We start from the raw sequence: 227606 nt of genomic DNA on the forward strand, positions 1-227606 counted from the left end.
GGGGTGCCCCCGCGCTGGGGGCTGCGCCCCCCCCCGCGGGGGGGGGGGTGGCCGCGGGGGCCCCCCCCCCCGGGGGTGGGGGGGGCCCCTCCCGCGGAAGGAGCCGCAGCAACCCAGGGGCGCGGGTGGTCCCGGGGCCGGGAAAGGGGCAGCCCGGGGGGTCAGGGGCGCCGTCTCACCGTGCGGGGGCCCGTGACGTCGGCGCCCACGGCGACCACGCGGGAGCGGAGGCCGCGGTCGGCGGTGACCACGAGACAGGGACGGGCTCCGCCCCCGTGGCCGCTTTCGCCTGCGCGGGCCTCCGCCGCCACCTCGGCGATGAGGTCGTCACCGCTGCCGGGCGCGGAGCGGACCGTCACACCGGGGACGGAGCCGACCCCGCGGGCCGCGCCCTCCACGACGAGGACCACGTCCAAGGGGACGCCGACCGTCCAGGGCGGCGCGGGGCCGTCCGCGGGAAGCCCGGCGGTCGCGTAGGGCACGAGAGCGTCACGCAGGCGCTCGGCGGCCGCGTACCGGTCGCGCCACCAACCGTCCGGCACGGAGCCGACCACGTTCGCGCCGTCGACGACGAGCAGTGGTCGTTCGGTCACGCCCCCCACCCTCGCACACGCGCCTCACTGCAGCGGGGGCGCGGCCGGCTCGGGCTGGGGCGTCGGCGGGATCGGGTCCGGCGCGGGGGAGGGCGGTGTCGGCTCGGGGCCGGGAGGCGTCGGAACGGGATCGGGAGCCGGCCCGGGCACCGGGTTCGGCGTGGGGTTCGGTACGGGGCTGGGTCCGGGTCCGGGTCCCGGCGTCGGGTCCGGACCCGGCGAGGGGCCGCCGGGGCGCGGCGGCGTCGGCGTCGGGAATGGCTCGGTCATCATGTCCTCCCAGGTCGGTACGGCACGGGACGCGAACGCGCCCCGCGATCGACGCCCTGTCGCTTACCCGATGCCCCCGCGGGCATGCCGCCCGCGGCCCGTGCGGGTGAACCCGGTGAGGATCGGCAACCGTGTCCCCATCCGCCATGTCCCTCCGGGCAACCCCATCCCGAGGAAGGGAGCCGAACCCGTGCCCATGGACCGCAGAGTCCCCGCGCAGCGCCTCGGCGGCGCCGACGGCCTCGCCCATGTCGTGATCACCGCCCGGGACGAGGCCAGCGCCTACCGGGTCTTCGACGCGCTGGTGGAGCGCTTTCCCGGCGTCGAGGCGCCCGTCCCGTGGCCCGCCCGCCCCGGCCTGGTCGCGCTGCGCGTCCTCACCCCGACCCTCCTCGCGCCCCTCGGCCCCACCGTCGGCTCGCCCCCGCCCCCTCCCTCGGACCGCCCGCACGGCCGCCCCCGCACGTCGCGTCCGTCATCGGGTGATAATGGCCATGATGACCATCATTCCGGCAAAAGCGATAAACGTCCCCGAAAGTGACGAAGCCACCCTGGTGATGCGTCGCGCGTACGTGGTCCCCGGCCCCCGGCCCGACCCCGGAGCAGTTGGATGACAGCTCGCAAGCGCCTGGCCCGCGGCCGCTACGACCCCCGCGTGGGCCCCTCCGTCTCCGGCCGTCCCGTCTCCCCGGCGATCGGCCCGGAGGAGCGGCTCGCCATGAACGGCATGGGCAGCTTCGACTGGGACCTCGACCAGGGCGTCTTCGACCTCGACGAGGCGGGGCTGCGCGTGTTCGACCTGCGGCCCGAGGAGTTCAACCGCAGCCCCGACGCGCTGGTGCTGCGCGTCACCCACGAGGAGGGCGACCGGATCGACCGCGAGCTGCGCCGCGCCATGCAGTCCGGCCGGCGCAGCTACGGCGGCTACTTCCAGATCACCCGCCGGGACGGCGTCAAGCAGTGGACCCACACCCAGGGCACGATCCTGCGCGACGAGCACGGCTACGCGCACCGCGTCGTCGGCATCGTCAGGGACGCGACCGACGACCTCACCCAGGCCCCGCCCGCCGCCGCCCCCGCCGACGGCGAGGTGCCGCCGCGCCACAGCTTCTCCTCGATCGTCGGCCGTATCACCGAGGCGCTCTCGCACGCCGTCACCATCGACGACGTCACCGCCGTACTGACCGGCGTCGGGGGCGTCGAGCGGTTCCGCGCGGACGGGCTGACCCTCTCGCTGGTGGAGGGCAGCAACATGAGGTTCGTCGCCACGGCCGGCGAACTCATGCGCGGGGTGCCCTCGTTCAAGCCGGTCCGGCTGATCGAGTCACTGCCGCTCGCCGACACCGTGCTGACCCAGCAGCCCCAGTTCTTCGCCGACAACGACGAACTGGAGGCCCGCTTCCCGTTGGCGCGCCCGTTCGTCGAGAAGATCGGGATGGACGCCTGCGCCTTCCTCCCGCTGATCGCCCAGTCCCACTCCATCGGCGGGCTCGCCCTCTTCTACCGCGGCCGCACCCGGTTCAGCCGCGAGGACCGGGAGCTGTGCGCGGCGCTGGCCGGCATCCTCGCCCAGTCCCTGCAGCGCGCCATCCTCTTCGACCAGGAACGCGAGTTCGCCACCGGACTCCAGGCCACGATGCTGCCCCGGCACGTCCCGCGCTTCGACGGCGCCGAGATCGCGGTGCGCTACCACGCCGCCTCCAGCGGCCGGGAGGTCGGCGGCGACTGGTACGACGTCGTGGCGCTGCCGCAGAACCGGGTCGGCCTGGTGGTCGGCGACGTCCAGGGGCACGACACCCACGCGGCCGCCGTGATGGGCCAGTTGAGGATCGCCCTGCGCGCCTACGCCGCCGAGGGACACCCGCCGTCCACCGTGCTGGCCCGGGCCTCCCGCTTCCTCGCCGAACTCGACACCGAGCGCTTCGCCACCTGCGGATACGCCCAACTCGACCTCACCACCGGCACGTTGTGGACCGCGAGGGCCGGCCATCTCGGCCCGCTGATCCGGCACACCGACGGGCGTACCGGCTGGCCGAACGTCCGCGGCGGCCTCCCGCTGGGCCTGGCCACCTCGTTCGACCTCCAGGAGTTCCCCGAGACCCGGCTCGACCTGGTCCCCGGCGAGACCCTGGTGTTCTGCACCGACGGCCTGGTGGAGGAGCGCGACGCGGACATCACCATCGGCATGGAGGCGCTCGCCGAGGCCGTCCACCACGGCCCGCAGCGCGCCGAGGAGTTGGCCGACCACCTCGCCGACAACCTCTGGCAGCGCTGGGGTTCCAACGACGACGTCGCGCTGCTCATCCTGCGCCGCTCCCCGGACCCCGGCACCACCCGCGCGCCCCGCATCCACCAGTACGTCCACCAGGCCGACCCCGAGGGACTGGCAGACGCCCGGCTCGCGCTGCGCCAGGCCCTCACCGCCTGGGAGCTGGACGACCTGTCCGACGACATCGAGCTGGCCGCCGGCGAACTGCTCGTCAACGTCCTGCTGCACACGGAGGGCGGCGCCGTCCTCACCCTCGAAGTGCTGCCGGAACCGGTGCGCCGGGTCCGGCTGTCCGTGCAGGACCGCTCCAGCGTCTGGCCGCGCCGCCGTACCCCCGGCGAGGCCGCCACCTCCGGCCGCGGCCTGCTGATGATCGACGCGCTCGCCGACAACTGGGGCGTCGAACCGCGCGGCGACGGCAAGGCCGTGTGGTGCGAGTTCGGCCCCGAGGACGGCGAGGACGGCGAGGACAGCGAGGACGGCGAGGGGGCCGAGGGGGCCGAGGGGGAGGGCGGCGGGGGCGGCGGCGGGGCCACCGACACCGACCCCACCGCCTGACCCGTGCTCAACTCACGTTCAGCGCCGTGTCGTCGATGACGAACGAGGTCTGGAGCTTCGACCCCTCCACGCCGGTGAACTTCACCGTCACCGTCTGACCCGCGTACGCGCTCAGGTCGAAGCTGCGCTGCGTGTAGCCGGCCGCCGCGTTCGTGTTGGAGTACGTCGCCAGCGTGGACAGCACCGTGCCCGAGGAGTTGAGCACCTGCGCGGTCAGCGTGTCGTACGCCGTCGTGCCCGTCTCCGCGGTGTCGATGTGCAGCCAGTAGCTCAACGAGGCGGAGCAGCCGGACGGGATGGACACGCTCTGTGACAACGTGTCGTTGGTGGCGGTGCCGTAGCCGTCCAGCCACGCCTTGTACGAGCCGGTGTGCGCGGCCTCCGCGGTGGCGTTCGTGATCACCTTGCTGCTCGCCGTCCAGCCCGCGTTGCCCGACTCGAAGCCCGGGTTGGCGAGCAGTTGCGCGGAGGTGCAGCCGCCCGAACCGCCCGTGGTGGAGCCGGTGGTGGAGCCGGACGACGTGCCCGAGGACGTACCGGAGGAGGTGCCGGACGACGTGCCTGACGACGTGCCGGAGCTGGTGCCTCCGGTGGTGCCGCCGCTGCCGCCGCCGGCCAGCCACGCGGTGGCGTTGAGCGCGAGGGCCGCGTCGGTGCCGCGCGTGTCGTTCCACCCGTCGTACAGGGTGTTGCCCGACTGGCCGGTGCCGTCGTCGACCGGCGAGCTGTCACCCCAGATCGCCACCCGGCCGCTGCCGAAGGTGCTGGTGACGAAGAACGCGCCGGTGTTGCCGGAGTAACCCGTGCGGTACAGCAGCCCCTTGACGGCCGAGTTGTCGGCCGGCTTGAGGGTGAAGGTGGTGCCGTCCGCGATGATGCTGCCGGTCACGGTGCCGAACGGGCCGTGCAGCACCGGGTCGGAACTGTCGCTGATCGCCTTGGGGGTGTCGGTGCTGATGTCGAGCAGGTCCACGGAGAAGCCGAACGGGTCGGAGTTGTCCACCCCGTTGTTGGTCAGCAGGTCGTTGATCACCTTCGGCGAGTCGTAGCCGTCGTTGTTCCGGTCGCTGCCGTTGTGGTCGGAGATCAGGAACAGGCCGCCGCCGTTCTTGACGAACGTCATCACCGCGGTCTTCTCGGCGGCGCTCAGCTGGGTGTTGGGCTCGTCGAGCACGAACTCGTCGAAGTTGCTCAGGTCCTGCGGGTTGGAGGAGTCGCCGTAGGTGATGGTCTTGCCGGACGGCAGCGTCGCCAACTGGTAGCCGCCGGCCTTCTGCAGGGCCACGCCCCACGACGACAGCGCGCCGGTCCAGTCGGTCTCCTTGCTCGGCGAGGAGTTCTCGCCCAGCGGGTCGGGCTGGCTGGTGCTGATGATCCAGTCGGCGTTGCCGGCCGTCTCGGCCTTCGTGTTGTCGAACAGCACGCGGTGGGTCGCGGCGGCGGCCGGGGCGGCCCCGGTCCGCGGGTCGGCCGCGGCCTGCGCGCTGCCGCCGGACAGCCCCAGACCGCCGAGCGCGGCCACCGCGCCCAGCGCGGCGATCGCGCCGACCAGCACGCGACTGCGGGGGACCAGCGGGACACGCGGCAGCCGCGGCGCCCGGTCGGCGTCGGCGGTACGGGATCTGCGGGGCGAGCCGGTGGTGCCAGGGACTCGGAAAGCGGGCATCCGTCAACCTCCAGGTGGGGGCGGTGCAGGGGGGAACCGTCATCGGAAGCGGGCGTGCGGGTGCGGTACATGGTGCGCCACCTGATTCTCCGCGCGTAGAGCCCGAGAAGCATGTGTCTGGTGTGACGAATCGGTGAACGTCCCTCGAAGCACACGAGTGCGCGGCGGTCCCGGGCGCCACCACGGTGGCCCCCGTGCTGTCGCGGACCGGGCCGCGGCGGGTGACGATGGCTCCGGGCCCGCGGGCACCCGGCGCCGGTACGGGTAGCGGCACGGCACCCGGGTAGGGGCACGACAACGGCACAGCACCGCACCGGGGGGCAGAGGAGGAGCAGCAGATGCCCATCGCCACCGTGGACCCCGCCACCGGCCGGACCCTCAAGACGTTCGAGCCGATGGACGCGGCCGCCGTCGAGGAGCGGATCGCCCGGGCGGAGAGCGCCTTCCGGGAGCACCGTGAGACCGACTTCGCCACCCGGGCCGCACTGATGCGCGCCGCGGCCGACCTGCTGGACAGCGAGCGCGACACCATCGCGCGGACCATGACCACGGAGATGGGCAAGACCCTCGCCGCCGCCCGCGCGGAGGCCGCCAAGTGCGCCAAGGCGATGCGCTGGTACGCCGATCGGGCCGAAGGGCTGCTGGCCGACGAGCACCCCGACCCGGCCGACGTGGCCGACAGCGGCGCGCACCGCGCGGTCGTCCGCTACCGCCCGCTCGGCGTCGTGCTGGCGGTCATGCCGTGGAACTTCCCGCTGTGGCAGGTGATCCGCTTCGCCGCGCCCGCGCTGATGGCGGGCAACACCGGCCTGCTCAAGCACGCCTCGAACGTCCCGCAGACCGCGCTCTACCTCGGCGACCTCTTCCACCGGGCGGGCTTCCCCGAGGGCTGCTTCCAGACGCTGCTGATCGGTTCCGGCGCCGTGGAGGATGTGGTGCGCGACCCGCGGGTGGCCGCCGCCACCCTCACCGGCAGCGAGGGCGCCGGCCGCGCGGTGGCCGCGGCGGCCGGCGACGCGATCAAGCCGACGGTGCTCGAACTCGGCGGCAGCGACCCGTTCGTGGTGATGCCCTCGGCCGCCGCCGAACTCGACGCCGCCGCGTCCACCGCCGTCACCGCCCGGGTGCAGAACAACGGCCAGTCCTGTATCGCGGCCAAGCGGTTCATCGTGCACGAGGACGTGTACGACGCGTTCGCCGAGCGCTTCGTGGCGGCCATGGAGCGGCTGACCGTCGGCGATCCGACCGCCGAGTCCACCGACGTCGGGCCGGTCTCCACCGAGCAGGGCCGCGCCGACCTGGAGGAACTGGTCCAGGACGCGCTGTCCCGGGGCGCCGAGGCGCTGTGCGGCGGCCGCCGCCCCGCGGCACTCCCCGACGGCTGGTACTACGAGCCCACCGTGCTCGCCGGCGTCACCGACGCGATGCGCATCCACCGCGAGGAGGCGTTCGGCCCGGTCGCCACCCTCTACCGGGTGCCCGACCTCGACGCGGCCGTCGCGCTCGCCAACGACACGCCGTTCGGGCTCAGTTCCAACGTCTGGACCCGCGACGCGGACGAGCAGCGCCGCTTCGCCCGCGACCTCGAAGCCGGCGGTGTCTTCTTCAACGGGATGACCGCCTCCCACCCCGCCCTGCCCTTCGGCGGCGTGAAGCGCTCCGGATACGGCCGGGAGCTGTCCGCGCAGGGCATCCGGGCGTTCTGCAACGTCACCACGGTGTGGTTCGGGCGCTGAACGGAGCAGGGAGCGACGGCGTGCGGGCCGTACTGGCGCGGAGGGCGGCGGAACCTCTCCGCGCCGGCGTCAGGGCCGGTCCGGCAGGGTGCGCAGCGCGGCCGCGGTCAGGGTGGACGCGGTGCGCACCGCGCTGGCGATCGCCGCGTCGGGGGCGAGCCCGCACAGGTCGGTGAGGCAGAAGAGCGCCTCCGCGCTGACGGCCACCGCGAGGTCGCGTTCGAGCTGGGCGAGCCGTTCGGGGTCGGCCGCCAGGAACGCCTCGCGGACGGGTTCGAGGGCGTGCTCGATCAACCCGAACCGGATGCCCGGCCGGGCGCTCGCCGCCTCGGGGCGGGTGATGGTGGCCGCGATCATGGCCCGCACCGCGCCCTGGCGGGCGAGGGTGCCGCGCAGCAGGAACGCGCAGGCGAACGCGACGCGTTCGACCGGATCGGTCGACCCGGCGACCGGCGCCAGCGCGTCGGCGGGCTCCGGCCACGCGCCGGCCAGCGCCTCGCCGATCAGCGAGGCGAGGTCGGGGAAGTACCGGTAGGCGGTGGCCTCGGAGACCAGCGCGGCGCGGGCGATCTCCGGCATCGTCACCTCGCGGCCGGACCCGACGAGGTCGCGCGCGGCGGCGATGATCGCCGCGCGGGTGCGCTTCTTCTGGTTGCTGCGCCCGGTGGCGGCCGGTGCGGTCATCGTCCCGTTCCTTCCTGTCTGTCAGCCTTCATCGTAGCACTGGACTCTCTTCATGAGAGTTGACTTGCATGATGAGGGCGAGCGTCCTACCTTTGTGAGAGCGAACTCTTACGAATGAGTGAAGGAGCTGGCAGCCATGACCGAGGTCTCCGTGATCGGCCCCGACGGCGGCGAGGTGATCGAGCTGGGCGGGACCCGGATGCGCATCCTTGAGGACGGCGCCACCACCGGGCACCGGCTCGGCATCGGTGAGATCACCATCGCCCCGCACACCGAGGGCCCGCCGCAGCACCGGCACGCCGAGCACGACGAGGGCTTCTACGTCGTCTCCGGCACCGTGCACTTCACCGTCGGCGACACCGTCCACGTCGCACCGGCCGGGTCGCTCGCGATGGTCCCGCCCGGCGCCCCGCACACCTTCGCCAACCACGGCGACGAACCCGCGGTCGTCCTCAACACCTTCACCCCCGACCTGTACGTGCGGTACTTCCGCGACCTGCGCGACATGATCGCCGCCGGCCAGCAGTTGGACCGGCAGGCGACCATCCGCACCATGAGCCGCTACGCCACCGTGCCGGCCGACGACTTCGCGTGAGCTGCGGCCGTTCCGGCCGTCGGCCCCCGCAGTCGCCCGGCCCGCGTCCTGCCCGGCCCTGACCCGGCTCGACCTGACCCGCCTCGACCCGCACCGGCTCGCATCGCACCGACTCGACCCGCCCGCATCCGCCCGAGGAGCAACCCGATGACCAGCACCACCACCCGCACGCTCGCCCTCACCGTGAGCGGAGGCACCCTCGACCTCACCGTCACCATCGACGACCACGACCACGACCACGACCACGACCACGACCACGACCGGAGCCGGACCTTCCTGATGCTGCACGGCGGTGGCGGACCGCAGACCGTCGCGCCGTTCGCCCGCCGGCTCGCCGACGAGCGGCCGGCCCGGGTGATCACCCCCGTCCACCCCGGCTTCGGCGGCACCGCCCGGCCCGGCTGGCTGAGCGATCCGGCGGGTGTCGCCGAGGTCTACGCGGCGCTACTCGACGCGCTCGACGTCCATGACGTCATCGTGGTCGGCAACTCCGTCGGCGGCTGGATCGCCGCCGAACTCGCCCTGCTCGGCAGCGACCGCGTCACCGGGGTCGCCATCGTCAACGGCGTCGGCATCCGCGTGCCGGGCCACCCCGTCGCCGACACCCGCGGGCTGACGCCCGTCGAGCTGTCCCGGCTCTCCTTCCACGACCCCTCGAAGTTCCGCTTCGACCCCTCCGCGCTGTCCGACGAGCAGCGCGCGGTCGCCGCCGCCAACAGTGCCGCGCTCCAGACGTACGCGGGCACGGACATGGGGGACCCGACGCTGCGCGAGCGCCTGGCGAAGGTCGATCATCCGACGGTGGTGCTGTGGGGCGAGAGCGACCGGGTGGTGGACACCGACTACGGGCGGGCCTTCGCGCAGGCCGTCCCGGGCGCGCAGTTCGTGCCGCTGCCCGGCACCGGTCACATGCCCCAAGTGGAGACGCCCGAGCAATTCCTGCCGGTGATCTGGGAGTTCGCCACGACGCGGGGCTGAACCCGGCAGCCGGCGACGGTGTGCGGAGGGGCATCTTAGAACAGCGCCCCGCACGTACCAGTGGAAAATGCCAGAACTCCCCGAACCGGGTGGCACGGTGCGTAACTTGCTCGTCACCGCCCAGTCGGCGGTGGCCCAACGGGCCCTGCACCGAGGGGAGTCGTGTGTCCGGGATCGACGAGTGCCTGCTCGAGGCGATGGCGCTGCCGGGGGCGAGGGGCGCCGCGCTGGTGGAGTGGATCAGCGGACTCGCGCTCGGCAAGGTCGGGGAGGCGCCGGACGGCGACCATGAGGCGATGGCCGCGCAGACCGCCGACTTCGCGCGGGCCGCCGCCGAGCACCCGGTGTTCGCCGGCCCGCAGGCCGTCGCCGAGGCGGGCGCGGCGGGGGAGAAGGGCCCGCTGGTCGAGGACGTCGTGGTGGTCACCCGCACCGGCTACCACCTGCTGCGCTTCGTCGAAGCCCCGTACGAGGGCGGGGTGTTCCTGCACCTGTGGCTGGACAAGTCGCACGCCAACCTCGCGCTCGCGCTGATCCGGATACGCGACCTCGCCCAGCGGCTGGTGCTCGCATGACGGCCGCCCCCGCCCCCGACACCCCCGCCGTACCCGGTGCGCCCCCGGCCGCCCTCGCCCCGGTCCCCGACCGGCCCGCACCAGCCCCCGACCCGCCTGCCTCCGACGCACCCGCCCCCGCCACACCGCTCTCCCCGATGCTGGTGCGCCTCGCCGAGCAGCGTGCGACCGGGGCGCTGCTGCGCGACACCGGCACCCTCTACCTCCTCGACGGTGCGGTGGTGCACGCCGAGAGCCCGGCCGCGCCCGGGATCGAGGTGCTGCTGACGGTCGGCGGCCGGCTGTCCGCCGAGGCGTGGCAGGAGGCGGTGCGCCAGGGCGGCGCGCAGGGCCGGACCGCCCGCTGGCTGCTGGACCACCACCGGCTGTCCGAGGGGGAGTTGGAGATCAGCGAACTCGGCACGCTCTTCGACGCCGCCTTCTTCGTGCTGGCGCCCACCGGCGGCCCGACCCGGTTCCGGCACGGCGCCGCGCACTGGTTCGGGCCGGTGCGCCCGGTGCCGCTGAGCGAGGTGGAGCGGGAGTCCCGCAGGCGGCGCCGGTTCCTGGACACGCTGTGGCCGTGCCCCCAGCTCGACGCGGCACCCGTACGGCCCCGGCACGACCCTCGGCTGCCGCCCGCCACCCGCCACGAGCGGGCCGTCCTCGACCTCGCGGACGGGGTGCGCACCCCGTCCGCGATCGCGGCCCTGCTCGGCCGGCCCGCCTTCCACGCGCTGGTGCACGTACGGCGCCTGGCCGCGAACGGACGGGTCGCGGTGCCCCCGCCGGCCACCGGCCGGGCACCGGTGCCCGCGCCCGCCTGGTTCAGGGACATCGCCCACGACGCGGACGCGGCGCTGCTGCGCCGGCTCCGCGACGCCTTGGAGCACCTGTGAGGCGCGCCCTGCGGCAGCGGGCCGAACGGGCCGGACGAAGGAGACTCATGGCGCACGAAGCCGAAGTACGCGACGAGCTGGGCCGGTTGCTGGCCCGGCTGCCCGATGCGACCGGCGTGCTCGCGTCCACCGTGGACGGGCTGCTGATCGCCCACGAGGCCCCGGACACGCCCGCCGAGACGCTCGCGGCGCTCAGTTCCGCCGGATTCGGCATCGGGCTGCGGCTGTCGGACGCGGCCGGCGGCCACTCCTTCCGCGAGCTGCTGGTACGGGGCGAGCACGGCTACGTCGCGCTGTACGCCGCGGGACCGGCCTGCGTACTGACCGTCCTGGCCGGACCGCGGATCAACGTGGGCCGGCTCCATATGGAGGCCCGCCGGTCCAGCGCCTACCTCGCGCACCTGCTCGACGGCGCCGCCGACGACAGGGAGGACGCCTGAACCCATGACCGAACGTCCGCCGCGGGCGCGCAGCGCCCACGCCAGAACCCCCCGCACCACCACCCGACCGCCGGGCACGCCGGCACCCGTGAAAGGAAGCAGCCACGCCATGGCCAACACCGAAACCGCCCTCAAGGACGCGATGACCTCGATCGAGGGCGCCATCGGCGTCGCCCTCGTCGACTACACCAGCGGCATGGCCCTGGGCACGATCGGCGGCGGGAAGGACCTCGACCTCACCGTGGCCGCCGCGGGCAACACCGACGTGGTCCGCGCCAAGGCCCGCACCATGGAACTGCTCGGCCTCAAGGACGAGATCGAGGACATCCTCATCACCCTCGGCACGCAGTACCACCTGATCCGCCTGCTCACCGGGCGCGGCAAGAGCGGGCTGTTCCTCTACCTCGCCCTGGACAAGCAGCGGGCGAACCTGGCGATGGCCCGGCACCAGCTCAAGCGGATCGAGAACGACCTGGAGGTCTGACCACCCTCCCGCCCCGGCCTTCCCCCGCCAGCCGCCCGCCGCCAGCCGCCCGGCCTTCCCGGACCCGCCACCGGTTTCCCCCGCTCGCTCCCGCCCGTCTCCCTCGGCCCCGGACCGCCCCCGGGGCCGGCGGAGAAGTGCAGTGACGTTTCGGCGGCCCGACCGTACAGTGTTCGCACGCTGACGTGGGGGAGATCCGATGATCACCGAACCCGAGGAGTCCTGGGAGGCCGAAGAAGGCGACAGCGCCTACGGGCGGCCCCACGCCGACGATGCACGCCCCGCACTCAACGGCCCCCGAGGTGGCGGCGATTGGGGCGAGGGAAGCGGCTGGCGAGCCCTGCTGCCGGGCCCGCGGCCCGAGGTGATGGCGGGCCTGCCGCCGCGACCCAGCCCGCTCGGGAAGCTGCCGGGGTGGCTGCGGGGCGCCCTCGGCGGCGTGCTCGTCGCCTCGCTGGCCGGTGCGGCCCTCGCCTACGCGGGCGTGCTGCCGCAGCGCCACCGCGGACCCGACATGCACGGCTACCGGATAGGGCAGAACCCCTGCACGGCCTACGCGTTCGACGCGTTCGGCACGGCCGTCAAGTCGACCGACAGCGGGGTGTGGCCCGCGGTCTTCGAGCACACCGCGCGGCTGGACCGCGCCCAGTGCGGCTTCGTCGCCCAAGGCACCCCCACCCAGGGCACGAAGACCTCGTACACCGTCCAGGTCGACGTCACCCTGCACCGCTACTCCGACCCGGCGGCGGAGTTCGACGCGGAGCGGTCGGTGGACCCGTCGAACCTGCGGGTCACCACCCGCACCCGCGCGGTGCCCCGACTCGGCGACAAGGCGTACCTCCTCAGCTTCGACGACCCCACCCGCATACTCGAAGTCCTCAGCGGCGGCGCGGTGATCACGCTCCGGCTGGAGTCGACGACCACCGCCTACGGCACCGGCCCGGACACCGAGCCGCCCGACCTGCCCGACCTCGACCGCCTCACCCCGTCGCTCGCCGCCGCGGCCCGCGCGATCATGACCACGATGGCGTCGTAGCACCTCTCCGGCAGGCGCCTAACGGAGCAACTCCCGTCAGCCGGCGGCGGGTTGCCCCGCGGTCCGCCGCCCCGCGTGCCCCGCGCCCGCCGCCGCGCCCGTGCCGCCGTCCGCGTCGGCCGTCGCGCCCGGCGGGTCGTCGTCCGGCGGGGACGGGGCGTCCAGGCTGGCCCAGATGCACTTCCCGCTCTCGGTGTAGCGGGTGCCCCACTGCCCGGCCATCATCGCCACGAGCTGGAGGCCGCGGCCGAACTCGTCGTCCAGCAGCGGGTGCCGCACCCGCGGCGTGGCCTGCGACCCGTCGTACACCTCGCAGATCAGCGCGTGCTCGATCCGCAGCAGCCGCAGCCGTACGAAACCGGCGTCGGCGTCCTGGGCGGCAGGACCGTCGTCCAGGCCGAGCCCGATCTTCAGGTTCAGCCCGCTGTCGAGGCCGAGGTCGCTGAGGTCGCCGAGGTCTCCCAGGTCGGCGTCCTCGTCGGAGTCGCCGTCCGCCGCCTCCTCGGTGTCGGGGACCAGCCCGACGGCGTGCCGCACGGTGTTGCCGATCAGCTCGCTGACGATGAGGGTGGCCGTGTCGGCGAGGTCGTCCAGGTGCCATGCGGCCAGTTCCGCGGCGGTCAGGTCCCGGGCCCGACCCGCGGACTCCGGCGCCCACGGCAGGTCCCAGGCGGCCATCCGGTTCGCGGGCACCCGGCCGGTGCTCAGCGCCAGCAGCACCGCGTCGTCCTGGCGGCACGGGTCCGGCGGCAGTTGCGCCACCACCGCGTCGCACATCGTGGCCAGCCAGTGCTCGGCGCGCTCGCCGCCGACCGGTACCGGCGCGGTGCCGGCGTACCGGGCGACGGCGTCGGTCAGCCGCTCGGCGTCCGGCGCCTGCGAGCCGAGCAGCCCGTCGGTGTACAGCACCAGGACGGTGCCCTCGGCGAAGACCGTCTCGGTGACCTGCGCGGGCACCTGGGCCATGCCCAGCGGCGGCCCGCTGGGGATGGTCAGCCGGTGCGCGGTCCCGCCGGGCTCCAGGGCGATCGGCGGGGCGTGGCCGGCGCTGGCGATGCTGCACGCTCCGGAGGTCGGGTCGTACAGCGCGAGCAGGCAGGTCGCGCACACCACCGGGTCGTCGACGCGCGGGGCCAGCCGGACCACCACGTCGTTGAGGTGCGCCATGATCTCGTCCACCGGCATGTCCAGGGCGGCGACGGTCAGCGCCGCGTGCCGGATGATGCCCATCGCGATCGCCTGTTCCAGGCCGTGGCCCATCACGTCGCCGATCACCGCCAGCGTCCGCCCGCCCGACAGCGCGATGGTGTCGTACCAGTCGCCGCCGAGTTCCTGGCCGTCGGCGGTGCGGTAGCGGGCGACCGCGCGCAGGCCGACGGTGTCGGGCAGCCGGCCGGGCAGCAACTCCTGCTGGAGGCGCTCGGCGCGGTGCCGCGCGCTCTCGTAGAGCCGGGCGTTGCCGAGCGCCTGGGCGATGATGACGCCGACGGTGCCCAGCAGCGTCTTGTCGTCCTCGGTGAAGCGGCGCGGCGCGCTCCAGCCGATGACGCACGACCCGACCCGGCGGTCACCGACGGCCAGCGGCAGCACCGCCCACGCGCCGACACCGTCCAGCTCGGCCAGCCTGTTGAGCAGCCACGACGGTGTGCCGGGGCGCTCCTCGCGGTCGGTGGTCGCCCCGGTGAACCGGTCGGCGCGGGAGATGAACCGGGGCTGGTCGGTGACGCCCTCCGCGCCCACCGCGCCCCCCAGGCCCAGGTCGGCCGCGCCCTGCGCGCCTCCCCAGTACCCCGCGTGTTCCGCCCCTGCGTCGGCCTCCGCCCCTGCCCCGGCCTCCGCCCCTGCCCCGGCCTCCGCTTCGGCGCCCGCCTCCGCCGCGGCGCCCGTCTCCGTTCCGGCCTCCGCGCCGGTCTCCGTTCCGGCCTCCGCCCCTTCCGCGGGCTGCTGCCGCGCGGTCTGCCGCAACTGCAGGGCGTGCAACTCCTCGACCAGGGCGGGGGAGAAGCCGATGTCGCCGATCAGCCGGGGCACGGACCCGGTCAGGTCGTGGACCACCAGGCCGTCGGCGTGCACCAGCGGCAGCACGTGCTGCACGACCGCCGCGACCACGTCCTGGGTGTTGAGCGCGCGGACCAGCGCCGCGTTGAGGTCCGCGACCTGCCGGCCGCGTTCGGCGGCGGCCTGCTCCGCGCGCCGCCGCTCGGTCGTGTCGGACATCTGGATCGACATGAAGCCGCCGATCTCCACCGCCTTGACCAGGTACGACGCCGTGCCGCGCGGAGCCGGGTGCTCGACGTCCACCTCCAGCGTGGCCGAGGAGCCGGGCGCGGCCCTGGCCCGGTCGAGGAGTTCCGGCAGCCCGCGCTCGCGCAGCAGCGGTTCGGTCTCCCACGGGGTGCGGCCGGTGACGTCTCCGCCGCCGAGTTGGCGTGCGGCCCGGTTCGCCCACTGCACCCGGTTGTCGGCGGCCACCACGAAGATCGGGTCCGGGTTCAGCTCCAGCAGCCCGGCGAGCCACTCCAACTGGCTGCGACGCGCGGTGATGTTCCACACGGTGCCGACCATCCGCACCGGGCGGCCGCTGTCGTCGCGCTCGATCGCGGCCCGCAGCTCCAGCCAGTTGACCCGTCCCGCGTCGTCCAGGACGCGGTGCTCCACCGCGTACGGCCGGCCGTACGTCAGCGACTCCTCGATCGCCTCCTGCACCCCCGGCCGGTCGTCGGGGTGGATGCGCTCCATCCAGCTCTCGATCCGGTGGTCCCAGGCGTCCGGGTCGAGGCCGGCCAACTCCACCATGCCCTCGGTGACTTCGTCGATGTCGAGCAGGCCGGTGTCCAGATCCCAGCTCCACGTCCCGACGCTGATCTGCCGCATCACCTGCCCGCCGACGCCCTGCGGCTCCTGCCACCACGGCGTGGTGCCGCTGCGCCACCGCCGGGCGACCGGCAGCCGCACGCCCACCAGCGCCGCCACCTCGGCGAGGAACCGTCCGCGGTCGGGCGCGGGCTCCCGCTCGGCGAGCACCGACAGCACGCCCACGGGGGAGCCGTCCACCAGGATCGGCGCGGACAGCAGCCCGCACGCGCGCAGCCCGGGCGGCACCCCGTCCGGCCTCCGCCCGCCTGCACCGGACCCGCCTGCCTCCGACCCGCCGGGCTCGGCCCGCGCGGTACCGGGGTGCCCCGGGGCGGCGTGGTGCGGGTCGTCGGGCCAGCGCGGCGACCACTGCACCTGCCGCCGGTCCATCGCGCGTACGGGGGCCAGCCGGTGGTCGTCGACCCGCTCCCAGGCGCGGGCCACCGGGTCGGGTACGCCGCCGGCCGCCGCCAGGCGCAGCGTGTCGTGCTCGCGGCCGGCGAGGTGCGCCAGGCCGCCGAGCCCGCCCAGTGCCGCGACGCACTGCTGCACCGCGAGCCGCAGGACGTCCGCTTCGCCCAGCCCTTCCGCGGCGTCCAGCACCGCCAGCCGCAGCGCGTCGGTGGCACCGGCCGGTGCGACGTCGCCGCCGTGTCCGGGACCGCTCATCGCCACACCCGCCTCAGCTTCCTCGGAACCGCCGCGCCCGGCGTCCGGCACCGGGGCCGTTCCGCCGCTGCTGGTCACGTTACGTGGCGGCCGCTGTATTCTCGCGCCACACGCGGCGCCCGCGGGGCCGGAGAGGGGGCCGTACCCCCTCCCGCCGCTCACCGCGCGCGCCGGCTCGCATCGCAGGTCGGCGCGGTGCACGCGGGGCAGCAGGACGCCGCGCGGGCCGCGGCGGGCCGCACGGGAGCGCGCCCCGCGCCGCGCCCGCGCGCGCCCCGCGGCACCTGGGCCATCCGGCGGAAAGGCGCCCCGACCGCCCGGCGGTCGGGGCGCCTTCCGGCGAGATGTCCGGCGGAGCCGCTACGCGCCGCCCGGGTTCCCCAGCGTCAGGGTCCAGGACGTCGGCGCGGGGTCCTGGAGGTGGCCGTCGACCGGGGCCGCGCCGGTCGGGCCGACGTCGTCGTACGGGAAGGCGTAGCCGATCGAGGCGTACTGGTGGACCAGCCGGGCGTAGTGGTTGGTCACCGGGTCCTGGTAGTACGCCGACGGGGTGACGCCGTCGGGCTGGTTGTCGCCGCCGGCGACCAGCAGCGAACTGCGGTTGAGGGCGGCGGCCAGGCGGGCCGCGACCGCGCCGCGGGCGTCCGAGCCGGAGTTGTACAGCGGCCCGCTGGCGCAGCCGAAGATGTCCACGGCGCTGGGCCGGGTGAACGGCACCCCGTCGTCGTCCAGGCCGCCGAAGACGAACGCGTCGCCGGACACCGTGCCGGAGTAAGTGCCCGAGCTGCCCTGGGCGTTGACGGTCAGCGGGGTCGAGGCGTAGTGGCTCCAGACCGCGTCGAGATAGGGGTCCCAGTAGCCGCCGAAGTCGGTCGGGGAGTGGGCCGGGGCGAGCACCCGCAGCGGCGCGCCGGCGGAGTTGGTGGCGACGAGCTGGTCCCAGGGGGCGCCGTCGGAGGCGTGCTGGGCCTGCAACCCGGAGATGATGGAGGCGAGCGCGCCGTCCGGCAGCGGGCTCACCGACTGGTTGCCGCTCGCGCCGGTGGTGGCCATCGCGATCGGCAGGGCCACCATGTCCACGTAGCTGATGTTGGCGTAGAGGTTGGCGCTGTTGTAGGTGAACTCGGCGAACGTCCACTGGGTCTGCCAGTTGGGGTCGGAGCTGGTGAACCCGGGCTGGACCAGGCCCGGTACGGTGCCCGGGTTGGCGAAGAACTGGATGCGGTCGCCGATCGAGAACCAGACCCGCCCGCTGATCACGTACTCCTGGAGCGTGACCGTGGTCGCGGCCGAGCCCGAACCGCCCAGCTGGATCGCGTAGTCGGGGATGGGGGTGACCGGCGACGAGGGGTTGGGCAGCCGGTTGAAGGCGCCGTCGGCGGTGACGAAGCCCGGCCAGCCGGAGTCGTCGGCGCCGCTGATGTAGGCGTACACGGTGTCGCTGCCCGAGGTGTTCGCGAGCGAGACCGGCAGCGAGACGCCGGCGGCGGACGCGCGGGGCGCGAGGACGGCGAAGCCCGCCGCTGAACTCGCCGCCGCGGCAAGGCCGGTGGTGCCGACCGCCTTGACGAAGGATCGTCGAGAGAGCACGTACTCCTCCTGCGGGATGGGGGGCGCGGGTGGTGCGGCCGCACCACCGGCGTACCCGTCGGTAGGAATGTGGTCCTCCACTATTGGCCTGAACCAAGTCCCGGGACAAGGGGGTTGGGCGATCACATGCGAGCTCGGCGGGCTCCAGGGGAGGAGCCCACCGAGTCGTCACATCAGCCACACCGAACCCACATCTCCCGGGCGGAGGTGCGGTGCCGGCTGCCGCTACTGCGAGACGCGCACGTAGTCGACCAGCATCTTCTGCGGGAAGACGGAGGTGGCGTCCGGGGCGCCGGGCCAGTCACCGCCCACCGCGTTGTTGAGGATGATGTAGAACGGGTGGTCGTAGATCCACGGGCCCCTGGTCTGCTCCAGGTTGGCCTTGTCCACGGTGAAGAAGGCGTTGCCGTCCACCGAGAACGTCATGTGCCCGGAGTCCCAGTCCAGCGCGTAGGTGTGGAAGTCGGTGGAGAAGTCGCTGCCGGCCACGGTGTACGGCGAGCCGTCGCCGTTGCCGCCGTTGTAGGCGGGCGCGTGCAGCGTGGAGTACACCGCGTCCGGCACGCTGCCGACGTGCTCCATGATGTCGATCTCACCGCACTGCGGCCACGGCGTGCCGGTCTTGAAGTTCGAGCCCAGCAGCCAGAACGCCGGCCACAGACCCTGCGTGCCGCTCACCTTGATCCGGGCCTCCACGTGCCCGTAGGTGAAGTTGAAGTGGTCCGAGGTGTTGATCCGGCCCGAGGTGTACCCGGTCGAGGTCTTGTCCGCCTCGATCACCAGGTTGCCGTTGCCGTCCATCTTGGTGTTGTCGCCGTCGGTGTACGTCTCCAGCTCGCCGTTCTGCCCGTTGCCGGGGTCCTGGCTCCACTTCGAGGAGTCCGGCTCGCTGCCCGCCGCGCCGTTGAACTCGTCGTCGAAGACGACCTTCTCCGGGTTGCCCGGGTTCGGCGGCGCGGCCGGCGGTGCCGTCGGGTCGCCGCCGGTGCCGTACACGTCGAAGTCGTACAGCGAGTAGCCGTAGCCGTTGCTGCGCGCGGTGCCGTACATCCGCACGTAGCGGCCGGTGCCGTCGACGTTCAGGGTCTCCTTGAACCCCTTGCCGCTGGTGGTCGAGTAGACGCTCGTCCAGTTGGTGCCGTCGGCGGAGGTCTGGATCTGGTACGACGTCGCGTACGCGGGGTCCCACTGCAGGACCACCTGGGTGATGTGCGCGGTCGCGCCCAGGTCCACCTGTATCCAGCCGGGGTCCACCCAGCCGGTGGTGTCACTGGTCGCCCAGCGGGTGGCCGGGTCGTGGTCGAACGCCTTCGCCGGGGTGCAGCCGCCGCAGTTCGCGTCGTCCTGGTACGAGGAGGCGGTGGCCGGCTTGCCGTACGACAACAGTGTCGCGTCGCCGGGCGGGGGAGTGGTGCCCCCGTCGCCGCCGTCACCGCCGCCCGTGGTGCCGCCGCTGCCGCCGCTGCCGCCGGTGAACACCTGGAACTCCCACAGCGAGTAGCCGTACTGCGTGGCCCGCTGGGTGCCGTACATCCGCACGTAGCGGCCGGTGCCCGACAGCGTGATCAGCTCGGTCGCGCCCGGGCCGGTGGTGGTCGAGTACACGCTCGTCCAGTCCTGGCCGTTCGCCGAGACCTGGATCTGGTACGCCTTCGCGTACGCCGTCTCCCAGTTCAGCTGCACCCCGCAGATCGGCTGGGACGACCCGAGGTCGACCTGGAGCCACTGCGGGTCGGCGGCGGCGCTGGACCAGCGGGTGCCGTTGTCGCCGTCCACCGCGGCCGAGGCCGGGGTGCCGGCGTTCTCCGTCGAGGAGGCGGTGGCGGTCTTGTGCAGCGCCGCGTTGGTGGTGGAGCACGCGGCGTTGGTGCTGCCCGCGCTGCCGTACACCTGGAACTCCCACAGCGACACGCCGTACTGGGTGGCGCGCCGCGTCGTATACAGCCGGACATAGCGCCCGGAACCGTTTACGGAAACGGTCTCCGTGCCGCCCTTGCCGGTCGTGGTCGAGTGGACGCTCGTCCAGGTGGTGCCGTCGGTGGAGGTCTGGATCTGGTACGCCGTCGCGTACGCGGTCTCCCAGTCGAGGGTGACCGAGTCGAGCGTCGAGGTGGTGCCGAGGTCGACCTGGAGCCACTGCGGGTCGGCGGCGGCGCTGGACCAGCGGGTGCCGTTGTCGCCGTCCACCGCGGCCGAGGCCGGGGTGCCGGCGTTCTCCGTCGAGGAGGCGGTGGCCGCCTTCCCCTGCGACAGCAGCGTGCTCGCCGCGCGGGCCGGGGTCTGGGTGATCACCAGCGCGAACGCGGCGACCAGGGCCGCGACACACGCGTAGATGAGGGAGTGGGAAAAACGTCTGGGGGTGGGGCCGGGCAGATGTGGGGGGTTGCCAGTCACGACCTTCTCCTGGATGTCGCGGGCGAGAGAGCGCTCTCTGAATGCTGTGATGATTACGGCGCTGTTGCTGACCCGTCAAGAAAGTGAACGAGATTGGTGCCGTGGGGCGTTGATGCGTCCAAGACCTTGACGCGGGCGGGTGCCCGACCGTCATGGCGTGCCACGCGGGCGGGTGCCCGACCGTCATGGCGTGCCCGGGGCGGCCGCGGGCGCCGGTGCCGCCCGCGCGCCATGACGTGCCCCGGTAAAGATCGACCCTAGGCTGACTCGGGAGTAGTGAGATCGCCGAGAGCGGGAAAGGGCACGGGATGCCCGACGTACCAGAACCGATGGTGAAGCTGGTCCGCTGGACCGCGGAGCCGGTGGCCAACCAGATCGTCCGGTCCACGGCCGCGGCCGTCATCTCCTACCTCGCCGCGGTCTGGCTGCTGCCGCAGCCGGTCCCGCTGACCGCGCCGCTCACCGCGCTGCTCGTGGTCCAGGTGACCCTCTACTCCACGTTCATAACGGGGATCAGGCGGGTCAACGCCGTCGTGATCGGCGTGGTCATCGCGATCGCCTTCAGCTCGCTGGTCGGCCTGCGCTGGTGGAGCCTCGGTCTGATCATCCTCACCGCGCTGCTGGTCGGGCGGGTGGTGCGGGTGGGCGAGTTCGAGGCGGAGGTGGCGATCTCCGCGATGCTGGTGCTCGGCGTGACCAAGGTGGGCAGCGCCGCGTGGGACCGGATCTACGAGACGCTGATCGGCGCCGCGGTCGGCCTGCTGTTCAACCTGCTCTTCGCCCCGCCGGTGTGGGTGCAGTCCGCGGGCGGGTCGATCGAGGAGATGGCCCACCGGATGGGCCGGCTCTTCCGCGACATCGGCGGGCAGGTGGCCGGGCACCTGCCGGTCGAGCGCGCCGCGGCCCGGCTGCACGAGGCACGCGGGGTCGACCACGACATCACCGAGGTGGACGCGTCGCTGCGGCAGGCCGAGGACAGCCTGCGGTTCAACCCCCGGGTGCGCGAGGGGCTGCTGTCCCGGGTGGTGCTGCGCACCGGCCTGGACACGCTGGAGATCTGCGCGGTGGTGCTGCGGGTGCTCTCGCGCACGCTCACCGACCTCGCCAAGGAACGCACCGGCGAACCGCTCTTCCCCGAGGAGATCGGCCGGGAGCTGGAGCAGCTCTTCGACCATGTGGCGGGCGCCATCGAGAGCTTCGCGGTGCTGATCACCACTCAGGTCTCGGCGAACGCGCAGACCGCCGAGGAGCGCCTCGCGGAGGCGCTCCTCGATGCCTCGCGGGTCCGCGACCGGGTGGCGGACCTGCTGCTGGCCGGGGTGCGGTCGCATCCGCGGCAGTGGCAGCTGCACGGGGCGCTGCTCGCGGAGGTGGACCGCATCCTGGACGAACTCGCCGTGGAGAAGCGCTCCGAGCGGCTGGTGGAGGAGTTGGACCGGCAGTCCACCGAGATGAGCGAGCGGCACCCCCGGCTGGCCATGATGCGGCGCCGGCTCAGCGGAACGAGCGCGGTGCAGCGCGCGTCGGCTCCGGTGAAGGCCGCGTTCCGCAGGCAGTTCGGCTCCGACGACTGAGCTGCTCTGATGGCTGATCGGCTCCGACATCCGATCGGTGACGACGTCTGACGGGTTCGGACGGCTGATCGGGTCCGGCGGCTGGGGCGTGTCCCCGGCCTTCTTCCTCGCGGGCGTGTTCGGGGCCGCCGCCGTCCGTCCCCTCGGCGCTCCCCGCCCGGCAGGCGCACGGCTTCGTATCCATGCCGCGCTTCCGGTCGGGGCGCCGGGGCCGGAAGCGGGCCGTTGCTGGGCCGGTGGGGGCGGTCGCGGGAGCGGGTCCGCGCTGACGGTTCAACTTCCGTTGGCCGCGCGCGAATCGGTGCTGTCACAAGGATAGACGGCGCCGTAGCGCGTCTGTAACACTCTGCCAGCACGTACGCAAAATATTCGCAGATCGACGATTGATCTGCATGGGCACAGTGCAACTTCAATGGCTCGATCCGCATGTTTCGGATTGTGCAGTCAGTGAGTCTCCTCCATCCGGACCACGACACAGAGGGACGCCATGAGACCCAAGCGCTCCATTCCACGGCTGGTTGCGGGGGTGACCGCGGCCGGCCTGCTCCTGCTGGGCGTGCAGGCCATCCCCGCCACCGCCGCGGGGGGATCGAACGCGGTGGCGGGCAAGTCCGCCGCGGCCAGCAGTACCGACGGGAGCAACACCGCCGCCCACCTGAACGACGGCAACCAGGGCACGTACTGGGAGAGTTCGGGCAAGACTCTTCCGCAGTGGGCCCAGATCGACCTCGGCAAGGACAAGGTCGTCGACCAGATCCAGCTCAAGGTGCCCGCCTCCTGGAGCAAGCGCAGCGAGACCATGTCGCTCCAGGGCAGCGAGGACGGGGTCAGCTTCGCGACCCTGGTCAGCTCCGCGAAGTACACCTTCGACCCGGGCAAGGCCAACACCGTCAAGGTGTCCTTCCCGGCGCAGAAGGCCCGTTACGTGCGGGCCGAGGTCTCGGCGAACACGGCCGGAAAGACCGCGCAGCTCTCGGAGTTGACCGCGGTGGCCGCGGCCGCCTCCACGGACAACCTCGCCGCGGGCCGCCCGACCGCCGAGTCGAGCCACAACGACGTCTACCCGTCCGGCAACGCCGTCGACGGCAACGCGAACACCTACTGGGAGAGCGCCAACAACGCCTTCCCGCAGTGGCTGCGGGTGGACCTCGGTAGCGCGGTCCCGGTGAACAAGGTCGTGCTGAAGCTGCCCCCGGCCACCTCATGGGCCGCCCGCACCGAGACGCTCGCGGTGCAGGGCAGCACGGACGGCAACACCTTCTCCGACATCGTCGCCTCGGCCGGGTACGCCTTCGACCCGGCCAGCGGCAACACGGTGACGATCACCTTCAACTCGACCACGACCCGCTACGTCCGGCTGAACGTCACCGGCAACACCGGCTGGGCCGCGGGCCAGATCTCCGAGTTCGAGGTGTACGGGCCGACCACCGGCGACACCCAGGCGCCCTCCGCGCCGACCGGCCTCGCCTACACGCAGCCGGCTTCCGGCCAGGTCAAGCTGACCTGGAGCGCTTCCACCGACAACGTCGGTGTCACCGGGTACGACATCTACGCCAACGGCACCCTGCGCAGCTCGGTGGCCGGCAACGTGCTGACGTACACCGACAGCCAGCCCGACACCGCCACCGTGACGTACACCGTCAAGGCGCACGACGCGGCCGGCAACCAGTCCGCGGCCAGCAACAGCGTGACGCGCACCGGCACCTCGGGTGACACCCAGCCGCCGTCGGCGCCGACCAACCTGGCCTACACGCTGCCGGCTTCCGGCCAGATCAAGCTGACCTGGAGCGCGGCGAGCGACAACGTCGCCGTCACCGGCTACGAGGTGTTCCGCAACGGCACCAAGGCCGCCACCACCGCGGGCGACACCCTCAGCTACACCGACAGCCAGCCGGACACCGCCACCGTCACCTACTTCGTGCGGGCCGTGGACGCGGCCGGCAACGAGTCGGCGAACAGCAACACGGTGACCCGCAACGGCACTTCACCGCCCACCGGCGGCACCAACCAGGCCGTCGGCAAGCCGATCACGGCCTCCTCCACGGTGCAGAACTTCGTCGCCACGAACGCCAACGACGACGACGTGACCACCTACTGGGAGGGCACCGGCACCAGCTCGCTGACGATCAAGCTCGGTGCGAACGTGGACACCAGCCAGGTCGTGGTGAAGCTCAACCCGTCCTCCGCCTGGGGCGCGCGCACCCAGACCATCGAGGTCGACGGCCGCGAGCAGTCCGCGACCGACTTCAGCCAGATCTCGGCGGCCAAGCAGTACAGCTTCGACCCGGCCACCGGCAACAGCGTGACCATCCCGGTCACCGCGCGGGTCGCCGACGTGCGGCTGACCTTCAGCAACAACTCCGGTGCGGGCGGCGGCCAGGCGGCCGAGGTCCAGGTCATCGGGGTGCCCGGGCCCAACCCGGACCTGACGGTGAGCACGCTGACCGCGTCTCCGGCCGCCCCGGTGGAGACCGACCCGATCACGCTGACGTCGACGGTGAAGAACATCGGCACCAACGCCTCACCGGCCACCAACGTCAACTTCTACCTGGGCACCACCAAGGTCGGCACCGCGAGTGTCGGCGCCCTGGCGGCGGGCGGCAGCACCAGCGTCTCGGCGAACATCGGCGCCGAGAACTCCGGCAGCTACCAGCTCACCGCGAAGGTCGACGAGGCCAACCTGGTGATCGAGCAGAACAAGACCAACAACACCTACACCGCGCCGAGTCCGCTGGTGGTCAAGCCGGTCGACAGCTCCGACCTGGTGCCGGTGACCGCCTGGTCGCCGGGCAACCCGTCGGCGGGCCAGAACACCAACTTCACGGTGGCGATCAAGAACCAGGGCACGGTGGCCTCGGCCTCCGGCGCGCACGCCGTCACGGTGTCGGTGATCGACGCGGCCAGCGGCAACGTGGTGAAGACCCTCACCGGCTCCTACAGCGGCGCGATCGCCGTCGGCGCCACCACCGCCCCGGTGAACGTGGGCAGTTGGACGGCCGTCAACGGCAAGTACACGGTGAAGACGGTCGTCGCGGTCGACGCCAACGAGGTGTCGATCAAGCAGGCCAACAACACCGACAACCAGTCCTTCTTCGTGGGCCGCGGCGCCAACATGCCGTATGACGCCTACGAGGCGGAGGACGGCTCGGTGGGCGGCGGCGCGACGGTCCTCGGGCCGAACCGCACCATCGGCGACCCGGCCGGCGAGGCGTCCGGCCGGCAGGCCGTGCACCTGGCCGGCAACGGCCAGTACGTGCAGTGGACCACCCGCGCGGACACCAACACGCTGGTCACCCGCTTCAACATCCCCGACGGCACCGACTCCACCACGCTGGACGTCTACGTCGACGGGACCCTGCTGAAGACGATCAGCCTGAGCTCGAAGTACGAGTGGCTGTACGGCGACGAGGCGAGCCCCACCAAGTCGCCCGGCTCCGGCGGCCCGCGGCACATCTACGACGAGGCGAACCTGCTGCTCGGCACCACCGTGCCGGCCGGTCACACCATCAGGTTGCAGAAGGACGCGGCGAACACCGCGGCCTACTACAACATCGACTACATCGACCTGGAGCAGGTCACCGCGACGCCGAACCCCGACGCGACGAAGTACGTCGTGCCGGCCGGCTTCACCCAGCAGGACGTGCAGAACGCGCTGGACACCGCGCGGCAGGACACCACCAAGCTCGGTGTCTACCTGCCCGCCGGCACCTACCAGGTGTCCAGCAAGTTCAACGTCTACGGCCGGGCGGTCAAGGTGATCGGCGCCGGTCCGTGGTTCACGCAGTTCAGCACGCCGCAGACCCAGTCGAACACCGACGGCGGCTTCACGGTGCAGAGCACCGCGGACGGCTCGACCTTCACCGGGTTCGCCTTCTTCGGCAACTACACCAGCCGGATCGACGGCCCCGGCAAGGTCTTCGACCTCAGCGGGGTCTCCGACCTGACCATCGACAACCTGTGGGTCGAGCACATGATCTGCGGGGTGTGGGCGACGAACGTCGACGACTCGCACTTCACCAACCTGCGCATCCGTGACACCTTCGCGGACGGCATCAACCTGACCAACGGCTCCACCGGCAACACGGTCAGCAACGACGAGGCGCGGTCCACCGGCGACGACAGCTTCGCGCTGTTCCCGGCCATCGACAACCACAACGAGCAGGAGACCGGCAACACCTTCTCCAACCTCAGCGTGCAGACGGTGTGGCGGGCCGCGGGCCTGGCGGTCTACGGCGGTGGCGGCAACACCTTCAGCAACCTCTACATCGCCGACAGCCTCACCTACCCGGGTGTGACGATCGGTTCGCTGGCCTTCGGCGGCATCCCCGCCCTGGGCTTCGAGTCGTCGCCGACGACGAACCTCTCCAACATCACGCTGGCCAGGGACGGCGGCCACTTCTGGGGCGCGCAGACCTTCCCGGCACTGTGGATCTACTCGGCGGAGTTCAAGTTGCAGGGCCTGCGGCTCAGCAACATCGACATCAGCGACCCGACCTACTCCGGCGTGATGTTCCAGACCAAGTGGAACGGCAGCACGCCGCTCAACCCGATCACCGACACCACCATCACCGACCTGTCGGTGACCGGCGCGCACAAGAGCGGTGACACCTACGACGCGAAGTCCGGCTTCGGTCTGTGGGCCAACCCGCAACCGGAGGCGGGCCAGGGGCCGGCCGACGGATCGGTGACGATCAACGGACTGACCGAGAGCGACAACGCGGTGGACATCGAGAACACCACGTCCACCTTCACCATCAACGTCAACAACTGAGGCCCGCGCCCCGGCTGACGGGGTGAGAGGAGGGATCGACAGCAAGGAGAGCAGAACGCGCCCGGGGCGTGCCCGTGTCCGCACCATGGACACGGGCACGCCCTGCGTGGCGGGTGCGCGCCGGCGGCGAGGTCGGCGGGAAGAATGCGAGGGCTGCTGGAAGTTCCCTGGGGGCAAGCACCTCCGACAAGCCGCTGGAGCACTCGATGAACACCGCTGAAGTCCTCGCCGACGCCTACGGCCGTATCCAGGAGGTCGTGCACTCCGCCGTCGACGGTCTGACCGCCGAGGAGGTGGCCGTACGGCTCGACGACGAGGCCAACTCGATCGGCTGGCTGGTCTGGCACCTCGCCCGGGTCCAGGACGACCACGTCGCCGACGTGGCCGGCCGCGAACAGGTCTGGACCGCCGACGGTTGGGACAAGCGCTTCGACCTGCCCTTCCCCGCCGGCGCGATCGGCTACGGCCACAGCGCCGCGCAGTCCGGGCAGGTCGAGGTCGCCGACCCGGCCCTGCTCACCGGCTACTACGACGCCGTGCACGCGGCCACCCTCGACTACCTCGGCGGCCTGACCGACGACGACCTCGACCAGGTCGTCGACGAGCGCTGGGACCCGCCCGTCACCCTCGGGGTCCGCCTGATCAGCGTGATCGGCGACGACCTCCAGCACGCCGGCCAGGCCGCCTACATCCGGGGCATCCTGCTGCGCCGCCGCTGACCTCAACCCCGCCGTAGAGCCCGGGAATCCAGGGGAGCGCGCCTGTCGAACGCGCGCTCCCCGCACCCCCGCGACGCCCTCGAACCGCCCTGCAAGGCAGGCACCTCCGGTGCTAGAGTTACTTAACCTAAGTTAACTAACTGCTCTCCGGCTGGGGTGTGACCGCCGCATGGCGACCGAAGAAGACTCGACGACACGAATACGACGGCGTCCCCCGCGTATCGCCGCCGACCATCCGCACTACAAGTGGGTGGCCCTGTCCAACACGACCCTCGGCATGCTCATCGCCACGATCAACGCCTCGATCGTGCTCATCTCACTGCCCGCCATCTTCAACGGCATCCACCTCGACCCCCTCCAGCCCGGCAACGTCAGCTACCTGCTGTGGATGCTGATGGGCTACATGCTCGTCACCGCGGTCCTGGTGGTCACCCTCGGCCGGCTCGGCGACATCCTCGGCCGGGTGAAGATCTACAACGCGGGCTTCCTGATCTTCACCATCACCTCGGTGATCCTGTCCGTCGACCCGATGCACGGCGGCGGCGGCGCCCTGTGGCTGATCGGCTGGCGCGTCGCCCAGGCGGTCGGCGGCTCCATGCTGATGGCCAACTCGGCGGCGATCATCACCGACGCCTTCCCGGCCCGGCAGCGCGGCATGGCGCTCGGCGTGAACATGGTGGCCGGCATCGCCGGCTCCTTCATCGGCCTGGTGCTCGGCGGCCTGCTCGCCGAGTGGAACTGGCGCTCCATCTTCTGGGTGAACGTCCCGATCGGCCTGATCGGCACCGTGTGGGCCTACCGCTCCCTGCACGACACCGGCATCCGCCGCCCCGCGAAGATGGACTGGTGGGGCAACATCACCTTCGCCGTCGGCCTGACCGCGCTGCTCGCCGGCATCACCTACGGCATCCAGCCCTACGGCGGCCACACCATGGGCTGGACCAACCCGTGGGTGCTGGCCGGGCTGATCGGCGGCGTCGCGCTGATCATCGTGTTCTGCCTGATCGAGTCGCGCGTCGCCGAACCGATGTTCCCGCTCGAACTCTTCCGCAACGCCGCCTTCGCCGGCGGCAACGCGGCCACCCTGCTCGGCTCCATCGCCCGCGGCGGCCTGCAGTTCATGCTGATCATCTGGTTGCAGGGCATCTGGCTGCCGCTGCACGGCTACAACTACGCCGACACCCCGCTGTGGGCGGGCATCTACCTGCTGCCGCTGACCGTCGGCTTCCTGGCCGCCGGCCCCGTCGCGGGGGCGCTCTCCGACCGGTACGGCGCCCGGCTGTTCGCCTCCGCGGGCTTCGTGGTGATGGCCGGCTCGTTCGCCGGGCTGCTGCTCATCCCGACGAACTTCAGCTACTGGGTCTTCGCGCTCGTGGTGTTCCTCAACGGCCTCGGCGGCGGCCTGTTCGCCGCGCCCAACACCTCGATCATCATGGCGAGCGTGCCCGCGGAGTCCCGCGGCGCCGCCTCCGGCATGCGGGCGACCTTCCAGAACGCCGGCATGGTGCTGTCCATCGGCGTGTTCTTCTCGCTCATGGTGGCCGGGCTGGCCCGCTCGCTGCCGAACACCCTCAGCACCGGGCTGACCGCCCAGGGTGTGCCGGCGGCCAACGCCCACCAGGTGGCGAACCTGCCCCCGGTCGGCACCCTGTTCGCCGCGTTCCTCGGGTACAACCCGATCCAGCAACTGCTCGGCCCCGACCTGCTCGGCAAGCTGTCCAAGCAGCACGCACACACGCTCACCGGACGGGAGTTCTTCCCGCACCTGATCTCCGGGCCCTTCCACGACGGCCTGGTCGTGGTGTTCGCCCTGGCGATCGTGATGTCCTTGGTGGCGGCGGGTGCGTCCCTGATCCGCTCCCGCAAGGTCACCGAGAAGCAGGGCTGACACCGTACGGCCGAAGGAGGCGCCCCCGCCATGACCGAGCACGACGGGCGCGGGGGCGCCTCACCGGCCGCCGTCGCACTGATCGTCGCCCGCCTGTACCGCCAGCTCGCGCAGGCGTCGGCGGACGACCTCAACCTGACCTACGCGCAGCTCTCGGCACTCGCCAGGATCGAGCAGTTCGGGCCGATCCGGCTCGGCGAGCTCGCCGCGCGCGAGCAGGTCGCCGCGCCGACCCTCACGCGTACGGTGCGGCCGCTGGCCGAGGCCGGGCTGATCGGGAAGGAGCCGGACCCCAGTGACGGGCGGTCCTGGCTGGTCAGCATCCACGGAGAGGGCCGCGCCCTGCTCGACCGTATCCGGCGCGAACGGTCCGAACTCCTCGCCCGCCGCATGGGCCGGCTGACACCGGAGCAGAGGGAGACGCTCAGCGCGGCACTTCCCGTCCTGGAACTGCTCCTCACGGAAGTGGCCCCACCCGACGATCTGCCCGGCTGAGCGCCGCCAGGGACCAGCCACGGCGGACCGCAAGGTCCCTGAACCGGCAGGACGGGGCACCCCGGGGCTCAGAGCACCCGGGAACTACCCGGCTCCAAGGGAGGCGCCGAGAACCCGCAGTTGGCAGCGCACTGCGGCTCCGCGGAGTCGGCCTCACCCTCCGAGAGCGCCGTCCCGGAGGGCACGAGGAAGGCGGCGAGCGCGGCGCCGGCCGCGCACAGGCCCGCACAGATCACCATCGCCTTGCCGAAGGCGTCGTTGACGGCGTGCGGCGAGGTGTACGCCTTGTTGGACAGCCCGATGGCCAGCGGCAGCGCGGCGACGATGAGGAGCTGCGCGACCCGGGCCGCCGCGTTGTTGACGCCGCTGGCCACGCCGGCGTGGTCGACCTCGACCGACGCGAGGACGGTGGCGGTCAGCGGCGCCACGAACAGGCTCATGCCGAGCCCCTGCACCACCACCGCGGGAAGCACGTCCACCAGGTAGGAGGAGGAGCCCGGCGAGATCCGGGTGAGCAGCAGCATGCCCGCGGCGGCGAGCAGCGGCCCCACCGTGAGCGGCCGGCGCGGCCCGATCCGCTGGGCGAGCGCGCCCGCGGGCGCGGAGAGCAGCAGCATCAGCACGGTGACCGGCAGCGTCGCCAGGCCCGCGCGCAGCGCGCTGTACCCGGCGGCGATCTGCAACTGCACCGGCAGCAGGAAGAACACCCCGCCGATCGCCGCGTACAGACACAGCGTCACCAGGTTCATCGCGGTGAACAGCCGGGAGGAGAAGACGTTCAGCGGCAGCATCGGATGCTCCCTGACCCGTTCGGTGCGCAGGAACGCCACCCCGCACAGCACCCCGGCGAGCACCGGCAGCCCCACCTTCAGCGGCGAGGGATGGCTCGACGCGGTGATCAGCGCGTAGGTGATCCCGGCCAGGCACAGCGCGGCCAGTGCCGCCCCGGCGATGTCGAAGGACCCGGAGGCGGTGCGGTCGCGGCTCTCCGGCACGTGCCGCGCCGCGATCGCCACGACCACCGCGCCCAGCGGCACGTTGATGAAGAAGATCCACCGCCAGCCCGGCCCGTCCACCAGCCAGCCGCCCAGGAACGGGCCGACCGCGCCCGCCACGCCGCCCAGGCCCGACCACGCGCCGACCGCCTTCGCCCGGTCCTCCGGCCGGAACGTGGACTGCACCAGCGCCAGCGAACCGGGCGTCAGCAGCGCGCCGCCCACCCCCTGCAGGGCCCGGGAGGCGATCAGCATGGCGCTGTCCTGCGCGATCCCGCACAGCGCGGACGCCAGCGCGAACCACACCACGCCGATCGTGAACACCCGCCGCCGCCCGTACCGGTCGCCGAGCCCGCCGCCGAGCAGGATCAGCCCGGCCAGCGTCAGCAGGTAGCCGTTGACCGTCCACTGCAGGGTGGCCAGCGACGCGCCCAGGTCCTCGCCGATCCTCGGCAGCGCGATGTTGACGATGGTGCCGTCCAGCATCGCCATGCCCGAGCCGAGCACCGAACAGGCCAGCACCCACCGCCCGGTGCGGGACGCCATCCGCACCCCGTCCGATGCCGGCAGCTCTGCCGTGGCCATCGCCTCCGCCTCTCCCGCGCGCCGGGTGCGCCCACGCCGGGTGCCCACACCTGCCGAAGCGTCACCATCCTAGGGCCGCGGCGCAGATGCGGACCTTGCGGCGAGGCCGTGTCGGCACGGCGGGGCGGCCGCGTGAGAATAGGCGGGCAGGGCAGGCCACCCACCACGACAGCCAGCAGCGAGAAGGAGTGCAGGATGCCGCACGAGCGTGCCGGAACACCCGCCCGGCCGGAGGACCTGGTCGACGTACCCCGGCTGGTCACCGCGTACTACGCCCTGCACCCCGACCCGGGCGAGCCCGGGCAGCGGGTGGCGTTCGGCACCTCCGGGCACCGCGGCTCGGCGCTGGACACGGCGTTCAACGAGGACCACATCGCCGCCACCAGCCAGGCCATCTGCGAGTACCGCGCCGCGCAGGGCACCGACGGCCCGCTGTTCCTCGGCGCGGACACGCACGCGCTGTCCGAGCCCGCGCGGGTCACCGCGCTGGAGGTGTTCGCCGCGAACGACGTGACCGTCCTGATCGACGCCGCCGACGGCTTCACCCCGACCCCGGCCGTCTCGCACGCCATCCTGACGTACAACCGGGGGCGTACCACCGGTCTCGCGGACGGTGTCGTCGTCACCCCCTCGCACAACCCGCCGCGCGACGGCGGCTTCAAGTACAACCCGCCCACCGGCGGCCCGGCCGGCTCCGACGCGACCGGCTGGATTCAGGACCGCGCCAACGCGCTGATCGCGGACGGCCTGCGGGAGGTGCGCCGCATCCCCTACGCCCGGGCGCTGGCCGCCGACACCACCGGCCGCCACGACTTCCGCGGCGGGTACGTCGACGACCTGCCGCACGTCCTCGACCTGGAGGCGGTCCGCCGCGCGGGCGTGCGGATCGGCGCCGACCCCCTCGGCGGCGCCTCGGTCGGCTACTGGGGCGAGATCGCCGAACGCCACGGCCTGGACCTCACCGTGGTCAACCCGTACGCCGACCCGACCTGGCGGTTCATGACGCTCGACTGGGACGGCAAGATCCGGATGGACTGCTCCTCGCCGTACGCGATGGCGTCGCTGATCGCGCGCAAGGACGAGTACGACGTCGCCACCGGCAACGACGCGGACGCCGACCGGCACGGCATCGTCACCCCCGACGGCGGCCTGATGAACCCCAACCACTACCTGGCGGTGGCGATCGACTACCTCGCCGGGCACCGCGAGCAGTGGGGCGAGGACCTGGCGATCGGCAAGACCCTGGTCTCCTCGTCGATGATCGACAAGGTGGTGGCCGGTCTGGGCCGCACCCTCACCGAAGTCCCGGTCGGCTTCAAGTGGTTCGTGGACGGGCTGCTCGGCGGCACCCTCGCCTTCGGCGGCGAGGAGTCCGCGGGCGCGTCGTTCCTGCGCCGCGACGGCAGCGTGTGGACCACCGACAAGGACGGCATCCTGCTGGCGCTGCTCGCCGCAGAGATCACCGCGGTCACCGGCCGCAGCCCCTCGGAGCACTACGCGGACCTCACCGCGAAGTTCGGCACGCCCGCCTACGCCCGGATCGACGCGCCCGCCGACCGCGCGCAGAAGGCCGTGCTGGCCAAGCTCTCGCCCGACCAGGTGCCCGCCCGCGAACTGGCCGGCGAGCCGGTCACCGCCGTGCTCACCGAGGCGCCCGGCAACGGCGCCCCGCTCGGCGGCATCAAGGTCTGCACCGACAGCGCCTGGTTCGCCGCGCGCCCGTCGGGCACCGAGGACGTCTACAAGGTCTACGCCGAGTCGTTCCAGGGCCCGGAGCACCTGGCCCGGGTGCAGGACGAGGCCAAGGCGATGGTCTCGGGGGTGCTCGGCGGCTGACCGAGGGCTGACGGCTGACGGCTGAGGACGGCCGGCGGCCGGCGGTCGGCGGCCGTGGGACGGGGCGGCCCGGGCGCACGCGCTCGGGCCGCCCCGCGGCTCACGCCAGCTGGGCCGCCTGGAGACCCGCGTACGCGCCGCCGCGCCGCAGCAGTTCGGCGTGCGAGCCGACCTCCACGATCCGGCCCTCGTCCATCACCACGATCCGGTCGGCGTTCCTGATCGTGGACAGCCGGTGCGCGACGACGAAGACCGTACGGCCCTTGACCAGCCGGCCGAGCGCCTGCTGCACCAGCGACTCCGAGCGGGAGTCCAGCGCGGACGTCGCCTCGTCGAGCACCAGCACCCGCGGGTCGCGGATCAGGGCGCGCGCGATGGCCAGCCGCTGCTTCTGCCCGCCGGACAGCCGGGCGCCGCGCTCGCCGACCACCGTGTCCAGGCCGTGCGGCATCCGGTCGATGAACTCCATCGCGTTGGCGTCCCGCAGCGCGGCCCGCACCTTGTCCTCGGACACCTCGGCCATGCCGTAGGTGACGTTCTCCCGCACGCTGCCCTCGAAGAGGATCGAGTCCTGCGGCACCACCGACAGGAAGCTGCGGTAGTCCCGCAGGTCGAGCGACTCCATGTCGACGCCGTCCAGCAGGATGCGGCCGCTGGTCGGGCGCAGGAAGCCGATCACCAGGTTCAGCACCGTGGACTTGCCGGCGCCGGAGCCGCCGACCAGCGCGATCGTCTCGCCGGGCCGTACGTCGAGGTCGAAGCCGGCCAGCGACGGGCGGTCGGTCTCGGGGTAGGTCAGTTCCACCGCGCGGAACTCGAACCGGCCCACCACACCGCTGACTTCGGCCTTGCCGTCGTTCTGCTCCAGGTCGGGCGCCTGGAGCACCTCGCCGATCGAGCGCACCGACTCCAGGCCCTTGCCGATCTGCGGGGCGAGCGTCAGCAGGGTGGTCACGGACGCGGTGAGGCTGGAGAAGTACGCCGAGAGCATCACCACGGTGCCCGGAGTGACGTTCAGCCAGCCGTAGTAGGCCACCAGCGCGGAGCCGGACAGGCAGGCGACGCCGATCGCGTTGAGCAGAATCCAGGCGATCGAGCCGAACCAGCCGTTGAGCCGGTCGAGTCGCAGCCCGGCGTGCAGCACCTCGCCCAGGGTGCGGTCCATCCGGTGCAGCGCGGTGTCCTCCAGGCCGTGCGCCCGGGTGATCGGGATCAGCGTGGTCATCTCGCTGACCCGGGAGGAGAGCTGCTCGACCTGCTGCCGGAACATCTCGTTGCGGTCCTTCAGCCGGCGGCGCAACTTGACCACCAGCACGGCCGAGGCGGGCACCACGATCAGGTAGACCGGCAGGAACGCGGGCGCCTGGATGCCGATGACCACCAGGCCGCCGGAGAGGGTGGCGATCGCCGCCAGGCCGTTGTCCGCGGTCTGCTGGGCGGCGGTCTCGATGGTCTCGACGTCCCTGATCACCTTGGCCTGGAGCACACCCGCGCTCACCCTGGCGTGGTAGCCGATCGACAGCTGCTGCATCCGGTGGCACAGCGCGGTGCGCAGCCGGGTGCCGGTGCGCCGGATCGAGCCCTGCATGTTGCGCACGTACGTCAGGTGCAGGGGCAGGTTGAGGACGAGGATCACCAGCAGCACCGCGGAGTTCCACCACAGGATGGAGATCGGCTTGTGCTGCACCACGACGTCCACGACGTTGGCGGTGATGAGCGGCAGCAGCCACACGGGGGCGTGCTTGGCGAGGAACGCGGCGACGGCGAAGCCGACGCGGCGCCGGTCGGGGTGGAAGAGGTAGAGGAGAGTACGGAGAGGGTGCTCGCCACGGTAGCGGTGGCTGAGCGTGCCTTGCGGCAACGCCATTGCGGGGCTCCTCGAATCACGTCTTCGCGGTGATGCGGTAAGGGTGGGGCACGGCACGGACGGGCTTCGGCGCTGAAGCCTGCGTGCGTGTATGTGCGCGCATACACCCTAGGGGTTGGAGCGCTCCGCCGCGCCCGGCCGAGCGGCGTCTTTCCTGGTCACGGGCGCGGGTAATCGAGTTGACGGATTCGGCCCGCCGTGCGGAAGGCGTACGGCGGGCCGGGAGTGGGGGCTGTGCGGGGTGTCGCTGGGGTGCTGTGGGGGCCGGCCGGCGGACGAGGAGGGGGCGCCGCCGGCCGGCGGCGGTCAGCGCCGGGCGGACCCGACCGCCTGCGCCGCGGCGGCGGTTCGGGCCGCCGGGCGCGCCTTGCGGTAGAGCACCACGCCGCCGAGCAGCAGCGCCGCGCTCGTGCCGGCGGTCCAGCCCAGGCCGTCGGCACCGGTGTGCGCGAGGGACGGGTGGGCCGCGGAGTAGGCGGTGTCCACCGTGTCGTTCGGCGGCGCGGGGATCGGCTGGTGGGCCGGCGGCGGGGGCGGGGTGCTGTTGACCGCGGTGTTGCCGAAGGCGGGGTTGCCGACCCCCACCACGTTCACCGAGTTGCCGGAGACGTTGATCGGGAGGTCGATCGGCAGCTGGAGTGAGTTGCCGGACAGCACTCCGGGGGAGCCGGTGGTGCGGCCCGCCGCGTGGGCGCCGCCGGAGGAACGGGAGCCGGCGGAGCCGGCCCCGGACTCGTCGGCGGCCGGGCCGGCGTGCTTGGCGGGGCGGGCGCTGGTCGACGAGGCCGACGAGGCCGACGACTTGGCAGCGGACGACGCGGACGAGCCGGCCGCCGACGACCCGGCCGAGGTGTTCGCGCAGGTGTTGCCCATCGACGGGTTGAGCAGGCCGACCACGTCGACGGTGTTGCCGCAGACGTTCACCGGGACGTGCACCGGGACCTGGACGGAGTTGCCCGACAGGACGCCCGGCGAGCCCGCGGTCTCGCCGCCGGCCGTCGCGTCCGCCTGGGCGTACCCGGCGGACGCGAGCACACCGCCCGCGACCATCGCGGTGACCAGTCCCTTTCGGGCAACCTTGTTCATACGCTCACTGCCTTCCGGGAAAACATCACGAGCCGTATGCCCGCATCGAGGACAACGCGCGACACGGCCAAACGGGGCATGTCCGCACGCCGATTCATCCCAACGGGTGACCGTGCGCTGGCCGTGGTCCCGCCCTGCCGATAGGGGCGGGACCTCCGGACGGAACCGGGAAATGCCTGGTGAGCCGCGGGGTTCGAGGGCGAATGCCCCGGGAGAATGGAACGAAACTATGAATTTCCGTTGCCCGCCGTCTCCGGGGTGACGCCGTACTCGGCCAGCCACGCCAGCAGTTCGCCCCGGCCGGCCGCGGCCAGGCTGCCGCCGGTGAACCGAGGGTCGCAGGTCACCTCGGCGACCGCGCCTCGCGGCACCTCGAAGGCGTGCATCTCGGCGTCGTCCGCGAACTCCGCCTCGGCCAGCACCAGTCCGTGCAGCGGCGGCTCGAACACGTCGATTCCCAGCGGCGGAACGCTGTGGCGGGACTTGCGCAGCACGCGCGCGGGCAGCACCGCGAACACCTCGTATTCCGCGGCGGAGAGATACGTGTTGGTGAGCAACCCCTGTACGGGTCCGGGGGAGTCCGCCGGGATCTTCTGGGTGAGCTTCAACTGCGGGGCGGAAAGCCCCGGTCGGTCATTCCCGGCACCGGGGGCGGCGGCCCGGGCGGACAGCGGCTCCACGCGGCGCAGCCGCATCCTGGTGCCGAGCAGATAGCGGTCGGTGATCCGGTGTACGGGTCCGTGCGAGGCACCCGGCGGCGCCGCGAACAGGAAGCGGCGCTCCCGCTCCACGCGGGCGTACTTGCCCGGCACGACCCCGGGTGCGGCCGAGCAGGTGGAGGCGGCGGAGACGATGGGTTCGGCAGGTTCAGCGGAAGGCGCGGCGGAGGCCGGTCGGTGCTGCGGGATCATGGTGACCATGATGCGCGGGCGGCGGGCCGCGTGGACGACCGCGACCCGCACCCGCGGGGTCGCTGTCCGGTACGCCGTCGTCCGGTCGGTGCTTCAGCCTTCGTTCTTCGCTTGTACGGTGCTGCGGTGCTGCGATGGGGGAGATCCGTGGCCGGCGTTCAGCGGGTCACCGGATCAGGAGCGCGGCCTGGTGGTGCTCAGGCCGCGCTGACGTCGCGAGCCGGGTCCGCGTCCAGCGCCCCGGCCGCGATGGTGTCGATGTGCCGGCGCGCGGCCGCGAGCGCCGCCCCGATCTCCCGGGTGCCGGTCGACACGCACAACGTGTACATCGTGTCCTGCAACTGCTGCCGTACCAGGGGGTCGACGCCCTCCGCACGGTCCGACCCGTCCGCGTGCCCCTCGTCGACGACGGCGCGAAGCGTCTCGTAACGCTCCACCAGGTTGCGCAGGACGGTCGGGTGGGCCATCAGCATAGGTTTGCTCCTCGAGTGGTCGGCGAAATCGGCGCACACGAGGGCCGTTTGCCCGGTCGGGGTCCATGCATGCGAAATACACACGGAATTTACGTCGATCCGTGCATGACACATGTCACATCGGTGTCCTGGGTCGGATACCCGTGGGTCGGCCGGGGGTCGCGATGTACCTGGGGTGAACGGCCGCTGACATCCCGTCAGCCGTGGACGGCGGCGCCCCGGCCCGCCCCCGGAGGTCGTCCGGGCGGCGGGCGGTTGCCGGCGCGGGTCGCGCCCGCGTGCCGAACGGCGCCCCGTACGAGGCGCCGTCAGCCGGGTGGCACCGTCAGTCGATGCTGCGCAGGATGTGCGTCTCGCTGGGGTCGTCCTCGTATCCGGCGAGCCGGATCGGCGCGCAGCGGGACCATGCGTCCAGCGGGCGCTCCTCGTCGAGCAGGGACGTGACGTCCCCGCCGCGTTCGGCCGTGTTGTCCTTGCGGATGGGCTTGTCTGCTGACACCGCGCACTCCTTAGCGTCGCGTGGTCCGGGACGGCCGAACGCGGTCGGTTCCTCGCGTCACGGCGCCCGGTGGGAGGTCCTTCTCTTTCGGGCGGTGCGGACGCGGTGGCGCCTGATGCCGGTGCCGGAAAGCGTGGCCGAGTCGGCGACTGGTTCCGGGACTGGGCCGCGGGGCCAGGTACTTCCCCGACGGCTTGCTCGTCCCGGTCAGCGTATGCCGACGCACGCTGAGCCACCAGCCGGTTTCGGTCCGCGTCGGCCACCCGGGTGGATGTGTCACCCGTGCGCCCACCTGCGCCGCCGTGCGCCCCGCCGCTTCGCGCGGCGGCCCCGGTTGCTACGGTTTCGCGTGCTCAACAGTGAAGAAGACCACCGCGACGCGGTCGAGCCGTCCGGTACGCCGGCCGGTTCCGGCACCGCCGCGGGCGCCCCGGCCGCCGCCTCGACCGTCGCGGCGCCGGCCGCGATCCCCGCCCCGCGCCGCTCCCGGCTGCTCGCCGACATCTCCCCGCTGCGCGAGCACGCCGACTTCCGGCGCCTGTGGTTCGGCAACGCCGTGTCCTACATAGGCCAGCAGATGACCGCGATGGCCGTGGCACTCCAGGTCTACGCGATCACCGGCTCCAGCTTCTACGTGGGCCTGGTCGGCCTGTGCTCCCTGGTCCCGCTGATCGTCTTCGGCCTCTACGGCGGTGCGGTCGCCGACGCGGTCGACCGGCGCCGGCTCGGGCTGGTCACCGCGAGCGGCGCGACGGTGCTGTCGGCCGCGCTCGCCGTCGTGGCCATCGCCCACGTGCACAAGGTCTGGCCGCTCTACGCGATCGTCGCCCTCCAGGCGGTGTGCTTCGCGATGAACTCGCCCGCCCGCTCGTCCATGATCCCCCGGCTGCTGCCGCCCGAGCGGCTGCCCGCCGCCAACGCGCTCGCCTCCCTCGCCGGCGGGGTCGGGCAGATGGCCGGGCCGATGCTCGGCGGCGTCTTCGTCGGCTTCTGGGGCTACCAGGCGGCTTATCTGATCGACGTGGCGGCCTTCACCGCCTCCCTGTACGCGATGTGGCGGCTGCCGGCGATGCTGCCGGGGGAGCCCGGCGCCGACCCGGCCGCCGTACGGCGCAGGCCGTCGGTCCTGGAGGGGCTGCGCTACCTCGGTGCCCGGCCCAACCTGCGGACGACCTTCGTCTCCGACCTCGCCGCCATGGTGCTCGCGCAGCCCCGCGTGCTGTTCCCGGCGGTCGCCGGGCTCTGGTTCGGCGGCGACACCCGTACGGTCGGGCTGCTCGCCGCCGCGCCCGCGACCGGGGCGCTGCTCGGCAGCGTCTTCTCGGGCTGGCTCGGCCGGGTCCACCGCCAGGGGTTCGCGGTGCTCGTCGCGGTCGGCTCCTGGGGCGCGGCCGTCGCCGTCTTCGGCCTCACCCGCAACCTCCTGCTCGGCCTGTTCTTCCTCGCGGTCGCGGGCTGCGCCGACACCGTGTCCATGGTCTTTCGCAACACGATGCTCCAGTCCGCCGCGCCCGACGACATGCGCGGGCGGCTCCAGGGCGTCTTCCTGGTCGTCGTGGTGGGTGGGCCGCGGCTCGGCGACTTCCTCGCCGGCTCCGCGTCCGACCTGTTCTCCCCGACCGCGGCGGTGGTCGGCGGCGGGATCGCCTGCATCGTCGCGATCACGGTGATCGGGCTCTTCCAGCGCGGCTTCCTGCACTACGACGCCCGCGACCCGATCGCGTAACGCGCGCACGCCCGTCATGCGGCTGTCGCGGCCATCACGGGCTGCGCGGGCACGCACCGGCGGGCGGGCGCCGGTCACGCGGTCAGGGGAGCGGGAGCGCGGTGAGGGCGGCGGCCTGGGCGCCGACGGTCGGGTCCAGGGCGAGGGCCGCGCGGGTCAGGGCGGCGAGGTCGTCGGGGAAGCGGCCGGTGGGGTGCGGGGGCAGCCCGACGCGGGGGTAGGCGCGGGTGAGGAGGGCGTGGGCGGTGGCGGGGTCGCCGCGGTGCAGTGCCTTGACGGCGGCGACCCCGTTGGCGAGGGCGCTGGCGGTCGGCGGCCAGGGGTGGCGCACGGTGGGGTCGGAGGGCGCGGCACCGGGTTCCGCGGCGATGTCCAGGTCGAGCCGCCAGAACGGCGGCAGCCCCTCGAAGGCCACGAAGAGCAGCCGCCGCCCGGGGGTGCCGGCGGTGTCCGGGTCGCCGCGCAGCGACGTCAGCGGACGCACCCGGGCGAGCAGGTCGCCGGCCCTGTCCACGCAGGTGCCGAACCGGTCGTCCGGCACCGTCCAGACGGCGTCGATGTCGCTGTACGGGTCGGCCGTGCCCGCCGCGAGGGACCCGCGCAGGTCCGCCCGGCCGCCGGGGCACGCCTCGGCCAGCACCTCCAGCACGTGGCGCGCCACGGCCGCGCGTACCACCGGATCGAGCCCGGGCACCTCTGTCACGCCAGGGCCTCCACGTAGACCCACAGCCCGCCCTCGCGGACGAAGCGGCTGTTCTCGCGCTGCTCGCCGTCCTGCCCGCGCAGCCGGTAGCGGGCGCGGAACTCGACGGTGCCCTCGGCGTGGAAGGCGCTGCCCCCGGTGCGGCCGAGGATGTCCAGGCCGGTCCAGCGCACCTCCGGGTCGAGGTCCAGCTCCGGCGGTCTGGTGGCGGCGGCCCAGGTGCGCAGCAGATACGCGGCGTCGCCTGCGGCGAAGGCGGCGTAGCGCGACCGCATCAGCCGTTCGGCGGTGGGCGCGGCCGCCTTGCCCGCGTGCAGGGCGCCGCAGCACTCGCCGTAGGAAGCGGGCAGCCCGCAGGGGCAGGCGGCGGCCGGCGGAGGAGCGGCGGCGGGAGCGGGGCGGTCGGCCCGGGGCGTGCGGGAGGTACGGGCGGTGCGTCGCGGCATCCCCCGATTGTGCCGTAGACCGCGGGCGACGGAACCACCCGGAAAGCCCTCGCCCGTTCGGACCAGTTCGGGGTTTTGTCCGGCTCGCAGCGGAAATGCGCTGACCATGGCCCGCCGCGCCCGCGGACCGACCGCCCGCCCGCCGGTCCACCGGTCCACCGGAGAGGAATCATCGTGAGTACCGCGCAAGAACAACCCGTTGACCCGTCAGCGCAGGTCGCGGTCGTCCTGGACAGCTGCGTCAAGGAGGACGCGGTCGCCGTCCTGGCCGCGCTCCAGGCGAGCTTCCCGTCCGACCGCGCCGAGGACGACAAACCCGTGGACACGGAGGGCGGCCACCCCACGGTGTGGACGGCCACGTTCGACGTCTCGCGCACCCTCGGTCTGGCCGACCCCGGCCGGCTCTCCGAACCCGTCACCATCACCGCCCAGGGCGGCTACCTCGCGGTGGACCGGCTCCGGGAAGGCCTCGCGGAGGCGTTCTCGGTCCGTGTGGTCGGCACCGCCGCCGGCGACCAGGAGCAGGAGGCGAGGCTGCGGCTGGAGAACCGGTAACGCGCAGCCGCCCCGGAAGCGGTCGCCTCGGAGACGGCCGACCCGGAAACGGTCGCCCCGCGCCCGGCCGACCCGCCGCCGGGGTGACCCGGTGCCGCTCGTTCGGCGGTGCCGCTCAGCGCCCGGCGGCCGCCTCCTCGACGGCTGCCACCGCGTGCTTGTCGAGCGCGACGCGGACCAGGGCCGCGGCCAGCACGGACGGGTCGGTGCCGTCGGCGAGCCGCGCCAGGCGGGCGGGGGAGTCGGGCAGGCCCAGGAGTGCGGCCCCCTGGAGCGTCTTGGCGTCGAAGTAGGGCGCCGATTCGGGCCAGACGGCCTGCGCCTCGCGCAGGAAGATGTCCACGCCGGCCGGGCCGAGCCCCGGGAACTCCCGCAGCTCGCGGCGCACTTCGCCCAGGTCACCGCCCGCGCGGGCGCGCATCCTGCGCAGGTCGCCGCCGTACCGCGTCCGCACCAGCTCCGCGCCGTCGCCGAGCTGGGTGGCGGTCCGCTCGTCGTAGCGCCGGTAGCCGCCGCGGCCGAGCGCGTCGACCCGCTGCTGCCAGGTCGCCTCCGCCATCGCGCGCGGGCTGCGCAGGCCCGCCGCCGACAGCTCCCTGGCCGCCGCCACCGCGACGCCAGCCCGGATACGGGCGCTGAGCAGGCCGGCCAGCACGAGCAGCCGGTACAGCGGCTGCGGGGTGTCGGTGAGGCGGATGCCCGCCTCGTCGGCGTACGTGCGGCCGTAGAGGTCGAGCAGTGCGCGCACCGTGGCGCGCCGAGTGGTGCGGGCCATGACCGTTCACCTCTCCTTTGGTGCGTCGCCTTCGGGTACCCGGGCAGGCGCGCCCACAACCGCGAACGACGGACGCTAGCCGGTGTGCGCCGCGCGGACCGCGGCCACCGTGTCGGCCTGGTCGGGGGTCTTGTCCTCGCGGTAGCGCAGCACCCGGGCGAAGCGCAGCGTCAGGCCCGCCGGGTAGCGCGGCGAGGTCTGCACCCCGTCGTAGGCGATCTCCACCACGAGCTCGGGCCGTACGGTCACCACGTGGCCGTCGTCGGAGACCGCGCGGGCCAGCAACTGCTCGGTCTGCCAGTCCAGCAGGGCGTCGGTGAGGCCCTTGAAGGTCTTGCCGAGCATCACGAAGGAGCCGTCGTCGGCCCGCGCGCCCAGGTGCAGGTTGGACAGCTTGCCGGTGCGGCGGCCATGGCCCCACTCGACGGCGAGCACCACCAGGTCCAGGGTGTGCACCGGCTTGACCTTCAGCCAGGTCGCGCCGCGCCGCCCGGCCGCGTACGGACTGCCCGCGGCCTTGATGACGACGCCCTCGTGGCCGCGCGCCAGCGTCGCCGCGAAGAACTCCGCGGCGGCCCGCGCCTGCTGCTCGTCACCCGGGTCGGCGACGAGCAGGTTCCGCACCCGGCGCTCGGCCGGGACCAGCGCGGCCAGCGACGCGTGCCGCTCCGCGTACGGAAGGTCCAGCAGGTCGCGGCCCTCGACGGACAGCACGTCGAAGAAGACCGGGTGCACCGGCAGCGCGGCGGCGGCCGTCGCCACGTCCACCCGGGAGCCGACCCGGCCCGCGGTCTCCTGGAACGGCCGGGGCCGCCCGTCGGCGTCCAGCGCCAGCACCTCGCCGTCGAGCACGAAGCGTTCGGCGGGCAGCGCGAGGGCGGCGGCCACGACCTCCGGGAGCCGCGCGGTGACGTCCTCCAGGGTGCGGGTGAAGACCTGCACCCGGTCGCCGTCGCGGTGCACCTGGACCCGGATGCCGTCCAGCTTCTCCTCCACCGCGCACGGCCCGAGCCGTACCAGCGCCTCCTCGACGCTCTTCGCCGCGCCGGCCAGCATCGGCAGCAGCGGCCGCCCCACCTGCAACGCGAAGCCGGCCAGTGCCTGCGGACCGCGGTCCAGCAGCGCCTGCGCCACCGGCTCCAGCGCCCCCGCGAGCATCACCGCCCGCCGTACGTCCGTGGGCCGCGCGGCCGTCGCCGCCGCCAGCCCCTCGATCGCCGCCGCGTCCAGCGCGCCCTGCCGCACCTCCCCGGTGAGCAGCCCCAGCAGGTATTCCTGCTCCGGCGCGGTCGCCGCGCCGAACAGGTCCTGGAGCAGCGCCCGCCGCCCGGTCTGCGCGCCCTGCCCCGACACCTCGCCGACGTCGGTCAGCGCCGCGTCGACCGCCCGCACCGTCAGCGTCGGCTCGGCGGCCGGCTCCGCGCGGTCGCGCAAGGCCGCCCAGCCGATGCCCAGCCGGCCCTGCGGCAGGCGCCCGGCCAGGTAGGCGATGGCGATCGGGGCGTCCTCGGGCTGTGCGGCGCGGAAGAACTCGGCGAGCAGCTCCGTCTTGCGGGACCGCGCGGACGTCCGCGCGACCTCCCTGGAGACCCGGGCGACCTCGGCGAAGAGCATGCCCCTATCGTGCGCCGACCGGGCGCCACGCGCTCCCGCACTCTGGCTATTCGAATGACTGTACGAATATCGGTTACCCTGGTGGTATGCACCATCAGCAGGCGTCCCTCTTCGACACCAGCGGGCCCGGCCTCGGCGACCTCGCCGCGGTCCACCGCACCCGCCTCGGTGACGGCGCCTGGATCGACACCCTCCCCGGCTGGCTCACCGGCGCCGACGACCTGTTCGAACGCCTCGCCACGGAGGTGCCCTGGCGGGCCGAGCGGCGCCTCATGTACGACAACGTGGTGGCCGTCCCCCGCCTGCTGGCCCACTACGGTGCCGGCGAGCCGCTGCCCGACCCCGTGCTCGAACGCGCCCGAGACGCCCTCGGCGCGTACTACGCGGCCGAACTCGGCGAGCCGTTCACCACGGCCGGGCTGTGCTACTACCGCGACGGGCGGGACAGCGTCGCCTGGCACGGCGACCGTACGGGGCGGGGCAGCACCCGGGACACGCTCGTCGCGATCCTCTCCCTCGGCGAGCCCCGGCCACTCCTGCTGCGCCCGCGCGGCGGCGGCCCCGCCACGGTTCGCCGGCCCCTCGGGCACGGTGACCTCATCGTCATGGGCGGGTCCTGCCAGCGGACGTGGGACCACGCGATCCCCAAGACGCGCTCCGCGGTGGGCGGCCGGATCAGCGTCCAGTTCCGCCCCCGCGGAGTGCGCTAGGGCCGGTCCCTCCCCGAGGTGGTGTGGTCTGCCGTCCGCCCGGTGGGGCCGATTCGCGGGTTGGCGGCGCGGGGGACTCGGAGGGATGGTGGAAAGCGGGTGAAATGCCCGTTTCTGCACCAGGTGAAGGGGTAGGCGGGGTCCGTGGTCATGCGGCCGCGCCCACCCCGAACACGAGAGGACGTGATGGACGTGCGGAGCGCGATCCTCGTGGCGCCCCAGGGAGTGGAGCAGAGCGAGCTGACCTCGCCTTTGCAGGCGCTGACCGAGGCCGGTGCCCACCCGCAGGTGGTCGCGCCGCTGCCCGGGACCGTACTGGCGTACAACTACCTCGAACCGGGCGACACCTTCCCGGTCGACGTGACCCTCGACGAGGCGTCCGCGGCCGACTTCGACCTGCTCGTGCTGCCCGGCGGCGTGCCGAACTCCGACGCGCTGCGGCTGCACCAGGGCGCCGTGGACTTCGTCCGCGCCTTCTTCGCCGCGGGCAAGCCGGTCGCGGCGATCTGCCACGGCCCCTGGCAACTGGTGGAGGCCGACGCGGTGCGCGGCCGCACCGTCACCTCGTGGCCGAGCCTGCGCACCGACCTGCGCAACGCGGGCGCCACCTGGGTGGACGAGCAGGTCCGGGTCTGCACCAACGGCCCGAACACCCTGATCACCAGCCGGATGCCCGCCGACCTGGACGCCTTCAACGACGCGGTCCTCGACGAGATGAGCGCACGCACATGACTCAGCAGCAGCGCGGACCGGACGACCTCGGCCGCGGCGACGACGTGTACCAGCCCGACAAGGGCGGCGACCGCGACATCCGCGAGGACACCGGGCCGCTCGAACCCGAGGACACCCTCGACGACCGCGGTGTGGTCGACGTCCTCGACGAGGGGTACTCACCGCCCGACCGCCCGCTGGTCGTCGAGGACACCGGCACCACCGGCGACGAGCAGCAAGCCGGCGACTCGCTGGACGACCGGCTCGCCCGCGAGCGCCCGGACCGGCAGCCGCCGCGCGGCGACGGCCTCGGCGACGCCTCGGACACCGACGGCGAACTGCTCGACCCGGAGGCGGGCGACCTGCGCTCCGGCCGTCTGGTCGGCCCCGACGAGGGCGCGCACTCCCGGGAGGACGGCGTGACCGGCGAGGACGTCGGCATCGACGGCGGCGCCGCCTCGGCGGAGGAGGCCGCGGTGCACCTGGTGGCCGATGCGGACCTGCCCGACGAGGAGGAGGGCTCCGGGCCCGGGAGCGGCGGTGGAACCGCGGGCGGCGGCCGGTGAGCCGTGCCCGCTCCGGCGGAAGGTGAGGGGCGCGGACGGCCGGACCGTAGCACCGTAGGACATGGAGGAACTCACGACGCATGGCGCGGACGGCCGCCGGGATCGGGCAGACCCCGAGGTCCCCGCGAGCGCAGACAAGGAGCCGGTGGCATGAGCGAAGCGAGCGAGCGCGAGGAGATGCCCGACCGTCCGGGCACGGGCGCGCCGGCGCCGGACCGGGCCGGTCCGGGCGGTGCGAGCGTGGCTCCGGACCCGGGTGCGGACCTGGGCGCGGGCGCGGCTGCCGGTGGCGGCGCGGCCGCGCACGAGCGGGTGGCGGACGCCGACGGCGGGGGCGGCCACGGCCGGTGGAGCTGGGGGCACCGGCACTCCGGGCGCGGCGCCGCCGGGCACGACGGCAACCACGACGTGCCCACCGGGCTTGCGGCCAGCCTCGTGACGTCCGGCGGGCTGCTGCTGGCGATGGTCGAGGACCTGCGGATGCGGGGCGGGGACACCCCCGAGGAGGTGCGGCCGCTGGCCGACACCTTCGCCCGGCACCTCGCGGCCAAGGAGGCCACCGTCAGCAAGGTGCTGGAGCGGCACGGCGAGTCGGCCCGTCTCGTGGCGCGGGACCGGCAGGAGGGCGAGCTGATCCAGGGCATCCTCGACCGCGCGCTCACCGGCCGGCACCCCGAGGAGACCCGGCGGCTGACGGTCGACGGCGCCCTCACCCAGATGTACCAGTACCTCTTCCACGAGCGGCGCGACCTCGTGCCGGCGCTGGAGCGGGCGGTGCCGGCCGACGAGAGCGAGACGCTGTCCGCGGCCTTCGAGGCGATCAACCACGACTGACAACGGCACGGCGCTGCCCGGCGGTGCCACGGCGGACGGGGGCACGGCGATGAGCGGTACGGCGGTGGGCGGTGCGGAAGCCGGCGGTGCGGGAGCCGGTGGTACGGAATTCGGTAGTGCGGAAGCCGATGGTGCGGAACTCGGCGGGCCGGAAGTCGCCGGGGCGGCGGCGGGCGGAACCACGGCGGGCGCCGGCACGGGTGGCGTTCTCACGGCGTCCCTCGCGCCGCCCGCCCCCGGGACGGCCATCGGAACGGCCATGGGGACGGCCATGGGGCAGCCCCCCGACAAGGTCATCTTTTCGGGGCGCATACTGGCGAGACCGGTACACGTGTCCGAAAGGGGGCCGGAGGACGTGGAGCCCGCCGCCAGCGCCTTCTCGCACCCTGCCTTCTTCTACCGCGACGACGCCGAATACCTCGACAGCACCGTCTCCTTCGTCCGGGACGGCCTGGCCGCCGGCGAGCCGGTCGCCGTCGCGGTCCCCGGGGAGCGGATGGCGCTGCTGCACAACGCGCTGGGGCCGCTCGCGGACGGTGTGCACTTCACCGACATGGCCCGAGCGGGCCGCAATCCCGGCCGGATCATCCCGGGCGTGCTCGCCGCCTTCGCCGACGCGCAGCCGGCCGGCCCGGTCCGGATCGTGGCCGAACCGGTCTGGCCGGGCCGCACCCCGCTGGAGTACCCGGCCTGCGTGCAGCACGAGGCCCTGGTCAACGCGGCGTTCGACGGCCGCCGGGCCACGATCCTGTGCCTGTACGACGCGTCGCGGCTCGGTCCGCAGGCCCTCGGCGACGCCTGCGTCACCCACCCGGTGCTGATCGAGGGCGGGCGGCGCCGGACCAGCGCGCACTACGCCCCGGAGTTGGCGGTCGCCTCCTACAACGTGCCGCTGGCGGAGCCGAGGTTCGCCGCGTCGTACACCTTCGACGACGAACGGCTGCGGGCCGCACGGCAGTTCGCCGTGCGGGCCGCCGACGCGCTGGGGCTGGCCGGCCCGCGGCTGGACGACCTGGCGCTCGCCGTCGCCGAACTGACCACCAACAGCGTGCTGCACGGCGGTGGTTCGGGGGTGGTGCGGGTGTGGGCCGAGCACGGGCACGTCGCCTGCGAGGTGCGCGACGGCGGGCGGCTGGTCGACCCGCTGGCCGGCAGCCGGCTGCCGCCTCCCGGACGGCCGGGCGGGCGCGGCCTGTTGATGGTCCATCAGCTGGCCGACCTCGTCCGCACCCATACCGGCAGCGCCGGCACCGCGATCCGCTGCTACCTGACGCTGAACCCGCCGGCGCCGGCGTGAGCGGGCGGTCCTGGGCCGGCGTGCGAGCCGGGACCCGGGCCGGGGTGCGAGCAAAACCGGTTGCCGCGGCTCGGCCGATCCCACGAGAGTGAGCGGATGAACCGCACCTTCGACGACCTGGTGGCCGAGGCCGACGCCGTGTCCGTGGCCGGCTGGGACTTCTCCTGGCTGGACGGGCGGGCGAGCGAGCAGCGTCCCTCCTGGGGATACCAGCGGCTGATGGCGGAGCGGCTGGGCCGGGCCTCGGCCGCGCTGGACATCCAGACCGGCGGTGGCGAGGTGCTGGCCGGCGCGCCGTCCTTCCCGCCGGTGATGGCCGCGACCGAGTCCTGGCCGCCGAACGTCGCGAAGGCCACCGCGCTGCTGCACCCGCGCGGCGCGGTCGTGGTCGCCGACGCCGACGAGCCGCCGCTGCCCTTCGCGGACGAGGCGTTCGACCTGGTCACCAGCCGTCACCCGGTCACGGCGTGGTGGCACGAGATCGCCCGGGTGCTGCGGCCGGGCGGCACCTACTTCTCCCAGCACGTCGGCCCGGCCAGCGCCGTGGAGGTGTACGAGTTCTTCCTCGGCCCGCAGCCCCACGCCGACCGCGGCCCGCGCCACCCCGACACGGCCAGGGCGGCCGCCGCCGAGGCCGGTCTCGACGTGCTCGACCTGCGCTACGAACGGCTGCGGATGGAGTTCCACGACGTCGGCGCGATGGTGTACTTCCTGCGCAAGGTGATCTGGATGGTGCCCGACTTCACCGTCGAGCGCTACCGCGACCGGCTGCGCGACCTGCACGAACTCATCGCCGCCGAGGGCCCGTTCGTGGCCCACTCGACCCGCTTCCTGATCGAGGCCCGCAAACCGCCCCGCTGACCCGCCGGTTCGGTCCGGCCAGGGTCGTGGGCTCCGCGGCGGCCGCGCTCGCGCTCGCCGCCGGCCCGCTGCCTCGATGGCGGGCACGGGTGCCGGCCGGCGCCCCGGGACCGGGACAGCGGAAGGGGCCGCCGTCCGCTGCCGGACGACGGCCCCTTCCCGCACTGTTCACCGTGTACTGCGTGCGCCCTTCCCCACCGCGGTGCGGTTACGGGTAGCTGGTCACCGTCGACGGGGTGGTCGAGGTACCCGAGGTACCCGGTCCCGTGTCATTGATGACGTGCGCGTACTGGCCCATCCCGCCGAGCGACACCACGAGCAGGTCGTGGAACTTCACCCCTGGCGTGTTCGGCGCCTCGAACCCGTGGTCCTGGATGATCGTCGGGTCCGCGGTGAAGTTGCAGTAGCTGCCCAGTCCCCAGCCCTCGTGGCTGGTGACGTTGGCGTCCACCTTGTAGGCGGCGAAACCTCGGGTGTTGCCGTTCTGGATGGCCGCCTGGTTGGGCGGGTCGTAGGCGATCTCGTTCTGGAAGAAGATCGTCTTCCCGTTCTGGCCCGCCCACTCGACGTCGTACTTCTCGAAGTGCTCCACGAACAGGCCGGTCGCCAGCACGTTGTTGCCGTTGACCTTCAGGCCCTCGTCCGCCGGGTTGGTGGTCCACCCGACGCCCGCGCCGTGGTCGGCCCGCCACAGCCAGGTGTGGTCGATCACCACGTCGTTGCTGTTGATCTCGAAGGCCGTACCCGCCTGGCCCGGGCCCGCGCCGCCGACCCGCGCGAACACGTCCTGGATGGTGGTCGGGTTGCTCGCGTGGCTCGCCGAGGAGCCGGGCGCGCCGACCTGCAGCAGCTGCGGCGACTTGCCGGCGCCCGCGTCGATCAGGAAGCCGGCCAGCTTCACGCCGTCCACGTCGGCGACCTTCATCGCGTCCACGCCGTTGTCCGGGATGACCGTGGCGTAACCGAGGCCGAGCACCACCGTGTTGGCGCGGGTGACGTTGATCGGCTGGTCGACGTGGTAGATGCCCGGGGTGAGCACCAGGTTGAGGCCCTGCGCGAGCGCCGCGTTGATGGTCTCCGCGGACACGCCGGGCTTCGCGACGTAGAACTGGGTCAGCGGGATCGAGGTGCCCGGCGTGTTCGGCCAGTCCACCCCGCTGGCGTTGGTGCGCATGTTCGGCACGAACACCTGGTAGTTGCCGCTGCCGTCCAGGTACATGTACGGCTTGTCCCGCGACTCGGGGGTGGTGTTCAGCGTCGTGTAGACCGGGTTCGGGAAGCCCTGGGCGGGAGCGCCCTGGACACCGGAGAACACCATGTTCCACACGCCGTTGGTCCAGCCGCCGACGGAGCTGTCACGGGTGTACCACTGCTGCTGCGAGTACGGGCCGACGGTGCCGTCGATCTTGCTGTCGGCGATGTACCCGCCGCTGGCCCAACCGTAGCCGTTGGGCGCCAGGTTGAGGCCGCCCTCGACGTGCATACGGCGGAACGGCGCGGCCTGCGCGACGGCCCAGCGGTCGTCCCCGCTGACCGGCTTGAGGGCCATGTTCTCCACGCTGCGCCAGAAGTTCTGCGTGGCGTTGCCGTTGAACCAGCCGGCGTCCACGGTCATGTCGCCGTTGATCTGGACGTCGTCCGGGTTCTTGCCGAGACCGGAGACGGACGTGTAGAAGCCGATCTGGTCGTTGATGTTGTTGTACGTGCCCGGCTTGAAGAACACCTGGTAGCGGGCGTCGCCGAACTGGTTGCTCTCCTGCTGGGCGAAGATCGAGTCCAACTGCCCCTGGATGTTGGGCGTCGAGGGGTCGAAGACCTTCACGTTCGGGCCGAGGTCGCCGCCGCCCTGGATCGGGCCGGTGCCGCCCCCGGTGGTGCCGCCGTTGTCACCGCCGCCGGAGTCGTCGCCCGCGGTGCCGTAGACCTGGAACTCCCAGAGCGAGTAGCCGTACTGGGTGGCGCGCGCGGTCCCGTACATCCGCACGTAGCGGCCGGAGCCGGTGACGTTCAGCGTCTGGTTGCCGCCGGTGCCGGTGGTGGTGGAGTAGACGTCGGTCCAGGTCGAACCGTCGGCCGAGGTCTGGATCTTGAACGACTTGCCGTACGCCGTCTCCCAGTTGAGGGTGACGGAGCTGATCGTCGAGGTGGCGCCCAGGTCGACCTGGAGCCACTGCGGGTCGGAGGCGGCGCTGGACCAGCGGGTGCCGGTGTCGCCGTCGACCGCCGCGGAGGCCGGTGTGCCGGCGTTCTCGGTCGAGGAGGCGGTCGCCGGGCGGCCCTGCGAGATCAGGGTCGCGCCGCTCGGCGGCGTGGTGCCCCCGGCCGAGCCGTAGACCTGGAACTCCCAGAGCGAGTAGCCGTATCCGGTGGCGCGCGCGGTGCCGTACATCCGGACATAACGCCCGGAACCGTTTACGGAAACCGTCTGCTTGCCACCGGTTCCGGTCGTGGTGGAGTACGCGTCGGTCCAGTTGGCGCCGTCCGACGACAGCTGGATCTTGAACGCGGTGGCGTACGCCGTCTCCCAGTTGAGGGTCACCGAGGTGACGGTGGCGGAGGCGCCGAGGTCCACCTCCAGCCACTGCGGGTCGGAGGCGGCGCTGGACCAGCGGGTGCCGGTGTCGCCGTCGACCGCCGCGGAGGCGGGTGTGCCGGCGTTCTCGGTGGAGGAGGCGGTGGCGGTCTTGCCCTGCGAGAGCAGGCTGTCGGCCGCGTGGGCGGACCGCATCGGCACGAACAGCAGCAGCGAGGCGACCAAGGCGGTGATCACCGCGGCCACGATGTTCCGCCGTCTGCGACGGTCCGCGGGCGCCACGGGTCTCAGCGCCATGGTGCCGGTGGGGGGAGGGAGCATGGGCGACTCTCCTGATTCCAGGGTGGGGGGTCAAACGTGTCGAACTCCGGGCGGGCGCCCACCGGTTGATCAGTGAGAGCGCTCTCCCGACGCACACCGGAATGTTTCTCCCTGTGTTTCATCCATGTCAAGAGTTGTGCACAAAGCCCGTATCGGAATACGGAGGGATGTCGGGCGTGACCGTGAGCGGTGAAATGCGTTCAGCTCGTGAACGCAACGCGGCGCGACCCTCCGGCGGTTGCTTCAAGGCCCGACGCGTGTACGGGCGGGGCGGAGCGGCGTGCGCGGGCATGGCGGAGGGGCCGCCCCGGAGACTTCCGGGACGGCCCCTCGCAGGCCCCGTGCGTGGCGGACGAAAGTGCGCTGGCGCTCTGGCCCTCTAGCGCGGGTGGCGCGGGTGGCGCGGGTGGTGCGGTGGTGCCTCGCGCGGTGGCGCGGTCAGGCCACGCTGCGCGTGGCGCGGTTCCGGCGGGCGTAGTACAGCGCGCCGCCGCCGACCACCAGGACGCCCGCGGTGATGCCGAGCGGCAGGGCCGGGGAGGAGGTACCGGTCTGCGCGAGCTGCGTGGACGGGGCGTTGCCGCCGCCGGTCGAGCTGCTCGACGAGCCGCCGGTGCCGCCGTGCCCGGGCTTGCCCGGCTTGCCGGGGGGCGTCGGGTGGCTGCTGATCTGCTTGACCGACTTCACCGAGCCGTTGGTGTTCAGCAGCACCTGCTTGTTGTTCGGGTGCTTGAAGTCGAACGCGCCGGTGAGGCTGCCCGCGCGGGCGTCGAAGGACCCGTCACCGATCCGGCCGGTCTTCCAGTTGTCCTCGATGAACTTCGTGATCGACGCCTGCTCGGTCTGCGTGTGGTCGACCGAGTTCACCTTGCTGTAGGGCGAGATGACCAGCAGCGGCTGCCGGGTGCCGGGGCCGCAGCGGTCGTTGTAGCCCTGCGCGGCGGCCGGACCGGCCTGGCAGGCGGGGCTGTCGGCGGCCTTGCCGTTGGAGCCGACCGTGGTGTCCTTGGAGCCGTTGTGCGGCACCGCGTAGGCGTGGTCGTACCAGCCGTCGGAGTCGTCGTACGCCACCACGACCGCGGTGTCCTTCCAGTCCGCGGAGGACTGGATCGCGTTGATCTCCTTGACCAGGAAGTTCTGCTCGTCGATCGGGTCGGAGTAGGCCGCGTGGCCGTCCTGGTACTCGGCCGCCTTCAGGAAGCTGACGGCGGGCAGGTCGCCGGCCTTCAGCGCCGAGTCGAAGTCGGTGAGGTCGTAGTTGTGGTTCGCCTGGCCGTTGTGGCCGATCTCGGCCGTGTTCTTCGGCGGCAGGTGGTGCGGGTTGGACGTGGACTTGTAGTACTGGAACGGCGAGTGGTGCGGGCTGTAGTCGACCGAGGACGCGCCGGCCACGTTGGCGTGCGTGCTGCCCAGGCAGCTGGCGTAGTCGCCCTGCTTGCCGTCCCACGCGGTGGACGGGCGGAAGCCGCCCTGGAACCAGCCCCAGCTGACCTTCTTGGAGTTGAGCAGGTCACCGACGTTCTTGCCGGTCAGCTCACCGAGCGCGTTGGCGCTGGTGTGGCTGTTGTCCGAGCAGTCGTCGAAGGCCGGGTCGGGGTCGTTGGCGACCGTGCCGACACCCTTGGCGTTCGGGGAGACCACGGTGTACGGGTCGGGCGTGGCGGTCTGCTTCGGGTTCTCCGTGCCGGACTTCGGGTCCACCGAGATCACGCCGTGCGTCTGGCCGGAGACCAGGTTGAGCGCGCCCGGGGTCGAGGGGCCGTAGTTGGAGCTGTAGGAGTTGTCGCCGAGCGTGTAGTGCTGGGCGTAGTTCCACAGGCCGGTGACGGTGTTGCCGTCGTAGTAGTCCATCACCAGGCCGGGCTGGTAGAACAGGCCGCCCGAGCACTTGCCGGAGTCGGTGTTCTGCACGTACTGGTCGGCCTTGCCGCCGTTCGCGGCGTACTGCTCGGGGCCGTAGGAGTGGTTCTGGTCGCAGGTGACGGCCTCGGACGGGCTCAGCCGCTGCGGCGCGTACTGGTTCGGGTTCTTCTTGACCAGGCCGGCGTGCGCGGCCGTGTCGATGTTCTTCGGCGTGTTCTTCGCCGCGGTGAACTTCGTGCCGTCGGTGTTGGCGGCCTGCGGGTAGGTGCCGAAGTAGTGGTCGAACGACACGTTCTCGTCGAAGAGGACCACCAGGTGCTTGATCGGGGTGGTAGTGCTGTCGCCGCCGCCGTGGTGCGCGGTGTCGGCGTGGGCGGGCGCGGTTCCGCCCAGCAGTACGAGCGCCGCTGCTCCGGCGAACGCCCCCCAGCGCGCGGTCCGCTGCCGCGGACCTCTTCTTGACCTGCTCGTACTGCCCGTGGTGCTCATGCTGTGTCAGCCTCCGCTTTGTGGTGCTTACGCGTGCCGATGTCGATTCGCGCACGGTGTCGAACGCGATCGTCCGGGTGAGCCGCGACATGACAACGGCCCGGTGGTGACGTCCCGGTGAACAGAGGGGGGCGGTTCGGTGTGCGTGGCCGGGGACGGGTCTCCGGTCGCTTTCGGGTCGCCCCTGGTTGCTGTCGGTTGCCGCCGAGGGTGCTCGTTCAGGTGAGCAGGGCGCGGCCGAGCCAGTCGGTGCGGTCGTGGACGCCGGGTAGTGCGAAGAAGTAGCCGCCGCCGTAGGGGGTGATGTAGTCGACGAGTGGTTCGCCGGCCAGTCGTTTCTGTACGGCGGTGAACTGTCGTTCGAGGTCTTGCTGGTAGCAGACGAAGATGAGGCCCATGTCGAGGTTGCCGTTGTTGTCCATGCCGTGGTCGTAGTTGTAGGCGCGGCGCAGGAGGCGGGAGTTGTCGGTTTTCGTGGTGCGGGGGTTGGCCAGGCGGATGTGGCTGTCCAGGGGGATGACGTCGCCCATGGGGTCCTGGGCGAATTTCGGGGTGTCGAATTCGTGGGTGCCGTCGAGTGGGGCGCCGGTGTCGCGGGCTCGGCCGAACATGCGTTCTTGTTCGGTGAGGGAGACGCGGTCCCAGAATTCGACCAGCATGCGGATGAGTCGTATGACCTGGTAGGAGCCGCCGGTGGTCCAGGGGGGTTCGCCGTTGCCGTGGGTCCACAGGAGTTGTCGGGCGGTGGTGGGGTCGGTGATGTCGGGGTTGGCGGTGCCGTCTTTGAAGCCGAGGTGGTTGCGGGGGGTGCCGGTGGGTCTTGGTGGGCTGGTGAAGCCGTCCATGCGCCAGCGCACTTGCATGCCGCCGCGGGTGTGGCGGGTGATGTCGCGCAGTGCGTGCAGCACGGTGTCCGGGTGTGGTGCGGCGAGTTGGAGGCTGAGGTCGCCGTGGCACCAGTCGGGTTGGAGGTCGTCGTCGGGGAAGGCGGGCATGGTGGTCAGGCGGAGTGGTTTGCGGTCTGCCAGTCCGAACCGGCTGTCGAAGAGGGACGCGCCGACCCCGGTGGTGATCGTGAGGCCGTCGTGCGGGACCTGGGGGCCGAGCGTGCCGCTGTCCGAGGGGGAGTCGGTGATGCCCAGCGGGGCGGGGGTGCCGCCCGTGGTCAGGAACCGGGCCCGCTCGGTGACGGTGTGCATCAGCTCGACCAGCTCCCGCCGGTCGGCCGCGGTGACGTCGAAGGACAGGAAGACGCTCGAGGGCTGCACGGCCTGGGTGATGCCTGCCTGGTGCGGGCCGTGGAAGGGTGCCGCCGCGGCCTTGGCGCCCGGCGACGGGGTCGCGGCCGCCGCGCTCGACCCGGTGAGCGCGGCCGCGCCGCCCGCCACCGCGCCGACCGCCCCGACGCCGACCGCCGCGCCGCGCAGGAACCCGCGCCGCCGCAACTCGCCGCCGGCCGGGCCGTGCGTGTCGGTCGTCATACCGTCCTCCGTACGTCGAAGATCGCCGCCACCGGGGCGAGTTGTTCCAGCAGGTCACCGAAGTCGGCGTTCACCTGCTCGCGCTGCGCGCGGGTCAGCCGGTCCAGCGCGGTCCACGTCCCCTTGTGGTCAAGGGACTTGAGGTATGCCTGGGCGCGGTCGAGGGACGCGTCGAGCCGGGCGAGGCCGGAGTCGCGGGCGGCCAGCAGCGGGCGCAGCTTCGCCAGGATCTCCCGGGTGCCGTCGATGTTCGCCGACGCCGTCGCCAGGTTGGTGCCGCTGCCGTAGTCGGTGCGGCCGGTCAGCTCGAACTGTTCGGCGTTCTCGATGATCTCGTGCGCCCGCAGGCCCATGTTCGCCGGGTCCATCTGCTGCGTTGTCCACTGCGACCTGAGCGCCTTCACCGCCTTGTCCAGCGTCGCGGCCTGGCCGCGCAGGGACTTCGCCGACTCGCCGTGCCACAGGCCGTACTCGATCCGGTGGAAGCCGGTGAAGTCCGGGTCCTTGAGCGGGTCCCGGCCGATCGCGGTGGTCCCGTTGATCACGCCGTCCGCGTCGCCGAACGTGTCGTAGGCCGCGCCCATCCGCTCGTACACCAGATGGCCGGTGAGCCAGTCGCGGCGGGCCGCCGTCAGGTCGCCGCGGTCGATGTCGGACTTCAACACCCCGGTGTCGGTGGAGAGTTCCGCCATCCGGGCGTTGATCCACTTCTGGTAGTCCAGGGTCGGAGGGATCAGGTCGTGCACGGTGACCGGCAGCGAGGACGGGCCCTGCGGCGCCTTGCCGGGGACCGTCACGGTCGGACCGGTCACCGAGTCGGTGTCCTCCTGCTGGCACTCGAAGGCGTACCGGCCGCTGCCGAGGTCGACGACCATCGAGCGGGTCGTGCCGGGCGCCAGGCCCTCGATCTCCGCGAACAGCCGCCCGGTGCTGGGGTCCTTGAGGTAGACCTCGGTCGCGCTCGCCGCGGAGTTGTGCAGGTCGAACGCCTGCGTGCCGGCGTGCGGCTTCTGCGTGGCGCCCCAGCCCCGGCCGCAGGTGCTCGGCGACACGTCGACCGCGGTGTGCCGCAGGCCGTCCGAGGCCGCCGCGGCTGCCGGGCGGGTGGCGTGGTGCCCGCCGCCGGTGGCCAGGACGCCGGCCGTGATCGCGGCGGCGACGGCGATGGCGGTGCCAGCCACGGTCCAGCCGCGCGCGCCGCGCCGGGTGCGGTCACCGGGGGAGCCCGAGGTGTCCGCGGTGCCCTCGGGGCTTCCGGCGTTCTCGGCGTTCTCGGTGTGCGGGGATTCCTGGGTGTCCGCGAGGTCGGTGCCGTCCGCTTCGGATACGGCCCCGGCCTGCGACGTGTCCTCGGCGTCGGCCGCTATGCCGTCGGGGGGGGGGGGGGGGGGGGGGGGGGGGGGGGGGGCCCCCCCCCCCGGGGGGGGGGGGGCGGGGGGGGGGGGGGTCGCGCCGCTGGGCGGGGGGGGGGGGGCGGTGGGGGGGGGGCGGCCCCCCCACCGCCCTCGGGTGCGGACGCGCGGTCGGCGTCGGAGCCGGCCGCAGGTGCGGGCTCGGGTGCGGGTTCGGCGGGCACACCGGACCTCCGGGAATCGGTGCAGCGGTACGTGACGCCGACATGCTAAGCACGCGGTGGCACGCCCACCCACCTGCACAAAGGCCGGGAGCCCACAATTCCCCCGCAGTTCACCCGCGCGTCACCGTAAGGGTGCCCTTACCGACCTTCGCGGCTCGGCGCGGGCCCGGGTGACGTCACTTGCAGTACGGCACGACCGCCAGGTTCTGCACGTAGCGCGCGGAGACGTAGCCGGCGCGGCCGTTGCCCAGCTTGTACCAGAGCTTGTTGCCCTCGACGTTCTGGCCGACGACCTTGCAGTGCAGCCAGATCACGGTGCCGGGCTGGAACGAGCCCAGGGAACGCGAGTTGGACGTGGCCATCTCGCGGATGGTCAGCGGGAGACGCGAGATGACCTTGCCCTGCGGCTCGGCGGCGGCCTGCGCCTGCTGGCCGTCGGACGTCGGAGCGGCGGCGCTGGTGCCGGCGGCGGGCATCGAACCCTGCGCGCCCTGTGCGCCCTGTGCGTCCTGTGCGCCCTGCGCGGGCGCGGCCGGGGCGGCGGCCGTGCCGGTGTCCGTACCCGTGCCGGGCTTGGGGTCCGCCGCGTACGCGGACGTCGCGGCGAGCAGGCCCGAGCCCGCGATCAGCAGACCGGCGATACCGGCCGTGACACGGTGCTTGGCATGCGCTGAGTACATTGCTGCCTTCTTTCTGAAAGGTACTGCTCTCCCTCGTGCACCTCCTTCATGGCATGCCGTGCCGCCGAACCGGCCCAGGGAAACGGCTTGTCCACCCGGATGGAGTGTTATGCATCCCCCGGTTGGGTGGCGACGGGGTCGCGTGGCGTCACGTGCGGGGGCCTGGGTCGTTATGGCCCCCGCGTCCTGGGGCGCCGCCCGGCACACCTCGCCCGGCGCCCTCGCCCTCGGCTAACTACAGGTCAGCACGCCCGCGTTGTGCTTGGCGGTCAGTACCCGGTGGACGCTGTCGGCCACGTCGGCGCGGAACGAGGAGCTGGCCGTCATCCGGCTGAGCACCGCCGACGTCATCGGGGAGATGTCGCTGGGCTTCACGGTGAGGACCACGTCGCCGCCGGCCGCGACGAAGTCCACCGCGCGCTGGCCGGGGGTGCGGTCGGCGACCGCGACGGCGTTGCCGAGGTCGTCGGAGATGACCGCGCCCTTGAAGCCGAGCTTGCCGCGCAGCAGCGTGCGGATCACGGCGGGGGAGAAGGCGGCCTGGTTGTGCGGGTCGATCCGGGTGTAGATCGCCGAGGAGACCATCACGAACGGTGTGCCCGCCTGGATGCCGGCCCGGAAAGGCTGAAGGTACGGGTCGGTCGTCGTGGTGACGGAGTCGGTGACGCCCGCGGTGAAGTCGGTGTTGCCGCTGGCCCGGCCAAGACCCGGGAAGTGCTTGATGGTCGGCACGACCTTGGCCTGCAGCATGCCGCGCAGGAACGCGGTGCTGTGCGAGGCGACGGTCGACGGGTTCGTGCCGTACTCCCGGTCCAGCTTGCCGATCGGCGCGTTCACCGTCACCTGGTTCGGCGGGACGGTGTCCGCGACCGGCGCGAGGTTCATGTCGACCCCGGCGGCGGCCAGTTGGCGCCCCCACGTGGCCGCGTTGCTCTGCAGCGTCGACGTGGACCACGTGCCCTGGGTCACCGCGCTCGGGATCGTGCTGAAGCCCGGCCCGTTGAGCACCTGGACCTGGCCGCCCTCCTGGTCGGTGGAGACGAACATCCCCAGCGACACGCCCCGCACCGGCGAGGCGAGGGTGCGGACCTTCGCGGTGACCGCCTTCACGGCGGTGGCGCCCTCCGTGGTGTGGCCCTGGAGGAAGACCGAGCCGGTCTTGCCGGTCGTGATCGCCTGCGACTCGCTGGTGGTCAGCCCGGTGCTGGTGACCGACGTCATGAAGAGCTGGCCGACCCGCTGGGCGTTCGTCATCGCGTTGTACGCCCGGTCCACGCAGCTCGCGGGCGCGGCCGTGGTCGCCTTCGAGGTCGTCGACGCCGGCGGCACCACGGTGGCGCTGTGCGACGCGCTCGCCGAGGTGCTGCTCGACGTCGGCGGCGCACTGCTCGACTCGGACGCGGACGTGGACGTCGTGCCGGACGGTGTCGTCCCCGACGAGTTGTGGCCGTTCCCGCAGGCGGCCACGGCCACCAGCAGGCCCGCCGCGAGCGCCCCCTGGCGGACACGTGCGGCGTACGACGCTCTCTCGGCGGGGGAATGCTGCTGGTGCTTGCGCACTGCGGAACCTCACCTCATGGGGCCGGTCGACGGAACAAGCGATCCCCACCCATGTTCCCCCAGTGACGCCAGTTGTCTCCCGGCGGTTCCCCTGACGAGGGCCACGCGAGTGAAAACGGACAGCCGCCGCAGGCTTTGAGGGCCGCGGGGCGGTGGCTCGCGGGGGAGGCGCCGCACTTGCCCAGGGGCGGGGGAACGGCGCGAGCAACCCGCCACCGGCGGGTGGTCCGGGGCGGTCTTACGGGGCCGGCGGGGAGGTCGGGGCACCCGGCATCCGTTCGGAGCGGAGTGCCCGGTTCTCCAGGAAGCGGCGCTCCGCCGCTGTCGGGGCGAGCCGGAGAGCCTCGCGGTAGGCGGCGGCGGCCTCACGATGGCGGCCGAGCCTGCGCAGCAGATCCGCCCGGGTGGCGGGCAACAGGTGGTAGCCCCGCAGCGCGGGCACCTCCGCCAGCGCCTCGACCAGGGGCAGGCCCGCCGCGGGCCCGTCCGCCATCGCCACGGCCACCGCCCGGTTGAGCTCGACCACGGGCCCGGGTGCGAACCGGGCCAACTCCCCGTAGAGCAAGGCGATCTGCGGCCAGTCCGTATCGTCGGGGCGGGCCGCCGACGCGTGGCACGCGGCGATCGCGGCCTGCACCTGGTAGGGCCCGGGGCGGCGTACCGCGAGCGCGGCGTCGAGAGTCGTCAGGCCCTCGTCGATCCGCCGCCGGTCCCAGCGGCCACGGTCCTGCTCCTCCAGCGGCACCAGGTCGCCGCGCGTGTCGGTACGGGCGGCGGCCCGCGCGTCGTGCAGCAGCATCAGCGCCAGCAGCCCGGCCGGCTCCGGGTCGTCCGGCAGCAGCCCCGCCAGCAGCCGTGCCAGCCGGATCGCCTCCGCGGTGACCCGGCGCTGGTCCAGCCCGTCCACGCCGCCCGCGTACCCGGCGTTGAACAGCAGGTACAGCACCGCCAGTACGGCGCCGGTCCGCTCCGCAAGCACCTCGCGCGGCGGCACCCGGAACGGAATGCCCGCGTGCCGGATCTTGCCCTTCGCCCGGGTCAGCCGCTGCGCCATCGTCGACTCCGGCACCAGGAAGGCCCGGGCGATCTCCGCCGTGGTCAGCCCGGTCAGCGAGCGCAGCGTCAACGCGACCTGCGCGGCCCGCGGCAGCGCGGGGTGGCAGCAGGTGAAGATCAGCCGCAGCCGGTCGTCCGGGACCGCGTCCGCGTCCGCCGCCGCGGCCTGGCCGGCCACCACCTCCTCGGCCGGCTCCGCGACGTGCCGCGCGTCCGGTTCCAGCCGGGCCGCCTCGCGCAGCTTGCGCGCCTCGTTGGAGCGGCGGCGCAGCACGTCCAGCGCCCGGTGCCGGGCCGTGGTGGTCAGCCAGGCGCCCGGGCGGTCGGGCACGCCGTCGCGCGGCCAGCGTTCGAGGGCCCGTTCGAAGGCGTCCTGCGCGCACTCCTCCGCCAGGTCCCAGTCACCGGTCTGCCCGATCACGGCCGCGACGACCCGGCCCCACTCCTCGGGCCAGGCCGCCGCCACCGCCGCGCGGGCCGCGCGGGACCGGTCGGCCCCGCCGGCCCCGTCAGCCTCGTCGGTCCGGCCGGTCACTCCGTCCAGAACGGCCGCACCTCGATCATCCCGTACCGGGCCACCGGGTGTTTCGAGGCGACCTCGACCGCCTCGTCCAGGTCGGCGCACTCGATCACGTCGAAGCCCGCCATCTGCTCCTTCGTCTCGGCGTACGGGCCGTCGGTGAGCAGCAGGCCGTCGTCGCGGACGCGGACGGTCGTGGCGTCGGACGACTCGCGGGTCCGGTTGCCCATCAGGCGGATACCGCGGCGGTCCATCTCCTCCACCCACGGGGTGGCGTCCATCTGCTCGGGCGTCGCGTCGTATCCGTTGCCGTCGTGGCAGATCAGCAGCAGGTACTTCATGGCACATCTCCTTCGTGGCGCGGGCGCGGGGCCCGGCGGCCGTGTCGCGCGGGCGGGGTTCCGCCCGGTCACCCACACGACGAACGGCGGCGGCCCGTATCGACATCCGCCGCGACATTCGTGTCGAGTATCGCGTGACGAGCGGTGTCGCGTGCGCCTGACCGCGTCCGCGTCCACGTCCACGTCCGCGTCCACGTCCGCTTCCACATCCGCTTCCACGTCCGCGTCCCGCGCGGCGCCTCACGTGGTCTTCGGCGCCGCCCACGGCAGGGTCGAGTGCCGGTGCGGGAGGAGGCCGACGGCCACCACGACCAGCAGGGCCGCCACGATCGGCAGCGGCACCGTCGGATGCCCGTGCACGATCAGCGCCGCGCCCGCCAGCGCCCCCAGGAACATGGTCAGCGCGGAGAGCAGCCGCCGCCCCGCCTTGCTGTCGACACCTCCGGCGAGCCGCGAGTCCGCCGCGATCCCGGTGAGCGTCATGGTCAGGACCGTGGTGGTCAGATCGGGTACCGCCAGACGGCGTACCACCGCGTTCTGCGAACCCATCGCGAGCCCGAGCAGCACCACCAGCACCGCCCGCTGCCCGCCGGTCGCGGGCAGGTCGAAGACCTCGGCCAGCGCCAGCGAGACCAGCACCAGCACCAGCTGGGCCACCGTGGCGACCAGCAGCAGCCGCGCCCGGTGCTCGGAGACCAGCCCGTACAGCCGCCCGCCGATCACCGCGCCCGCCACGAACGCGACCAGCGCCAGCACCGACGCGAGGATCGAGAAGCCCTTGGCACCGGCCAGCGAGAAGGCCAGGAACACCACGTTTCCGGTCATGTTGGCCACGAAGACCCGGCCCAGCGCGAGATAGCTGAACGCGTCCACCAGGCCGGTCACCAGGGTCAGTACGAGCAGCAGCGGCGGCAGCGGTCCGTGCGGACCGGTGCGTGGCGGCGCGACGATCGCACGGATCTGACGGAGCGTGGTGTGCACGGCGTGAATCCTCCCGGGAGGCGTACCCGGCGCCCGCCGGGACAGACGGATCACGCGGGCGATGGCGATCCCCAGCATGGTGGCCGCCTCGACCCGCCGGAAGTGGCGAGCGCGCGTGTTGTGGTCGCCGATGTGAAACTGACCGGCAAGGAGGTGATCTTCCATGGCGACGTCCGCCCCGGACCCGTCCCCGACCGACGGCCCCACCATCACCACCGACGTGCCGGCGAGACTCGACCGGCTGCCGTGGTCGCGCTGGCACTGGATGATCGTGATCGGCCTCGGCACCGTGTGGATTCTCGACGGGCTGGAAGTCACGATCGTCGGCAACATCGCCGGCCGCCTGTCGGAACCGGGCTCCGGTCTGTCCGTCACCTCGTCGGAGATCACCGGACTCGCCGCCGCCCTGTACGTGACCGGCGCGTGCGTCGGCGCGCTCTTCTTCGGCTGGCTCACCGACCGGTTCGGCCGCAGGAAGCTCTTCATGGTCACCCTCGCGGTGTACCTGGGTGCCACCGCGATGACCGCGCTGTCCTTCGCGCCGTGGTGGTTCTTCACCTTCCGCTTCCTGACCGGCTTCGGCATCGGCGGCGAGTACGCGGCGATCAACTCGGCGATCGACGAGCTGATCCCGTCGAAGTACCGCGGCCGGGTGGACCTGACCATCAACGGCAGTTACTGGTTCGGCGCGATCGGCGGCTCGCTGCTGTCCATCGTCGCGTTGAACACGAGCATCTTCCCCAAGGACATCGGCTGGCGCGTCACCTTCGCGCTGGGCGTGGTGCTCGGCCTGGTCATCCTGCTGGTGCGCCGGCACGTGCCGGAGAGCCCGCGCTGGCAGTTCATCCACGGCTACGGCGACGAGGCGAACGAGCTCGTCGGCCAGGTCGAGAAGCGGGTCGAGGCGGAGAAGGGCACCCGACTGCCGCCCGCCGACCGCGAGATGACCATCCACCAGCGCAGGAGCATCGGCTTCGGCCTGATCGCCAGGACCGTGTTCCTGAAGTACCCCAAGCGCGCGACGCTCGGCCTGTCCCTCTTCATCGGCCAGGCGTTCCTCTACAACGCCATCACCTTCGGCTTCGGCGCGATCCTGATCAAGTTCTACGGTGTCAACTCCGGCCACACCGGCTACTACTTCGCGGTGATCGCGGCCGGCAACCTGTTCGGCGCGGTGCTGCTCAGCCCGCTCTTCGACATCGTCGGCCGGCGGATCATGATCAGCGGGACGTATCTGCTGTCGGGCCTGCTGCTCTTCGGTACCGCGTGGCTCTTCAACCGCGGCTCGCTGGACGCCACCACGCTCACCGCGTGCTGGTGCGTGGTGCTCTTCTTCGCCTCGGCCGGCGCCAGCAGCGCGTACCTCACGGTGTCGGAGATCTTCCCGATGGAGACCCGGGCGATGGCGATCGCCTTCTTCTACGCCATCGGTACGGCGGCCGGCGGCATCACCGGCCCGCTGGTCTTCTCCGACCTCACCTCCTCCGGGAAGGTCGGCGACACCGTGCTGGCGTTCTGCATCGGCGCGGCCCTGATGTGCGCCGGCGGCCTGGTCGCGGCGGTCTTCGCGGTCAACGCCGAGCAGAAGTCCCTGGAGGACATCGCCACACCGCTGTCCTCCGCGGGCCCGGCCACGCCGACGTCCACCGCCGGGCCGAAGCCGTCGCACGGCGCGGCCTGACCCGGCCCCGCTCCGTCCGAGGCCCCGTCGGACCTGACCGCCTGACCCGATTCCGCCTGACCTGACCTGACCGGCCGGGTCCGTACGGACGTACGGCCACCCCTGCGCGGCTACTCCTGCGGGGCCTCCTGCCCGACCGGCAGCAGGCCCCGCTCGCCGAACACCTTCTTCGCCACGAACGTGGCGTTCAGCGCCTTCGGGAAGCCGCAGTACCCGGCGGAGTGCAGCAGCGCCTCGACGATCTCCTCCGGGGTGAGGCCGACGTTGAGCGCGGCGTTGACGTGCACGTCGAGCTGCGGCTCGCAGCCGCCGAGCGCGGTGAGCATGCCGAGGGTGACGAGCTGCCGGTCGCGGGGCGCCAGTTGGGGACGGCGGTAGATCTCACCGAAGCCCCAGGCGACCACCTGGTGGCCGAGTTCGGGGGAGATGTCCCCGAGCGAGTCGATCACCTTGCGGCCGGCCTCGCCGTCGATCCGCGACAGCGTCTCCATCCCGCGCTCGAAGCGCGCCTCGCGGCTCTCGGCCGGGACTTCGGCCGGCGGGTTCGTGGTCGGGGACGGGGACGGGGACGGGGTCGTGGTCGGGTTCGTGGCCGGGGACGCGGGCTTCGATCGGCTGTCGTGGTTCATGACCGGAAACCTAGGAGTTGGAGCACACTCCAGGTCAAGCGCAACACGGGAGCGCCGGAACCGGGGACGACCGGGAACTTCGTGCACGGTCCCTTGTGGGCGCGGTTGGCCCGTGCTAATTTCACGGCCAATCGAGCCCGTCGAATCAGTTCGATACTCGGCAGGTTGTCGAATAAGTTCGACGATCCGACTCGACGCCCGGTTCGCCGTACCGCCGGGCGCCACCCGCCGGGGCATCATCGGTCGAGCACGACCCGTTCACCACCCGCTTTCACACGCCCTCACTCGCCCTCACCCCGTCGAGCAGCACCCAGGAGCCGGCCCATGACGGTCACCATCGCGGACGTGGCACGCCACGCCGGCGTGTCCCGCAGCACCGTCTCGTACGTGCTGAGCGGCAACCGGACCATCTCCGCGGAGACCACCAAGCGGGTCGAGCGCAGCATCAAGGCGCTCGGGTTCCGGCCGCACGCCGGGGCCCGCTCGATCCGCACCCGCCGCACCGGCGTGATCGCCATGGCGCTGCCGATGGTGTACGGCCCGCACAACCAGGTGCAGATGCCGTACGTGTGGGCCGCGTTGACCGCGGCCCAGGACTGCGGGCTGAAGGTGCTGATGCTCACCGACGACGACGGTGAGGCGGCGATCCGCGACACCGTCGCCGGCGCGCTCGTCGACGGGGTGATGCTGATGGAGGTGCAGCGCAGCGATCCGCGCGTCCCGCTGCTGAACGAGCTGAAGTGTCCGGCGGTGCTGGTCGGGACCCCGGACGACCCGCACGGACTGCCGCGCGCCGACTTCGACTTCGCGCTCGCCGCACGGGCCTGCGCGGAGCACCTGCGGGAGGCCGGCCACACCTCGGTCGGTTACCTCGGGCAGGCACCGGAGGCGTTCGGCCGGGACGTGGCGTACGCGATCCACGCGCAGGAGAGCGTCACGCACGCGCTGCACTCGCGCGGGCAGCGCAGCGTGTGGGCGGCGTGCGAGCCCGCGCCCGGGGGAGTGGTGCGGGCGCTGGACGACCTGCTCGCCCGGCAGCCCGACCTGACCGCGCTGATCGTCTACAACGAGCGGGTGCTGCCGCTGGTGATGGACCGGCTGGCCGGGCTGGGCGCCCGGGTGCCGGCGGACATCTCGGTGATCGCGATCTGCACCGACGACGAGGCCGAGCGGTGCAGCCCGCCGCTGACCTCGGTGTCGCTGCCCGCGGAGGAGCTGGCCCGGGCCGCGGTCCGGCTGCTGGCCCGCCGGATCGAGGGCGAGGAACTGCCGGGGGCGACCCTGCTGGCACCCGCGCTCAAGGTCAGGGCGAGTACCGGGCCCCGGCGCGACCGCGCCGTGGGGCCCTGGGGCGCGGCGCCCGATGCCCTGCCGGACGTGTCGCCGCGCGCGTCGGCGTCGCGGCTCCCGCCGGACGCCTCCTCGCACGTACCGCCGCACGACGCGGCGGGGTAGCGCCCGCCCCGCCCCCTGCCGGCCGCGCGCCGCCCGTACCGCACCGACCCGCCGCGGTCCACGGGCCGCGGCGCGGGGACCACCGCACCTCCGCACGATCGCGTCGCTCCGTCACTCCGTCACCGCGTCACCGCGTCACCTGTCCGTGCGTCACCGCACCACCGCCTCCGCGCCACCGCCTGCCGGTGACGTACCGGAAGCCGCCGGTCCGTCACCTTCGCCACTGTCGAATCAATTCGACACCTGTCACCCTCCCGCGTCCTCCTCGCGCCGCGCCACGGGCTCGCAACAGAGCTGCCGGCCGAGCCGCCGAACAGTCGAAAGGCACGTCATGAGCCGCACCGTCCGCCTTCCCCGTACCTCCCGCGCGTCGGCCGGACCAGGCACGCTGGCCGCGCTCACCGCCGCCGCGGCCCTGGTGCTCACTGCCTGCGGCACCGGCACCGGCACCGGCTCCGGCGGGTCCGGCGGCGGCTCCGACACGCTCACCGAGATCGACTACTACGACGCCGCCCCGCAGAACACCCAACTCCCCGCGATCCTCGACGAGTGCGGCAAGCAGGTCGGCGTCACCATCAAGCACCAGCAGGTGCCGCGCGCCCAGTTCCTGCCCAGGCTGCTCCAGCAGGCGTCGGCCCGCTCGCTGCCCGACCTCGCCCTCGTCGACAACCCCGACCTCCAGCAACTCGCCGCCACCGGCGGCCTGGTGTCGCTGTCGAAGGCCGGACTGAGCACCGCCGGCCTGTACCCGTCGATCGTCCAGGCCGGCCAGTACCAGGGCCAGACGTACGGCATCGCGCCGGGCGTCAACGGGCTCGCGCTGTACTACAACACCGACGTGTTCAAGGCGGCCGGGCTCACCCCGCCCAAGACGTGGGACGAACTCACCTCCGACGCACGGAAGTTGACGCACGGCTCGCGCTACGGAGTGGCGTTCAGCGCCGTCGGCACCGAGGAGGGCGCGTTCCAGTTCGAGCCGTTCTTCTGGACCGCGGGCGCCGACCTGAAGAAGCTCGACTCGCCGCAGGCCGAACAGGCGCTGACGCTGTGGCAGAAGCTGGTCTCGGCCGGGTCGGCGTCGAAGTCCGTGGTCACCTGGACCCAGGCCGACGTCAACGACCAGTTCGGCGCGGGCAACGCGGCCATGATGGTGAACGGCCCCTGGCAACTCCCCACGCTCGACGCGAACAAGAAGCTGCACTTCGGCATCGTGCCCATCCCGGTGCCGAACGCCGCCGCGAAGCCGGTCACCCCGCTCGGCGGCGAGACCTGGACCGTCGGCCACAGCAACGCCGCACGCGAGGCGAAGGCGGTGAAGGTGGTCAAGTGCCTGCTCGGCCACGACGAGAGCGCCAAGTGGTCGAAGGACGCCGGCTACATACCCAGCAACCAGCAGGCCGCCGCCCAACTCGCCCAATCCGACCCGCAGATGGCGGCGTTCGTGCAGGAGATCGGCACCGCGAAAGCGCGTACCACCGAACTCGGCACCGGCTACCCGAAGGTGAGCCAGGCGCTCGCCGACGCCATCCAGGCCGCGCTGGCCGGCGGCACCAGTCCCGCATCGGCCCTGTCCCAGGCCCAGCGCACCGCCCAGAACTGAGGACGGCACCCATGTCCACCACCCTCCACCACGCCGGGGCCCGCCCCGCCGGTCCTGGCGCGGACCGGCCGCCGAAGCCGCGGCAGCGCACCGCGGGACCGGCCAGGGCCCGGCTCGCCGCGCTCGCCTTCACCGCGCCCGCCTGGCTCTACGTCGCCGTGTTCTACCTCTACCCGCTGGCCGGCAGCGTCCGGATGGGCTTCCAGAACTACACCGTCTCCTCCTTCTACACCGGTGTCGCGCCCTACGTCGGCTGGGCCAACTACCGCGCGGTCCTGCACGACAGCCACTTCGGCCGCACCGTGACCAACACGCTGCTGTTCACCGCCGGTTCGCTGCTCTTCCAGTTCTGCGTCGGGCTGGCGCTCGCGGTGTTCTTCAACCGGGCGTTCCCGCTCGGCGGGGCGCTGCGCTCGCTGCTGCTGGTGCCGTGGCTGCTGCCGCTGGTGGTCTCCGGCACCGCGTGGCGGTGGATACTCGACACCGACTCCGGGGTGCTCAACCACGCCCTGCTCGGCGCGCACCTGATCGGCCACCCGGTGCCCTGGCTGGCCAGCACCCATGACTCGCTGATCGCGGTCACCCTGGTCAACATCTGGGTGGGCATCCCGTTCAACATGGTCATCCTCTACGGCGGACTGCAGTCCATACCGGGCGAGTTGTACGAGGCGGCCGCGCTGGACGGCGCGAACGCGTGGCGCAGGTTCCGGCACATCACGCTGCCGCTGCTGCGCCCGGTCACCGCCGTGGTGCTCACGCTCGGCCTGATCTACACCGTCAAGGTCTTCGACGTGATCATGATCCTCACCCAGGGCGGGCCCGCGGGTTCCTCGCAGACCCTGACCACGTTCGCGTACAACCTGTCCTTCCAGCAACTGGAGTTCGGCCGCGGGGCGGCCGTCGGGAACCTGCTGGTGCTGGTCGCGGTGGTCTTCGCCGCGGTCTATCTGCGGGCCACCCGCGAGCAGCGCAGGGCCGGCCGGTGAGCGCCGTGACGAGCCGCCGGGCCGCCCGCGCGCACCGCGTCGGGCGCGCCCGCCGGGTGCCGGCGGCGGTCAACACGCTGGTCGCGGTGGTCATCCTGGGCGTGATGCTCTTCCCGCTGTACTGGATGCTGAACGCGTCGCTGCTGCCCTCCACCGACCTGGTGAAGAGCTCGCCGACGTGGCTGCCGGTGCACGGCACCCTCCAGGGCTACCGGCGGGCGCTGTCCAGCCAGGGCGGCCATCTGCTGGTCAGCCTCGGGGTGTCCGCGGGCACGGTGGTGCTGGTGCTGCTGATCGCGGTGCCGGCGGCCTACGGCCTGGCGAAGCTGCGCGCCCCCGGCGGGCGACCGCTCACCTTCGCCCTGCTGATCGCGCAGATGATCCCGGGCGTGGTGATGGCCAACTCCTTCTACACCGCGGCCAACCACCTGCGGCTGCTCAACTCGCCGCTGGCGCTGGTGCTCGCCGACTCCACGCTGTGCGTGCCGTTCGCGACGCTGATCCTCCAGACCGCGATGCGCGGGGTGCCGGCCGAGTTGAGCGAGGCCGCCGTGCTGGACGGCGCGGGCCGGATCAGGACGCTGCTGTCGGTGGTCCTGCCGGTCAGCCGCAACGCGGTGGTCACCGCGAGCCTGTTCTCGTTCCTCTTCGCCTGGGCGGACTTCCTGTTCGCGGTGACCCTCACCACCCAGGACGACCGGGCGCCGGTCACCGTCGGCATCTACCGCTTCATCGGCGCGCACCTGAGCGACTGGAACAGCGTGATGGCCACCGGGATCATCGCGTCGCTGCCCGCCGCCGTGCTGCTGGTCGTCGCCCAGCGCTACGTCGCGGCCGGCGTGACCAGCGGCGCCGTCAAGGACTGAGCCGCCGCCCCACCTCCCCGCCGCCGCACCTCCCCACCGCCGTACCTCCCCGCCTCCCCGCCGAGCACGTCACGACCCGCAGAGCCCCCGCCCGACCCGTACCTGCGCCACCCCGAGGAGAACACCTTGCCGCCCGCGTTCACCCGCACCCCGCACCGCCTCCAGTGGCGACACGGCCACCACGTGCTGGAGATCGAGCCCTGGGGCCAGGACAGCGTCCGCGTCCGGGCGGGCATGCACCGCGTCGTGGACGGGCTGCCCGGCGCGCTCGACGAGCAGCCCGCGCCCGCCCCCGCGCCCTGCCGGATCACGATCCACGCCACCCACGCGACCCTCGTCAACGGCCTGCTCACGGTGGTCGTCAGCACCGGCGACGGCCTGGTCACCGCGCTCCGCACCGACACCGGCGAGGAACTGCTGCGCGAGCAGCCGCCGCACTTCTGGTGGCCCGGCGCCCGGCACTTCGAGGCCGCCGGCGCGGGCACCTACCGTATCGAGCAGCGCTTCGCCGCCTACGACGGGGAGCGGGTGCACGGCCTGGGCCAGCACGGCCACGGCCGGTTCGACAACAAGGGCACCGTGCTCGAACTCCAGCAGCGCAACGGGGAGGTGACCGTGCCGCTGGCGGTCTCCAGCCGCGGGTACGGCTTCCTGTGGAACAACCCGGCCGTCGGGCGGGTCGAGTTCGCCGCCAACGGCACCCGCTGGGTCGCCGACCGGGCCCGCCAGCTCGACTACTGGCTCACCGCGGGCCGCACCCCCGCCGACATCCTCGCCCGCTACGCCGACGCGACCGGCAGGGCGCCGGCCTTCCCGCGCTGGGCCTCGGGGCTGTGGCAGAGCAAGCTGCGCTACCGCGACCAGGCCGAACTCCTCGGCGTGGCAAGGGAGTACGCCCGCCGCGGGCTGCCGCTCGGCGTGATCGTGGTGGACTACCTGCACTGGCGCAACCTCGGCGACTGGGACTTCGACCGCCGCGACTGGCCGGACCCGCGCGCCATGGTCGACGAACTGCGCGGCCTCGGCGTGGAGTTGGCCGTGTCGGTGTGGCCCTCGGTCAGCCCGCTGTCCGCGACGTACGCCGAACTGCGGGACGCCGGCATGCTGGTGGCCACCAACAGCGGCTTCGACGTGCACGGCGACTGGCCCGACCTGGAGGGCGCTCCCGAGGGAATCGGGGTCGCCTTCTACGACGCGACCGACCCGGCCGCCCGCGCCGTGCTGTGGAGCCGGCTGCAGGAGCACTACTACAAGCTCGGCATCCGGGCGTTCTGGCTGGACGCCTGCGAGCCGGAGATGCGCCCCGGCCACCCGCACAACCTCGCCTACGCGGCGGGAGCCGGCTCGGAGGTCGCCAACCTCTACCCGCGCGAGCACGCCCGCGGGGTCCACGAACACCTCACCGAGCAGGGCGAGACGGAGGTGCTGACCCTGGTCAGGTCCGCGTGGGCGGGCTCCCAGCGGTACGGCACCGCGCTGTGGTCCGGCGACATCCCCGCGACCTTCGCGGCGCTCGCCGACTCGGTACGGGCCGGGCTCAACGTCGCGATGAGCGGCATCCCGTGGTGGACCACCGACATCGGCGGCTTCCACGGCGGCCACCCCGACGACGAGGACTACCGCGAACTGATGGTCCGCTGGTTCCAGTTCGCGGTGTTCTGCCCGCTGCTGCGGCTGCACGGCCACCGCGAGCCGCGCGAGTTCTCCGGCCCGATCGGCACCGGCGGCGGCCCCAACGAGATCTGGTCCTACGGCGAGCGGGCCGAGGCGGCGATGACCGCGGGGCTGCGGCTGCGCGAGCGACTACGGCCCTACCTGCACGCGCAGTTGGAGGACGGCCGGGCGAGCGGGCTGCCGCTGATGCGGCCGCTGCTGCTGGAGTTCCCCGGCGACGCGACCTGCTGGGACGTCGACGACCAGTTCCTGTGCGGGCGGGACGTGCTGGTCGCGCCGGTGCTGAGGCCCGGCGAGCGCTCGCGCCGGGTCTACCTGCCGGCCGGCGCGGAGTGGACCCACCACGCGACCGGCGTCCGCCACCCCGGCGGAGCGTGGGTCACCGTGCCGGCCGCCCTGGAGTCCGTCCCGTTCTTCCTGCGCGACGACGCCGACCCCTTCGCCGACCCCTCGGACGCCGCAGGCTCCTTCGCGGAGCCCGGCACCGAGCCCGGCACCGAGCCGGCCGGCCCGCCCGGGCCCGCCTGAGCGGCCGGCGCCCCCCTACCCACGCGGCGGGCCCGAACGCCCGGGCCCGCCGGGTGCGCACCTCACCGAACCGCCCACCCCCCACCGGGAGGACCGTATGCACCGCTCGACCGCACCTCGTCCGCCGACCGATCCGCGCCGCCGCCGTCGCCGCCCGCGCGGCCGGGCCCGGCTGCTCGCCGCGCTCGCCGTCCTGGCCGCGAGCGTGCTGGCCGCCGCCGCGCTGAGCCCGGCCGGGGCGTCCGCCGCGCCGGCCGCCGACAGCACCGTCGGCGTCGACCTGTCCGCCCAGGGCGCCGCCCCCAACGGCGCCGGCGCCGGCTTCCTCTACGGGCTCAGCCAGGACGGCTCGGGCCCCGCGGACAACCTGCTGCAACCGCTGAAGCCGACGCTCTTCCGCGGCGGCGGCGCACGGATCGACGGCGATGGCTGGCTCGGCGACGGCTACCGGGCCGGCAGCGGCTACCAGGTCAGGCTGGACTCCGCCCTCGACCAGGCCCGCCGGGTCACCGCCGCCCCCTACCACGCCACGTACCATCTGCTCGTCTCCGACGTGTGGGGCGCCGACACCACCCAGCCGGCCTCCACCGTCTACCCCTGCGACAACGGCGACTGCTCCAACTGGGCGTCGTTCATCGACACGTTGGTCACGGGCGTGCAGGCGTCCGGGGTGAACGTGTCGTACGACATCTGGAACGAGCCGGACGGCACCGGGTTCTGGCAGCGCGGCGTCAACAGCGCGCAGTACTACCAGATGTGGGACACCGCGGTCCGCGAGATCCGCCGGCTCCAGCCGTCGGCGCAGATCGTCGGGCCGTCCTACAGCGGCTACAACCACGGCTGGCTGGACGACTTCCTCGGCCGTACCAAGGCGGACGGCACCCTTCCCGACGTGGTGAACTGGCACTTCGGCGACGACCCCGCCGCGGACGCGGCCGACGCCCGCGCGCTGCTGGCCGCGCACGGCGTCAGCGGGCTGCCGCTGACCATCAACGAGTACCTGTTCTCGCAGCAGCAGAACTCCGGCTACACCGCGTGGTTCCTCGACCGGCTCGCCGCCTCCGGGGTCAGCGCGGCAGCCCACGCGATCTGGACCGACTGCTGCGGTGCCGGCACCCTCGACTCGGTGCTGTCCGGCGGGCAGCCCACCGGACAGTGGTGGGTCTACCAGGCGTACGCCCAGCTCAGCGGGAAGCTGCTGAGCACCACCGGCAGCGGCGGCGTCGCGGTCGCGGCGAGCGCGGACGCGGGCGCGCAGCGGGCGTTCGCGCTGATCGGCAACAACTCCGGTCAGGGCGGCAGCACCACCGTGGACTTCACGAACCTGTCCGCGACGCCGTACCTGGTCGACAACGGCGCCGTGCACGTGACGGTGCGGCGCATCCCGGACCAGACCGCGCTGAGCGCGCCCGCCACGGTCTTCGACGGCGACGTCACCCCGGACGGCGGCACGCTGCACGTGCCGGTCACGCTGCTCGCCGGCACCGACGCCTACACCGTCACCCTCACCCCGGGCAACGGCTCCACCGGGCCGGTCACCGGCACCGTGACCGTGGACGGCAACGACACGGCGGCCGGCGACGTCGACCACTTCGGGTACGGGCCGAACTGGGGTGTCACCAACGGCGTCGCCGACATGTACGACTCCACCGCCAACTGGACCTACACCGCGGGCGCTTCGGCGACGCTGTACTTCACCGGCAGCAAGGTCGCGCTGCACGCGGTGCGCGATGTGGACCAGGGCCAGATGTCCCTGGCGGTGGACGGCGGCACCCCGGCGAGCGTCGACGACTACGCGCCGAGCCGCGACGCGTCCGGTGTGGTGTGGACCAGCCCGCAACTCGCCTCCGGCGCGCACACGTTGACGATCACCAACACCGGTGGCCGCAACCCGGCGTCCAGCGGGACCAACATCGCGGTGGACAGCGCCGACATCAGCACGCCGTAGGGCGGGCGCCCAGATCCGGCGGGTGTCCAGATCCGGCGGACGTGTGACGGCGTACCGCGCGGATACGGCGGCCGCGGCCCGGACGGGGGGAAGTGCCGGGTCGCGGCCGCCGTGCCGCGTGGAGGGGGCCACGCGGCCTGTCGCGGTCGGTTCGGGGGATGGTGCGCGGGGCGGTGCTCACTGCTGGACGAGCAGTCCCGCGCGCAGCTTCGCCACGATGCGGCTGAGCAGCCGGGAGACGTGCATCTGCGAGTACCCCAGCATTTCGCCGATCTGGGACTGGGTCATCTCCTCGACGAAGCGCATCCGCAGGAGGGTGCGGTCGCGGTCGGAGAGCCGGGCGATCAGCGGGGCCAGGCTGCCGAGGTCCTCCACGAGCTCCATCGACGGGTCGCACTCGCCGATGGTGTCGGCCAGGGTGCGGCCCTCGCCGTCGGGGCCGGCGTCGGTGTCCGACCACGGCACGTCGAGCGACCCGGCGGTGTAGCCGTTGGCGGCGACCAGGCCGTCCAGCACCTCGGACTCGCCGATGTCGAGGTAGCCGGCCAACTCGGCCACGGTCGGGTCGCGGTCGAGCAGCAGCGACAGGTGGTCCTTCGCCTTGCTCAGCTCGACCCGCAACTCCTGCAGCCGGCGCGGCACGTGCACCGCCCACGAGGTGTCGCGGAAGAACCGCTTCATCTCGCCGACGATGTACGGGATCGCGAAGGTGGTGAACTCCGTCTCGCGGGACAGGTCGAACCGGTCGATCGCCTTGATCAGCCCGATCGTGCCGACCTGGACGATCTCCTCGCGGTCGGTGGCCGGGCGGTTGCGGTAGCGGCCGGCGACGAAGTACACCAGCGCGAGGTTCATCTCGATCAGGGTGTTGCGCGCGTAGCTGTAGGCGGGGGTGCCCTCCTCCAACTCCTGGAGGCGGTCGAAGAAGAGCTTCGACAGCACCCGTGCGTCCTCCGGCGCGACCCGGGTCGCGTGCTCGATCCACGGGAGGCCGCCGGGCGCCTGCCGCTGCGGCTCGCCGGCCTGCCGGACGCAGGTCGCGGTCCCGTTCGTGCTGCTCGACTGCTGCGTGTTCGCGGTCACGTCATCGCCTCGCACTCCAAGGACGGTCAACCGCGCGCCTGCCCGCCGACCGCCGCCGTATTCCTCCTTTTTCCGGGGCGGTTCACCGACGAGGCCGGCCGGGCCGCGGGTGCGGTCCGGCCGCGCCGTTCACAGGTACTTCGGCAGCCACTCCAGGCGGAGGGCCTCCTGGTGGGCACCGCCGCCCTCATGGCCGTTGAAGTCGTAGACCTCGATGGTCTTGTCGTGGTGCCCGTAGGCGTTGAACGCCGCGAACACCGTGGAGGGCGGGCAGGTCATGTCCTGCAGCGCGGTCGAGAACAGCGCGGGCGCCCGGCCGCGGGCGGCGAAGTGCACGTTGTCGAAGTAGGCGAGGGTGGCGAACACCCGCTCGCGCTCCGGGCGGTGGGTGGACAGGTAGACGGCGATCTCGCGGTACGGCGGCGCGTCGGTGATCCGCGCCGCGCGCGGCAGGTCGCACAGGAACGGCACGTCGGGCGCGGTCGCGACGAGGTCGGGCACGAGGCCGGCGACCGCGATCGTGATCGCGCCGCCCTGGCTGACCCCCGTCACCACCGTGCGGGAGGCGTCGGCCAGCGGGTGGGTGCGGGCCGCCTCCACCGCGCGTACGCCGTCGGTGATCACCCGCCGGTAGTAGAAGTCGTCGCGGTCGGTGATGCCCCGGGTGAGGAAGCCGGGCGTGGCCGATCCCGAGCCCACCGGGTCGGGGGTGTCGCCCGTGGACCAACTGCCGCCCTGCCCGCGGGTGTCCATCAGGAAGTGCGCGTATCCCGCCGACGCCCACGTCAGACGCTCGTGCGGCAGGCCGCGCCCGCCGCCGTATCCGATGAACTCCACGACCAGCGGCAGCGGTTCGCTCGTCCCGGCCGGCACGGTGAACCAGCCCTTGATCCGGTGGCCGCCGAAGCCGGAGAACTCCACGTCGTAGGTCTCGACGGTCCGCAGCGCGGTCGCGACCGGCTCGAAGCGCGCGTCGAGGTCATGGGTGCGGGTCTGCGCCAGCGTGTCCGCCCAGAACCGGTCGAAGTCCGGCGGCTCGACCGCGTCGCTGCGATACGTCCTGAGCTGTTCCATCGGCAGGTCGAACTGGGCCATCGGTACGTTCCCCTCCGCGGCTGGGCACCACACGTCCCGGATACGGTACTTGGCAGGGCCGGCCGTGTCCGCCCCGGGTCGTCGCACGTCAGAGGGTGCGGGCGGACCGCGCGGGCGGGCGCGTGGAGGGGCGGCCGAGGCGGTCGCGGGGGCCGTGGCGGTGGCCGCGGGGGCCGTGAAACGGGCCGTACCCCCGGCGAGCGGGGGTACGGCAGGTGATGAGCGGGGTCATGCCTTGGGACCGCGCTCAGGGGCGGGCCGGCCTTGGCCGGGGTCGGTGGTGCAGCCGCCCTTGCGGCAGTTCACGTCGGGGCAGGACATCTCGGATCACCTCTTTTCTGCCAGGTCGTCGGGCACACAGTCCAGGAGCAGCTTGTCCACCCGCCGGCCGCGCCACAGCGCAGCGCTGCGCAGCCGTCCGGCGGTGTGGAAGCCGGCCTTCAGGTAGGCGTTGACCGCGGTGGTGTGCGGGGCCAGCACCTCCAACCACACCGCGCTCAGCGACGCGATGGAGAACGCCCAGTCGAGAGTGAGTGCGGTGGCTTCTGTCGCGTAGCCCCGGCCGCGGTGCTCCGGGGCGATCACGAGGGTGAGTTCGGCGGTGTTGACCGCCTGGTCGACACTGAGCGCGGTGGTGCCGACCGGCACCGCGCCCTCGGTGGTGACCACCTCGAACAGCTGGTAGTGCCTCGAGGTGTGACTGCTCAGGAATCGGGCCTGGAACACCTCCCAGGACACCGGCCAGCGGGCACCGAAGCCGACGACCGTCGCCGGGTCGGTCTCCCACCGGTGGTAGTCCTGCATCATCTCTTCCCTCGCCAATGCCAGTGCCAACCGCTCTCCGGCGCGCAGTGGCAGAGGTGCGAGGGAGTGGGGGGTGGTCATCACGTGTCGTCTCTCCCATACGTGTGCCCGGAACCGGGGGGTGGCAGCCGTCCATAAAGCGTCATTCCGCAGCCGGTCCGCCGGGGCGGGATCTGCCGTATTGCCGCGGGCGCACCGGGGTTGTGCTTGCCTGTGGGCACGTCCCAGTGGACCCACGAATACGCCGGCGCCCCATTCGTCAGTAAACGGCCGTTACGGTGATTGCGGGCGGTCATGGGTGGCAAACGGGTGGCAACCAGGGGCAAGAGGTGACAACGGGCCGACTGTGGCCGAATACGGGTCAACCGAAACGCACCCGCACCGCGTCCGTGCGCCGGTTCACGTGCTGGCGCTCCCGCGGTCCTTCGCCGAACTGCGCGGGCGCCCCCGGAACCCGACCCGTCCACCGGGATAGCTCCGCCCGTTACCGGGGAAGGCAAGGAGCACGGTTGCCAACGGTCGGAGGTCCCCATGAAGGTCGCACTGCTGACCCGGGAGTATCCCCCGGACGTCTACGGCGGCGCGGGCGTCCACGTCGAGTTCCTGGCCCGCGAACTGCGCGCCCTGCTCGACCTCGAAGTGCACTGCTGGGGCGAGGGAAGCGCCGCCGGAGTGGTCCGCCACCGCGCGCCCACCACCCTCGACGGCGCCAACGACGCGCTGCGCACCTTCGCCGTCGACCTGCAGATGTCCGCCGCCCTCCAGGGCCGCGACCTGGTGCACTCCCACACCTGGTACGCCAACCTCGCCGGCCACCTCGGCAAGCTCCTGTACGGCATCCCGCACGTGCTGACCGCGCACTCGCTGGAGCCGCTGCGCCCCTGGAAGGCCGAGCAACTCGGCGGCGGCTACGCCCTGTCGAGCTGGGCCGAGCGCACCGCGATGGAGTCAGCCGACGCCGTGGTGGCCGTCTCCGACGGCATGCGCGGCGACATCCTCGCCTGCTACCCGGCGCTCGACCCCGACCGGGTGCACGTGGTGCGCAACGGTATCGACACCACCACCTACCGGGCCGACCCGCGCACCGACGCCCTCACCCGGGTCGGCATCGACCCGGACCGCCCCTACGTGCTGTTCGTCGGCCGGATCACCCGGCAGAAGGGCGTGCCGCACCTGCTGCGCGCCGCCCGCGCGATCGACCCCGCCGCGCAGCTCGTGCTGTGCGCGGGCGCCCCCGACACCCCCGCCCTGGACCGGGAGTTCAGGTCGCTGTTCGACGAACTCAGCTCGGTGCGCGACGGCGTGCACTGGATACCGGCGATGCTGCCGCGCCCCGCCGTGGTGCAACTGCTCACCCATGCCGCGGTGTTCGTGTGCCCCTCGGTGTACGAGCCGCTGGGCATCGTCAACCTGGAGGCGATGGCGTGCGGCACCGCGGTGGTCGCCTCCGCGGTCGGCGGCATCCCCGAGGTCGTCGACGACGGCGAGACCGGACTGCTGGTGCCCTACCGGGAAGGCCACGCCGAGGAGTTCGAGGCCGGGCTGGCCCGGGCCCTGGACCGGGTGCTCGGCGACCCCGCGGCCGCGGCCCGGATGGGCGAGGCGGGACGGCAGCGCGCGGTCCGCGAGTTCGGCTGGGACACCGTCGCCCGCCGCACCGCCGACCTGTACGAGGCGGTGGTCAAGGCCGGCGCGGCGCCGTAACGGGTGCCGCGACGCCGCGGACGAGGACGCGGCGCGCGAGGAGCGGTCGTACGGAGGCACGGCGTACGGGCGAACGGTCGTACGGCGAACGGTCGTACGGAGAGCAGGCGTACGCGGACGTACGCGGACACGGCGTACGGGGACACGGCGTACGGAATCGACTCATCACGACGAACAAAGGGGGCGCCGATGCGCGGTGGTGGACCTTCGGTCCTTGGCATAGTGCTGGCCGGCGGCGCGGGGAAGCGGCTGATGCCGCTCACCGCCGACCGGGCGAAACCGGCTGTGACGTTCGGCGGGACGTACCGCCTGGTCGACTTCGTGCTGTCCAACCTGGTCAACGGCGGCATCCTGCGGATCTGCGTGCTGACCCAGTACAAGTCGCACAGTCTGGACCGCCATGTCACGACCACCTGGCGGATGTCCAGCCTGCTGGGCAACTACGTGACGCCGGTGCCCGCCCAGCAGCGGCTCGGCCCGCGCTGGTACCTCGGCAGCGCCGACGCGATCCTCCAGTCGCTCAACCTCATCCATGACGAACAGCCCGACTACGTCGCGGTGTTCGGCGCCGACCACGTCTACCGGATGGACCCGCGGCAGATGCTGGACCAGCACGCCGAGCACGGCGCGGGCGTCACCGTCGCCGGGATCAAGGTGCCCAGGGCCGAGGCGTCCGGGTTCGGTGTGATCACCCCCGGCGCCGACGGGGTGCAGGTGGAGCGCTTCCTGGAGAAGCCGGCCGACCCGCCCGGCCTGCCCGGCGACCCCGGTCATGTCTTCGCCTCGATGGGCAACTACGTCTTCACCACCAAGGCTCTGCTGGAGGCGCTGCGCGAGGACGCGGAGGACCCGCAGTCCGTGCACGACATGGGCGGCAGCATCCTGCCCCGGCTCACCTCCCAAGGCGCCGCGCACGTCTACGACTTCGACACCAACCACGTCCCCGGCGAGACCGTCCGCGACCACGGCTACTGGCGTGACGTCGGCACCCTGGACGCGTACTACGAGGCGCACATGGACCTCATCTCCGACCGGCCCGCCTTCAGCCTGTACAACCGCGACTGGCCGATCCACACCAACCCCGGGTCGCTGCCGCCCGCGAAGATCGGCGCCGGCGGCATCGTGGGGGAGTCCGTGATCAGCCCGGGCTGCGTGGTCCGCGGGCAGGTCACCCGCTCCGTGCTGTCACCGGGCGTCATCGTGGACTCCGGCGCCGTCGTCCAGGGCTCGGTGCTGCACCACAACGTGCGGGTCGGCCGCGGCGCCATCGTCCGCGGCGCCGTGCTCGACAAGAACGTGGACGTCCCGCCCGGCGCCACCATCGGCGTCAACCCCGAGCGTGACCGAGAGCTGTACACCGTCTCCGACGCGGGAGTGATCGCGCTGGGCAAGGGCAGCCAGGTGGGCTGACCGCAGGCCGCTCACCCGCTGCGGCAGCCCGCTCGCCCGCTGCGGCAGCCAGCCCACCCGCTGCCGCCGACGGGAGCCGGTTCAGCCGGTCCGCGGGCCGGTGCCGTCCGCGTCGGAGCGGGGGACGCCGGGGCCGCGGCCGGTGTCCCGGCGGCTGACGTCCACCGCGTGGCGGACGCGGCGGCGGACGTCGGCGACGGCGGGCGAGCCGGTGAAGGCGGCGGTCACCTCCAGCAGCCAGGCGGTCTCCGCCGCCACCGTCCCCGGCACCGGGGGCGGCGCGGGTGCCGCGGGTGCCTGCCGCGGGGCGCCGGCCGCGTCGCACCGCCGTCCGGCCCGCTTGTTCTCCAGCGCCGCCGCGATGGTGGCCGCTTCGAGCACCGCGTGCCGGTCGCGGTCGCGGTCCCCGGCTTCGGCCTCGGCCGTCCACCGGGCGACGTCGGAGTCGAAGTACGGGCGCAGCGCCAGATGGCCGTCGTGGATCTCGATCACCCGCCGGTAGAGGGCGAACTCGGCACGTGGCAGGCCAGGACGGCGGTCGGCCACCGACGGGTCGAGGGCGATCTGCGGCAGTTCGCGGTGCAGGGCCGACCACAGCGGTTCCAGCGCCCGGTAGCGGTGGTAGGCGCGCAGCCACCGCACGGGGGCGCCGAGGGCGTCGCCCCACAGCGTGGCGGTGGCGCCGCCGGTGGCGAGCAGCGCGGTGATCGCGCCCAGGGCGGAGGACACCATGTCCTCGCCGATGTCCTGGTGGCCGACGCTCAGATCGGAGATCACGTCGTCCAGCGTCCACGCGGTCCAGGCGGCACCGAACGCGGCGGCGAGCATCATCAGCCGCAGCCCCGTCCGCAGCAGCCCCGGGGCGGTGCGCTCGACGTGGTCGGCCAGTTCCCTCGCCAGGACCAGCAGGCACCAGGCGCCGTAGGCGGCGAAGAGCGCGCTGTACGACGCCAGGGCCCACCGGTGGCCGGGGGAGACCGACAGCTGCTCGCTCGTGGTGGCGGGGCAGGCCGCGAGGAAGAGGGCCACGGACGCCGCCAGGGTCGCGCCGGCGGTCCAGACCTGGCGGCGCACCGCACGCCGTCCGGCTGTCGGGGACCCGAGGGCGTAGGCCACCAGCACGAGGAAGGCGAAGGCGGCCAGTTTCAGGTCGTGGGTGATCAGCCCGACCAGCGTGTCGAGGGTCGGATCGCGCGCCAACCGGTCGGTGACGGAAGGGGCGTTGAAGACCAGCGCCAGGCCCATGCACAGTGCGAAGCCGGAGACGTGGCGCTGCGCGGAGTCCGCCCGCGCGCCGCGGGTGATCGCCAGCCGGTGGGCGCCGAAGACCAGGAAGAACGCGGCCCCGAGGAACGACAGCAGGTCAGCCATCGGAGCGGCCCGGCGCCGGGGCCTCCGGTGTGCCGAACAGCCGGTCCAGCCGGGCCCGTTGGGGGTGGGGCGGCGGCGCCGGACGGGTGCTGCCGGCCGCCTGGGCGGTGCGGGTCAGGATCAGGGAGGCGACCAACTCGGCCTCCTGCTCCTGCGGTTCGGTGTACACGGTGCGGCCGAGCACCCGCTGGACCAGGGACGCCGATAAGTGCGGCAGCAGGACCTGGGCGGCGGCCGACGCGGCGGCCGCGGTCTCGTGGTGGCCGCAGATCAGGTGGGCCGCCTCGTGCAGCAGGATGTGCTGCTGGTGCAGGGCGGTGGTGTCGGCCGCGTACACGATGCAGTCGGCGCGGTCGGTGGTGACCAGCAGGCCGCACGGGGTGTCCCGCGCGGAGGAGACCGGCACCAGCTCGATCGGACGGCCGCGGGTGCCGGCGAGCATCCCGACGAAGACGGTCGCGTCGAACGGGGTGGGCAGTTCGAGCGCGTCCACCGTCCGCTGGCAGCGCTGCCACATGGCCCGACTTCCGTCACTTCTGGTACGTCTCACACGCTGTCCCTTTGTCCGCCGGCCGGAACCGCGAGATCTCACGGAGGAGTTCGAGCACGCTCAGAGTTCGCGACTCGGTGAACCGCGCTCCCTGCGGGCGAGCACGTCGATCATGTCGCTGATCGTGGCCGCGTCTTCGGGGGAGAGGTTGACCGCGCGCAGCGCCATGCTGCGCACGCCGGCGTCGCGCAGCGCGCCGAGCAGCTCCAGCTCCTTGGTGATGGCGGCGCCCTGCTCGTCGTCGAAGAAGTATCCGACGGGGACGTCGAAGAACTGTGCCAGGGCTTCCAGATGGCGCTTGGTGGGATTGTCACGGCGCCCGGTGCGCAACTGCCACAGGTACGTCGCGGAGAAGCTCTCGCCGGTGGCCTCACGGCAGGCGCGGGCGACTTCCTCGTGGCTGTACGGCTCGCGGGTGGGGCGCCGGATGACCTGGAAGAGCGCGTCGATCTTGCCGGCGAGCGTGGAGCCGGACCCAGAGCCCGAGCCGGAGCCGGAGCCGGAGTCAGCGGACGCGGCGGCGGAACCGCTCGTGGAACCCGTCGCCGAACTGCCCCTGGAATCGGCCGCGGTGGGAGCGTTCTCGCCCATCATCCGCCTCCCCCACGTCGTGCCGGCCAGGCTGGGGTGCCCCCGCACCCGGGTTCATCCTAGCTGGTGCGCCCACGATCCCGGAATGGCCGGCAGGCGTGTGCCGGCCCGTCGGCGGCGGTGCATCCGCTCCCGGCGCCGCCGCCGACTGCCTTACGTGACAAGGGAGTCGCTGTCCGTCCACTTGCCCGCGGCGGCCCGCTCAGACCGGCGCGGGCGCCGGCTCCGGCGTGCTCTCGGTGCGCCGCGCGGCGCGCAGCGCGGACGGCAGGCTCAGCGCGATGCCGGCCAGGGCGATCAGCCCCATGGTCCACAGCGCCCCGCGCACCCCGATCCAGTCGCCGAGCACACCGCACCCCAGCGCGCCGACCAGGCCGGCCGCCGCCAGGCACACCTGGAGCGCGGCCATCGCCCGGCCGAGCGTCTCCTCCGACATGTCGGAGACCAGTACGGAGCTGACGGCCACGTTGGCGATCGCGCCGAAGAAGATCGGCAGTCCGATGCCCATCGCCGCGCAGAACGCGGCCAGCGGCAGCGGCCCGGCGGCCAGCGGCAGCAGCAGGCTGCAGACCATGCCGGCGGTGAAGGCGCCCAGCATCACCCGGCGGGCGTTGCGGCCCGGGGTCAGCACCCGTCCGGCGACGGCGGAGCCGGCCAGGCCCATCAGCCCCGAGAGCGCGAAGAGGGAGCCGTAGGCGGCGGTCGGCAGGTGGATCACCCGTAGCAGGAACGGTCCGGTGAGGGTGGTGACGCCGGCCAGCGTCGCGGCCGGCACGATGATGAACACGCCCAGCGCGCGGTGGAAGGCGTCCCCGGTGAAGACCCGCATGCCGGCCATGGCGCCGCGCAGCATGGTCAGCACGGAGGGCGCGGGGCCGCGTGGCACGAGATCGGGGGCGCGCATGGTCAGCAGGGCGGCGGCGCTGAGCGCGTAGCTCGCCACGTCGACCGACAGGGCGGCGGCCGCGCCGAGCACGGCGATCGCGGGTCCGGCCAGCAGGCGGCCGACGAGCGCGGCGCCGTACTGTCCGGCCTGGAGTCTGGCGCGGGCGCCGCCGATGCCGTCGGGGCCGACGAGCTGGCGCAGGTGCAGGAAGTACACGGCCGTGGAGAGGGTGGACGCGCCGCCCATGACGGCGCAGAGCACGCCCAGCCAGAGCAGCGAGACGGCGCCGGCGGCCAGCCCCAGGGCGACCACGCCGACTGCCACCGCGCAGATCAGGTCGAGCAGGATCAGCGCGCGGCGCGGGTGGACGAGGCGGTCGGCGAGCGCGCCCGCGGGGAAGCCGAAGAGCAGGATCGGGGCGGTGGCGGCGGCGCTGATCAGGCCGATGGCCCCCGCGGACGCGTTGAGGTGCACCACGGCCACGACCGGCAGCGCGATCGCGGTGAAGACCGAGCCGAACGCGGAGGCGGTCTGGCCGCACCAGTAGAGGTTGACGTCGCGGTCAACGGCCCAGCCCGAGCCGCCCGCCTTCGTGCTGCCCGCCTCCGCGCTGCCCGCCTCCGTGCCGCCTGTGTCCGTACCGGCGGCGTCCACGCCGTCCGTTGCCTCGCCCGCCGGTCCGGCAGCTGTCTCACGGCTCATCGGTGCACCTCACCGGGTCACGACGGGACGGGCGTACGCGCCGGCCAGCGCGTCCACGGTGAACAGCGGATCGGGCGCGGGGTCCAGGAGCTGGGTCAGGAAGAGCAGCACGCCCGCCGAGCCGCTCCACAGGTCGGCGCTGAACCGCATGAGCTGGTCGCCGAGGAAGCGGACGCCGGTCTCGTGCGGCACGGCGAACTTGAACAGCCCGCGCGCGCCGCGGATCGCGTCGGCCCTGGCCGCTTCGTCGCCCGTCGCCTCCGCGTACTCGGCGAGGCCGAAACCGAGTCCGGACAGCCCCTGGTACAGGCCGGGCATCACGGTGTACGTGGTGCGCATCGGGACCAGCAGCAGCGGCAGCGCCCGCGCGAGCCGCTCGTCGTCCACCACCCGCGCGTAGCGGACGGCGGTGTGCGCGACCGACGCGGAGCCGCAGTAGAGGTACGGCAGGCTGCGCTGGTCGGTGGCGGAGACCGGGAAGGCCAGGCCGGGTGCCTCGGGGTCGGTGGCGCGGTCGAGTTCGGTGTGCAGCAGCCGCACGCCGCGGCTCAGCCCGTCGGCCGACCCGGTGACGGCGGCGAGCTGCTGGAGCATCAGGGCGATGCCGGTCCGGCCGTGCATGACGCCGGTGGCGTCGTCGGGGCCGAGGCGCTCGGTGAGGTCGGCGTCGGACGGCAGCGCCGCCGCCAGCTCCATGGCCCGCTCGACGTGCGACGCGTCGCGGGTGCGGCCGTACATCGCCAGGTGGGCGAGGGCGACGCCGGAGGTGCCGCCGAAGAGCGTCGCCGACGACCCCGAGGTGATGATCGGGTGCTGGTCCGCGACGGCGAGCAGGTCCCGCGCCTCGTCCAGCATGCCGTGGTCGGCGAGCACCCAGGCGATGCCCGCGGCGCCGGCGAACAGCCCCGGGGCCAGGCGCTCGACGCCGCCGAACGCGTCGTCGCGCAGCCGCTCCAGCGCCCCTTGCGGCAGTGCGCGGCCGGCCCGGGTCAGGGCGTGCAGGACGCCCGCGGAACCGTAGGCGAGGCACTGGGTGTTGCTGTGGTAGCCGTCGGCGATGGTGGGGAACACCCGGTCGGGGTGGGTCGGGTCGGCCATGGCGATCAGCGCGTCCGCGGTACGGTCCCGCAGCTCGGCGAGGTGCCGCAGCGGGTCGGCGGCCACCTCCTCGGGCGACGGGAGGGGCGTGACGCCCGCCACCGCGGCGCGCGGCTGGTGGAACCTGACGGCCTTGCGCCACAGCGGTTCCGGCACCGGCGCCCGCTCCAGCAGGTCGGCGCGCAGGTGGGCGAGCGTGTCGGGGTTGCGCTGTGCCACCTGGTGGTAGGGCCCGACGAGCAGCAGGGCGAGGCCGGCCAGCCCGTACTCGTCGTGGATCAGCCGGTCGTCGCCGACGAGGTCGGCGGGGACCGCGTAGCCGGGGGTGCCCATCACCAGGATCTCGTCGGCGTCCGCGCGCTGGGCGGCCTCGAAGTCGACCAGCCGGACGCCGTCGTCGTCGTCGACCATCACGTTGCCGGGGCTGACGTCGACGAAGAGGTAGCCGGCCGCGTGCAGTTGCTCCAGCGCGCTCTCGATCCGCGCGAGCACCTTCTCGCAGCGGGCGTAGTAGTCGCCGTACTCGTGGGGTTCGCGGCCGACGCCGAGCATGGCGTGGTGGGAGACCATCCAGCGCTGGAGCGTCTCGCCCTCGATGAACTCGGTGACGAGGAAGTCGTGTTCCCACTCGCGGAAGTAGGCCAGCGGTTGCGGGGCCAGGCCGGGCGCCGTCTCGTGCAGCGCGGTCAACGTCTCCCACTCGGCGCGCAGTTGGTCGGGCGCGGTGGTGTCGCCGTGGGCGATGCCGGTGTGCGCGCGGGCCTCCTTGATGAACACCTGGCGGCCGGTGGCCTGTTCCAGGCCGCGGTAGGCGCCGCCGGAGTTGGTGAACTGGAGGGCCTCCTCGAAGACGTACCCGTGGAAGCTCACCGAACCAGCCTTGCGGGCCGACCCCGTCTTGCGTGCTGGCCCTGCCTTGCCGGCCGGCTTCGCGCCGGCGGGGCGGCGCTCGGCGAAGGGGTCGGTGATGCCGGGCGGGAGGTGGAAGGACACGCCGCGGCGGTCCTCCCGGAGTTCGCCGTCGCCGCCGCGGACCAGCAGGGTGTGCGTGCCGTCGGCGTTGACCCGCTCGCGCGGCAGGAAGGCGCCGTAGCGGTAGTGGACGGTGCGCGAGTCCCGGTAGCGCCGGTCGGTGAGGATGAACGGGCCTTCCTCGTCGGCGAGTTCGGTGCGCAGCCGCTCCATGAGGGCGCGGGCGGCGGGGACGCTGGTGGGATACGCGGCGATGAACTTGCCGCTCTGCTGGCGGGCGGCCTGCTTCTGGTGCGTCCACCAGTAGAAGAGCCGGCCGGCCAGGTGCTTGAAGGCGATGTCCTGCGCGAAGCAGACGGCGGCGACGGTGTCGAGGACGTGCTGCTGGCGGCCGGGTCGCGCGGACACGTGCACCTTCCAGCCGTCCTCGACACCGCGCAACTGCCTTCCCCGGTGCCACATCGTCCAGATGCCGGACTCGGTCTCGGTCCAGCCGTCCGGTACCCGCTCGGGACGGTAGATCTCCCCGCGGTCGCGGGTGGTCTCCAGCGGTGCGTAGAAGTCTCGGTCCGCGACGACGAACGGGAACGGGATCATGGGCCTCTCCGGTACGGATCGACGGATCGACGGATCGACGGATCGACGGGGCGGATCGACGGGGTGGCGGGCCGGCTCCGCGCCGGCGGGGCGACGCCGGACGGGCGTCAGGCGGGCGTCAGCGTCAGCAGCAGACGATGACGCTGGTCGCGCTGAGCGAGGTGGGGACCGGGGCGGTCACGGACGTCTTGACGTCCATCCCCTGGAGGTCGAGCGGCCCCGCGAGGTGCGCCTCCACCTCGAACTCGCCGCCGTCGGCGGCTGGTTCCGGCGCGCTCTGCCCGTCGTCGGGCGCTGCGGAACTGGGCACCGCGGAACTGGGCTCTGCGGCATCGGCCATGGTCAACTCCTGTCGGTTCCGGGCCTCCGGACGGCCCGGGCGGGCCGCACCGGCACAACGCGTGTGTGGGTGGCGCGCCGCGAGGGCGCGCCACCCACATCGTCCGGTCAGGCGCAGGCAGCCAGGCTGACCGTGCTGCCGGGGGCCACCACCGGCGAGTTCACACCCATCTCCTGGAGGTCCAGCGGGGCCTCGGAGTGCGCCTCGACCTCGTTGTCGGTCTCGGTCTCGGCGGCGTTGTCCTCGTTGGTCGGGTCGACGGCGTCAGCCATGATCGTCTCCTCGTCTCGGCGGATGTGAAGCGTTGCTGGGAACGTCTCAGAAGGTAGGACCGGCGAATTCGGAACCGGTCTATCCGCGGTATGCGGTCGGTATCGCCGCAGTTCGGCGGGGGTTGGCGGCAACAGCCGCGAACGAAGGGGACGTTGCCCTGTTCACCTGGGCGACATCGTCTGATATAAGTCATTCGGCTGATGTCATTCATCTCAGCTCACGATCCGCTGTCCGGATCAGCCGGTGGGAAAGGTGAAACCAGAAATGGCCGAACCAGCGCGAACGGCGCACGACAGCCTGCGGCTCACCGTCCTCGGCCCACTGTCCGTCGGCACGGCCGGCGGCCCGCTCCCGCTCGGTCCGCTCAAGCAGCGGTTACTGCTGGCGATGCTGCTGTGCCGCCCCAACACCCCGGTGTCGCTGGACCTGTTGACCGACACCCTGTGGGACGGCAGGCCGCCGCGCACCGCGCGCAAGAACATCCAGGTGTACATCTCCGCGCTGCGCAAGCTGCTGGACCGGGTCGGGGCCGGCGAGCGGCTCGCCCATCACGCGGGCGGCTACCTGTTACGGGTGCGCGACGACGAGCTGGACGCCCTGCGCTTCCAGCGGCTGGCCAGGTCCGCCCGCGAGGCCACCGCGCAGGGCGCGTTGGGACCGGCGTCCCGGATGCTGCGCGAGGCGCTCGGCCTGTGGCAGGAACTCCCGCTGCGCGAGCTGCGCTTCTCGCCCGCCGTCAGATCCGAGGCGGAACGCCTCGACAGCCGCCACCTCCAGGTCTACGAGGACTGGGCCGAGGTCGAGCTGCGGCTCGGCCGCGCCACCGAAGTCGCCGAGACCGTGGGGGACCTGGTCGAACGCCACCCCGAGCGCGAACGGCTCCGCGCGGTCCAGATGACCGCGCTGTTCGACCAGGGCCGGCAGACGGAGGCGCTCGCCGCGTACGCCGGACTGCGCCAACTGCTCGCCGTCGAGTACGGACTTCAGCCCAGCGCCGCGCTGGAGACGCTCTACCGGTCGATCCTCGGCGGCGGCCCGCACGAGCCCGGCGGCCCCTTCGCCGCCTCCGGCCCGCGGACCGCGCCGCGCCGCGCGGGCGGCGCGCTGGGCACCCTCCTCCCGCAGGACCTGGCGGACTTCACCGGCCGCGACCGGCATCTGCGGTCGCTGCGCGGCCTGTTGGACGGCGAGCGGCGCCTCACCGTCCTCACCGGTCCGGTCGGCACCGGCAAGACCGCGCTCGCGGTGCACACCGCGCACGGTCTGGCGGCGGAGTTCCCCGACGGCCGGGTGCTGCTGCGGATGCGCGACGCGACCGGCCATCCGCGCCCGGCCGCCTCGCTGGTGAGCGAACTGGCCCGGATGGCCGACCTGCCCGAACTGCGGGACGAGAGCGACGCCGACGAGGTCGCCGCCGCGTGGCGGGCCTGGCTGGCACCTCGCCGGGTCCTGCTGGTGCTGGACGACGCGGCCGACGAGGCGTCCGTGCGGCCGCTCGTCCCCGACACCGGCGCCAGCGCCGTACTGGTCACCGCACGCGCCCAGTTGGCGGGACTGGTGGCGGCGAACCGGCTGGAGCTGGCCGCCTTCGACCAGGCCGAGAGCCTCGAACTGCTGGGCCGGATCGTCGGGCACGAGCGGCTGCGGTCGTGTCCGGAGGCGGCCGAACGGATCGTGGCCGCGACCGGGATGCTGCCGCTCGCGGTCAGGGTGAGCGGCCTGAAACTCGCGGTGCGGCGGTACCTGCCGCTGTGCGAGTACGCCGAGCGGCTGGCCGACAGCAGGGCCGTCCTGGACGAGCTGGTCGCGGGCGACGCCGAGGTGCGCCCGCGGCTGGCGAGCGGATGGCGGGAACTCGCCGCGGCGGACCAGGCCACGCTCTGCCTGCTGGCGGAGCTGCCCGAGGGGCCCTTCACGCTCCGCCAGGCCGCCGAGGCGCTCACCTGCGACCAGGACGACGCCCTGCACAAGCTGGAGTCGCTGATGGACGCGGGCGCGCTGCCGGCGCCGGACTGCGAGGTCACCGCGCACGCGGCGCTGTACGAACTCCCGCGGTTGGCGAAAGTCTACGCGCGTGAACAATCCCTTCGGCAGGCGCTGCACGTGCGACCGCTGCCCCGCGCCACCGCCTGAGGCCCAGGCGCGGGCCCGGCGGAGGTGGTCCGGAGGCGGGGGCCCGCAAGCGTGGTCCGGAGGCGCCGATCCGGGGGCGCCAATCCGGAATCGGCGGCTCGGAAGCGGCGATCCGGGGGCGGGGGCCCACAAGGGTCGTCCGGAGGCGCCAATCCGGATCGGCGGCCCGGAAGCGGTGGCCAGGAAGCCCCGATCCGGAAGCGTGCCCCGGAAGCGCCGATCCGGAATCGGTACCCCGGGAGCCGCGCCCGGAAACGGCGCTCGCAACCGGTGGCCGCCGCCCGGTCGCCCACGGCTCCGAGCTGCGGACATACCGTTTCCATACCGTTTCCTACCTTGCCTCGAACCGCCCCCGCCGACACTTCGGGAGGACGATGAGGGAGCGTGTGATGGAACTCGCCGAACTGATGACACTGCGTCCGCTGCCGGGCGCGGGACTGCTTCTGACCGTCACCGGCCGTTGCCCCCTGCACTGCGCGCACTGCTCCACCTCCGCCACCATGGCCTCGGGCGAGCCGGACGCCGGCCAACTCCGCTCCTTCGTCGGCACCTTCACCCCCGAGCAGCATCCCTCGGTGCTGATGATGACCGGCGGAGAGCCGTTGCTGCGGCCCGAGTTGGTCGCGTCGCTCGCCACGTCCGCGCGTACGGCGGGCACCAGGACCGCGCTGCTCACTGGTGCCTTCTTCGCCGGCCGCGCGGACCGCCCCGGGCAGGCCGCGGCCGTGCCGGAGCGGATCTGGCGGGCCGTCACCTCCGTCGACCACTTCTCGGTGAGCCTCGACGCCTTCCACGAGCGCGAGACCGGCCGCGCCCCCGTGTTCGCCCTCGTCCGGCGGGTGCTGGACGCCGGCATCGCCACCAGCTTCCACCTGGTCGGCGCCGGCACCGACGACCCGTACCTCGCCGACGTCACCGCGGACATCCGCCGCACCTTCGGCGACCGCGTCCCGATGCTCGTCAACTCGCTGCGCCGGGTGGGGCGCGCGGCCTCCTGGGCCACCGCCGACACCGCGCTGCCCGATCCGGAGCGGGCGCTGCCCTGCTCGATGGCCGCCTGGCCGGTGGTCGCGGCCGACGGCACGGTCGTCGCCTGCTGCAACCAGGACGTCGTCGACCGCAGACCCGCCCCCGCCCACCTGACGCTCGGCCACATCGGCACGGACGGCTGGCCGGCGATCCGGACCCGGGTGCTCGGCTCGCCGGTGCTGCGGATGATCAGGACCGTCGGCCCGGCCAACCTCCAGCACCGGTACGGCGCCGCGGGGGCGGCCGGCGCGCGCCGCGGCTACTGCGAGGGCTGCCGCGCGTTCGGCGACGACCCCGCCGTGCTGGCCGCCGCGACCGCGGCCGGCGGCGGGCCGGCGGGCGCGCTGCTGGACCGGTACGCCGCCCGCGGCCAGGCCGAGGCGGGCGCGGTCGCGCTGGTGCGGCGGCACGGCTGCGCGCCCTACGCCGACCTGGTCGCGCTGCCCGGAGCGGAGCGATGAGCGCCGGTACCGCGGTGTCCGCGAGCACGGCGCTGCGGGCCCGGCTGCGGCTGACCGCGCCCGCGGTGCGGTCCGCCACCGCGGCCATGTGGCGCTCGCCCGGACTCGGCCCGCGCTACGGCGGCTACCTGGCGGCGATGCACGGCGTGATCCGCGCGTCGGTGCCGCTGATGGAACGGGCGGTGCTGCGCTGCGCCGAAGTCGGTCCCGCGGAAAGGGTGTTCGGCCCGGCCGACCCGGTGTGCGGGCCGCTCGCGGAGTACCTGCGGGGGCACATCGAGGAGGAACGCGGCCACGACGACTGGCTGCTGGCCGACATCGCCGCGCTGGGCGGGGACCCCGCGGCGGTCCTGGACCGGCAGCCGCCGCCCGTCGTCGCCCGGCTGGCCGGCGCGCAGCACTACTGGATCGAGTACCACCATCCCGTCGCGCTGCTCGGCTACATCGCCGTACTGGAGGGCAACGCGCCCGCGCCCTGGCTGGCGGACCGGATCGCCGCCGCCGGGGTGCCCGAGGCGGCGCTGCGCACCGTACGCGGCCACGCCGAGCTGGACACCGGGCACACGGCGGCGCTCTTCGCCCTGCTCGACGAGCTGCCGTTGGACCCGTCCCTGGTGAACGCGGTCGTGATGAGCGCGCTGCACACCGTGGACGGGCTCGTCGAGCTGTTCGCGCACATCGGCCGGGCAGCGGAGCCGGATCACTCCAGGGAGAGGACGCACACGTCATGAGCGACGGGGCGGCGCAGGACCGGAACGGCAATGGCAGCGGCAGTGGCAGCGGGACCGGGCGGGGCGGGGACGGCGGCCACCTCGCCGGCGACACCCTCGACGTGCTGGAGTCGCACGGCTTCGGCGTCTCCGAACTCACCGAGGAGCAGCGGGACGTGCTGCGCGCGCTGAGTTCCGAGGAGCTGTCGATGATGCTCGACATCAAGGCGCGGCTGGACGAGGTGGGCCCCGAGGTGCAGGCCCACAGCGAGATCGCCGGAGGCGCGCTCTTCTGAGCCGCTCCACGACCAGCGGGAAGGGACCCGACCATGCGCTGCGCTGCGTGCGATGCCGAGCTTCCGTCCGAGGCGCGTTTCTGCCCGTCCTGCGGCACCCCGGCCGCCGTGCGGGCCCCGGGAGTACCGCAGGAGGAGCGCAAGGTCGTGACCGTGGTCTTCTGCGACCTGGTCGGATCGACGGCGCTGTCCGGCGTGCTCGATCCGGAGACGCTGCGCACCGTGGTGCTGCGCTACTTCGAGCGGATGCGGGAGTGCCTGGAGGAGTTCGGCGGGACGGTCGAGAAGTTCATCGGCGACGCCGTGATGGCCGTCTTCGGCGTCCCGGTGACCCACGAGGACGACGCGGCGCGGGCGCTGGCCGCCGGGCTGGCCATGCTGGACGCCGTGCAGCGGCTCAACGACACCGAGTTGGGGCCGTCGCTCGGCATCAGGATCGGCGTCCGGATCGGCATCAACACCGGCCCCGTGGTGACGGCGTCGGACGTCTCGTCCCGGCAGGCGCTGGTGTCGGGGGAGACGGTCAACGTCGCGGCGCGGCTGGAGCAGAACGCCGCCGAGGGCGAGGTGCTGATCGGCCCGGAGAGCCGCCGGGCCGCGGGGGCGAGCGCCCTGACCGAACGCGTCGGCCCGCTGCGGTTGAAGGGCAAGGAGGACGCGGTCACCGCGTACCGGCTCGTCGCCGTGGTCGAGGAGGAGCCGGAGGTCACCCGCCGCTTCGACGTTCCCTTCGTCGGCCGGACCCGCGAACTGGCGGTGCTGCGGCAGGCGTTGGCCACCGTCGCGGCCCGGGACGGCCGAGGCCCGAACCTGGTGACGGTGTTCGGCGAGGCCGGCATGGGCAAGACCCGGCTGATCCACGAGTGGCGCAAGCGGTCCGGCCGCGCCTTCAACTACGGCTCGGGGCGCTGCCGTCCGTACGGCGAGCGCGGCAGCCTGGCGCCGCTGGCCGACGCCGTACGCCAACTCCTCGACGAGTTCCCGGACCTGTGGCCGGCGCGGGCCGAGGACGCCGAGCCGGTACGGGAGTTCGGCGGCGCCCGGTGCGCCGCGGCCGGAGCAGCCTCCTCCGATCCGGACACCGCGGAACGCGACGAGGTCGGCGCCGCGCTGGCCGTGCTGTCGGCCGGGCTGCTGGAGGACGGCACGCCGAACCCGTCGACGGACGACACCTGCGCGGCCCTGACCGGCCTGCTGGGCGTGCTCGCGCGCAGCCGCCCGGTCGTGCTGGTGCTGGACGACCTGCACTGGGCGAGCGATCCGCTGCTGGCGGTGGTCACCACGCTGTGCGCCGAACTCGCCTCCTCCGGCGTGCTGTTCGTCTGCGCGGCGCGCCCCGACCTGGCCGACCGCCGCGCCGGATGGGGCGGCGGCGGGGCGCGGTCGCTGACCCTGCCGGGCCTGACCACGGCGGAGGCCGAGGCGGTGGCCGCCGCGCTGACCGAGGTCGGCGCGCACTGGGACGGCGGGAGGCGTCCGGCCGCGACCGGGACCGCTACGGCGGCCGGCGCCGGGGCCGGCCCCGGCACCCCGGCCGGCTCCGCCCGGGCCGGCCGGGGTACGGGCGTGCCGCCGCAGGTCCTGGAGTCCGCCGGCGGCAACCCCTTCTACCTGGAGATGCTCATCGCCGCGCTCACCCAGCCGGACTCCGGGTACCGTCCCGACGGCGGCGGCGACCTGCCGACCACCCTTCAGGCGCTGCTCGGCGCGCGGATCGGCGCGCTCGGCCGCGCGGAGCGCGCCGCGCTGGACATCGCGGCCGTCGCGGGACGGGAGTTCACCGCCGACGAGGTGGCCGACCTGGTGGCCGGCGACCGGGAGGGCGCACCCGGCGGCGCGCTGCACGCCACGGAAGCGCCCGCGGCGGAACCGGAGCCGCCGGCACCGGTGCCGGGGCCGGTCGGCGCGGCCCTCGCCCGGCTCGGCCGGCACCGCCTGCTGCGGCCCGCGGACCGGCCGCGGCCGGGCACGTATCCGCTGCGTTTCAGCAGCGGCCTCGTGCACGAGGTCACCTACCAGTCGATGGCCAAGCGGACCCGGGCGGAGCGGCACGAGCACGCCGCGCGGGCGCTGGCCGACCGGCTCGCGGGCCAGGCCCCGCCAAGCGGCGGCGCGCCGGAGAGCGGCGCCACGGGCAACGGAGTTTCGGCCAACGAACCTTCGGGCAGCGGCCCGTCGGGCGGCGCGCAGGACCCACCGCGCCGCGGCACCCGCCGCCTGCCGTCCGCCGAGGCGACCGCCGCCGTCGCCGGGCACCTGGAGCACGCCTACCGCTACCGCGCCGAGCTCGGCGTCCTCGGCGCCCACACCGACGAACTGCGGCTGGACGCCGTCCGGTTGCTGATCGACAGCGGCTCCAGGGCGCTCGCCCGCTCGGACCTGGCCTGGGCGGCGGGGCTGCTGGAGCGGGCGGTGGAGCTGGCCGCCGACGGCGAGCCCGAGTGGGCGGCGGCGGCCCGCCGGCTCGGCGACGTACTGCTGGCGACCGGCCGTACGGACGAGGGCCGGGCGCTGCTGCTGGGAGTGCTCGCCGCGGCGGACGCCGAACCGCGGGAGGCGGTGCGCCCGGTGGAGGCCGCGCACGCGCGGCTGGCCCTGGCCGCGGTGTCCGCGGCCCCCGACGGGAGCAGCGCGGGAACCGTCGCCCAGTGGGCGCTGCCGGTCTTCGAGAGCGCGGGAGACGACCTCGGGCAGGCGCGGGCGTGCATCCGGATCGCGCAGGAGCGGCAGTCGCACGGCCGGCACGTGGCGGCCGACGGCCTGCTGTCCCGGGCCCTGACGCACGCCCGCCGGGCAGGCGCGGAACCCGAACGGGCCCTGGCGCTGGGCGCGATCGGCGTCTCGCTGTGGCGCGGCCCGGAGCCGGTCGGCTCGGCGGTCGCCCGCAGCCGCGCGCTGCTGGCCGAACACGGGGAGCAGCGCCCCACCGTACGGCTCACGCTCAACTGCCCGCTCGCGGTGCTGCTCGCGCTCCAGGAGCGGTGGGACGACGCGCACGCCTGCCTGGCCAGGGCCCGGCGGCTGGCCGGTGAACTCGCGTACGCCGAGGGCCGCGTGGTGCTGCCGCTGTTCGCCGCCGCCGTGGCGGCGCTGGCGGGTGAGGGCGGCCGGGCGCTGGACCTGCTCGACGAGGCCGACGGCGCCGCCGCGGGCCTCCAGGCCGACGGCCTGCGCGGGGTGGTGGCCCGGGAGTCGGCGCGGCTGCTGCTGGACGCCGGCCGCTACGGCGACGCGGCCACGCGGCTGGCGCGGGCCCCGGGCACGGCGGCGGCCGAGCCGGCGGACAGCGATCAGGCCGCCTCGGACACCGCCGACCTCGACGGCCTCCAGGCCAGGATCGCCGCCGCGCGCGGCAGCGCCGAGGAGGCCGAGGCGCTGGCCGCGCGCGCGGTGCGCACCGCGGCCGGCACCGACTCGCCCGTCCTGCTGGCGACCGCCTGGCTGGACCGGGCCGACGTCCTGCGCCAGGCCGGCCGCGCGGACGACGCGCGACGGGCCGCCGCCCAGGCCGCCCGGCAGTTCGAGGCCAAGGGCCACCTGCCCGGGGCGCGGCACGCCGCCGGATGGCACCGGGTCCCGACGTGAGCCGCCCGCCGCCGGCCGCCCGGACCCCGGCCCGCCGGACCCCCGGCCACCACCGCACCGGAACGTGACACCGCCAGAACGCGAGAGGCTGCTGAATGACAACCGCCGAGCAGGGCGCCGGTCCCCGACTCACCTGGAGTCTGCGCGGCAAGCGCCCCGAGGACGTGCTGGTCGCCGCGGACGGCGAGCGGCCGGCGCCCGACCGGGACTGGGCCGGCGCGCTGGGCACCGGCGTGCGGGTGTGCGTCGTCGACTCCGGGGTGGAGGACGGCCATCCGCTGATCGGCAGGGTCGACGGGGCCTGGACGGTCCGCAAGGACGGGACGGGGACCAGCGTCGTGGAAACCGGCGCCACCGACACCTGCGGCCACGGCACGGCCTGCGCGGGCATCATCCGCAGAACCGCTCCGGAGTGCGAGCTGTACAGCGTGCAGGTGCTCGGCAAGGGGTTCGGCGGCACCGGCGACGTCCTGCTCGCGGGCCTGCGCTGGGCGATCCGGCAGGGCTTCGACGTGATCAACCTGAGCCTGTCCACCACCCGGCCGCAGTTCGCCGAGGAACTGCGGGTGCTCGCCGACGAGGCGTACTTCCGCGGCACCGCGATCGTCGCCTCCGCGCACAACACGCCGGTGGAGAGCTTCCCTTGGCGCTTCGCGTCGGTGATCTCGGTGGGCAGCCACCAGGAGGACGACCCGGAGCTGCACCTGTACAACCCGAGCCCCCCGGTGGAGTTCTTCGCCCCGGGCCAGAACGTGCAGGTGGCCTGGCTCGGCGGGGCGACGATCAGGACCACGGGCAACAGCTTCGCCACGCCCTACATCGCCGGGCTCTGCGCCCGCATCCTGTCCCGGCACCGCCGGATGACGACCTTCCAGCTCAAGAACGCGCTCTACCTTTCCGCGGCCAACGTACAACTGGGCATCAGGGGTGCTTCGTGACACAGAGCAACGCAGAGACCGATCCGCTGTCGCAGGAGTTGATGCAGTCGGTGGTCGACACGGCCCGGGCCATCTTCGGCGCCCAGGCCAGTTCGGTGTTCCTGCTGGACGAGTCGAGCCACGAGCTGGTCTTCCAGGCCGTCTCGGGCCAGGGCGAGAGCTTCCTGGTGGGGCGGCGCTTCCCGGCCGAGAGCGGGATCGCCGGCTGGGTGGTCTCCTCGGGCGAGCCCATGGTCGTGGACGACCTGTCCCGCAGCGCCTCCTTCGACCGGGACTTCGCCGAGTCCACCGAGTACGTGCCCGACTCGCTGATGGCCGCGCCGCTGACGCACGGCGACCGGGTGCTGGGCGTGCTGGAGGTACTCGACCCGGTGCCGCAGGCCAGGTCGAGCCTGAACGAGCTGGACCTGCTGGCGCTGTTCGCCCGGCACGCCGCGGCCGCGCTGCGGGTGGTCGTGGACCGGGCGCGGCCCGCGGACGCCGGCTCCCTCGGCGGCGACGGGCGCGCGGCCGCGCTGCGGATGGCGGAGGACCTGCGGCGGCTGCTGGAGACCTCCGCCTGACCTGGACCGGGGAGCGCCGGCGGGTAGGGGCGCCCCCGCGCGACGCGCGGGCCGGGGAGGTCAGCGCGTCGCGCGCCGCGCGGGACCGGTCACGGCACCCAGTTGAACGTGTCCGGGTCCGGGCCGGTCCGCTCGCCGCGGTCCAGCGCGCTGATCTGCGCCATGTCGTCGGGCGTCAGCTCGAAGTCGAAGAGCCGGAAGTTCTCCTCGACCCGGGAGCGCGTCACCGACTTCGGGAAGACGATGTCGCCGCGCTGCAAATGCCAGCGCAGCGTCACCTGCGCCGGGGTGCGCTCCAGCCGCGCGGCGATCGCGGCGATCACCGGGTCGCCGAGGACCTTGCCCTGGGCGATCGGGGACCACGCCTCGGTGGCGATGCCGTGGTCGGCGTCGAACGCGCGCAGCTCGTCCTGCGTGAGGTAGGGGTGCACCTCGATCTGGTTGACCGCGGGCACCACCGAGGTCTCCTGGAAGAGCCGGTTCAGATGGGCGGTCTGGAAGTTCGACACGCCGATCGCCCTGACCCGGCCGGACCGGTAGATCTCCTCCATCGCCCGCCAGGTCTCGGTGTAGTCGCCGACCGCGGGCAGCGGCCAGTGCACGAGGAACAGGTCCAGGTACTCCATGCCGAGGTCGTCCAGGCTGCGGGTGAACGCGGTGAGCACGTCCCCGTAGGCGTGGAAGCCGTTGTTGAGCTTGCTGGTGACGAAGACGTCGGAGCGCTCCAGGCCGAACTCGCCGATGGCCTGTCCGACCTCCTTCTCGTTGCCGTACATCTCGGCGGTGTCGATGTGCCGGTAACCGGTCTCCAGCGCGGCGAGCACCGCTTCCTTGGTGTCCTTCGGCTCGATCAGGTACGTGCCGAATCCGAGCTGCGGGATCACCACACCGTTGTTGAGCGTGACATCGGGGATCGTGGGCGCTGAGGTCATGGTGCGCGACTTCCTTGCGTGGTCGGCGGTGCCGCGGGTGCTCTTCGGTTGTCCCCCCAAGGCCCCCAGAAGGTCCTCGAAGGTCCTCGCAGGTCCTCGAAGTCCTGGTGGCTCTGCGAAGCCCCGGAAGTCCCCGGGGCCGCCGTCCGCCCGCCGCGGCGCCGGGCCGGCGTACCGCCCCCGGTACCCACCGTAACGGCAGCGGCCCGGCCCGGCCCGCCGACGGCCGCCCGGCCGCCCGAGCCGCGGGGGAGTGCTCCCCTGGGCGCCGTACCGGTCACATGTGCGAACGCCCGGCGCTTTCGGCGCGCCTGGTGGGCCGTGGCGAGCGATGATCGGAGGATGAGGCGGATCGGCGGCGAAACGGGCGTGCCCGAGCTCGAACCAGAGGTGTTCGACCGTGCCATCGTGGCCGTTGCCCTGACCGCCGGTGACGAGCACCGGCTGGTGTACATCAACGAGGCGTTCCGCGCCCTGTTCGGGCCCCGGGAACTGGGCGCCCGGTCCGCGGACGTGTTCACCGAGCCCAGGGCCGCCCGCTTCCTGAAGATGCTCGACCAGGTGTACCGGGACCGGGCCGCCCGCCAGGTCACCGACACCCGCACCACCGACGGCACCGCGCCCGGCGCGCCCGGCCGCCGCCACTTCGTCTACAGCTGCTCCCCGGTGGTCTCCCGGTTCGGTCCCGGCGTGCTGGCCGTGGCGGTCGACACCACCCCGCAGGTCGACGCGGTGGAGGCCGCGCAGCTGCTCTCCGAGCAGCGGCAGAAGGCGTTGCAGCGGTACGAGGCGCTGATGTCCGCCGTCACGCAGATCGTCTGGCTGATGAAGCCCAACGGCGACATCACCGAGCTGGTCGGCGGCTTCGAGGACTTCACCGGCAGCCCGTGGCGGCCGGTGATCGACCAGGAGTGGCTCAGGGCGGTGCACCCGCACGACCGGACCCGGCTGGTGCGCACCTGGAGCGACGCGTCCGAGGGGACCCCGTCCCTGTTCGTGTGCACGTTCCGGCTGCGCACCGCCTCCGGCGAGTACCGGCACGTGCAGTCCCGCGCGGTGCCCATCGAGCGCGGCGGGGTGCTGGTGGAGTGGATCGGCGCGACCGCGGACATCGAGGACCAGTGGCGCAACCGGCTGCGCGAGCGGCTGCTGGCGAGGGTGGCCACCGTCACCGGCACCGACGACGTGCCGGACGCGTTCGCCGCCGTCGCCGCGGCGGTGGTGCCGGACCTGACCGACGCGTGCGCGGTCTTCATGCTGCCTTCGGCCGGCATCGGCGGCCCGCTCACCGCGGTCCGGGTGGCGTCCACCGCCCGCTCCGGCCTGCCGGACATGCCCCCGCTGAGCAACCAGCCCTACCTCGTGGGCTCGGTCGCCCAGCAGGTGATCGAGAGCCGCCGCCCCAAGCTGCTGGTCTTCCCCGCCGGTGAGCCGCCCGAGGGCGTGCTGTCGGAGATGTCCAGGAAGTGGCTGCGCGCGGCGCGGGCCACCAGCTTGACCATGGTGCCGATCGTGATCGACTCGGCCGTGGTCGCGTTCGCCTGCGCGGCCGGCTGCGCGGACAGCCCGCCACCCGGTTCCGCGGACCTCGCGCTGCTCGGCGAGATCCTGCACGAGGTGCGCGAGCCGCTGCGGCAGGCGGTGGAGCTGCAACGCACCCGGCACACCGCGCTGACCCTCCAGCGCGCCCTGCTGTCGGCGACCCCGCGGGTGCCCGGCGCGGAGCTGGCCGCGCACTACCAGCCGGCCAGCAAGACCGCGGAGATCGGCGGCGACTGGTACGACGCGCTGCTGCTGCCCGACGGCACCGTCACCCTCACCATCGGCGACATCGCCGGCCACGACCTGGACGCCGCCACCTCGATGAGCCAGCTGCGCAGCATGCTCCGGGTGATCGCCTACGACCAGGACCATCCGAACAGCCCGGCCGAGAGCCTGTCCCAGCTGGACCGGGTGGTGGACGGCCTGAACATCGCGCCGCTGGTCACGGTGGTGCACGCCAACCTGGTGCCGCGGGCCGGCGGCCGCTGGCACGTGGCCTGGTCCAACGCCGGCCACCCGCCGCCGCTGCTGCTGCCCGCCGACGGCGAGCCGCGCTACCTGCACGGCGCCGGCCCGGACCTGCCGCTGTGCGTGGCACCGTCGATGCCGCGCACCACCTGGCACTACGAACTGAAGAACGGCGACACCCTGCTGCTCTACACCGACGGCCTGATCGAGGTGCCCGGCACGGACCTCGGCGAGGGCATGGCGACGCTCGCCCGGATCGCCGAAACCGCCCGCGCGGAGGGGCTGACGCTCGCGGAGATCTGCGCCCAGCTGCTGTCGGGTGTCGGCAACCGCCGCGACGACGCCGCCGTGATCGGCTTCCGCCCGATCCACCAGGGCGGCACCACCCCCGGCGCCGCGTGGGGCGGCTCCCTTCTCGGCTGAACCGCCGCGCGGAACAGGGGCGTTGGGGCCGTGTCAGGCGGCGGCCGGCCGGCGCGACCGCGCCCGGTTCGTACGGTCGCGGCGGCGCCGTCTCACGCCCGGGTCGCCATCAGGACGCCCAGGCAGACCATGCTCACGGCGATCACGGCGTCGAGCACCCGCCAGGACCCGGGCCGGGCGAACGGGCGGCGCAGCAGCCGCGCGCCGAAGCCGAGGCCGCTGAACCACAGCACGCTCGCCGTGACCGCGCCCGCCCCGAACGGCCAGCGCGCGCCGCCGTAGGAGTTGGCGACCGAGCCGAGCAGCAGCAGCGTGTCCAGGTAGACGTGCGGGTTGAGCCAGGTCAGCGCCAGGCAGGTGAGGACGGCGGTGCGGGCGGAGGCGCCCGCGCCCTCGGCGGCGGACAGCCGCTGCGGCCGCAGCACCCGGCGGGCGGCCAGCACGCCGTACGTCACCAGGAACGCGCCGCCGATCCACCCGGTGGCCGTCACCGCGGCCGGCCAGCGGCGTACGACGGTGCCGACGCCGCCGATGCCCGCCGCGATCAGCACGGCGTCGGAGGCGGCGCAGATCCCGACCACCGCGGGCACGTGCTCCCGGCGGATGCCCTGGCGCAGCACGAACGCGTTCTGGGCGCCGATGGCCACGATGAGGGTCAGACCGGTGCCGAGGCCCGCCAGGGCGGCGAGGAGAGCTGCGTGCATGGACCGAGGCTAGGAGCGGGCGGACTGTACAGGCCAGCTAATGATTCTTAGGTAGCATGAGGAATTCTTAACGCTCTTCGTACGGCTTCCGCGCCGGACGGCGGCGGTGGCGGGCGGCGCCGACGAAGGCGCCGGCGCGGGCGGCGGGAATGGGGTGACGGTCGATGGCGGGGCTCCCGCTGGACCAGGTGCGTACGCTGCTGGCCGCCGTGGACGAGGGCACGTTCGAGGCGGCGGCCGAGGCCCTGCACGTCACGCCGTCCGCGGTGAGCCAGCGGATCAAGGCGCTGGAGCAGCGCACCGGCCGGGTGCTGCTGCTGCGGACGAAGCCGGTGCGGCTGACCGCGTCGGGCGAGGTCGTGGTCCGGTTCGGCCGGCAGCTCGCACGGCTGGAGCAGGACGCCGGCGCCGAACTCGGCCTCGGCGACGCGCTCGGCCCCGCCACGCTGCCGATCGCGGTCAACGCCGACTCGCTGGCGACCTGGTTCCTGCCCGCGCTCGCCGAGGCCGCCGCCGACCGCGGCATCCTCTTCGACCTGCACCGCGACGACGAGGACCACACCGCGGCGCTGCTGCGCCAGGGCCGGGTGATGGCCGCGGTCACCTCCTCGCCGCAGGCCGTGCAGGGCTGCTCGGTACGGGCGCTCGGCCGGATGCGCTACCGGGCCAGGGCCGCGCCCCCGTTCGCCGCCCGCTGGATCGCCGACCGTCCGCTGCGCGAGGCGCTGCCGGCCGCCCCCGTCATCGTCTTCGACCGCAAGGACGAACTCCAGGACCGGTTCCTGCGCGGGCTCGCACCCCGGCAGGCCCGCGCGGCCACCCGCGCCCGGCACTACATGCCGTCGTCCGAGGCTTATCTCGACGCGGTCGCCGCCGGGCTCGGCTGGGGCATGATCCCGGACCTCCAGGCCGGTCCCCATCTGGCGGCGGGCACCCTCGTCGAACTCGCCGCCCGCCGCCCGATCGACGTGCCGCTGTACTGGCAGCAGTGGAAGCTCGACTCCCCTGACCTGGCCGCCGTCGCGGACGCGGTGGGCCGGGCGGCCGCCCGCGAACTCTCCCCGACGACGGCGACAGCGATGGCGACAGCGACAGCGAAGGCGACGCCGACGGCGGGCTGACCCGGGCCGGGCGGCACGGCCGTACGGCCCGGCCCGGGGACCCCTCGACCACCGCCGGGTCACGCGACGGCGCGGCCCCCGTCGACCGGGACCGTGGCGCCGGTGATGTACGTGGCGCGGGGCGAGGCGAGGAAGACCACCGCCGCGGCGATCTCCTCGGTGCTCGCGTGCCGGCTCAGCAGCGTCGTGGAGCCGAGCGTGTCGACCATCTCCAGCGGAGCGCTCTCGGTGAGCGTGGGGCCGGGGGCGACGCTGTTGACGCGCACCCCGGACGCGCCGAACTCCCCGGCCCAGGTGCGGGTCAGCGAGTTCACCGCGGCCTTGGTGGCGGCGTAGACGGAACTGCCGGGGAGCGAGACGGTCGCGGCCATCGTGCTGATGTTGACCACGCTGCCCTCGCCGCGCTCGGCCATCCGCGGCGCGATCGCGGCGGTGAGGAAGTACAGCGCCCGCACGTTGACCTGGAACATCGCGTCGAACGACGCGACGGTCTGCTCGGCGGTCGGGCTGAAGTCGAAGACGCCGGCGTTGTTGACGAGGATATCGACGTCGGCGGCCTCCTCGGCGAGCCGCCGGACCGAGTCGAGGTCGGTCATGTCGGCGGCGAAGAAGCGCGCCTTGCCACCCGCGTCCTCGAGCGCGGCGACCGTCGCCGCGCCGCGTTCCGCGTTGCGCCCGGTGACGATGACCTCGGCGCCCCCGGTGGCGAGTTGCAGGGCGACCTCCCGGCCGATGCCGGCGGTGCTGCCGGTGACCAGTGCCTTGCGGCCTTCGAACTCCATGGTGATCCGCCTGGTTTCTGTAGTGGTGTGCGCTGCGCGGTGCGCGGCCCGCGTGGACGTACGGGGGCCCGCCGCTGATGTCGTCGCCGCCGGTGAAGATTGGAGCGATGACTCCATTCTTGGCACGGAGGGATTGGAGTGTCAACTCCAGAAAACGACGTGGCGCGCTACGCTGAGCGCATGAGCATCGACTCGCCTCCCGTGCCCGACCCGACGGCCCCCCAGCGGCTGACCCGCAAGGGCGCCGCCACCCGGGGACGCATCGTGGCCGCCGCGGCCGGGCTGATGCTGGAGCGCGGCGTGGCGGGCACCAGCACCGACGACGTGCGTGCCGCGGCCGGGGTCAGTACCTCGCAGATCTACCACTACTTCGCGGACAAGAACGCCCTGGTCCGCGCGGTGATAGCGCACCAGACGCAGGCCGTGCTGGACGCCCAGGAGCCGCTGCTGAGCAGCCTGGACTCCCTGCCGGCGCTGCGGGCCTGGCGCGATCTCGTGGTCGACGTCCAGCGGGAGCGGCACTGCCAGGGCGGCTGCCCGATCGGGTCGCTGGCCAGCGAACTCGCCGAGAGCGACGACGTGGCGCGCGGCGACCTCGTGGACGGTTTCGCCCGCTGGGAGGCGGCGATCCGGGCCGGTATCCACGCGATGCACGACCGCGGGGAGCTACGGCGCGACGCCGACCCGGACCAGCTCGCGCTGGCTCTGCTCGCCGCTCTGCAGGGCGGCCTGCTGCTCACCCAGACCCGGCGCGAGACCGCTCCGCTGGAGGCGGCACTCGACGCGATGCTCGCGCACATCGCCGACCTGACGGTCCGGACCGACCGTCTGGGCTGAGGGCTGACGTGACGGCTGGGGGCTGCTGAGGGCTGGGGGCTGACGCTGACGGACGACGGCGATGGTCGACGGCTGGCGGCGACGGCCGGCGGCCTTCGCGGGTGCGAGCCGGATCATGCGAGCGCCCCGCCCGCACCGGAGGCCGGGCGGGCAGGGCGGAAGGCTCGGCCGAGGCTCAGTGGTCCTCGGGGTCGTCGATCGGGCCGGGGCTGGTGAAGTCCGGACTGGAGAAGCCGGGGCTGGAGAACCCCGCCTCCTCGGGCACGAGGTCGTCGGCGTCCTCGGCCTCGTAGTCGGGGCCCTTGAACGGCGGTACCTCGTAGTCGGGCGGGGTGAAGTCGCCGATCCGGTCGCCGCCGGGGCTGGAGAAGTCCGGGCTGGAGAAATCGGGACTGGAGAAACCCGGGCGGGAGAAGTCCGGGCCGTCGTCGTCCTCGGCTCCTCCCGCGCGCTTCGTCGATTCGGTGCCCTCGGTGCCCTCGGTGCCGTCCTGCGGTGCGTCGGTCATGGCCTCGGCCGTCCCCTCCTGGGCCGCCCGCCCGCGCGGAATGAACGCGCGGGCGCCGCGGTTGTCGCCCCTGCACCGTAGAGACTACGAGCAGAAAGGCGCCGCCATGAAGGTTCGCAACTCGCTTCGCTCCCTGAAGGGCCGGCCGGGCGCCCAGATCGTCCGCCGCCGCGGCAAGGTCTACGTGATCAACCGCAAGGACCCGCGCGGCAAGGCCCGCCAGGGCTGACCCCGCCCCGTCCACCCGGCCGCGGCCGCCGCACCCCCGATCCGGGTCCCGGCGGCCGCGGCCGCGTGCTGCCCGGGCACGCTTCCCCGGGCCCGCCCGGCCGCCTCCGCACGGGGCCGCGCGAACCGTGGGAGGTGGGTCGTCAGTGCCTGGTGGTGGGGGTGGGAGGCGCGGGGCGCGGTGGGGCGTCCGGGGCCGCGGACAGGGGCGCCCGGGAGTGCCCGGATGTGGGAAAGTATTGCCTGCCTGCGGTGCCGGACCGGTCCGCAGAACCGGGAGGACGTACGGGGCGTCCCTTGCCGGTGGGGGGACGACCGGCGGGTATGGGCCCGGCCGGAGACTGCTCGGGGAGGGCGACCGGTGACCGCGGAGATCTACTTCAGCAACAACTACCGCGATCTGTGCCAGGAACAGGGCACGGGCGCGGGGTTCCAGTTCGAGTTCTCCTGCAACCGGTGCAACGACACCTGGCGTTCGCGGTTCGAGGCGTACACCGGCGGGCGGATGGCCAGTTGGGTCGGCAAGGGCGTCAACGCGGCCTGGGGGATGCTCGGTCGGGCCGGCAGCGGCATGTCCACCGCGGCCGACGGCCTCGCCGGAGCCGGATACGGCAGCGCCCGCGACGCGGCGTTCCAGCGCGCGATCAGCAACGCGGAGGGCCACTTCAACCGCTGCCCGCGCTGCACCGGTTACGTCTGCAACCGCTGCTGGAACGCCGGCCAGGGCATCTGCCTGACCTGCGCGCCCGACACCGCCGCCGAGGCGGTCGCCGCCCAGCAGCGCGGCCTCAACGACATGGTCTCCGAGCGCGCCTACGCCGCCGGCCAGAACTCCGGGCAGTCGTTCGCGGTGAACACCCCGCGCCAGCTGGTCTGTCCGCAGTGCAGCGCCGAGACCCACGGTTCGGCCTTCTGCCCCGGCTGCGGCCACCAGCTCGCGCAGCAGGACACCTGCGGTTCGTGCAGCGCGCAGCTCCCCGCGGGCGCGGCCTTCTGCCCGGACTGCGGCACCCGCCGCTGACGCGTCCCGCCCGCACCGCCCCGGCGTCGCACCGTACCGCCCCGGCGCGGCCCCGGCGGTGCGCCGCCCTGGCGTACCGGGTGCGGCTCAGGGGCCCTCGCACCGGTCCTGACCTGCGGCATGTGATGCTGGTGGCATGACTGATCGACCCGAGATCGCCGTCGTCCGCTGGCCCGACCGGGGCCCGGGCGCGCGACCCCAGGAGGGGCCGGCCGAGCTGCTGGCGGCCTACCATCTGCGGACGCAGGCCGAGAAGGGCGAGGCCGTCGCCGCAGTGGACGACCTGCCGGAGCGCTACCGCGCCGAGATCGCCGATCCGGAGGCCGCGTTCGCCGCCGACGTCGTGCTGCTGGCACTGGGCGGCGGCGCGGGGAACGCGGGCGACGCGGCGGTGGGCTGCCTGGTGGTGACCGACCCCGTCGAGGGCGGGGCCGAGATCAAGAGGCTCTGGACCGATCCGGCGTACCGCGGGCGGGGCGTCGCGTCCGGCCTGGTCCGCGCCGCTCTCGCGTGGGCCGCGCGCAGCGGTGTGGGCACCCTGCGGCTGTCGGTGTGGGAGTGGCGGACCGACGCGATCGCGCTGTACGAGCGGCTCGGATTCACCGTCACCGCGTCGTGGGACGAGCGGGAACGGCTGGTCTGCATGGAACGCGCCGTCTGAGGACCGCAGCGGGCCGCCGCCGTGGCCGTCCCGCCGTGACGGTCCGGCCGCGCGCCGCGCCCACTACGCTCGGCGCCGTGACGAAGACGCCCGCGTACCACCTGGACCGGACCAGTGCGCTCTCCTTCGGCTCCGTCAGCGAGCAGTACGACCGGTTCCGGCCCTCCCCGCCGCCCGGACTCGTGGACGACCTGGTCGCGCGTGCGCCCCGCGACGCGCTGGACGTCGGCTGCGGCACCGGCAAGGTCGCCGCCGAACTGGCCGGCCGCGGGACGCGGGTGCTCGGAGTGGAGATCGACGCGCGGATGGCGGCCGTGGCGCGGGGACACGGACTGCCGGTCGAACTCGGGGCGTTCGAGACCTGGGAAGCCGCGGGCCGCACCTTCGACCTGATCACCTGCGGCGACGCGTGGCACTGGATCGACCCGGCCCGCGGCGCCGAGAAGGCCGCGTCGCTGCTGCGGCCGGGCGGCACGCTCGCCCTGTTCTGGAGCTACCTGCTCCTCGCCGACGACGACGCGGCGCTCTTCCGGCGGCTCTACGACGAGCACGCGCCGCGGGCGAGGACGCACAGCTACCTCCCGCACCAGACACGGAGCGAACCCTTCGAGCCGATCGGGGAGTTCGAGCCGATCGAGGTGCGGCAGTACCGCTGGGAGGCGACGGTGAGCGCCGACGACTGGGTCGGGCTCGTCGCCACCTTCAGCGACCACCAGGCCCTGGAACCAGGGCAGTTGGCGGCGCTTCAGGGGGCGCTGCACGAGGCGATCGAGGGGCTGGGCGGCGGCGTCGGGGTGTCGCGCGGGGTGCACGCGGCGTTCGCGCGGCGGCGCTGACGGGCGTACAACCCGTCGTACGCCCGAGCGCCGTGGCCGCAGCCGGCGGGCCGGGGCCGGGGCCCCGGCGGCCGTCAGCCGCCCGCGTTGATGCGGGTCATCTCCGCGCGGGTCACCGCGGAGCGCATGCCCGGGGCGGCCGGCGCGCGCATCCCGGCCAGGTGGATGTCCGTGTAGCGCTGCCAGGCGTCGGGCGTCACGGTGCCGCTGGTCTCCACCACCCCGCGCATGCCCCAGACCAGTGTCATCACGTCGCCGAGTTCGACGTGCGGGTCGATCCGGCCGGACGCCTTCGCCTGGTCGAGGAGCCGGTCGATCAGGTCGCGCAGTTGCTCCACGCACGCGGCCTCGGTGCGCCCGATCAACTTGTGGGCGTAGCCGCGGTGTTCGCTCAGCCAGTGGCCGAAGACCCGTACGAACGCCTCGAATCCGGTGCCGCCCGGGTGGGACAGCGAGATGCGGGCCTGGCCGACCAGCTCGCCGAGGAGTTGCGCGGCGATCTCGTCGACCAGCGCCTCCTTGTTCGGGAAGCGCCGGTAGAGCGTGCCGACCCCGACCCCGGCGCGGGACGCGATGAGTTCCATGCTGGCGTCGGTGCCGTACTCGGTGAGGACCTCGCGGGCCGCGGCGATCACCAGCTGGTGGTTGCGCGCGGCGTCGCGCCGCATCGGCCGGTGCTGCGTGACGTGGTCGGCGCCGGCCGACGGGCCGGCCGCGGCCTGCGGCGCCGGGTGCTCGCCGCACTCGGCGTCGCGCGCGGCGCTGTCCGGTACGGAACCGTGCCCCGACTCGTGCACGGGGTGCTGCGCTGCCATCGTCCACTTCCGATCGTGCGACTCGTCCCGGTGCCGGCCCCTCCGGTGAGGGTGGCACCGGGTCCGCCGGCGCCGGACCTCACTCCGACGTGTCGCTCATGACCGTACCGCCAGGTACCGCCGTGAGCGGCGCGTGCGCCGGCTCGTTCTCCTCCGTCGAGCCCGCCACCAGCGTGCCGCGCCGGCTCACCGGGATCAGCAGCGCGGCGAGCGCGCCCACCAGCAGCGCGACGCCGAGCATCGCGAAGCCGTGGGTGTAGCCGGCCTCGCGCGGCAGGCCGTCGGCCGCCGGGTTGGAGGTGACGACGCTGGCCATCAGGGCCGCGCCGATCGAGCCGCCGATGGTGCGGATGTTGGCGTTCATGCCGCTGGCCACACCGGTCTGCTCGGCCGGCACCGCGCTCACGATCAGGCTCGACATCGCCGCGAAGGCCAGGCCGAAGCCGACGCCCATCACCGCGGTGGCGATGTACAGCTCCCAGGTCGCGGTGTGCGCGAAGGCGAGCAGCGCCATCGACACCGCGCTGATCACCGAGCCGAGCAGCACCACGGTCTTGCCGCCGATCCGGGCGGCCAGGGTGTTGGCACCCAGGCCCACCAGGAACATCGCCACCGACATCGGCAGCAGGATCAGCCCGGACTGGGTGATGGACGAACCGAAGCCGTAGCCGGTGGACTTGGGGCTCTGCACGAACTCCGGCAGGAACGCGAAGACCGAGTACATGCCGACGCCGAAGAGCAGCGCCACCGTGTTGTTGGTCCACACCGCGGGGCGGCTCATCATCCGCATGTCGATCAGCGGCGTCGCCGAGCGGCGCTCGGTCTCCACCCACGCGACCGCGAGCACCACGGCGGCGACGATCAGGCCGATCACCTTGCCGGAGCCCCAGCCCCACACCGACGCCTGGCTGAGCGCGACGAGCAGAGCCACCAGCCACGCCGACAGCAGCAGCGCCGGCGCCCAGCTGATCCGGCCCGGGGTGCGGCTGCGGGTGGGCGGCACGAAGAAGAGCGAGGCCGCGGCCGCCATGATGGTCAGCACCATCGGCAGCCAGAACAGCCAGTGGTAGTCGAGCGCGTTCACGATCGGGCCGGCCAGCACGATGCCCAGACCGCCGCCGACCGCGACGAGCGAGGCGATCGCCCCGACCGCGCCGCTCATCTTGTCGCGGGGGAACTCGTCGCGGACGATGCCGAAGGCGAGCGGCAGCACGCCGCCGCCGACGCCCTGGATCGCCCGGGCGATGATCATCACCGTCACGTTGGTGGCCAGCGCCGCCAGCAGCGAGCCCGCGGCCAGCGCGACCAGGGTGGCCACGAAGACCGGCTTCTTGCCGACCATGTCGCCGATCCGGCCCATGATCGGGGTGAATATCGAAGCGGACAGCAGGTACGCGGTCAGTACCCAGGTGACCGTGTTCTGCGAGGTGTGCAGGGATGCCTGGATCGTCGGCAGGACCGGGGTGACCAGCGACTGGAGCAGCGCGTAGACGCTGACACTGGCCGCAAGCACCGCGAACGTCACCTGATGGTGCGTGCGCCGGGTCTCGGACGCCATGGAACTCCTTTGAACTGAAGAATGAGGGTGCCTGAGTTCAGGAGAGCTCAGAAGAGGGCGCGGAACCGGAACTGGGGTTCCGCTAAAGCCAGGATAAGCCAACGGGAATGGCGGTTCCGTTTCGTTCCGGTGAGATCTCGCGCACATCGCGCCCCATCCGCCCCCTACGCTGAGCCGGGTGTTCTCCTCCCAGGGCCCGTCCGCGCGTGAACTTGCCGTCCAGGCACTGTCATCCGTCGAGCACGGCTACGACCTGCTCGCGCCGACCTTCGACCACACGCCCTTCCGCACCCCGGACCGCTTCCTCGACGCGACCGAGGCCGCGCTGCGGGCGTACGGGCCGTTCAGGACCGGGCTCGACGTGTGCTGCGGCACCGGCGCGGGCGTACGGGTGCTCGACGGGCTGTGCCCCAACGGCGTGACGGGGACGGACTTCAGCGCGGGCATGCTCGACCGGGCCCGGGCCGCGCACCCGGAACACGGCTGGGTGCGGGCCGACGCGCGGGCGCTGCCGTTCGAGACCGAGTTCGACCTCGCCGTCAGCTTCGGGGCGTTCGGGCACTTCCTGCCCGCGGAGCGGCCCGCGCTGTTCGCCGGGGTGCACCGCGCGCTGCGCCCCGGCGGCCTGTTCGCCTTCCCGATCGCCGCGCCGCCCCCGGTCCGCTCGCCCTGGCACTGGGCGCTGACCGGCTTCGACGCCGCCATGCGGCTGCGCAACGCGCTGTGGCGGCCACCCTTCGTGATGTACTACCGCACCTTCCCGCTGGAGCCGGTACGGGCCGACCTCGCCGCCGCGGGCTTCTCGGTCACCACCCTCGCGCTGGAGGAGTTCGGCCGGCGCCCCGACGGCAGCCCGCGCTGCCGGCTGGTGCTGGCCCGCAGGCTCGGATAGCCGGCGTACGGGCGGGCCGCGTACCGGCGGCCGCGGGCGGGCGTTCTCTGGCGGCCGCGAGGGGCGCGGGGGCGTGGGTACGCCCCCGCCCCGCACCCGCCCGTCGTCCTGCGCTCAGGCCCGGCGGCCGCCGTCGACCGACAGGGCGGTGCCGGTGACGTAGGAGGCGTCCGGCGAGCACAGCCACACCGCCGCGGCGGCGACCTCCTCGGGCTCGGCCGGCCTGCCCAGCGGGGTCGCGGCCACCTGCCGCTCGACCGTCCGCGCACCGGCCGACGCGATGACACCGTCGAGCATGGGGGTCCTCGTCATCGCCGGGCACAGCGCGTTGACCCGGATGCCGTCCGGCCCGTAGTCCACGGCAGCCGCCTTGGACAGGCCGACGACGCCGTGCTTGCCGGCCACGTACGCCGGGGCGCCGGGGATCGCGTACAGGCCGCCGTTGGAGGCGACGTTGACGATCGCCCCGCCGCCGCGCCGCTTCATGGCGGGCAGTTCGTACTTCATGCACAGCCAGGTGCCGATCAGGTTGACCCGCAGCACGTGCTCCCACTCCTGGACCGTCATCTCCGTCAGGACCCGTTGGTGTGAGGGGACTCCGGCGTTGTTGACCGCGAAGTCGAGCCCGCCGAACACCGCCACGACCTGGGCCACGGCCCGCCGCACGGACTCCTCGTCGCCGATGTCGACGGCCACGGCCTCGGCCCGGCCGCCCTCCCGCGCGATCAGCTCCACGGTCCTGCGGGCACCGTCCTCGTCGAGGTCGAGTACGGCGACCGCGGCCCCGCGCCGGGCGAACTCCAGCGCGCCGGCCCGCCCGATCCCGCTGCCGGCGCCGGTGACCAGCCCCGCCTTGCCCGCGTAGCCGCTCCCGCTCATGCCAGCGGCTCGTGGTTGGCCCAGATCGCCTGGTACGGATAGCGGCTCTGCCAGCGCCTGATGAGATCGACCGTCCCGGGCAGGGCGAAGGTCGCGTTGAGGGCGTCGAGGTCGGCCACGCGCAGTTGCAGGATGGCGCTGGCCACGGCCACCGGGGCGTGGTCGTCGCCCGGGACGCGGATGTGGTGCCGGGCCGCGACCGACTCGACCGTGCCGGAACTCGTCACGAGCTCCTCGAACTCCTTGATGTACGCGTCCAGCTCGCTCGCGGGAATCGGACTGTTGAACGCAACGATCATCGTGTGGTGAATCATGCCCCGAGTGAACAGGCATTTCTCGCGCGCGTCCAAGATCCATCCGTTCCCGATCCATGCCTGGTGGGAATGGATCGGGCGGTAGGCTTGCGGCATGGCCGAACTGGAGACACGCGAGCTGGAGTACTTCGTCGCCGTGGCCGAGGAACTGCACTTCGGGCACGCCGCGGCCCGCCTGGCGATCGCGCAGCCGGCGCTGTCAAAAGCTCTCCGGCGGCTGGAGTCCCGGCTCGGCGTGAAGCTGCTGGAGCGCTCCAGCAGGCACGTCGCCCTCACCCCCGCCGGCGAAGCGCTCCTGCACCACGGCCGGCACGCGCTCAACGCCGTCAGCGCGGCTGCCGAGAAGGCCCGCCGGGCCGGCGACCGGCACGACCACCTGCGCCTGGTGATCAAACCCGGCGGGGACGGCAACCTCCTGTCCGGCATCCTGGCCGCCTACGCCGACCGGCCCGACGCCCGCCAGGTGGACATCCTCTTCGGCGGAGCCACCGACCGCGCCGACCACGTCCGCGACGGCCGCGCCGATGTCGCCCTGCTGTACGCGCCGTTCGACGACATGACCGGCCTGGACCACGAAACCCTGGCGGTCGAGGGCCGTGTCGCGATCCTGCCGCCGGGCCACCGGCTCGCCGCCCGTTCGGAGATCACCCTCGCCGACCTCGCCCAGGAGTCACTGCCCCGCTGGAAGGGTGTGCGCTGGACCGGAGCGCCCGAGGCCCGGCCGGGGCCCGAGGTCGCGGACGCGGCCGAAGCCCTGCAGATGATCAGGCTGGGACGCACAGTCGCGCTGTTGCCGCGCTCGCTGGCCCAGCCCCTGCACCCCGACCTCGTCTACCGGCCGGTGACCGACGCGCCCACCAGCGCACTCGTCCTCGCCTGGGCGCAGGACGACCGCCGCCGGCTGGTCGCCTCCTTCGTCGCCGCCGCGGTGGATGCGGCGAGGACGGCGTGAACCGGCGCGGGGCGCTGCGCGGGCGTTCCGGGGTCGGCCGGGCCGTCCTCAACGGGCTTCGCCCGTGCCCCCGTTCGGCCGGGCCGGGCGGCTGTGCCCCCGCTGATCCGGACGGGCGGACAGCGGCGGACCGGCGCACAGCGCGTCGACGTCGGGAGAGATGACCTCCCGGGTGCGACGGCCGAGGATGCCGCCGGCGGTCCGGCCCCGGCCGGTCCGGAAGGCGGAGACCGCGCTCCGCGCCGCCGGGCCGAAGTCGCCGTCCACCGAGCGGGCGGAACCGTGCGCGGTGAGCAGGCACCGGACGGTGGTTGCGGCATCGTCGTGGTGTGCGTGGTGGGATCGGCTGTGGGTGGTGTGGTGATGTGTCGTGGGGCGGGCTGGTCCGTGGGGGAGAAGGCGGGTTGTTCCGCTGGTGGTTGCGGCATCGCCCGGGTGTGCGTGGCGGGATTGGCTGTGGGTGGTGTGGTGATGTGTCGTGGGGCGGGCTGATCCGTGGGGGGAACGTGGGTTGATCCGGCGGTGGTTGCGGCATCGCCGGGGTGTGCGTGGTGGGATCGGCAGTGGGCGGTGCGGTGACGTGTCGCGGGCGGGGTGATCCGTGCGGGAGAACCGCGTGGGCTCCGGTGCCGGTTCCGGCAGGCCGGTCCGCAGCAGGACCGGCCGCATCGCGTCCCCGTGCGTGGGCAGGTCCCGAGGCGTTGGTTGGGCGGGCAGGGCGGTGTGCTCGGTCTCGCGGACGGCGCGGCACGCCGGGGCGGCCCGGCTTGGGGGCTTGGGGCTGGGCGGCTTGGTCGCGTCCAGCCGGACCCGAGGTGTTGGCTCGGCGCGCAGGGCGGTGTGCTCGGTCTCGCGGACGGCGTGGCACGCCGGGGCGGCCCGGCTCGGCGGCTTGGTCGTGCCCGCCCTCGCTCGTGGCGTGTGCGGCCGCCGCTCGTGCCGGGGCCGGCCGCTGTCTCCGCCAGGACCGCGCGGGCATGGTCGTGCGTGACCGGTCATCCCCTCCGTCCGGGCCGGGACGCGTCCGTGGCGCGTGGCCGGGATGCGTGAACCGGTGGGGTGAACGGGGCCGTAGGGCCTGGTGTTCCGCCGGTCGGGCGGCCCGGTCGGGGCGGTCGCGCGCGGCGGGCGGCCGGGCCGGGGGTTCGGCGCACACATGTGCGGACCTGCGCGCATAATGCCCGGGTGACGACGAGTTCGCCGCTTCTCGCGGACATACCCGCCCGGCCGTGGCTCACCCCGGACACCGCGCGGTGGGCGGGCGCGCGGGCGGGGCGGTGGGCGCACCCGCTGGGGCCCGCGCTGCTGCTCGTCGTCGGCGTGGTCGCGGCGATGGCGAACGCCCCCGATCCGGTGTGCACGCCGCAGGCGCCCTGCGGCGAGCAGTGGACCGACGCCATCATCACCATGCTGTTCTGGCCGCAGTTGTGGTGGCTGTTCGTGCTGCCCGAGGCGGCGGTGCTGTGCGGGCTGCTGCTCGTCGGCTGCATGGCCGACCCCAGCATCTGGGAGGGCGGCACCTCCCTGCGGATCGCCGACGGGGTCGTGGTCGCCGGGTTGTGCTGGGGACTGGCCGTGTCGGTACGGAAGTTGGTGCTGCGGCGGGCCCAGCGGCGCCGGTTCCGCGAGGCGGCCGGCGGCATCACCGCCCGGGCCCCTGTCCTGGCGTGGACCGCGCGCCCGAAACGCGGCGCCGTGCGGTGGGTGGTGGGCGCGGCGATGTGCGCTGCGGCCGCCGCCTTGACGGTATCGATCGTCCAGGCCGACCGGGCGGACGACCGCGCCGCGCGCACCGCCCCGGCCGTGGACGCCCGCGTCGTGGCGTTCCACTCCGGCGAGGGCACCCTGGTGGTGCGGCTGCCCGGCGAGCGGCGCCGGCACCACTTCGACGTCGAGGGCGACTACCGGAACCTCAGCACCGTGCGGGTGCTGCTGCCCGGCGGCGGCCGCGTCCTGCTGGCGGCCGAACCGTACGGGGACCGCGCCGACCGGCAGTTGCTCGCGCTCGTGCTCGGCGGCCTCGGAGTGGTCGCCGTCAGCTCCGGGCTGGTGGCCGCCGGCCGCGCGGCCCGGCTGCGGCGCGGACCCGTGCCCGTGCTGCGGGTACTGGCCCGGGTGCGCGGCGGCAGCACGGAGGTCTTCGCCCACGACGACACGGCCGGCGCGCACGCGGTGCTCCACTACGCCCCGCACCACGACCCGCCCGCGCCGCTGCGCCAGGCGCTGATGTTCGCCGACGGCGCCGAGGGCGGCGAGTTGCTGCTGGCGGTCCGTACGGAGAACGGCCGTTGGTACGTCGACGCCTCGGCGGGGCCGATCCGGATCGGCGCGGAGGACGACCCCGACGAGGACGACGAGGACGACGAGGACGAGGACGAGGACGGCGCCGGCGACGGGGGAGCGGCCACGGCGGGCGACGGCGCCGACGACGGCTTGACGGTCAAGGAGCGCTGGGCCGCCGAGGCCCGCGTCCAGGACGCGCTGGCCGCGATGCGGCGGCCGGGCGCGGCCCTTCCCACCCGGTGGCACGCGAGCGGGCTGTCCCTGACCGGTGCGATCACCATGTTCGCGGTGGTGCCGGCCGTCGGCTTCGGTTTCCTCGAGCACTCCACGTCGTGGCGGATCGTGTGGGCGGCCCCCGTCGCCCTGGCCGGGCTGGTGGGCCCGTTCGCCGTCCTGACCTGGCGGATCAGCGCCGGCCCCGCGGGCCTGCGGGTGCGGCGGCACGTCGTCAGCCGCCAGGTGCCCTGGGAGCGGCTCGTCGGCGCCGACTACTCCGGCGGCGTGCTCACGCTCCGCCTGCGGCCGGCCGAAGGCCCGCTCCACGCGGGGCAGTTCCTCGACAGCAGCGGGGCGCACCAGGACATCACCCTCGACCAGGTCGGCCTCGGCCGGCTGGACGTCCGCGCCGGTCGCCAACCGGCCGCCGAGCGCGCCGCGGCCGAGATCACCGCGATGATCCGCGACCCGTCGCTCCGCCCCGCCGCCGCCTCCGACCGGCCGGCCGACGGGCGTTGACCGGCGGGAGACCCGAAACCGGCCCCCGGGCACGCCGGTTGGGCACAGCCGGGCGGCCGGGAGGCAGCCGGCCCGTCCACGGAAGGCGCCGGTCCTGACCGGTTCTGACCGGTTCTGACCGTTCGCCGGCACGCGGGTCCCGTATGCTGCCCCGATGCTGCATGTGGAGATCGACGGCGCGGTGCCCACCACGGCGCAGCTCCATCGGGTGGCGGTCGTCAACTACGGCCACTTCACCTCGATGCAGGTGCGGGGGAACCGGGTCCGCGGCTGGGAACTGCACCTGCGGCGGCTCGACGAGGCGTCGCGGGAGATGTTCGGGGCGTCGCCGGGCGCGGAGCGCGTCGGCGGACTGCTGCGCCACGCGCTGGCCGGGGCACCGCACGAGGTGTCCGCACGGATCGCCGTCTTCGCCCGCGGCGGCGACGTCTCGGTGCCCACGGACACCCCCGACCTCGGCGTGATGGTGTCGCTGACCGACCCGGTCCCCGAGACGCGCCTGCCGCCCTGGCGGGTGCGCGCCATGCCCTACCTGCGGGACGCTCCGCACCTGAAGCACACCGCGACCATGGGGCTCAGCCGCACCCGGCGTGCGGCCAGGGCGGAAGGCTTCGACGACGCGCTCTTCACCGGGCCGGACCGGCTCGTCCTGGAGGGTTCCATCTGGAACCTCGGCCTGTGGGACGGCGAGACCGTCACCTGGCCGCAGGGCCCGAAACTGCCGGGCATCACCGAGCAGCTCCTGACGGCGGGGCTGGACCGCGTCGGCGCGCCCACCCGCACCCGGCCGGTGCGGGTGGACGAACTCGCCGGATTCCAGGCCGCGTTCGCCTGCTACTCCTGGTGCCCGTCGCAACCGCTCGCGGCCGTGGACGACATCGCCTTCGTGAACCCGCCGGCCGCGTACGCGCTGCTCGACGAGGCATGGGCCGCGGTGCCCTGGGAGACGGTCTGACCTCCGCCCGAGGAGCGGGGCCCCGCGGCGCCGCCCACCCGGCCCCGCGGCACGCTCATCCGCCCGCCCGGGTCAGCCGCACCTCCTCCACGCGGGACGGCCGCAGCAGCACCGGGCCGAGCAGACCGGACACCTGCGCGTCGCCGTGGGCGTTGGCGCCGGTGTTCGTCACCCGTACCCGTACGGTGTTCGCGCCCGCGTGCAGCGCGTCGGTCACGTCGAACCGGTAGGGCGCCCACAGTTTGGACGGCAGCGCGACGCCGTTCACCTCGACGTCCGCGACATCGCGTACGGCGCCGAGGTCGAGCGCCCACCGCCGTCCGGACAGCGTGGCCGCGGGAAGGGTGAAGGTCCGCTCGTACGACGCCGCGCCCGACCACGACGGGTCCAGCTCCGTCCACGAGCCCAGCGGGCGGTCCGCCGCCGGTGCCCCGCCGGTGTCGAAGCGGAAGGTCCAGTCGCCGTCCAGCGCCACCGCCGCGAGCGGGTCGGTGACGTCCAGGTTTCCCGCGAAGCGGCGGCCGCCGTCCTGCGCGGTGACCCGGACCGTGCCCGGCGCCGTCACCTGGACCGTCGCCACCGCGGCCGCGCCGCGCACCCGCACCTGCCGCACCGGGACGTTCGCCGCGATCGCGTGCGCCGGATCACCCCCGGACGGCTGCCGGAAGACCACCAGCACCGCCTGCCCGGCCTCCAGCGCGAGCGGCACCGCCGTACCCCCGCCGCTCCGGCCGGGGAACGCCGCCGGGTGCCACACCCCGGCGGGCGCCGCCGCGCCGGTGTCCGGGTCGCAGACCAGCGGCACCCCGATCGCCGGGAAGACCGCGGTCGACTCCACCGCCGCCGCGTGCTCGTTGTTCACCAGGAACGACTCCTCGCCGCCCTGCGCCAGCCGCAGCACCCGCACCTCCGGCACCGGCGGCGTCAGGACGGCCGCCGCCGCGCCCGCCGCCACCACCCGCGCCGCCGCGGTGGGGGCGTCCGCCGCCCGCAGCGCCCGCTTCGCCCGGCGGCCCGAGAACAGCGCGGACAGCGCGCCGGCCAGGTCCGCGTCACGACCGGCGGCCTCCTTCGCCGGCAACGCGCCCACGGCCACCAGCGTGCCTCCGCCGTCCACGAACGCCGTCAGCGCCGCCACGGCCGCCAGCGACAGCAGGGGAGTCTCCGGCAGCACCGCCACCGCGTAGCGCCCCTGCCCGACGGTGAGCGCGCCGCCCGATGTCCGCGCGTGCTCGATCAGCGCCGGGTCACCGGTCAGCGCACCCTCGTCCACGAAGTCGAAGTCGATCTGGCGGTCCTCCAGGGCGTGCACCGCGCCGATGAACGCGTCATCGATCGCGGTCCGCTCCGGCCGGTCCTGGTACGCCTCGGCGGCCCGCTGCGGCTGGAGCAGCGCGGTCCGCGCCGCCGGGGTGCCGCGCGCGGCCTGCACCAGCCGCCCGATCCACTCGTTGAGCGGCGCCGACACGTTCCACCACGGGTTCTCCGGCTGGAACGGCGGCGCGAAGACGATGTCGCCGGAGTCGGAGAACCGCGCGTGCAGCAGCACCTTGTTGATGCCCCGCACCACGAACGCCCCGATCACCTGGCGGGTGAAGGACGGCGTCACCTGCCAGCCCGCGGCGCCCATCGCCTCCAGGTAGACCCGCTCCCGGCCCACCTGGTGGGCCGCCGACGCCGGCCAGCGCGGCAGGGTGCGGTAGTAGCCGCGCTGGAACTGGTCGGAGATCAGGTCGGTGCCCGGCACCTGCGCCCACTGGTGCGCGGTGTTGAGGTTGCCGGTGCTCTTGATCTGCTCGGCCGGACCGTACTCGTCCCACAGCGGGTTGGAGATCAGCTCCAGTCCGTGCCGGCCGGTCCAGGTGCCGATCCCCTTGTAGTAGGCGTCGGAGAAGCGGTTGGACACGGCCCGCCAGAACAGCCCGCGCAACTCGCCGCCGTGCTCGCCGAGATCGGTGAACACGGCCGACAACACGGTGCCGAGCCCGGCGGGTCGGGGCTTCCCGCCGTCCTTTCCGGCGGTCTTTCCGGCGGCCTTTCCGCTGCCGTGGCCGGTGCCGCCGCGCCCGGTGCCGCCGTGCCCGCTACTGTCGGCGCCTGCCGCCGCGTCGCGGGCGAGTTCGCCGGCCAGCCGGTCGATCTCCGCGGCCAGCGTCGGCGACCACGGCACCTGCGCCCACTCCGCGGACGCGGACGCCACGAACGGCTCGTCGTCGGCGAAGCCGCGCAGCACCCCGCCGACCGCCCACGGGAAGCGCCGGACGTACTCGCCCGGCACGGCGTCCATGAACAGGCCCACCGCCTCGTCGTCCATCAGGTCCAGGTAGTCGCGCCGGCTGCCGCCGGAGTCGGCCAGCGTGCGCACGCTGAACACGTCGAGCTGCCACCGGCCTTCCGGCACCGTCCACACGGCTCCCGCGCCCACCGAGCCGGTCAGCTCCACCGTCCGCGCCACCGCGTCCCCGTCCGCGTCCAGCGGGCGGGCCGAGGCGGCGAACGTCTCGCCCAGGTCGGAGGGCACCGCGAAGTCCAGGACGGCGGAGGGGTCGTCGAACGCACCCGTGTACCACCGGCCGCCGTCCGCGCCCGTCACGGTCAGCGCGGCCCAGGACGAGCGCTGCGTCGCCGTCGCCCGCACCCCGACCGTCCCGGCGGGATGCGAACCGTCGGTGACCGGGCCCAGGTCGGTGCCGTCCAGCGACGGCGTGATCCGCTGCCCCTCGACGGTGACCTGGAGCCGGTGGTCGGCGCCGGGGTCGAAGCCGGCCACCGCGGTGCCGGCGCGCAGCAGCGAGAACGCGCCGCCGGTCTGCCGCCACACGTCCACCCCGCCGTCGGCCCGCAGGTCCGCGAGGTAGCCGTTGTACGCGTCGGCGCAGCGGACCATCAGCCCGGCGGTGCCCGACTCGACGCGGACCGTGCCGGACACCGTGTAATCGCCCCAGCCGGCACCGTCCTTGAGCACGCGCACGCCGTCGTACGCGGCCGCGTCCACCACGAGCCGGCCGCCGGCGACGGAGAGCGCGGCGGCGGCCAGCGGCACCCGGGCGCCTCCGGTCACCTGACTGCCGGTGTGCACCACGCACTTGGTGCGCAGGTCGGGGCGCGGCCGGTAGGTGCGGGTGCCGACCGTGCCGCCCTCGGCCACGAGACCACCGGCCCGGCCGCTGGGGAAGAAGTCGTCGTTGAAGAGCCAGATCCGCATGCCGTGCCGCTGGGCCTCGCGCAGGGTGTGCTCGACCACCGCGAACCAGTCCTCGGTGAAGAACGCCGGCTGGAGCGCGCCGGTGTCGAACGGGAAGACCAGCACCTCGCTGATGCCCTTGGCACGCAGATCGGCGAGCGTGGAGTCGATCAGGTCGTCGGTGACGGCGCCGTTCCAGAACCACAGGACCAGCGGCATGCTGTCCGCCGGCGGATCGGCGAACCTCCCCATGGAGAAGGCTCCGTGGGTGGTGCCGGGCGCGGTGCCGGGTGCGCTCGCGTAGGCGGGCTGCCAGAAGCTCCCCACGGTGCCGGCGGCCGCGGCGGCCGCCGCGACCTGGAGCACCCGGCGCCGGGAGACGGGTGGACGGGCACTGCCGCCGGACGTCGGACAGCCGTCGTCGTTCATCGGATTCCCTCCGTGGAGCATGCGTCCGACACACCGGCCCCGCGCGCACGCGGCCCCGGATGTACTCCGCCGGGCCGCCTTTCCCGGCGGACGGAATGAAATGATTCAAACGAATCGTCAGGGACGCTAGGGCAGCCGCCGGGTGGGCGTCAATGCTCGTGCGCGGATCGGTTGATGGGGTCGGCGCAGTTGAAGGCGTGCCGAGTGGTGTACCCGCTCCGGTCCGGGGCGCCCGCCGCTGGACCGGGGCTGGGTGTGGTGGCGGTGGGAAGGAGGGCGCGGAATTGAACGATTCAGTGAGGTGGCGCGAGTGAGGTCCCGACGGGCGCGGGGTGTGGGGCGCAGGGTGCGGGGGAAGCGTGCGGGGGGTGCCGCGTACGCGTCACGCCGGCGCCGTCCGGCCCACCGTGCGCGGACCGCCCCGGTCAGCCGTGGGCGGCGCGGGCGCGGAAGGCGTCGGCGATGTCCTGGCGCAGCAGGTGGCCGAATCCGGCGGAGCGCAGGCGCTGCGCCAACTCGGCTTCGGTGAGGCCGAGTTCGGTGGCGGTGGCGCCGAAGTGCCAGTCGTTGGCGGCCAGCCGGCTGAGCAGGTGGCCGCGCCGCACCTGGGCCTCGGACAGCCGGAACGTCTTGAGGTAGGCGACGCGCCCGTCACGGGTCGTGATCGCCTCGCCGATGTGGTTCTCCCGGCGCGGCAGGAAGGCCGGCCGGAACCGTTGGAGCGTGAACGGACCTGCCCGGTAGACCCGTTGGGCGCGGTACTCCGCGTCCAGCAGCCCCGCGGCCATGGTGCCGTCGTGGAACTCCCGCCAGCCGCGCTCCTCCCGGGCGACGGCGGCGCGCAGTTCCGGCAGCGACCCGGGCTCGCCGAGCGCGGGCCTGAACTCCGGCACCGGCGAGCCGAACAGGGCGTACTGGTGGACGAGTTCGCCGTACAGGTCGAGCAGGAGGGTGTCGTGCAGGGCCCGGTAGTCCTCCGGGTGGGGCACCGCGAACACGGCGGCCAGCGCGTCCGCGACGTAGACCGCCGTCCCGCACTGCCCGGGGTGCACCTCGAAGATCCGCAGCGCGTCGTCGAGTCCGCTCACCTCGGCGCCGCGGTACGCCTCCTCCGCCCGCGGCGACAGCCCGCGCCGCAACGCCTGCCGGGACCACTCCGCCCAGGCGATGGACGGACCGCCGAAGTGCAGGCTCAGATAGCCCTCCAGCGCCAGGTGCAGCGGCAGGAACCGCAGCCGGTGCTTCGCCTCGCGGCGGGCCATCCGCCGGTGCAGGGTGAGCGGCACGCAGGAGAGCGGCGGCTCGCCGTGTCCCTTGCCGCCCGCGCGCCCGCCCCGGCCCGGCGCGCCGCCGCCGTCGGGCCCGCCGCGCAACTGCGTGCCGTACGCGGCGGCCGGACCGGTGTGCCCGGTGTCGGCGCCCCAGTCCGCGACGAAGCCGTGCGGGATGTAGGAGGTGTACGCGGTGCGCGGGCCGGCGGCCACCACGCCGTACCCGTCGCGGTACAGCTCGGCGTGCAGCCGCAGCCCCTCGACCGGCTCGGCCCGCAGCAGCGGGACGAGCCGGACACCGCCCCACACCTGGGCGGGGCCGGGTTCGAGGCCGGCCAGGTCCAGCCGGAAGGTGCCGCTCATGCCGTGCCCCCGGCGGTCTCGGCCGCCCCGGCGGCGGGCTCGGCCGGGAAGCGCTCGGGCGCCGCCGCCAGGAACTCCGCGACCCTCGCGTCCAGGTGCGCCCGCAGCCGCGGCAGCCCGGTGCGCCCGGTGGCGAACGCGGCCAGCTCGACCAGCGCGGGCAGGTCCTCCGCGTCGCGGATGCCCGCGGTCGGCACGGCGGGGGACAGCCGGCGCACCTCGAACCCCCGCGCGTCGTACACCGGGTTGAGGTGGACCACGTCGGTACGGCCGGCCGGGTCGATACGGGTGCGCCACACCCGCAGCACCTCCGCGGCCAGGCCCGGCGGCGCGTTGTCGAAGCCGTCGGAGACCACCAGCAGCAGGTCGGGCCCGGTCTCCAGCGCGTCCAGCAGCCGGGCGCCGAGCGGGGTGGGCCCCTGCGGCCGGGCCAGCAGCGCGTCCGTACGGCCCGAGGTCCACAGCGCCCGGTACGAACCGGCCAGCGCCGCCAGCAGGAAGTGCGCGGCGAGCGCGACCGCCAGCGGCCGGCGCCGCTTCTGGCCGGACGCGTACGCGGAGTACGAGTCGTCGAGCACCGCCGTCACCCGGCCCCAACTCCCGGCCCGGGCACCGGCGGTGCGGCGCGCGGCGGCGGTCAGGGCGGCGGTCAGCTCGGCCCGCCGCTCCACCCGGTCCGGGGCCGGCAGCCCCAGGACGTAGGAGGCGAGCCGGGTCAGCGGCATCCGGGCCAGGTCGGTGCGGACCGCCTCGGCGCCGGCGCGCTTGGCCGACTCCTGCAGGCGCAGCCGCTCCAGGCGGGTCAGCCTTGGCGCGATCCGCTCCAGGAACACCTCGCGGGCGATGCCGTGCCGTGCCGCGAACCCCTCCGCGACGGTGAACGGCAGCTCGTAGAGCGCCGCCTGCTCGTAGCGGGCCCGGCGGCGCGCGTCCAGCAGCGGGTGGCCGAACCGGGTGCGGCTGCGCGGCGCGAACAGGAACGGCCCCAACTCCTCGGTGGCCGAGGCAGATGGGCGTGGCGCAGGGCGCTCTTCACCCCCGCGCGGTACTTCACCGCGTCGAACGCCGGGTCGGGCCGCGTGGCGAGCCAGTCCCGGATGATCGCCCGGGTACGGCGGTTGTTCACCCGGGCCGCGCGCAGCTCGGCGAACAGGGCGTACACCCGCTGCGGCGGGAGCAGTTCGAGCCGCCGGGCGATCAACGCGCCCTCGGTACGGCGCTGTTCGGGGCCCGCCTCGCCCGCGGTCTCCAGCAGGTGCCGGACGATCAGCGCCGCGTTGTGGTCGTTGACGCCCAGCGCGAGGGCGGCCGCGTACAACTCCCGGTAGTTGCCGAGCATGTACGCGTGCAGGAAGTCCAGGGACATCCGCTGCCGGTCCGCTCCGCTGTGGAACTCGCGCTGGCCGGTCGCCGTGACCGCCGCGTTCACGAACAGCAGCACGTCCTCGGCGGCCACCAGGCCCTCCGGCGCAGCCGGCACCGCGCACCCCCTCCATGGCGACGGACGCCGGCCGGGGTGTGAGGGCGCGAGCTGCGAATCATTGCTTTACAGGCAGGTTCCGGAAGTCGCACCGGAGTCCCGCGGCCGGCCCTCGTACGGTAACAGCAGGGGTCCGCGCGGCTCTCCCGCATTTCGCCCGCCAGCCCGCCGGGTCCCGCGCCGGCTCCCGCGCCGGGTCCGACCCGCGTCCGCCCCGGGTTCGCCGCGCCGCCGCCGCCGTACGACGGCCGGGTTCGTACGGGCGCCGGGTGCGGGCTACTCGGCGGTGCGCGGCGCCGGTGCCGGCGGGAACTCGGCCTTGCGCAGGCGGTACACCTGGAGCCGCAGGTCGTAGTACTTCTCGGTCTCGCCGACCCACTCCATGCCGACCCGCCGGGCGGTGGCGGCGCCGCGCTCGTTGCGGGGGCGGACGACGGCGAAGATCTCGTCGACGCCCGCCTCGAACGCGTAGTGAGCCACGGCGTGCCCGGCCTCCGAGGCGTAGCCCTGGCCCCACGCGGTGGGGGCCAACTGCCAGCCGACCTCCAGGTCCACGCCGTACGGGGGCAGCGGGAGCAGGGCCGCGCCGCCCACCAGCTCGCCGGTGTCGCGGCGGGTGACGGCCCAGCGCCCGGCCGGGGGCTCCATCTCCTCGCAGTTGGCCCGCCAGCAGGCGAGCAGGTCGCGCATCGCTTCGGCGTCCGGGGTGCGGGTCATGGCCGGGGCCAGCCAGCGGGTCACCTCGTCGGCGCCGTACACCGCGAGGGCGCCAGCGGCGTCGTCGTCCTGCCACGGCCGCAGGACCAGCCGCGGAGTCAGCACGCGTGCGCCGTCGACCTCGACGCGGTATTCGCTGTCGGCCACGTGACGCCTCCTGCGTGATTCGGGGGACTCGGCGGATCGTAGCTCACCCGGGTGCACCTGGCCGCACCCCACCCGCGGTGCGGGCCGCCGAGTGCCCCTTTTGACGCATCGCCCGCGCCTCGCGCGGCCGGGTCCGGGCTACGCCCCGGGTGCGCGGCGCCCGACCGGTGGGGCGGTCAGCCCGGCCAGCACGAAGGCGACGACGGTGCGGGTGTCGGGGAAGGCGTGGTTCTCGGCGGCCGTGCGCGCCAGCGGGCGCCCGTAGACCTCCAGCACCAGGGCGGACGCCAGCGCGCACCGCTCGGTGACCTCCTGCGGGGTCAGCTCGGGCAGCGCACGGCCAAGCCGCACCTCGAAGGGAGCGGGGGTGTAGGGCGTCGAGACGTTCGGGAGCTGGCCGGCGGGCAGCGCCGTACGCGCCAGCAGGTGCACGAGCACGCGGCCGTCACGCGTCCCGACCAGCTCGGCGAACGGCTCGACGAGCCCCGCCGCCAGGTCCTCGGCGCCGGCGCCGTCCTCGGGCACGCGGTCCCACCAGGACCGCCACACCGGGCTCAGCTCCTGTTCGAGCAGTGCCGAGATCAGGCCCTCGCGGGAGCCGAAGTGGTAGTGGACCGCCCCCGGGTTCAGCCCGGCCGCCGCGTTCACCGCGCGCAGCGAGACCTGGTCGGCGCCCTTCTCCAGGAACAGCGTCTTGGCGGCGGCGAGGAGGCGTTGCCGCGTCGTGGTGTCCGGATGACTCACGGAGCCATTGCACCACAGGTGACGTGGGTCATGACGTCATCCAATCAGTGATTGAACTACGATCGAAAACGGTGACGGGACGCCCGTGACCGACAAGCACCACCACGGTCGCCACGGTGACCGAGCACCGCACGAAGGAGATTCACCATGGGTACATACGCCGTCACCGGCTCGGCCTCGGGCATGGGCGCGGCCAGCGCCGCCCGGCTGCGCGCCGCGGGACACCGCGTCATCGGAGTGGACCTGCGGGACGCCGACGTCGTCGCCGACCTGGGTACGGCCGAGGGCCGGGCGCACGCCGTCCGGGAGGTCATCCGGCTCGCCGGCGGCCGGCTGGACGGTGTCGCGGCGGTGGCGGGCGTCGGACCGCAGATGCGTGACGCCGGCGTCGTCGCCTCGATCAACTACTTCGGCCCGGTGGCCCTGCTGAACGGGCTGCGCCCGGCGCTGGAGGCCGCCGGCGGGGGGCGCGCCGTGGTGATCAGCTCGAACTCCTCGACCACCGTGCCGATGATCGACGAGCCGCTGGTGGAGCTGATGCTCGCCGGCGACGAGCAGGCGGCCCGGGAGCACGCGCGGGCCGGGCAGGGCGGGTTGCCGGCCGAACTCGCCGCGAACAGCCCGAGCATCAGCGCGTACGCCACCTCGAAGTTCGCTCTCTCCCGGTGGGTGCGGGCCACCGCGGTCGTGCCGGAGTGGGCACGCAGGGGCATCACCCTCAATGCCATCGCCCCCGGCGCCGTGATCACCCCGCTGATGACCGGCTCCACGATGAAGGAGGAGGACCTCGACCCGGACGCCTTCCCCACCCCGATGCCGCTCGGTGTGTTCGGTCACCCCGAGGACATAGCCTTCTGGGTCGACCAGTTCCTGCGCCCGGAGGCCCGGTTCACCACCGGCGCCCTGCTGACGGTCGACGGTGGCACGGATGCGGCGATGCGGCCGGACTCCCAGCCGACGGTGATGCCCGCGCGCCGGCGGTGACCGGCCGACCCGGGTGCCGGTGCGCGCCGGCCGCCACCTGACCGATGTCGGGCGACCCCGGGCGAGCCACCCGAGCGAGCCGCCCGGGCGGACGGTGCCACCCGGGCGGACCGTCCCGCCCGGGTGGACCGGGTGCCGTCAGCGACGTGCGTCGGACCGCTTGCGGTGCAGCGTGAACTTCTCGAAGACCGAGAGCTCGCCGGCGGGCTTGTCCACGTTGTAGTACGTGACGTGCAGGCGGGTGGTGTCGCCGGGGAAGCGGCCCGGGTCGACGGTGAAGGCCGCGAAACCGTACGGGTGCTCGATGTCGCGCACGCCCGTCCAGACCGCCTCCTCCTTGACGTAGGTCGGCGCGCGCTTGCCGCCTTCGGGGCGGCTGTCGGCCACCGCCGTGAGGACCTTCGCGGTGCCGTCCTTGAAGAAGGACTGGTTGGTGGTGCCGGAGACACCGCCGCCGCCGAGCACCATGTGCACGGTGCCCAGGCCCGTGTCGATGTCGTCGGTGCGGGTGGACGCCGGGTTCGGGGTCAGCGTCTCGCTGCCGCTGACGACGCCGCGCACGGCGAGCGACCGCTCGTAGTTGTGCTCGTGCCCGCAGACGACCAGGTCGACCTGGTAGCGGTCGAAGAGCGGGCCGTACTTGGCGCGCAGGCCCAGGTCGGCGCCGTTGGCGTCGGAGGAGGAGATCATCACCTGGTGCATGGCGACGACCACCCAGTCGATCTCGCGGTCCGCCCGGGCGGCCTTCAACTCCCGCTCCAGGAAAGCGAGCTGGCGTCCGCCGGAGTAGCCGTTGATGTAGAGGTCGCCGCCGTCCTGCAGGCAGTTGTCGTCGTTCTGGAGCACGATGACCCGCACCGAGCCGGCGGTGAACGCGTACCACAGGCCGGCGAGTTCGGCGTCGGTCTCGGTCGACGGCAGCGCGAAGTACGTCTGGTAGGCGCCCAGTCCGATCGGGCCGTTGCCCGACTCGATCTCGTGGTTGCCCGCGGCGGGCATCCACGGCCGGAAGCGGGCCGAACGCGTGTTGTTGGTGAAGAAGTTGTTCCAGGTCCGCACCCGGTCCAGGTCCAGGTTGGCGTAGCACAGGTCGCCGTTGAGCAGGTGGAACAGCGGCGCGACCTGCTCGATGCCGGTGACGATGTCCTTCGTGGCGGGCGTGGAGTTGGCGTCCAGCGCCACGGTGCCGTCGGCCGCCCAGGTGACCTGCGGCGCCGACTGGTCGCCGAAGCTGGTGAAGGTGAGCGGCTGCCGGCCGCGCGGCGCGGTGGCGAAGGTGCCGCTGTCGGGGGTGGCACCGTCGTGCGAGACGACGTAGAAGTACTGCTTGCCGGGGGAGAGCCGGTTCAGTGCCGCGTGGTGGACGTAGACCTTCCGGCCGGACTTGCCGTCGGCGTAGACGCGGGTGACCGCGTCGGCGCCCGAGCCGAGGCCGTGGTCAAGCGTGCCGTACATCACCCGGGGCCGCTTCACCGGGGCGTCGGTCAGCCAGGAGACCACCATCTGGGTGGACGGGTCCTTGCCGAACGTCAGGTGCAGGCCCTGCACCGGCGGCGCGCCGCCCGCGTCCGGCGACGGGTGGAAGGCCGGGGCACCCGCCGGCGCGCTGCCCGGGGCCGACGCGGCGGCCGGCGTCGCGGTCAGCAGCGGTGCGGCCACCGCGGCGGCACCCGCGGTGCCGAGCAGGCCGACCGCGGTCCGGCGGCCGATGCGCGGACCGGACGAGGACTCCGGCGAGGACTCGGACGACGACGGCTCGGACGGGTCCAGCGGGTCCAACTGTGCGACCATCATGGCTCCTTGGCGCGGATGCGGTGCGTGGAGGTGCTGAGCGGTGCCGGTGCCACCGGTACGGCGCGGTGACATCGGGCAGACTCCCGCCCGGCGGCGACGGGCAGTTGAACGGCGCCTTGCCGGACGGCGACGGAACCCACGGTGACGGGCCGGTCGCGGCGCCCGGGGCTGGCGTCGGCGGTCGGGGCGGGCTGTTCAGGACGTGGACGTGGTCACGGTGGTGGTGCGGAGGGCGTGGAGGTGGGTGAGGGTCTGGGTGGGGGTCAGGGCGGTGTCGCGCAGGTTGTCGTAGCTCTGGCGGAGTTGTTCGACGTCGTCGGGGTCGTCGGTGAGGTGCCCGGTGAGCGTGCTGTGGGCGTGGGCGAGGGGACGGCCGACGCGGAAGGAGAGGAGTTGGAGGGGGCCGTGGAGGACGCGCGGACCGCTGCCCAGCGGGAGGATGTGGAGGGCGACGGCGGGGTGTTGGGCGGCGGTGATCAGGTGGTCGAGCTGATCGGCCCAGGTGGTGGGGTGGTGAACCGCGTGCTGGAGCACGATCTCGTCGAGGATGGCGCGGTAGTGGACCGGCGGGGACGCGGTGGCGGTCAACCGGGCCTGCCGCAGCCGGAGTTCTTCGAGGCGGGCGTCGAGTGCCCGGAGGTGGTGGGGGCCGGTGGCGGCGAGTTGCTCCTTGGCGTAGGCGGGGGCCAGGAGGAGGTCGGGGATGGCGGTGAGGGCGTATTCCTGGATGGTGGTGGCGGTGGCTTCGAGGCTGGCGATGCCGCCGGCCGCGAGCTGCTTGGCTTCGCGTTTGGCCAGGTGCCACAGCCGGACCAGGAGGTCGCCGGTGTCGTAGAGGCGGTCCAGGGCGACGGCGACGTCGAGGGTGCCCAGTCGTCCGCCGGTCTCCAGCCGGTGCAGGTAGGACTGTTCGTAGTGGCACTGGTCGGACAGTTCGGTGAGAGTGAGTCCGGCCTTCGCGCGCAGCGCGGCGAGTTGGTGGGCGTACAGGGCGCGGGCGGTCATCTCGCCGTTCGCGAACAGCGGCGCCGGAGTGCGGGGTTTCGTCACGTGGGCCTTCACCGGTGGGTGCCTGTGGTGCGGGACGGGTGGCGGGTCCAGTCGGAGCGGGCGGCGACGAGTGTGGGGCGGACCTGGTGATCGAGGCGGTCGGCCAGGGTCCGGAGGCTGCCCGCGAGGTGGCCGAGTTCTTCGGGGTCGAGGTCGGTGAGCCAGTACTCTCCGGCGAGGTGGAGGTTGGCGACGGGGACGCGGGGTTCGGGGTCGGGCGCGTAGGGGTTGCAGTCGATGCTGGTGTGGAGGACTTCCACGGGCGTCGGGTGCCGTTCGGAGTTCGCGGGGGAGTAGACGCGCAGGACCTGTCCGGGGAAGCGGACGTGGTGGTTGATGTCGGCCAGGCGCGCGGCCAACTGGTGCGGGGGCACGTCGTGTTCGCTCGGGTCGGTGCTGGCCCAGTCCGGCAGGTGGCCGATGGCGGTATCTCCGGTGGTGGTGGTGATCGCCCACCGCCGGGCCGGCTTCGGCTTCGGGTTCGGCCTCGGTTTCGGGTTCAGCTCCGGCGGGGTGGCGGGGGCGGGTAAGGCGCTGGATGAGGGGGTGGCGTTCATGGTGCGGGGTTCCTGTTCGTGGTCGGGCGGTGGAATCGGGTGGCGGCGCGGCGCGGACGGGCGTCGGGTGGCCCGGCCCGGCTGGGCGGGCGCCGGATCGGGGTCGGTGAAGCGGCAACGGTTCTCACGCGCTCACCGCCTCAACGAAGCCCGCGACAACGGGCTGTCCCGTGCGATGCGAGGGCGGTACCCGGCGGGGAGAGGGAGTGCGGCCCAGACGACCTTCCCTTCGGGCCGGGTCAGCGCGGCGCCCCACTGCCCCTCGGCGAGACCGGCCACCACCTGGAGCCCGCGTCCGCCCTCGGCGTCGAACGAGACGGGCCGCAGCACCGGGCGGGCCCTGCTCTGATCCCACACCCCGAGGTGCAGCCGCGTGTCGGTCACCCACAGGGTCAGGGCGCACCGCCGTACGGTCGACGGCCGGACCTGCCCGGGCCCGAACGGATCGGCGCAACTCCCCGCGTGGCGAACGGCGTTGCTCGTCAGCTCGGTGACCACGGTCGCAGCGTCGAACACTACGTCTTCGGGGAGCCGCCAGCGTGTGAGCGTGTCTCCGACGTGGCTCCGAGCGCGGCCGACGGCGGAGGGTTCGCACGCCAAGTCCAGCCTGCTTCGACGGAAACTGGGCGCCATGGCCAACACCTCTCACCGGTTCACGAGTTGAGGGGCACACGCGGTGGTAACAGGAAATGACGATTACCGTACGCTGAGTTGCGAGCGCCTGGATGCAACTGTGGGGTATGAGCAACGTTTCTGGCAACATGATCCGGAAAAGTTGGTTTCCGGCTTGAAAATTGGCATATGCCAGCAACGTTGGCGGCGCTACCCTGCAACCCACACAAGAGAGGCAGGCCGATGGCGGAAGCAAGGCCCAACGTGCACCGACGCAGGCTCGGATCGGCCCTGCGGTCGCTGCGGACAGCCGCGGGGCTCGGGATGGAGGAGGCCGCGGACCGGCTTGGCCTCGCGGGGAAGCCCGCGCTGAGCAAGATCGAGAACGGCAAGCAACGTGTCTCCGGCCTCGGTCTGACCGCCTTCTTCGAGATCTACGGCGTCGACTCGGAAGAGACCCGCACGAAGATCAAGGTGATGGCGTCCCTCGCGGCCTCGGGCAAGCGGACGAACCTGCTGGACGAGTACAAGGAAGTAATCCAGACCGACGAGTTCGAGGACTTCCTGCACCTCGAAGGGATGGCGTCGAAGGCCGAGTCCTACCTGACCATGGTGCCCGGCCTGCTCCAGACCAGGGACTACGCGGCCTCTGTCGTCGAGCAGAGTCAGCAGTGGCCGTCGAAGCGGGAGATCGCCCGCTTCGTGGATCTCCGCATGGCGAGGCAAGCGGTGCTCACCCGCGAGACACCGCTCAGCATGTCGTGCGTCCTTGACGAGGCGGCGCTGCGACGCGTGATCAGCGACCCGGACGTGATGCGCGCGCAGCTCCAACGGCTCCTGGATGTGACCGAGGAGCACGCCCACGTAGTGATACAGGTGCTCCCCTTCGGGTCTGGCGCACATGCAGGCATGAACGGCCCGTTCCGGCTCCTACACTTCCCGGTGGGACCGCCGGTTGCCGTCATTGAGACGATGACAACCTCCGTCTACCTGGAGGAGGATGGGGACGTGGGCAGGTACGAGTCGGCCCTCGAATACCTCCGCTCCCAGTCCCTCGACGGCCCGGCCTCGCGCCGCTTCATCCACGAGTTGATCAAGGACTACTACGCATGAACAAGCAGGTCGATCTCACCAACGCCACCTGGGCCAAGAGCGAGTTGTCCGATGCCGGCAACAACTGCCTGGAGGTCGCCTTCGTGGACGGGGTGGTGGCGCTGCGCGACTCCGTGGACGTGGGTGACCCCGACGCCAAGGTCCTGATCGTCTCCCGTCGGGACTACGAGCTGTTCACAGCAAGCGTGCAGGCCGGACAGAAGGACCTGCTCGCCTGAGCACATGTCGGAGGCGCCGGCCCCTGGTTGTCCAACGGGGCCGGCGCTCACGTTCCGGCCCGAGCAGTGGCAGACCTTCGTGGACGCGGTCGTTGAAGGTCGCTTCCCGACCCTGGGAGTCTGACACCCCTACGACGAGTCCACCGTGTCCCTCTGGCGCCTCCCTTCCCAACTACGGTTGAAGGTCTGATCGGCTTGGGGAGGCTGGGTGCCTCGCGCCCGGACCCCCGGGCACCCGGACCCCCGGGCACCCGGACCCCCGGGCACCCGCGCGCCCCATCAGCCGCCGCGGGCAGCCTGTTCGCGGTCCGTACCTCGGCGCGCCACGCGGGCGACACCCGCCCTTCGCCGGCACTCGGTGGTCTGGGACCCACCCGACCGGGCTGCCGCGACCGGATACCGCGGCACACCCCCGCCCCGAGCCAAAGAGGTCTCGCGAGCCATGACCGAACTCAACCGGCGCCGCTTCCTTCAGATCGCGGGCGCCACCGCCGGCTTCTCCGCCCTGTCCGGCAGCATCACCCGGGCCGCCGCCATCCCGGCCGGCCGCCGCACCGGCACCCTCAAGGACGTCGAGCACATCGTCGTCCTCATGCAGGAGAACCGCTCCTTCGACCACTACTTCGGCTCGCTGCGCGGGGTCCGCGGCTTCGGCGACCCCCGCCCGGTCACGCTGCCCAGCGGCAAGCCGGTGTGGCACCAGCCGGACGGCACCGGCACCGGCGCCGGCGCGGGCGAGGTCCTGCCGTACCACCCGGACGCGGGGGACCTGGGGATGAAGTTCATCGAGGGCCTCAACCACGAGTGGACCGGCAGCCACGCCGCGGTCAACGGCGGCCGCTACGACCAGTGGATCGCGGCCAAGTCCGCCGCCACGATGGCCCATCTGACCCGCGAGGACATCCCGTTCCACTACGCGCTCGCCGACGCGTTCACCGTCTGCGACGCGTACCACTGCTCGCTGATCGGCGGCACCGACCCCAACCGCTACTACCTGTGGAGCGGTTGGACCGGCAACGACGGCAAGGGCGGCGGCCCGGTCGTCGACAACTCCGAACTCGGCTACGGCTGGACCACCTACCCCGAGCGGCTGGAGCAGGCCGGCGTCTCCTGGAAGATCTACCAGGACGTCGGCGACGGCCTCGACGCGGCCGGCGGCTGGGGCTGGATCGAGGACGCCTACCGCGGGAACTACGGCGACAACTCGCTGCTCTACTTCGACCAGTACCGCGACGCGAAGCCCGGCGACCCCCTGTACGACAAGGCCCGCACCGGCACGAACGCCAAGGCGGGCGACGGCTTCTTCGACGTGCTGCGCGCCGACGTCAAGGCCGGCCGGCTGCCGCAGGTGTCCTGGATCGCCGCCCCCGAGGCGTTCTCCGAGCACCCCAACTGGCCCGCGAACTACGGTGCCTGGTACATCTCGCAGGTGCTCGACGCGCTCACCTCCGACCCCGAGGTGTGGAGCAGGACCGCGCTGCTGATCACCTACGACGAGAACGACGGCTACTTCGACCACGTCGTGCCGCCGTACGCCGCCGCGCCCGGGCAGGGCGCCTCCACCGTCGACACCTCGCTCGAACTCTTCCCGGGCGACGCCACCTACGCGCCCGGCCCGTACGGCCTCGGCCAGCGGGTGCCGATGATCGTGGTCTCGCCCTGGAGCACCGGCGGCTACGTCTGCTCCGAGACGTTCGACCACACATCGGTCCTGCGCTTCATCGAGCGGCGGTTCGGCGTGCGCGAGCCGCAGATCTCGCCCTGGCGGCGCGCCGTCTGCGGCGACCTCACCTCCGCGTTCGACTTCTCCCTCACGCACGACCGGCCCGCGCACCTGCCCGGCACCGACGGCTACCAGCCGCCGGACTCCGACCGGCACGACTCCTACGTACCGGTGCCGCCCGCCCACCAGGCGCTGCCCCGCCAGGAGAAGGGCTCCCGGCCGACCAGGCCGCTGCCCTACGCGCCGCGCACCGACGCCGCCGTGACCGCGTCCGACGCGCGGATCACCCTCACCTTCGGCGGCGGCACCGGCGCGGGCGCCTGCTTCCACGTCACCTCCGGCAACCGCACCGACGGGCCCTGGACGTACACCACCGGCGCGGGGCACACCGTCTCCGGGCACTGGGACACCGGCACCTCCGGCGGGGAGTACGACCTCACCGTGCACGGTCCGGCCGGCTTCCTGCGCGCCTTCGGCGGCTCCGCGCACCGCACCGGCGCCGAGGTGACCGCCCGGCACGACGCCCTCACCGGGCAGGTCGAGCTGACGCTCACCAACTCCGGGCACACCGACCTCCGCTTCACGGTCCGCAACGCGTACGACGGGAAGCAGCGGATGCTCGTGGTCCGGGCCGGCCGCCGCGAGAACCACCGGCTGGACCTCGCGCGCTCCGGCCGCTGGTACGACGTGACGGTGCTGTCCGACCACGACCCCGCGTTCACCCGCCGTTTCGCCGGGCACGTGGAGAACGGCCGCCCGGGTGTGAGCGACCCGGCGATCGCGACGGTGTAGCCGGCCCCGGGCGGGGGCGCCGGTTTCTAGTGCAGCGACCGGCCGTTGCGGCGGGCGTAGGCGACCGGGGTGACGCCGAGGTGGCGCTTGAAGTGGCGGTTGAGGTGGGCCTGGTCGTAGAAGCCGACGGCCGAGGCGACCGCGACCGGCCGCTCGCCGGCGAGGAGCAGCCGCCGGGCGCGGTCGATCCGCAGCCCGGTGAGGTACGTGTGCGGCGGCAGGCCGTAGGTGCGGGAGAAGCTGCGGATCAGGTGGGTGGGGTGGGCGTGCAGGAGCGTGGTGGCCTCGTCGAGGGTGAGGCCGTCGGCGATCCGGGCGTCGAGGAGTTCCCGTAGCCGAGCGGCGAGCCGGTCCCCCTCGCGGCCCGGGGGCCGTACCCGGTGGGCGTCGAGGTGGACCAGCAGCCGCTCCCGGACGAAGGCGAGCCGTGACTGCGCTTCGAGCGCGTCGTCCTGGTCGCGCAGGGTCCCGTGCAGCCGGTGCACCCTGGCGCGCAGCGCCGGGTCGCCGAGGATCGGGCCGGCCACGGCCCTCCCGGCCAGCCGGGCGGGCAGCACATCCGTGCTCAGGTACAGCACGCGCTTGCGGAAGCCCGCCGGGTTGACCGTCCGGCCGTCGTGCGGGACGCCGGGCGGAAGGAGCACGACCCGGCTGGCGTCCGTTGCGCCGTGGCGGGTGCGGTCCAGCGCGAAGTCGACGACGCCGTCGTCCAGCAGCATCAGGTCCCACGTGGTGTGGGTGTGCACGGGGTAGGCGTGGTCCGTGAAGTGCGCGTGCAGCACCTCCGTGATGCCCGGCACCCCCGGGCGCCACGCGTCCACCTGATGGATCTCGGGGCCGTCCACGGCACCCCCTCTCCGCCACACGGGTCAGGAACGTACAAGACCCCCACCGGCCGGTTCGGCCACCCTCAGCCCATGACCGACCCCACCAACCCTGCCACGTCCGGGCCCGCAGCCGTGAACCTCGCGGCCAAGCTCGCTTCGTTCGACGAGCTGTGGGCGCAGCGGACCGTCGCCGACGTCAACGACTACGAGGTGAAGCTCGCGAAGCTGCACGGCGAGTTCGTCTGGCATCGCCACGACGACACCGATGAGCTGTTTCTCGTGGTCAGCGGCCGTCTGACCATCCAGTTGCGCGACGGCGACGTGGTCCTCGGGCCCGGCGAGCTGTTCGTCGTGCCCAAGGGCGCGGAGCACTGTCCCCGCGCCGACGAGGAGACCGCCGTCCTCCTCCTCGAACCCGCGGGCACCTCCAACACGGGCAGCGCCCCCGGCCCCCGCACGAAGCTCCCCCTCCGGCTCTGACCCTCCCCCCGCCCTGCCCCGGCTCCCGCACCGGCCCCGACCCCCGCGCCACTCCTGCCGGTGCCCGAGCGCGCTGCCGGGGTCACCTCCGCCGCAGGCGCCTCCTGGCGGATCGGTCGTTGGCAGCCGACTACATTTCGTGACCGTTTATCGACTCTCCGGGTTGGCGGGTGCTCGGAGCGGAACAGATGCAGGTGCCCTGGGGGTCGCCTGCTCACCGCGAGGGAGGCCAAGGGATGCGGCTGTTTCCCGGCAACGCGCCCTTCAGATCGGGGTCGGCGTGCCTGGCCCAGTCCTCTTGTGCGTCCACCAGGGCGGGCCGGATTTCCTGGTCGAGGCGGTTCGCGACCCAGCGGAAGGTGGCGGCGAGCCGGGTCAGGTCCTGCGGGCCGAGGTCGGTGAGCCAACTGTCCCCGCACAGGTGCAGGTTGACCAGCGGGGTGCGGGGTTCGGGTGCTTCGGCGTGCGGGTTGCAGTCCAGGGTGCAGGAGAAGGTTTCCTCGGCGACGGGTCCCGGGGCGGGGCTGGTGGCGCAGTAGACGGGGACCGTGGGTCCCGGGAAGTGCCGGGTGAGGTGGATGTCGGCGAGCCGGTCCTCCCAGGCGTCGGGGGGTACGTTGTGCTCGCTCGGGTCGTTCCCGGCCCACGGGGGCAGGTGGCCGGTGAGGGTGCGGCCGTCCGTGTCGGTGAGGGTCCACCGCCGAGCGGGAGCCGGTAAGGCCGAGGACCCAGCCGAAGCGGAAGGTGTGCTGCTCATCTGATTCTCGTTCCTTGTCATTCAGGTGGACAGCGGCGATCGCCTAAGACGGCGGCCGCCGCTCCAGCGGAAAAGCCGTGGGCATACGGGGCGGGTCGTCCAACTCCCAGCTGTGGCCGCCGGGATGGCCGGCGAACTCGCTGCACGGGCAGTCCACTTCCCGCCCGGCCGGACAGTCCGCAATCTCGATCACCGCGCTCGGGGTGCCGCCGTCCCGCCACAGCGCCCACAGCGTGCCGGCCTCCGGCCCGCGCAGGTTGAGCGCCGCACCGTAGTGAACCGGCCCTCGGTGCACCTCGATCGTGCACACGAGCGTCGCGAACATGTCCTCCCGGGTGTACGCGTACACGTCGTCCGCCTTCACCAGGCTCAGCACCGTACGCACCAGCTCGTCCGGCACCAGCGTCCGCCTGCCGCAGATGAAGCGCTGCGCGCGTTGGCAGGGTTCGGCGCCCCAGCGCTCGGTCAGACTCGCTACGAGAGCCAGGCCGCGCCCGTGCTGGTCGTTGACGCCGGACGCCCAGTGACGGGGGAGCCCCGGCCGGAACGGGGAAAAGCCCCGTGCGGCGGCTTCGGTGAGCTCTTCCGGGCTGTCGAGGGTCGGCGCGGGGGGCGACAGGCGGTCACCCCGACTGCGGGCCACACGCAAGGCGTCGAGAAGGGCCTCGGTCAGGCGCGGCGTGATCCCGGCTGCCGCGTCGGCGAGGTCGCGGCGGCGCTGGTGCTCTGCTTCTGTACGGTGTGTCATCACCGTTCCTCTCACGCTGCGCGGTTCAACGTGTGCACACCGTAAGAGGGGGGCGGGGAGAGTGGGACCTGCGCGGGATCGGCTTTCCCGATGTGGCGTCATGAACGGCCCCGCTGCGTTGCAGTCAGCCGATGATGCCCAGGTGGCGGCCTACTTCGCGCATCTCGGCGGGGAGGCTGCGCTTGCGCTTGGCGGCGATCTCCTGCCAGGCGTCGACGGCGGCCTTCTGGTGGAGCAGCCATTCGGGCGCTGTGCGGTAGAGACGGTGCAGGTCCTCTCCCGCGCGCGTCGTGTCGCCGGTGCGGGCGTAAGCGCGGGTCACGTCCAGGGCGAACCGGTTGCGATCGCCACGGCTCGGGCCTCCTGTGCGCTTCCACGTTTTTGGGGAAAGTGCTTCTTCGTTTTCGGCTCTGCGTACGACCGTTCGTACGTCGCCGATGACCATCACGTCTTCCACGGACTTCATGGCTGCTGTGACGGGACCGAAAGGGCCCTCGATGCCATGCAAGTCATATTCGTGCTGGCGTCCGATAGCGGCGGCGGCGACAGATGCTGCGCGGCGGTATTCCTTTGCTTCCTTCGGCCGGTTGTTGCGGACAGCTGCTGCGGCGGCCTCCATCGCGACAGCACCCCACACGGCGTATTGGCCAGGTTCGGAGTCCATGAGTTTGGGCTCCACCAGGTCCATGGCCCGGACTGCGGCGTCCTCGGCTTCGTCGAACCGGCCGGTCCGCAACAGCACGAAACACAGCCCCCGTACCTGAGCGGCTGTCACCTGGGGGTCTTGGGCGCTACGTGCGTCGGTGATCGCGGCCCGGATCGCGGCGTGCGCGATGTCGAACTGGCGGACCTGGGTGAGGTACCGGCCGGTCAGACCCAGCACGTCCACGCGGGCCAGCAGCGCGTGCTGACGTTCCTCACCATCGCTGTAGTAGGTGACGGCGGCGTCGGCGTCGCGGACCAGACCGGGCAGGACGGCGGCGAGGCTTTCGTACCGTCCGGCCGGGTAGAGCAGGGCGGCATCCTGCGTCCTGCGCCGCAACCGGTTCAAGCTGGGCTCCTCGTCGGCTGACGGTGCGGGGGAGTCTGCCGTGAGGGTCAGCGCGAGAGGCGGGGTCAGGGCGATACGCAGGGCCTGGAGACTGAGGCGTTCGCCTGGGACATGCCGTTGCGGATTGGGCGGGTCTTCGGCGAGAAGCTGGGAAGTCCTGATGCCCAGAGCGCGGGCGATGGTGTGGAGGGTTTCGATACGGACGCTGCCGCCCTGTTCGACTTTTTGAATGGTGCCGGTGGACAGTTCGGCTTCGTCGGCAAGCTGTTCCTGACTGAGTCCGGCCATACGCCGGTACCTGCGGACGTTGTCGCCGAGATCTGCGGTCATGGCGACCCCCTTTCACCATTCAGAGTAAGGCCGTTGGGCAGGGGCAACCACGGGCAAAAGACCACGCAACGTGGGTGGTGCGCGGTGGGAACGCGGCCGGCTGGAGGGTGTTGGGCCGGTGTCCTGCCCGGGTGCGGGGCCGGGCATGGTCAGGGGGCCGTACGCTTTCCGGCAACTCGGGCAGGTTGTTGAGCCTGCCCGTCGGCACACACTATTCGCGCTGCTCCACCGCGGTCGGCTCCCCACCGGACGGCGGGCGGGGCCTGGGCCGGCAGGACGGACCACCCCGGGGGGCGGGTCACCGGGGAGGCGCCTCGGAGAGGATGACCTGCTGGAGCACCCGCGCGGCCCGCGGCGGAGCCACATCGCTGCGGTGCGCGAGCGCGACGGTGCGCCGTAGGCCGGGGCGGGCCAGCGGCGTGACGCGCAGGCCGTCGCCGGCCCGGGCGGCCACCATGGAGGGCACCACCCCGATCCCGAGCCCGGCCCGTACGAACCCCAGCACCGCGTCCATCTCGCCGCCCTCGACCGTGAAGGTCGGCTCGAAACCGGCGGCGCGGCACGCGCCGAGCGTCAGGTCCCGCAAGTCGTACCCGTGCCGGAACATCACCATCGGCTGCCCGCGCAGATCCTCGATCCGCAGCGGCGTGGGCGGCGGGTCCGCGCCGACCGCGGAGACGGCGACCAGGTCCTCCTGGAACAGCTCGACCGTGGTGAGCGCGGGGGAGGGGCTGGGCAGCGGCAGCACCACCAGCGCGAGGTCGAGTGCCCCGCGGGCCAGCTCGCGGACCAGGTCGTGGGAGCCGCCCTCCTCCAGCAGCAGCCGGATTCCGGGGTGCCGGTCGTGGAAGGCGCGCAGCACGACCGGCAGCAGCCCCGTGCACAGGCTGGGCGTGGCGCCCAGCCGCACCCGGCCGCTGCGCAACTGCGCCAGCTCCAGCACCTCGTGCCGCGCGGTGTCCGCGTCGGCGAGGATGCGCACCGCCAGCGGCAGCAGCGCCTCCCCGGCGTCCGTGAGCGCGATGTTGCCGCGCGCCCGGCTGAACAGCGGCGCCCCCAGCTCCTTCTCCAGCGCCCTGATCTGCTGGGACAACGACGGCTGCGAGACGTGCACGGCCTCCGCAGCGCGGGTGAAGTGCCGCGTCTCCGCGACCGCCACGAAGTACGCGAGCTGCTGGAACTGCATGCCCTCAGCGTACGCCTTCATAGGCGTTCGCTATGGAAACGAGCCGGATCATGTCTTGGACCACTCATCGGTCGGCGCCCTACCGTCGTGTCCATGGCATTGGCAACGCGGACATACCGGCGGCCGCCCACGCTGAAAACGGCCTGGGACTCCACCGTCGGCAAGAAAGCGGTCATGGCGGTGAGCGGGCTGGTCATGCTGCTCTACCTGGTCGCCCACATGCTCGGCAACCTCAAGATCTTCTTCGGCGCCGACGACTACAACGGGTACGCGCACTGGCTGCGCACCCTCGGCGAGCCCGCGCTGCACTACGAGTGGGCGCTGTGGATCATCCGGGTGGTCCTCGTCGTCGCGGTCGTCGCGCACGGCGTGACCGCCTACCAGCTCAGCCGCCGCGACCTGCGGGCCCGTCCGGTCGGCTACGCCCACCGCAAGGCCCGCTCCAGCTACGCCACCCGCACCATGCGCTGGGGCGGAGTGATCCTCGCGCTGTTCATCGTCTGGCACCTGCTGGACCTGACCACGCTCACCGTCAACCGCAACGCCCAACCCGGGCACCCGTACCAGAACGTCGAGGCGACCTTCCACACCTGGTACGGCGACGTCATCTACATCGTGGCGATGCTCGCGCTGGGGCTGCACATCCAGCACGGCTTCTGGAGCGCCGCGCAGACGCTCGGCGCGGGCAACCGCCGCCGTGACCGTGCGCTGAAGGCCACCGCCACCGGCATCGCGGTCCTGCTGACGGCCGGCTTCATCGCCGTACCGGTCGGCGTCATGACCGGAACCGTCCACTGAGGGAGCCGAGTTGACCGACTACACCCGCTACGGCACCGGCGCGCCCATCGCCGACAGCAAGGCCCCCGACGGGCCGATCGAGGACCGCTGGGACACCCGCCGCTTCACCGCGAAGCTGGTCAACCCCGCCAACCGCCGCAAGCACACCGTGATCGTGGTCGGCACCGGGCTGGCCGGCGGCTCCGCGGGCGCCACCCTCGCCGAACAGGGCTACCACGTCGTGCAGTTCTGCTACCAGGACTCCCCGCGCCGGGCCCACTCCATCGCCGCGCAGGGCGGCATCAACGCCGCGAAGAACTACCGCAACGACGGCGACTCCATCCACCGGCTCTTCTACGACACCGTGAAGGGCGGCGACTTCCGCGCCCGCGAGTCCAACGTGCGGCGGCTGGCGCAGATCTCGGTGGAGATCATCGACCAGTGCGTCGCGCAGGGCGTGCCGTTCGCCCGCGAGTACGGCGGCCTGCTCGACACCCGCTCCTTCGGCGGCGTCCAGGTCTCCCGCACCTTCTACGCCCGCGGCCAGACCGGCCAGCAACTCCTGCTCGGCGCCTACCAGGCGCTGTCCCGGCAGATCGCGGCCGGCAACGTGGAGATCCATCCGCGCACCGAGATGCTGGACCTGGTCGTCGTGGACGGGCGGGCCCGCGGCATCGTCGCCCGCGACCTGGTCACCGGCGAGGTCAGCACCCACCTCGCCGACGCCGTCGTGCTCGCCTCCGGCGGCTACGGCAACGTCTTCTACCTGTCGACCAACGCGATGAACTCCAACGCCACCGCGATCTGGCGGGCCCACCGCCGCGGCGCGTACTTCGCCAACCCGTGCTTCACCCAGATCCACCCCACCTGCATCCCGCGCACCGGCGACCACCAGTCGAAGCTGACGCTGATGAGCGAGTCGCTGCGCAACGACGGCCGGATCTGGGTGCCGAAGGCCCAGGGCGACACCCGCCCGCCCGCCGCGATCCCCGAGGCCGAACGCGACTACTACCTGGAGCGGATCTACCCCTCGTTCGGCAACCTCGTGCCGCGCGACATCGCCTCCCGCGCCGCGAAGAACGTCTGCGACGAGGGCCGCGGCGTCGGCCCCGGCGGCCAGGGCGTCTACCTCGACTTCGCCGACGCCATCGCCCGGCTGGGCCGGCGCGCGGTGGAGGAGAAGTACGGCAACCTCTTCGAGATGTACGAGCGGATCACCGCGGAGAACCCGTACGAGGTGCCGATGCGGATCTACCCGGCCGTGCACTACACGATGGGCGGGCTGTGGGTGGACTACGACCTGCAGACCACCGTGCCCGGGCTGTTCGCGATCGGCGAGGCCAACTTCTCCGACCACGGCGCGAACCGGCTCGGCGCGTCCGCGCTCATGCAGGGCCTGGCCGACGGCTACTTCGTGCTGCCCGCCACCCTCAACGACTACCTCGCCCGGCACCCGGCCGCCGACCCGGTCGACGCCGAACACCCCGCCGTGGTCGAGGCGATGGCCGGCACCAAGGAGCGGCTGCACCGGCTGGTGAGCGTCGACGGCGACCGCACCGCCGACTCCTTCCACCGCGAACTCGGCGAGCTGATGTGGGAGTTCTGCGGGATGTCCCGCACCGAGCAGGGCCTGCGCAAGGCCCTGGAGCGCATCCCGCAGATCCGCGAGGAGTTCTGGCGCCGGATCAAGGTGCCCGGCACCGAGGCGGAGTTCAACCAGTCCCTGGAGCGCGCCAACCGCGTGGTGGACTACCTCGAACTCGCCGAACTCATGTGCCTGGACGCCCTGCACCGCGCCGAGTCCTGCGGCGGCCACTTCCGCGAGGAGTCGCAGACCCCCGACGGCGAGGCCGCCCGCCGCGACGACGAGTTCAGCTACGCCGCCGGCTGGGAGTACACCGGCACCGGAGCGCCGCCCCTGCTGCACCGCGAAGAGCTCGTCTTCACCGAAGTCCACCCCACCCAGCGGAGCTACGCATGAGGCTCACCCTGCGCATCTGGCGGCAGAAGAACGCCGACGCCCCCGGTGCCATGACCGCCTACGAGGTCGACGGCGTCTCGCCCGACATGTCCTTCCTCGAAGTCCTCGACACCCTCAACGAACGCCTCACCCTCGACGGCGAGGACCCGGTCGCCTTCGACCACGACTGCCGCGAGGGCATCTGCGGCGCGTGCGGCGTCGTCATCAACGGCGACGCGCACGGCCCCGAGCGCACCACCAGCTGCCAGCTGCACATGCGGTCCTTCCGCGACGGCGACACCATCGACGTCGAACCCTGGCGCGCGGCCGCCTTCCCGGTCGTCCGCGACCTCGTGGTGGACCGCTCCGCCTTCGACCGGATCATCTCCGCCGGCGGCTACGTCTCGGTGCCCACCGGCGCCGCGCCCGAGGCACACGCCACGCCCGTGCCCAAGCCCGACGCCGACCGGGCCTTCGAGCACGCCGAGTGCATCGGCTGCGGCGCCTGCGTCGCGGCCTGCCCCAACGGCTCCGCGATGCTCTTCACCTCCGCGAAGGTCAACCACCTCGCCGCGCTCCCGCAGGGCGGACCGGAGCGCGAGAGCCGCGTGCTGGACATGGTCGGGCAGATGGACGCCGAGGGCTTCGGCGGCTGCACGCTCACCGGCGAGTGCGCCACCGCCTGCCCCAAGGGCATCCCGCTGCTGTCGATCACCTCGATGAACAAGGAGTGGCTGCGCGCCAACCGCCGTGCGGCGCGCAGCCGTTGACCCCGGCCGCCGCCAGTTGTTGACCCCGGCCGCCGGCGGCTGACCCCGGCGGTCAGCCGCTGACGCTCGGCAGCCCGGTCTCCAGGTGGCCGCTGAACCGCTGCGACCAGCTCGGGTCGCTGCTGACCGTCACCGTCATGTCGTACCAGCCGTTGAAGTAGGCCACCGCGTTGAAGTAGTCGGCCACATGCCCGCCGGCCGGGACCTGGTACGTCCAGGGGCCGTCGGTGCGGTAGTTGCCGCTGGTGATGGTGAACGTGACCGGTGCGGAGCCGTTGTTGGCGAGGTCGAACCAGAGCGCGAGCTTGCCGGTGCTGCTGGTGACGGCGTAGGAGGACGTGACGGCGACGTCCTTGCCCGGCGCGGTGGTGTCGCCCTGGAAGCGGCGCAGGAAGCGGTTGGGGCCGACCACGCTGAGGTCGTACTTCCCGTCGCCGTAGCCGGGGCCGCAGTTGAAGAAGTCGCTGGTGGCGCTGCCCGCGGCGACGGTGTACTGCCAGGGGCCGCCACCGCGGTGGGCGTTGGCGTAGGCGGCGAAGTGCACCGTGCGGGTCGAGCGGGCGTCGGTGTTGTCCATCGCCAGCCAGACCTGGGTCACGCCGCCGGCGTCGAACTCGATGTGGTCGAGGTTGGCGCCCGGCTGGTACGGCAGCGCGCGGGCCGGTCGGGTGCCGGACTCCTGCGCGGGCAGCGCGTTGGTCACCGGCGCCGGGTTGGGCAGCGGCGCGCAGGTGGACTCGCCGATCACGGCCGAGGTGTCGGGCAGCGAGGGCAGCCCGGGCACCGGATGGGCGAAGTCGAACGCCGAGGTGAGGTCGCCGCAGACCGCGCGGCGCCAGGCGCTGATGTTCGGGCATGTGGCGGGGGTGCCCAGGGCCGCGGTCCAGGTCTCCAGGAAGCGCAGCACCGAGGTGTGGTCGAAGACCTCGGAGTCGACCCAACCGCCCCTGCTCCAGGGGGATATCGCGATCATCGGGACCCGGACGCCGAGCCCGACGGGGGTGCCGGTCCAGAACTCGCCGGCGGTGCCGTCCACCGGGACCGGCGGCGGCACGTGGTCGAAGAAGCCGTCGTTCTCGTCGTAGTTGAGGAAGAGGATCGAGGAGTTGTAGACGGCCGGGTCGGCGCCCAGCGCGTCGATGACCATGTGCACGAAGTGCGCGCCGTCGGCCGGTGTCGCGTACGGGTGCTCGGAGGAGCCCTCGTCGGCCACCACCCAGGAGACCTGGGGGAGGGTGCCCGACAGGACGTCGGCCTTGATCGCGGCGGCGATGTCGTCCGGGGTCTTCCCGGTCACCTTGGGCACCGAGCCCATGCCCCGGTCGTGCAGCGGGGTGCCGGCGGCCGCGGAGGTGAACTGCGTGAAGTAGGCGAGGGCGTTGTCGGTGAAGTTGTCCGCCGCGTTCTGGTAGACCTTCCAGCTCACCCCGGCGTCCTGGAGCGCCTCGGCGTAGGTCTGCCAGCGCAGCCCCGACTCCGAGCCGCCGTCGTAGGCGGGCCCGCCGCTCCGGCCGTCCGGGTCGATCTGGCCGCTCCAGTGGAAGGTGCGGTTGGGGCCGGTGGCGCTGAGCGTGGAGCTGAAGTAGGCGTCGCAGACGGTGTAGTTGTCGGCGAGCGCGTAGTGGAAGGGGATGTCGTCGCGGTGGAGGTAGCCGAGGGTGCGGACGTTGCCCTTGGCGGCGACCCAGCCGTCCATCCGGCCGCCGTTCCACGCCGCGTGCTGGTCCGCCCAGCCGTGCGCGAGGTCGCCGCTGCACTGCGCCAGCCGCTCGGGGTCGGCGCCGCCGGCCGGCTCGGTGGCGCTGAACTGCCACGGGTACTGCCGGCCGGCGCCGTTGGGCTGGTTGAAGACGCTGTAGCCGCCCGCGACCTGGATCGCGCTGCGGTCGGCGAAGCCGCGGACGCCCTTCAGCGTGCCGAAGTAGTGGTCGAAGGAGCGGTTCTCCTGCATGAGGATCACGATGTGCTTGGCGTCGGTCAGCGTTCCGGTGGCCGCCGGTGCCGCGGCCGGCGCGTCGCCGGGGGCGGCCGCGGCGGTGGCGTCCGCCGCGCCGCCGACGGTCGCCGCCGCGGCCGCTGCCGCCGACAGGGCCATGAACTTCCTGCGACTGACGTCATTCATGTGATCCGCCGTTCCGTTGGGTTGTGGGGTGCCTGGGACAGGGTGCATCACGTGGGACGGCGCCGAACAGGGTGCGTCGAACACGATGTCGGACCGCGGGCGCCCGACCGCGGGCGCCCGATGGCGTGCGTCGGGCCGCCGGCGCCTGGCCGCCGGCGCCGGACCCGCGTGCCCCGGCCGCTACTGCGGCGTCACATAGGCCCCCGAGATCCCGCCGTCGACCAGGAAGGTGGACGCCGTGATGAACGATGAGTCGTCGCTCGCCAGGAACGCCACCGAGGCGGCCACTTCCTCCGGTTCGGCGAACCGGCCGAGCGGGATGTGCACCAGGCGGCGGGCGGCCCGCTCCGGGTCCTTGGCGAACAGCTCCCGCAGCAGCGGGGTGTTGACCGGCCCGGGGCACAGCGCGTTGACCCGGATGCCCTCGCGGGCGAACTGCACCCCCAGCTCCCGGCTCATCGACAGCACGGCGCCCTTGGACGCGGAGTACGAGATCTGCGAGGTCGCCGCGCCCATCACCGCCACGAACGACGCCGTGTTGATGACCGAGCCCTTGCCCTGCCGCTGCATGTGCGGGATGGCGTACTTGCAGCACAGGTAGACGCTGGTCAGGTTCACCTCCTGCACCCGGCGCCAGGCTTCCAGGCCGGTGGTGAGGATGGAGTCGTCCTCCGGCGGAGAGATCCCCGCGTTGTTGAACGCGATGTCGAGCCGCCCGTACGTGGCGACCGCCGTCTCGTACATCCCGCGTACCGCGTCCTCGTCGGTGACGTCGGCCCGGACGAACAGGCCGCCGACCTCCTGCGCGGCGGCGGCGCCGGTGTCCGCGTCCACGTCGACGCAGACCACCTTGGCCCCCTCGGCGGCCATCCGGCGGGCGCTGGCCAGCCCGATGCCGCTGCCGGCTCCGGTGATCACGGCGACGCGGCCGTCCAGGCGTGGTGCGAGCGTCATGGGTTCATTCCTCCGTGGCGATGAAGACGTTCTTGGTCTCGGTGAAGGCGTCGAGTGCGTCCGGGCCCAGCTCGCGGCCGAGGCCGGACTGCTTGAACCCGCCGAACGGGGTCGAATAGCGCACCGAGGAGTGCGAGTTGACCGACAGGTTGCCCGCGTCGACGGCACGCGCCACCCGGATCGCCCGCCCCACGTCGCGGGTCCAGATCGAACCCGACAGGCCGTAGGACGTGTCGTTGGCGATGCGTACGGCGTCCTCCTCGTCGGTGAACGGGACCACGGTCACCACCGGCCCGAAGATCTCCTCGGTGAACGCGCGGTCGTCGGGCCGCACCGGGGCCAGCACGGTCGGCGGGAACCAGAAGCCCGGGCCGTCCGGGGCGCTGCCGCGGAAGGCGACCGGGGCGTCCTCGGGCACGTACGCGGCGACCGCGGCGCGCCGGGCGGCCGAGATCAACGGCCCCATCTCGGTGGCCGGGTCGGACGGGTCACCGACCCGCACCGCCCGCACCGCGGGCTCCAGCCGTGCCATGAAGTCGTCGAACACCGAGCGCTGGACGAGAATCCGCGAACGCGCGCAGCAGTCCTGCCCGGCGTTGTCGAAGACGGCGGACGGCGCGGTCGCGGCGGCCCTCGCCAGGTCCGCGTCCGCGAAGACGATGTTGGCGCTCTTCCCGCCCAACTCCAGCGTCACCGGCTTCACCTGGGCCGCGCAGCCCGCCATGATCTCCTTGCCGACCCGGGTGGAGCCGGTGAAGACGACCTTGCGGACGTCCGGGTGGGTGACGAAGCGCCGCCCCACGACGTCGCCCCGGCCGGGCAGCACCTCCAGCACGCCCGGCGGCAGGCCCGCCTCCAGCGCCAACCGGCCCAGCCGCAGGGCGGTCAGCGGGGTCAGCTCGGCCGGCTTGAGCACCACGGTGTTGCCGGCCGCCAGCGCGGGGGCCAGCGCCCACCCGGCGATCGGCATCGGGAAGTTCCACGGCACGATGACGCCGACCACGCCGAGCGGCTCGTGGAAGGTGACGTCCAGGCCGCCGGCCACCGGGATCTGGCGACCGGAGTGCCGTTCGGGCGCGGCGGCATAGTACTCGATGACGTCGCGGACGTTGGCCGCCTCCCACTGCGCGTTGCCCAGCGTGTGGCCGGAGTTGGCGACCTCCAGCTCCGCCAGGTGCGCGCGGTCGGCGTCCACGGCGGCGGCGAACGCCCGCAGCAGCCGGGCCCGGTCGGCCGGTGCCACCCGGCGCCAGGTCGCGAACGCGGCGCGGCTGCGGGCGATCACCGCGTCCGTCCCGGCCAGGTCGGCCATCGGCACGGTGCTGAGGATCTCCTCGGTGGCCGGGTTCACCACCGGCCACGGCTCGGCGGCCTCGTCCGGTGCGGTGGTGTCCGCCGCGGCGGTGTCTGGTCGGGGCATCAGCTGTCCACCCTGTCCTGGGAGCGGTCGATACGGTGAGCGGTGCGGGTGCGGCTCCGAGTGCGGCGAGCCGTGCGGGTCCGGGTCCGGCGCCCGGAGCCGGCGGGACGACCGGCCGAGCCGTACGCCCGTGCGGCCGGCGTCATGGCGCGCTTCCCCGGGCTCCCCGGACCGACGCCACGAACGCGGTGAACAGGCGCGGGTCGGCCGCGTCCGCCTCCGGGTGCCACTGGACGCCGACGGCGAACCCGCCGCCGGGCCGTTCGAGCGCCTCGACGGTCTCGTCCTCGCTCCAGGCCGCGGGCAGCAGCCCCGTACCGAGGGCGCCGACCGCCTGGTGGTGGTAGCAGGACACCTCGGAAGTGGCGCCGAGGACGCCGTGCAGGAAGCTGCCCGGCCGGGTGCGTACCGTCCGCCGTCCGAACGTCGCCGGTGCCGGCTGGTGCGCGCTGTCGCCGACCCGGTCCGGCAGGTGCTGGACCAGCGCGCCGCCGAGCGCGACGTTGAGCACCTGCATCCCGCGGCACACCGCGAGCACCGGCAGGTCCCGGTCGAGCGCGCCGGCCAGCAGGCCGAACTCCCAGGCGTCGCGGGCCTCGTGCGGTGCGCCCGTGCGCGGATGCGGCGCCGCGCCGTACCGCGCCGGGTCCACGTCGGGCCCGCCCGCGAGCAGCAGCCCGTCGAGCCGGTCGAGCACGTCGCCGGCGCCGTCGGCCTGCGGCGGCAGCACGACCGCGGTGCCGCCCGCGCGGGTGACGGACTCGACGTAGGTGTGCGGGACGAGGGCGGCGGGCTGCCGCCAGACGCCCCAGGCGGCGTCGTCCAGGTAGCCGGTGACGCCGATCAGCGGGCGGCGGGGGCGGCGGGTCACAGCCGCTCGAATCCGCGGCGCCGCTCCCAGTCGGTCACCGCCCGGTCGAAGGCGGCCAGTTCGGTCCGGCCGGCGTGTACGTAGTGGTCGACGACGTCCGGGCCGAAGGCCGACACGGCGCGGTCGCTGCGCTCGAAGGCGTCGACCGCGTCGCGCAGGGTGGCCGGGACCCGCGGGGCCGCGGAGGCGTACGCGTTGCCGGTGAACTCCGGTTCCAGCGGCAGCTCGTGCTCGACGCCGTACAGCCCGGCCGCGACGAGCGCGGCCACCGCCAGATACGGGTTGACGTCCCCGCCCGGCACCCGGTTCTCGAACCGCAGCGACGGCCCGTGGCCGACCACCCGCAGCGCGCAGGTGCGGTTGTCGCGGCCCCAGGCGATCGCGGTGGGCGCGAAACTGCCCTCGACGTAGCGCTTGTAGGAGTTGACGTTCGGCGCGAGCAGCAGGGCGAAGTCGGCCAGGCAGGCGAGCTGACCGGCCAGGAAGTGCTCCATCACCGTGGAGAAGCCGTGCGGGCGCTCGCCCGCCAGCACCGGGCGGCCCTCGTCGTCGCGCAGGCTCAGGTGGATGTGGCAGGAGTTGCCCTCCCGCTCGTCGTACTTGGCCATGAAGGTGAGGCTCACGCCGTCCTGCGCGGCGATCTCCTTCGCGCCGGTCTTGTACACCGCGTGGTCGTCGCAAGTGGCCAGCGCCGGGCCGTACTTGAAGGCGATCTCGTGCTGCCCGGGGTTGCACTCGCCCTTCGCCGACTCCACGGTCAGGCCCGCGCCGGCCATCCCGTTGCGGATACGGCGCAGCAGCGGCTCGATCCGGGAGGTGCCGAGGATGGAGTAGTCGACGTTGTACTGGTTGACCGGGGTCAGCCGGTGGTAGTCGCTCTCCCACGCCTGCTCGTAGGTGTCGCGGAAGGCGATGAACTCCAGTTCCGTGCCCGCGTAGGCGTGCCAGCCGTGCTCGGCGAGGCGGTCGAGCTGGCGGCGCAGCACCTGCCGGGGCGAGACGCCGACCGCGGTGCCGTCGTGGTGGGTGACGTCGCACTGGACCATGGCGGTCGCCGGGTGCCAGGGCACCATCCGCAGGGTGTCGAGGTCCGGCGCGAGCACGAGGTCGCCGTAGCCGCCCTCCCAGGAGGAGAGGGCGTAGCCGTCGACGGTGTTCATGTCGACGTCGACGGCCAGCAGGTAGCCGCAGCCGTCCGCCGCGTTCGGCACCACGTCGGACAGGAAGAAGTCGGCGGCGACGCGCTTGCCCTGGAGGCGGCCCTGCATGTCGGTCATCGCCAGCACGACGGTGTCGACGGCGCTGGCCGCGACGCGCTCGCGCAGATCGTCGAAGGTGAGGCGGACGCTGCTCAACTTTTCTCCACATCGCTCGCGACGAGGTCGGACTCCTGGAGGCTGCTCTGCACCCGGGGGCCGGTGAACCAGCGCCGGGCCGAGACCAGCCACCACACCCCCGCGAAGCCCAGCACGACGGCAACCGCGACCGGGGTGTAGTTGAAGCTGAGGGCGGTGATCGGGCTGACGGTGGGAAGCATGAACAGCACGGTGATCAGTGCCGTCCAGCCCACCGCCACGGTACCGATCGGACGGCTCCAGCGCCCCAGATGCCACGGCCCGCGCACGAACGTGTCGCCCTGCCGCAGCCGCAGGTACACCGGGATGACGTAGGCGATGTAGAGGCCGATCACCGAGACCGAGGTGACCGCGGCGTAGGCGGTGGAGTTCCACAGCGCCGGCAGGCCGAGCAGGAACGCGCCGCCCGCGGCCAGCCACACGGCGCTGGTCGGGGTCTGGGTGCGCGGGTTGATCCGGTGCCACAGCCGCGACCCGGGCAGCGCGCCGTCTCGCGAGAACGCGTAGATCATCCGGGAGTTGGCGGTGACCGAGGCCATCCCGCAGAAGAACTGGGCGCCGATCACGATCAGCAGCAGGAGTTTGGCGCCGGTGTGCCCGATGGCGTCGATGAAGATCTGGGCCGGCGGCACCCCGCTGCCGCTGGTCCGCTCGCCGTCGTAGTTCTGGATGGCGAAGGTGAGGCCGAGCAGCAGGACCCAGCCGGCCACCAGCGAGACCACGATCGCGTTGACGATGCCGCGCGGGCCGGAGCGGGCGGCGTCGTGGGTCTCCTCGGTCATGTGCGCGGAGGCGTCGTAGCCGGTGAGGGTGTACTGCGCCAGCAGCAGGCCGAGCATCGCGACGTAGAACGGGCTGTGGAAGCCGGTGTCGTTGACGAACTTGCCGAAGACGAAGGACGCGGAGGAGTGGTGGTCGGGCACGAACACCAGCACGCCGACGATGATCAGCACGCCGAGCAGGTGCCACCAGACGCTGACGTCGTTGAAGAGCGCGACCAGCCGCACGCCCAGGGTGTTGAGCAGGCCGTGCGCCACGAGGATCACCGCGAAGATCTCCACGGTGTGGGCGGGCGTGGCCGACAGGCCGAACTGGAGGTCCAGCAGGGCGTTGAGGAAGGTGGCGGCGCCGTAGTCGATGCCCGCGGTGACCGCGACCTGGCCGAGGAAGTTGAACCAGCCGGTGAACCAGCTCCACGCCGGTGCCCGGGAGGGGGCCAGCTTCGCCGCCCAGTAGTACAGGCCGCCGGCGGTCGGGTAGCTGGAGCAGATCTCGGCCATGGACAGGCCCACGCACAGGGTCATCAGCCCGACGACCGGCCAGCCCCAGGTGATGAGCGCGGGGCCGCCGGTGTTCATGCCGAAGCCGTAGAGGGTCAGGCAGCCGGAGAGGATCGAGACGATGGAGAAGGAGACGGCGAAGTTGGAGAAGCCCGACATGGAGCGGGCCAGCTCCTGGACGTAGCCGAGTTCGCGCAGCCGCTGCTCGTCGGAGGAGGGGGCCGCGTCGCGGGGCGCGGGGACGGCGGCGTCAGAGGGTGTGTCGGAGGGCGCGGGAGTGTCGGAGGGCGCGGGGACGGCGGCGTCAGAGGGTGTGGGGGAGGGTTCGGTGTCGTCTGGTGGGCGGGGGACAGACATGGGCACCTTCTGGGGAGGTTGGCGTGGTCGGAGCACCGCGGGTGCGGCCGGGGCATCTCCCGAGCTGGTCAATGGAATGGAGCTGGTCCATTAGGTGGGAGACCGTCTCACTCCGCCAGGTACGCCGTCAAGAGCCTTGTCCGTGCCGGGCGTTGAACGGCCGGAACGCCTTTCAGCCGAGGAAGCCGCGCAGCAGCGACGCGGTGGCGGCCAGGTGCTCCTCGGCCGCCCGGCGGGCCGTGGCCGGGTCGCCGCCGAGTATCGCCGCCACGATCCGGGCGTGCTGGGCCTGGGAGTGCTCGATGTTCCGCTCCAGCAGCGGGATCGCGTTGAGCAGGTCGTTGAGCCGCATCCGGGTGTCGGCGATGCTCGCGGCCAGCGACCGTGAACCGCTCAGCTCGGCGATCGCCAGGTGGAAGCGCGAGTCCATCTGCCGGTAGTCGACCGGGTCGCAACTGTGCGTGTCCCGCAGCCGGTTGTCCAGGTGGCGGCGCTCCTCGGGGCGCAGCGTGCGGCTGGCGGCGAGTTCGGCCGCGCCGATCTCCAGCGCCTGGCGGTAGGCGAGGGTGTCCTCCAGCTCGTCCGGCGCGCGCTCGGCCATCCGCCCCGGCCCCGGGCCGTCCTGGCCGCCGGCCCGGTGCAGGACGAAGGTCCCGCCGGTACGGCCGCGCCGCGACTCCACGTAACCGGCCTGCTCCAGCGAACCCAGCGCCTCGCGCAGGGTCACCCGGCTGACGTTGAAGCGCTCCGCCAACTCCCTTTGCGGCGGCAGCCGTTCGCCGTGCGCGACCACTCCCAGCTTGATCACCTGGAGCAGCCGCTCGACGGTCTCCTCGAACGCGTTGCCGGCCCGGACGGGCCGGAAGAACGCGGCACCGCTCAGCGTGCCGGCACCGGCCGGCTCGGGCATCTCGCTCATGCGTCCCATTCTCCGCCCATCCGCCGCCCACGTGCCGCACCCCGGAACCGCCCGCCGTCGGCTGGCCCGGCACCCGCCGCACCCCGAAGCTGCCCGCCGCCGCCCCGGCCCCGGGTCCGCGGGTGCCGCGACCGTAATGGATCTATTACGGGCCATTGAAGGCGGCTGGTGGCGCCGGGCCGGAAAAGCGGGGGAGTGCGGCCGGGCCGGATGCCATGATCTCCGCGTGGCGATACCCGACATCCTGGCCGGCATGGCGACGACGGGCCGGTGGGGACCGGTGCAGGTCGGCGCCGGCTGGGACGAGGTGACCGCGGCCTTCGGCGAGCCGTGGGACGCCGGCGCGAGGGGTGAGCCGGGCCGGTGGCCGCGCCTGTACGCGTACGGCGACCTCGAACTGACCGTCTGCCGCTGCCGAAGAGTCGGGTCGCCGATCTGCGTCCAGACCTGGCGCGACGTGATCGAACTGCCCTCCACCGTCCCCGGAAGGTCGCAGGCGTTCCCGGCTCACCTCACCCACCGGGACGTGGTGGACGCCCTCGACCGGGCCGGTTGCCCCTGGGAGCCGTGCGCCGGCTTCACCTTCGGCAGCCAGTGCGCGCTCACCGCCACGCCCAGCGGCGCGACCTTCACCTTCGAGATCCCCGACGACGGGGAGCCGGTGCTGAACGTCATGGGGCTGACCGGCGCCCGGCACGACTGCCCGCCGAGGGCCGGCGCGCCGTCCGGTTGACCCGGGGGGACCGGCCGCGTCCGCCGGTCAGGTGCGGAAGTCGGCCAGCACGGAAGCGAATTGACGCTCCGTCAAGTGCGGCCCTGGCAGGTCTGCTTCGGTCCGCGACCGCAGACCGTCCAGGAGCAGGGCGAGCGGGCGGCGCCAGGCACCGGCCTCGACGGAGGCCAGCGCGGGGACGACGCGGCCCAGCGCCAGCAGGCCCAGCAGCAGGTCCTCCGTGGTGGCGTCCGGGCGGACGGTGCCGTCGGCCCGGGCCCGGCCCAGCAGTGCCGCGAGCGTCTCGCGGTTGTGCGCGTGCAGCGCGTCGAGCGACGGCACACCGGAAAGCCCGGTCGTCATCAGGTCGTTGGCGCCGCGATCGGCGGCCAGCATGCCGAAGACCGCGTCGAGGTAGCCGCACAGCCCGGCCCAGGCGTCCTCGGCGGTCCTGGCCCGCTCGCCCTGTTCCCGGATGCGCCCCAGCGCCTCGCGGAAGACCTCCTCCACCAGCGCGCCCCGGTCGGGGAAGTGCCGGTAGAGGGTGGCGTTGCCGACCCCGGCCCGCCGTGCGATCACGTCGATCGGCGCCTCCACGCCGTGCTCGGCGTAGACCGCGTGCGCGGCCGCCAGCAGCAGTTCCCGGTTGCGCGCGGCATCCCGCCGCCGCGGCGCCGCTTCGGCCTGCGGCGATCCGTGCGGGCGGGTGCGGTCCATACCGGCACCGTACCCGAGGCGATCCGGGCGGGCGGGGGCCGGCCGCGGCGAGGGTCCGGCGCCGTGGCGGCCCTGTGCTGTGGCGGCCGTGTGCTGTGGCGGGCCGATGCGGAGGGCGGCCCGATGTCGGCGCGGCCGGGGCGCCGTCCGTTCGGAGGGGCCCGCGATCTGCCCGTACGCTGCGCCGCCCGCGGTCGAACCGCCCGGCCCCGCGCCCCTCCCGTCCACCTCGGTTTCGGGCACGGCGTCCACCACTGCCCGGGTGCGCCGCCGTCCCGCGCGGAGGCGGCGATCGCACCGCGCGTCCTCTTCGAGCAACACCCGCGCCTCGCCCTCGACGTGGACCCGGCCGCTGCGGCCTGGCGCACCGGCGCCCTGCTCAGGGGGCTGGCCTCGCTGCCGGTCCTGCTGGGCTGACCCGCGCCCGAAGTGGGCCTGGCGGGGCGGGCGTTGCCACCGCTGGCGCGGCTGCTACCGTCGCTCGGAAAACGGGGAGTGCTCCCCGTTTAAAGGTCCGCAGCGCTGCCGCTCGACACAGGAACGGGGTTCTCCATGTCCGAAGGTCCTGACGCGCCCGACTCGCCGGCCGCGCCCGACACAGCCGACGCGCCCGAAGGTGCTGCCGCACCCGACGCACCCGCCGCGCCCGACGCACCCAACGGCGGGCAGGGCACCGCGCTGGTGCTCGGCGGGGGCGGGTTCACCGCGATGGCCTGGGAGATCGGTGTCCTGAAGGGCCTGGCGGACGCCGGGTGCGACCTGACGGCGGCGGACCTGGTCGTCGGCACGTCCGCCGGCGCCGTGCTCGGCGCGCGGATCACCGCGGGGGAGCGGCCGGACGACCTGTTCGCGCAGGAGACCGACGGGACGGCGTACTCTCCCGACCTGCGCATCGGCCTCGTGCTGACCGCCCGCTATCTGTGGGCCGCGCTGGGCAGCCGCTCCTCCGCGGGCTCCGCGCGCCGGCTCGGCCGGTTCGGGCGCGGTGCCGTACGGACCGGTGAGGAGGAGGTGCTCGCCGAGATCGGCCGGCTGCTCCCGGCCGCCGCGTGGCCGCAACGCCCGCTGCGGATCGCCTCGGTCGACGCGGACAGCGGCGAGACGGGGTACTTCGACCGGGCGAGCGAGGTCGAACTGCGCCGCGCGGTCGCCGCGTCCGGCGCGGTGCCCGGGATCTGGCCGCCGATCGCCGCGCGCGGCCGGCACTGGATCGACGGCGGGGTGCGCTCCGGCGCCAACCCGGCCCTCGCCATGGGCCAGGCCCGGGCCGTGGTGCTCGCCCCCATCCCCGACGTGCCCGGCCCGCACCCCGGTGCCGCCGCGGAGACCGCCGCCCTGGCCCGGACCGGAGTGCGCACGCTGCTGCTCACCCCCGACGCCGCCGCCCGCCGGGCGTTCGGCCACAACCCCCTCGACCCCGCGCGCCGTCCGGCCGCGGCGGAGGCGGGCCGGGCGCAGGGAATCGCCCGAGCGGGTGACGTCGCCGCCGTGCTGCTGGGCGGTGCGGGCAGCGCGGGTGGTGCGAGTGGTGCGAGCGGCGCGGGGGTGTGAGCGGCGGGAGCGGTACGGGCCGATGAGCCGCGCCGCGGACGGGGGTCCGCGGCACCCGGAAAACACGTTGCCGCCGCCCGGCGGCTCTGCTGTGATCGGCCGGTAACCGAAACAGCACACCGACCCCAGGAGCGATGATCATGCGCGGTTCCGTCATGCCGGCTCAGTCAGGACACACCCCCGACCTCGAGGACATGACGCTTCGTGCAATCGCTCCCCTCGCTCAACCTCGGCATCTTGGCGCACATCGATGCCGGTAAGACCAGCCTGACCGAACGGCTGCTGTACGCCGCCGGTGTCATCGACGAGATCGGCAGCGTCGACCAGGGCAGCACCACCACCGACTCCCTCGCCCTGGAGAAGCAGCGCGGCATCACCATCAAGTCGGCCGTGGTGTCGTTCACGCTGCCCGGCGCGCTCGGCGGCACCGACGTCAACCTGATCGACACACCCGGCCACCCCGACTTCATCGCCGAGGTGGAGCGGGTGCTCGGCGTGCTCGACGGGGCGGTGCTGGTGGTCTCCGCGGTCGAGGGTGTCCAGCCGCAGACCCGCATCCTGATGCGCACCCTGCGCCGGCTGCGCATCCCCACACTGATCTTCGTCAACAAGCTCGACCGGCGCGGCGCCGACCTCGACCGGACCCTCGACGCCGTCGCGCACCGCCTCACCCCCGACATCGTCCCGATGGCCGGCGCCCGCGACCAGGGCACGCGGCAGGCCGCCGCGCTGCCGTACACCGCCGCCGACCCCGGCTTCGATGCCCGGCTGGCCGACCTGCTCTCCCGCCGCGACGACCGGCTGCTCGCGGCGTACGTCCGCGACGAGACGGCCGTCGACCACGCCCGGCTGCGCGCCGCGCTCGCCGAGCAGACCGCCGCCGCCGAGGTGCACCCGGTGTACGCCGGCTCCGCGGTCACCGGCGCCGGCACCGACGCGCTGATCGCCGGCATCGCCGAACTGCTGCCCGCCCGGCGCCCCGACCCGGCCGCACCGGTGGCCGGCACCGTCTTCAAGATGGAGCGCGGCGCGGCCGGCGAACGGATCGCCTACGTCCAGGTGACGGCCGGCACCGTACGCACCCGCGACCGGCTGCCGGTGCACCGCGCGGGCGGCGAAGTCGGCGAGGCCGGTGAGGCCGGTGAGGCCGGCGCGGGCAAGGTCACCGCGATCAGCGTCTTCGACGCGGGCACCGACACCCGGCGCGACAGCGTCCCGGCCGGCCGGATCGCCCGGATCTGGGGCCTGGGCGAGGTACGGATCGGCGACACCGTCGGCGCGGCGCCCGCCGGCCATGAGCGGCAGCGGCACTTCTCGCCCCCGTCGCTGGAGACCGTCGTCAGCGCCCGGTGCCCCGCCGAGCGCGGCGCGCTGCACGCCGCGCTGGCCCAACTCGCCGAGCAGGACCCGCTGATCGACCTGCGCCGGGACGAACAGCGCCGGGAGATCGCGGTGTCGCTCTACGGCGAGGTGCAGAAGGAGGTCATCCAGGCCACGTTGGCCGACGAGTTCGGGCTCGCCGTCGACTTCCGGCAGACCACCACCCTGCACATCGAGCGCCCGGTCGGCACCGGCGAGGCCGTCGAGTACAACGGGAAGGACGGCAACCCGTTCCTGGCCACGGTCGGCCTGCGGGTCGAGCCGGCACCGGTCGGCAGCGGGGTGCGGTTCCGACTCGGCGTGGAACTGGGCGCGATGCCGTACGCGTTCTTCGCCGCGGTCGAGGAGACGGTGTGCCGGACGCTGGAGCAGGGGCTGTACGGCTGGCGGGTCACCGACTGCGTGGTCACCATGACGCACTCCGGCTACAGCCCGCGGCAGAGCCACGCCCACGCCACGTTCGACAAGAGCATGTCCAGCACCGGCGCGGACTTCCGCGGCGTGACCCCGCTGGTGCTGCTGGCGGCGCTGCGGCAGGCGGGCACCACCGTGCACGAGCCGATGCACCGCTTCCGCCTCGACCTGCCCGCCGACGCGCTCGGCACGATGCTGCCCGCGCTCGCCCGGCTCGGGGCCGCGCCCCGCACCCCCACGGCGCGTGACGGCGGATACGAACTGGAGGGCGACATCCCCGCCGCCCGGGTGCACGACCTGGAGCAGCAGCTGCCGACCCTGACCCGCGGCGAAGGGGTCCTGGAGAGCGCCTTCCACCACTACCAGCCGGTCACCGGCCGGGTGCCCGAGCGGCCGCGCACCGACCACAACCCGCTGAACCGCAAGGAGTACCTGCTCCAGGTGCAGCGCCGGCTGTCCGGGTTCGGCGGGAATGGCGGCTGACCGCCCGGGGTTGTCGAAGGAAGAAGCCCGGTCCATCCGTCTGGAGTTCTGGAGTCCTCATGGCACGCCCCGTCAAGACGCCCGGCCCCGACCACCCCATCACCGTCGAGCCGACGGCCGCCCGCGTCGTGGTGCGCGCCGGCGGCAAGGTCGTCGCCGACACCACCCGCGCCCTCACCCTTCAGGAGGCCGACTACCCCGCCGTCCAGTACATCCCGCTCGCCGACGTGGCAGCCGACGCGCTGACCCCCACCGACAGCAGCACGTACTGCCCGTACAAGGGCGACGCGTCCTACTACTCGCTGGTCACCGGTGACGACACCATCGCCGACGCCGTGTGGACCTACCGCGAGCCGTACGACGCGGTCGGCGCGATCGCCGGGCACGTGGCGTTCTACCCGAAGCACGTCGAGGTCGAGCAGCTTCAGGACGCCTGAGCCGGCTCGCTCCGGAGCCGGCTCACGCCCGAGCGCGGTCAGGACGCCCGGGCGGAGGCCGTGCCCTCGGCGGTCGACGTCCCCTGCTCTCCCTGCTGCCCGGTGCCGGGCTCGTCGCGGCCACCGCGCAGCAGGGAGGCGATCGCGGCCAGCACGGCCAGAGCCGCGCCGAAGAGGAAGACGATCGTCAGGCCGGAGTGGAACGGCCCGGAGATCAGATGCGGGAAGAACTCGCGGCCGGTCAGCGCGTGCCGCTGCTCCGGGGTGAGCTTCGGCAGCACCCCGCTCGGGCCGAGCAGGTGGGCGACCGGGTTCACCCCCAACTGGGCGGCGAACAGCGACGCGACCGGCGGCAGCGAGCCGGCCTGCGCGGCGGCGGCGTGCGGCACCCCGTTCTGCTGGAGGTGGGCGGTCAGGGTGTGCGGCAGGTTGCCGGCCAGGCCCGCGATCATCAGGGAGAAGAACACCCCGATCGACACGGCGGTGCCGGAGTTCTGGAAGGTCGCGCGCATACCGGAGGCGACGCCGCGCAGGTGCGCGGGCACGCTGCCCATGATCGAGGAGGAGTTCGGGGAGCCGAACATCCCGCTCGCGATCCCGTTGAGCGCGATCAGCAGCGCGAACACCCAGTAGTCGAAGTCGATCGGCAGGCACATCAGCCCGAGGAAGCTCGCCCCGAACAGCAGCGCGCCGGACGTGGCGAGCCCGCGTGAGCCGAACCGGTCCGACAGGTACCCCGACACCGGCCCGGCGAGCAGGAAGCCCGCGGTCAGCGGCAGCATGAAGATGCCGGCCCACAGCGGTGTGCGGGAGTAGTCGTAGCCGTGCAGCGGCAGCCAGATGCCCTGCAACCAGATGATCAGCACGAACTGCATGCCGCCGCGGCCGATGGAGATGGCCAGCCCGGCGAGGTTGCCCGCGGTGAACGCGCGCAGCCGGAACAGGCTGAGCTGGATCATCGGGGACGCGACCCGGCTCTCGACCAGTACGAAGGCCGCCAGCAGCACCACCCCGCCGATGATCAGGGCCAGCACCATCGGGTTCGCCCAGCCCATGGTGTGACCGCGGTAGGGCTGGAGGCCGTAGGTGACGCCGACCAGCACCGCGCTCAGGCCCACCGCGAAGGTGACGTTACCCCACCAGTCGATCCGTCCGCCGCCGCGCCCGGCGGTCTCGCGCAGCCTGCGCCGCGCCCACAGGGTGCCGAAGACACCGACGGGTACGTTCACCCAGAACACCGCGCGCCAGTCCCACGTCGCGAGCAGACCGCCGGCCACCAGCCCGATGAACATCCCGGCCAGGCCGGCGACCTGGTTGATGCCCAGTGCGAAGCCGCGCTGCTCACGCGGGAACGCGTCGGTGAGGATCGCCGCGGAGTTCGCGGTGAGCATCGAGCCGCCGGCGGCCTGTAGCAGCCGCCAGCCGATCAGCCACATCGCGCCGTGCTCGGCGTCGAACGGATCGAAGGACAGCAGCACGGAGGCGAAGGTGAAGAGCGTGAAGCCCGCGTTGTAGATCCGTACCCGCCCGTACATGTCGCCGAGCCGGCCGACGGTGACGACCAGGACGGCCTGCACCAGGCGGTAGCCCATGATCATCCACAGCAGGTAGGCGATGTTGCCGGGGGCCAGCGGGTCCAGGTGGATGCCGTTGAAGATCGCGGGCAGCGCGATGAGGACGATCGAGCCGTCGAGGGAGGACATGAAGACGGCGGCGGTGGTGTTGGTGAGCGCCGCCCACTTGTAGCGGTCGCCCGCCGGTTTGGCCCCGGGCGCGGGCGCGGCGGCGCTCATCGGTCCGTCCCGTGGGTGGCGGTGCCGGTGCCGGTGGCGGAGCGGGTGGCGGAGTCGGGGCCGGAGTCGGTCCCGTTGCCGGAGTCGGGGCCGGTGGGGGTGGCGGAGCCGGTGTCCGCGTCGCCTGGCGGGTCCGTGTCGGGCGGTATGACATGCTCGGCCAGCCGGAGCAACAGCGGTGCAGCCGTGGCGAGTTGGGCCAGCTCGGTGCGGTCGAACCGCGCGTCGAGGACGCCCGCGACCAGCTCCGTGCGCGCGCTGCGCTTGTCGCGCAGCACCTGCATCCCGTCCTCGCTGACGGAGAGCACCTTGCGCCGCCCGTCCTGCGGGTCGGCCGTCACCTCGACCAGGCCGCGGGCCTGGAGCGCCGCGAGGGTCGCGCCCATGGACTGCGGCGAGATCTGCTCCCGCCGGGCGAGTTCCGCGGAGGTCGCCGGTCCGCCGCGGTCCAGCCGCGCCAGGGCGGTGCGCTCGGGGCCGCTGGGCTCGCCCGGGCCCATCCGTATCTGGCGCATCCGCCGCAGCAGCAGGCCGAGTCCGTCCAGCAGGGCGGCGGCCGTGTCATGGGAGTTCGGTTCCTCGGCCACGAAAGTAAGGGTAACTGATAAGCCTGATTGATGAATATCCCCATCGGCCACCGATCCGGTCCGGGCGCGACCGGAAGGAAGCCGGCCGGCCGGCGCCGAACGCAAGGGAGCCGAATGGAGCAGACCGGTCAGGAATCGAGAAGCGGGGGTCGGCGGGCCGCGGATAACTTCGCATCATGACTTCCATCGAATCCGTGATCATCGAGGCGGAGGACCCCGCCGCCGCCGAGAACTTCTACGCCACCGCCTTCGGCCTGGGCGACCGCGTCCGCGTCAGGGCCGCCGAAGCCCCCACGACCGGCTTCCGGGGGTTCACGCTGTCGCTCACGGTGGCGCGGCCGGCCACCGTCGACGGCTTCGTCGATGCCGCGGTCGGCGCCGGCGGCACGGCGGTGAAGCCGGCCGCCAAGTCGTTCTGGGGCTACGGCGGCGTCGTCCGGGCCCCCGACGGGACGCTGTGGAAGATCGCGACCTCGGAGAAGAAGGACAAGGGCCCGGCCACCCGGGACGTCGACCAGGTCGTGCTCCTGCTCGGCGTCGAGGACGTGAAGGCGACCAAGGAGTTCTACGTCGAGCACGGCCTGACCGTCGGCAAGAGCTTCGGCCGCAAGTACGTCGAGTTCGCGGCGCCGTCGAGCCCGGTCAAGCTGGCGCTGTACGGCCGGGGCGCCCTCGCCAAGGACGCCGGCGTCGCCCCCGACGGCACCGGATCGCACCGCCTCGCCGTCGTCGGCGGTGACCGCGGCGCCTTCACCGACCCCGACGGCTTCGTCTGGGAGCAGGCCGCCTCGCACTGAGGCGGCGGCCGGGCATCGAAGCCCCAAACCCCTGGAGCGCACGGGACGGGGGAAGGCAGACTGGGGCCCATGGGTGAGAACAAGAAGCTGATGCTGGCCGGCGAGTGGTACATCGCCGACGACGAGGAACTGGGCGCGGACTCCCGGCGGCGCGAGGAGCTGTGCCGGGTGTTCAACACGGCGACCGACCCCGAGCGGCGGCAGGCGGCGCTGCGCGAGATGCTCGGCTCCGTCGGCGAAGGGGTGGGCATCCGGCCGCCGTTCCAGTGCGACTACGGCAGCTACATCAGCATCGGCGCGCGTACCTTCGTCAACTTCAACGCGGTCTTCCTCGACGCGGCCCCGATCACCGTCGGCGCCGACGTGCAGATCGGCCCCAACGTCCAACTGCTCACCCCCACCCACGAGTTGGACACCGAGCGGCGCCGCGCCGGATGGGAGAAGGCCCTGCCGATCACCATCGGCGACAACGTCTGGCTCGGCGGCGGGGTGATCGTCTGCCCGGGCGTCACCATCGGCGCCGACACCGTGGTGGGCGCCGGCTCGGTCGTCACCAAGGACCTCCCCTCCGGCGTCCTCGCGGTCGGCAGCCCGGCCCGCGTCATCCGCCGCCTGGCCGGCACCGTCGAGGCGTGAGCCGGAGCTGCGCCGAGGGCGCCCGCTGATGGACGTCGAGGAGCAGGAGCTGACCGACCCGTACGAAGGGGTGCTGGTGGGCCCGCGCGGAGGCAGCGACGTCGGCGTCGTGGTGCTGGGCGGTTCCAGCGGGCGCGTCGAGCGGGAGCGGGCGCGCGTGCTGGCCCGGCAGGGCGTGCGGGCGCTGGCGCCGCGCTGGTTCGGCGGCCCGGGGCAGCCACCGGGGATCTGCGAGATCCCGCTGGAGACGTTCACCGCGGCCGTCGGCCTGCTCCGGGCCGGCGGCGCGCGGCGCGTCGGCGTCCTGGGCCTGTCCAAGGGCGCCGAAGCGGCCCTGCTGACCGCGGTGTACGAACCCCAGGTGGACGTGGTCGTCGCGCTGTCGCCCACCTCGCGGGTCTGGTGCAACGTCGGCCCCGGCGCCGACGGTCGGCAGCAGCCGTACCGCTCGTCCTGGACGTGGCGGGGGCGCCCGCTGCCCTTCGTCCCGATGGACGACAACTGGGCTCCCCCCGAAGGGAGTTCAGGACCCGTCGCGGTCAGGGGCTGGTACGAGCTCAGCGAGCGTACGTATCCGCACCTGCTCCCGGCGGCCGACATCCCGGTGGAGCGCGCCCGGGCCGACGTGCTGCTCGTGGCCGGTGGGGACGACGCGATGTGGCCCTCCCTGCCCTTCGCGGAACGGCTGGCCGTGCGGCGCCGCGCGGCAGGCGCCACGGTGCGCCTGGTCGCCCGGCCGGACGCGGGCCATCGCCCGGTCTTCCCGGGCGAGCTCCCGGCCCGGCCCTCCCCGCACTTCGCCTACGGCGGCACCCCGCAGGCCGACGCGCTGCTGGGCGCTGCCGCCTGGCCGCACATCCTCGACGCCCTCCACGGCCCGCGCCCGGGTCACTCCAGGGCGCAGCGGTAGGACGTGGCCGGTTTGCCGTTGAGGGTCAGGGCGGCGACGGGGACGAAGCCGTTGTGTTCGAGGACGGCGCGCGAGGCCGGGTTGTCGTGGGTGACCCGGGCGCGCAGCGTGACGAGTCCGTAGGAGGTGGCGGCGAGGCCGCGTACCTCGCGCACCGCCGCGGTGGCCAGGCCCTGCCCGGCGGCCTTCTGCGCGATCCGGTAGCCCAGCTCCGCCGAGCCGTCGGCGTCCACCTCGATCAGGTTCACCCGGCCGACCACCTCGCCGTCCGCGGTCACCAGCACGTGCGGGTAGTCGGTCCCGGCGGCCTGGTAGGCGAGCAGTTGCGCGAACCGCGCGTCGAACTCGGCGAAGAACGCGTCCCCCCGGTCGGGCACCGATGCCGCGAAGTACGCGCGGTTCTCCCGCTCGAAGGCGAGCACCGCGGGGGCGTGGTCGGGGCGGAGCAACTGGAGTCGTGGGATGGGCATGGGTGGATGGGGGGGTGCGGCGCCGTGTCCGGCCCGGCCCCCGGCCTCCTCTCGTCTCAACGCGCCGGGCTGTCCGGGGCGTTCGGGTGCTCGGTGCCGGCCGCGCTGCCGGTGCTGCCCGCGCTGCCGGTGCTGTCCGCGCTCGCCGCGCTGTCGGTGCTGCCCGTGCCGCCCGTTCCGCCCGTGTCTCCGGGGCTTCGGGGACCTCCCGGGCTTCCGGGTGCCGGCCCGGTGGAGCCGCGCAGGACGAGCTGGGTGGCCAGCTCCACATGCAGCGTGTCCACGGTGTGCTGCTCCAGCAGCCGCATCAGCAGGGAGACCGCCATCCGCCCCATCTCCTCCAGGGGTTGGCGGACGGTGGTCAGGCGCGGCACGGTGCTGCGGCTCAGATCGATGTCGTCGAAGCCGGTGATCGACAGGTCCTCCGGCACCCGCAGACCCCGCTCGTATGCCGCCCGCAGCGCGCCGACGGCGGCCTTGTCGTTGAACGCGACCAGGGCGGTGGGGCGTTCGGGAAGGTCGAGGAGTTCGCAGGCGGCGGCGTAACCCCAGTCGGCGGTGGGCTCGATGGAGCGGATCAGCTCGGGGGCAGGCAGCACGCCCGCGTCCGCGAGCGCCGAAGTGTGCCCGGCGAGACGGGACTTGCCGGCCAGCCAGTCGCCCGGCCCGCCGATCACCCCGATCCTGCGGTGCCCCAACTCCACCAGGTGCGCGGAGACGCTGCGGGCGGCGGTGAGGTTCGCCGCCGACACCGACGCGATGTCCCGGGGCAGCGGGGTGCGCGGGTCGATCACCACGAACGGGAAGTCCTTCGCGCGCAGCGCCTCCAACTCCCGTTCGGGCTCGGGCGGCACGATCAGTATCGCGCCGGCGATGCCCGGGTCGTCCGGCAGCCCGGGCAGGACCTGGGCGGTCCGCGCCGCGTCTCCCGCGCTGAGCACCAGGCGGCGCCCGTGCAGGTCCAGCGTCTCGGCGACCGAGGAGACGATCACCCCGAAGTAGTCGGTCAGGACGTACGGGCAGCGGACGTAGATCGCGCCGGTAGCGCTGCCGCGCCGGGCCGGGGCCTGCGCGCCCAGCCGGGCCACCGCCCGCCGCACCCGGCTCTCGGTGTCGGGCGCGACCCGTACATGTCCGTTCATCACCCGCGAGACCGTCGCGATCGACACGCCCGCCTCGGCGGCGATCGCCCGGACCGTCGCCTTGCCCCCGCTCGCGCTAGCCACGCGTTACACCCTCCCGTTTCACCCGCGCAGCCTAACGCCGTCCCGTATCAGCCCACCAGGCCCACGGCGGCGTTTCAACGCGTTACACGCGGCGGCACACCGGGCGTCCCCTGGGCCCGTGCCGTGACCCTGGTCGTCCGGGGCTACGGGGAGGGGGGAGGGCCGGCCTGGCTGAGGTAGGTATGGATGCGGTCGCGCTCCCAGGCGCCGGCGTCGCCGTCAGGGTAGTGCTGGGGTTCGAGCCACTGCCAGAGCAGCGTGAGGACGTCGCGGACCGGGGTGCCGGGCCAGGGGGAGCGGAGCAGCACGTAAGGGTCGGTGAGCCGGTCCGGGCGGGTGTCGGGGAGGGTGCGGCGGTGGGCGGCCGGCCACGCCTGCGGCACCGTCGGGCTGCCGGTCAGCTCCTCCGCGGGGGCGAACCCCTGGGCGATGAGTTCGGCGGCGCCGGGCGGCAGCCAGCGCGAGCGGTGGACGGGGTCGCCGAGGTCGGCCCGGCGCAGCGCGGCCAGGGGTGCGCGGACCCCTTCGTCGACATCCTGGGCCGTGCGCTGCCAGGTCCGTTCGTGGGCCGCGACCAGCGCCTCGTCCGCACCCGCGAGGAACAGCTCCTCGCACCGCTCGCACAGCGCCAGCTCCTGCGCCCAGATGTGCTCCTTGCCGTACACCCGGTGCCGGGAGCGGTCCGGGTCCAACCGGTGCACCCACACGCCGGGCGACGCGGCGCACCACGCGCACCGCGGACCGTCGCCGTCGGGTTCGTACGCTCCGTGATCACCCATGTACCGACCCTACGACGCACCACCGACAGTCACCCGGCAGCCGCAGCGGCACTGCTGTCACGCCGGTCGGGCCGGCTCCGCCGCCCAGCGGTCGGTGCGGGCGGTGACGTCGGCGAAGTGCTCGGCGATGGCGTCCGCGGCGGCGCCCGGGTCGCGGGAGCGCAGCGCGTCCAGGACCCTGCGGTGCTGGCGGACGACCTGGTCGTGGTCCGTGCGCGGCTTGCCGACCTCGTGTTCGAGCTGCCGGTACACCCCCCAGAACAGCGCGATGAGCTGGAGCGCGAGCGTGTTGCCGAGGGGCTCGTAGAGCAGTTCGTGGAAGCGCCGGTCGTGGTCGGCGCGGCCGGGCGCCCCGTCGGCGGCCAGCGCGTCCAACTCGGCCTGGAGGCGGTCGAGATCGGCGGCGGTCAGCTCCAGGGCCGAGCGCCTGATCAGCCCGCTCTCCAGCATCGCGCGGACCTCCACGATGTCGCGCAGCGCGCCGGGGTTCTCGCGGCGCACCGCGAGCCGGGAGTGGAAGAGCAGCCCGGGCGCCATGGACAGCACCTGCGCGGTGCCGACGTACGTGCCGTAGCCGTGCCGGATGTCGACGATGCCGAGCGCCTGGAGGCCCTTGAGCGCCTCGCGCACGGAGTTCCGGCTGACCCCGAGGGTGCGCATCAGCTCCGGCTCGGCGGGCAGCGGGTCGCCCGGGTCGAGGTCCAGTTCGACGATCAGGTCGGTGATCTGGTCCTGCACGGTGGGTCGCCGGCCTCGGGCCGGCGGCGAGATCTCCGGTACGGGGGGCTTGCGCTGCGCTGCCATGGCGCCTAGGTTACCTGGACCGTAGGACGTCGGACGTCCCACGTCCAACCTCACCGTTCACCCGCTCCCGAGGATGCGAGCCGCATGAGCTACTCACAAGCACCACCGCTGCGTTGGCGTGCGGAACTGTCCCGTCAGGACTGGAAGGCGTTCTCCGCGGCCTGGCTGGGCTACGCGATGGACGGCTTCGACTTCGTCCTCATCACGCTGGTCCTCACCGAGATCTCGCACGACTTCCACCTCTCCACGGTCACGGCCGCGACCCTGGTGTCCGCGGCCTTCGTCTCCCGCTGGTTCGGCGGCCTGGCCATCGGCGCGCTGGGCGACCGCTTCGGCCGCCGCCCGGCGATGGTGCTCAGCATCGCCCTGTACGCCGTGGGCTCGGTGCTCTGCGGCTTCTCCTGGGGCTACTGGTCGCTGTTCGCGTTCCGCATGGTCGTCGGCCTCGGCATGGCCGGCGAGTACGGCACCAGCGTCACCTACCTCATCGAGAGCTGGCCGAAGAAGCTCCGCAACACCGCCAGCGGCATGATCCTGTCCGGCTACCCGCTCGGCGGTGTGCTCGCCGCCAAGGTCTACGCGTGGGTCGTGCCGCACAGCAGCTGGCGGGTGCTGTTCTGGATCGGTGTGCTGCCCGTCGTCCTCGCGATCTACCTGCGCCGCAGGCTCCCGGAGGCCACCGAGTGGAAGGAGGCCGCCGACTCCGGCCGGCGCCCGGTCAGCGCCACCGCCGTCCTGTTCTCCGGCGGCCGCAGACGGCTGGTCAACGTGGTGCTGTGCCTCGCCGTCGCCGTCGCCCTCGTGGTGGTGCTGCGCGGCCAGAACATGCCGGTCACCCTCGCGCTGGTCGCCGTGATCACCGCCTGCTTCGTCGCGCTGACCGTCCAGTTCGCCGGACGCCTGTGGCCGGTGGTGGTCGCGCTGATGGTCACCGTGTTCTGCGCGTTCCTGTACTCCTGGCCGCTCCAGGCGCTGCTGCCGACCTACCTCAAGACCTCGCTGCACTACAGCCCGGACCAGGTGTCCAACGCGCTGCTGTACGCCGGTTGCGGCTACGCGGTCGGCTGCGTGCTCAGCGGTTACCTCGGCGACCGGTTCGGCACCCGGATCGCGTACACCGGGATGCTGACCGCCTCGCTCGTCTTCGTCGTGCCCGTCTTCGCGCTCGGCTCCGGCCACACCGTGTGGATGTGGGTGCTGCTGTTCATGCTGGTCGGCACCGGCTCGGGCGGTTCCGGGGTGCTGCCGAAGTACGTCAGCGACCATTACCCGCTGGACATGCGGGCCGCCGCGCTCGGCTTCAGCTACAACGTCGGCGCGCTCGGCGGCGCCGCCGCCCCCGTCCTCGGCGCCAAGCTCGCCAAGCCGCTCAGCCTCGGCACCTCCATCGCCGTGCTCGGCGTGGCGCTCACCGCCCTGGTCGTCCTGCTGGTCGGATTCAACGTGCCGGTCCGCGTCCAGCGCGCCGCCGACCGCCGTGCCGAACGCGCCGGGCTGCCGCCGCGTGAGGGGCAGCAGGAGGGGGTGTTCGCGCCGAACCCGGCCGCGGGTCAGGACCCGGGCGCCGCATCCGACGTGGGTCCCGCATCCGGCCCCGGTACGGGCGCGGGCCCGGGCCCGGGGCACCAATCCGGCGCGCCCGCCGCACCGGCCCAACCCAACACCGCGAAGAGGACCTGATGTTCCACGGAGTCGTCCCTCCCCTGTGCACCCCGCTGACCGACGACGGGGAGGTGGACACCGCGTCGCTGGAACGCCTCACCGCGTTCCAGCTCGACGCCGGCGTGCACGGCCTGTTCGTCGGCGGCTCCACCGGGGAGATCGCCCAACTGACCGACACCGCACGGGACATCGCCCTGCGTACGGTGGTCGCCACCGCCGCCGGGCAGGTTCCCGTGCTGGCCGGCGCGATCGACACCGGGACCCTGCGGGTGCTGGACCACGCCCGGCGCGCCAAGGCGATCGGCGCCGACGCGGTGGTGGTCACCGCGCCCTTCTACGTCGGCGTCGCCGAGCCCGAGGTGCGTGCCCACTACGAACTCCTGCACGCGGCCCTCGACTTGCCGCTGGTCGCGTACGACATCCCCGCCAACACCGGCTTCAAGCTGCCCTCCGCGCTGCTGGTGAGCCTCGCGCAGGACAAGGTGATCGCGGCCGTCAAGGACTCCTCCGGCGACCTCGAAGGCTTCCAGCGGGTGCTGGACGGCACCGCCGGCAGCGGCGCGGGCTGCCTGACCGGCTCCGAGACGCTCGCCGACCTCGCGATGGCGCGCGGCGCGGACGGGATCGTGCCCGGGCTCGGCAACGTCGATCCGCACGGATACGTGCGGCTGTACGAAGCGGCCCGGCGCGGCGACCATGCCGCCGCGCGGGCCGAACAGCGGCGGCTCACCGAGCTGTTCGGCATCATCGGGATTCCCGACCAAGGGAGGATCGGGCGGATGTCCGCGGCCCTCGGCGCCTTCAAGGCGGCGCTCGCCTCCCGCGGCGTCATCCGGTCCGGCCGCACCCAGGCGCCCTTGCTCCCCCTCACCCCGGACGAGCTCGCCGCGATCACAGCCCACCTCGCCGCTGCGGGCTTGGGGGCCGTCCGGTAACGGGACCGCCCGCTCGCACGACTCCGCCTCGGTGAGTGTCCCTCGCGGTGGTTCGGTCACCTTGCGGTGCGCTGCGGCTTGCCGCGCAGTTCCCCGCGCTCCTTTGAGGGTGGCCGTGCTCCCGCGGGGTGACCGGCAAGCCGGCCACCGGGGCGCAGGGAAACGTCATCACGTCAGTGCCACGTACAACAGGAGGCCGTCAGCATGCCGTTCAGCCGTCGCAGACTCATCGTGTTGCCGCTCGCCGCGGGAGCGCTCAGCCTGGCCGGGGTGTCCACGAAGGCGGTGGCCGCCTCGGAAGGCGGCGCGACCACACCGGCGCCGGAGACGACCGTGTTCACCTCGGGCGCCGACGGCTACGCCGTGTACCGCATCCCGGCCGTGGTCCGCACCGCGCGGGGCACCCTCGTGGCGTTCGCCGAGGCCAGAAGCGGCAGTTCGGACAGCGCGACGACCGTGGTCGTGGCGAAGCGTTCGGCGGACGGGGGCCGCACCTGGGCCGCGCAGGCGGTGGTCGCCGGCGACGGCACGAACACGCATGGGAACCCCGCCCCCGTGGTCGACCCGCGCACCGGCCACATCACGCTGCTGACCTGCACGAACGGTGCCGGAGTGACGGAGGCGGAGATCATGTCCGGCCAGGCGTCCGCGGCCGACGGCCGCCGGGTGTGGGTGCAGCACAGTACGGACGACGGGCAGACGTTCAGCCCGCCGCGGGAGATCACCGCGACCACGAAGCACCCGGACTGGCGCTGGTACGCCACCGGCCCGGGCCACGCGATCGCGCTGGAGACCGGGCGGTACCGCGGCCGGCTGGTGGCGCCCGCCAACCACTCGACGGCGCCCCCGGCCGGCTCCACCGACGTCGGCACCGAGGCGAAGTACTACGGCGGCCACTGCCTGCTGAGCGACGACGGCGGCACCACCTGGCGGATCGGCTTCGTGGACGACACCCCGGACGGCGTGGTCAACGCCAACGAGACCGCGGTCGCCCAACTTCCCGACGGCACCGTGTACTTCAACGCCCGCGACCAGAACGGCACCGCCCCCGGCGTCCGGGTCGACGCCCGCAGCCGTGACGGCGGCGCGCGACTGGAAGAGCCGTACGCGCCCCAAGTGGGTCTGGCCGGACCGGTCGTGCAGGGCAGCCTGCTGCAACCGGCCGCCGGGCCACTGCTGTTCGCCGGGCCCGCCGACCCCGACGCCCGCGCGGACATGGCGGTCCGCGCGAGCACCGACGGCGGCCGCACCTGGACATCCGTCCACACCCTCAGCGGGCTCCCGGCCGGCTACAGCGACCTGGTGCAGACCGGCCCCGACGAGGTCGGCCTGCTCTACGAGACCGGCACGGCCACCGCGTACGACCGGATCGCCTTCGCCCGGCTGCCGTTGCGCGCGCTGCGGCCGTGACCGGGCGGGAGACCCGCGCGCCCGTATCCGTACGCGGGCCGGCACCGTATCCGATCGCGGACCTGCTCCGTCCGTACGCGGGCCGGCCCGCGCTCCTCAGCGCCGTGACAGGTAGGCGTCGAGCGCGCGGTGCAGCACCCGGTTGACCGGGAAGTCCCACTCGCCGATGTTCTCGCACGCCTCGCCGCCCGCACCGGACTTGAAGCGCAGCAGCCCCAGGTGCGGGTCGGACTCCGCCACGGTGTCCGTGATGCCGCGGAAGTCGTAGACCGACGCGCCCAGTTCGCAGGCGTCCTGCACCATCTGCCACTGGATCGCGTTGTTCGGCTGCACCTCGCGGCGCATGACCGTGGAGGCCCCGTAGGAGTACCAGACGTGCCCGCCGACCGTCAGCATCGTGGCCGCCGACAGCACGTCGCCGTCGTGCGAGGCGAGGTACAGCCGCATCCGGTCCGGGTCCTCCGCCGTCAGCGCGCCCCACATCCGTTCGAAGTAGGTCAGCGGGCGCGGCACGAAGCCGTCGCGCTGCGCGGTCTCGACGTAGAGCCGGTGGAACTCCGGCAGGTCGGAGGCGTCACCGCGGACCACCTTGACGCCGGCGTTCTCGGCCTTCTTCACGTTGCGCCGCCACTGCTGGCTGAAGCCGCGCAGGATGTCCTCCGGCGCCCGGCCCCCGATCGGCAGCCGCCACACGAACCGCGGCTGGCCCGCCCCGAAGCCGTCCGCGCCGGTCCGGGCCGGCCGCCAGCGCGCCGCCCGCAGCCGCGCCTGCACCTCGCTCGCCCGCGGGTCCTGCCACGTCGGCTCGGCCTCGCCCAACCGGGTGACAACGGGGTCGGCGATCGCCGCCTTGACCGCATCCGCGTCCCAGCTCCGCGCCTCGACCCGCGGGCCCACCCGCACCGCGAACGCGCCCTGCGCCTTGCAGTGCGCCACCAGCGGCTCCAGCCACCGGTCCAGGTCGTCGGCGTGCCAGTCGATCACCGGGCCCTCCGGCAGGTACGCCAGCGACCGCCGTACTCTCGGCAGCGGCCGGTACAGCACCAGGCCCACCCCGACCAGCTGCCCCTGGTCGTCGCTCCACCCCAGGCTCTCCGCCCGCCAGTCCGGCTTCACCCCGCCCCACGACGGCACCTGCATATGGCTCGCGGTGCCCCGCTCCGCCACGAAGTCCATGTGCTGCCGTGCGCTGATCGGTGCAACGGTGTAGGTCGTCGATGCCATCGGAAAGTCAGCCGCCCTTCGCCTGCGCGGCCTCGAAGAAGGGCCGCGCGTGAACGTGTCGCGCCGGTGCTCGCAGCGTACGACGGGCAGGACGGGTCGGCCCGGTGGCGGCCGGGGCGCAATCGAACGGTTGATCGGTGCGCCGGCCGGGCGGAGGGCGCCGTTCCGCAGGCCGGCGGCGGCACGAGCCTCACCGCGCGGCAGCTCACCCTGGTCACTCCGGCCGCCAACTCCTGCTCGAACGGCGGCACATGGAAGTGGCCGGAGCGGTCCGCCGGATCTTCGCCGTGCAGGCGCAGACGGCCGCGTCGCCGCATGTCCCGTCTGTGGAACCGGGTACGGGACCTCGCGCCCGAGGACCTGGACGCGGCGTTCGCGGTCCGCCGGATCGTCAAGGCGGGCCTGATGCGGATCACCCTGCACGCCGTCCACGCCGTCCACGCCGTCCACGCCGAGGACTACGCGGCCTGCCGCGCCGCCATGCGCGGCACCCCGCGGGCGAGCCGGCGGGGCCGACCCGGCCGCACGGTGGTGAAGGTCTGGGCCCGCGGGCGTGCGGGTGCGCGCCCGCGGGCCAGGTTCGCGCTCCTCCGCTACCAGGTGAGCAGCAGCACCGCGATGTCGTCGAGGTGCCGACCCGCGTCCATCTCCTGGGCGGTGGTGGCGAGATGGTCGACGAACGGGCGGCCCGAGAGCGGGGGAGCGGCGTCGACCAACGCCACCAGGCCCTCGGTGCCGAGGCGTTCGCCGCCGGCGCCGACATGGCCTTCGGTGAGCCCGTCGGTGAACAGCAGCAGGGAACCGCTGCCGGGCAGCTCCGACTCGGTGGTCCGCCAGTCCGCGAGACCGGGTACCAGGCCGAGCGCGATGCCCGGGAGCGCGGCCATCTGGCTGGTGCGGCGCGGGAGTCGGGCGCCTGCCGTGCCCGCACCGGCCTCGCCGTCCCCGTCCCCGCCTGCCTCGATGAGCAGCGGCGCGTCGTGCCCGGCGAGCGTCACCTCCACCCGGCAGCCGGCGCCGTCCGTGGCGGGCGTCAGCGACAGCGTCGCGACCGTCGCGAACATCGACGACGTGGTCCGTTCCGCGACGAGGATCTGCTCGATCACCCCGAGCAGGTCCGCGTCCCGGTGCCCGCTCAGCACCAGCGTGCGCCACGCGATACGCAGGCACACCCCGATCGCCGCCGCGTCCGGGCCGTGCCCGCTGACGTCGCCGATCACCGCGTGCACGGTCCCGTCGGGGGTCTCCACCACATCGAGGAAGTCCCCGGCCAGCAGGGCGCCTTCGCGGCCCGGCAGGTAGCAGGACGCCGTGGCCACCGCGGTCCCGGTACGCATCGGCACCGGCAGCAGGCCCCGCTCCAGCCGCTGGTTCTCCTGCGCGCGCTGCTCGTTGAGCCGCAGTCGCGCGGTGGTCTGCTCGGCGTGCTTGCGGTGCACGGCGTACCGGATCGAGCGGTCCAGCAGCTCGCCGGTGACCGTGCCCTTCACCAGGTAGTCCTGCGCCCCGGCGGCGACCGCGTCCGCGCCGGCCCGGCTCTCGGCGAGTCCGGTCAGCACGATGATCGCCGACGACGGGCAGGCCGCCTGGGCCTGGTGCACGGCGCCGATCCCAGAGGCGTCCGGCAGGTGCAGGTCGAGCAGGATGCACTCGGGTGCCTCCTGCGCCATCCGCCCCATCGCGTCGGCGAGGGTCTGCGCCCAGTGCAGCCGTACGTTCAGCGTGGTGTCGGAGAGGTACTCCTCGACCAGCAGGGCGTCCCCGGGATCGTCCTCGACGAGCAGCACGCGGTACGTCTCGGCGGACTGCGGTGCTCTGGACGCGGCGTCCACGGCCGCGTTGTCACCGGTCACAGCCCCGCTCCCGACGTTCCCGCGTCCTTGTCGCCGTCCGGCTGCGACTCCGGCTGCGACTCCGGCTGCGGCTCCGACTCCGGCTCCGACTGCGCCGGCAGTGAGGCCCGCACCGACCGCGACTCCGGACCCGCCTGCGTCTCCGCTGCCGCTTGCGTCTCCGCTTCCGCTTGCGGCGCCGGTTGTTCCGCGCGGCGCGGGAGCGTGAAGACGATCCGCGTGCCGGGGGAGTGGTCGGCGTCGATCCGGACGTCGCCGCCGTGGAAGTCGACGATCTTCTTGCACAGCGCCAGGCCGATGCCGTTGCCGGGATAGGCGTCGCGGGTGTGCAACCGCTGGAAGATCACGAACACCCGCTCGGCGAACTCCGGCGCGATACCGATCCCGTTGTCGGTCACCGCGAACTCCCACCGCTCCTCGCCGTCCGGCGCCACCGACAGGTGGATGCGCGGCGGCCGGTCCGGGGCGCGGAACTTGATCGCGTTGGAGAGCAGGTTCTGTAGCAGCATGCCCAGTTGGGTGGCGTCGCCGCTGACCACCGGCAGCGGGTCGTGGGTCAGCTCGGCGCCCGACTCCTCGACCGCGAGGCTCAGCGAGTCCGTGGTCCTGGTGTACAGCGTCTCCAGGTCCACCGCGGTGGACTCGGCGTGCACCCGGCCCACCCGGGAGAACGCGAGCAGGTCGTTGATGAGCGTCTGCATCCGGTTGGCGCCGTCGACCGCGAACTCGATGTACTGCCCGGCGCGGTCGTCGAGTTGGTCGGCGTAACGGCGCTGGAGGAGCTGGCAGAAGCTCGCCACCTTCCGCAGCGGCTCCTGGAGGTCGTGCGAGGCGACATACGCGAACTGCTCCAACTCCGCGTTGGAGCGCCGCAGATCGGCCGCCTGCTCGTCCAGCCGGCCGCGCACCGTGTCGCTGAACGCCAGCGCCTCCACCAGGCGCACGCGCATCGACTCCACGTCCACCGCCAGCGCGCGGACGTCGGCCGGGCCGGTCGCCGCCACCTGGTGGCCGAAGTCACCGTCGGCTACCGTCCTGACGTCACCGGAGAGCCGGCCCAGCGGACCGGTCACGCCACGGCGCAGCCCGACGAAGATCAGCGCGGTGAGCACGGTGATGACGGCCGCGATGAAGCCGAAGATCCAGTCGCGCTCGGCGTCCACCCGCCGCAGGTCCGCACGGGCCTTGTCGTGCCGCTCGGCGAGCGTCCGCTCCAGCCGGCCGGCGGCCGCCCGTACCGCGTCGAACTCCTGCTTGCCCTCCTCGGCCCGCTGCGTCGCCAGCGCCACCGGGGCGCCCGGTGCGGCCGCCGCGATCGGGCGGGCGATCCGGGACTGCCACACCTCGGTGCGGGCCAGCAGCGTGTCCAGGTCGGCGTTCGCCCCCTTGTCGTGCGCGAGCAGAGTCCGCAGGACCGCGGTGTGTTCGCGCTGGTCGGTCAGACCGGTGCTGTAGGGCTGGAGGAACGACCGCTGCCCGGTGATGCCGTAGCCGCGTACGCCGGTCTCCTGGCTGATCAGCGTGTCCTCCAGCTGCGCCGCGGCCACCAGGGCGGGCGTGTCGGAGTTGGCCAGGTTGTCGGTGAGGCGGGAGGAGCGGGCGAAGACCCAGCCGCCGGCGAGTGCGAGCACCAGCAGCACGGTGAGCGCGGCGCAGGTGCCGACCACCAGCCACCGGCGGGTGGTCCAGCCGTCCTGGACCGGCCGGCGGACGCGGGCCCGGTGTCCCGGGCCCGGTGTCCCGGGCTCGGCGGGCGGGTCGGGTTCGGCGGTCGGGTCGGTCGCGGCGGTCGGGCCGGGCCCGGCCTCCGGCTCCGACTGCTGCGGCTGCGGCGGCGAACTCTCGGTGTGCACCGACCGATCCTGCCCGTCGTCGCGTATCGGCACAACGCCGGCCACGGCTGCTCCTCGAACATGTCGAACACGTCGACCGCCGCGGGTCGCGGCGGTCAGCGGAAAAATTAGCACCACGAACAGTCGCAGTGCGGCAACAGTACACTGGTGGGACAACATGGGTTGTCCGATCACGGTCACCCCCGTATAGAGTGCACAAGTGCCCAGCGAGCGAACCTCCCTGCCACCCGAACACGACCGGCTCACCGAGCTGGCAGAGCGCGCCGTGGAGGACCTCGCCCGCAGACTCGCCGAGGAGGAGTTCGTACCGCTCCGGCGGGGCACACGCCGCCTCGGCGACACCCGAACCGGATCGGGCAGGGCCGCCCCGCGCGGCCCGGCCCACCACCAGACCACCGAAGGCCAGGCCGTCGAACCGCTGGCCCGGCTGCACGCCCTGTCCTATCTGCTACGAGCCGTCGACTCCTGCGCCACGCAAGCGGCTTCGGCCGCCGCCCGGCAGGGAGCCGGCTACCCCGAACTCGGCAGCGCCTGGGGCATCACCCGCCAGGGCGCGCGCCGACGCTGGCCCGGCCTGGTCTTCCTCGCCGATCAACCCACCCGGCCCCTGCCCGCCCGGACCTCCAGGAGCGCATTCGTGAACGCCCTCATGCCCAACCGCTCCTACCACGTCCTGCTCGTCGAGGACGACGCCGCCGACGCGCTGCTGATCGAGGAGGCCATGAACGACAAGGGCATGGTCCGCTCCATCGCCCGTGCCACGGACGGCATCACCGCGCTGGAATACCTCCGCTCGCCGGACAACCCGCGCCCCGACCTGATCGTCCTGGACCTCAACATGCCCCGGATGAACGGCCGCGAGCTGCTCGGCGTGCTCAAGGACGACCCGCAGCTCGGCCCGATCCCCGTCGTCGTGCTGACCACCTCCTCCACCCCCGACGACATCACCGCCGCCTACAGCCGGCACGCCAACGCCTACGTCACCAAGCCGGTCAACCTGGACGACTTCCTCCAGGCGGTGCGCCGCATCGACGAGTTCTTCCTGGAGACCGCGACCGTCCCCAGCCGCGAGGAGGAGTAGCCGCGAGGCCGGGGAGCGGCTGCGGGGGCGGAACGCCGACCCTCGTCCCGCCGTCCCGCCGTCACTCCGTCGCTGCTGCCGCCGCCCGCAGGGCCGCCGCCGCGCCGTGCGCGATCGGGTCGCCGTGCCCGAAGACCGCGGTGGCGGCGTCCAGTCCGGCGAGCCGGTGCAGTGACGCGACGGCCCGGGCGCGGTCGGTGTTGAAGACGCCCAGCATCGTCCGGCCGGCGTTGGCGACCGCGTCGCCGGTGAACAGCACGCCGGGGCCGGGCAGATGGAGCGCGATCGACCCGTCCGTGTGCCCGGGCACCGCCACGACCACCGCCCCGCCGCCGAAGTCCAGCACGTCGCCGTCGTCGACCTCACGGTCCACCCGGCACGGCGGGGCCGGCGGCAGCGGCGGGACGGCCGCCCGGATGGGCACCTCGAACTCCTCCAGCACGGGCGGTGATCCGGCCACCCGCCCCCGGATCACCGGTGCCTCCAGACGGTGCGCCACCACCTCCGCGCCGTGCCGGGCGGCCAGTTCGGCGGCCGCACCCGTATGGTCCTCGTGCCAGTGCGTCAGCACGATCCGCCGCAACCCGCCGTCCAGCACCTCCCCGATCCCCTCCGCGCAGTCCGCGGTCCCGGCGTCGACCAGGGTCAGCCCGCCGTCGTCGTCGCGCCACAAGTAGGCCGCGCCCACCGGGAAACGGAGCATGCGCAGCCTCGGCAGTACCTCGATCACATCCATGCGTCCAGCCTGCACGGCCGCCCCGGCGGGCGCGTCGCCGTTCGCCGACGGCTCACCGGGAACTCCGTGCGGACCCGTAGGCTGGCCGGATGGCGGACGAGCGGAACACGACCGCGGTGGACGCGCTGCGCGCCGCGTACGGGGCGTTCACCGCGGTGCTGGCGGACCTCGGCGAGCGGGAGTCGTGGCAGCCGACCGGCTGCACCGGCTGGGCGGTCCGCGACCTGGTCTTCCACTGCCTCGCCGACGCCCAGCGCGGCCTGGTCGCCCTGCACACCCCGGCTCCCGGACCCGCGGACCGCGACGCCGTGACGTACTGGCAGGGCTGGCAGCCGGGCACCGCCGGCGCGGCGAACGGCCGCCGCTGGGCGCGGGTCAGCGCGAGCATGTTCCTCGACTTCGGCCAGCTGCGCGAGCTGTACGCGCAGACGGCGGCCGCCGCCGTGCACGCGGCCGCGGCGGCCGACCCCGGCGGGCTGGTGGCCACCCAGGGGCACACGCTGACCGCCGCGGACCTCGTCCGCACCCTGGCGATCGAGGCCACCGTCCACCATCTCGACCTCGTCACGGACCTGCCCGGCGCTGCCGGGCCCTCGGCGGCCGGACTGGCCACCACCCGCACCAGCCTCGACGGGCTGCTCGGCCGCCCGGTGCCCGTCGAGTGGACCGACGCGCACTACGCCCGCGCCGCCACCGGCCGCACCCCCCTCACCCCGGCCGAGCGCCGCCTGCTCGGCCCGGACGCGGACCGCTTCCCCCTCTTCGGCTGACGCGGCGCTCCCGCAGTGCCGGGCGTCGGGGTTCCGCGCGGCGGAACTTGACAAAGAATGTTGCCGCAATGGCACATACGGGATATGGCCGAACTGCACGAAGTCCTCGCCGGAGTGGGTCCGCGGCTGCGCAGCCTGCGACACGCCCGCGCCTTCACCCTCGCCCAGCTCGCCGAGACCACCGGCATCTCGCTGAGCACGCTGTCCCGGCTGGAGTCGGGCCGGCGCAAACCCACCCTCGAACTGCTGCTGCCACTGGCGAAGGCGTACGGCGTCCCGCTGGACGAACTCGTCGGCGCGCCAGCCACCGGCGACCCGCGTGTCCACCCGCGGCCCTTCACCCGCCACGGCCAGACCTTCGTGCCGCTCACCCACTACCTCGGCGGCCTGCACGCGTACAAGCAGATCATGCCGGTCCAGCCGGGCGGTCCCGACGTGGACGGCCGCCTGGAGCAGCGCACCCACGAGGGCTACGAGTGGCTGTACGTGCTCTCCGGCCGGCTGCGGCTCGCGCTCGGTGACCGCGACGTGATCCTCACCGCGGGGGAGGCCGCCGAGTTCGACACCCGCACCCCGCACGGGTTCGCCAATGCCGGCGACCGACCGGTGGAGTTCCTCGCCCTGTTCGGGCCGCAGGGCGAACGCGTCCATCTCCGGGCCCGCTCCGTCCCCGACCCGAGCTGATCCGGCCTCCAGCCGAGCCGAGCCGGGCCCGAGCCGAGCCGGGCCCGAGCCGACCCGGCCCGGCGGGGCGGCGGCGCTCCCCGGGGCCGGCTCGCGAGCCGGCCCCGGAGAGCGCTCCACCGTTCATCTCGTCCGACCATCACCCGGGACCGGCGCTCACCCCCAACTCGTGATGCCGGCCCCGTACGGGTACAGCGGGTTCCCGTACGTCGTCGGCACGGTCTGGCCCGCGTCGATCTTCGCGCGGATGTCCGCGCGCTCGGCGTCCGTCGCGCCGAGGTCGTACGGCAGGTCCCACGCCTCGTTGGCGTCGGCCTGCGTGTCGCCGCCGCCCGGCTTGAGCACCTGGTCCAGGCTCCTGGGCAACTGCCAGGGCAGGTGCCCGTGCGGTGTGTAGTCCCCGAAGAGCAGGCTCGCCGTCGCCGGACCGACCTCCTCGCCGCCGCGGTAGGTCACCACGATCGCGTCGGCGAGGTCGTTCCAGTCGCTCATCACGATCGGTCGGGGCAGTGTGAGGACGACCACCACCGGGATGCCCTGGTTCTTGAAGTTCCGGATCAGGGCGAGCTGGTCGGCCGGCAGGTACGGCTGGGTGTCCGGCCAGGCGGTGGCGTGGGTGTAGGACGGCTCGCCGACGTCGACGATCGCGAGCTTCGGGTTCGGACCGGTGTCCTGGTAGACGTTGACCCCGGCCGTCGCGGCTCTCTGCTTGATCGCGTCCAGCATGTCCAGCGAGCCGTAGTCCGGGTGGAAGTAGCTCGACCAGATGCAGCACGACGCGCCGTCCGTGGCCCGGTCGCCGGCCACCACCACGTTGTCACCCGCGTCGAGCTTCACCGGCAGCACGCCGTCGTTCTTCAGCAGCGTGTCCGACTCCCGCGACGCCTGGTTCGCCAGCGCCGCATAGCTCGGCTGGTGGAACCGGTAGGGCCCGTTGACCGGGTCGCCGTAGGGGTGGTCGAAGACGCCCAACTCGAACTTCAGCTTCAGGATGCGGCCGACCGCGTCGTCGATCCGGGCCTGCGGCACCTGCTGCTCGAAGCTCGCCATGGTGAAGTCGGCCGCACCCGGGTCGGCGCCGCCCATCACGTCCGAGCCGGCGTTGGCCGCGTTGATCCACGCCGACGACGGCAGCCAGTCGGTGGTGATCAGACCGGTGTAACCCATGTTCTGGCGCAGGTAGTCGAGGATCTTCGCGCTGTCGCCCGCACCCGGGCCGCCCGGGTCGAGATACGAACTGCCCGCGTAGCCCGGCATGATGTTCACCGCGCCCGCGTCCATCGCGGCCTTGAACGGGATCATGTGGTACTTGATCGTCACCGCGTCGTAGACGATCCCCGCCTCACCGCCGGCGCCCTCGCCCGGCCAGTGCTTCACGGTGGCCAGCACCGAGGACGGGTTCAGCTCCGGGCCGCCCTGCAAACCGGCCACCAGCGCCTTGAGTTGGGCCGCGGCCACGTCCGCGTTCTCGCCGCCGCCCTCCTGGATGCGCGGATACAGCACCTTCGTGCCGACCTCCGCCAGCGGCGACAGGGTGCCGCGCGCCCCGACCTCCAGCTCCTCCTCCCGCTGCATGTTCCCCAACCGGTAGTCCAGCGGGTAGTCCTTCCCCGCCGCCAGCGTGCTCTGTAGCGGATACGTCGTCTGGTAGCCCGCGGTGGTGTCGCCGGCCGACACCGGCGGGATGCCCAGCCGGGTGGCCGCCGTCGACATCAGCACGTCGTTCAGGTCGGCGGGCTGCGCCGGGCCGAAGTGCCAGCCCGACATGGGGTACTGCTGCACGTTGTAGAACATCTGGTACGCCTTCTCCTCCAGCGTCATCCGCCCCAGGAGATCGCTCACCCGCGTGTCGACCGGCAGCCGCCAGTCCTCGTACGGCTCGATCGTGCCGTCCTTGTTGAGGTCGCGGGCGCCGTCGACCACGTTGACGCCGTCGTCGGCCCGCTCGACGTCCGGCAGGTAGACGCTGAACCGGCGGATGTCCGAGGTGGTTCTCGCCCCCGACCCGCTCACCGCGACGACGTACCACTTGTACGTCCACCGGTCGGTGATGTCCCAACTCGGCGTGTAGCCGGTGCCGGTGGGCTCGGCGACCTTCGTGTACAGGTCGAGCAGGCTGCCCGACGCGGTGAAGTCGTAGTCGGTGCGGCTGATGTTGATCCACACCTCGTAGTGCGCCGCGTCCGGGACCGCCGCCCAGGACAGCTGCGGCCTGCGGGTGTTGGTGACCATCGCCTTGTCGGCCGGTGCGGACAGCGCGAACTGGCCGGTGGTGGCAGGGGGTTTGGTCGGACCGGAGAGCATCGGCGGGGTGGACGCCTGGTCGTCCACGGTGCCGTAGACCTGGAACTCCCAGAGGGAGTAGCCGTATCCGGTGGCGCGGGCGGTGCCGACCAGCCGTATGTAGCGGCCGGAACCGGTGAGCGGCAGCTTCTCGATGCCGCCCTTGCCGGAGGTGGTGGTGTAAAGGGGAGTCCACGCGGTGCCGTTGTCCGACACGTCGATGTGGTACCCGGTGCCGTACGCCGACTCCCAGTCGAGCACCACACCGCTGACCGCGGCGGTGCTGCCGAGGTCGACCTGGAGCCACTGGTCGTCGGTGTACAGGCTCGACCAGCGGGTGGTGGTACGGCCGTCGAGCGCCGCCGCGGGCGCGTTGCCGCCCTCGTACGAGGAGGCCGTGACCTGTTTGAACGCCGAGACGACGGTGCCGGGGAAGTCCCCGCCGCCCGGGTCCGTGCCGCCGCCGGTCGTCCCGCCGTCGCCCCCGCCGCCGGCCGATCCGTAGACCTTGAACTCCCACAGGGAGTAGCCGTACCCGGTGGCGCGGGCGGTGCCGTACATCCGCACGTAGCGGCCGGAACCGTTTACGGCGAGCGTCTGCTCGCCGCCGGTCCCGGTGCTGGTGGAGTAGACGTCGGTCCAGGTCTGCGCGTCGTCGGAGACCTGGATGCGGAACGCCGTGCCGTAGGCCGTCTCCCAGTCGAGGGTGACGGAGCTGATGGTGTCGGTGGCGCCCAGGTCGACCTGGAGCCACTGCGGGTCCGAAGCGGCGCTGGACCAGCGGGTGTTGCCGTCGCCGTCGACCGCCGCGGAGGCCGGGGTGCCGGCGTTCTCGGTGGAGGAGGCGGTGGCCGGGCGGCCCTGGGAGAGCAGGCTGTCGGCGGCGTGTGCGGCGCCGCCGGCGGTGCCGACCAGGCAGCCGGCCGCCAGGGCCGTCGCGGCCGTCGCGGCGACGGCTGGTCGGTGCCGGCCGGCACGTCCGAGGAGACGGGAAAGGAAGCGCATGGCAGCTCCACGTGGGGGTGGCCTCGTGCCGCGGCGGCGCCGTCGCTTGGCCGGGCGACGGCACCACGCGGCTGGGGGGATGACTCGGACTCACGGGACCGTGCCCATGCTCGAACACGGTCGGAGAGCGCTCTCCGGGGAGTCTGTGGGAGGGCCCGAACCACTGTCAATACGTCGGGCACGGTAAAGGCACAACCAAAGTACGGCCAAGGTCCGGCAGTGCGACCGGGTGCGACCGGGTGCGGGTGGCGCGCACGCCGGGCACGCCGTGCTGTTGCCGTGGCGTCGCCGGAGCCGGAGCCGGAGCCGGAGCCGGCGCCGGCGCCGGCGCCGTACGGCGGGTGGGCGCCGCCGCACGCCGAAGTCGGGTGCGGGTGGGCCGCGTTCACCGTTCCGCCCGCCGAGCGCGCCGCGCGGCGAGGCCACTTCGGCACCGCAGGACCTGACCGGCCCGCACCGGACCGGGCCGGGCCGGGCCGGGGCAGGCCGCACTCGGGTCCCGCGGGTAATCGCGTTGCGCCGTCGGCGGCCGCCGTGGCAGAGTCGGGCCTGCCCGGCGGCCGTTGTGGTCCCGGGTCCTCACACACGGTTGGGAATGAAGTCCATGGCTCCGGCGTCCCGCAGCGGCCGCCGTACGCGCTGAGCGGTCCGCTCCTGCTCCCCGTCGAGCAGCGGCCTCCGTTCGCGCCGCGCGCTTCGCGTGCGGCGGTCCTTCGCCGCGGTGCTTCCCGCACCGCCGGTCGCCCTCGCGCGGGGGACGGCCCGCCCGGCATCTCGCCGGGCCAGGCAGCAACGCGCCCTTCCCGCCGGCACCGCCGATCACTCGGTCACCGCCATGCGGGAGAGCGCTCCACCGTGTTTGTTTTCGTGAGGTCACATCATCGTGAGCACCAATGTCCAGAACTTCGCCGTCGCCAACCTCCGCCGTCGCCCTGCGGCGATGGAGGTCGGAGGCTTCGTCGTGGGCTTCGACCCCGCCACCTCCAGCCCGTACGTCAACTACGCCACCCCGCTGCCCGGCGCCGAGCCGACCGCGGCGGATGTCGCCGCTCTCGTCGGCGCGTTCCGTGACCGCGGGCTCAAGCCGCGGTTGGAGTTCGCGCCCGACCGCGCACCCGAGGTCGAACCCGCGCTGCGCGCCGCCGGGTTCGGCGTGGAGGCGGTGCACGAGTACCTGGTCTGCGAGCCGGGGGCGCTGAGCATGCCGCCGTCCGCCGGCGGCCTGACCGGGCCCCTCGTGGCGGCCCCGACCACCGAGCAGGAGTACGCGGCGATCGACGCGGCCCTGTCCGAGGCGTTCGAGGGGGAGTTCGCCGCGTCCGCGGAGGGCGTCGCCCGGTTGCGGCGTACCCAGGAGAACGGGGGAGCGGTGCGGTTCGTCAGCGCCCCCGAAGGCGGTTGCGCGGGCGGTGGCTCCTGCTCCGCGCCCGCGGTCGGCACCGCTGAGCTGGCGGGCATCGGAACCCGGCCCGCCTTCCGCCGCCGCGGCATCGGCGCCGCCGTCACCGCCGCGCTCACCGCGGCGATGTTCGAACAGGGCGCCGAATCGGTCTGGTTGGAGTACTCCGGGGACGGCTCCCGCCGGGTCTACGAGCGGCTCGGCTACTCCCCGCAGGGCACGCGGCTCTACATGGCGTTGGAGGTGTAAGCGGGCGGGTTGCGGGAACCGCGCGCGGTGCCGGCTCCGACGGCGCCGCGCGCGGCCCGTACGCAAAGTTCGTGAGCCGACGGTTCCCGAACCCGCTTGTGCGGCACTGCGGGCGGCCAGTGCGCCCGGCACCCGGCGGATCGGCATCCTGGTGACGGCGCCGGTCCCGGAGGCGCTCGGGCCGATCGTCCCGGGCTGCACGTTCCCCTTCGTCGCCATCGTGCACATGTCCGCGCAGGCGGGCCTGTTCGGCGGCGGAGAGCCGGACGACCTCGCGGTCACCTGCGGCTCCCAGCGGTACGACCGGCCGATCGTGTACATCACGGTCGCGACCATCGTGGTGATCGTGCGGGCCGGGCAGTTCCTCGGCAACTGGCCGGCCCGGCGTGCGCTGCGCCGCTGGGGCCCGCGGTCGCTGGGCGGACGTTGCCGAGCCGGCGGCCCGGCCTCGCCCGCGGTCGCACGGCACACCTGTGCCCCCTGCCCGGCACGGACAGGGGGCACCGGCGCGCCTTTCGACTACCCCCGGTCCACCGTGAAGCCCGGGTGCAGCCTGCGGGTGTGGTCCACCACGCGGGGCGGCCCGGTCAGGGTGCAGACGACGGTGAGCCGCAGGTCCGTACTGGAGGCGCCCAGGCGCAGTTCGAGGGTGCCGGGTTCCACCACGCGGCGGCCGTCGCGGCCGGTGAACGCGGCCAGGTCGGCGGGCACGGTCAGCTCCACGCGCGCGGAGGCACCCGGCGCGAGGCGCAGCCGCCGGTAGCCGACCAGCCGCTGCTGCGGCTGCACCACGGAGGCGACCGGGTCGTGCAGATAGACCTGGACCGTCTCGGTGCCCTCGCGCCGCCCGGTGTTGCGGACGGTGAAGGAGCAGCGCACCTCCCCGTCGGTGCCGGCCTGGAACTCCGCGACGCGCAGGTCCGTCCACTGGAAGGTGGTGTACGTCAGCCCGTGCCCGAAGGCGTATGCCGGGGTCGGGTCGACGTTGGAGACCTCGCTGGCCCGGCCCAGCCGCGCGGCCAGGTACGTGGTCGGCTGGCTGCCCGGCCGGCTCGGCACGCTCACCGGCAGCCGCCCGGACGGCTCGACCTGCCCGGCGAGCACGGCCGCGACGGCCGCGGTGCCCTCCTCGCCGGGGAAGAACGCCTGCACGATGGCGGCTGCCTCGTCCACCGCGCGGCCGAGCGCGTACGGCCGTCCGGCGAGCAGGGTGAGGACGACCGGGCGGCCGGTGTCCAGGACCGCGTCGAGGAGTTGCTGCTGCACGCCCGGCAGCGCCAGCGACTCCGCGTCGCAGCCCTCGCCGCTGGTGCCCCGGCCGAACAGCCCCGCCCGGTCGCCGAGGGCGAGCACCACCACGTCCGCCTCGGCGGCCGCGCGCACCGCCTCGGCGAACCCGCCGGTGTCCTGGTCGTCCACGCCGCAGCCTGCCGCCGCGACGATCCGGCTGTCGGTGAACTGCGCCGCCAACGCCTCGCGCAGCGTGGGCAGTTCGATGCCGGCCGGCACCTCCGGGTGCTGGACCCCGACGTGCATGGGGAAGGCGTAGCAGCCGAGTACCGCGGTGGGCGTCTCGGCGTTGGGGCCGATGACCGCGATCACGCCCGGCCGGTGGAGCGGCAGGGTGCCGTCGTTGCGCAGCAGCACCACGCTCTCCTCGGCGACCCGGCGGGCGATGTCCCGGTTGGCGGCCGAGTCCAGGTCCACGCTGCCGCGCAGCGCCTCCCGGTACAGCGCGCCCGCGGCCGACACGGAGGCGTCCGGGTTGTTGACGTCGCCGGCGCCGACCGCCGTACCCGTGCCCGAATCCGTATCCGAATCCGCGCCCGTCTCCGTCTCCGCGCTGTCCTGCGCCGGCGCCCGCCCCGGAGCGGTCACCCCGTCGACGCGCCCGGCCAGCACCTGCGGTACCGGGTCCCATCCCGCGTCCAGCAGCCCCAGTTGGGCCTTCTGCACCAGCACCCGGTGCACCGCCCGGTCCAGCAGCGCCTCCGGCACCCGTCCGCCGGCGACCGCCTTGAGCAGCGGCTCGCCGTACGCCTTGACAGTGGGCAGTTCGACGTCCACGCCCGCCGCGAGCGCCGCGCCGGCCGCCTCCCCGAGGGTGCCCGCCACGCCGTGCAGGGTCTGGAGGAAGGCGACGCCGAAGTAGTCGGCGACGACGGTCCCGGTGAAGCCCCAGGTGTCGCGGAGCAGCCCGGTCAGCAACTGCTCGTCGGCCGCCGACGGGATGCCGTCGGTGTCGGTGTAGGCGTGCATCACCGAGCGGACGCCGCTCTCGCGCACCGCCATCTCGAACGGCGGCAGGATGACGTCGGCGCGTTCCCGGCCGCCCATGCCGACCGGCGCGAGGTTGCGGCCCGCGCGGGAGGCGGAGTAGCCCGCGAAGTGCTTGAGGGTGGCGACGATCCCGGCCGACTCCAGCCCGCGCACGTAGGCGGTGCCGATCGTGCCGACCAGGTACGGGTCCTCGCCGATGGTCTCCTCGACCCGGCCCCAGCGCGGGTCGCGCACCACGTCCAGCACCGGCGCGAGCCCCTGGTGCACGCCGACCGCCCGCATGTCGCGGCCGATCCGCTCGGCCATGGTGCGCACCAGCGCGGGGTCGAAGGTCGCGCCCCAGGCCAGCGGCACCGGGTAGGCGGTGGCGCCCCAGGCGGCGAAGCCCGCGAGGCACTCCTCGTGGGCGAGCGCGGGGATGCCGAACCGGCCCGCGGCCATGATCCGGCGCTGGGTGCGCAGCAGCGACAGCGCGCCGAGCGCCGGGTCGACCGGTGCGGTGCCGAACGGCCGGGTGAGCTGGCCCAGGCCGTGCGGCAGCAGCTCGTCGAGGGTGACCGGTTCCTCCATCTCGTGCTGGTGGGGGGCGACTTCGCCGCCTTCGGCGGAGGCGCCCACCCAGATTCCGTACAGCTGCGCGGCCTTCTCCGGCAGGGTCATCTCGGCGATCAGGGCGTCGGCCCTGGCCGCGGGCGGCAGGGAGGCGTCCCGCCAGCGGGCGACGGGCGCGGGTGTGTCTCCCGGGGCGGTCTCTTTGGGCACGGTCTGTTCGGGCACGGTCTGTTCGGGCACGGTGTCGGTCACTTTCCTCCGACGCCCATCAGCCCCTGCACCAGGGCACGGCGGGCGAACAGGTAGACGATGAGGATCGGCAGCATCGACAGCACCACCGCGGCCAGCAGGCCGGGGATGTCCACGCCGTGCTCGGTCTGGAAGTCGTACAGGCCCAGGGTGACCACCTTGGAGGAGTCGGACTGGGTCAGCACCAGCGGGAAGAGGAAGCCGTTCCACGCCTGGAGCGCGGAGAAGACCACGATCGTGGACAGCCCGCCCTTGGACAGCGGCAGCACCAGCTGGACGAAGACCCGCCACTGCGGGGCCCCGTCCATCGCCATCGCCTCGTACAGGTCGGGGGTGATGTCGCGCATCACCCCGGTCAGCACCAGGGCGCTCACCGGCAGGCAGAACGCCGCGGTCGGCAGGATCACCCCGGCGAGGTTGTCGTAGAGGCCGGCGCGGTTGATGACGTAGAACATCGGCACGATGACCGCCTGCGCGGGCACCGCGAGGCCGAGCAGGAACAGCCGGAAGACGCCGGTGGTGATCCGGCCGCGGCCGCGCACGATCGCGTACGACAGCGGCGGCACCAGCAGCACCACGATGGCCACCACCGCGGCGGTCACCAGCAGGGTGTGGAAGAAGTACCGGCCGAAGCCGTTGGAGAAGTCCTGCGTGTAGTTGTGCAGCGTGAAGTGCTTCGGGAAGGACAGCGGGCCCTGCTGGGCGTAGTCGTCGCGGCTGCGCAGGGTCGCGGCGAGCATGACGTACAGCGGCAGGCCGACCAGGAACAGCCAGACCAGCGAGCCGAGTCCGGCCAGGAAGTTGGGGCGGCTTCTCATCACAGACCCTCCGAGCTGCTGCGCATCCGGTCGTAGCCGGAGACCCGCACCACGACCAGCGAGATGACGGTGGCGACCAGCACCAGGACCAGCGCGATCGCCGCGCCGCCGCCGAAGTCGAAGCTCTTGAAGGCCTGTTCGTACATGTAGTAGGCGCTGATGGTGGTGTCGGTGCCGGGGCCGCCCTGGGTGAGGATCAGGACCGTGTCGAACGTGGTCAGGCCGCCGACCACCATCAGGATCATCGAGGTGATCATGGTGTTGCGCAGTTGCGGCAGTGTGATGTGGAAGAACTGCCGTACGGTGCCCGCGCCGTCGATCGCCGCGGCCTGGTAGAGGACCTGCGGGATGGCGCGGGTCGCGCCCTGGTAGATGAGGGTGTGGAAGGGCGTGTACTGCCAGGCGCCGACGAAGACCAGCACGCCGATCGCGCCGGACTGCATGCCCAGCAGGTTGCCGTTGCCGAACAGCCAGCGGGCCTGCGCGGGCACCCCGAAGTTCGGGTCGAGCAGGGCCCGCCACAGCACGGACACCGCGGTCGCCGACAGCAGCAGCGGTACGAAGAACACCGCCGACAGCACGGCGCGGTTGCGCTGCTTGCCGGCCGCCCACACCCCGAGCAGGATGCTCAGCGGGGTCTGCACGGTGACGCCGAGCACGGTGATCAGGACGCTCAGCCACAGGCTCTGGATCATGGTGTGGTCGTGCAGCAGCGCGCGCCAGTTGTCCAGGCCGGCGAACTCGGGCGCGCCCAGGCCGTCCCAGCTGGTGAAGGAGAGCACCGCCACCAGCACCAGCGGCAGGATGGCGAACAGCGCGAAGAACAAGGTGGCGGGGACCGCCCAGGCAAGGCCCGGGCGGGTCACGGCGGAGCCGGACCGCCGGGCCGGGCGGCGAGCGGGCCGGGTGGCCCGCCCGCCGCGCGCGGCGGGCGGCGCGGTCGAGGTGGTGGTCATGGCGTGGTCCCTGGGTCAGGACGCCGAAAGGCCCTGCATGGCCTTGATGAAGCCGTCGGCGTTGATCTTGCCGTCGAAGAACTCCTGGACGGCGGTGTGGATGGCCGTGGTCTGCGACGGCGGGTACGCCTGGTCCCACGAGAGCTGGAACGAGGGGGCCTGCTTGACCATGTCGAACTGGTACTTCAGGTAGGCCGGGTTGGACGCGCTGTCCAGGAACTTCGGGGTGTTGGTGGTGGTCGGCAGGTTGCCGATGGCCAGGTGCGCCTTCACGAACTCGTCCGAGTACTGGAGCTTGAGGAACTGGGCGACGGCGTCCGGGTACTTGGTCTTCTTCAGCACCGAGTAGAAGTTGTTGGTGTTGCCGACCACGTCGTCGGGGTTGCCCTTGCCGCCCGGCACGCTCGGGAAGGGGCCGTAGCCGAGGTCGTTCTTGGTGAAGTCCGGGTTGGCGTCCTGCTCGGTGGAGTACTCCCAAGAGCCCATCAGCTCGAAGCCGGCCTTGCCGGTGGCCAGCAGCGCGGGGGAGCCGCCGTCACTGAACTTCACCGAGTCGTAGTTGCCGCCGAACGCCCCCGCGTCCACGAGCTGCTTGAGCATCGTCAGCGCCTTGCGGCTGTCGGGGGTGTTCCAGACGCTCGTGTCGCCGCCGAGCGCCTTCTCGAACAGGCCGGGGCCGGCGATGCGGTCGTACATGTACTCGAACCACATCTGCGTCGGCCACTGGTCGCCGCCGCCCAGCGCGATCGGTGTCTTGCCCTTGGCCTTGAGCACCTTGACGGCGTTGAGCAGGTCGTCCCAGGTCTTCGGCTCGGACAGGCCCGCGTCGGCGAGCACCTTCTTGTTGTCGAAGAGCAGCACCGGCTGGGTGCCGCGCATCGGGACGCCGTACGGCTTGCCGTCGATGACCGCCGTGTTGAACACCGACGGAAGGAAGTTGGACTTCAGCCCCGGGTCCTTGGCGATGAAGCTGTCCAGCGGCATCAGCAACCCGGCCTTGACGAACGGCTGGATGCTGCCGGCTCCCCAGTTGTAGAAGATGTCGGGGGCCTGCTTGGTGGTGATGATCGTCTGGAGCTTCTGCTGGTAGTCCGCGCCGGGGATGGTGTCCAGCACCGCCTTGACCTTCGACGTCTTGTTGAAGGTGGCGACGATCTGCTTCTCCACCTTGTTCGTCGCGTCGCCGTAGACCAGGACGTGGATGCGGCCGGAGCCGGACCCCGAACTGCTGCCCCCGCATGCCGCCATGGACAGCCCGAGTGCGAGCACCACGCCACCGGCGGCGGCACGAGAGAACCGAGCGCGCTTCATCATGGAGTGCCTTTCGAATGTTTCGGCGGCGATGCCGAAATTTCTGCGCCGCCCAGACGCTAGAGCGCGGTGGGAAAGCCGGTCAACCCTCCGGCCTGCGGTTATCAAAGCGTTACGGTGTGTGGGTCGGGGTGTAACGCCACACAGGTATCGCGGGGTGCGTGGGAAGCGGGGCGGCCGCGGGAGGGGGCGTCGAAAGCTGTAGCCAGCGGGATCGATCGTTTCGGAACCGAAGCGGTTGGAGCGGGCGGCGGCCGATTACGGGAGCGCCGGTGGGTACCCGAAGGGCATGACTTCTGGAGACGACCAGAGAGACCATCAGCGGGGGCGGCGGGACCGACCGGAGTGGCCCGACCCGCACGACCCCCCTGACCCGCTCGCTCCCCGCGGCCCGTACGGCGCCCCCGCCGCACACACGGCGCACCACCCGCACGACCCGCTGCTCACCCCCGACCTTCCCCCCGCCGCCGAAGCCCCGGAGCTGCCGGGCGCGGTACGGACCCGCCCCGAGGACAGCCCGGTCGGCCGGCAGGCGGAACTTCCCCCGCCCTACGGCACACCCGCCTCCGGCGACACCCCGCCCAAGGGCGCGTGACGAACCGCCCGGCGGTGCGCGGGTGCGTACCGCGCGGGCAGGTCACGCGTCAGCCCGCACCACGCGGGCGGATCATGCGACGGCCCGCACCGCGCGGGCCGTCAGCCCTCTTCCGGGCCGGCGTCCTCGTGCAGGGCGAACCACACCGTCTTGCCCTCGGACTCCGGCTGCACGCTCCACTCGTCGGAGAGCAGGTCGAGCAGGACCAGACCGCGTCCTGAGGAGGACAGTTCGCCCGGCGCGCGCTGATGGGGCAACTCGTCGCCGCGGTCGGTGACCTCGACCTTCAGGGTGCGCCGACCCCGCTCCCCGGTGACCACGGCGACGAGCGCCGCGGACTGGTCGGTGTGCATCAGCACGTTGCCGACCAGCTCCGAGGAGAGCAGCACGGCCGTGTCCACCTGCTCCGGCCGGGCCCAGTCGTGCAGCAGCGACTCCAGTTCGGCGCGGGCCTGCGACAGGCTCTCCGCCCGGCCCTGCTCGATGGTGAGCACCAGGCGCCGCTCCCGCACGTCCGGCCTGGCCAGCCCGGAGTCCCTGCGCACCAGCAGCAGCGCGATGTCGTCCTCGTTGCGCGGCCGGGCGTCCGCGCGGCGCAGGTCCGGCTCGGGCCGGACGCCGCCACCGGGCTGCTGCGGGCCGTTCACCGCCGTGATCAGCCGATCGGCCATGGCCTCCAGGTCCGCGCTCGGCCCCGGCGACATCGCGTCGCGCACCCGCACCCACCCGCTGTACATGTCGTGCCCGCCGGTCTCGATCAGGCCGTCCGTGCAGAGCATCAGGACTTCCTGGTCGTGCAGCTCCATGAGCGTCACCGGGTAGTCGTCGTCGCCGGGCATCAGGCCGAGCGGCAGGCCGCCGGGGATGTGCTTGAGCATGCAGGTGCCGTCCGGCATCCGCAGCACCGGGTGCGGGTGCCCGGCGCGGGCGAGGTGGAGCAACCCGGTGTCGGGGTCGGCCTCGATGTAGATGCAGGTCGCGAAGCGGTCCTCGTCCAGCGCGGTGAGGAACCGGGAGGCGCGCGCGAGTACCGCGTCCGGGCCGTGCCCCTCGGCGGCGTAGGCGTGGACAGCGGTGCGCAGTTGGGTCATCAGGCTCGCCGCGTGCACGTCGTGGCCCTGCACGTCGCCGATGACCAGGGCGAGCCGGCCGCTGGGCAGTTCGATGCTGTCGAACCAGTCGCCCCCCACCATCAGCCCGCCGCCGGTCGGCACGTAGCGGGTGGCCACGCTCAGCCCCTTGATCGCCGGCCCGGCCCGGCCCATGCTGCTGCGCAGGCCGCGGGAGAGCGCGAGTTCGGCCTCCCCGGTGCGGGTGCGCTCCAGGGCCCGGGCCAGCAGCCGCGCGGTCACCGTGAGCAGCGTCCGCTCGTCCTCGGTGAACGCCACCGGCGAGCGGAACGCCGCCAGCCACACCCCGCTCAGCCGCCCCGAGCTCATCAGCGGCAGGAACGCCCACGAGCTGCGGCCCTTCGGCGCGGTCAGCGGGTAGGTGACGGGGAAGCGGCGGCGGTACTCATCGGCCGTGGCCAGGAACACCGGGCGGCCGGTGCGGACCACCTCGGCGGCCGGGTAGCCCGTCGACACCGGCATGCGGAAGATCCGCTCGGGGCCGGTCGCCCGGAAGCCGAGCGTGGCGAGCTTGGTGAGGAAGTCGCCGTTGATGCCGAAGACGGCCTGGCCGTCGAGGGGGAAGTCGGGCGCGTGCAGGGCGGTGAGGGCCTTGAGCGCCTCGTCCAGGGAGCCGGCGTCGGCGACGGTGGAGCCGGCGTCGACGAGGAGGGCGTCGCGGTGGCGGGAGCGGGCGCTGGGGGAGCCGGAGGTGCCGGGGGAGCCGGCGGCCGTGGGGTGGGCGGAGTGTCCCACGGAATCGTCGGGGGAGTCTTCGGGGGCGGGGCCTTCGGCGGCGCCCTCTTCGGCGGCGTCCTCCGCGCGGTCGCGCGGGCCGGGGCGCTCGGACCCGCTCGCCGGTACGGACTCGATCAGGGGTGCGTCCGGCGCGGGCGGGTCGGGGGAAGGCTCGGCGCCGTCGGGTGCCTCGGGCTCCTGCTCGTCGGGCCCCGCGGGACCCGTGCGCAACCGGTTGAGCGCGTCGATCTGCCGGAGTTCGGCGTCCTCGTCGCGGTCCTGAGCCGGCCTGTCCGGTTCACCGCCCATCCGCGCCCTTTCGCTCGTGTTCGCTCCTGCCGGGTGCGCGCCGCTCGCCGGCCACGGCCGCACTTTTCGGTAGGTTTGATCCCGATCGTACGCTTACGTCCCATGCTCTGACGGGACCACGCTCCCCGCACCCGCGCCGCACCGCAGGGCGGCGGCCCACCGCCGGGGGCGCGTCCCGCGGGGAGCGCGCCCGCGACGCACGTCCACGCGCCGCTGTCCCGACCGGGCGTGACCGGCGTTGACTGGGAGTAATGGCCGCCATCCTGGAGTGCACCCATGACAGTCCCGCCGTCCGGGGCGCGCCCGGCGCCCGTCGTGTTCGCCGCCCCCTTCACCGACCGCTCGGCCTGGGCGGTCGGCCGCACCTCCGCCTACCCGCCCGACGGCCGCAACCCCGGTGACAACAAGCTCGACCAGATCGGCCCTTCCTACGGCCCCACCGTCGCCGGCGTCTTCCGGGCCCGCGCGGCCGGCGCCGGGCTCTGGCACACCGACCTGGTCTCCACGGAGTACGCCCCCGGCGGCTTCGAACTGCTGCCCGGTGACGAGCTCTCCGCGACCTGCGTCGTGGACGACACGCCGGGCGCCTGGCCCGCGCTGTGGACGTGGGGGCGCGACCTGTCCGCCGGCCGTTCGCAGCCCGGCCACGGCGAGGTCGACGCCTTCGAGTACCACTCCACCAATCCGCACCTGCTCGAACTGACCAACCACGTCGGCGGCGCCGGCGACTACGCCGACGGCGTCGTCACCCCCGGCCGCCCCTTCCGGCTGGACGTCCTCCTCGGCGCCGGCAGCGTGCGCTGGCAGGTCGACGGCCGGACGGTCTACGACGACGGGAAGGGCGTCGGCACCCGGTGGCGTGCCTGGCTGGTGGTCTGCATCAGCGTCTCCGCGGGCGCGTACGGGCACCCGGCGCCCGGCCCCGGGGTGCGCGAGCTGAGCTGGCAGTGCACCGACCTGGAGGTCCGCCGCCCGGGCGGCGGCCGGGGTTGAGCGCAGCGGTCCGGCCCGCATCCGCCAACCCGGCTTTGGTCCAGACCTATTGACGGGTGGTCGAGACCACTTTACGATCCGGGCCACCACGTGATGCCCATGCGTCACACCGGTATCTCCACCTCACTCCGAAGCCCGGGCCGTCACGGCCGCCCCCACCGGCTCGGTGACCCGCGGTCCGCGGCGAGAGAAGGAGCACACATGCCCGCTACCCACGGCCGCCGGCTGCGCCTGCTCGGCGCCGGCCTCGCGGCGGCCTGCCTGGCGCAGCTGCCGCTCGCGGCGGCGACGCACGCCAGCAGCCCGACCTCGACCCCGACCCGCACCGCCACCGTCAGCACGGCCGCCGCGAAAGCCGCCACCGAAAGGGCCGCCGCCACAGTCGCCACGGCCGCCAGGACCGCCACCGCCGCTTCCCCGTCGACGCGCGCCGCCGCCGCGCCCGCCGACGACACCTGCGCCACCAAGCCCAAGCCCGCGGGCAAGGTCCTCCAGGGGTACTGGGAGAACTGGGACGGCGCCGCCAACGGCGTCCACCCCGGCATGGGCTGGATACCGATCACCGACAGCCGTATCGCCCAGCACGGCTACAACGTGATCAACGCGGCCTTCCCGGTCATCGACTCCGACGGCACCGTGCTGTGGCAGGACGGCATGGACACCGGCGTCAAGGTGCCCACGCCCGCCGAGATGTGCCAGGCCAAGGCGGCCGGCGCGACCATCCTGATGTCGATCGGCGGCGCCGCCGCGGGCATCGACCTCAGTTCCAGCGCGGTCGCGGACCGCTTCGTCGCCACCGTGGTGCCGATCCTGAAGGAGTACAACTTCGACGGCATCGACATCGACATCGAGACCGGCCTGACCAACAGCGGCAACATCGGCACCCTCTCCACGTCGCAGGCGAACCTGGAGCGCATCATCGACGGCGTGCTCTCCCAGATGCCGGCCGGCTTCGGTCTGACCATGGCGCCCGAGACCGCCTACGTCACCGGCGGCAGCATCACCTACGGCTCCATCTGGGGCGCCTACCTGCCGATCGTGAAGAAGTACGCCGACAACGGCCAGCTGTGGTGGCTCAACATGCAGTACTACAACGGCAGCATGTACGGCTGTTCCGGCGACTCCTACGAGGCCGGCACGGTCGCGGGCTTCACCGCGCAGACCACCTGCCTCAACAACGGTCTGACCGTCCAGGGCACCACCATCAAGGTCCCCTACGACAAGCAGGTGCCCGGCCTGCCCGCGCAACCCGGCGCGGGCGGCGGCTACATGGCGCCGGACCTGGTCGGGCAGGCGTGGAACTCCTACGGCGGGGCGCTCAAGGGCCTGATGACCTGGTCGCTGAACTGGGACGGCTCGCAGGGGTGGACCTTCGGGGACAACGTGAAGTCGCTCCAGGGCCGCTGAACGAGGACCGCCCAGACCCCCGCTCCCGGGTCGGAGCGGCGGTCCGGGCGGTGTGTCGCTGCCGCCCTGTAGCGTGAACGCGCGCCGACCCGCGCACCCAGTGCCGACCCCGGAAGGACGGACCGATGGCGACCAGCGCACGCGACGGCCACGGCGACGACGACGGTGCGGACGCCTCCGCGGCCCCGGCGCCGTATCCGCCGGTGGAGCCGGACGCGATCGCCGAGCTCGCCCTCGAACTGCCCGAGACCACCGAGGAGAACCCGTTCGGCCCCGGCGTGGACGTCTACAAGGTCGCGGGCAAGGTCTTCGCGATCCTCAGCCCCGACGCCGACCCGCCGTCCGTCTCCCTCAAGTGCGACCCGGCGCTCTCCTTGCACCTGCGGGACCACTACGCGGCCGTCACCCCCGGCTACCACCTGAACAAGAAGCACTGGAACACCGTGGCGCTCGACGGCACCATCCCCCCGGACGAGATCGACGACCTCGTCGCGCACTCCTACTCCCGCGTCGTGGCCGGCCTGCCCAAGGCCACCCGTGACCGCCTCACGCTCCTCACCCCCGCCGTGACACCGCTCGTCCCCTGAGCCGCGCGGGAGTTGACCGTAAAGACCCCCCTGGGGCAGGAGTACGCCCGTGCGGCGCATGAAACCGGTGCGGCCCGGCCATCATGTAAAGGTGGCCGGGCGATGTGCAATTGCACGTGCGGCCGAATTCGATCACCCCCACTGCGAGGAGGAGAACGATGACCGGTCGGGACGAAGGCGCGAAGCGCCAGGTTGCTCCGCGGCCTCGGCCGAACATGGCCGAAACCGTGGTGAGTTGGCGAAAAAGTTCATACAGCAACCATGAGAGCAACTGCGTCGAGGTAGCGGAACTCGACCAGGAAACGGTCGGAATCCGCGACTCGAAGGACAGGAACGGTCCGATTCTGACCTTCAGCCGCAGTGCGGTACGCGCGTTCGTGGCAGGTACCGCCCGTGGCGAGTTCGCCGTCGAGTAGCGAGATCCAGCCAGATGTGACGTCGGGCCCTCCGCATTGTGAGCGCTACGGCACGATAGGTGACCCATACGGGGTGCCTCGCCCCGAGAAGGAGACCGACCGTGCCAGCTCAACCGTCTCGCAGTCCGCGTGGGGCCCGCAACGTCCACGACCTGTCCGGTCGGGCGCCGACCGCGCAACGGATGATCTTCGGTGAGACGCTGAGGCAGCGCCGGCAGGCGCTCGGCCTCACCGCCGAGGACGTCGTGCGACAGATCGGCCACTCCGCGTCCAAGATCAGCCGGATGGAGAACGGCCGGCACGACTTCAAGGAGGCCGACCTCCACCGCCTCCTGGACGTCTACGGCGTGCGGGACGAGTCCGAGCGCGACCTGCTGCTCGACCTCGCCCGCGCCGCCAACGAGCGTGGCTGGTGGGACGCGTGGAGCGACGTCTCCACCAAGACCCTCCAGACCCTGGTCAGCCTGGAGGACATGGCCCAGCGCATCCGCAGCTACGAGATCGCCCAACTGCCGGGCCTGGTGCAGACCGCCGAGTACACCCGCGCCCTGATCCGGGCCAACTCGCCCGGCAAGAGCGAGCAGGACATCGACCGGATCATCGAGCTGCGCGCGATGCGGCAGCAGCGGCTGATGCGCTCGCCCGGCAAGAAGCTGCTGTGCGTGCTGGACGAGGTCACCCTGGTCCGCCCGTACGGCTCCCGCGAGGGCATGCGCCGCCAGCTCGAACACCTGATATCCCTGGCCGACGACCCCGACATCGGCTTCAACCTGGTGGAGTTGAACCGGCCCAACCTGCCGGTGCAGGTCGGTACCACCACGATCTTCGACTTCGCCGACGGCCAACTCCCCGACATCGTCTACATCGAGCGCTCCGGCGGCGGCCTCTACCTCCAGGAGGAGCACGAGGTCGACGAGCACGTCAAGGGCTTCGATCGGCTGATGATCGCCTCGCTCGGCCAGCGCGCGACCGTCCGCCGTATCCAGGACCACATCAAGAAGTTCCGCTGACGAGCGAACGCTGGAGCGACGGCCGTAGCGAAGGCCGGAACGAGAGCGCGGGCGGACGGAACGCGTCGAGCGCCAAGGACCTTGGCTCCCAAGGTCCTTGGCGCTCGACGTGTCTCGGCCGGTGCGGTCGCGGTCAGCTCTTGCGGGCCACGCCCGCGTACAGCGACGACTGCGCGTTGGTGACCAGCGAGGGGCCCTCGCCCGCCTCCGGGCGCCACTGGTGGGCGACCTCCACGCCGGGCTCCACGAGTTCCAGACCGTTGAAGAACCGTTCCACCTCGGACTTGGTGCGGACCTGAAGCGGGGTGCCGCCCTGGGTGTAGATGTCCGTGATCGTCGCCCAGGCGTCGGGGTCGAAGTCCGGGGTGCAGTGCGACAGGGCCAGGTACGAGCCCGGCGCGAGCCGGCCGACCAGAGCCTCCACCACGCCGTACGCGTCCCGCGCGTCGGGCACGAAGTGCAGCACCGCGTTGAGGCTCAGGCCGATCGGCTCCGAGAAGTCCACGCACTGGGCCGCCTCCACCGCGGCGAGCAGCGCCGTCGGGTCGGTGACGTCGGCTTCGACGTACTCGGTGGCGCCCTCGGGCGAACTGCTCAGCAGGTTGTCGGCGTAGACCAGCACGATCGGGTCGTTGTCCGCGTAGACGATCCGGGCCTGCGGGACCTCGCGCTGCACGACCTCGTGCAGGTTCGGCTGGGTGGGTATGCCGGTGCCGATGTCGAGGAACTGGCGTATGCCGCGCTCGCGGGCGAGGAACCGGGCCGAGCGGTGCACGAAGGAGCGGTTGACCCGGGCGACGGTCCTGATCGAGGGGAACCGGCGGATCACGTCCTCGGCGGCGGTCCGGTCCACCGCGTAGTTGGTCTTGCCGCCCAGGTAGTAGTCGTACATCCGCGCGCTGTGCGGGAGGTCCTGCCGTAACCGGTCGGAAAGGTCGGTCTCCTCGGCGAATGTCGCTTCTTCCTCGGCCACGCGCGGCCCCCATCCTTCGTTTCGCTACCACTCTCATCGGGCCGGGCGGCCCTGCCGACGTCGTCGCCGGCCCGTCGAGCCCCTTGCGGCTCCGTGGCACCGGTCCTACCCGGTGCCACCCTGTCCTATCCGGTGGCGGACCCCTCGCGCCACCCCTGAACGGGGGCGGAGGGGCCGCCGTCACGCTGCCGCCGCCTCCTCCAGCGCGAGCAGCAGCCGCTTGGCGTCGGCGCCGCCGGCGTACTGCCCGGGGGAGCCGTCGGAGCGCACCACACGATGGCAGGGCACCACGACCGGCAGCGGGTTGGTGGCGCACGCGGTACCGACCGCGCGCACCGCGCGAGGGCTGCCGGACGCGGCCGCCACCTGCGCGTAGCTCTCGGTGCGACCGTAGCCGATGGTGGGCAGCAGGCTCAGCACTTCGCGCCGGTAGCCCTTCGAAAGCCGCCAGTCCAGCGGCAGTTCGAACGTCCTTCGGTGCCCGGCGAAGTACTCGTCGAGCTGCCTCGCCGCCTCGTCCAGCCGCCCGGGCGCGCGCAGCACGCGCGGGCTGACCCGGTCGGCGAGTTGCTGGAGCACCGCGGCGTGGTCCTGCACCGCGTACGCGATCCGCACCACGCCCTCGTCGGTGGCGGCGAGCAGCAGGGTGCCCGCCGGGGTGTCCAGGGTCCGGTAGGCGACGTCCAGCACGCCCGCGCGGACCGCGCGTTCGGCCAGCCGCGCGTGCAGCCGCGCCATCGCCTCGGTGTCGTGCTCGGGCAGCCCGGCGAACGGGTCCCGCCCGGCCGGTTCGGTGGCAGTCATGGTCATCGTCCTTTCGCTCCCGTCTCGTTGTCGGCGGCCGTGCTTCCACGACCGCCCGTGCCTGTGCTCGTGTCCGTCCCGGTGCTGGTCCCGGTCCCGGTCCCGGTGCGGGTGCGGGTGTCCGTTTCCGGATCGGGGTCGGGGTCGGGGTCGGGGTCGGGATGTGCCGGGTAGGTGCGGCGCAGCGTCCGCATGCCGTCGGCGGCGGCCCGGCGTGCCGCGTCGGTGCTGCCGCCCGTCACGGCGGCGATCTCCTTGTAGGGCAGCCCGGCGAGGTAGTGGTACGCCACCGCGTGCCGCTGCCGCTCGGGCAGCGCCTTCAGGGCGCGCCACAGATCGGGGTCCCAGTCCTCGGGCCGGCCGGCGGCGCTCGGCCGCTCGGGCAGCACACCGGCCGGTACGGGCCGGCGTGCGTTGGCGCGCGTCACGTCGATCGCCTTGCGGTGCGCGACGGTCACCAGCCACGCGGCCACGTTCGCGTCCCCGGGCAGCTCCGGATACGCCCGCAGCGCCGCGAGGAACGTCTCCGACCAGGCGTCCTCCGCGTCGTGCGGGCCCAGGACGGCACGGACGACCCGGAGCACCATCGGCCCGTGCTCGGTCACGATCTGTTCGAACGGTGGCTTGCTCACACCCTGTCAACGCTCCAGGCAGTCGGAACGTGAGCCCGCCGGCCGGGAAAAGTGCCGCCGGACCGCGCCAGGCGGCCGTCGCCGGCGTCGCCGTGCATCACGGCCCCGCCGTTCAGAACAGCCGCGCCTCCTTCTCCTCGGCGGGCTCCTCCAGGTCCAGCAGGAACCGCTTGCGCTCCAGCCCGCCGGCGTACCCGGTGAGCTTCCCGCCCGCGCCCACCACGCGGTGGCACGCCACCACCAGCGACAGCGGGTTCGCGCCGACCGCGCCGCCGACCGCCTGCGCCAGCTGCCGGTCGCCCAGGTCGGCGGCGAGTTCCCCGTAGGTACGGGTGCGGCCGTAGGGGATCGCCGCGATGAGGTCCCAGACCCTGCGGTGGAAGTCGTCGCCCTTGGGCGCCAGCGGCAGCGCGAACTCCCGCCGCTCGCCCGCGAAGTACTCCTCGATCTGCTGCCGGGCCGCGTCGAAGCCGCTGCCGTCGCGCGCGCCGAACTCCTCGGGCTTCGGCCGCCCCCGGTGCCGGTGCGCGAAGTACAGCCCGCTGAGCGCGCCGTCCTCGGCCACCAGCACCAGTTCCCCGACCGGGGAGTCGACCACGGTGTGCGTCCTCATCGCCGCTCTCCTCCACGTCTCCTGGCGGCCCTCGGTGCGGACCGCCGACACACCGTAGACGCGGCAGGGGCCCGGAACGTGAGATCCGGGCCCCCGGGAACGCTTGAGCTGCTTGAAGTGCCTGAACCCTTCGAACCGCTCGCTCAGACCGCGGTGGGCTTGGACGACGGCTGGAGGGCCACGGCCGCCTCCGCGGTGTGCACCAGGAACGTCAGCGACTCCTGGAAGTACAGGTCGACGGTGGTGGCGGTGTGGCCGAGGTAGCCGATCGACACGTCCTGGCCGAGCCGCAGCTCGAAGTCGCCGCCGCGGGTGGCGAGCAGGAACGCCCCGTCGATCGCCGGCGCCCACACGATCTCGCCGTCCAGCAGCCGCGCGAGGTGCTGGTGGATCGGGTAGCCGTGGTCGGAGGTCTCGCTGACCGCGGTGTACGCGTCGGCACTCAGCGCCAGCGTGTACGCGCCGTCGACACCGGCCAGCCGCAGCGTGGTGACGGCGTGGCTGATCGCGTCCGGGTACTCCCGCACGTCCGCGGGCAGCGTCAGCTCGGGGTTGGACGAGGCCGCCCGGATGCCGGTGATGCCCGCGGCGGAGTACCCCTCGAAGATCGCCCGGTCCTCGGCGTAGGCGAGCTGCTTGGCCGCGTCCTTGACCGGCTGCCAGTCCGCGTCCTTGGCGCCGCGCGCGACGTCGTCGACCTGGCCGCGGTCCACGGTGAACGGCACCCGCAGCTCCACCACGGGCTGCGAGCGGCGGGTGCGCGCGGTCACGCCGTGCCCGGGCGCGGCGATCTCGTCCAGGTGCCCGGTCGCCACCGCGGACAGTTCGAGGCCGCCGGGCTCGGGCACGTCCACGATGCGGCGGGCCGCGACGTTGCGGGCGAAGGTGCGCCGGGCCTCGGCCTCCAGGTCGGCCCACGCGGCGTCGGAGATGGGGGCGAGTTCGCGGTGCAGGTTGTTCACGAGGGCGTGCTCCTTTTCAGGTTGCCGATGCCGAGGCTGCCGTCGGCGGCGGACCGTGCGGGGGCGGATGCCGGCGCGGGTTCCGGTACGGGCGCCTGCGCGGGTACGGACGGGGGGCCGGACGCCTGCTGTGCGGCGGACCCGGCCGCGGACCCGGCCGTGGACCCGACTGCGGACCCGACCGTGGCCCCGGCCGCGGTCCCGCTCCCCGGGGCGTCCGGCAGGTCGTCGAGGAAGTCCGCGGACGGCACGTAGAAGAGGGTGCCGGTGACGGCGGTGGAGAAGTCGAGGATGCGGTCGTGGGAGGCGGCCGAGGTGCCCAGGAACATGTTCCGCAGCATCTGCTCGGTCACGTCGGGGGTGCGGGCGTAGCCGATGAAGTACGTGCCGAACTCCCCGCGGCCCGGGCTGCCGAACGGCATGTTGTCCCGCAGGATGTCCTGCTCCTCGCCGTCCGGGCCGGTGACGGTGTTCAGGGCGACGTGCGAGTCGTCCTCGTCCAGTTCGACGTTGGTCGCCTTCGTCCGGCCGATGATGCGCTCCTGCGCCTCGACCGGGAGCGCGTTCCAGCCGTCCAGGTCGTGCAGGTACTTCTGCACGATCACATAGCTGCCGCCCGCGTGCCGCGGGTCCTCCGCGCCGATCAGCACCGCCTCGCGCGCCGCCGGGCCGACCGGGTTCTCGGTGCCGTCCACGAAGCCCAGCAGGTCGCGTACGTCCAGGTACTTGAAGCCCTGCACCTCGTCCCGTACGACCACCGAGCCGCGCAGCCGGTCCATGATCTGGGCGGCCAGCCCGAAGCACAGGTCGAGGCGGGTGGCCCGCAGGTGGAACAGCAGGTCGCCCGGGGTGGCCACCGCGCGGTGCCGAGGGCCCTCCAGCGGGGTGAACGGGTGCAGGCCCGCGGGCCGCGGGTAGTCGAACAGGCGGTCCCACACCGCCGACCCGACCCCGGCGACGCAGCTCAGCTTGCCGTCGGGCGCGCCGAACCCGATGGCGCGGGTCAACCCGGCGAGGTCCGCGAGCAGTTCGCGCGCGGTCTGCTCGCCGCCGTCCTCGACCGTCACCACGAGGAAGATCGCGGCGGACGTGAGCGGGCTCAGTACGGGCTGCGGTTCCGGCTCGGTGGCCAATCCAACTCTCCCCTGTGCGGGCGGCGTCCGGTGAATCACCTGGACCCTACTGCCCAGGACCCCCGCTCACCGGGAGTGCCCGGGCGTGTCCCCCGCGGCCGGTGCGTTCTGCCGGCCGAGGGGCCACCGGCGGGTGGCGGGCTCCCGGTGAGTGCCTCCGTGCCCTGGATTCTGGGCTTCTTCCGCGAAAAGCGGGCCGCAAACCAGCCGTGAACCAAGGGGCGCGACCTGTGAGGGGCTAACGTGCGGACCATGACGTTCCGAGACCTGCACCGCGGCCCGCGGCCCCTGGTCCTGCCCAACGCCTGGGACGTGCCGTCGGCGCTGGCCTTCGCCGACGCCGGCTTCGAGGCGATCGGCACCACCAGCTTCGGGGTGGCGTCCGCGCTCGGCCGGCCCGACGGCGGCCGCGCCACGAAGGACGCGAACCTCGCGCTGGCCCGCGCGTTGAGCGGGCTGCCCGCCTACCTCAGCATGGACGTCGAGGACGGCTACAGCGACGACCCCGCCGAGGTCGCGGAGTACGTCGCGCGGCTCGAAGCGGCGGGGGCGAACCTGGCGGGGGTGAACCTGGAGGACAGCACCGCCGAACGGCTGGTCGCGCCGCAGGCGCACGCCGCGAAGGTCGCCGCCGTCAAGGACCGCTGCCCGGACCTGTTCGTCAACGCCCGGGTGGACACGTACTGGCTCGGCACCGAGGCGGAGATCCCCGCCACGCTGGAGCGCGCCGCGGCCTACGTACGGGCGGGCGCCGACGGCGTGTTCGTGCCGGGCGCCACCGACCCGGAGGTGCTGCGCGAGCTGGCCGCGGGCATCCCGGTCCCGCTCAACGTGCTGGTGGTGCCCGACCTCACCCTGGACGACCTGGCCGGGCTCGGGGTCCGCCGGGTCAGCACGGGCTCGCTGCCCTACCGCGCCGCCGTGCACGCGGCGACCACCGTGGCCGCCGCCGTCCGCGACGGCCGCACCGACCTGCCGGGCGCGACCCCGTACAAGGAACTGCAGGCCCGGCTGGTCGGCTACGAGCGCACCGGCGGCCGTTGAGCGGGGGGGTAACTCCCCTCACGGCCGGGTCGACCGGGGCCGTTCAGGGGCTGTCCGGGCCGATCAGGGGCCGTTCTCCGGCCAGTCGAGCAGGCGCGCGCCGATCACGGCGGTCTGGAGCGCGTAGCGGTGGCGCGGGTCGGCCGGGTCCGAGCCGGTCAGCGCGCGGACGCGCTGCAGCCGGTAGGTCAGCGCCCGGACGCTCAGCGACAGCCGCCGGGCCGCCTCGGCGGTCACGCACCCGGCGTCGAAGTACACCGAGAGGGTGCGCAGGAGCGGTCGGGCGCCGCCGCGCGCCTGTTCCAGCGGGCCGAGCATGGTCTGCACGAGGTCGGTGAGGGCCTGCCGGTCGCGGGTCAGCACCGGGAAGACCAGCAGGTCGACGGCGTGCAGGACGGGCTCCTCGAACGCCATCCGGTCCGCCACCGACAGCACGCCCAGCGCCTCGCGGTAGGAGTGCCCGCACCCCGCGGCGCCCTGCCGCGCGCGGCCGATCGCGACCCGGACCGCACCCGCGGCGACCGCGCGTTCGGCGAAGTGGGCCGGCACGTCGTCCTGCCCGCCTGGTGTCACGCACACCAGCGCGCCGTCCACCACGGCGAGCAGCACCCCGCGGCTGCCGAACCGGCTGAGCGTGTCGGTGCTGACCTTCCGCGTCACCGCGTGCGTGTCGTCGTACGGTTCGGGGCCGACCGCCACCGCGACGCTGTGCGCGTGCGACAGTTGCAGGCCGAAGCGCTCGGCGTCCACGGCCAGTGCCTCCGGGTCGAAGGTGCCGGACAGCAGGCCGCCGATGAACGCCCGCCGGGCCGTGTCATGGGTGTGCGCGGCCGCGCGCTGGGCCCGCTGGTAGCCGTCGGCGAACGCGTCGAGCGCCTGTCCGACGGTGGCCAGCACGCCGTCGAGGTCCGCGGCCGAGCGCGGCCGTACGACCCGCCCGGCCGCGAGGTGTTCGCGCAGGATCTGTCGCCAGTCGTAGCCCGCCTCGGCCGCCCGCGCACCCATCGCCCGGTGGCTGCTGAGTTCCTCCCGGGTGAGTCGGCGTCCGGTGGCCGATGCCTTGAGCAGCACCTCGGCATAGCCGGTGAGGAAGGTCTGCGGCAGGTTGTCCACGGTCATGGTGCCCCCGATCGTCGCCGGTGCCGGTGGGAGTTGGTGCGCGGGGCCGCCGGTCACGGCGGCGGGTGGGCGGGTGTGGTGCGCGGTGTGCGGGCCTCGGGTCAGCTCTTCGCGGGAGCGGCCTCCGGCCCTATCTCCGGGCCGATTTCGGGCCCGAGTTCGGCTTCGAGGTCGGACCCGAGATCCGGTTCGGGGCCGGCGCCGGCCTCGCTGTCGGACGTGGCATCCGGCGCCGCATCGTGCGTGGCATCGGGCGCCGCGTCACCGGTGGGCGCGGGCGCGGCCTCGGACGGGCCGGCCGGTGCGGGTTGCGCGGCGGGCGCGAACCGGCGCGGCAGGTGGGCGGTGACGCGGCGGGCCAGGGGCTCGGTGAAGCGGGCGCTGAGCGGGCCGAGGACGACCAGGATCAGCACGTAGGCGGTGGCGAGGGGGCCGATGCGCGGCTCCTTGGCGACCGCGAGCCCGGCGATCACGATGGAGAACTCGCCGCGGGCCACCAGGGTGCCGCCGGCCCGCCATCGTCCCGGGGTCTTGATGCCGGCCCGGCGGGCGGCGAACCAGCCGGTGCCGACCTTGGTCATGGCGGTCACGAGCGCGAGGATCAGCGCGGGCACGAGCACCGGCGGGATGTCGGCGGGGACCGTGGACAGTCCGAAGAAGACGAAGAACACCGCGGCGAACAGGTCGCGCAGCGGGGTGAGGATGTTGCTCGCGCCCTCGGCGACGTCACCCGACAGCGCGATGCCGACCAGGAACGCGCCGACGGCCGCGGAGACCTGGAGGCGTTCGGCGACACCCGCCACCAGCAGGGTCAGGCCGAGCACGACGAGCAGCAGCATCTCGGGGTTGTCCGAGGAGACCGCCCGGCTGATCAAGCGGCCGTGCCGCAGCGCCAGGTAGAGGACCGCGCCGACCGTGCCCAGCGAGATCAGCAGGGTGACGGTGCCGCCGGCCAGACCGGCGCCGGCCAGCAGCGCGGTGAGGATCGGCAGGTAGAGCGCCATCGCCAGGTCCTCGATCACCAACACGCCCAGGATGACCGGGGTTTCCCGGTTGCCGAGCCGGCGCAGGTCGCGCATCACCTTCGCGATGACGCCCGAGGAGGAGATCCAGGTGACACCGGCCAGCGCCACCGCGGCGACCGGGCCCCAGCCCAGCAGCAGTGCGGCGACCGCGCCGGGTACCGCGTTGAGCACGAAGTCCACCGCGCCGGAGGGGTACTGGGTCCTGAGACTGGTGACCAGCTCCGACGCGCTGTACTCCAGGCCCAGCAGGAGAAGCAGCAGGACCACGCCGATCTCCGCGCCGGTGGCGACGAAGTCCTCGCTCGCGTCCAGCGGGAGGATGCCGCCCTGGCCGAAGGCGAGCCCGGCGAGCAGGTAGAGGGGGATCGGGGAGAAACCCACCCGGCCGGCGAACCGGCCGAGCAGGCCCAGGGCGAGGATGATCGCCCCGAGTTCGACGAGCATGGACGTCGTGTTGTGCACGGGCGGCTATCCTCCGGTGATGAGTTCGGCGACGGCGTCCACGCCCTCGCGAGTGCCGACGACGACGAGCGTGTCCCCGAGCGCGAAACGGAAGTCGGGGGCCGGCGACGGATGCGCCGAGGTCCGCCGCAGCACCGCGACGATCGAGGCGCCGGTGCGGGTACGCGCCTGGGTGGCGCCGAGCGTGCGGCCGGCGTACGGCGACCGGCTGTCGATCTCGATCCGCTCGGTGACCAGGTCGATGCCGACCTGCGCGCGGCGCAGCTTCGCCACCGGGTCCGGCAGCAGCAGCCGGGCCAGCGCCCCGGCCTCGGCCTCGGTCAGCGGGACGGCGTCGGTGCACGCGTCGTCGTCCTGCGGGTCGCGCAGCGCGAGCACGCGCCGCCCGTCCTGGTGTACGACGACCGACAGGTGCCCGCCGGCGTCGGTGTCGAGGTCGTAGCGGCTGCCGACACCGGGCAGCGGGGTCTTGCGAACGTGAGCCGACAGGCCCATGGCGTGCTCCAAGGGGCGTACGGGGGTGGGGGACGGAATCCTGCTGGTGCGTGTGTGCGTGCGGAGAGGTGCGCGGGGCGTGCTTTTCGCGCCGGCCCGGCCGCCTGGCGGCGGCCGGGCACGACGCGCCAGGCCACGGTCCCGGGTCGTGCGAACCCGCCACGGACGGCGGAGACGCCACGTGGGGGACAGGGTGCGGGGCGCCGGGTCCGGCGGAGGAACCGCGCGGACCTCAGGCGCCGATATCGGGAACCCGGTCGCGTGGCGCGCACCCGGCGGGCATTGCCCATGCGCTGCCCGCCGGTCCACCCCGCAGAACGCCGGGAACGACGGGTGAGCACGCGGTGGTCGCTTCGTACCGCACCATGCCGCCATCCCTCCCGCTCACCTGCCCGTTGGTATTGGTCAGGTAAAGAATTGTACCGTATGAGGTAATGGGCGAAATCAGGGGGTCGTGGTCCTTACCTGCCCATTCCGCCCGCGGACTCCTGCCCTGAGCGCGCCGAGCGCCGGTACGGCCGCGGTCGCCAGGAAGCAGACCGGCAGCGGGGCCGTCGCCACCAGGACGGCGGCGAGCGCGCCGCCCGCCGACGAACCGGCGTTCACCGCCGAGTTGACCCAGCCGGTGGCCCGGGTCGCGGTGCCGTCGGGGGCCAGCCGGGCCGCCGCCAGGTAGGCCGTGGACAAGGCGGGCGCCATCAGCGTGCCCGTCGCCGCGACGCACGCCGCGAGCAGCGGCAGCACGCCCGAGGCGGCCGCGTCCACGGCGAGCAGCGCGGCCAGCGCCGCCAGCAGCGGCGACAGCCTTCCCGCGGCCGAGCGCCGCCACGTCATCCGCCCGTGCAGCAGCCCCCCGATCGCGCTGCCCGCGGACTGGCCGGCCAGTACCCACCCGACCGCGCCCGGGTGGTGCGCCCGGTCCGCGCACGCGATGACGTACAGGTCGATGCCGCCCAGGCACGCGCCCACGGCCAGCGCCGCGCCGGCCGCCCGCCGTACGCCCGCACCCTCCGCGGACAGCAGCCGCAGCCGGCTCCGCAGCTGGCCCTGCCGCCCCTGCGGCGCACCGGGGTCCGGCGCCGCCATCAGCCGCGCCGCAGGGGAGGCCGCCAGCGCGCACGAGCCCGCCGCGATCAGCAGGCCCGACAGAGCCAGCGCCGGCACCGGGTGCATCGCCACCGCGATCAGCGGGCCGACCAGGAAGAGCAGTTCCTCCGCGACGGTGTCGAGGCTGAACGCCCTTTGCAGCAAAGCCTCGTCGGGCGCCAGCGCGCCCCACACCGCGCGCATCGTCGGCCCGATCGGAGGGCAGAGCGAGCCCGCGGCCGCCGCGAGCAGCGCGAGCACGGCCGTACCCGGGCGGCCCGCCGCCCCCGAGTACGGGCCCGCGCACCACGCCAGAGCGAGGAGCGCCGTCGCGAACGGCAGGGCCAGCGACGGCAGGGCGCGGCGGGCGCCCCAGCGGTCCACGAGGTCGGCGCGTGCCGGGCCCAGCACGACCGACACCGTCCCGAACACCGTCGACAGCAGCCCGCCGGCCGCCAACGAACCGGCGGCCGCGGTCAGTGAGAGCACGAGGGCGAGACCGAGCACCCCGTACCCGAGCCGGCCCGCCAGCGCGGCGCCGAACGTGACACGGGCATGGGGCAGGCGAAACACGGCGGCGTAGGACGCCGCCGGATCTGGCGAAGACATGGGTATCCCCTGGAATACGCAGTGGCATGGGCCGTCTCGCGCACCTCACCCGTCAACTCACCGACGGGCGGCGCGCACCCAGCGCCCTACGCACAGAGGAAGAACATCCCCCGAACCTACCATTCGCGCGGCCACGGAGGGCCTCAGCCGGCAGGGGCGCGGGGAACTGCCCCACCAGCGCCGCCACCGAGGGGTGGCTCCGGGACGGGGGACGGGAACCCCGGGGGTCAGGGGCGCCGCAGAGCCGCCGGCGCGGCGAGGAGCAGCGCGAGGAACGCGAGGAGCGTGGTCGCTGTCCACCCGGAGAGGTGGTACGCGGAAGCCCCGAGCGTCCCCCCGAGACTGTTCCCGATGTAGTACGCCGTGAGGTAGAGCGCCGACGCCTGCGCCCGCCCGGTCAGGGCCGTACGGCTCACCGCGCCGGACGCGACCGCGTGCCCGATGAAGAACCCCCCGGTGATGAGGACGAGCCCGGCCAGCACGGCCCACAGCGGCCGCGCCCACGTCACGGCGAGCCCGCCCCCGCACAGCGCGAGCGCCACCGCGAAAGCACCGCGCCGCCCCACCCGCGCGGTGAGCGCCCCGGACGCGGCGGACGTACCCGTCCCGACCAGGTAGACCAGGAAGACCGCACCGATCGCGGACTGCGACAGCCCGTACGGGGCGGCGGTGAGCCGGTACCCGAGCACCGTGTACACCGCCCCGAACACGGCCATGAACAGCATCCCCACCGCGTACAGGCGGCGCAGCCGGGCGTCGCGCAGGTGACCGGTGACCGTACGGCCCAGCGCGGCCGGGGAGATCGACCCGGGGCTGAAGTGGCGTGCGGGCGGGGCGAGCAGGCGGAAGGCGACGGCGCAGACGAGCGCGGTGGCGCCGACCGCGAACAGCGCCGTACGCCACCCGTACGCCTGGGCGAGCGCGCCCCCGGCCACCCGGCTGCTCATGCCGCCGATGGAGTTCCCGGCGACGTACAGGCCGATCGCGGAGGGCACGGCGGAGGGGTGCACCTCCTCGGCGAGGTACGCCATCGCGGTGGCGGGCAGCCCGGCGAGCGCGACGCCCTGGAGGGCGCGCAGGGCGACCAGCACCGCGAGGTTCGGCGCGAAGGGCACCGCGAGGGCGAGCAGGGACGCGGTGAACACCGACACCGTCATCACCCGGGTCCGCCCGTACTTCTCGCTGAGCGCGCTCGCCGGCAGCAAGGTGAGCGCGAGGGCGCCGGTGCTCGCCGAGACGGTCAGGCTCGCCTGGGCGGGGGACAGCCGCAGCCCCGCGGAGAGCGCGGGCAGCAGCGCCTGGGTGGAGTACAGCAGCGCGAACGTGGCCAGGCCGGCCGCGAACAGGGCGAGGTTGGCGCGGCGGTAGGTGGAGGTGCCGGCGCGGAGCCGGTCGTCGGCCGGGTCAGCCGGGTCGGCCGGGGCCGTGTGCACGGGCGCTCCGGCGCCGGTGGGCCGAGCGGCCGTGCCCGCGCCGGGTACGGCCGCTCCCGTATCTGCGGGGTCCATGACAGCGACGCTAGGGGCCCCGGTTCGCATGCGTCCAATGCATGGAAGGGGCAGAATCGATCCGTCACAGCATCAGCGCAGTACGGAGGGGAGTTCCGTGGGCGGCGACGACGAGGAAGAAGGCGCGGGCACGGCGGCGGAGCCGGGTGGGGCTTCCACTCCCGCCCCGGCTCCAGTTCCCGCCCCGGCCCCCGCCGAACTGTCCCCTGGCGCCTGGGCCGTACTGCTCGCCCCGCGCCTCGCCCAGTTCGCCGCCGTCGCCCGCGAGGCCCACATGACCCGGGCAGCCGACCACCTCGGCATGCCGCAGTCCACCCTCAGCCGCGCCGTCGCCCGCCTGGAGGCCGACCTCGGGGTGACCCTCTTCGCCCGCCAGGGCCGCACGCTGCGGCTGACCCGCGCGGGCCTGACCTTCCAGCAGGCCGCCGAACGCGCGCTCGCGGAGGTGGAGCGCTCCGCCGAGGAGGTCAGGGTGGACGCCGACCCCGGCAGCGGCCGGGTCGCGTTCGGCTTCCTGCACACCCTCGGCCCCGAGACCGTCCCCGCGCTGCTGCGCGCCTTCCGCGCCGACCACCCGCGGGTCCGCTTCCACCTCGTGCAGACCTACGGCGAGGCCATGCTCGAACGGCTCAGGGCCGGCGCCCTCGACCTGTGCCTGACCTCGCCGCTGCCCGCCGAACCCGGCCTGGTCGTCCGCCGGTTGGACCAGCAGCGGCTGCGGCTGGTGGTGCCGGCCGGGCACCGCCTCGCCCACCGGCGCCGGGTCCACCTCACGGACCTGGCGGCCGAGCCGTTCGTCACCCTGGAGGCGGGGTACGGGCTGCGCCGGATCACCGACGCGCTGTGCGCCGAGGCCGGGTTCGCGCCGCGGATCGCGTTCGAGGGCGAGGAGGCGGAGACGCTGCGCGGGCTGGTCGCGGCCGGCCTCGGCGTGTCGCTGCTGCCGCCGCCCGCGGTGCCCCGCCCCGGCGTCACCGAACTCGACCTCATCGGGCAGCGCGCCGTACGCGAGATCGGCGTGGCGTGGCTGGACGGGCAGCGCGACACCGCGCCGGTCGCGGCGTTCAAGGCGTTCCTGCTCGGGCGCAAGGGCGCGCTGCTGCCGAGGTGACGCCACCCGGGCGGGCCCACCGCTCCGGCGTTCCTGCTGGCCAGGGGCATTGTCAGTGGGCGGGCATAGGGTCCGGACATGAGCGAGGTGCGGGCAGTGGACGGACGACCGGCGGCGCCGGTGACGGTGCGGCTGAGGGAGTGGGAGGAGGGTGACCTGTGGGTGCTGAGGCGCACGAACTCGGCGGAGATGACCGAGCATCTCGGTGGCCCGGAGAGCGAGTCGCAGCTGCTCGATCGCCAGGAGCGCTACCTCCGGCTCGACGGTGACGGCGGCCGGATGTACGTGGTCATGGCGAACATCGGCGCGGACACGGGTGCCGGTCCGGCCGAGGATGCGGTGGGCTCCATCGGGTTCTGGGGGCGGGTCTGGCAGGAGGAGCCGGTCTACGAGACCGGCTGGGGTGTGTTCCCCGAGTTCCAGGGCCACGGCATCGCGGCCGCCGCGGCCAGGGCCGTGGTCGAGCGGGCGGCCGCCATCGGCACCCGCCGCCACCTGCACGCGTACCCGTCCGTCGACCACCCGGCGTCCAACGCGGTGTGCCGCCGCGCGGGCTTCACCCTGCTCGGCGAGGTCGGCTTCGAGTACCCCAAGGGGAACCCGATCAGGTGCAACGACTGGCGGATCGAACTGCCGGCGAGCCCCGCGGAGTCGATACCGCGATAGCCGACCGGCTGCCGTGACCGATGATCCGCCGGCGTGACCGGTGGTCCGCTGCCGTGACAGCCGATCCGCTGCCGTGATAGCCGATCCTCCGGCGTGACCGGTGATCCGCTGCCGTGACAACCGATCCTCCGCCGTGACCGGTGGTCCGCCGCCGTGACAGCCGACCCACACCCGTCCTGCGGCATGTCGGCGGCACCCGGCGCGGGCCGCCACGGGTAACGTCCTGTCCTGCATGCTCTGCCGGTTCGGCGCTGCCGCTTCGGCGCCGCTTCGATACGGTTTTCCGCCCGCGCGCGGGGAACCCGTGAGGGACGCTGCGGGAGGTTCGCCCTGCTGGTGCTGTGTGTGCTCTTCGCGCTGCTCGGTGCCGCCAGCAACGCGGCCGGCACCGTCTTCCAACGCAAGGCCGCCAGGCGGGTACCCGCCGAGGACGCGATGCGCTTCCGGCTGCTGGTGGACATGCTGCACCAGTCGGTGTGGCTGCTGGGCATCTGCGGGGTGGCCCTCGCCGCGCTGTTCCAGGCGCTCGCGCTGGTCACCGGCCCGCTCGCGCTGGCCCAACCGGTGTTCGTGCTCGAACTGCCCTTCGCGCTGCTGATCGCCATGCCCGTGCTCCAGCGCACCCTGCCGGGCCGCGGCTGGGTCGCGGTGGGCTGCATGGTGGTCGGGCTGGCCATCGCGCTGGCCTGCGCCGCCCCTGACGGCGGCACCGACCAGGCGTCACTCGCCCGCTGGGTGCCGGCGGTCGCCGGCGTGGGCGGCTTCACCGTGGCCGCGGTCGCCCTCGCCCGGCACCGCCGGGCCGGTCCGGTCCGCGCCGCGCTGCTCGGCGTCGCCGCCGCCGCGGCCAACGCGCTGACCGCCGCGCTGATGAAGTCCGCCGCCAACACCTTCTCCGCACACGGCTTCGGCGCGTTCCTCGCGGCCTGGCAGACCTACGGCTTCGCGCTGTGCGGGATCGCGGCCGTCTTCCTGCTGGAGAACTCCCTCCAGTCCGGGTCCATCGCCGTCTCGCAGCCCGCGCTGACCCTCGGCGACGCGACCCTCAGCCTGGTGCTGGGGCTGACCGTCTACGCCGAACACATCCGCACCGGCTGGTGGTTCCTCCCCGAACTCCTCGGCGTGGCCATGGTCGTGGCCGGCACCGTCTACCTCTCCAAGTCGGTCGGGCTCACCCGCGAGCTGGGCACGAAGTAGCAGGCACGGCAACGGCACGGGGTGCCGCGCGCGGGTCCGGACGCCGCGCGTGGGATGCTGGGCGTGATCGAACAGCCGAGGGAACACGACAGTGGCGATGGCAGGGACACGAGGCACACGACGGGCGCTCACGGACCTGTGGGACCGCTACTCGGCCTCCGACCCCGGGCTGCTGCGGCTGATGGCCGGCCTGCGCACGGTCGGCTCGATCGGCCTGGCGCTGCTGGTCCTCGCCGTGATGGACACCCCGGTGACCCAGCTCGTGGCCGGCGCGATGGCCGCGATGGTCTCCACGTTCGCCATCCGCGACAAGCGGGTGCCCGACCAGGCCGTCACCCTCGCGCTCGGGCTGCCGGCCGCGCTCGCCTCGGTGTCCCTGGGCTCGCTGCTCAACCCGCACGTCGTCGTCGGCGACATCTTCTTCGTGCTGCTGATCTTCGTCTGCGCCTACGTCCGCCGGTTCGGCGACCGCTACACCGCGATCGGCATGATCAGCTTCCAGGTGTACTTCGTCTCGCTGTTCGTGCACGCCACCCCCTCCGACCTGCCCGGTCTCTGCCTCACCCTGACCATCGCGTTCGCGTGCAGCGCGCTGACCCGATTCGCGTTCGTGCCCGAGACCCCCGAGCGGACCCTGCGCCGGCTGCGGCAGGCGTTCCGGGCCCGCACCGTGCAACTCGTCGCCACCCAGCGCGAGGTGCTGGAGTCCCCGGCCGACCACCTCGACAGCGCCGTCGCCGACTTGCGCAAGGACACCGCACGGCTGCACGAGAGCGCCCTGATGATCCAGGCCAGGCTGGAGGACGGCACCTCCGACCCGGCCACCGCCAACCAGCTCCAACGCCGCGTCGTGGACGCCGAGATCGCCGCCGAGCGGCTCGGCATCCTGCTGCTCAACACCCGCGGCAGCGGCCACGCCGACACCCTCACCCTGCACCTGCCGAACGCCCCGCTGCCCGCGCCGGTGCGCCGCCTCGGCGACGAGGACGAGGCCGTCCGCACCCTGCGCAAGGAGATGCGCGCCCTCCAGTTGCTCGTCGCCCGCCTGTCCGAGGACGGCCGCGGCACCGCCGTCACCCACCTGCGCAACCGCCTGCTCGCCTATCGCGACGACGCGAACCTGCCCCGCGCCACCCCCGCGATCCAGGACGCCTTCCGCGGCATCGGCGAGACCGCCCGCGCCGTCCTCGGCCTGCGGATGGCCCTCGACGGCCCCGGCGACGACTCCGACGACGCGCCCGAGACCGTACGCTCCCGCGAGGAGTTCGAGGCCGAGGACCTGGCGCTGGCCGACGACTCCGCGCCCAGCGTGCGCACCGGCCTGGACCGCCCCAGCACCCGCGCCGCCTTCCAGGTCGCCACCGGCTCCGCGCTGGCCGTCCTCGGCGGCGAGTTCCTGTCCTCGCAGCGCTGGTACTGGGCCGTACTGACCTGCTGGGTGGTGTTCCTCAACACCTCCTCCACCGCCGAGATCCTGGTCAAGGGCTACCGGCGGCTGATCGGCACCGTCTGCGGCGTCGTCGCCGGCGTCCTGCTCGCCGGCGCGATCGGCCACCACACCTGGACCGCGTTCGCGCTGGTCCTGGTCTTCATCTTCGCGATGTTCTTCACCGCGCCCGTGTCGTACACGCTGATGTCGTTCTTCGTCACCGCCATGCTCGGGCTGCTCTACACCCTGCTGCACACCTACAGCCTGTCCGTGCTGGTGCTGAGGATCGAGGAGACCGCGCTCGGCGCCGCGTGCGGGGTGATCGCCGCCGTGCTGGTCCTGCCGATCCGCACCGACGAGCACACCGACGCCCAACTCGTCACCGTCCTGACCCGGTTGCGCGACGTGTCCGTGGCGGCGGTGGACCAGCTCGGCGGCGGCCCGGCCGTCGACCTCGTCGACATGTCCCGCGACCTCGACACCGCCCTGGACGCCCTGCGCCGCTCCACCAGCCCGCTCACCTACCCGATCACCCCGCTGCGGGTCCGCCGCCGCACCGCCCGCTACCTCGTCGCCCTGCTGGAGACCTGCGCCTACCACGCCCGTGCCCTGGCGGCCACCGCCGAACTCGTGCCCTACAGCCGGAGCGTGGCCGCCGATCCCCGGCTCGCCGCGGTCGGCCCGCGCATCGCCCACAACATCGACGCGCTCATCAGCCACGTCGAGGCGCAGGAGTCGACGAAGGAGCGGGCGGTCGCGGTCGCGGTGTCGGGCGCCACGGCCGCCGCGCCGCCCGAGGGCGACACCGACCAGCGCGCGGCGGCCCGCAAGGGGCCCGAGGTGCGGACCGGGCCGAGTATCGCGTCCATGCTGGAGGGTTCCGGGAGCAGCAACCTGCGTTCCGGCACCGTCACCTACCGCGTGCTGCGCCACCTGCAACGCCTCGACGAGGGCATCACCGCGCTGGCCCGGCCGCTGCGGGCACCGATGGAGGACGACGGCACGAGCCGGCGCGCGGCAGGCAGCACGGGCGGTGCGGGCGGCGCGACGGCGCAGGCCCGGCCCGCGGGCTGAACGGCCGCCCCGCCGCTCACGGTTCCAGCCGGTGCAGCGTGACGCCGGAGAGCTTCCCGCCGTCCGCCTCCGCCGTCATGTACGTGCGGTACGGCTCGCGCCGCCGGTCCGTCGGAGAACCCGGGTTGAGCAGCCGCAGCCCGTTCGCGGCCACCGAGTCCCACGGGATGTGGCTGTGCCCGAAGACCAGCACGTCGGCGTCCTCGTAGAGCGCCGCGCAGCGCTCCTCCCGCCCGCGCGCCGGGCCCGTCTCGTGCACCACCGCGAACCGCACGCCACCCAGCCGTACCCGTGCCACCTCAGGCAGCCGCGCCCGCAGTCCGGCGCCGTCGTTGTTCCCGTACACCGCGACCAGCCGCCGCGCCCGGGCCTCCAGCAGGTCGAGCGTCGCCTCGTCCACCCAGTCGCCCGCGTGCACGACGACGTCGGCGGCGTCGATCCCGGCGAGCAGCGCGGCCGGCAACTCCCGGGCCCGCTTGGGCACGTGCGTGTCGGTGGTGAGCAGCAGGCGCACGGGCGGGGGTCTCCTTCACGGATCGGGGCGGTCGGCCCGATGGCGGTGGCCGATGGCGGTGGGGTGGACGGGTCCGGTGGCAGTGGCCGGTGGCGGGGCCGCGTCCCCCGATCGTCCCACGCGGCTCCCGCGCGCCGGGCCGGGCACGCGGGCGGGAGCGTGGGCGTACCGCACAATGGGGCGGGCCCGACGTTTCCGACGGAGGCCGACGAACGATGACACACGTACCCGAACTCGCCCGCACGCTCGACCTCAGCCCGCACCCGGCGGGCGGCTGGTACCGCAGGATCTACACCTCGCCGGTGCCCCTGGCGCACCCCACGGGCAGCGGCACCCGCGCCTCCGCGACCATGATCCACTACCTCCTCACGCCCGGCGAGCACTACGAGTGGCACAAGGTGGAATCGGACGAGGTGTGGTTCTGGCAGCAGGGCGGCCCGCTGCTGCTGCGCACCAGCAAGCCCGGGCCCGCGCCCGACGGCGTCACCGAGCACCTGCTGACCGCCGACCCGGCCGCCGGCGCCGACCCCTGCTTCCACGCCGTGGCTCCCGCCGGTTCCTGGCAGCGCGCCGAGCCGGCCACCGACCGCGAGGTGCTGGTCAGCTGCGTGGTCACCCCCGGCTTCGACTTCGCGGACTTCACGCTGCTGCGGCGGCGATAGCGGCGCCCGTGCGGTCGTGTCGCTCCGCGGACTGGTGGGCGGCGCATGTCGATGTGCCCCTTCTCCCATCTGCGCAGGTCAGGTGCTATGCGGGCGTCGTACGGCTGGGCCCCGCGCAGTGGGCGCGCTGCGCCGAACGGGTGATGCCGCGGCGCCTCCCGCCGATCGCCGTACGGCCCGGTGACGACGGGGCGGACGCCGACTTCCGACCCGGGGGTGACCTCCACCGCGACCTCGTCTCCGATGGCGCGCCGACTCCGGGCGGGGTTGTCGGGTAACGAAATGTGCGACCGGACGAGCGCACAGCGACCGGCAGGGTGTTGCTCACCGGCGGTGCTCACCCTTGGAGTTCGGCAAGGGAGCCGTGCCATGTCACCTGACCGTCATTCCGTGTCGCGGCCTCGGTCTGCGTGGCGGTGGCCGTCCTGCTCGCGGTCCAGGACGCGTTGCGGGCGTGGATCGCCGACGGTGTCACCGTGCTCGGCGTGATCGTGCCGCACGCCCTCGCGCCGGCGCTGCACGTCGCGTGACGTGCTCGGGCACGGCCTCGGCGGTGCGGTGCGGTGCGGTGGGCGGCGCGGGTGCGGCAACTCTGGTCTGCGCGGCGCTGGTTGCCGCCCTCGTGCCACCACGGGTCCGGTCCGATGGTCTCGGCGAACTGACGGTATTCCGCCATGCCCGCGACGTTCAGGTCGAAGGAGGACCTGCGTGCCGTCTTGTTGCCGGCGTCGACCCACGAGAAGGACCAGTTGGTGACCCTTCGCCCGGCCGGCCCGCGTCGATGAAGACCACCTCGGCGCCGTGCCGCGACAGGTTCCAGCCCACGCGGGCGCCGAGAACGCCCACTCCGATGACCGCGACACGTGCGGGCCGTTGCACATATCCCGTGCTCACCGACGTCCCCTCCCATGATCACGGGCGAACTCCCGCTCCAGGCATGCCCACACTAGTTCCGCGACGAGCGCGTGACGCGGTCGGGCACTCCGTGCCTCGGGTGGGCCGCGTTCGTGTCGGCGGTGTTCGTCCCGGCCGCAACCGGCTGGGCCGACTTCGTCAGCGGGGGGCGTCAGCAGGTCGCGTGCGGCCGTCGTCCGTACCGCTTGTCGCTTCGGCGCCGGTGGCCGGGGGGCGGTCGCGGCGGCGGCCGACGAGCGCGAACGACGCGGCCGCGAGGGCCTGGAAGGCGGCGGCGGTCAGGAGCGCGCCGGGCAGGGAGCGGGTGGCGAGGGGGCCGGCGAGGGCCGTGCCGAGGGCGTAGCCGGTGGTCTTGAGGCTGGCGCCGGTGGTGAAGACCTGGCCGCGCAGGTGGGCGGGGGCGTCGCGGTGGCGGATCGCGAACAGGGCGGTGAGCTGCGGGCCTTGGCCGGCGCCGGCGAGGATCGCGGCGGCGGCGAGGGCCGGCGGGCGTGTCGTCGCGGCGAGCAGGAGCGCGGCACCGAGCAGGACGGTGGCCGACCACAGCACGGTGTCCGGGCGCAGGGCGCGCGGACGGCGGGCGAGGAGGGCGTTGGCGGCGAGCGCGGACGCGGCGGCGCCGGAGAGCAGGTACGCGCCGTGCCCGGCCCCGCCCAGCGACGCCGCGCCGAGCAGCGGGGCGCAGGTGATGAACATGCCGGCGCCGACGCAGGACACCACGGAGGCGGTCGTCGCGCGGGCGAGCGCGGGTGCGCGGTGGATCGCGCGGAACCCGGCGGCGAGGTCGGCGCGGATCGGGGCGTGCGGCGGGCGCCGGACGGCGGGCTCGGCGGGCTCGGTGGGTTCCGTCGGCTCGGCGGGTGCGCGCGGCAGTGCCCACGCGGGGGCCAGCGCCAGGCAGATGAGCGCGGCCGCGACCGCGACGGCGACCGGCGCCCCCGACAACCCGGCCACCAGCCCGGCGAGCGCGGGGCCGACCAGGCTCGCCAGGTCGTAGGTCATCGCGTCGAGCGCGTTCGCCCGCGCGAGCGTGCCGGCGGTGACGACGCGGGGGAGTTGCGAGGTCCAGCCGCCGGACAGGGCGGGTCCCAGCGGGCCGGCGAGCACCCCGAGCAGAACGGTCGCGGCGATGGGCATCCGGTCCAGCGTCGCGAGGAGAACCGCAAGGGCGGCCGCGTAGCCGCCGAGCGCGGCGGCCAGCAGACGTCCGGGGCGGGCGGAGCGGTCGAGCAGCACGCCGAACAGCGGCCCTCCGGCCGCCGCCGACACCATCAGCGCGGCCGGTACCGCCGCCGCGCGGGACGCCGAACCGGTGGCGGCCAGCCCCGCCAGCAGCAGCGCGGGCCCCGACATCTCGTCGCCGACCCGGGCCGCGGCCGCACCGCCGAGATACGACCGCAGGGCGCGGCCACCGTGACGCTTTTCCATGCGAGTGACGTTACGCAGGTAACTCAAACACGCGCCACATGCGTTACAGTGTGCGGATGTCATCTCCGGCTCCGTACGACGACCGGTCCACCCGGCACTCCGTGGCGGCCAACGCCAGGCGCACCGCCGACCTCGTCAACGCGCTTGCGGTGGACGGACATCGGGCGGATCAGGGTGCCGAGGTGTCCGTCGGCGCGGCGGCGAACGAGGCGGCCGACGCCCGTACCCGGGACGCGGTCGCCGCCGTGCTGCGCGCGTACGGCGAGGCCGCACCCCTCACCTTCACCGCCGCCGACCTCGCCGACCTGCGTGCGGCCGCCGGCCTGCTGCGCGAGGTGTTCGCCGCCGGGCACGTCGACGAGGCCGCGGCCCGCCTCAACCGCCTGCTCGCGGCAGGCACCGGCCCGCTCCGCCTCACCTCGCACGACGGCGGCAGCCCCTGGCACCCGCACCTGGACAGCGACGACGACGCGCCGTGGGCCGAGTGGTTCCTGTCCTCCTCCTGCATGGCGCTCGCCGTCCTGGTCTGGGACCGGCAGCGCCCGCCCGGCGGCGTGTGCGCCTCGCCGCGCTGCCCGAACGTCTACGTCACCGAGGGGCGCGGCCCGAACCGCCGCTACTGCTCGCGTCGTTGCGCCACCCGCGAGCGGGTCGCCGTGCACCGGGCGCGCGCGGCGGCAGCATCCGACCCGCCGCAAGTGCTGTCGCCGGTGCCGCTGTCCGCGCGGCGGGCTGTCGGGAGGCGGTCGTCATGACGAAGGGCCCGGTGAACGGCCCCGCGAGCGGCCCGGTGAACGGTCCGGCGGGCGGCTCCACGATCGAACTGGCCCCGGTCGCGCCGCCCGACCGGCCGGTGCTGGCCCGCCTCCTCCAGCTCTACCTGTACGACTTCTCCGCCTGGCGCCCTCAAGACATCACCGCGCAGGGCACGTTCGGCTATCGCTACTTCGACGCGTACTTCACCGAGCCGAGCCGGGAGGCGTGCCTCATCCGGGTGGGCGGGGCCCTGGCCGGATTCACCATGACCCGCGAACTGCCGGACGGCGAGCGGGAGATGAGCGAGTTCTTCGTACTGCGGGGGCACCGCAGGCACGGTACGGGCCGCCTCGCCGCGCTCCACACCCTGCGCCGGCACCCCGGCCGGTGGGTCCTCGACTTCGACCACGCCAACCACGTCGCCGCCCGCTTCTGGCCGCAGGTCGCCGCCGAGGCCACCGAGTCCGCCGGCGGTACGGTCAGCCGCGAGGACCACTTCCCGCCGGCCGTTGCGCACGCCGTCGCGTGCCTGCGCTTCTCCGTCGCCCCCCCCGCCGGCTGACCCCCGTCCCGCCGGCCGCCCGACCACCCGCTGCCGGGCGCCCCGCGGCGACCGCGTCGCCCCCCTGCTCGTCCGCGCGAACGGTCACTGTCAGTGGTCGCTCCTACGATGGCGGGTATGAAGTTCGAGCCGTTCGACATCCGTTCCGCGCTGCCCGCGATGCTCGCCGCGCCGCGCGACCGCGCGCTCGCCTGGTGGTTCATCACCGGCTTCGCCGCGTACTGGGGCCGGCCGCTGGGCGCGGGCGACGGATGGGACCCCGCGGTCGTCGACGCCGCCGAGCGGCGCCTCGGCCTGACGCTGCCGGCCGCGCTCCGCGAGGCGTACCAACTGTTCGGCCGGCGCGACGACCTGACGAGCAACCAGGACCGGCTGCTGCCACCCGACGAGCTGTACGTGTGGGACGGCGCGCTCGTCTACCGGGAGGAGAACCAGGGCTGCGCCCACTGGGGCATACCTCTGGCCGACTTCGACGAGCGTGCCGACGCCGTGGGAGAGGACGCCGTGGGGGAGGACGCGCCGCGCGATGACGCGGTGCGCGACGACCCCCGCACCGTCGCCCGGCCCGACCTCGCGGACAAGTCCCAGGAGCGCTGGGAGCCGTGGATGCCGAGTCTGGCCGCGGCCTGCGTCGAGATCGTCATGGCCGAGGCGCTGATGGACCCGGACGCCCCCACGGACTTCCTGGACACCGACGGGGAGGGGCTCGCGCCGGAGGTGGCGGCGTTGTGCGACCCGCTCCAGCCGTTCGGACCCGGCAGCCGCTGGTTCGCCGGGACCGACGTCCTGATACGCGAGGTCGACGACGCGTTCGTCTGCGTCAGGGGCCGCACCCCCGAAGCACTCGACCCGATCCGCGAGGCGCAGTTCGGCGACTGGCTCGACGACTGACCGCCCCCGGGCCAGGGCCCTCGGCGCCCCCGGGCGCTGGCCCTTCGCGCGCCGCCGCACACCGGGAACGTGACCGGGCGCTTCCGCGTTCGACGCTTGTCGGGTAAGAGTGCGGGGACACGCGGAAACGAGGGAGGGGCCCGATGGATTTCGTCGTCTTCATGACGCTGCCGGGGCTGGTCATCCTGCTGACGGCGGTGGCGTTCGTCGACCAGCTGATGCTGCGCGCCGGCCGGGCCGGGGTGCTGCCCTGGCGCGGTGGCCGGCAGGGCCAGATCACGGCGACCGGCTTCGAGCAGCTGCACGCCACCTTCTCACCCGGCAAGCAGAACGAACTCGACGAGCGGAAGTCCTCGTTGATGCTCCGGGACGAGGAGGGCGACGGCGCGCCGCCGCGCTCGAAGGTCGACCTGGACCACGGCACCGCGGTGATCCGGATGACCCCCCGCCCCGACCCGAGCTGACGCCCCGGCTCCTGCCGGTACGGATACCGGTCAGCCGGTGGGCCAGTGCTGTTCGGCCCAGATCGTCTTGCCTGCCGAGGACTGGCGGGTGCCCCACTTCTCGGTGAGGCACGAGACGATGAACAGGCCCCGACCGCCCTCGTCGGTCACGCGTGCGTGGCGCAGGTTGGGGGCGGTGGCGCCGGAGTCGCTGACTTCGACGGTGAGGGAGCGGTCGAGGATGAGGCGGAGCGTCACGGGGGGCGTGCCGTAGCGCACGGCGTTGGTCACCAGTTCGCTGACCAGGAGTTCGGCCGAGTCGAGGTCGTCGGGGTCGAGCGGGTGGTGGTACTCGGTGAGCCACTGCCGGGTGAGGTGGCGGGCGCGGTTCGCGGCACGGTCCTCCGACGGCAGCGCCCAGGAGGAGGTGCGGCGGGCCGGGAGCGGACGGGCGCGGGCCAGCAGCGCGATGCCCTTGTGGACGGGGTGCGCCGCCAGCCTGGTGAAGATGCCGTCGGCCAGGCCCTGTGCCGTGTCGTAGACCGGCAGCACCTGGCTGATGATCTCCGTGCTGAGAGCCGGGTCCAGGTCGTCGCTGGCCAGAATGAGGGTGCAGTCGTCGTCGAGGGGTGCGGTGGCCATGGCGAAGGGCTCGGTGTCCGGGGCACCCAGGCGGGGGCCCACCGGTGCGTCGATCCGGTCGATCCGACCGTCCGGCCTGATCAGCCGTGGTGCGGGCTGTCCGGCGCAGGCGACGGTGCAGGTGCGGGCGATCGGGTCGTAGAGGACGTAGACACACGCCGCGGTCAGAGGCGGGCCGTCCGAGGCGGAGGCGGCGGTGCGCTCCAGGGCCAGCTGGGTGACGGTGTCGCTGAGCCGGGCGAGGAGTTCGTCCGGTTGGAGCTCCAGTCCGGCCAGCACGCGCAGGGCGGTGCGCAGGTGCCCCATGGCGGTGACACTCGCCATTCCCGTGCCGCCCACCTCTCCGACGACCAGCCCGCATCGCGCGCCGGACAGGGGGATGACATCGAACCACGCGCCGCTGTGAGCGGTCGGGGAGAGCGCGACGAAGGCGGTGTCGATGCCCAGTTGCGCACCGGGGACGCGGGAGAGCAGCCTCTGGCGGACCGTGGAGGCGAGGGCCCGGTCGTGGGCGACGCGGCGCGCGTTGTCCAGGCACAGGGCCGCGTGGGAGACGGCGGACTCCACTGCCCGCAGGTCGGCCGTGGTGTAGCGCGCGGAGTCACCGCAGCGGAATACGCGCAGCAGCCCCAGCACCCTTCCCCTGACGGTCAGGGAGGCCACGATCGCGCTGTGCGCCTCGGCCCTCCGCAGCGCCTCCTGCCGGTGCGGGTCGTCCGCCAGGAGGCCGTCGCGGTCCGACCGCAGCAGCAGGGGCCGCGTCCTCGTCAGGGCCTTGGTGAACGACGACTCGCGATCCACGGTCTCCACCGCGCTGACGCCCTCGTCCGGGTCGGGAGGCCCGGTGGTGCGGATGGCCGCGCGCCGCAGCAGCAGCTTCTCGGGATCGACCGGCTGGAGCGGCGGGTAGTCGCCGCCGGCCAGCTGTTCCGTCACCGACACCACCGCCAGATCGGCGAAACCCGGGCTCAGCGCGTCGGCGAGGTCCTGGCAGGTCTGCATCAGGTCCAGGGAACGCCCGACCCGTTCACGGACCCGGGAGACGGTCATCGCCCGCTCACGGTCCCGCTCGCGGCGGGTGACGTCGAGGAGCGTCATGGCCAGCCCGACCACTTCGCCGCCCGGTCGGCACAGCCGGAACGCGGAAACGGAGTAGTACTGCCGCAGCCCGTGCACGGTCAGGACCGTGACCAGCCGGGAGAAGACCGGCTCCCCGGTTTCCAGCACCCCATGGGCGGCAGCCATGTCCTCGACCGGGCTCTCCAGGCGGTAGACGTCCTCCAGACGGCGCCCGAGAAGGTCCGCCGGCGCGCTGCCGTGCATGGCCCGTGCCGCCGTGCTGACCCGGATCAGCCGCAGATCGCGGTCGAGGACGAGCAGGCCCAACTGCGACACCGAGAAGAGCGCGCGCACCAGCGGGCCCTCCACGTCCGCCTCGGCCGGGTCGGAGGGGTACACCGCCCAGCCGCCGCCCTCGCCGTCGGGCCGCGGCACGGCGCACAGCGCGGCGTCCGTGCCGCGGACCGCCTCCACCACGCGGCCCCCCAGCACGGCGTCCGCCGAGCGGCCGAACAACAACTCCGCGGCCTCGCTCCACGCGCTGACACGGCCCGCGTCATCAGCGGTGAACAGCGGTTCCGTCGCCTGCCCCATCGCGACCTCCCGTTGATCCGCGCAAGAGCGCGCACGTCGCCGAACCCATGACCTTCATGATGGGTACCGGGCGGGCAACTTTCCTGTCGTCCGACGGGGGAGTGGCGGGGCCCGCGGCCGGCCCACGGAGGGGATCGGGAGGCGGGCCCGGTCGGCGTGCCATGGGCGTGGGCGCTCTCGTCGGTGCCGAACTGGACCACCCGACCCCGACGACGCCCCGATCCCGAAGTCGCCCCGGCCTCGACGACGCCCCGACCCCGACGTCGCCCCGGTCCCGACGTCGCTCCCGGCCGCAGGTCACCGTCACACCGGGGCACCGCGTCCGCCGGTCACCGGGCGTGGGCGGCGACCTGGTACGCCGGCAGGAGGTCGCCGTCCGGCGTGCGGAAGGCGGCGGCCTGCTGGGCGGAGTGCCCGAAGCCGGTGTCCGACGGGTCCGCCGGGCGGCCGAAACGCGCCGCCCCCCCCTCCGCCACCCACAGCTGCGGTGCGCCGGTCAGCCGGTCAGCCGGGTGAGGGCCAGCGCGTGGGCGCGGTCGAGGGCGTCGGCAGCGGCGCAGGGGACGTCAGGCTGTATACCGGTGCCCTCCCAGTTCGTGCCGGAGACGGGATTGACCGCGCGGCCCACCGGGATCGTGGCTTCCAGGTGCGGGTGCACCGTCCACCCCTCCCGCGGGTGCGCCCCGCCGCCGGTTCGCTCGCCGACGACGACGGCGCGGCCGAGCTGCTGCAGGTCGTACGTCAGCTCCTCGGCACCGGAGAAGGTGCGGTCGCTGGTCAGCACGTACAGCGGCTTGCTGCCGCCGAAGCGCGCACCGGGAACGTGCGCCGCGCTCCAGGACTGCTCGTAGCGTTCGCCGTCACGCCAGTACATGGTGTTGAGATGGGTGCGCTCGTCCAACAGGTAGCCGCAGACGAAGGCGACGGTGTTCGGGTCGCCCCCCAGGTTGGCGCGAAGATCCACGATCAGCGCCCGGGAGCGGGACGCCAGGGTGAGCGCCGCACTCAGCGGTTCCGCGGCCCACTCCAGCGGAAACAGCATCGGTGCCAGCTCCACCACGGCCACCCCTTCGGAGAGCGACTCCACCCGAGGCGCACCGCCCAGCGAGCTGTCGAAGTCCCGGCGCATGGCCGCCAGGGCGGCCGCCCCCTGCCCCGCGGGCACCGAATCGGCGTGGTACTTCAGCCTCAGATGCCGGTCGCCGTTGACGGACTGCAGGTCCGCGGTGACCAGCCGAGCAAGCTCCTCGGCGCCGCCGACGTCATAGGCGCCCTCGGCGAGGCGCTGCCGCAGCAGGACCGTGAGCTGCTCGGACACTTCGGGGAAGACGTAGTGCTCGATCAGGAGCTCGACGGTCTCGTCGATGACAGGGGCAGGCCGGAACAGTGTCGGAGTCGTCATGGCAGGGAGTAGAGCACCGCCCTTGCGAAAGCGTCAAGAGCGTTAGACACTTTCGGTATGCGTGACCAGCCTTCCTATCCGCCGCCCCCTGAGGACGTCCAGGAGATCGGCTCGCCCGAGCAGTTCGCCGCGCTCGCCCACCCGTTGCGCCAGCGGCTGCTCTTCGCCCTGGGCCACCGTCCCGCCACCATCAGCCAGCTCGCGGTGCGGCTCGGCGCGAAGAAGGGCAACGTGGCCCATCACCTCAAGGTGCTCCGTGACGCCGGGCTGGTGCACGTCGCCGAGACCCGCCAGGTCCGCGGCGGCACCGAGCAGTACTACCAGCGCACGGCCCGCCGTATGGTCGTCGCCGAGCCCCGCGCGGCAGGCACCGCCGCGATGCTGGCCGCGGTCGCCCAGGAGCTGGAGCGCTCGCCGGGCGAGACCTGTCTGACGCTGCGTCATCTGCGGCTCAGCCCCGCGAAGGCGAAGGAACTCGGCGAGACCCTCTCCCGGTTGGTCGACGAGGCCGAGGAAGACGCGGAGGACCAGCCCGTGTTCGGCGCGTTGGTGACGCTCTACCAGCACGCCCAGCCGACCGCGGCGGACGGTTCCGCCTCGGGCGTGTTGTGAAAGTGCGCCACTTCCCCGGGCGGCGGACCGACCACGTCACCGATTTCCGGAACAGGCCCCAGGCGGTGCGCCGGACCGCCGACCTGGTGGCGCCGGCGCGAAGTGGGGGTGCGGGGAAGGCTCGTCAGGTCGCCAGGGCCGTGCGGAGGAAGGCGAGGATCTCCGTCCGGGCGGCCTGGGCCTGTGGCTCCAACCCGGGCAGAGTGAGGAACGCGTGCTTCGCTGCCGGGTATTCGGACAGCCGCACGGGCGTCCCTGCCTCGCGCAAGCGCTCGGCGTAGCGGCGGCCCTGATCGGCGACCGCGTCCTGGGTGGGTACCACCACGAGCGCCGGGGCCAGCCCGCTCAGGTCGTCGGCGTACAGCGGTGAGAGCGCGCGGGCGTCGCTCCCCGGTGGGACGGCGAGCTGCTGGAAGAGCCGCAGTTGGGGCAGCGCGCGGGACGGGGTGTACGCGTACTCGGCGATCGAGGGGTAGTCGTACATCGTCCCGGTCACGTCGACCGCGGGGTTGACCAGCACCTGCGCCTGGAGGTCGATGCCGGCCTCCCGCGCCCGGATCGCGGTCAGCGCGCAGATCAGGGCGCCGCAGCTCTCGCCGAACACGGCCGCGCGCGCCGGATCGACGCCCCACCGCGCGGCGTTCCGCACCACATGCCGCAGCACGTCCCAGCCGTCGTCGGCGGCGTTCGCGAGCGGACTGTCCGGGGCGATGAGGCGATGCTCGACCGAGACGACCAGCGCGGGCAGCGCCGCGGCGAAGTGGCTGTTGGTCCAGTCGCACTGCACCGCCGTGCCCACGAAGCTGCCGCCGTGCACGTGGACCACGAGGGGCAGTTCGGCCCGGGCGGTGGCCTCCCCGTCTCCCGTCGACGCCGGCCGGTAGACCCGGATCGGGAGGTCGCGGCCGGGCAGCGCGACCTCCTGCCAGGCGATCGAGGCGCCGGGGTCCGGCTCCCCGGTGAACGCCCGCGCCGCGCCGGAGGCCCGGAAACGGTTCTCCGCCTCGCGGTAGGCGATCAGTTCCTCGGTCGTGATCGCCGAGAAGTCCGGCTCCGGCGGCCGATTCGCGGTGCTGATCTCGCTCATGTCTCCTGCTCCCCCTCCCGGCGGGGTGCCGGGTCCGTCGTTGTGGTCGGGCGGTGCGTCGTCGGGCCGTGCGCTGCGGCGTCGGGCCGTGCCCCGCCCGTACGGCCGTGCGTCGCCATCGGGCGGGCAGACCGTTGTCCTCATTATGCACGCAGTGCGTGCATCAACAAGTGCATAGGTTATGCTCAGCTCGGACGAGAGGGGCACGATGACGGGCCGACGGCGATGGTCGACCGAGGAGATCCTGGACACGGCGGCGGAGGTGCTGCGTACCAGCGACGCCGAGTCGTTCAGCGTGCGCAAGCTCGCCGCAGCGCTCGGAACCGACTCCTCCAGCCTCTACCGGCACTTCCGCAACAAGACCGAACTGCTGCGCGCGGTCGCCGACCGGATTCTCCTGGCCGCCATGGACGACTACCGCCCCGAGGGCGACTGGAAGCAGCGCATCACCACCCTCGCCCTGCGCCTGCGCGACGCCTTCGGCGAGCAGCCCCAACTCGCCGCGATCTGGGGGCGCTACGCGTCCAGCGGCACCGGGTCCCGGTTGGTCATGGAGGAACTGCTACAGGCTCTGCGCGCGTCCGGCCTGCCCGACGAGGAGATCCCGGCGCGCTACCACCGCGTCGCGATCCTCCTCGCCGCACTGATCGCCTCCGAGGCCGGTATCAGTACCATCACCCCCGCGGAGTACGAACAGGGCATGGAACTCTTCCGCGTCGCGGTGCTCGGCGCGGCCCCCGAGCGCTTCCCCGCTCTGGCCCACTTCGCCCGCGACGTCCGCCCCCTGGGCGTGGACCGCCGCGCCGCGTTCGAAGAGATCCTCGCCGCCCAACTCGCCCACATCGAGGCCCGGATCTCCTGACGGTCCGGATCGCGAGCGGCTGCGAGTGGCGCCGCGGTCCGCCCCGTCGTCGTCCGGGCCGCGCAACTGCCCTGCGCCCGCCGCGATTTCGGCCGTCCGTCGTCCATGGGCCGGCCGTTCTCCGCGCCGCCGCAGGTGATCACCCTCCCGGTCCGGTCCCGCGAGGCCATGCTCCCGTCTCGGCTGCGGCCCGCCCGGTCGTACGGTCCGACTCCTCGTCTCGGCTCCACCGCGCCCGGTCGTACGGTCCACTCCTCGTGTCGGCGCCGGTCCGCCCGGTCGTACGGTCCCACCCTTCGCCCGGCCGCTCCCGTACACCAACCCCCCACGCCTGCCCCGCCATACGCCCCACGCCCCGCCCCTCCGCACACCCCGCGCAGCGGCACCCCCGCCAACCCCCCGCGTTCAACTCCTTGACGCCCGATCACTGCCGGACCAGACTGCCGACGGCGCAGATGACAACGATGTCAAGCGAGTTATTTTACGGCAGGGGAAGGTTCACTGTGTATCGACGAAGCAGAAGACGGACCAGATTCGGGGTCCTGGCGCTGGCGCTGACGGCGTGCGTGGCGGCGGCGCCGCAGGCGCTCGCGGCGGCCGCGTCCCCCGGCGGGTTCGGCGGCGCGGGCTCGCACACCGCGCTGGTGTCCGACCCGACCTCATACGTCGATCCGTTGATCGGCACGCAGAAGGGGGCCGACTGGGAGAACACCTTCCCGGGTGTGACCGCCCCGTTCGGCATGATGCAGTTCAGCCCGGACACCACCTCCGGCGGCACCGGGTACAACTACGACGACAAGGCGATCCGGGGCTTCAGCCTCGACCACTTCTCGGGCGGCTGCTCGTCCTTCGGCGACATCCCGATCCTGCCGGTGACCGGCGCGGTCGGCGCGGACCCGGCCGGGCGCACCGAGCACTTCTCGCACGACGAGGAGCAGGCCGTGCCCGGCTCGTACGCGGTGAAGCTCGCCGACTCCGGCGTGCAGGTGAACCTCGGCGCGACCACCCGCACCGGCATCGCCAAGTTCGACTATCCGGCGGGCAGTCAGGCGCAGGTGCTGGTCAAGTCCGGTACCAGCCTGGGCGGTGACCTGTCCGCGGACGTGCAGGTGGTGAACGACCACGAGCTGTCGGGCACGACCACGCCACACGGCCTGTGCAACAACAGCAAGTACACGATGTACTTCGACATCACCTTCGACCGGCCGTTCACCGCACACGGCACCTGGCAGGGCAGCAGCGTCACGCCCGGCGCGTCGAGTGCGTCGGGCTCGGGCTCGGGCGCGTACCTGACGTTCGACACCTCCGCGAGCCGCAGCGTGACGGCGAAGGTCGGCATGTCCTACGTCAGCACGGCGGGCGCGGCCAAGAACTCGGCCGCGGAGATCCCGGGGTGGAACGTGGCGCACGTGCAGGCCGACACCCGCGCGGCCTGGCGGAACCTGATGCGCAAGGTGGATGTGGGAGGGGCGAGCAAGGACGAACTGACCACGTTCTACACGTCGTTGTACCGCTCGTTCCAGTCGCCGAGCGTCTTCAACGACGTCGAC

191 protein-coding genes and 1 pseudogene (1 of these 192 only partly in view) are annotated in these 227606 nt (G+C 73.4%); 93 read left to right on the forward strand and 99 right to left on the reverse strand.

The features are described from left to right. Nucleotides 1-161: 161 nt before the first annotated feature. Complete coding sequence (locus ACIPAE_RS24895) at nt 162-593, reverse strand: NTP pyrophosphohydrolase (protein WP_402447988.1); 432 nt, start codon at nt 591-593, stop codon at nt 162-164. Between the two features lie 466 nt (nt 594-1059). On the opposite strand from ACIPAE_RS24895, the gene ACIPAE_RS24900 reads away from it, so the two are divergent. Then, nucleotides 1060-1404, forward strand: a complete 345-nt coding sequence (locus tag ACIPAE_RS24900; RefSeq protein ID WP_402447990.1) for a hypothetical protein — start codon at nt 1060-1062, stop codon at nt 1402-1404. Between the two features lie 69 nt (nt 1405-1473). Next, the gene (locus ACIPAE_RS24905) at nt 1474-3690 is read left to right on the forward strand and encodes a SpoIIE family protein phosphatase (protein ID WP_402447992.1); all 2217 of its coding nucleotides are present in this window, start codon (nt 1474-1476) and stop codon (nt 3688-3690) included. Nucleotides 3691-3697: 7 nt separating this feature from the next. On the opposite strand, the gene ACIPAE_RS24910 is transcribed toward ACIPAE_RS24905, so the two are convergent. Continuing rightward, a complete protein-coding gene (locus tag ACIPAE_RS24910; protein ID WP_402447993.1) occupies nt 3698-5356 on the reverse strand; it encodes a hydrolase in 1659 nt (552 codons plus the stop codon). Nucleotides 5357-5694: 338 nt separating this feature from the next. On the opposite strand from ACIPAE_RS24910, the gene ACIPAE_RS24915 reads away from it, so the two are divergent. Next, nucleotides 5695-7092, forward strand: coding sequence for an NADP-dependent succinic semialdehyde dehydrogenase (locus tag ACIPAE_RS24915; RefSeq protein ID WP_402447995.1), 1398 nt, complete (start codon nt 5695-5697; stop codon nt 7090-7092). Between the two features lie 69 nt (nt 7093-7161). On the opposite strand, the gene ACIPAE_RS24920 is transcribed toward ACIPAE_RS24915, so the two are convergent. Beyond that, complete coding sequence (locus ACIPAE_RS24920) at nt 7162-7776, reverse strand: TetR/AcrR family transcriptional regulator (RefSeq protein WP_366413749.1); 615 nt, start codon at nt 7774-7776, stop codon at nt 7162-7164. 136 nt (nt 7777-7912) lie between these two features. Here ACIPAE_RS24920 and ACIPAE_RS24925 point away from each other — a divergent pair, with 136 nt between their 5' ends. From ACIPAE_RS24925 to ACIPAE_RS24955, 7 genes are all read left to right on the forward strand, one after another. After that, nucleotides 7913-8371, forward strand: a complete 459-nt coding sequence (locus ACIPAE_RS24925; protein ID WP_329371819.1) for a cupin domain-containing protein — start codon at nt 7913-7915, stop codon at nt 8369-8371. A gap of 147 nt (nt 8372-8518) precedes the next feature. Beyond that, nucleotides 8519-9349 carry an alpha/beta fold hydrolase gene (locus tag ACIPAE_RS24930; RefSeq protein ID WP_402447998.1) on the forward strand — a complete coding sequence of 277 codons (831 nt, stop codon included), beginning with the start codon at nt 8519-8521 and terminating at the stop codon, nt 9347-9349. Between the two features lie 164 nt (nt 9350-9513). Next, complete coding sequence (locus tag ACIPAE_RS24935; protein ID WP_402448000.1) at nt 9514-9924, forward strand: hypothetical protein; 411 nt, start codon at nt 9514-9516, stop codon at nt 9922-9924. A gap of 137 nt (nt 9925-10061) precedes the next feature. Further along, nucleotides 10062-10802, forward strand: a complete 741-nt coding sequence (locus ACIPAE_RS24940; protein WP_402448227.1) for a transcriptional regulator — start codon at nt 10062-10064, stop codon at nt 10800-10802. A gap of 47 nt (nt 10803-10849) precedes the next feature. Then, nucleotides 10850-11242 (forward strand): roadblock/LC7 domain-containing protein, encoded by a 393-nt coding sequence (locus ACIPAE_RS24945; protein WP_329371825.1) that lies wholly within the window; start codon nt 10850-10852, stop codon nt 11240-11242. Nucleotides 11243-11351: 109 nt separating this feature from the next. Continuing rightward, nucleotides 11352-11726 carry a hypothetical protein gene (locus tag ACIPAE_RS24950; RefSeq protein WP_329371827.1) on the forward strand — a complete coding sequence of 125 codons (375 nt, stop codon included), beginning with the start codon at nt 11352-11354 and terminating at the stop codon, nt 11724-11726. Nucleotides 11727-11925: 199 nt separating this feature from the next. Continuing rightward, complete coding sequence (locus tag ACIPAE_RS24955) at nt 11926-12762, forward strand: hypothetical protein (RefSeq protein WP_402448003.1); 837 nt, start codon at nt 11926-11928, stop codon at nt 12760-12762. A gap of 36 nt (nt 12763-12798) precedes the next feature. Here the strand turns inward: ACIPAE_RS24955 and ACIPAE_RS24960 are convergent, their stop codons facing one another. The 3 genes from ACIPAE_RS24960 to ACIPAE_RS24970 form a co-directional block, all read right to left on the reverse strand. Further along, nucleotides 12799-16287 carry a SpoIIE family protein phosphatase gene (locus tag ACIPAE_RS24960; protein ID WP_402448005.1) on the reverse strand — a complete coding sequence of 1163 codons (3489 nt, stop codon included), beginning with the start codon at nt 16285-16287 and terminating at the stop codon, nt 12799-12801. A 360-nt stretch (nt 16288-16647) separates the two neighbouring features. Further along, nucleotides 16648-17877, reverse strand: coding sequence for a beta-1,3-glucanase family protein (locus ACIPAE_RS24965; protein WP_329371831.1), 1230 nt, complete (start codon nt 17875-17877; stop codon nt 16648-16650). Between the two features lie 225 nt (nt 17878-18102). Continuing rightward, nucleotides 18103-20211, reverse strand: coding sequence for a discoidin domain-containing protein (locus ACIPAE_RS24970; RefSeq protein ID WP_402448230.1), 2109 nt, complete (start codon nt 20209-20211; stop codon nt 18103-18105). Nucleotides 20212-20579: 368 nt separating this feature from the next. On the opposite strand from ACIPAE_RS24970, the gene ACIPAE_RS24975 reads away from it, so the two are divergent. From ACIPAE_RS24975 to ACIPAE_RS24995, 5 genes are all read left to right on the forward strand, one after another. Continuing rightward, the gene (locus ACIPAE_RS24975) at nt 20580-21845 is read left to right on the forward strand and encodes an aromatic acid exporter family protein (protein ID WP_402448007.1); all 1266 of its coding nucleotides are present in this window, start codon (nt 20580-20582) and stop codon (nt 21843-21845) included. A 487-nt stretch (nt 21846-22332) separates the two neighbouring features. After that, nucleotides 22333-26616, forward strand: a complete 4284-nt coding sequence (locus ACIPAE_RS24980) for a discoidin domain-containing protein (RefSeq protein WP_366414119.1) — start codon at nt 22333-22335, stop codon at nt 26614-26616. Nucleotides 26617-26822: 206 nt separating this feature from the next. Further along, nucleotides 26823-27335, forward strand: coding sequence for a DUF664 domain-containing protein (locus ACIPAE_RS24985; RefSeq protein ID WP_329371842.1), 513 nt, complete (start codon nt 26823-26825; stop codon nt 27333-27335). A 169-nt stretch (nt 27336-27504) separates the two neighbouring features. Then, nucleotides 27505-29223: an MFS transporter gene (locus ACIPAE_RS24990; protein WP_402448010.1), complete on the forward strand. Its 1719-nt coding sequence runs from the start codon at nt 27505-27507 to the stop codon at nt 29221-29223. 30 nt (nt 29224-29253) lie between these two features. After that, a complete protein-coding gene (locus tag ACIPAE_RS24995) occupies nt 29254-29718 on the forward strand; it encodes a MarR family transcriptional regulator (RefSeq protein ID WP_329371843.1) in 465 nt (154 codons plus the stop codon). 68 nt (nt 29719-29786) lie between these two features. On the opposite strand, the gene ACIPAE_RS25000 is transcribed toward ACIPAE_RS24995, so the two are convergent. Continuing rightward, nucleotides 29787-31298, reverse strand: coding sequence for a DHA2 family efflux MFS transporter permease subunit (locus tag ACIPAE_RS25000; RefSeq protein ID WP_329371845.1), 1512 nt, complete (start codon nt 31296-31298; stop codon nt 29787-29789). A 195-nt stretch (nt 31299-31493) separates the two neighbouring features. Between ACIPAE_RS25000 and pgm the strand changes: the two genes are divergently transcribed. After that, complete coding sequence (gene pgm / locus ACIPAE_RS25005) at nt 31494-33134, forward strand: phosphoglucomutase (alpha-D-glucose-1,6-bisphosphate-dependent) (protein WP_329371847.1); 1641 nt, start codon at nt 31494-31496, stop codon at nt 33132-33134. 100 nt (nt 33135-33234) lie between these two features. On the opposite strand, the gene ACIPAE_RS25010 is transcribed toward pgm, so the two are convergent. The 5 genes from ACIPAE_RS25010 to ACIPAE_RS25030 all read right to left on the reverse strand — a co-directional run bounded on the left by ACIPAE_RS25010 (nt 33235) and on the right by ACIPAE_RS25030 (nt 37970). Then, nucleotides 33235-35001, reverse strand: coding sequence for an ABC transporter ATP-binding protein (locus tag ACIPAE_RS25010; RefSeq protein ID WP_402448013.1), 1767 nt, complete (start codon nt 34999-35001; stop codon nt 33235-33237). A gap of 306 nt (nt 35002-35307) precedes the next feature. Continuing rightward, nucleotides 35308-36087, reverse strand: coding sequence for a chaplin (locus tag ACIPAE_RS25015; RefSeq protein WP_366414218.1), 780 nt, complete (start codon nt 36085-36087; stop codon nt 35308-35310). A 227-nt stretch (nt 36088-36314) separates the two neighbouring features. After that, nucleotides 36315-36998 (reverse strand): hypothetical protein, encoded by a 684-nt coding sequence (locus ACIPAE_RS25020; RefSeq protein ID WP_402448016.1) that lies wholly within the window; start codon nt 36996-36998, stop codon nt 36315-36317. A gap of 197 nt (nt 36999-37195) precedes the next feature. Continuing rightward, nucleotides 37196-37471 (reverse strand): DUF5133 domain-containing protein, encoded by a 276-nt coding sequence (locus ACIPAE_RS25025; RefSeq protein ID WP_329371855.1) that lies wholly within the window; start codon nt 37469-37471, stop codon nt 37196-37198. Nucleotides 37472-37796: 325 nt separating this feature from the next. Next, on the reverse strand, nt 37797-37970 hold the full coding sequence (locus ACIPAE_RS25030) for a hypothetical protein (RefSeq protein WP_328474890.1): 174 nt from the start codon (nt 37968-37970) through the stop codon (nt 37797-37799). A gap of 466 nt (nt 37971-38436) precedes the next feature. On the opposite strand from ACIPAE_RS25030, the gene ACIPAE_RS25035 reads away from it, so the two are divergent. Then, complete coding sequence (locus ACIPAE_RS25035) at nt 38437-39696, forward strand: MFS transporter (RefSeq protein WP_329374466.1); 1260 nt, start codon at nt 38437-38439, stop codon at nt 39694-39696. A gap of 82 nt (nt 39697-39778) precedes the next feature. Here the strand turns inward: ACIPAE_RS25035 and ACIPAE_RS25040 are convergent, their stop codons facing one another. Continuing rightward, nucleotides 39779-40399 (reverse strand): hypothetical protein, encoded by a 621-nt coding sequence (locus tag ACIPAE_RS25040; protein WP_402448018.1) that lies wholly within the window; start codon nt 40397-40399, stop codon nt 39779-39781. Continuing rightward, complete coding sequence (locus tag ACIPAE_RS25045) at nt 40396-40845, reverse strand: YchJ family protein (protein ID WP_402448020.1); 450 nt, start codon at nt 40843-40845, stop codon at nt 40396-40398. The genes ACIPAE_RS25040 and ACIPAE_RS25045 overlap by 4 nt, the downstream gene beginning before the upstream one ends. A gap of 174 nt (nt 40846-41019) precedes the next feature. Here ACIPAE_RS25045 and ACIPAE_RS25050 point away from each other — a divergent pair, with 174 nt between their 5' ends. Next, nucleotides 41020-41400 carry a hypothetical protein gene (locus ACIPAE_RS25050; protein ID WP_402448022.1) on the forward strand — a complete coding sequence of 127 codons (381 nt, stop codon included), beginning with the start codon at nt 41020-41022 and terminating at the stop codon, nt 41398-41400. A 115-nt stretch (nt 41401-41515) separates the two neighbouring features. Here ACIPAE_RS25050 and ACIPAE_RS25055 read toward each other — a convergent pair whose 3' ends face one another. Together ACIPAE_RS25055 and ACIPAE_RS25060 are read right to left on the reverse strand one after the other, a co-directional pair. Further along, on the reverse strand, nt 41516-42175 hold the full coding sequence (locus ACIPAE_RS25055; protein ID WP_402448023.1) for an endonuclease: 660 nt from the start codon (nt 42173-42175) through the stop codon (nt 41516-41518). 75 nt (nt 42176-42250) lie between these two features. Next, on the reverse strand, nt 42251-43789 hold the full coding sequence (locus ACIPAE_RS25060) for an ATP-dependent DNA ligase (RefSeq protein WP_402448025.1): 1539 nt from the start codon (nt 43787-43789) through the stop codon (nt 42251-42253). 86 nt (nt 43790-43875) lie between these two features. Between ACIPAE_RS25060 and ACIPAE_RS25065 the strand changes: the two genes are divergently transcribed. The 6 genes from ACIPAE_RS25065 to ACIPAE_RS25090 all read left to right on the forward strand — a co-directional run bounded on the left by ACIPAE_RS25065 (nt 43876) and on the right by ACIPAE_RS25090 (nt 48768). Continuing rightward, nucleotides 43876-44499, forward strand: a complete 624-nt coding sequence (locus ACIPAE_RS25065; protein ID WP_329371864.1) for an alpha-ketoglutarate-dependent dioxygenase AlkB — start codon at nt 43876-43878, stop codon at nt 44497-44499. A gap of 192 nt (nt 44500-44691) precedes the next feature. Then, complete coding sequence (locus ACIPAE_RS25070; protein WP_329374470.1) at nt 44692-45231, forward strand: type 1 glutamine amidotransferase domain-containing protein; 540 nt, start codon at nt 44692-44694, stop codon at nt 45229-45231. Next, nucleotides 45228-45776 carry a DUF5709 domain-containing protein gene (locus ACIPAE_RS25075; RefSeq protein ID WP_329371866.1) on the forward strand — a complete coding sequence of 183 codons (549 nt, stop codon included), beginning with the start codon at nt 45228-45230 and terminating at the stop codon, nt 45774-45776. The genes ACIPAE_RS25070 and ACIPAE_RS25075 overlap by 4 nt, the downstream gene beginning before the upstream one ends. Nucleotides 45777-45926: 150 nt before the next feature. Beyond that, nucleotides 45927-46610 (forward strand): hypothetical protein, encoded by a 684-nt coding sequence (locus tag ACIPAE_RS25080; protein ID WP_402448028.1) that lies wholly within the window; start codon nt 45927-45929, stop codon nt 46608-46610. Between the two features lie 355 nt (nt 46611-46965). After that, nucleotides 46966-47907, forward strand: coding sequence for an anti-sigma factor RsbA family regulatory protein (locus ACIPAE_RS25085; RefSeq protein WP_402448030.1), 942 nt, complete (start codon nt 46966-46968; stop codon nt 47905-47907). 96 nt (nt 47908-48003) lie between these two features. Next, nucleotides 48004-48768, forward strand: a complete 765-nt coding sequence (locus ACIPAE_RS25090; RefSeq protein WP_329371872.1) for a class I SAM-dependent methyltransferase — start codon at nt 48004-48006, stop codon at nt 48766-48768. 208 nt (nt 48769-48976) lie between these two features. Here the strand turns inward: ACIPAE_RS25090 and ACIPAE_RS25095 are convergent, their stop codons facing one another. From ACIPAE_RS25095 to ACIPAE_RS25135, 9 genes are all read right to left on the reverse strand, one after another. After that, nucleotides 48977-51598, reverse strand: coding sequence for a discoidin domain-containing protein (locus ACIPAE_RS25095; protein ID WP_402448233.1), 2622 nt, complete (start codon nt 51596-51598; stop codon nt 48977-48979). A 462-nt stretch (nt 51599-52060) separates the two neighbouring features. Then, complete coding sequence (locus ACIPAE_RS25100; RefSeq protein ID WP_402448032.1) at nt 52061-53974, reverse strand: phospholipase C; 1914 nt, start codon at nt 53972-53974, stop codon at nt 52061-52063. A 218-nt stretch (nt 53975-54192) separates the two neighbouring features. Further along, nucleotides 54193-55455: an iron uptake transporter deferrochelatase/peroxidase subunit gene (gene efeB / locus ACIPAE_RS25105; protein ID WP_402448034.1), complete on the reverse strand. Its 1263-nt coding sequence runs from the start codon at nt 55453-55455 to the stop codon at nt 54193-54195. Then, nucleotides 55452-56636, reverse strand: coding sequence for an EfeM/EfeO family lipoprotein (locus ACIPAE_RS25110; protein WP_402448036.1), 1185 nt, complete (start codon nt 56634-56636; stop codon nt 55452-55454). Before ACIPAE_RS25110 ends, efeB begins: the two co-directional genes overlap by 4 nt. Nucleotides 56637-57207: 571 nt before the next feature. After that, complete coding sequence (locus ACIPAE_RS25115; RefSeq protein WP_402448038.1) at nt 57208-57711, reverse strand: SH3 domain-containing protein; 504 nt, start codon at nt 57709-57711, stop codon at nt 57208-57210. A 231-nt stretch (nt 57712-57942) separates the two neighbouring features. Continuing rightward, on the reverse strand, nt 57943-59271 hold the full coding sequence (locus tag ACIPAE_RS25120) for a glycoside hydrolase family 3 N-terminal domain-containing protein (RefSeq protein WP_402448040.1): 1329 nt from the start codon (nt 59269-59271) through the stop codon (nt 57943-57945). A gap of 238 nt (nt 59272-59509) precedes the next feature. Beyond that, nucleotides 59510-60862: an RNA polymerase sigma factor gene (locus tag ACIPAE_RS25125; RefSeq protein WP_402448042.1), complete on the reverse strand. Its 1353-nt coding sequence runs from the start codon at nt 60860-60862 to the stop codon at nt 59510-59512. Next, nucleotides 60859-61188: a YciI family protein gene (locus ACIPAE_RS25130; RefSeq protein ID WP_329371884.1), complete on the reverse strand. Its 330-nt coding sequence runs from the start codon at nt 61186-61188 to the stop codon at nt 60859-60861. The genes ACIPAE_RS25125 and ACIPAE_RS25130 overlap by 4 nt, the downstream gene beginning before the upstream one ends. 240 nt (nt 61189-61428) lie before the next feature. After that, nucleotides 61429-62169, reverse strand: a complete 741-nt coding sequence (locus ACIPAE_RS25135; protein WP_329371886.1) for a YoaK family protein — start codon at nt 62167-62169, stop codon at nt 61429-61431. A 163-nt stretch (nt 62170-62332) separates the two neighbouring features. On the opposite strand from ACIPAE_RS25135, the gene ACIPAE_RS25140 reads away from it, so the two are divergent. After that, the gene (locus ACIPAE_RS25140; RefSeq protein WP_329371888.1) at nt 62333-63850 is read left to right on the forward strand and encodes an MFS transporter; all 1518 of its coding nucleotides are present in this window, start codon (nt 62333-62335) and stop codon (nt 63848-63850) included. Between the two features lie 110 nt (nt 63851-63960). Here the strand turns inward: ACIPAE_RS25140 and ACIPAE_RS25145 are convergent, their stop codons facing one another. Beyond that, nucleotides 63961-64341, reverse strand: a complete 381-nt coding sequence (locus tag ACIPAE_RS25145; RefSeq protein ID WP_402448235.1) for a carboxymuconolactone decarboxylase family protein — start codon at nt 64339-64341, stop codon at nt 63961-63963. 462 nt (nt 64342-64803) lie between these two features. Between ACIPAE_RS25145 and ACIPAE_RS25150 the strand changes: the two genes are divergently transcribed. The 6 genes from ACIPAE_RS25150 to ACIPAE_RS25175 all read left to right on the forward strand — a co-directional run bounded on the left by ACIPAE_RS25150 (nt 64804) and on the right by ACIPAE_RS25175 (nt 73536). After that, nucleotides 64804-65934 carry a LacI family DNA-binding transcriptional regulator gene (locus ACIPAE_RS25150; RefSeq protein ID WP_329371889.1) on the forward strand — a complete coding sequence of 377 codons (1131 nt, stop codon included), beginning with the start codon at nt 64804-64806 and terminating at the stop codon, nt 65932-65934. Between the two features lie 331 nt (nt 65935-66265). Continuing rightward, nucleotides 66266-67534 (forward strand): extracellular solute-binding protein, encoded by a 1269-nt coding sequence (locus ACIPAE_RS25155; RefSeq protein ID WP_402448045.1) that lies wholly within the window; start codon nt 66266-66268, stop codon nt 67532-67534. 11 nt (nt 67535-67545) lie between these two features. Further along, nucleotides 67546-68520: a carbohydrate ABC transporter permease gene (locus ACIPAE_RS25160; RefSeq protein WP_402448047.1), complete on the forward strand. Its 975-nt coding sequence runs from the start codon at nt 67546-67548 to the stop codon at nt 68518-68520. 104 nt (nt 68521-68624) lie between these two features. Further along, on the forward strand, nt 68625-69386 hold the full coding sequence (locus ACIPAE_RS25165; protein WP_402448237.1) for a carbohydrate ABC transporter permease: 762 nt from the start codon (nt 68625-68627) through the stop codon (nt 69384-69386). A 126-nt stretch (nt 69387-69512) separates the two neighbouring features. After that, nucleotides 69513-71588, forward strand: a complete 2076-nt coding sequence (locus ACIPAE_RS25170; protein ID WP_366414422.1) for a TIM-barrel domain-containing protein — start codon at nt 69513-69515, stop codon at nt 71586-71588. A 97-nt stretch (nt 71589-71685) separates the two neighbouring features. After that, nucleotides 71686-73536, forward strand: coding sequence for a beta-xylosidase (locus ACIPAE_RS25175; protein ID WP_402448049.1), 1851 nt, complete (start codon nt 71686-71688; stop codon nt 73534-73536). A gap of 177 nt (nt 73537-73713) precedes the next feature. On the opposite strand, the gene ACIPAE_RS25180 is transcribed toward ACIPAE_RS25175, so the two are convergent. From ACIPAE_RS25180 to ACIPAE_RS25190, 3 genes are all read right to left on the reverse strand, one after another. Beyond that, complete coding sequence (locus ACIPAE_RS25180) at nt 73714-74619, reverse strand: SigB/SigF/SigG family RNA polymerase sigma factor (protein ID WP_402448051.1); 906 nt, start codon at nt 74617-74619, stop codon at nt 73714-73716. A 129-nt stretch (nt 74620-74748) separates the two neighbouring features. Further along, nucleotides 74749-75714 carry an acetylxylan esterase gene (locus ACIPAE_RS25185; RefSeq protein WP_402448053.1) on the reverse strand — a complete coding sequence of 322 codons (966 nt, stop codon included), beginning with the start codon at nt 75712-75714 and terminating at the stop codon, nt 74749-74751. Between the two features lie 327 nt (nt 75715-76041). Beyond that, the gene (locus tag ACIPAE_RS25190) at nt 76042-76599 is read right to left on the reverse strand and encodes a GNAT family protein (protein ID WP_328461189.1); all 558 of its coding nucleotides are present in this window, start codon (nt 76597-76599) and stop codon (nt 76042-76044) included. A gap of 450 nt (nt 76600-77049) precedes the next feature. On the opposite strand from ACIPAE_RS25190, the gene glgA reads away from it, so the two are divergent. Together glgA and glgC are read left to right on the forward strand one after the other, a co-directional pair. Then, on the forward strand, nt 77050-78222 hold the full coding sequence (gene glgA / locus ACIPAE_RS25195) for a glycogen synthase (RefSeq protein WP_329371896.1): 1173 nt from the start codon (nt 77050-77052) through the stop codon (nt 78220-78222). Between the two features lie 189 nt (nt 78223-78411). Further along, nucleotides 78412-79632 carry a glucose-1-phosphate adenylyltransferase gene (gene glgC, locus ACIPAE_RS25200; protein ID WP_402448055.1) on the forward strand — a complete coding sequence of 407 codons (1221 nt, stop codon included), beginning with the start codon at nt 78412-78414 and terminating at the stop codon, nt 79630-79632. Nucleotides 79633-79713: 81 nt separating this feature from the next. On the opposite strand, the gene ACIPAE_RS25205 is transcribed toward glgC, so the two are convergent. The 7 genes from ACIPAE_RS25205 to ACIPAE_RS25235 form a co-directional block, all read right to left on the reverse strand. Beyond that, complete coding sequence (locus ACIPAE_RS25205) at nt 79714-81003, reverse strand: MAB_1171c family putative transporter (protein ID WP_402448057.1); 1290 nt, start codon at nt 81001-81003, stop codon at nt 79714-79716. Further along, nucleotides 80996-81520, reverse strand: coding sequence for a ParH-like protein (locus ACIPAE_RS25210; protein ID WP_402448059.1), 525 nt, complete (start codon nt 81518-81520; stop codon nt 80996-80998). Before ACIPAE_RS25210 ends, ACIPAE_RS25205 begins: the two co-directional genes overlap by 8 nt. 93 nt (nt 81521-81613) lie before the next feature. Then, nucleotides 81614-82144: an XRE family transcriptional regulator gene (locus ACIPAE_RS25215; RefSeq protein WP_402448061.1), complete on the reverse strand. Its 531-nt coding sequence runs from the start codon at nt 82142-82144 to the stop codon at nt 81614-81616. 202 nt (nt 82145-82346) lie between these two features. After that, on the reverse strand, nt 82347-83732 hold the full coding sequence (locus tag ACIPAE_RS25220) for an MFS transporter (protein ID WP_402448063.1): 1386 nt from the start codon (nt 83730-83732) through the stop codon (nt 82347-82349). Nucleotides 83733-83741: 9 nt separating this feature from the next. After that, complete coding sequence (gene lanKC / locus ACIPAE_RS25225) at nt 83742-86399, reverse strand: class III lanthionine synthetase LanKC (protein ID WP_402448065.1); 2658 nt, start codon at nt 86397-86399, stop codon at nt 83742-83744. A 124-nt stretch (nt 86400-86523) separates the two neighbouring features. Next, a complete protein-coding gene (locus tag ACIPAE_RS25230; protein ID WP_402448066.1) occupies nt 86524-86739 on the reverse strand; it encodes a hypothetical protein in 216 nt (71 codons plus the stop codon). 107 nt (nt 86740-86846) lie between these two features. Further along, a complete protein-coding gene (locus tag ACIPAE_RS25235; protein WP_328461171.1) occupies nt 86847-87011 on the reverse strand; it encodes a hypothetical protein in 165 nt (54 codons plus the stop codon). A 265-nt stretch (nt 87012-87276) separates the two neighbouring features. On the opposite strand from ACIPAE_RS25235, the gene ACIPAE_RS25240 reads away from it, so the two are divergent. The 7 genes from ACIPAE_RS25240 to ACIPAE_RS25270 all read left to right on the forward strand — a co-directional run bounded on the left by ACIPAE_RS25240 (nt 87277) and on the right by ACIPAE_RS25270 (nt 96727). Next, on the forward strand, nt 87277-89145 hold the full coding sequence (locus ACIPAE_RS25240) for a BTAD domain-containing putative transcriptional regulator (RefSeq protein ID WP_329371913.1): 1869 nt from the start codon (nt 87277-87279) through the stop codon (nt 89143-89145). Between the two features lie 389 nt (nt 89146-89534). Further along, a complete protein-coding gene (locus ACIPAE_RS25245) occupies nt 89535-90635 on the forward strand; it encodes a radical SAM protein (RefSeq protein WP_329374480.1) in 1101 nt (366 codons plus the stop codon). After that, nucleotides 90632-91366 carry an iron-containing redox enzyme family protein gene (locus ACIPAE_RS25250; RefSeq protein ID WP_402448069.1) on the forward strand — a complete coding sequence of 245 codons (735 nt, stop codon included), beginning with the start codon at nt 90632-90634 and terminating at the stop codon, nt 91364-91366. The genes ACIPAE_RS25245 and ACIPAE_RS25250 overlap by 4 nt, the downstream gene beginning before the upstream one ends. A 101-nt stretch (nt 91367-91467) precedes the next feature. Further along, nucleotides 91468-91641 carry an aroma-sacti cluster domain-containing protein gene (locus tag ACIPAE_RS25255; protein ID WP_328473812.1) on the forward strand — a complete coding sequence of 58 codons (174 nt, stop codon included), beginning with the start codon at nt 91468-91470 and terminating at the stop codon, nt 91639-91641. Between the two features lie 33 nt (nt 91642-91674). Beyond that, the gene (locus ACIPAE_RS25260) at nt 91675-95226 is read left to right on the forward strand and encodes an adenylate/guanylate cyclase domain-containing protein (RefSeq protein WP_402448071.1); all 3552 of its coding nucleotides are present in this window, start codon (nt 91675-91677) and stop codon (nt 95224-95226) included. A 95-nt stretch (nt 95227-95321) separates the two neighbouring features. Next, entirely contained in the window at nt 95322-96164 is an 843-nt protein-coding gene (locus ACIPAE_RS25265) for a S8 family peptidase (RefSeq protein WP_402448073.1), read from the forward strand. A 41-nt stretch (nt 96165-96205) separates the two neighbouring features. After that, nucleotides 96206-96727 (forward strand): GAF domain-containing protein, encoded by a 522-nt coding sequence (locus tag ACIPAE_RS25270; RefSeq protein WP_402448241.1) that lies wholly within the window; start codon nt 96206-96208, stop codon nt 96725-96727. A gap of 89 nt (nt 96728-96816) precedes the next feature. Here the strand turns inward: ACIPAE_RS25270 and ACIPAE_RS25275 are convergent, their stop codons facing one another. After that, nucleotides 96817-97659, reverse strand: a complete 843-nt coding sequence (locus tag ACIPAE_RS25275) for an aldo/keto reductase (RefSeq protein ID WP_329371919.1) — start codon at nt 97657-97659, stop codon at nt 96817-96819. Between the two features lie 342 nt (nt 97660-98001). Here ACIPAE_RS25275 and ACIPAE_RS25280 point away from each other — a divergent pair, with 342 nt between their 5' ends. Then, complete coding sequence (locus ACIPAE_RS25280; protein WP_329371921.1) at nt 98002-100092, forward strand: SpoIIE family protein phosphatase; 2091 nt, start codon at nt 98002-98004, stop codon at nt 100090-100092. A gap of 92 nt (nt 100093-100184) precedes the next feature. Here the strand turns inward: ACIPAE_RS25280 and ACIPAE_RS25285 are convergent, their stop codons facing one another. Then, nucleotides 100185-100796 (reverse strand): LysE/ArgO family amino acid transporter, encoded by a 612-nt coding sequence (locus ACIPAE_RS25285; protein WP_329371923.1) that lies wholly within the window; start codon nt 100794-100796, stop codon nt 100185-100187. 164 nt (nt 100797-100960) lie between these two features. Here ACIPAE_RS25285 and ACIPAE_RS25290 point away from each other — a divergent pair, with 164 nt between their 5' ends. Further along, nucleotides 100961-101917 carry a LysR family transcriptional regulator ArgP gene (locus tag ACIPAE_RS25290; protein ID WP_402448076.1) on the forward strand — a complete coding sequence of 319 codons (957 nt, stop codon included), beginning with the start codon at nt 100961-100963 and terminating at the stop codon, nt 101915-101917. Between the two features lie 59 nt (nt 101918-101976). On the opposite strand, the gene ACIPAE_RS25295 is transcribed toward ACIPAE_RS25290, so the two are convergent. After that, entirely contained in the window at nt 101977-102699 is a 723-nt protein-coding gene (locus ACIPAE_RS25295) for an SDR family oxidoreductase (protein ID WP_329371927.1), read from the reverse strand. A 180-nt stretch (nt 102700-102879) separates the two neighbouring features. On the opposite strand from ACIPAE_RS25295, the gene ACIPAE_RS25300 reads away from it, so the two are divergent. Further along, complete coding sequence (locus ACIPAE_RS25300) at nt 102880-103536, forward strand: TetR/AcrR family transcriptional regulator (RefSeq protein ID WP_329371929.1); 657 nt, start codon at nt 102880-102882, stop codon at nt 103534-103536. A 175-nt stretch (nt 103537-103711) separates the two neighbouring features. Here ACIPAE_RS25300 and ACIPAE_RS25305 read toward each other — a convergent pair whose 3' ends face one another. After that, nucleotides 103712-104044 carry a hypothetical protein gene (locus ACIPAE_RS25305; RefSeq protein ID WP_402448079.1) on the reverse strand — a complete coding sequence of 111 codons (333 nt, stop codon included), beginning with the start codon at nt 104042-104044 and terminating at the stop codon, nt 103712-103714. Between the two features lie 106 nt (nt 104045-104150). Between ACIPAE_RS25305 and ykgO the strand changes: the two genes are divergently transcribed. From ykgO to ACIPAE_RS25325, 4 genes are all read left to right on the forward strand, one after another. Further along, entirely contained in the window at nt 104151-104273 is a 123-nt protein-coding gene (gene ykgO, locus ACIPAE_RS25310) for a type B 50S ribosomal protein L36 (RefSeq protein WP_328461145.1), read from the forward strand. Between the two features lie 360 nt (nt 104274-104633). After that, nucleotides 104634-105293: a double zinc ribbon domain-containing protein gene (locus tag ACIPAE_RS25315; RefSeq protein WP_328461143.1), complete on the forward strand. Its 660-nt coding sequence runs from the start codon at nt 104634-104636 to the stop codon at nt 105291-105293. Between the two features lie 136 nt (nt 105294-105429). Next, complete coding sequence (locus tag ACIPAE_RS25320; RefSeq protein WP_402448081.1) at nt 105430-105954, forward strand: GNAT family N-acetyltransferase; 525 nt, start codon at nt 105430-105432, stop codon at nt 105952-105954. Nucleotides 105955-106031: 77 nt separating this feature from the next. Next, nucleotides 106032-106790, forward strand: a complete 759-nt coding sequence (locus ACIPAE_RS25325) for a class I SAM-dependent methyltransferase (RefSeq protein ID WP_402448083.1) — start codon at nt 106032-106034, stop codon at nt 106788-106790. A 74-nt stretch (nt 106791-106864) separates the two neighbouring features. On the opposite strand, the gene ACIPAE_RS25330 is transcribed toward ACIPAE_RS25325, so the two are convergent. Next, nucleotides 106865-107605, reverse strand: a complete 741-nt coding sequence (locus ACIPAE_RS25330) for a helix-turn-helix domain-containing protein (RefSeq protein WP_366412080.1) — start codon at nt 107603-107605, stop codon at nt 106865-106867. A gap of 79 nt (nt 107606-107684) precedes the next feature. Further along, nucleotides 107685-109163, reverse strand: coding sequence for an MFS transporter (locus tag ACIPAE_RS25335; RefSeq protein WP_329371940.1), 1479 nt, complete (start codon nt 109161-109163; stop codon nt 107685-107687). Nucleotides 109164-109341: 178 nt separating this feature from the next. Between ACIPAE_RS25335 and ACIPAE_RS25340 the strand changes: the two genes are divergently transcribed. Next, nucleotides 109342-110055 carry a class I SAM-dependent methyltransferase gene (locus ACIPAE_RS25340; protein ID WP_402448086.1) on the forward strand — a complete coding sequence of 238 codons (714 nt, stop codon included), beginning with the start codon at nt 109342-109344 and terminating at the stop codon, nt 110053-110055. A 114-nt stretch (nt 110056-110169) separates the two neighbouring features. Here the strand turns inward: ACIPAE_RS25340 and ACIPAE_RS25345 are convergent, their stop codons facing one another. Together ACIPAE_RS25345 and ACIPAE_RS25350 are read right to left on the reverse strand one after the other, a co-directional pair. Then, nucleotides 110170-110934 (reverse strand): SDR family NAD(P)-dependent oxidoreductase, encoded by a 765-nt coding sequence (locus ACIPAE_RS25345; protein ID WP_402448087.1) that lies wholly within the window; start codon nt 110932-110934, stop codon nt 110170-110172. After that, a complete protein-coding gene (locus tag ACIPAE_RS25350) occupies nt 110931-111233 on the reverse strand; it encodes a hypothetical protein (protein WP_402448089.1) in 303 nt (100 codons plus the stop codon). The genes ACIPAE_RS25345 and ACIPAE_RS25350 overlap by 4 nt, the downstream gene beginning before the upstream one ends. A 109-nt stretch (nt 111234-111342) precedes the next feature. On the opposite strand from ACIPAE_RS25350, the gene ACIPAE_RS25355 reads away from it, so the two are divergent. From ACIPAE_RS25355 to ACIPAE_RS25365, 3 genes are all read left to right on the forward strand, one after another. Next, nucleotides 111343-112200 (forward strand): LysR family transcriptional regulator, encoded by an 858-nt coding sequence (locus ACIPAE_RS25355; protein WP_402448091.1) that lies wholly within the window; start codon nt 111343-111345, stop codon nt 112198-112200. Nucleotides 112201-113385: 1185 nt separating this feature from the next. Next, nucleotides 113386-115218 (forward strand): hypothetical protein, encoded by a 1833-nt coding sequence (locus ACIPAE_RS25360; protein ID WP_402448093.1) that lies wholly within the window; start codon nt 113386-113388, stop codon nt 115216-115218. A 154-nt stretch (nt 115219-115372) separates the two neighbouring features. Then, nucleotides 115373-116173, forward strand: coding sequence for an aminotransferase class IV (locus ACIPAE_RS25365; RefSeq protein WP_402448095.1), 801 nt, complete (start codon nt 115373-115375; stop codon nt 116171-116173). Nucleotides 116174-116228: 55 nt separating this feature from the next. On the opposite strand, the gene ACIPAE_RS25370 is transcribed toward ACIPAE_RS25365, so the two are convergent. From ACIPAE_RS25370 to ACIPAE_RS25390, 5 genes and pseudogenes are all read right to left on the reverse strand, one after another. Then, nucleotides 116229-119786, reverse strand: coding sequence for a glycosylhydrolase-like jelly roll fold domain-containing protein (locus ACIPAE_RS25370; protein WP_402448097.1), 3558 nt, complete (start codon nt 119784-119786; stop codon nt 116229-116231). Between the two features lie 425 nt (nt 119787-120211). Continuing rightward, nucleotides 120212-121420: an ARPP-2 domain-containing protein gene (locus tag ACIPAE_RS25375; RefSeq protein WP_402448099.1), complete on the reverse strand. Its 1209-nt coding sequence runs from the start codon at nt 121418-121420 to the stop codon at nt 120212-120214. Continuing rightward, nucleotides 121417-122900: pseudogene (locus ACIPAE_RS25380) on the reverse strand (hypothetical protein). Before ACIPAE_RS25380 ends, ACIPAE_RS25375 begins: the two are co-directional and overlap by 4 nt. A gap of 276 nt (nt 122901-123176) precedes the next feature. Continuing rightward, entirely contained in the window at nt 123177-123764 is a 588-nt protein-coding gene (locus tag ACIPAE_RS25385; protein ID WP_329371961.1) for a GNAT family N-acetyltransferase, read from the reverse strand. A gap of 138 nt (nt 123765-123902) precedes the next feature. Continuing rightward, entirely contained in the window at nt 123903-124508 is a 606-nt protein-coding gene (locus ACIPAE_RS25390; RefSeq protein WP_329371964.1) for a TetR/AcrR family transcriptional regulator, read from the reverse strand. Nucleotides 124509-124655: 147 nt separating this feature from the next. On the opposite strand from ACIPAE_RS25390, the gene ACIPAE_RS25395 reads away from it, so the two are divergent. Beyond that, entirely contained in the window at nt 124656-125492 is an 837-nt protein-coding gene (locus tag ACIPAE_RS25395) for an SDR family oxidoreductase (protein WP_366412089.1), read from the forward strand. 138 nt (nt 125493-125630) lie between these two features. On the opposite strand, the gene ACIPAE_RS25400 is transcribed toward ACIPAE_RS25395, so the two are convergent. The 4 genes from ACIPAE_RS25400 to ACIPAE_RS25415 form a co-directional block, all read right to left on the reverse strand. Continuing rightward, a complete protein-coding gene (locus tag ACIPAE_RS25400; RefSeq protein WP_366412090.1) occupies nt 125631-127283 on the reverse strand; it encodes a metallophosphoesterase family protein in 1653 nt (550 codons plus the stop codon). Between the two features lie 198 nt (nt 127284-127481). Next, nucleotides 127482-128336, reverse strand: coding sequence for a helix-turn-helix domain-containing protein (locus ACIPAE_RS25405; protein WP_402448102.1), 855 nt, complete (start codon nt 128334-128336; stop codon nt 127482-127484). 8 nt (nt 128337-128344) lie between these two features. Next, complete coding sequence (locus ACIPAE_RS25410; RefSeq protein ID WP_402448103.1) at nt 128345-128893, reverse strand: DUF6907 domain-containing protein; 549 nt, start codon at nt 128891-128893, stop codon at nt 128345-128347. A 132-nt stretch (nt 128894-129025) separates the two neighbouring features. Further along, the gene (locus tag ACIPAE_RS25415; protein WP_402448105.1) at nt 129026-129526 is read right to left on the reverse strand and encodes an ATP-binding protein; all 501 of its coding nucleotides are present in this window, start codon (nt 129524-129526) and stop codon (nt 129026-129028) included. Nucleotides 129527-129694: 168 nt separating this feature from the next. Between ACIPAE_RS25415 and ACIPAE_RS25420 the strand changes: the two genes are divergently transcribed. From ACIPAE_RS25420 to ACIPAE_RS25430, 3 genes are all read left to right on the forward strand, one after another. Further along, the gene (locus ACIPAE_RS25420; RefSeq protein ID WP_402448107.1) at nt 129695-130618 is read left to right on the forward strand and encodes a helix-turn-helix domain-containing protein; all 924 of its coding nucleotides are present in this window, start codon (nt 129695-129697) and stop codon (nt 130616-130618) included. Then, entirely contained in the window at nt 130615-130836 is a 222-nt protein-coding gene (locus tag ACIPAE_RS25425) for a DUF397 domain-containing protein (RefSeq protein ID WP_329371975.1), read from the forward strand. Before ACIPAE_RS25420 ends, ACIPAE_RS25425 begins: the two co-directional genes overlap by 4 nt. Nucleotides 130837-131278: 442 nt before the next feature. Then, entirely contained in the window at nt 131279-133351 is a 2073-nt protein-coding gene (locus ACIPAE_RS25430) for a phosphocholine-specific phospholipase C (RefSeq protein WP_402448109.1), read from the forward strand. Between the two features lie 26 nt (nt 133352-133377). Here the strand turns inward: ACIPAE_RS25430 and ACIPAE_RS25435 are convergent, their stop codons facing one another. Next, nucleotides 133378-134196 (reverse strand): AraC family transcriptional regulator, encoded by an 819-nt coding sequence (locus tag ACIPAE_RS25435; protein ID WP_329371980.1) that lies wholly within the window; start codon nt 134194-134196, stop codon nt 133378-133380. A gap of 72 nt (nt 134197-134268) precedes the next feature. On the opposite strand from ACIPAE_RS25435, the gene ACIPAE_RS25440 reads away from it, so the two are divergent. Then, nucleotides 134269-134658 carry a cupin domain-containing protein gene (locus tag ACIPAE_RS25440; RefSeq protein WP_329371981.1) on the forward strand — a complete coding sequence of 130 codons (390 nt, stop codon included), beginning with the start codon at nt 134269-134271 and terminating at the stop codon, nt 134656-134658. Between the two features lie 214 nt (nt 134659-134872). Here the strand turns inward: ACIPAE_RS25440 and ACIPAE_RS25445 are convergent, their stop codons facing one another. The 4 genes from ACIPAE_RS25445 to ACIPAE_RS25460 form a co-directional block, all read right to left on the reverse strand. Further along, entirely contained in the window at nt 134873-135415 is a 543-nt protein-coding gene (locus ACIPAE_RS25445) for a DUF6907 domain-containing protein (RefSeq protein WP_402448111.1), read from the reverse strand. A 43-nt stretch (nt 135416-135458) separates the two neighbouring features. Continuing rightward, entirely contained in the window at nt 135459-136163 is a 705-nt protein-coding gene (locus ACIPAE_RS25450) for a hypothetical protein (protein WP_402448113.1), read from the reverse strand. Nucleotides 136164-136287: 124 nt separating this feature from the next. Next, a complete protein-coding gene (locus ACIPAE_RS25455; protein ID WP_402448115.1) occupies nt 136288-137544 on the reverse strand; it encodes a helix-turn-helix domain-containing protein in 1257 nt (418 codons plus the stop codon). 298 nt (nt 137545-137842) lie between these two features. Further along, nucleotides 137843-138730 carry a LysR substrate-binding domain-containing protein gene (locus ACIPAE_RS25460; protein ID WP_329371986.1) on the reverse strand — a complete coding sequence of 296 codons (888 nt, stop codon included), beginning with the start codon at nt 138728-138730 and terminating at the stop codon, nt 137843-137845. A gap of 93 nt (nt 138731-138823) precedes the next feature. On the opposite strand from ACIPAE_RS25460, the gene ACIPAE_RS25465 reads away from it, so the two are divergent. From ACIPAE_RS25465 to ACIPAE_RS25475, 3 genes are read left to right on the forward strand one after another with little or no spacing between them, the layout of a single operon-like run. After that, entirely contained in the window at nt 138824-139528 is a 705-nt protein-coding gene (locus ACIPAE_RS25465) for a succinate dehydrogenase (RefSeq protein ID WP_402448117.1), read from the forward strand. 10 nt (nt 139529-139538) lie between these two features. After that, nucleotides 139539-141488, forward strand: a complete 1950-nt coding sequence (locus tag ACIPAE_RS25470) for a fumarate reductase/succinate dehydrogenase flavoprotein subunit (RefSeq protein ID WP_329371989.1) — start codon at nt 139539-139541, stop codon at nt 141486-141488. Then, complete coding sequence (locus ACIPAE_RS25475; RefSeq protein ID WP_328461081.1) at nt 141485-142237, forward strand: succinate dehydrogenase/fumarate reductase iron-sulfur subunit; 753 nt, start codon at nt 141485-141487, stop codon at nt 142235-142237. Before ACIPAE_RS25470 ends, ACIPAE_RS25475 begins: the two co-directional genes overlap by 4 nt. Before the next feature lie 52 nt (nt 142238-142289). Here ACIPAE_RS25475 and ACIPAE_RS25480 read toward each other — a convergent pair whose 3' ends face one another. From ACIPAE_RS25480 to ACIPAE_RS25510, 7 genes are all read right to left on the reverse strand, one after another. Next, nucleotides 142290-144359 carry a phosphocholine-specific phospholipase C gene (locus ACIPAE_RS25480; RefSeq protein WP_402448118.1) on the reverse strand — a complete coding sequence of 690 codons (2070 nt, stop codon included), beginning with the start codon at nt 144357-144359 and terminating at the stop codon, nt 142290-142292. Nucleotides 144360-144539: 180 nt separating this feature from the next. Continuing rightward, nucleotides 144540-145313, reverse strand: coding sequence for a 3-oxoacyl-ACP reductase (locus tag ACIPAE_RS25485; RefSeq protein WP_329371995.1), 774 nt, complete (start codon nt 145311-145313; stop codon nt 144540-144542). Nucleotides 145314-145317: 4 nt separating this feature from the next. Next, nucleotides 145318-146733 carry an aldehyde dehydrogenase family protein gene (locus tag ACIPAE_RS25490; RefSeq protein WP_402448119.1) on the reverse strand — a complete coding sequence of 472 codons (1416 nt, stop codon included), beginning with the start codon at nt 146731-146733 and terminating at the stop codon, nt 145318-145320. 142 nt (nt 146734-146875) lie between these two features. Further along, a complete protein-coding gene (locus ACIPAE_RS25495; protein WP_402448120.1) occupies nt 146876-147604 on the reverse strand; it encodes a gamma-glutamyl-gamma-aminobutyrate hydrolase family protein in 729 nt (242 codons plus the stop codon). Continuing rightward, on the reverse strand, nt 147601-148959 hold the full coding sequence (locus ACIPAE_RS25500) for a glutamine synthetase family protein (RefSeq protein ID WP_402448121.1): 1359 nt from the start codon (nt 148957-148959) through the stop codon (nt 147601-147603). The genes ACIPAE_RS25495 and ACIPAE_RS25500 overlap by 4 nt, the downstream gene beginning before the upstream one ends. Further along, nucleotides 148956-150596, reverse strand: a complete 1641-nt coding sequence (locus tag ACIPAE_RS25505; protein ID WP_402448122.1) for an amino acid permease — start codon at nt 150594-150596, stop codon at nt 148956-148958. Before ACIPAE_RS25505 ends, ACIPAE_RS25500 begins: the two co-directional genes overlap by 4 nt. A gap of 172 nt (nt 150597-150768) precedes the next feature. Then, entirely contained in the window at nt 150769-151515 is a 747-nt protein-coding gene (locus tag ACIPAE_RS25510) for an FCD domain-containing protein (protein ID WP_329372005.1), read from the reverse strand. Between the two features lie 226 nt (nt 151516-151741). Between ACIPAE_RS25510 and ACIPAE_RS25515 the strand changes: the two genes are divergently transcribed. Then, nucleotides 151742-152248: a hypothetical protein gene (locus ACIPAE_RS25515; RefSeq protein WP_402448124.1), complete on the forward strand. Its 507-nt coding sequence runs from the start codon at nt 151742-151744 to the stop codon at nt 152246-152248. Between the two features lie 27 nt (nt 152249-152275). On the opposite strand, the gene ACIPAE_RS25520 is transcribed toward ACIPAE_RS25515, so the two are convergent. Next, the gene (locus tag ACIPAE_RS25520; protein ID WP_402448125.1) at nt 152276-152944 is read right to left on the reverse strand and encodes a TetR/AcrR family transcriptional regulator; all 669 of its coding nucleotides are present in this window, start codon (nt 152942-152944) and stop codon (nt 152276-152278) included. Nucleotides 152945-153067: 123 nt separating this feature from the next. On the opposite strand from ACIPAE_RS25520, the gene ACIPAE_RS25525 reads away from it, so the two are divergent. The 4 genes from ACIPAE_RS25525 (at nt 153068) to ACIPAE_RS25540 (ending at nt 157209) form a co-directional block, all read left to right on the forward strand. After that, entirely contained in the window at nt 153068-153361 is a 294-nt protein-coding gene (locus ACIPAE_RS25525) for a hypothetical protein (protein ID WP_402448127.1), read from the forward strand. Nucleotides 153362-153496: 135 nt separating this feature from the next. Continuing rightward, the gene (locus ACIPAE_RS25530) at nt 153497-154495 is read left to right on the forward strand and encodes a patatin-like phospholipase family protein (protein ID WP_402448129.1); all 999 of its coding nucleotides are present in this window, start codon (nt 153497-153499) and stop codon (nt 154493-154495) included. Nucleotides 154496-154699: 204 nt separating this feature from the next. Next, nucleotides 154700-156772 (forward strand): GTP-binding protein, encoded by a 2073-nt coding sequence (locus tag ACIPAE_RS25535; RefSeq protein ID WP_402448131.1) that lies wholly within the window; start codon nt 154700-154702, stop codon nt 156770-156772. A 59-nt stretch (nt 156773-156831) separates the two neighbouring features. Continuing rightward, nucleotides 156832-157209, forward strand: coding sequence for a DUF427 domain-containing protein (locus ACIPAE_RS25540; RefSeq protein WP_328461063.1), 378 nt, complete (start codon nt 156832-156834; stop codon nt 157207-157209). A 38-nt stretch (nt 157210-157247) separates the two neighbouring features. On the opposite strand, the gene ACIPAE_RS25545 is transcribed toward ACIPAE_RS25540, so the two are convergent. Together ACIPAE_RS25545 and ACIPAE_RS25550 are read right to left on the reverse strand one after the other, a co-directional pair. After that, the gene (locus tag ACIPAE_RS25545; protein ID WP_329372019.1) at nt 157248-159002 is read right to left on the reverse strand and encodes an MFS transporter; all 1755 of its coding nucleotides are present in this window, start codon (nt 159000-159002) and stop codon (nt 157248-157250) included. Beyond that, nucleotides 158999-159589 (reverse strand): MarR family winged helix-turn-helix transcriptional regulator, encoded by a 591-nt coding sequence (locus tag ACIPAE_RS25550; protein ID WP_402448133.1) that lies wholly within the window; start codon nt 159587-159589, stop codon nt 158999-159001. Before ACIPAE_RS25550 ends, ACIPAE_RS25545 begins: the two co-directional genes overlap by 4 nt. Nucleotides 159590-159765: 176 nt before the next feature. Between ACIPAE_RS25550 and ACIPAE_RS25555 the strand changes: the two genes are divergently transcribed. The 3 genes from ACIPAE_RS25555 to ACIPAE_RS25565 all read left to right on the forward strand — a co-directional run bounded on the left by ACIPAE_RS25555 (nt 159766) and on the right by ACIPAE_RS25565 (nt 161932). Next, complete coding sequence (locus ACIPAE_RS25555) at nt 159766-160386, forward strand: glyoxalase (protein WP_402448135.1); 621 nt, start codon at nt 159766-159768, stop codon at nt 160384-160386. 69 nt (nt 160387-160455) lie between these two features. Continuing rightward, nucleotides 160456-161022 (forward strand): sugar O-acetyltransferase, encoded by a 567-nt coding sequence (locus ACIPAE_RS25560; protein WP_366412109.1) that lies wholly within the window; start codon nt 160456-160458, stop codon nt 161020-161022. A gap of 28 nt (nt 161023-161050) precedes the next feature. Then, nucleotides 161051-161932, forward strand: a complete 882-nt coding sequence (locus ACIPAE_RS25565) for an acyl-CoA thioester hydrolase/BAAT C-terminal domain-containing protein (protein WP_366412110.1) — start codon at nt 161051-161053, stop codon at nt 161930-161932. Here ACIPAE_RS25565 and ACIPAE_RS25570 read toward each other — a convergent pair. The 4 genes from ACIPAE_RS25570 to ACIPAE_RS25585 all read right to left on the reverse strand — a co-directional run bounded on the left by ACIPAE_RS25570 (nt 161911) and on the right by ACIPAE_RS25585 (nt 165211). Beyond that, a complete protein-coding gene (locus ACIPAE_RS25570) occupies nt 161911-162396 on the reverse strand; it encodes a GNAT family N-acetyltransferase (protein ID WP_402448244.1) in 486 nt (161 codons plus the stop codon). The two genes, ACIPAE_RS25565 and ACIPAE_RS25570, sit on opposite strands and share 22 nt — an antisense overlap. Nucleotides 162397-162458: 62 nt before the next feature. Continuing rightward, nucleotides 162459-163628, reverse strand: a complete 1170-nt coding sequence (locus tag ACIPAE_RS25575) for a LacI family DNA-binding transcriptional regulator (protein WP_402448138.1) — start codon at nt 163626-163628, stop codon at nt 162459-162461. A gap of 143 nt (nt 163629-163771) precedes the next feature. Further along, complete coding sequence (locus ACIPAE_RS25580) at nt 163772-164407, reverse strand: hypothetical protein (protein ID WP_329372030.1); 636 nt, start codon at nt 164405-164407, stop codon at nt 163772-163774. Nucleotides 164408-164464: 57 nt separating this feature from the next. Then, nucleotides 164465-165211 carry a FadR/GntR family transcriptional regulator gene (locus tag ACIPAE_RS25585; RefSeq protein ID WP_329372031.1) on the reverse strand — a complete coding sequence of 249 codons (747 nt, stop codon included), beginning with the start codon at nt 165209-165211 and terminating at the stop codon, nt 164465-164467. Between the two features lie 84 nt (nt 165212-165295). Between ACIPAE_RS25585 and ACIPAE_RS25590 the strand changes: the two genes are divergently transcribed. The 3 genes from ACIPAE_RS25590 (at nt 165296) to ACIPAE_RS25600 (ending at nt 169218) form a co-directional block, all read left to right on the forward strand. Beyond that, nucleotides 165296-166891: a sialate:H+ symport family MFS transporter gene (locus tag ACIPAE_RS25590; protein ID WP_366412112.1), complete on the forward strand. Its 1596-nt coding sequence runs from the start codon at nt 165296-165298 to the stop codon at nt 166889-166891. Continuing rightward, complete coding sequence (locus ACIPAE_RS25595) at nt 166891-167808, forward strand: dihydrodipicolinate synthase family protein (protein ID WP_329372034.1); 918 nt, start codon at nt 166891-166893, stop codon at nt 167806-167808. The genes ACIPAE_RS25590 and ACIPAE_RS25595 overlap by 1 nt, the downstream gene beginning before the upstream one ends. Nucleotides 167809-168012: 204 nt before the next feature. Next, complete coding sequence (locus ACIPAE_RS25600; RefSeq protein WP_366412113.1) at nt 168013-169218, forward strand: sialidase family protein; 1206 nt, start codon at nt 168013-168015, stop codon at nt 169216-169218. 96 nt (nt 169219-169314) lie between these two features. Here ACIPAE_RS25600 and ACIPAE_RS25605 read toward each other — a convergent pair whose 3' ends face one another. From ACIPAE_RS25605 to ACIPAE_RS25615, 3 genes are all read right to left on the reverse strand, one after another. Further along, the gene (locus ACIPAE_RS25605; protein ID WP_402448142.1) at nt 169315-170442 is read right to left on the reverse strand and encodes a lipid II:glycine glycyltransferase FemX; all 1128 of its coding nucleotides are present in this window, start codon (nt 170440-170442) and stop codon (nt 169315-169317) included. 593 nt (nt 170443-171035) lie between these two features. Then, entirely contained in the window at nt 171036-172295 is a 1260-nt protein-coding gene (locus tag ACIPAE_RS25610; protein ID WP_402448144.1) for a PP2C family protein-serine/threonine phosphatase, read from the reverse strand. Then, complete coding sequence (locus tag ACIPAE_RS25615; protein ID WP_402448247.1) at nt 172292-173962, reverse strand: ATP-binding protein; 1671 nt, start codon at nt 173960-173962, stop codon at nt 172292-172294. Before ACIPAE_RS25615 ends, ACIPAE_RS25610 begins: the two co-directional genes overlap by 4 nt. A 385-nt stretch (nt 173963-174347) precedes the next feature. Here ACIPAE_RS25615 and ACIPAE_RS25620 point away from each other — a divergent pair, with 385 nt between their 5' ends. Further along, nucleotides 174348-175229: a response regulator gene (locus ACIPAE_RS25620; RefSeq protein WP_329372045.1), complete on the forward strand. Its 882-nt coding sequence runs from the start codon at nt 174348-174350 to the stop codon at nt 175227-175229. 61 nt (nt 175230-175290) lie between these two features. Here the strand turns inward: ACIPAE_RS25620 and ACIPAE_RS25625 are convergent, their stop codons facing one another. Then, the gene (locus tag ACIPAE_RS25625) at nt 175291-175965 is read right to left on the reverse strand and encodes an MBL fold metallo-hydrolase (RefSeq protein ID WP_402448146.1); all 675 of its coding nucleotides are present in this window, start codon (nt 175963-175965) and stop codon (nt 175291-175293) included. Nucleotides 175966-176054: 89 nt separating this feature from the next. On the opposite strand from ACIPAE_RS25625, the gene ACIPAE_RS25630 reads away from it, so the two are divergent. Both ACIPAE_RS25630 and ACIPAE_RS25635 read left to right on the forward strand, forming a co-directional pair. After that, on the forward strand, nt 176055-176735 hold the full coding sequence (locus ACIPAE_RS25630; RefSeq protein WP_402448148.1) for a maleylpyruvate isomerase N-terminal domain-containing protein: 681 nt from the start codon (nt 176055-176057) through the stop codon (nt 176733-176735). A gap of 84 nt (nt 176736-176819) precedes the next feature. Beyond that, nucleotides 176820-177419 (forward strand): XRE family transcriptional regulator, encoded by a 600-nt coding sequence (locus ACIPAE_RS25635; RefSeq protein WP_329372050.1) that lies wholly within the window; start codon nt 176820-176822, stop codon nt 177417-177419. A gap of 156 nt (nt 177420-177575) precedes the next feature. On the opposite strand, the gene ACIPAE_RS25640 is transcribed toward ACIPAE_RS25635, so the two are convergent. Continuing rightward, nucleotides 177576-180707, reverse strand: coding sequence for a discoidin domain-containing protein (locus ACIPAE_RS25640; protein ID WP_402448150.1), 3132 nt, complete (start codon nt 180705-180707; stop codon nt 177576-177578). A gap of 883 nt (nt 180708-181590) precedes the next feature. Between ACIPAE_RS25640 and ACIPAE_RS25645 the strand changes: the two genes are divergently transcribed. Beyond that, a complete protein-coding gene (locus ACIPAE_RS25645; RefSeq protein WP_402448152.1) occupies nt 181591-182355 on the forward strand; it encodes a GNAT family N-acetyltransferase in 765 nt (254 codons plus the stop codon). A gap of 519 nt (nt 182356-182874) precedes the next feature. On the opposite strand, the gene ACIPAE_RS25650 is transcribed toward ACIPAE_RS25645, so the two are convergent. The 4 genes from ACIPAE_RS25650 to ACIPAE_RS25665 form a co-directional block, all read right to left on the reverse strand. After that, nucleotides 182875-185295 carry a glycoside hydrolase family 3 N-terminal domain-containing protein gene (locus ACIPAE_RS25650; RefSeq protein ID WP_402448250.1) on the reverse strand — a complete coding sequence of 807 codons (2421 nt, stop codon included), beginning with the start codon at nt 185293-185295 and terminating at the stop codon, nt 182875-182877. Nucleotides 185296-185435: 140 nt separating this feature from the next. Next, the gene (locus tag ACIPAE_RS25655) at nt 185436-186254 is read right to left on the reverse strand and encodes a carbohydrate ABC transporter permease (protein ID WP_328461023.1); all 819 of its coding nucleotides are present in this window, start codon (nt 186252-186254) and stop codon (nt 185436-185438) included. Further along, the gene (locus ACIPAE_RS25660) at nt 186254-187210 is read right to left on the reverse strand and encodes a sugar ABC transporter permease (RefSeq protein ID WP_329372056.1); all 957 of its coding nucleotides are present in this window, start codon (nt 187208-187210) and stop codon (nt 186254-186256) included. The genes ACIPAE_RS25655 and ACIPAE_RS25660 overlap by 1 nt, the downstream gene beginning before the upstream one ends. A 15-nt stretch (nt 187211-187225) precedes the next feature. Then, nucleotides 187226-188524, reverse strand: a complete 1299-nt coding sequence (locus ACIPAE_RS25665) for an extracellular solute-binding protein (RefSeq protein WP_328461019.1) — start codon at nt 188522-188524, stop codon at nt 187226-187228. A gap of 286 nt (nt 188525-188810) precedes the next feature. Here ACIPAE_RS25665 and ACIPAE_RS25670 point away from each other — a divergent pair, with 286 nt between their 5' ends. Then, nucleotides 188811-189116, forward strand: a complete 306-nt coding sequence (locus ACIPAE_RS25670) for a hypothetical protein (RefSeq protein ID WP_328461017.1) — start codon at nt 188811-188813, stop codon at nt 189114-189116. Nucleotides 189117-189217: 101 nt separating this feature from the next. On the opposite strand, the gene ACIPAE_RS25675 is transcribed toward ACIPAE_RS25670, so the two are convergent. Beyond that, nucleotides 189218-191272, reverse strand: coding sequence for a SpoIIE family protein phosphatase (locus ACIPAE_RS25675; protein WP_402448156.1), 2055 nt, complete (start codon nt 191270-191272; stop codon nt 189218-189220). A gap of 276 nt (nt 191273-191548) precedes the next feature. Here ACIPAE_RS25675 and ACIPAE_RS25680 point away from each other — a divergent pair, with 276 nt between their 5' ends. The 5 genes from ACIPAE_RS25680 (at nt 191549) to ACIPAE_RS25700 (ending at nt 195685) form a co-directional block, all read left to right on the forward strand. Next, a complete protein-coding gene (locus tag ACIPAE_RS25680) occupies nt 191549-192265 on the forward strand; it encodes a beta-glucanase (RefSeq protein ID WP_402448158.1) in 717 nt (238 codons plus the stop codon). Nucleotides 192266-192466: 201 nt separating this feature from the next. Further along, nucleotides 192467-193672 carry a chitinase gene (locus ACIPAE_RS25685; RefSeq protein WP_329372065.1) on the forward strand — a complete coding sequence of 402 codons (1206 nt, stop codon included), beginning with the start codon at nt 192467-192469 and terminating at the stop codon, nt 193670-193672. 125 nt (nt 193673-193797) lie between these two features. Then, nucleotides 193798-194259 (forward strand): MmcQ/YjbR family DNA-binding protein, encoded by a 462-nt coding sequence (locus tag ACIPAE_RS25690; RefSeq protein ID WP_329372067.1) that lies wholly within the window; start codon nt 193798-193800, stop codon nt 194257-194259. A 158-nt stretch (nt 194260-194417) separates the two neighbouring features. Next, nucleotides 194418-194675, forward strand: coding sequence for a DUF397 domain-containing protein (locus ACIPAE_RS25695; RefSeq protein ID WP_329372069.1), 258 nt, complete (start codon nt 194418-194420; stop codon nt 194673-194675). 101 nt (nt 194676-194776) lie between these two features. Beyond that, complete coding sequence (locus tag ACIPAE_RS25700; RefSeq protein ID WP_329372071.1) at nt 194777-195685, forward strand: helix-turn-helix transcriptional regulator; 909 nt, start codon at nt 194777-194779, stop codon at nt 195683-195685. A gap of 133 nt (nt 195686-195818) precedes the next feature. On the opposite strand, the gene ACIPAE_RS25705 is transcribed toward ACIPAE_RS25700, so the two are convergent. From ACIPAE_RS25705 to ACIPAE_RS25730, 6 genes are all read right to left on the reverse strand, one after another. Continuing rightward, entirely contained in the window at nt 195819-196658 is an 840-nt protein-coding gene (locus ACIPAE_RS25705; RefSeq protein ID WP_329372073.1) for an SAM-dependent methyltransferase, read from the reverse strand. Nucleotides 196659-196838: 180 nt separating this feature from the next. After that, a complete protein-coding gene (locus ACIPAE_RS25710; protein WP_329372074.1) occupies nt 196839-197462 on the reverse strand; it encodes a methylated-DNA--[protein]-cysteine S-methyltransferase in 624 nt (207 codons plus the stop codon). A 2-nt stretch (nt 197463-197464) separates the two neighbouring features. Further along, a complete protein-coding gene (locus tag ACIPAE_RS25715; RefSeq protein WP_402448161.1) occupies nt 197465-198094 on the reverse strand; it encodes an RNA polymerase sigma factor in 630 nt (209 codons plus the stop codon). Between the two features lie 112 nt (nt 198095-198206). Beyond that, the gene (locus tag ACIPAE_RS25720) at nt 198207-198707 is read right to left on the reverse strand and encodes a methylated-DNA--[protein]-cysteine S-methyltransferase (RefSeq protein ID WP_366412131.1); all 501 of its coding nucleotides are present in this window, start codon (nt 198705-198707) and stop codon (nt 198207-198209) included. 143 nt (nt 198708-198850) lie between these two features. Beyond that, nucleotides 198851-199669, reverse strand: coding sequence for a family 1 encapsulin nanocompartment shell protein (locus ACIPAE_RS25725; RefSeq protein WP_329372078.1), 819 nt, complete (start codon nt 199667-199669; stop codon nt 198851-198853). Further along, a complete protein-coding gene (locus tag ACIPAE_RS25730; RefSeq protein ID WP_402448164.1) occupies nt 199666-200802 on the reverse strand; it encodes a Dyp-type peroxidase in 1137 nt (378 codons plus the stop codon). The genes ACIPAE_RS25725 and ACIPAE_RS25730 overlap by 4 nt, the downstream gene beginning before the upstream one ends. Before the next feature lie 252 nt (nt 200803-201054). Between ACIPAE_RS25730 and ACIPAE_RS25735 the strand changes: the two genes are divergently transcribed. Further along, nucleotides 201055-201846, forward strand: coding sequence for an isocitrate lyase/phosphoenolpyruvate mutase family protein (locus tag ACIPAE_RS25735; RefSeq protein WP_402448165.1), 792 nt, complete (start codon nt 201055-201057; stop codon nt 201844-201846). Between the two features lie 63 nt (nt 201847-201909). On the opposite strand, the gene ACIPAE_RS25740 is transcribed toward ACIPAE_RS25735, so the two are convergent. The 5 genes from ACIPAE_RS25740 to ACIPAE_RS25760 form a co-directional block, all read right to left on the reverse strand. Then, complete coding sequence (locus ACIPAE_RS25740; RefSeq protein ID WP_402448167.1) at nt 201910-202965, reverse strand: PucR family transcriptional regulator; 1056 nt, start codon at nt 202963-202965, stop codon at nt 201910-201912. A 101-nt stretch (nt 202966-203066) separates the two neighbouring features. Continuing rightward, nucleotides 203067-204452 (reverse strand): cation:proton antiporter, encoded by a 1386-nt coding sequence (locus tag ACIPAE_RS25745; RefSeq protein WP_402448169.1) that lies wholly within the window; start codon nt 204450-204452, stop codon nt 203067-203069. Nucleotides 204453-204458: 6 nt separating this feature from the next. Beyond that, entirely contained in the window at nt 204459-204947 is a 489-nt protein-coding gene (locus ACIPAE_RS25750; RefSeq protein ID WP_328460985.1) for a TrkA C-terminal domain-containing protein, read from the reverse strand. Between the two features lie 444 nt (nt 204948-205391). Continuing rightward, nucleotides 205392-206642: an MFS transporter gene (locus ACIPAE_RS25755; RefSeq protein WP_402448172.1), complete on the reverse strand. Its 1251-nt coding sequence runs from the start codon at nt 206640-206642 to the stop codon at nt 205392-205394. Between the two features lie 227 nt (nt 206643-206869). After that, complete coding sequence (locus ACIPAE_RS25760) at nt 206870-208150, reverse strand: MFS transporter (RefSeq protein WP_402448174.1); 1281 nt, start codon at nt 208148-208150, stop codon at nt 206870-206872. A 37-nt stretch (nt 208151-208187) separates the two neighbouring features. Between ACIPAE_RS25760 and ACIPAE_RS25765 the strand changes: the two genes are divergently transcribed. The 4 genes from ACIPAE_RS25765 (at nt 208188) to ACIPAE_RS25780 (ending at nt 213627) form a co-directional block, all read left to right on the forward strand. Next, complete coding sequence (locus ACIPAE_RS25765; protein WP_402448176.1) at nt 208188-209261, forward strand: LysR family transcriptional regulator; 1074 nt, start codon at nt 208188-208190, stop codon at nt 209259-209261. 78 nt (nt 209262-209339) lie between these two features. Then, nucleotides 209340-209927: a GNAT family N-acetyltransferase gene (locus ACIPAE_RS25770; protein ID WP_402448177.1), complete on the forward strand. Its 588-nt coding sequence runs from the start codon at nt 209340-209342 to the stop codon at nt 209925-209927. Between the two features lie 330 nt (nt 209928-210257). Then, nucleotides 210258-211124: a DMT family transporter gene (locus ACIPAE_RS25775; RefSeq protein ID WP_329374488.1), complete on the forward strand. Its 867-nt coding sequence runs from the start codon at nt 210258-210260 to the stop codon at nt 211122-211124. A 97-nt stretch (nt 211125-211221) separates the two neighbouring features. Further along, entirely contained in the window at nt 211222-213627 is a 2406-nt protein-coding gene (locus tag ACIPAE_RS25780) for an FUSC family protein (RefSeq protein ID WP_402448179.1), read from the forward strand. A gap of 16 nt (nt 213628-213643) precedes the next feature. Here ACIPAE_RS25780 and ACIPAE_RS25785 read toward each other — a convergent pair whose 3' ends face one another. Further along, nucleotides 213644-214141 (reverse strand): metallophosphoesterase family protein, encoded by a 498-nt coding sequence (locus ACIPAE_RS25785; RefSeq protein ID WP_402448181.1) that lies wholly within the window; start codon nt 214139-214141, stop codon nt 213644-213646. Between the two features lie 215 nt (nt 214142-214356). Here ACIPAE_RS25785 and ACIPAE_RS25790 point away from each other — a divergent pair, with 215 nt between their 5' ends. Continuing rightward, nucleotides 214357-214803, forward strand: coding sequence for a cupin domain-containing protein (locus ACIPAE_RS25790; RefSeq protein WP_402448182.1), 447 nt, complete (start codon nt 214357-214359; stop codon nt 214801-214803). Between the two features lie 1053 nt (nt 214804-215856). Here ACIPAE_RS25790 and ACIPAE_RS25795 read toward each other — a convergent pair. Next, complete coding sequence (locus tag ACIPAE_RS25795; RefSeq protein WP_402448184.1) at nt 215857-217146, reverse strand: MFS transporter; 1290 nt, start codon at nt 217144-217146, stop codon at nt 215857-215859. A gap of 56 nt (nt 217147-217202) precedes the next feature. On the opposite strand from ACIPAE_RS25795, the gene ACIPAE_RS25800 reads away from it, so the two are divergent. The 4 genes from ACIPAE_RS25800 (at nt 217203) to ACIPAE_RS25815 (ending at nt 219819) form a co-directional block, all read left to right on the forward strand. Beyond that, on the forward strand, nt 217203-217901 hold the full coding sequence (locus tag ACIPAE_RS25800) for a CGNR zinc finger domain-containing protein (RefSeq protein ID WP_402448186.1): 699 nt from the start codon (nt 217203-217205) through the stop codon (nt 217899-217901). Next, nucleotides 217898-218464 carry a GNAT family N-acetyltransferase gene (locus tag ACIPAE_RS25805; RefSeq protein WP_402448188.1) on the forward strand — a complete coding sequence of 189 codons (567 nt, stop codon included), beginning with the start codon at nt 217898-217900 and terminating at the stop codon, nt 218462-218464. Before ACIPAE_RS25800 ends, ACIPAE_RS25805 begins: the two co-directional genes overlap by 4 nt. 117 nt (nt 218465-218581) lie before the next feature. Beyond that, entirely contained in the window at nt 218582-219355 is a 774-nt protein-coding gene (locus ACIPAE_RS25810; RefSeq protein ID WP_402448189.1) for an SMI1/KNR4 family protein, read from the forward strand. A gap of 143 nt (nt 219356-219498) precedes the next feature. Further along, complete coding sequence (locus tag ACIPAE_RS25815; RefSeq protein ID WP_328460962.1) at nt 219499-219819, forward strand: DUF6191 domain-containing protein; 321 nt, start codon at nt 219499-219501, stop codon at nt 219817-219819. Between the two features lie 30 nt (nt 219820-219849). On the opposite strand, the gene ACIPAE_RS25820 is transcribed toward ACIPAE_RS25815, so the two are convergent. The 3 genes from ACIPAE_RS25820 to ACIPAE_RS25830 form a co-directional block, all read right to left on the reverse strand. Further along, nucleotides 219850-222093: a SpoIIE family protein phosphatase gene (locus ACIPAE_RS25820; protein ID WP_402448191.1), complete on the reverse strand. Its 2244-nt coding sequence runs from the start codon at nt 222091-222093 to the stop codon at nt 219850-219852. 329 nt (nt 222094-222422) lie between these two features. Next, nucleotides 222423-222569 carry a hypothetical protein gene (locus tag ACIPAE_RS25825; protein WP_402448192.1) on the reverse strand — a complete coding sequence of 49 codons (147 nt, stop codon included), beginning with the start codon at nt 222567-222569 and terminating at the stop codon, nt 222423-222425. Between the two features lie 20 nt (nt 222570-222589). Next, complete coding sequence (locus tag ACIPAE_RS25830) at nt 222590-223495, reverse strand: S41 family peptidase (protein ID WP_329372115.1); 906 nt, start codon at nt 223493-223495, stop codon at nt 222590-222592. Nucleotides 223496-223552: 57 nt separating this feature from the next. Between ACIPAE_RS25830 and ACIPAE_RS25835 the strand changes: the two genes are divergently transcribed. Then, the gene (locus ACIPAE_RS25835) at nt 223553-224107 is read left to right on the forward strand and encodes an ArsR/SmtB family transcription factor (protein ID WP_402448195.1); all 555 of its coding nucleotides are present in this window, start codon (nt 223553-223555) and stop codon (nt 224105-224107) included. Nucleotides 224108-224231: 124 nt separating this feature from the next. Here the strand turns inward: ACIPAE_RS25835 and ACIPAE_RS25840 are convergent, their stop codons facing one another. Then, the gene (locus ACIPAE_RS25840; protein WP_402448196.1) at nt 224232-225194 is read right to left on the reverse strand and encodes an alpha/beta hydrolase; all 963 of its coding nucleotides are present in this window, start codon (nt 225192-225194) and stop codon (nt 224232-224234) included. 208 nt (nt 225195-225402) lie between these two features. Here ACIPAE_RS25840 and ACIPAE_RS25845 point away from each other — a divergent pair, with 208 nt between their 5' ends. Both ACIPAE_RS25845 and ACIPAE_RS25850 read left to right on the forward strand, forming a co-directional pair. Next, complete coding sequence (locus ACIPAE_RS25845) at nt 225403-226056, forward strand: TetR/AcrR family transcriptional regulator (RefSeq protein WP_329372121.1); 654 nt, start codon at nt 225403-225405, stop codon at nt 226054-226056. Nucleotides 226057-226559: 503 nt separating this feature from the next. Beyond that, nucleotides 226560-227606, forward strand: the 5' portion of a protein-coding gene (locus tag ACIPAE_RS25850) for a GH92 family glycosyl hydrolase (protein WP_402448200.1). The gene runs 2097 nt beyond the window's last position; 1047 of the gene's 3144 nt are visible here — the first part of the coding sequence; it begins with the start codon at nt 226560-226562; its stop codon lies off the right edge, out of view.

Origin of the sequence: Streptomyces sp. NPDC087270, from assembly GCF_044744625.1 — a bacterium.
Taxonomy (GTDB): domain Bacteria; phylum Actinomycetota; class Actinomycetes; order Streptomycetales; family Streptomycetaceae; genus Actinacidiphila.

Coding starts and splice junctions, on each gene's coding strand:
- ACIPAE_RS24900 (WP_402447990.1), top strand. CDS start 1,060: ATGGACCGCAGAGTCCCCGCGCAGCGCCTCGGCGGCGCCGACGGCCTC.
- ACIPAE_RS24905 (WP_402447992.1), top strand. CDS start 1,474: ATGACAGCTCGCAAGCGCCTGGCCCGCGGCCGCTACGACCCCCGCGTG.
- ACIPAE_RS24910 (WP_402447993.1), bottom strand. CDS start 5,356: ATGCCCGCTTTCCGAGTCCCTGGCACCACCGGCTCGCCCCGCAGATCC.
- ACIPAE_RS24915 (WP_402447995.1), top strand. CDS start 5,695: ATGCCCATCGCCACCGTGGACCCCGCCACCGGCCGGACCCTCAAGACG.
- ACIPAE_RS24920 (WP_366413749.1), bottom strand. CDS start 7,776: ATGACCGCACCGGCCGCCACCGGGCGCAGCAACCAGAAGAAGCGCACC.
- ACIPAE_RS24925 (WP_329371819.1), top strand. CDS start 7,913: ATGACCGAGGTCTCCGTGATCGGCCCCGACGGCGGCGAGGTGATCGAG.
- ACIPAE_RS24930 (WP_402447998.1), top strand. CDS start 8,519: ATGACCAGCACCACCACCCGCACGCTCGCCCTCACCGTGAGCGGAGGC.
- ACIPAE_RS24940 (WP_402448227.1), top strand. CDS start 10,062: ATGCTGGTGCGCCTCGCCGAGCAGCGTGCGACCGGGGCGCTGCTGCGC.
- ACIPAE_RS24945 (WP_329371825.1), top strand. CDS start 10,850: ATGGCGCACGAAGCCGAAGTACGCGACGAGCTGGGCCGGTTGCTGGCC.
- ACIPAE_RS24950 (WP_329371827.1), top strand. CDS start 11,352: ATGGCCAACACCGAAACCGCCCTCAAGGACGCGATGACCTCGATCGAG.
- ACIPAE_RS24955 (WP_402448003.1), top strand. CDS start 11,926: ATGATCACCGAACCCGAGGAGTCCTGGGAGGCCGAAGAAGGCGACAGC.
- ACIPAE_RS24960 (WP_402448005.1), bottom strand. CDS start 16,287: ATGAGCGGTCCCGGACACGGCGGCGACGTCGCACCGGCCGGTGCCACC.
- ACIPAE_RS24975 (WP_402448007.1), top strand. CDS start 20,580: ATGCCCGACGTACCAGAACCGATGGTGAAGCTGGTCCGCTGGACCGCG.
- ACIPAE_RS24980 (WP_366414119.1), top strand. CDS start 22,333: ATGAGACCCAAGCGCTCCATTCCACGGCTGGTTGCGGGGGTGACCGCG.
- ACIPAE_RS24985 (WP_329371842.1), top strand. CDS start 26,823: ATGAACACCGCTGAAGTCCTCGCCGACGCCTACGGCCGTATCCAGGAG.
- ACIPAE_RS24990 (WP_402448010.1), top strand. CDS start 27,505: ATGGCGACCGAAGAAGACTCGACGACACGAATACGACGGCGTCCCCCG.
- ACIPAE_RS24995 (WP_329371843.1), top strand. CDS start 29,254: ATGACCGAGCACGACGGGCGCGGGGGCGCCTCACCGGCCGCCGTCGCA.
- ACIPAE_RS25000 (WP_329371845.1), bottom strand. CDS start 31,298: ATGGCCACGGCAGAGCTGCCGGCATCGGACGGGGTGCGGATGGCGTCC.
- pgm (WP_329371847.1), top strand. CDS start 31,494: ATGCCGCACGAGCGTGCCGGAACACCCGCCCGGCCGGAGGACCTGGTC.
- ACIPAE_RS25010 (WP_402448013.1), bottom strand. CDS start 35,001: ATGGCGTTGCCGCAAGGCACGCTCAGCCACCGCTACCGTGGCGAGCAC.
- ACIPAE_RS25015 (WP_366414218.1), bottom strand. CDS start 36,087: ATGAACAAGGTTGCCCGAAAGGGACTGGTCACCGCGATGGTCGCGGGC.
- ACIPAE_RS25020 (WP_402448016.1), bottom strand. CDS start 36,998: ATGATCCCGCAGCACCGACCGGCCTCCGCCGCGCCTTCCGCTGAACCT.
- ACIPAE_RS25025 (WP_329371855.1), bottom strand. CDS start 37,471: ATGCTGATGGCCCACCCGACCGTCCTGCGCAACCTGGTGGAGCGTTAC.
- ACIPAE_RS25045 (WP_402448020.1), bottom strand. CDS start 40,845: ATGCCGCGACGCACCGCCCGTACCTCCCGCACGCCCCGGGCCGACCGC.
- ACIPAE_RS25055 (WP_402448023.1), bottom strand. CDS start 42,175: ATGGCCCGCACCACTCGGCGCGCCACGGTGCGCGCACTGCTCGACCTC.
- ACIPAE_RS25060 (WP_402448025.1), bottom strand. CDS start 43,789: ATGCTCTTCGCCGAGGTCGCCCGGGTCTCCAGGGAGGTCGCGCGGACG.
- ACIPAE_RS25065 (WP_329371864.1), top strand. CDS start 43,876: ATGCACCATCAGCAGGCGTCCCTCTTCGACACCAGCGGGCCCGGCCTC.
- ACIPAE_RS25075 (WP_329371866.1), top strand. CDS start 45,228: ATGACTCAGCAGCAGCGCGGACCGGACGACCTCGGCCGCGGCGACGAC.
- ACIPAE_RS25080 (WP_402448028.1), top strand. CDS start 45,927: ATGAGCGAAGCGAGCGAGCGCGAGGAGATGCCCGACCGTCCGGGCACG.
- ACIPAE_RS25090 (WP_329371872.1), top strand. CDS start 48,004: ATGAACCGCACCTTCGACGACCTGGTGGCCGAGGCCGACGCCGTGTCC.
- ACIPAE_RS25095 (WP_402448233.1), bottom strand. CDS start 51,598: ATGGCGCTGAGACCCGTGGCGCCCGCGGACCGTCGCAGACGGCGGAAC.
- ACIPAE_RS25100 (WP_402448032.1), bottom strand. CDS start 53,974: ATGAGCACCACGGGCAGTACGAGCAGGTCAAGAAGAGGTCCGCGGCAG.
- efeB (WP_402448034.1), bottom strand. CDS start 55,455: ATGACGACCGACACGCACGGCCCGGCCGGCGGCGAGTTGCGGCGGCGC.
- ACIPAE_RS25115 (WP_402448038.1), bottom strand. CDS start 57,711: ATGTACTCAGCGCATGCCAAGCACCGTGTCACGGCCGGTATCGCCGGT.
- ACIPAE_RS25130 (WP_329371884.1), bottom strand. CDS start 61,188: ATGAAGTACCTGCTGCTGATCTGCCACGACGGCAACGGATACGACGCG.
- ACIPAE_RS25140 (WP_329371888.1), top strand. CDS start 62,333: ATGGCGACGTCCGCCCCGGACCCGTCCCCGACCGACGGCCCCACCATC.
- ACIPAE_RS25145 (WP_402448235.1), bottom strand. CDS start 64,341: ATGGAGACGCTGTCGCGGATCGACGGCGAGGCCGGCCGCAAGGTGATC.
- ACIPAE_RS25150 (WP_329371889.1), top strand. CDS start 64,804: ATGACGGTCACCATCGCGGACGTGGCACGCCACGCCGGCGTGTCCCGC.
- ACIPAE_RS25155 (WP_402448045.1), top strand. CDS start 66,266: ATGAGCCGCACCGTCCGCCTTCCCCGTACCTCCCGCGCGTCGGCCGGA.
- ACIPAE_RS25160 (WP_402448047.1), top strand. CDS start 67,546: ATGTCCACCACCCTCCACCACGCCGGGGCCCGCCCCGCCGGTCCTGGC.
- ACIPAE_RS25165 (WP_402448237.1), top strand. CDS start 68,625: ATGCTCTTCCCGCTGTACTGGATGCTGAACGCGTCGCTGCTGCCCTCC.
- ACIPAE_RS25175 (WP_402448049.1), top strand. CDS start 71,686: ATGCACCGCTCGACCGCACCTCGTCCGCCGACCGATCCGCGCCGCCGC.
- ACIPAE_RS25185 (WP_402448053.1), bottom strand. CDS start 75,714: ATGGCCCAGTTCGACCTGCCGATGGAACAGCTCAGGACGTATCGCAGC.
- ACIPAE_RS25190 (WP_328461189.1), bottom strand. CDS start 76,599: ATGACCACCCCCCACTCCCTCGCACCTCTGCCACTGCGCGCCGGAGAG.
- glgA (WP_329371896.1), top strand. CDS start 77,050: ATGAAGGTCGCACTGCTGACCCGGGAGTATCCCCCGGACGTCTACGGC.
- glgC (WP_402448055.1), top strand. CDS start 78,412: ATGCGCGGTGGTGGACCTTCGGTCCTTGGCATAGTGCTGGCCGGCGGC.
- ACIPAE_RS25205 (WP_402448057.1), bottom strand. CDS start 81,003: ATGGCTGACCTGCTGTCGTTCCTCGGGGCCGCGTTCTTCCTGGTCTTC.
- ACIPAE_RS25210 (WP_402448059.1), bottom strand. CDS start 81,520: ATGTGGCAGCGCTGCCAGCGGACGGTGGACGCGCTCGAACTGCCCACC.
- ACIPAE_RS25215 (WP_402448061.1), bottom strand. CDS start 82,144: ATGGGCGAGAACGCTCCCACCGCGGCCGATTCCAGGGGCAGTTCGGCG.
- ACIPAE_RS25220 (WP_402448063.1), bottom strand. CDS start 83,732: ATGAGCCGTGAGACAGCTGCCGGACCGGCGGGCGAGGCAACGGACGGC.
- lanKC (WP_402448065.1), bottom strand. CDS start 86,399: ATGATCCCGTTCCCGTTCGTCGTCGCGGACCGAGACTTCTACGCACCG.
- ACIPAE_RS25230 (WP_402448066.1), bottom strand. CDS start 86,739: ATGGCCGATGCCGCAGAGCCCAGTTCCGCGGTGCCCAGTTCCGCAGCG.
- ACIPAE_RS25235 (WP_328461171.1), bottom strand. CDS start 87,011: ATGGCTGACGCCGTCGACCCGACCAACGAGGACAACGCCGCCGAGACC.
- ACIPAE_RS25240 (WP_329371913.1), top strand. CDS start 87,277: ATGGCCGAACCAGCGCGAACGGCGCACGACAGCCTGCGGCTCACCGTC.
- ACIPAE_RS25245 (WP_329374480.1), top strand. CDS start 89,535: ATGGAACTCGCCGAACTGATGACACTGCGTCCGCTGCCGGGCGCGGGA.
- ACIPAE_RS25250 (WP_402448069.1), top strand. CDS start 90,632: ATGAGCGCCGGTACCGCGGTGTCCGCGAGCACGGCGCTGCGGGCCCGG.
- ACIPAE_RS25260 (WP_402448071.1), top strand. CDS start 91,675: ATGCGCTGCGCTGCGTGCGATGCCGAGCTTCCGTCCGAGGCGCGTTTC.
- ACIPAE_RS25265 (WP_402448073.1), top strand. CDS start 95,322: ATGACAACCGCCGAGCAGGGCGCCGGTCCCCGACTCACCTGGAGTCTG.
- ACIPAE_RS25270 (WP_402448241.1), top strand. CDS start 96,206: ATGCAGTCGGTGGTCGACACGGCCCGGGCCATCTTCGGCGCCCAGGCC.
- ACIPAE_RS25275 (WP_329371919.1), bottom strand. CDS start 97,659: ATGACCTCAGCGCCCACGATCCCCGATGTCACGCTCAACAACGGTGTG.
- ACIPAE_RS25280 (WP_329371921.1), top strand. CDS start 98,002: ATGAGGCGGATCGGCGGCGAAACGGGCGTGCCCGAGCTCGAACCAGAG.
- ACIPAE_RS25285 (WP_329371923.1), bottom strand. CDS start 100,796: ATGCACGCAGCTCTCCTCGCCGCCCTGGCGGGCCTCGGCACCGGTCTG.
- ACIPAE_RS25290 (WP_402448076.1), top strand. CDS start 100,961: ATGGCGGGGCTCCCGCTGGACCAGGTGCGTACGCTGCTGGCCGCCGTG.
- ACIPAE_RS25295 (WP_329371927.1), bottom strand. CDS start 102,699: ATGGAGTTCGAAGGCCGCAAGGCACTGGTCACCGGCAGCACCGCCGGC.
- ACIPAE_RS25300 (WP_329371929.1), top strand. CDS start 102,880: ATGAGCATCGACTCGCCTCCCGTGCCCGACCCGACGGCCCCCCAGCGG.
- ACIPAE_RS25305 (WP_402448079.1), bottom strand. CDS start 104,044: ATGACCGACGCACCGCAGGACGGCACCGAGGGCACCGAGGGCACCGAA.
- ykgO (WP_328461145.1), top strand. CDS start 104,151: ATGAAGGTTCGCAACTCGCTTCGCTCCCTGAAGGGCCGGCCGGGCGCC.
- ACIPAE_RS25320 (WP_402448081.1), top strand. CDS start 105,430: ATGACTGATCGACCCGAGATCGCCGTCGTCCGCTGGCCCGACCGGGGC.
- ACIPAE_RS25330 (WP_366412080.1), bottom strand. CDS start 107,605: ATGGCAGCGCAGCACCCCGTGCACGAGTCGGGGCACGGTTCCGTACCG.
- ACIPAE_RS25335 (WP_329371940.1), bottom strand. CDS start 109,163: ATGGCGTCCGAGACCCGGCGCACGCACCATCAGGTGACGTTCGCGGTG.
- ACIPAE_RS25345 (WP_402448087.1), bottom strand. CDS start 110,934: ATGAGCGGGAGCGGCTACGCGGGCAAGGCGGGGCTGGTCACCGGCGCC.
- ACIPAE_RS25350 (WP_402448089.1), bottom strand. CDS start 111,233: ATGATCGTTGCGTTCAACAGTCCGATTCCCGCGAGCGAGCTGGACGCG.
- ACIPAE_RS25355 (WP_402448091.1), top strand. CDS start 111,343: ATGGCCGAACTGGAGACACGCGAGCTGGAGTACTTCGTCGCCGTGGCC.
- ACIPAE_RS25365 (WP_402448095.1), top strand. CDS start 115,373: ATGCTGCATGTGGAGATCGACGGCGCGGTGCCCACCACGGCGCAGCTC.
- ACIPAE_RS25370 (WP_402448097.1), bottom strand. CDS start 119,786: ATGAACGACGACGGCTGTCCGACGTCCGGCGGCAGTGCCCGTCCACCC.
- ACIPAE_RS25375 (WP_402448099.1), bottom strand. CDS start 121,420: ATGAGCGGCACCTTCCGGCTGGACCTGGCCGGCCTCGAACCCGGCCCC.
- ACIPAE_RS25395 (WP_366412089.1), top strand. CDS start 124,656: ATGGGTACATACGCCGTCACCGGCTCGGCCTCGGGCATGGGCGCGGCC.
- ACIPAE_RS25400 (WP_366412090.1), bottom strand. CDS start 127,283: ATGGTCGCACAGTTGGACCCGCTGGACCCGTCCGAGCCGTCGTCGTCC.
- ACIPAE_RS25410 (WP_402448103.1), bottom strand. CDS start 128,893: ATGAACGCCACCCCCTCATCCAGCGCCTTACCCGCCCCCGCCACCCCG.
- ACIPAE_RS25415 (WP_402448105.1), bottom strand. CDS start 129,526: ATGGCGCCCAGTTTCCGTCGAAGCAGGCTGGACTTGGCGTGCGAACCC.
- ACIPAE_RS25420 (WP_402448107.1), top strand. CDS start 129,695: ATGCCAGCAACGTTGGCGGCGCTACCCTGCAACCCACACAAGAGAGGC.
- ACIPAE_RS25425 (WP_329371975.1), top strand. CDS start 130,615: ATGAACAAGCAGGTCGATCTCACCAACGCCACCTGGGCCAAGAGCGAG.
- ACIPAE_RS25430 (WP_402448109.1), top strand. CDS start 131,279: ATGACCGAACTCAACCGGCGCCGCTTCCTTCAGATCGCGGGCGCCACC.
- ACIPAE_RS25440 (WP_329371981.1), top strand. CDS start 134,269: ATGACCGACCCCACCAACCCTGCCACGTCCGGGCCCGCAGCCGTGAAC.
- ACIPAE_RS25445 (WP_402448111.1), bottom strand. CDS start 135,415: ATGAGCAGCACACCTTCCGCTTCGGCTGGGTCCTCGGCCTTACCGGCT.
- ACIPAE_RS25450 (WP_402448113.1), bottom strand. CDS start 136,163: ATGACACACCGTACAGAAGCAGAGCACCAGCGCCGCCGCGACCTCGCC.
- ACIPAE_RS25455 (WP_402448115.1), bottom strand. CDS start 137,544: ATGACCGCAGATCTCGGCGACAACGTCCGCAGGTACCGGCGTATGGCC.
- ACIPAE_RS25460 (WP_329371986.1), bottom strand. CDS start 138,730: ATGCAGTTCCAGCAGCTCGCGTACTTCGTGGCGGTCGCGGAGACGCGG.
- ACIPAE_RS25465 (WP_402448117.1), top strand. CDS start 138,824: ATGGCATTGGCAACGCGGACATACCGGCGGCCGCCCACGCTGAAAACG.
- ACIPAE_RS25475 (WP_328461081.1), top strand. CDS start 141,485: ATGAGGCTCACCCTGCGCATCTGGCGGCAGAAGAACGCCGACGCCCCC.
- ACIPAE_RS25480 (WP_402448118.1), bottom strand. CDS start 144,359: ATGAATGACGTCAGTCGCAGGAAGTTCATGGCCCTGTCGGCGGCAGCG.
- ACIPAE_RS25485 (WP_329371995.1), bottom strand. CDS start 145,313: ATGACGCTCGCACCACGCCTGGACGGCCGCGTCGCCGTGATCACCGGA.
- ACIPAE_RS25490 (WP_402448119.1), bottom strand. CDS start 146,733: ATGCCCCGACCAGACACCGCCGCGGCGGACACCACCGCACCGGACGAG.
- ACIPAE_RS25505 (WP_402448122.1), bottom strand. CDS start 150,596: ATGTCTGTCCCCCGCCCACCAGACGACACCGAACCCTCCCCCACACCC.
- ACIPAE_RS25510 (WP_329372005.1), bottom strand. CDS start 151,515: ATGAGCGAGATGCCCGAGCCGGCCGGTGCCGGCACGCTGAGCGGTGCC.
- ACIPAE_RS25520 (WP_402448125.1), bottom strand. CDS start 152,944: ATGGACCGCACCCGCCCGCACGGATCGCCGCAGGCCGAAGCGGCGCCG.
- ACIPAE_RS25525 (WP_402448127.1), top strand. CDS start 153,068: ATGTCGGCGCGGCCGGGGCGCCGTCCGTTCGGAGGGGCCCGCGATCTG.
- ACIPAE_RS25530 (WP_402448129.1), top strand. CDS start 153,497: ATGTCCGAAGGTCCTGACGCGCCCGACTCGCCGGCCGCGCCCGACACA.
- ACIPAE_RS25540 (WP_328461063.1), top strand. CDS start 156,832: ATGGCACGCCCCGTCAAGACGCCCGGCCCCGACCACCCCATCACCGTC.
- ACIPAE_RS25545 (WP_329372019.1), bottom strand. CDS start 159,002: ATGAGCGCCGCCGCGCCCGCGCCCGGGGCCAAACCGGCGGGCGACCGC.
- ACIPAE_RS25555 (WP_402448135.1), top strand. CDS start 159,766: ATGACTTCCATCGAATCCGTGATCATCGAGGCGGAGGACCCCGCCGCC.
- ACIPAE_RS25560 (WP_366412109.1), top strand. CDS start 160,456: ATGGGTGAGAACAAGAAGCTGATGCTGGCCGGCGAGTGGTACATCGCC.
- ACIPAE_RS25565 (WP_366412110.1), top strand. CDS start 161,051: ATGGACGTCGAGGAGCAGGAGCTGACCGACCCGTACGAAGGGGTGCTG.
- ACIPAE_RS25580 (WP_329372030.1), bottom strand. CDS start 164,407: ATGGGTGATCACGGAGCGTACGAACCCGACGGCGACGGTCCGCGGTGC.
- ACIPAE_RS25585 (WP_329372031.1), bottom strand. CDS start 165,211: ATGGCAGCGCAGCGCAAGCCCCCCGTACCGGAGATCTCGCCGCCGGCC.
- ACIPAE_RS25590 (WP_366412112.1), top strand. CDS start 165,296: ATGAGCTACTCACAAGCACCACCGCTGCGTTGGCGTGCGGAACTGTCC.
- ACIPAE_RS25595 (WP_329372034.1), top strand. CDS start 166,891: ATGTTCCACGGAGTCGTCCCTCCCCTGTGCACCCCGCTGACCGACGAC.
- ACIPAE_RS25600 (WP_366412113.1), top strand. CDS start 168,013: ATGCCGTTCAGCCGTCGCAGACTCATCGTGTTGCCGCTCGCCGCGGGA.
- ACIPAE_RS25605 (WP_402448142.1), bottom strand. CDS start 170,442: ATGGCATCGACGACCTACACCGTTGCACCGATCAGCGCACGGCAGCAC.
- ACIPAE_RS25625 (WP_402448146.1), bottom strand. CDS start 175,965: ATGGATGTGATCGAGGTACTGCCGAGGCTGCGCATGCTCCGTTTCCCG.
- ACIPAE_RS25630 (WP_402448148.1), top strand. CDS start 176,055: ATGGCGGACGAGCGGAACACGACCGCGGTGGACGCGCTGCGCGCCGCG.
- ACIPAE_RS25635 (WP_329372050.1), top strand. CDS start 176,820: ATGGCCGAACTGCACGAAGTCCTCGCCGGAGTGGGTCCGCGGCTGCGC.
- ACIPAE_RS25640 (WP_402448150.1), bottom strand. CDS start 180,707: ATGCGCTTCCTTTCCCGTCTCCTCGGACGTGCCGGCCGGCACCGACCA.
- ACIPAE_RS25650 (WP_402448250.1), bottom strand. CDS start 185,295: ATGACCCTGCCGGAGAAGGCCGCGCAGCTGTACGGAATCTGGGTGGGC.
- ACIPAE_RS25655 (WP_328461023.1), bottom strand. CDS start 186,254: ATGAGAAGCCGCCCCAACTTCCTGGCCGGACTCGGCTCGCTGGTCTGG.
- ACIPAE_RS25660 (WP_329372056.1), bottom strand. CDS start 187,210: ATGACCACCACCTCGACCGCGCCGCCCGCCGCGCGCGGCGGGCGGGCC.
- ACIPAE_RS25665 (WP_328461019.1), bottom strand. CDS start 188,524: ATGATGAAGCGCGCTCGGTTCTCTCGTGCCGCCGCCGGTGGCGTGGTG.
- ACIPAE_RS25670 (WP_328461017.1), top strand. CDS start 188,811: ATGACTTCTGGAGACGACCAGAGAGACCATCAGCGGGGGCGGCGGGAC.
- ACIPAE_RS25675 (WP_402448156.1), bottom strand. CDS start 191,272: ATGGGCGGTGAACCGGACAGGCCGGCTCAGGACCGCGACGAGGACGCC.
- ACIPAE_RS25680 (WP_402448158.1), top strand. CDS start 191,549: ATGACAGTCCCGCCGTCCGGGGCGCGCCCGGCGCCCGTCGTGTTCGCC.
- ACIPAE_RS25685 (WP_329372065.1), top strand. CDS start 192,467: ATGCCCGCTACCCACGGCCGCCGGCTGCGCCTGCTCGGCGCCGGCCTC.
- ACIPAE_RS25690 (WP_329372067.1), top strand. CDS start 193,798: ATGGCGACCAGCGCACGCGACGGCCACGGCGACGACGACGGTGCGGAC.
- ACIPAE_RS25695 (WP_329372069.1), top strand. CDS start 194,418: ATGACCGGTCGGGACGAAGGCGCGAAGCGCCAGGTTGCTCCGCGGCCT.
- ACIPAE_RS25710 (WP_329372074.1), bottom strand. CDS start 197,462: ATGACTGCCACCGAACCGGCCGGGCGGGACCCGTTCGCCGGGCTGCCC.
- ACIPAE_RS25720 (WP_366412131.1), bottom strand. CDS start 198,707: ATGAGGACGCACACCGTGGTCGACTCCCCGGTCGGGGAACTGGTGCTG.
- ACIPAE_RS25735 (WP_402448165.1), top strand. CDS start 201,055: ATGACGTTCCGAGACCTGCACCGCGGCCCGCGGCCCCTGGTCCTGCCC.
- ACIPAE_RS25740 (WP_402448167.1), bottom strand. CDS start 202,965: ATGACCGTGGACAACCTGCCGCAGACCTTCCTCACCGGCTATGCCGAG.
- ACIPAE_RS25750 (WP_328460985.1), bottom strand. CDS start 204,947: ATGGGCCTGTCGGCTCACGTTCGCAAGACCCCGCTGCCCGGTGTCGGC.
- ACIPAE_RS25755 (WP_402448172.1), bottom strand. CDS start 206,642: ATGTCTTCGCCAGATCCGGCGGCGTCCTACGCCGCCGTGTTTCGCCTG.
- ACIPAE_RS25760 (WP_402448174.1), bottom strand. CDS start 208,150: ATGGACCCCGCAGATACGGGAGCGGCCGTACCCGGCGCGGGCACGGCC.
- ACIPAE_RS25765 (WP_402448176.1), top strand. CDS start 208,188: ATGCATGGAAGGGGCAGAATCGATCCGTCACAGCATCAGCGCAGTACG.
- ACIPAE_RS25770 (WP_402448177.1), top strand. CDS start 209,340: ATGAGCGAGGTGCGGGCAGTGGACGGACGACCGGCGGCGCCGGTGACG.
- ACIPAE_RS25780 (WP_402448179.1), top strand. CDS start 211,222: ATGGCAGGGACACGAGGCACACGACGGGCGCTCACGGACCTGTGGGAC.
- ACIPAE_RS25790 (WP_402448182.1), top strand. CDS start 214,357: ATGACACACGTACCCGAACTCGCCCGCACGCTCGACCTCAGCCCGCAC.
- ACIPAE_RS25795 (WP_402448184.1), bottom strand. CDS start 217,146: ATGGAAAAGCGTCACGGTGGCCGCGCCCTGCGGTCGTATCTCGGCGGT.
- ACIPAE_RS25800 (WP_402448186.1), top strand. CDS start 217,203: ATGTCATCTCCGGCTCCGTACGACGACCGGTCCACCCGGCACTCCGTG.
- ACIPAE_RS25805 (WP_402448188.1), top strand. CDS start 217,898: ATGACGAAGGGCCCGGTGAACGGCCCCGCGAGCGGCCCGGTGAACGGT.
- ACIPAE_RS25810 (WP_402448189.1), top strand. CDS start 218,582: ATGAAGTTCGAGCCGTTCGACATCCGTTCCGCGCTGCCCGCGATGCTC.
- ACIPAE_RS25815 (WP_328460962.1), top strand. CDS start 219,499: ATGGATTTCGTCGTCTTCATGACGCTGCCGGGGCTGGTCATCCTGCTG.
- ACIPAE_RS25820 (WP_402448191.1), bottom strand. CDS start 222,093: ATGGGGCAGGCGACGGAACCGCTGTTCACCGCTGATGACGCGGGCCGT.
- ACIPAE_RS25830 (WP_329372115.1), bottom strand. CDS start 223,495: ATGACGACTCCGACACTGTTCCGGCCTGCCCCTGTCATCGACGAGACC.
- ACIPAE_RS25835 (WP_402448195.1), top strand. CDS start 223,553: ATGCGTGACCAGCCTTCCTATCCGCCGCCCCCTGAGGACGTCCAGGAG.
- ACIPAE_RS25840 (WP_402448196.1), bottom strand. CDS start 225,194: ATGAGCGAGATCAGCACCGCGAATCGGCCGCCGGAGCCGGACTTCTCG.
- ACIPAE_RS25845 (WP_329372121.1), top strand. CDS start 225,403: ATGACGGGCCGACGGCGATGGTCGACCGAGGAGATCCTGGACACGGCG.